At 41.8% G+C, this 230,686-nt stretch carries 187 protein-coding genes, 3 tRNA genes, 1 other RNA gene and 1 CRISPR repeat array (2 of these 192 only partly in view); of the genes, 30 read left to right on the top strand and 161 right to left on the bottom strand.

All coding sequences use genetic code 11. The features are described from left to right. The 25 genes from HMPREF0091_RS03240 to HMPREF0091_RS03125 form a co-directional block, all read right to left on the bottom strand. A protein-coding gene (locus HMPREF0091_RS03240) for an NADPH-dependent FMN reductase (protein WP_010241649.1) crosses the window boundary here: on the bottom strand, window positions 1–230 show its 5' end (the start). 340 nt of this gene lie to the left of the window's left edge; the window shows 230 of its 570 coding nt (coding positions 1–230); it begins with the start codon at window positions 228–230; its stop codon lies off the left edge, out of view. Window positions 231–351: 121 nt separating this feature from the next. Then, a complete protein-coding gene (gene rpoD, locus HMPREF0091_RS03235) occupies window positions 352–1,677 on the bottom strand; it encodes an RNA polymerase sigma factor RpoD (protein ID WP_006302835.1) in 1,326 nt (441 codons plus the stop codon). Between the two features lie 65 nt (window positions 1,678–1,742). After that, entirely contained in the window at window positions 1,743–3,605 is a 1,863-nt protein-coding gene (dnaG, locus tag HMPREF0091_RS03230; protein ID WP_006302834.1) for a DNA primase, read from the bottom strand. Next, the gene (gene ribF, locus HMPREF0091_RS03225; protein ID WP_232236040.1) at window positions 3,589–4,887 is read right to left on the bottom strand and encodes a bifunctional riboflavin kinase/FMN adenylyltransferase; all 1,299 of its coding nucleotides are present in this window, start codon (window positions 4,885–4,887) and stop codon (window positions 3,589–3,591) included. Before ribF ends, dnaG begins: the two co-directional genes overlap by 17 nt. Next, window positions 4,842–5,789 carry a tRNA pseudouridine(55) synthase TruB gene (gene truB / locus HMPREF0091_RS03220; RefSeq protein WP_006302832.1) on the bottom strand — a complete coding sequence of 316 codons (948 nt, stop codon included), beginning with the start codon at window positions 5,787–5,789 and terminating at the stop codon, window positions 4,842–4,844. Before truB ends, ribF begins: the two co-directional genes overlap by 46 nt. After that, a complete protein-coding gene (locus tag HMPREF0091_RS03215; protein WP_006302831.1) occupies window positions 5,786–6,802 on the bottom strand; it encodes a DHH family phosphoesterase in 1,017 nt (338 codons plus the stop codon). Before HMPREF0091_RS03215 ends, truB begins: the two co-directional genes overlap by 4 nt. A gap of 96 nt (window positions 6,803–6,898) precedes the next feature. After that, window positions 6,899–7,282: a 30S ribosome-binding factor RbfA gene (gene rbfA, locus HMPREF0091_RS03210; protein ID WP_006302830.1), complete on the bottom strand. Its 384-nt coding sequence runs from the start codon at window positions 7,280–7,282 to the stop codon at window positions 6,899–6,901. A gap of 6 nt (window positions 7,283–7,288) precedes the next feature. Beyond that, entirely contained in the window at window positions 7,289–10,027 is a 2,739-nt protein-coding gene (gene infB, locus HMPREF0091_RS03205) for a translation initiation factor IF-2 (protein WP_006302829.1), read from the bottom strand. A 51-nt stretch (window positions 10,028–10,078) separates the two neighbouring features. After that, the gene (nusA, locus tag HMPREF0091_RS03200) at window positions 10,079–11,323 is read right to left on the bottom strand and encodes a transcription termination factor NusA (RefSeq protein WP_006302828.1); all 1,245 of its coding nucleotides are present in this window, start codon (window positions 11,321–11,323) and stop codon (window positions 10,079–10,081) included. A 75-nt stretch (window positions 11,324–11,398) separates the two neighbouring features. Then, the gene (locus HMPREF0091_RS03195) at window positions 11,399–11,869 is read right to left on the bottom strand and encodes a ribosome maturation factor RimP (RefSeq protein ID WP_006302827.1); all 471 of its coding nucleotides are present in this window, start codon (window positions 11,867–11,869) and stop codon (window positions 11,399–11,401) included. A 214-nt stretch (window positions 11,870–12,083) separates the two neighbouring features. Continuing rightward, complete coding sequence (leuS, locus tag HMPREF0091_RS03190) at window positions 12,084–14,741, bottom strand: leucine--tRNA ligase (RefSeq protein ID WP_006302826.1); 2,658 nt, start codon at window positions 14,739–14,741, stop codon at window positions 12,084–12,086. Between the two features lie 11 nt (window positions 14,742–14,752). After that, on the bottom strand, window positions 14,753–16,267 hold the full coding sequence (locus tag HMPREF0091_RS03185) for an IMP dehydrogenase (protein ID WP_010241644.1): 1,515 nt from the start codon (window positions 16,265–16,267) through the stop codon (window positions 14,753–14,755). A gap of 158 nt (window positions 16,268–16,425) precedes the next feature. Then, window positions 16,426–17,724 (bottom strand): glycosyltransferase family 2 protein, encoded by a 1,299-nt coding sequence (locus tag HMPREF0091_RS03180; RefSeq protein ID WP_010241643.1) that lies wholly within the window; start codon window positions 17,722–17,724, stop codon window positions 16,426–16,428. A gap of 185 nt (window positions 17,725–17,909) precedes the next feature. Beyond that, window positions 17,910–18,926 (bottom strand): RluA family pseudouridine synthase, encoded by a 1,017-nt coding sequence (locus tag HMPREF0091_RS03175; RefSeq protein ID WP_006302823.1) that lies wholly within the window; start codon window positions 18,924–18,926, stop codon window positions 17,910–17,912. Then, the gene (gene lspA / locus HMPREF0091_RS03170) at window positions 18,919–19,422 is read right to left on the bottom strand and encodes a signal peptidase II (protein WP_006302822.1); all 504 of its coding nucleotides are present in this window, start codon (window positions 19,420–19,422) and stop codon (window positions 18,919–18,921) included. The genes HMPREF0091_RS03175 and lspA overlap by 8 nt, the downstream gene beginning before the upstream one ends. A gap of 110 nt (window positions 19,423–19,532) precedes the next feature. Further along, window positions 19,533–22,340 carry an isoleucine--tRNA ligase gene (gene ileS, locus HMPREF0091_RS03165; protein WP_006302821.1) on the bottom strand — a complete coding sequence of 936 codons (2,808 nt, stop codon included), beginning with the start codon at window positions 22,338–22,340 and terminating at the stop codon, window positions 19,533–19,535. Window positions 22,341–22,760: 420 nt separating this feature from the next. After that, window positions 22,761–23,606: a nicotinate-nucleotide adenylyltransferase gene (gene nadD, locus HMPREF0091_RS03160; protein ID WP_006302819.1), complete on the bottom strand. Its 846-nt coding sequence runs from the start codon at window positions 23,604–23,606 to the stop codon at window positions 22,761–22,763. Continuing rightward, window positions 23,603–24,871 (bottom strand): glutamate-5-semialdehyde dehydrogenase, encoded by a 1,269-nt coding sequence (locus HMPREF0091_RS03155; protein WP_010241640.1) that lies wholly within the window; start codon window positions 24,869–24,871, stop codon window positions 23,603–23,605. The genes nadD and HMPREF0091_RS03155 overlap by 4 nt, the downstream gene beginning before the upstream one ends. Window positions 24,872–24,936: 65 nt before the next feature. Continuing rightward, entirely contained in the window at window positions 24,937–26,061 is a 1,125-nt protein-coding gene (gene proB / locus HMPREF0091_RS03150; protein ID WP_006302817.1) for a glutamate 5-kinase, read from the bottom strand. A gap of 52 nt (window positions 26,062–26,113) precedes the next feature. After that, window positions 26,114–27,583 (bottom strand): GTPase ObgE, encoded by a 1,470-nt coding sequence (gene obgE, locus HMPREF0091_RS03145; RefSeq protein WP_006302816.1) that lies wholly within the window; start codon window positions 27,581–27,583, stop codon window positions 26,114–26,116. Window positions 27,584–27,611: 28 nt separating this feature from the next. Next, window positions 27,612–28,367 carry an energy-coupling factor transporter transmembrane component T family protein gene (locus HMPREF0091_RS03140; RefSeq protein WP_006302815.1) on the bottom strand — a complete coding sequence of 252 codons (756 nt, stop codon included), beginning with the start codon at window positions 28,365–28,367 and terminating at the stop codon, window positions 27,612–27,614. A gap of 1 nt (window position 28,368) precedes the next feature. Then, window positions 28,369–30,330 (bottom strand): ABC transporter ATP-binding protein, encoded by a 1,962-nt coding sequence (locus HMPREF0091_RS03135; protein ID WP_006302814.1) that lies wholly within the window; start codon window positions 30,328–30,330, stop codon window positions 28,369–28,371. Window positions 30,331–30,488: 158 nt separating this feature from the next. Continuing rightward, the gene (locus tag HMPREF0091_RS03130; protein WP_010241635.1) at window positions 30,489–31,118 is read right to left on the bottom strand and encodes a hypothetical protein; all 630 of its coding nucleotides are present in this window, start codon (window positions 31,116–31,118) and stop codon (window positions 30,489–30,491) included. Window positions 31,119–31,256: 138 nt separating this feature from the next. Continuing rightward, complete coding sequence (locus tag HMPREF0091_RS06230) at window positions 31,257–31,400, bottom strand: hypothetical protein (RefSeq protein WP_155811598.1); 144 nt, start codon at window positions 31,398–31,400, stop codon at window positions 31,257–31,259. A 292-nt stretch (window positions 31,401–31,692) separates the two neighbouring features. Beyond that, the gene (locus HMPREF0091_RS03125; RefSeq protein WP_010241633.1) at window positions 31,693–33,117 is read right to left on the bottom strand and encodes a C69 family dipeptidase; all 1,425 of its coding nucleotides are present in this window, start codon (window positions 33,115–33,117) and stop codon (window positions 31,693–31,695) included. A 72-nt stretch (window positions 33,118–33,189) separates the two neighbouring features. Between HMPREF0091_RS03125 and HMPREF0091_RS03120 the strand changes: the two genes are divergently transcribed. After that, on the top strand, window positions 33,190–33,567 hold the full coding sequence (locus HMPREF0091_RS03120; protein ID WP_006302811.1) for a hypothetical protein: 378 nt from the start codon (window positions 33,190–33,192) through the stop codon (window positions 33,565–33,567). A gap of 36 nt (window positions 33,568–33,603) precedes the next feature. Here HMPREF0091_RS03120 and hisS read toward each other — a convergent pair whose 3' ends face one another. Together hisS and HMPREF0091_RS03110 are read right to left on the bottom strand one after the other, a co-directional pair. Then, window positions 33,604–34,914, bottom strand: coding sequence for a histidine--tRNA ligase (gene hisS / locus HMPREF0091_RS03115; protein ID WP_010241629.1), 1,311 nt, complete (start codon window positions 34,912–34,914; stop codon window positions 33,604–33,606). A gap of 50 nt (window positions 34,915–34,964) precedes the next feature. After that, on the bottom strand, window positions 34,965–36,005 hold the full coding sequence (locus tag HMPREF0091_RS03110) for a branched-chain amino acid aminotransferase (RefSeq protein ID WP_006302809.1): 1,041 nt from the start codon (window positions 36,003–36,005) through the stop codon (window positions 34,965–34,967). A 162-nt stretch (window positions 36,006–36,167) separates the two neighbouring features. Here HMPREF0091_RS03110 and HMPREF0091_RS03105 point away from each other — a divergent pair, with 162 nt between their 5' ends. After that, a complete protein-coding gene (locus tag HMPREF0091_RS03105) occupies window positions 36,168–37,682 on the top strand; it encodes a polysaccharide deacetylase family protein (RefSeq protein WP_232236036.1) in 1,515 nt (504 codons plus the stop codon). A gap of 592 nt (window positions 37,683–38,274) precedes the next feature. Here the strand turns inward: HMPREF0091_RS03105 and HMPREF0091_RS03100 are convergent. From HMPREF0091_RS03100 to HMPREF0091_RS03085, 3 genes are all read right to left on the bottom strand, one after another. Continuing rightward, window positions 38,275–38,350: transfer RNA gene (locus tag HMPREF0091_RS03100), tRNA-Phe, on the bottom strand. Between the two features lie 239 nt (window positions 38,351–38,589). Then, complete coding sequence (gene scrK, locus HMPREF0091_RS03090; protein WP_006302805.1) at window positions 38,590–39,498, bottom strand: fructokinase ScrK; 909 nt, start codon at window positions 39,496–39,498, stop codon at window positions 38,590–38,592. 100 nt (window positions 39,499–39,598) lie between these two features. Continuing rightward, complete coding sequence (locus tag HMPREF0091_RS03085) at window positions 39,599–41,488, bottom strand: PTS beta-glucoside transporter subunit IIBCA (RefSeq protein WP_006302804.1); 1,890 nt, start codon at window positions 41,486–41,488, stop codon at window positions 39,599–39,601. 332 nt (window positions 41,489–41,820) lie between these two features. Between HMPREF0091_RS03085 and HMPREF0091_RS03080 the strand changes: the two genes are divergently transcribed. Next, window positions 41,821–43,272: a sucrose-6-phosphate hydrolase gene (locus HMPREF0091_RS03080; RefSeq protein WP_006302803.1), complete on the top strand. Its 1,452-nt coding sequence runs from the start codon at window positions 41,821–41,823 to the stop codon at window positions 43,270–43,272. After that, window positions 43,253–44,218 (top strand): LacI family DNA-binding transcriptional regulator, encoded by a 966-nt coding sequence (locus HMPREF0091_RS03075; RefSeq protein ID WP_006302802.1) that lies wholly within the window; start codon window positions 43,253–43,255, stop codon window positions 44,216–44,218. Before HMPREF0091_RS03080 ends, HMPREF0091_RS03075 begins: the two co-directional genes overlap by 20 nt. A 276-nt stretch (window positions 44,219–44,494) precedes the next feature. On the opposite strand, the gene HMPREF0091_RS03070 is transcribed toward HMPREF0091_RS03075, so the two are convergent. The 11 genes from HMPREF0091_RS03070 to HMPREF0091_RS03020 all read right to left on the bottom strand — a co-directional run bounded on the left by HMPREF0091_RS03070 (window position 44,495) and on the right by HMPREF0091_RS03020 (window position 58,985). Beyond that, window positions 44,495–45,991: an alanine/glycine:cation symporter family protein gene (locus HMPREF0091_RS03070; RefSeq protein ID WP_006302801.1), complete on the bottom strand. Its 1,497-nt coding sequence runs from the start codon at window positions 45,989–45,991 to the stop codon at window positions 44,495–44,497. A gap of 476 nt (window positions 45,992–46,467) precedes the next feature. After that, window positions 46,468–47,100: a DUF47 domain-containing protein gene (locus tag HMPREF0091_RS03065; protein ID WP_006302798.1), complete on the bottom strand. Its 633-nt coding sequence runs from the start codon at window positions 47,098–47,100 to the stop codon at window positions 46,468–46,470. A 109-nt stretch (window positions 47,101–47,209) separates the two neighbouring features. Further along, on the bottom strand, window positions 47,210–48,259 hold the full coding sequence (locus HMPREF0091_RS03060; RefSeq protein ID WP_010241751.1) for an inorganic phosphate transporter: 1,050 nt from the start codon (window positions 48,257–48,259) through the stop codon (window positions 47,210–47,212). Between the two features lie 391 nt (window positions 48,260–48,650). Continuing rightward, a complete protein-coding gene (locus HMPREF0091_RS03055; protein WP_006302796.1) occupies window positions 48,651–49,103 on the bottom strand; it encodes a hypothetical protein in 453 nt (150 codons plus the stop codon). A gap of 339 nt (window positions 49,104–49,442) precedes the next feature. Then, on the bottom strand, window positions 49,443–50,627 hold the full coding sequence (locus HMPREF0091_RS03050) for an ABC transporter ATP-binding protein (protein ID WP_006302795.1): 1,185 nt from the start codon (window positions 50,625–50,627) through the stop codon (window positions 49,443–49,445). 96 nt (window positions 50,628–50,723) lie between these two features. Beyond that, window positions 50,724–52,985, bottom strand: a complete 2,262-nt coding sequence (locus HMPREF0091_RS03045) for a glycogen/starch/alpha-glucan phosphorylase (RefSeq protein WP_006302794.1) — start codon at window positions 52,983–52,985, stop codon at window positions 50,724–50,726. 118 nt (window positions 52,986–53,103) lie between these two features. Continuing rightward, on the bottom strand, window positions 53,104–54,750 hold the full coding sequence (gene malQ / locus HMPREF0091_RS03040) for a 4-alpha-glucanotransferase (protein WP_006302793.1): 1,647 nt from the start codon (window positions 54,748–54,750) through the stop codon (window positions 53,104–53,106). Between the two features lie 57 nt (window positions 54,751–54,807). Next, entirely contained in the window at window positions 54,808–55,830 is a 1,023-nt protein-coding gene (locus tag HMPREF0091_RS03035; RefSeq protein WP_006302792.1) for a LacI family DNA-binding transcriptional regulator, read from the bottom strand. A 5-nt stretch (window positions 55,831–55,835) separates the two neighbouring features. Then, a complete protein-coding gene (locus tag HMPREF0091_RS03030) occupies window positions 55,836–56,675 on the bottom strand; it encodes a carbohydrate ABC transporter permease (RefSeq protein ID WP_006302791.1) in 840 nt (279 codons plus the stop codon). Beyond that, entirely contained in the window at window positions 56,675–57,517 is an 843-nt protein-coding gene (locus tag HMPREF0091_RS03025) for a carbohydrate ABC transporter permease (RefSeq protein ID WP_006302790.1), read from the bottom strand. The genes HMPREF0091_RS03030 and HMPREF0091_RS03025 overlap by 1 nt, the downstream gene beginning before the upstream one ends. A gap of 124 nt (window positions 57,518–57,641) precedes the next feature. After that, window positions 57,642–58,985: an extracellular solute-binding protein gene (locus tag HMPREF0091_RS03020; RefSeq protein ID WP_006302789.1), complete on the bottom strand. Its 1,344-nt coding sequence runs from the start codon at window positions 58,983–58,985 to the stop codon at window positions 57,642–57,644. Between the two features lie 606 nt (window positions 58,986–59,591). On the opposite strand from HMPREF0091_RS03020, the gene HMPREF0091_RS03015 reads away from it, so the two are divergent. The 5 genes from HMPREF0091_RS03015 to HMPREF0091_RS02995 all read left to right on the top strand — a co-directional run bounded on the left by HMPREF0091_RS03015 (window position 59,592) and on the right by HMPREF0091_RS02995 (window position 66,977). Continuing rightward, complete coding sequence (locus HMPREF0091_RS03015; protein ID WP_006302787.1) at window positions 59,592–60,995, top strand: leucine-rich repeat protein; 1,404 nt, start codon at window positions 59,592–59,594, stop codon at window positions 60,993–60,995. A 169-nt stretch (window positions 60,996–61,164) separates the two neighbouring features. Continuing rightward, window positions 61,165–61,767 (top strand): ECF transporter S component, encoded by a 603-nt coding sequence (locus HMPREF0091_RS03010; RefSeq protein ID WP_006302786.1) that lies wholly within the window; start codon window positions 61,165–61,167, stop codon window positions 61,765–61,767. Window positions 61,768–61,800: 33 nt separating this feature from the next. Beyond that, complete coding sequence (locus HMPREF0091_RS03005) at window positions 61,801–64,302, top strand: ATP-binding cassette domain-containing protein (RefSeq protein ID WP_006302785.1); 2,502 nt, start codon at window positions 61,801–61,803, stop codon at window positions 64,300–64,302. A 247-nt stretch (window positions 64,303–64,549) separates the two neighbouring features. After that, window positions 64,550–65,326: a dimethylarginine dimethylaminohydrolase family protein gene (locus HMPREF0091_RS03000; protein WP_010241748.1), complete on the top strand. Its 777-nt coding sequence runs from the start codon at window positions 64,550–64,552 to the stop codon at window positions 65,324–65,326. Between the two features lie 124 nt (window positions 65,327–65,450). Then, a complete protein-coding gene (locus HMPREF0091_RS02995) occupies window positions 65,451–66,977 on the top strand; it encodes a basic amino acid/polyamine antiporter (RefSeq protein WP_006302783.1) in 1,527 nt (508 codons plus the stop codon). Window positions 66,978–67,042: 65 nt separating this feature from the next. On the opposite strand, the gene HMPREF0091_RS02990 is transcribed toward HMPREF0091_RS02995, so the two are convergent. From HMPREF0091_RS02990 to HMPREF0091_RS02975, 4 genes are all read right to left on the bottom strand, one after another. Further along, window positions 67,043–67,879: an energy-coupling factor ABC transporter ATP-binding protein gene (locus HMPREF0091_RS02990; protein ID WP_006302782.1), complete on the bottom strand. Its 837-nt coding sequence runs from the start codon at window positions 67,877–67,879 to the stop codon at window positions 67,043–67,045. Next, window positions 67,876–68,730 carry an energy-coupling factor ABC transporter ATP-binding protein gene (locus HMPREF0091_RS02985; RefSeq protein WP_006302781.1) on the bottom strand — a complete coding sequence of 285 codons (855 nt, stop codon included), beginning with the start codon at window positions 68,728–68,730 and terminating at the stop codon, window positions 67,876–67,878. Before HMPREF0091_RS02985 ends, HMPREF0091_RS02990 begins: the two co-directional genes overlap by 4 nt. Then, window positions 68,724–69,512: an energy-coupling factor transporter transmembrane component T family protein gene (locus HMPREF0091_RS02980; RefSeq protein ID WP_006302780.1), complete on the bottom strand. Its 789-nt coding sequence runs from the start codon at window positions 69,510–69,512 to the stop codon at window positions 68,724–68,726. Before HMPREF0091_RS02980 ends, HMPREF0091_RS02985 begins: the two co-directional genes overlap by 7 nt. Before the next feature lie 71 nt (window positions 69,513–69,583). Further along, the gene (locus HMPREF0091_RS02975) at window positions 69,584–70,186 is read right to left on the bottom strand and encodes an ECF transporter S component (protein ID WP_006302779.1); all 603 of its coding nucleotides are present in this window, start codon (window positions 70,184–70,186) and stop codon (window positions 69,584–69,586) included. A gap of 120 nt (window positions 70,187–70,306) precedes the next feature. On the opposite strand from HMPREF0091_RS02975, the gene HMPREF0091_RS02970 reads away from it, so the two are divergent. Continuing rightward, complete coding sequence (locus HMPREF0091_RS02970) at window positions 70,307–70,870, top strand: Maf family protein (RefSeq protein ID WP_006302778.1); 564 nt, start codon at window positions 70,307–70,309, stop codon at window positions 70,868–70,870. A gap of 80 nt (window positions 70,871–70,950) precedes the next feature. On the opposite strand, the gene HMPREF0091_RS02965 is transcribed toward HMPREF0091_RS02970, so the two are convergent. Next, on the bottom strand, window positions 70,951–71,985 hold the full coding sequence (locus HMPREF0091_RS02965) for a glycosyltransferase family 2 protein (RefSeq protein WP_006302777.1): 1,035 nt from the start codon (window positions 71,983–71,985) through the stop codon (window positions 70,951–70,953). A gap of 115 nt (window positions 71,986–72,100) precedes the next feature. After that, complete coding sequence (glf, locus tag HMPREF0091_RS02960) at window positions 72,101–73,303, bottom strand: UDP-galactopyranose mutase (protein ID WP_006302776.1); 1,203 nt, start codon at window positions 73,301–73,303, stop codon at window positions 72,101–72,103. 451 nt (window positions 73,304–73,754) lie between these two features. On the opposite strand from glf, the gene pta reads away from it, so the two are divergent. Beyond that, complete coding sequence (gene pta, locus HMPREF0091_RS02955; protein ID WP_006302774.1) at window positions 73,755–74,729, top strand: phosphate acetyltransferase; 975 nt, start codon at window positions 73,755–73,757, stop codon at window positions 74,727–74,729. Between the two features lie 171 nt (window positions 74,730–74,900). On the opposite strand, the gene rnhA is transcribed toward pta, so the two are convergent. Next, window positions 74,901–75,419: a ribonuclease HI gene (rnhA, locus tag HMPREF0091_RS02950; RefSeq protein WP_010241741.1), complete on the bottom strand. Its 519-nt coding sequence runs from the start codon at window positions 75,417–75,419 to the stop codon at window positions 74,901–74,903. Window positions 75,420–75,461: 42 nt separating this feature from the next. Next, window positions 75,462–78,554, bottom strand: a complete 3,093-nt coding sequence (gene polA / locus HMPREF0091_RS02945) for a DNA polymerase I (protein ID WP_006302772.1) — start codon at window positions 78,552–78,554, stop codon at window positions 75,462–75,464. A 261-nt stretch (window positions 78,555–78,815) separates the two neighbouring features. Between polA and HMPREF0091_RS02940 the strand changes: the two genes are divergently transcribed. Both HMPREF0091_RS02940 and HMPREF0091_RS02935 read left to right on the top strand, forming a co-directional pair. Then, the gene (locus tag HMPREF0091_RS02940; RefSeq protein WP_006302771.1) at window positions 78,816–80,906 is read left to right on the top strand and encodes a glutamine synthetase III family protein; all 2,091 of its coding nucleotides are present in this window, start codon (window positions 78,816–78,818) and stop codon (window positions 80,904–80,906) included. 247 nt (window positions 80,907–81,153) lie between these two features. Then, window positions 81,154–82,758, top strand: coding sequence for an MATE family efflux transporter (locus HMPREF0091_RS02935; protein ID WP_006302770.1), 1,605 nt, complete (start codon window positions 81,154–81,156; stop codon window positions 82,756–82,758). A gap of 137 nt (window positions 82,759–82,895) precedes the next feature. Here HMPREF0091_RS02935 and HMPREF0091_RS02930 read toward each other — a convergent pair whose 3' ends face one another. Further along, on the bottom strand, window positions 82,896–83,837 hold the full coding sequence (locus tag HMPREF0091_RS02930) for a hypothetical protein (protein ID WP_010241738.1): 942 nt from the start codon (window positions 83,835–83,837) through the stop codon (window positions 82,896–82,898). 248 nt (window positions 83,838–84,085) lie between these two features. Continuing rightward, on the bottom strand, window positions 84,086–85,867 hold the full coding sequence (gene aspS / locus HMPREF0091_RS02925; RefSeq protein WP_006302768.1) for an aspartate--tRNA ligase: 1,782 nt from the start codon (window positions 85,865–85,867) through the stop codon (window positions 84,086–84,088). A 456-nt stretch (window positions 85,868–86,323) separates the two neighbouring features. On the opposite strand from aspS, the gene HMPREF0091_RS02920 reads away from it, so the two are divergent. From HMPREF0091_RS02920 to HMPREF0091_RS02900, 5 genes are all read left to right on the top strand, one after another. Next, entirely contained in the window at window positions 86,324–87,685 is a 1,362-nt protein-coding gene (locus tag HMPREF0091_RS02920) for an efflux RND transporter periplasmic adaptor subunit (RefSeq protein ID WP_006302767.1), read from the top strand. An 11-nt stretch (window positions 87,686–87,696) separates the two neighbouring features. Next, on the top strand, window positions 87,697–88,428 hold the full coding sequence (locus HMPREF0091_RS02915; RefSeq protein ID WP_006302766.1) for an ABC transporter ATP-binding protein: 732 nt from the start codon (window positions 87,697–87,699) through the stop codon (window positions 88,426–88,428). Then, on the top strand, window positions 88,425–89,777 hold the full coding sequence (locus tag HMPREF0091_RS02910; protein ID WP_006302765.1) for an ABC transporter permease: 1,353 nt from the start codon (window positions 88,425–88,427) through the stop codon (window positions 89,775–89,777). Before HMPREF0091_RS02915 ends, HMPREF0091_RS02910 begins: the two co-directional genes overlap by 4 nt. A gap of 207 nt (window positions 89,778–89,984) precedes the next feature. Next, the gene (locus HMPREF0091_RS02905; RefSeq protein WP_010240937.1) at window positions 89,985–90,806 is read left to right on the top strand and encodes an HAD family hydrolase; all 822 of its coding nucleotides are present in this window, start codon (window positions 89,985–89,987) and stop codon (window positions 90,804–90,806) included. 136 nt (window positions 90,807–90,942) lie between these two features. Then, window positions 90,943–91,251, top strand: coding sequence for a hypothetical protein (locus HMPREF0091_RS02900; RefSeq protein ID WP_010240935.1), 309 nt, complete (start codon window positions 90,943–90,945; stop codon window positions 91,249–91,251). Window positions 91,252–91,438: 187 nt separating this feature from the next. Here HMPREF0091_RS02900 and HMPREF0091_RS02895 read toward each other — a convergent pair whose 3' ends face one another. The 19 genes from HMPREF0091_RS02895 to adhE all read right to left on the bottom strand — a co-directional run bounded on the left by HMPREF0091_RS02895 (window position 91,439) and on the right by adhE (window position 114,089). Next, window positions 91,439–91,933, bottom strand: coding sequence for a collagen-like domain-containing protein (locus HMPREF0091_RS02895; protein WP_010240933.1), 495 nt, complete (start codon window positions 91,931–91,933; stop codon window positions 91,439–91,441). Window positions 91,934–91,956: 23 nt separating this feature from the next. After that, window positions 91,957–92,463: a hypothetical protein gene (locus tag HMPREF0091_RS02890; RefSeq protein WP_006302761.1), complete on the bottom strand. Its 507-nt coding sequence runs from the start codon at window positions 92,461–92,463 to the stop codon at window positions 91,957–91,959. Between the two features lie 683 nt (window positions 92,464–93,146). Then, the gene (locus HMPREF0091_RS02885; protein ID WP_006302760.1) at window positions 93,147–95,180 is read right to left on the bottom strand and encodes a DUF2207 domain-containing protein; all 2,034 of its coding nucleotides are present in this window, start codon (window positions 95,178–95,180) and stop codon (window positions 93,147–93,149) included. 353 nt (window positions 95,181–95,533) lie between these two features. After that, entirely contained in the window at window positions 95,534–96,160 is a 627-nt protein-coding gene (locus tag HMPREF0091_RS02880) for an FHA domain-containing protein (RefSeq protein WP_006302758.1), read from the bottom strand. A gap of 22 nt (window positions 96,161–96,182) precedes the next feature. Next, the gene (locus tag HMPREF0091_RS02875; RefSeq protein WP_006302757.1) at window positions 96,183–96,524 is read right to left on the bottom strand and encodes a DUF192 domain-containing protein; all 342 of its coding nucleotides are present in this window, start codon (window positions 96,522–96,524) and stop codon (window positions 96,183–96,185) included. Between the two features lie 2 nt (window positions 96,525–96,526). Further along, window positions 96,527–97,090, bottom strand: a complete 564-nt coding sequence (locus HMPREF0091_RS02870; protein ID WP_006302756.1) for a hypothetical protein — start codon at window positions 97,088–97,090, stop codon at window positions 96,527–96,529. A gap of 27 nt (window positions 97,091–97,117) precedes the next feature. After that, complete coding sequence (locus HMPREF0091_RS02865) at window positions 97,118–99,154, bottom strand: hypothetical protein (RefSeq protein WP_006302755.1); 2,037 nt, start codon at window positions 99,152–99,154, stop codon at window positions 97,118–97,120. Then, on the bottom strand, window positions 99,126–99,629 hold the full coding sequence (locus HMPREF0091_RS02860) for a TadE/TadG family type IV pilus assembly protein (protein ID WP_006302754.1): 504 nt from the start codon (window positions 99,627–99,629) through the stop codon (window positions 99,126–99,128). The genes HMPREF0091_RS02865 and HMPREF0091_RS02860 overlap by 29 nt, the downstream gene beginning before the upstream one ends. Further along, entirely contained in the window at window positions 99,604–99,909 is a 306-nt protein-coding gene (locus tag HMPREF0091_RS02855) for a hypothetical protein (RefSeq protein WP_010241963.1), read from the bottom strand. The genes HMPREF0091_RS02860 and HMPREF0091_RS02855 overlap by 26 nt, the downstream gene beginning before the upstream one ends. A 54-nt stretch (window positions 99,910–99,963) precedes the next feature. After that, window positions 99,964–100,557 carry a hypothetical protein gene (locus tag HMPREF0091_RS02850; protein ID WP_006302752.1) on the bottom strand — a complete coding sequence of 198 codons (594 nt, stop codon included), beginning with the start codon at window positions 100,555–100,557 and terminating at the stop codon, window positions 99,964–99,966. Between the two features lie 6 nt (window positions 100,558–100,563). Continuing rightward, a complete protein-coding gene (locus HMPREF0091_RS02845; RefSeq protein ID WP_332259257.1) occupies window positions 100,564–100,734 on the bottom strand; it encodes a peptidase in 171 nt (56 codons plus the stop codon). A gap of 114 nt (window positions 100,735–100,848) precedes the next feature. After that, window positions 100,849–101,286, bottom strand: a complete 438-nt coding sequence (locus tag HMPREF0091_RS02840; RefSeq protein WP_160149235.1) for a type II secretion system F family protein — start codon at window positions 101,284–101,286, stop codon at window positions 100,849–100,851. A 211-nt stretch (window positions 101,287–101,497) separates the two neighbouring features. Further along, a complete protein-coding gene (locus HMPREF0091_RS02830; protein WP_010241958.1) occupies window positions 101,498–102,442 on the bottom strand; it encodes a type II secretion system F family protein in 945 nt (314 codons plus the stop codon). Next, the gene (locus HMPREF0091_RS02825; RefSeq protein WP_006302748.1) at window positions 102,415–103,776 is read right to left on the bottom strand and encodes a CpaF family protein; all 1,362 of its coding nucleotides are present in this window, start codon (window positions 103,774–103,776) and stop codon (window positions 102,415–102,417) included. The genes HMPREF0091_RS02830 and HMPREF0091_RS02825 overlap by 28 nt, the downstream gene beginning before the upstream one ends. Continuing rightward, the gene (locus HMPREF0091_RS02820) at window positions 103,777–105,612 is read right to left on the bottom strand and encodes an AAA family ATPase (protein WP_006302747.1); all 1,836 of its coding nucleotides are present in this window, start codon (window positions 105,610–105,612) and stop codon (window positions 103,777–103,779) included. It abuts the gene before it with no gap. Between the two features lie 143 nt (window positions 105,613–105,755). Continuing rightward, window positions 105,756–106,574, bottom strand: a complete 819-nt coding sequence (locus HMPREF0091_RS02815; protein WP_010241955.1) for an SAF domain-containing protein — start codon at window positions 106,572–106,574, stop codon at window positions 105,756–105,758. A gap of 513 nt (window positions 106,575–107,087) precedes the next feature. Further along, window positions 107,088–108,386 (bottom strand): ribosome small subunit-dependent GTPase A, encoded by a 1,299-nt coding sequence (gene rsgA / locus HMPREF0091_RS02810; protein WP_010241954.1) that lies wholly within the window; start codon window positions 108,384–108,386, stop codon window positions 107,088–107,090. A gap of 27 nt (window positions 108,387–108,413) precedes the next feature. Then, the gene (locus tag HMPREF0091_RS02805; protein WP_010241953.1) at window positions 108,414–111,095 is read right to left on the bottom strand and encodes a cation-translocating P-type ATPase; all 2,682 of its coding nucleotides are present in this window, start codon (window positions 111,093–111,095) and stop codon (window positions 108,414–108,416) included. A gap of 357 nt (window positions 111,096–111,452) precedes the next feature. Further along, window positions 111,453–114,089: a bifunctional acetaldehyde-CoA/alcohol dehydrogenase gene (adhE, locus tag HMPREF0091_RS02800; protein WP_035434572.1), complete on the bottom strand. Its 2,637-nt coding sequence runs from the start codon at window positions 114,087–114,089 to the stop codon at window positions 111,453–111,455. A 619-nt stretch (window positions 114,090–114,708) separates the two neighbouring features. Between adhE and HMPREF0091_RS02795 the strand changes: the two genes are divergently transcribed. Then, window positions 114,709–116,382 carry a putative manganese-dependent inorganic diphosphatase gene (locus HMPREF0091_RS02795; protein WP_006302741.1) on the top strand — a complete coding sequence of 558 codons (1,674 nt, stop codon included), beginning with the start codon at window positions 114,709–114,711 and terminating at the stop codon, window positions 116,380–116,382. 215 nt (window positions 116,383–116,597) lie between these two features. Here HMPREF0091_RS02795 and pepT read toward each other — a convergent pair whose 3' ends face one another. From pepT to HMPREF0091_RS02765, 6 genes are all read right to left on the bottom strand, one after another. Continuing rightward, complete coding sequence (pepT, locus tag HMPREF0091_RS02790) at window positions 116,598–117,848, bottom strand: peptidase T (RefSeq protein ID WP_006302740.1); 1,251 nt, start codon at window positions 117,846–117,848, stop codon at window positions 116,598–116,600. Between the two features lie 101 nt (window positions 117,849–117,949). After that, window positions 117,950–119,089: an ABC transporter ATP-binding protein gene (locus HMPREF0091_RS02785; RefSeq protein WP_006302739.1), complete on the bottom strand. Its 1,140-nt coding sequence runs from the start codon at window positions 119,087–119,089 to the stop codon at window positions 117,950–117,952. After that, window positions 119,089–120,321, bottom strand: a complete 1,233-nt coding sequence (locus HMPREF0091_RS02780; RefSeq protein ID WP_006302738.1) for an ABC transporter ATP-binding protein — start codon at window positions 120,319–120,321, stop codon at window positions 119,089–119,091. The genes HMPREF0091_RS02785 and HMPREF0091_RS02780 overlap by 1 nt, the downstream gene beginning before the upstream one ends. A 9-nt stretch (window positions 120,322–120,330) precedes the next feature. Then, complete coding sequence (locus HMPREF0091_RS02775) at window positions 120,331–121,254, bottom strand: ABC transporter permease (protein WP_006302737.1); 924 nt, start codon at window positions 121,252–121,254, stop codon at window positions 120,331–120,333. A 1-nt stretch (window position 121,255) separates the two neighbouring features. After that, entirely contained in the window at window positions 121,256–122,188 is a 933-nt protein-coding gene (locus tag HMPREF0091_RS02770; protein ID WP_006302736.1) for an ABC transporter permease, read from the bottom strand. Between the two features lie 318 nt (window positions 122,189–122,506). After that, entirely contained in the window at window positions 122,507–124,141 is a 1,635-nt protein-coding gene (locus tag HMPREF0091_RS02765; protein ID WP_006302735.1) for an ABC transporter substrate-binding protein, read from the bottom strand. Between the two features lie 736 nt (window positions 124,142–124,877). Here HMPREF0091_RS02765 and trmB point away from each other — a divergent pair. After that, window positions 124,878–125,744, top strand: a complete 867-nt coding sequence (gene trmB, locus HMPREF0091_RS02760; protein ID WP_006302734.1) for a tRNA (guanine(46)-N(7))-methyltransferase TrmB — start codon at window positions 124,878–124,880, stop codon at window positions 125,742–125,744. Window positions 125,745–125,894: 150 nt separating this feature from the next. Here trmB and HMPREF0091_RS02755 read toward each other — a convergent pair whose 3' ends face one another. The 5 genes from HMPREF0091_RS02755 to HMPREF0091_RS02735 are packed head-to-tail and all read right to left on the bottom strand — an operon-like array spanning window position 125,895 to window position 129,211. Further along, complete coding sequence (locus HMPREF0091_RS02755) at window positions 125,895–126,803, bottom strand: PTS system mannose/fructose/sorbose family transporter subunit IID (protein WP_010241948.1); 909 nt, start codon at window positions 126,801–126,803, stop codon at window positions 125,895–125,897. Then, window positions 126,793–127,566: a PTS mannose/fructose/sorbose/N-acetylgalactosamine transporter subunit IIC gene (locus HMPREF0091_RS02750; protein ID WP_006302732.1), complete on the bottom strand. Its 774-nt coding sequence runs from the start codon at window positions 127,564–127,566 to the stop codon at window positions 126,793–126,795. Before HMPREF0091_RS02750 ends, HMPREF0091_RS02755 begins: the two co-directional genes overlap by 11 nt. Before the next feature lie 10 nt (window positions 127,567–127,576). Beyond that, the gene (locus HMPREF0091_RS02745) at window positions 127,577–128,050 is read right to left on the bottom strand and encodes a PTS sugar transporter subunit IIB (RefSeq protein WP_006302731.1); all 474 of its coding nucleotides are present in this window, start codon (window positions 128,048–128,050) and stop codon (window positions 127,577–127,579) included. 1 nt (window position 128,051) lies between these two features. Then, the gene (locus HMPREF0091_RS02740; RefSeq protein WP_006302730.1) at window positions 128,052–128,789 is read right to left on the bottom strand and encodes a BtpA/SgcQ family protein; all 738 of its coding nucleotides are present in this window, start codon (window positions 128,787–128,789) and stop codon (window positions 128,052–128,054) included. 8 nt (window positions 128,790–128,797) lie between these two features. Beyond that, the gene (locus HMPREF0091_RS02735; protein WP_006302729.1) at window positions 128,798–129,211 is read right to left on the bottom strand and encodes a PTS sugar transporter subunit IIA; all 414 of its coding nucleotides are present in this window, start codon (window positions 129,209–129,211) and stop codon (window positions 128,798–128,800) included. 192 nt (window positions 129,212–129,403) lie between these two features. On the opposite strand from HMPREF0091_RS02735, the gene HMPREF0091_RS02730 reads away from it, so the two are divergent. The 3 genes from HMPREF0091_RS02730 to HMPREF0091_RS02720 all read left to right on the top strand — a co-directional run bounded on the left by HMPREF0091_RS02730 (window position 129,404) and on the right by HMPREF0091_RS02720 (window position 131,684). After that, window positions 129,404–130,126, top strand: coding sequence for a GntR family transcriptional regulator (locus HMPREF0091_RS02730; protein WP_006302728.1), 723 nt, complete (start codon window positions 129,404–129,406; stop codon window positions 130,124–130,126). 86 nt (window positions 130,127–130,212) lie between these two features. Beyond that, a complete protein-coding gene (locus HMPREF0091_RS02725) occupies window positions 130,213–130,761 on the top strand; it encodes a cysteine hydrolase family protein (protein WP_006302727.1) in 549 nt (182 codons plus the stop codon). A gap of 254 nt (window positions 130,762–131,015) precedes the next feature. Next, on the top strand, window positions 131,016–131,684 hold the full coding sequence (locus HMPREF0091_RS02720) for a hypothetical protein (RefSeq protein ID WP_006302726.1): 669 nt from the start codon (window positions 131,016–131,018) through the stop codon (window positions 131,682–131,684). A gap of 510 nt (window positions 131,685–132,194) precedes the next feature. Here the strand turns inward: HMPREF0091_RS02720 and HMPREF0091_RS06350 are convergent. The 6 genes from HMPREF0091_RS06350 to HMPREF0091_RS02690 form a co-directional block, all read right to left on the bottom strand. Further along, window positions 132,195–132,275: a hypothetical protein gene (locus HMPREF0091_RS06350; protein WP_438830561.1), complete on the bottom strand. Its 81-nt coding sequence runs from the start codon at window positions 132,273–132,275 to the stop codon at window positions 132,195–132,197. Window positions 132,276–132,550: 275 nt separating this feature from the next. Then, entirely contained in the window at window positions 132,551–133,042 is a 492-nt protein-coding gene (locus HMPREF0091_RS02715) for a hypothetical protein (protein ID WP_006302724.1), read from the bottom strand. Further along, on the bottom strand, window positions 133,035–133,349 hold the full coding sequence (locus HMPREF0091_RS02710; RefSeq protein ID WP_006302723.1) for a hypothetical protein: 315 nt from the start codon (window positions 133,347–133,349) through the stop codon (window positions 133,035–133,037). Before HMPREF0091_RS02710 ends, HMPREF0091_RS02715 begins: the two co-directional genes overlap by 8 nt. A gap of 85 nt (window positions 133,350–133,434) precedes the next feature. Further along, the gene (locus HMPREF0091_RS02705) at window positions 133,435–133,746 is read right to left on the bottom strand and encodes a hypothetical protein (RefSeq protein ID WP_006302722.1); all 312 of its coding nucleotides are present in this window, start codon (window positions 133,744–133,746) and stop codon (window positions 133,435–133,437) included. A gap of 173 nt (window positions 133,747–133,919) precedes the next feature. Then, window positions 133,920–134,147 (bottom strand): hypothetical protein, encoded by a 228-nt coding sequence (locus tag HMPREF0091_RS02700; protein WP_006302721.1) that lies wholly within the window; start codon window positions 134,145–134,147, stop codon window positions 133,920–133,922. A 349-nt stretch (window positions 134,148–134,496) separates the two neighbouring features. After that, a complete protein-coding gene (locus HMPREF0091_RS02690; protein WP_006302719.1) occupies window positions 134,497–134,994 on the bottom strand; it encodes a VG15 protein in 498 nt (165 codons plus the stop codon). 40 nt (window positions 134,995–135,034) lie between these two features. Here HMPREF0091_RS02690 and HMPREF0091_RS02685 point away from each other — a divergent pair, with 40 nt between their 5' ends. Then, complete coding sequence (locus HMPREF0091_RS02685; RefSeq protein ID WP_006302718.1) at window positions 135,035–135,547, top strand: hypothetical protein; 513 nt, start codon at window positions 135,035–135,037, stop codon at window positions 135,545–135,547. Between the two features lie 440 nt (window positions 135,548–135,987). Here HMPREF0091_RS02685 and HMPREF0091_RS02680 read toward each other — a convergent pair whose 3' ends face one another. From HMPREF0091_RS02680 to guaA, 27 genes are all read right to left on the bottom strand, one after another. Continuing rightward, window positions 135,988–136,239, bottom strand: a complete 252-nt coding sequence (locus HMPREF0091_RS02680) for a hypothetical protein (protein ID WP_006302717.1) — start codon at window positions 136,237–136,239, stop codon at window positions 135,988–135,990. A gap of 290 nt (window positions 136,240–136,529) precedes the next feature. Then, a complete protein-coding gene (locus tag HMPREF0091_RS02675; protein WP_006302716.1) occupies window positions 136,530–136,793 on the bottom strand; it encodes a Txe/YoeB family addiction module toxin in 264 nt (87 codons plus the stop codon). Beyond that, window positions 136,786–137,034 (bottom strand): type II toxin-antitoxin system RelB/DinJ family antitoxin, encoded by a 249-nt coding sequence (locus HMPREF0091_RS02670; RefSeq protein WP_010241942.1) that lies wholly within the window; start codon window positions 137,032–137,034, stop codon window positions 136,786–136,788. Before HMPREF0091_RS02670 ends, HMPREF0091_RS02675 begins: the two co-directional genes overlap by 8 nt. 495 nt (window positions 137,035–137,529) lie before the next feature. Continuing rightward, a CRISPR array of direct repeats spans window positions 137,530–140,007; the repeat unit is 28 nt; unit sequence GGATCACCCCCGCGTATGCGGGAAAAAC. 31 nt (window positions 140,008–140,038) lie between these two features. After that, window positions 140,039–140,998, bottom strand: coding sequence for a type I-E CRISPR-associated endoribonuclease Cas2e (cas2e, locus tag HMPREF0091_RS02665; RefSeq protein WP_029575186.1), 960 nt, complete (start codon window positions 140,996–140,998; stop codon window positions 140,039–140,041). A 1-nt stretch (window position 140,999) separates the two neighbouring features. Next, window positions 141,000–141,947 carry a type I-E CRISPR-associated endonuclease Cas1e gene (gene cas1e, locus HMPREF0091_RS02660; protein ID WP_010241934.1) on the bottom strand — a complete coding sequence of 316 codons (948 nt, stop codon included), beginning with the start codon at window positions 141,945–141,947 and terminating at the stop codon, window positions 141,000–141,002. Between the two features lie 44 nt (window positions 141,948–141,991). Then, window positions 141,992–142,639: a type I-E CRISPR-associated protein Cas6/Cse3/CasE gene (cas6e, locus tag HMPREF0091_RS02655; protein WP_006302706.1), complete on the bottom strand. Its 648-nt coding sequence runs from the start codon at window positions 142,637–142,639 to the stop codon at window positions 141,992–141,994. After that, complete coding sequence (gene cas5e, locus HMPREF0091_RS02650; protein WP_006302705.1) at window positions 142,623–143,468, bottom strand: type I-E CRISPR-associated protein Cas5/CasD; 846 nt, start codon at window positions 143,466–143,468, stop codon at window positions 142,623–142,625. The genes cas6e and cas5e overlap by 17 nt, the downstream gene beginning before the upstream one ends. Window positions 143,469–143,502: 34 nt before the next feature. Next, window positions 143,503–144,573, bottom strand: a complete 1,071-nt coding sequence (cas7e, locus tag HMPREF0091_RS02645) for a type I-E CRISPR-associated protein Cas7/Cse4/CasC (protein ID WP_006302704.1) — start codon at window positions 144,571–144,573, stop codon at window positions 143,503–143,505. A gap of 52 nt (window positions 144,574–144,625) precedes the next feature. Then, the gene (casB, locus tag HMPREF0091_RS02640; RefSeq protein WP_010241931.1) at window positions 144,626–145,240 is read right to left on the bottom strand and encodes a type I-E CRISPR-associated protein Cse2/CasB; all 615 of its coding nucleotides are present in this window, start codon (window positions 145,238–145,240) and stop codon (window positions 144,626–144,628) included. A 24-nt stretch (window positions 145,241–145,264) separates the two neighbouring features. Then, entirely contained in the window at window positions 145,265–146,941 is a 1,677-nt protein-coding gene (casA, locus tag HMPREF0091_RS02635; RefSeq protein ID WP_006302702.1) for a type I-E CRISPR-associated protein Cse1/CasA, read from the bottom strand. Next, window positions 146,934–149,726, bottom strand: a complete 2,793-nt coding sequence (locus HMPREF0091_RS02630) for a CRISPR-associated helicase/endonuclease Cas3 (RefSeq protein WP_006302701.1) — start codon at window positions 149,724–149,726, stop codon at window positions 146,934–146,936. Before HMPREF0091_RS02630 ends, casA begins: the two co-directional genes overlap by 8 nt. Window positions 149,727–149,963: 237 nt before the next feature. Then, window positions 149,964–150,713 carry a GntR family transcriptional regulator gene (locus HMPREF0091_RS02625; protein WP_006302700.1) on the bottom strand — a complete coding sequence of 250 codons (750 nt, stop codon included), beginning with the start codon at window positions 150,711–150,713 and terminating at the stop codon, window positions 149,964–149,966. 190 nt (window positions 150,714–150,903) lie between these two features. Continuing rightward, on the bottom strand, window positions 150,904–151,542 hold the full coding sequence (locus HMPREF0091_RS02620; RefSeq protein ID WP_006302699.1) for an AAA family ATPase: 639 nt from the start codon (window positions 151,540–151,542) through the stop codon (window positions 150,904–150,906). 5 nt (window positions 151,543–151,547) lie between these two features. Further along, window positions 151,548–151,982, bottom strand: a complete 435-nt coding sequence (locus HMPREF0091_RS06120) for a hypothetical protein (RefSeq protein ID WP_006302698.1) — start codon at window positions 151,980–151,982, stop codon at window positions 151,548–151,550. Between the two features lie 143 nt (window positions 151,983–152,125). Next, on the bottom strand, window positions 152,126–153,436 hold the full coding sequence (locus tag HMPREF0091_RS02610; RefSeq protein ID WP_006302697.1) for a PTS ascorbate transporter subunit IIC: 1,311 nt from the start codon (window positions 153,434–153,436) through the stop codon (window positions 152,126–152,128). 43 nt (window positions 153,437–153,479) lie between these two features. Further along, window positions 153,480–153,779, bottom strand: coding sequence for a PTS sugar transporter subunit IIB (locus HMPREF0091_RS02605; RefSeq protein WP_006302696.1), 300 nt, complete (start codon window positions 153,777–153,779; stop codon window positions 153,480–153,482). Window positions 153,780–153,798: 19 nt separating this feature from the next. After that, complete coding sequence (locus tag HMPREF0091_RS02600; RefSeq protein ID WP_006302695.1) at window positions 153,799–154,269, bottom strand: PTS sugar transporter subunit IIA; 471 nt, start codon at window positions 154,267–154,269, stop codon at window positions 153,799–153,801. 20 nt (window positions 154,270–154,289) lie between these two features. Then, on the bottom strand, window positions 154,290–155,246 hold the full coding sequence (locus HMPREF0091_RS02595) for a PfkB family carbohydrate kinase (RefSeq protein WP_006302694.1): 957 nt from the start codon (window positions 155,244–155,246) through the stop codon (window positions 154,290–154,292). Between the two features lie 47 nt (window positions 155,247–155,293). Further along, a complete protein-coding gene (locus HMPREF0091_RS02590) occupies window positions 155,294–156,136 on the bottom strand; it encodes a class II fructose-bisphosphate aldolase (protein ID WP_029575185.1) in 843 nt (280 codons plus the stop codon). 482 nt (window positions 156,137–156,618) lie between these two features. Beyond that, on the bottom strand, window positions 156,619–157,455 hold the full coding sequence (gene rhaD / locus HMPREF0091_RS02585) for a rhamnulose-1-phosphate aldolase (protein ID WP_006302692.1): 837 nt from the start codon (window positions 157,453–157,455) through the stop codon (window positions 156,619–156,621). After that, entirely contained in the window at window positions 157,433–157,684 is a 252-nt protein-coding gene (locus HMPREF0091_RS02580; RefSeq protein WP_232236031.1) for a hypothetical protein, read from the bottom strand. Before HMPREF0091_RS02580 ends, rhaD begins: the two co-directional genes overlap by 23 nt. A gap of 68 nt (window positions 157,685–157,752) precedes the next feature. Then, window positions 157,753–159,105: a PTS galactitol transporter subunit IIC gene (locus HMPREF0091_RS02575; RefSeq protein ID WP_006302690.1), complete on the bottom strand. Its 1,353-nt coding sequence runs from the start codon at window positions 159,103–159,105 to the stop codon at window positions 157,753–157,755. A gap of 106 nt (window positions 159,106–159,211) precedes the next feature. After that, window positions 159,212–159,490, bottom strand: coding sequence for a PTS sugar transporter subunit IIB (locus tag HMPREF0091_RS02570; RefSeq protein WP_006302689.1), 279 nt, complete (start codon window positions 159,488–159,490; stop codon window positions 159,212–159,214). Window positions 159,491–159,661: 171 nt separating this feature from the next. Next, a complete protein-coding gene (locus HMPREF0091_RS02565) occupies window positions 159,662–160,138 on the bottom strand; it encodes a PTS sugar transporter subunit IIA (protein WP_010241925.1) in 477 nt (158 codons plus the stop codon). Between the two features lie 9 nt (window positions 160,139–160,147). Beyond that, on the bottom strand, window positions 160,148–160,909 hold the full coding sequence (locus HMPREF0091_RS02560; protein ID WP_006302687.1) for a DeoR/GlpR family DNA-binding transcription regulator: 762 nt from the start codon (window positions 160,907–160,909) through the stop codon (window positions 160,148–160,150). 563 nt (window positions 160,910–161,472) lie between these two features. After that, entirely contained in the window at window positions 161,473–162,312 is an 840-nt protein-coding gene (locus HMPREF0091_RS02555) for a KilA-N domain-containing protein (protein WP_006302686.1), read from the bottom strand. Between the two features lie 558 nt (window positions 162,313–162,870). Further along, window positions 162,871–164,460 carry a glutamine-hydrolyzing GMP synthase gene (gene guaA / locus HMPREF0091_RS02550; protein WP_029575184.1) on the bottom strand — a complete coding sequence of 530 codons (1,590 nt, stop codon included), beginning with the start codon at window positions 164,458–164,460 and terminating at the stop codon, window positions 162,871–162,873. Between the two features lie 506 nt (window positions 164,461–164,966). Between guaA and HMPREF0091_RS02545 the strand changes: the two genes are divergently transcribed. Further along, a complete protein-coding gene (locus HMPREF0091_RS02545) occupies window positions 164,967–166,628 on the top strand; it encodes an LCP family protein (protein WP_232236029.1) in 1,662 nt (553 codons plus the stop codon). A 177-nt stretch (window positions 166,629–166,805) separates the two neighbouring features. Here the strand turns inward: HMPREF0091_RS02545 and ychF are convergent, their stop codons facing one another. Both ychF and HMPREF0091_RS02535 read right to left on the bottom strand, forming a co-directional pair. Then, window positions 166,806–167,867: a redox-regulated ATPase YchF gene (gene ychF / locus HMPREF0091_RS02540; RefSeq protein ID WP_006302682.1), complete on the bottom strand. Its 1,062-nt coding sequence runs from the start codon at window positions 167,865–167,867 to the stop codon at window positions 166,806–166,808. 170 nt (window positions 167,868–168,037) lie between these two features. Next, on the bottom strand, window positions 168,038–169,354 hold the full coding sequence (locus HMPREF0091_RS02535) for a 4Fe-4S binding protein (RefSeq protein WP_006302681.1): 1,317 nt from the start codon (window positions 169,352–169,354) through the stop codon (window positions 168,038–168,040). 393 nt (window positions 169,355–169,747) lie between these two features. Between HMPREF0091_RS02535 and asnA the strand changes: the two genes are divergently transcribed. Then, window positions 169,748–170,746 carry an aspartate--ammonia ligase gene (gene asnA / locus HMPREF0091_RS02530; RefSeq protein ID WP_006302680.1) on the top strand — a complete coding sequence of 333 codons (999 nt, stop codon included), beginning with the start codon at window positions 169,748–169,750 and terminating at the stop codon, window positions 170,744–170,746. Window positions 170,747–170,914: 168 nt separating this feature from the next. Here the strand turns inward: asnA and HMPREF0091_RS02525 are convergent, their stop codons facing one another. The 20 genes from HMPREF0091_RS02525 to HMPREF0091_RS02430 all read right to left on the bottom strand — a co-directional run bounded on the left by HMPREF0091_RS02525 (window position 170,915) and on the right by HMPREF0091_RS02430 (window position 191,700). Further along, complete coding sequence (locus HMPREF0091_RS02525) at window positions 170,915–171,349, bottom strand: zinc ribbon domain-containing protein (RefSeq protein WP_006302679.1); 435 nt, start codon at window positions 171,347–171,349, stop codon at window positions 170,915–170,917. Between the two features lie 80 nt (window positions 171,350–171,429). Then, window positions 171,430–172,851, bottom strand: coding sequence for a bifunctional folylpolyglutamate synthase/dihydrofolate synthase (locus HMPREF0091_RS02520; protein ID WP_006302678.1), 1,422 nt, complete (start codon window positions 172,849–172,851; stop codon window positions 171,430–171,432). 4 nt (window positions 172,852–172,855) lie between these two features. Then, window positions 172,856–173,719, bottom strand: a complete 864-nt coding sequence (locus HMPREF0091_RS02515; RefSeq protein WP_006302677.1) for a bifunctional 5,10-methylenetetrahydrofolate dehydrogenase/5,10-methenyltetrahydrofolate cyclohydrolase — start codon at window positions 173,717–173,719, stop codon at window positions 172,856–172,858. Between the two features lie 6 nt (window positions 173,720–173,725). Then, a complete protein-coding gene (locus HMPREF0091_RS02510; protein WP_006302676.1) occupies window positions 173,726–174,370 on the bottom strand; it encodes a cyclodeaminase/cyclohydrolase family protein in 645 nt (214 codons plus the stop codon). A gap of 45 nt (window positions 174,371–174,415) precedes the next feature. Continuing rightward, window positions 174,416–176,104, bottom strand: coding sequence for a formate--tetrahydrofolate ligase (locus HMPREF0091_RS02505; RefSeq protein ID WP_006302675.1), 1,689 nt, complete (start codon window positions 176,102–176,104; stop codon window positions 174,416–174,418). 29 nt (window positions 176,105–176,133) lie between these two features. Further along, window positions 176,134–176,766 (bottom strand): 5-formyltetrahydrofolate cyclo-ligase, encoded by a 633-nt coding sequence (locus HMPREF0091_RS02500; protein WP_232236026.1) that lies wholly within the window; start codon window positions 176,764–176,766, stop codon window positions 176,134–176,136. A gap of 5 nt (window positions 176,767–176,771) precedes the next feature. Beyond that, window positions 176,772–179,459 (bottom strand): valine--tRNA ligase, encoded by a 2,688-nt coding sequence (locus tag HMPREF0091_RS02495; protein ID WP_006302670.1) that lies wholly within the window; start codon window positions 179,457–179,459, stop codon window positions 176,772–176,774. 369 nt (window positions 179,460–179,828) lie between these two features. Further along, entirely contained in the window at window positions 179,829–181,205 is a 1,377-nt protein-coding gene (gene clpX / locus HMPREF0091_RS02490; RefSeq protein ID WP_006302669.1) for an ATP-dependent Clp protease ATP-binding subunit ClpX, read from the bottom strand. Window positions 181,206–181,308: 103 nt separating this feature from the next. Continuing rightward, complete coding sequence (locus tag HMPREF0091_RS02485; RefSeq protein WP_006302668.1) at window positions 181,309–181,923, bottom strand: ATP-dependent Clp protease proteolytic subunit; 615 nt, start codon at window positions 181,921–181,923, stop codon at window positions 181,309–181,311. A 166-nt stretch (window positions 181,924–182,089) separates the two neighbouring features. Continuing rightward, window positions 182,090–183,493 carry a trigger factor gene (tig, locus tag HMPREF0091_RS02480; protein ID WP_006302666.1) on the bottom strand — a complete coding sequence of 468 codons (1,404 nt, stop codon included), beginning with the start codon at window positions 183,491–183,493 and terminating at the stop codon, window positions 182,090–182,092. A gap of 57 nt (window positions 183,494–183,550) precedes the next feature. After that, window positions 183,551–183,638 (bottom strand) — tRNA-Leu (locus tag HMPREF0091_RS02475). A 96-nt stretch (window positions 183,639–183,734) separates the two neighbouring features. Beyond that, the gene (locus HMPREF0091_RS02470; protein WP_006302665.1) at window positions 183,735–184,880 is read right to left on the bottom strand and encodes an acyltransferase; all 1,146 of its coding nucleotides are present in this window, start codon (window positions 184,878–184,880) and stop codon (window positions 183,735–183,737) included. Between the two features lie 11 nt (window positions 184,881–184,891). Then, window positions 184,892–185,812, bottom strand: a complete 921-nt coding sequence (locus HMPREF0091_RS02465) for a ribokinase (RefSeq protein ID WP_006302664.1) — start codon at window positions 185,810–185,812, stop codon at window positions 184,892–184,894. Between the two features lie 158 nt (window positions 185,813–185,970). After that, entirely contained in the window at window positions 185,971–186,708 is a 738-nt protein-coding gene (locus HMPREF0091_RS02460) for a type 1 glutamine amidotransferase (RefSeq protein WP_006302663.1), read from the bottom strand. Between the two features lie 65 nt (window positions 186,709–186,773). Next, window positions 186,774–188,114, bottom strand: coding sequence for a MurT ligase domain-containing protein (locus HMPREF0091_RS02455; protein WP_006302662.1), 1,341 nt, complete (start codon window positions 188,112–188,114; stop codon window positions 186,774–186,776). A 130-nt stretch (window positions 188,115–188,244) separates the two neighbouring features. Next, window positions 188,245–188,985, bottom strand: a complete 741-nt coding sequence (locus HMPREF0091_RS02450; RefSeq protein WP_006302661.1) for an Asp23/Gls24 family envelope stress response protein — start codon at window positions 188,983–188,985, stop codon at window positions 188,245–188,247. 39 nt (window positions 188,986–189,024) lie between these two features. Further along, complete coding sequence (locus HMPREF0091_RS02445) at window positions 189,025–189,441, bottom strand: DUF2273 domain-containing protein (RefSeq protein ID WP_006302660.1); 417 nt, start codon at window positions 189,439–189,441, stop codon at window positions 189,025–189,027. 3 nt (window positions 189,442–189,444) lie between these two features. After that, window positions 189,445–190,377, bottom strand: a complete 933-nt coding sequence (gene amaP, locus HMPREF0091_RS02440) for an alkaline shock response membrane anchor protein AmaP (RefSeq protein WP_010241512.1) — start codon at window positions 190,375–190,377, stop codon at window positions 189,445–189,447. A 165-nt stretch (window positions 190,378–190,542) separates the two neighbouring features. Continuing rightward, on the bottom strand, window positions 190,543–191,307 hold the full coding sequence (locus HMPREF0091_RS02435; protein ID WP_006302658.1) for a YebC/PmpR family DNA-binding transcriptional regulator: 765 nt from the start codon (window positions 191,305–191,307) through the stop codon (window positions 190,543–190,545). Window positions 191,308–191,624: 317 nt separating this feature from the next. Next, window positions 191,625–191,700: transfer RNA gene (locus HMPREF0091_RS02430), tRNA-Ala, on the bottom strand. A gap of 395 nt (window positions 191,701–192,095) precedes the next feature. Here HMPREF0091_RS02430 and HMPREF0091_RS02425 point away from each other — a divergent pair. From HMPREF0091_RS02425 to HMPREF0091_RS02415, 3 genes are all read left to right on the top strand, one after another. Then, the gene (locus HMPREF0091_RS02425) at window positions 192,096–194,339 is read left to right on the top strand and encodes a BspA family leucine-rich repeat surface protein (protein WP_006302657.1); all 2,244 of its coding nucleotides are present in this window, start codon (window positions 192,096–192,098) and stop codon (window positions 194,337–194,339) included. A gap of 319 nt (window positions 194,340–194,658) precedes the next feature. After that, window positions 194,659–195,246 carry a ribosome biogenesis GTP-binding protein YihA/YsxC gene (gene yihA / locus HMPREF0091_RS02420; protein WP_010241516.1) on the top strand — a complete coding sequence of 196 codons (588 nt, stop codon included), beginning with the start codon at window positions 194,659–194,661 and terminating at the stop codon, window positions 195,244–195,246. 57 nt (window positions 195,247–195,303) lie between these two features. Continuing rightward, window positions 195,304–197,559, top strand: coding sequence for a HelD family protein (locus tag HMPREF0091_RS02415; protein WP_197901505.1), 2,256 nt, complete (start codon window positions 195,304–195,306; stop codon window positions 197,557–197,559). 143 nt (window positions 197,560–197,702) lie between these two features. Here HMPREF0091_RS02415 and nifJ read toward each other — a convergent pair whose 3' ends face one another. Both nifJ and HMPREF0091_RS02405 read right to left on the bottom strand, forming a co-directional pair. Continuing rightward, complete coding sequence (gene nifJ / locus HMPREF0091_RS02410; protein WP_035434538.1) at window positions 197,703–201,242, bottom strand: pyruvate:ferredoxin (flavodoxin) oxidoreductase; 3,540 nt, start codon at window positions 201,240–201,242, stop codon at window positions 197,703–197,705. A 375-nt stretch (window positions 201,243–201,617) separates the two neighbouring features. Then, complete coding sequence (locus HMPREF0091_RS02405) at window positions 201,618–201,806, bottom strand: hypothetical protein (RefSeq protein WP_010240898.1); 189 nt, start codon at window positions 201,804–201,806, stop codon at window positions 201,618–201,620. Window positions 201,807–202,012: 206 nt separating this feature from the next. Here HMPREF0091_RS02405 and rnpB point away from each other — a divergent pair. After that, window positions 202,013–202,372, top strand: an RNA gene (gene rnpB / locus HMPREF0091_RS06125) — RNase P RNA component class A. Window positions 202,373–202,482: 110 nt separating this feature from the next. Here rnpB and HMPREF0091_RS06115 read toward each other — a convergent pair. From HMPREF0091_RS06115 to recN, 23 genes are all read right to left on the bottom strand, one after another. After that, on the bottom strand, window positions 202,483–205,848 hold the full coding sequence (locus HMPREF0091_RS06115; RefSeq protein ID WP_010240895.1) for a VgrG-related protein: 3,366 nt from the start codon (window positions 205,846–205,848) through the stop codon (window positions 202,483–202,485). A gap of 181 nt (window positions 205,849–206,029) precedes the next feature. Further along, the gene (locus HMPREF0091_RS02390; RefSeq protein WP_006302650.1) at window positions 206,030–206,683 is read right to left on the bottom strand and encodes a DivIVA domain-containing protein; all 654 of its coding nucleotides are present in this window, start codon (window positions 206,681–206,683) and stop codon (window positions 206,030–206,032) included. Between the two features lie 102 nt (window positions 206,684–206,785). Then, window positions 206,786–207,058, bottom strand: a complete 273-nt coding sequence (locus HMPREF0091_RS02385; RefSeq protein ID WP_006302649.1) for a YggT family protein — start codon at window positions 207,056–207,058, stop codon at window positions 206,786–206,788. Beyond that, window positions 207,058–207,990 (bottom strand): pyrroline-5-carboxylate reductase, encoded by a 933-nt coding sequence (gene proC, locus HMPREF0091_RS02380; protein WP_006302648.1) that lies wholly within the window; start codon window positions 207,988–207,990, stop codon window positions 207,058–207,060. The genes HMPREF0091_RS02385 and proC overlap by 1 nt, the downstream gene beginning before the upstream one ends. Window positions 207,991–208,012: 22 nt before the next feature. Next, the gene (locus HMPREF0091_RS02375; protein ID WP_010240889.1) at window positions 208,013–208,723 is read right to left on the bottom strand and encodes a cell division protein SepF; all 711 of its coding nucleotides are present in this window, start codon (window positions 208,721–208,723) and stop codon (window positions 208,013–208,015) included. A 55-nt stretch (window positions 208,724–208,778) separates the two neighbouring features. After that, window positions 208,779–209,558: a YggS family pyridoxal phosphate-dependent enzyme gene (locus HMPREF0091_RS02370; RefSeq protein ID WP_006302646.1), complete on the bottom strand. Its 780-nt coding sequence runs from the start codon at window positions 209,556–209,558 to the stop codon at window positions 208,779–208,781. Window positions 209,559–209,576: 18 nt separating this feature from the next. Further along, complete coding sequence (locus HMPREF0091_RS02365; protein WP_006302645.1) at window positions 209,577–210,386, bottom strand: polyphenol oxidase family protein; 810 nt, start codon at window positions 210,384–210,386, stop codon at window positions 209,577–209,579. A gap of 15 nt (window positions 210,387–210,401) precedes the next feature. Then, entirely contained in the window at window positions 210,402–211,535 is a 1,134-nt protein-coding gene (gene ftsZ, locus HMPREF0091_RS02360; protein ID WP_006302644.1) for a cell division protein FtsZ, read from the bottom strand. Between the two features lie 283 nt (window positions 211,536–211,818). Continuing rightward, window positions 211,819–212,985: a cell division protein FtsQ/DivIB gene (locus HMPREF0091_RS02355; protein WP_010241435.1), complete on the bottom strand. Its 1,167-nt coding sequence runs from the start codon at window positions 212,983–212,985 to the stop codon at window positions 211,819–211,821. A 9-nt stretch (window positions 212,986–212,994) separates the two neighbouring features. Continuing rightward, window positions 212,995–214,407 carry a UDP-N-acetylmuramate--L-alanine ligase gene (gene murC / locus HMPREF0091_RS02350; RefSeq protein WP_006302642.1) on the bottom strand — a complete coding sequence of 471 codons (1,413 nt, stop codon included), beginning with the start codon at window positions 214,405–214,407 and terminating at the stop codon, window positions 212,995–212,997. 125 nt (window positions 214,408–214,532) lie between these two features. Beyond that, window positions 214,533–215,654, bottom strand: a complete 1,122-nt coding sequence (gene murG / locus HMPREF0091_RS02345; RefSeq protein ID WP_010241436.1) for an undecaprenyldiphospho-muramoylpentapeptide beta-N-acetylglucosaminyltransferase — start codon at window positions 215,652–215,654, stop codon at window positions 214,533–214,535. Then, complete coding sequence (locus HMPREF0091_RS02340; RefSeq protein ID WP_006302640.1) at window positions 215,644–217,215, bottom strand: FtsW/RodA/SpoVE family cell cycle protein; 1,572 nt, start codon at window positions 217,213–217,215, stop codon at window positions 215,644–215,646. The genes murG and HMPREF0091_RS02340 overlap by 11 nt, the downstream gene beginning before the upstream one ends. Before the next feature lies 1 nt (window position 217,216). Then, window positions 217,217–218,698: a UDP-N-acetylmuramoyl-L-alanine--D-glutamate ligase gene (murD, locus tag HMPREF0091_RS02335; protein WP_006302639.1), complete on the bottom strand. Its 1,482-nt coding sequence runs from the start codon at window positions 218,696–218,698 to the stop codon at window positions 217,217–217,219. 21 nt (window positions 218,699–218,719) lie between these two features. Continuing rightward, window positions 218,720–219,751: a phospho-N-acetylmuramoyl-pentapeptide-transferase gene (gene mraY, locus HMPREF0091_RS02330; RefSeq protein WP_006302638.1), complete on the bottom strand. Its 1,032-nt coding sequence runs from the start codon at window positions 219,749–219,751 to the stop codon at window positions 218,720–218,722. Next, a complete protein-coding gene (locus HMPREF0091_RS02325; RefSeq protein WP_010241439.1) occupies window positions 219,745–221,193 on the bottom strand; it encodes a UDP-N-acetylmuramoyl-tripeptide--D-alanyl-D-alanine ligase in 1,449 nt (482 codons plus the stop codon). Before HMPREF0091_RS02325 ends, mraY begins: the two co-directional genes overlap by 7 nt. A gap of 147 nt (window positions 221,194–221,340) precedes the next feature. Further along, window positions 221,341–223,092, bottom strand: coding sequence for a peptidoglycan D,D-transpeptidase FtsI family protein (locus tag HMPREF0091_RS02320; RefSeq protein WP_006302636.1), 1,752 nt, complete (start codon window positions 223,090–223,092; stop codon window positions 221,341–221,343). A gap of 132 nt (window positions 223,093–223,224) precedes the next feature. Continuing rightward, a complete protein-coding gene (locus HMPREF0091_RS02315; RefSeq protein WP_006302635.1) occupies window positions 223,225–223,674 on the bottom strand; it encodes a cell division protein FtsL in 450 nt (149 codons plus the stop codon). A gap of 157 nt (window positions 223,675–223,831) precedes the next feature. Further along, window positions 223,832–224,791 (bottom strand): 16S rRNA (cytosine(1402)-N(4))-methyltransferase RsmH, encoded by a 960-nt coding sequence (rsmH, locus tag HMPREF0091_RS02310; RefSeq protein WP_006302634.1) that lies wholly within the window; start codon window positions 224,789–224,791, stop codon window positions 223,832–223,834. Between the two features lie 20 nt (window positions 224,792–224,811). Beyond that, window positions 224,812–225,243, bottom strand: a complete 432-nt coding sequence (locus HMPREF0091_RS02305) for a division/cell wall cluster transcriptional repressor MraZ (protein ID WP_006302633.1) — start codon at window positions 225,241–225,243, stop codon at window positions 224,812–224,814. 304 nt (window positions 225,244–225,547) lie between these two features. Continuing rightward, the gene (locus HMPREF0091_RS02300; protein WP_006302632.1) at window positions 225,548–226,507 is read right to left on the bottom strand and encodes a tyrosine recombinase; all 960 of its coding nucleotides are present in this window, start codon (window positions 226,505–226,507) and stop codon (window positions 225,548–225,550) included. Window positions 226,508–226,629: 122 nt separating this feature from the next. Beyond that, window positions 226,630–228,285, bottom strand: a complete 1,656-nt coding sequence (locus tag HMPREF0091_RS02295) for a CTP synthase (protein ID WP_006302631.1) — start codon at window positions 228,283–228,285, stop codon at window positions 226,630–226,632. 206 nt (window positions 228,286–228,491) lie between these two features. Then, on the bottom strand, window positions 228,492–228,977 hold the full coding sequence (locus HMPREF0091_RS02290) for an acetyltransferase (protein ID WP_006302630.1): 486 nt from the start codon (window positions 228,975–228,977) through the stop codon (window positions 228,492–228,494). A gap of 120 nt (window positions 228,978–229,097) precedes the next feature. Next, window positions 229,098–230,686, bottom strand: partial view of a DNA repair protein RecN gene (gene recN / locus HMPREF0091_RS02285; protein WP_006302629.1) — the 3' portion only. The gene runs 49 nt beyond the window's last position; only the last 1,589 of its 1,638 coding nucleotides appear in the window; its start codon lies off the right edge, out of view; the stop codon is at window positions 229,098–229,100.

The following is a 230,686-nucleotide window of genomic DNA, read 5'->3' as shown; positions in this document are numbered from 1 at the left end:
AAAACGCCGTCAGCAGCCTTAATGGTATTTCTAAACTCTGTATAGCTAGCTGGAAGCGGCTTGTCAGTTTCTTCGGGGTTGTCGTAATCAGCATCGTAGAGCGGCAAATCACGAATCTCAACGATTTTTGCTTCATAATCCTTAGGAAACATATCAAGAACATTATTTGCAATCTTACGAGCATAGGAACCTTTACGTAAGCTTCCCACCAAAACAGCGATGTGTTTCATACTCTCCTCCATCTACTCAATAAAAGATAACGATAAGGTTGTACCCAATTTGGAAGTGTCCTATAACACAAACCAATTGGGTACCAAAATTTTATCAAATTATAAAGCAAAGATTACAAAGCTAATCGCCAATGTAGTCTTTTAACCTACCTGAACGCGAAGGATGACGCAGCTTGGCAAGCGTTTTGCTTTCTATCTGACGAATACGTTCACGCGTAACACCAAACTCGCGACCAACCTCTTCAAGCGTACGAGGATGTCCGTCCTCTAAACCAAAACGGAACTTGATAACTTTACGCTCGCGATCGGCTAAGCCATCGAGCACTTGATTAAGCTGCTCGCGCAACATAGAGTCACTTGCAGCATCAGGAGGAGCGACCGCTGTTGAGTCTTCAATGAAGTCGCCCAAAGAAGAGTCCTCTTCTTCTCCAATAGGAGTTTCAAGCGACACTGGCTCTTGGCTGATTTTTTGGATCTCGCGCACGCGATCGGCAGACATTTTCATCTGTTCGCCAATTTCCTCGGGCGTTGGCTCTCGTCCTAAATCTTGCAAAAGCTCTTTTTGAACGCGGACAAGTTTATTGATGGTTTCTACCATATGTACCGGAATACGAATGGTACGCGCTTGATCGGCAATAGCACGCGTAATGGCTTGACGAATCCACCAGGTAGCATAGGTAGAAAATTTAAAACCTTTTGTGTAGTCAAATTTTTCGACAGCGCGAATAAGACCAAGATTTCCCTCTTGAATAAGATCAAGAAATAACATGCCACGTCCAACATAGCGCTTAGCAATCGAAACAGTTAAGCGTAGGTTTGCCGAGGTAAGCGCCTGCTTTGCGTCGAGACCTACTTGTTCGATACGCATAAGACGTCTTTGCTCGGCGCGCGTTAATTCGATCTCGCCATTTTCTGCAGCTTCCAACTTTTTGGACGCATCTGTTCCTGCTTGGATCTTCATTGCCAAATGAACTTCTTCTGAAGCATTAAGCAAATCAACTTTTCCGATTTCTTTGAGATACATGCGAACAGGATCGCCTGTGAGCATAACTGCAGAACTATCGATTCTACGTGTACGAGCACGGGAAGAGCGTTTATTACTACGTTTTTTTGTTGCCGCACGTAAAATCTCTGTTGCAGCGCGTGTTTCGGCACGAGCCGCAGCTAAATCTGGATCTTCCTCGTCATCATCTTTTAAATCATCATCTAATAAATCATCATCATCCAAATTGACAACATCTGCAGTAATAGTAATATGCTGAGCGCGCAAAGCCTGATATACATCAGAAAGTTCATCTGCATCAGTGTCAAAATCTGACAAGGCGATTTGAATTTCGTCCTCGGATAATTTATTACCTGCTGTATTTGCTTGCGAACTTAGTTTATCAACAATTGATTGAAGTTCTTCAGAAAGCTGTACATCCTGATTAGATTCTTGCGATGTCACAGATATCCTTTCGACACATTCTTATGTGATTTGAGAAACTACTCGTTATATACCCAAACCTAATTTTAGATAACATTAGAAATTATACTCTTTAGTTCGCTGATATGTTTCTGTAATTGCGTGGCTTTTTCAAGGAGTTTTTGACTTTCTTCAAAGGTAAGAGAGGAACGGGCAAGTTTAAGTTGCGTTTTAATTTTTTTAACTTCACGAATCGATGACCACAAATCAACACTTGCAACTAAAAATTGAAATTGCATTTCTGGTGCTAAGTTTGAAAAACTAACTACCCGTCCTGATGCTAAAAGGTTAGGTGCCGATGGTACGGCGCGCGTAGCAGCTCCTACTACTTGGGCAGGTGTTGCACCTACAGGCGTTGCAAGCATAGCCCATGCAAGTTGTTCATGCGAAGCATCAAGCCAATTAAAATGCGCAATACGATCTTGATATTGATGCATAAGCTGTGGTTTTGCAGCCATTAACGAAAGTAACTCTAACTCGGAACTTTTTTGCATACGCGCATCAGCAGACAACAAATGTTGTGGTGTTAAAGCGTGCCTCGATGAATTACTGCTCAAGGTATTGTTTTGAATAGATGTCTGCAAACCTACAGGTGCATTATTTGTGAGAGTATACGCGCGCGTAGCCTCTTTATGCGCGGCCTTAATTGATGCTTTTACGTGGTTTACATCCATATCAAGCAAATCGGCAACTTGTGAAGCGTAATCATCCAAAAATAATGAATGCTTAAGAGGTGCTAAAAGCTGACTGGTAGATTGGAGCGCCTGAACACGTTGACCTTCAATACGTGTATCAAAATGCTCAAGTCTTTTTGCAAGCACAAAATCTAAGAGTGGCCGCGCATGCGAAAGAATTTCGGCAAGCTCTTCTTTAGAATGAGCACTTAAAAATTCTGCAGGATCCAAATTTTGTGGCAACACAACACATAACATTTCAAGACGAGTTTGATCAAGAAATTGAACGGCTCGCTCGGCAGCTTTTTGACCCGCAGCGTCACCGTCAAACATGCAGATAATCTTACGCGTTGCAAAACGTTCGATAAGTTTAATATGATCAAGCGTAAGCGCCGTTCCAAGAGCCGCCACACAATTGGTAAAACCAGCACGATGCATAGAAATAACGTCGGTATAGCCTTCACACACAATAGCGGTGCCCGATACCACAAGAGAATTTTTTGCTTCGTCAAATGCGAACAAGTGTTTACCCTTAGAAAACAGAACTGTATCTTTAGTATTAAGGTATTTGGGCTTGCCATCCCCTATGACGCGTCCTCCAAAAGCAATACATTTTCCTTGTTCATCATGAATGGGAAACATAACCCTATCAAAAAAACGCTCACGCAAACCCTGAGGAGTAAGACGCGCTAAATCACAAGCTAGAAGTTCTTGACGGGTAAATCCTTGTTTTGTCAATTCTGCTAATAACTCGTTTGAGCCAAGTGCAAATCCTAGATGCCAACGTTTAGAAACAGCACTTCCAAATGAGCGACCTTGCAAGTACATACGTGCTTCTTGCGCTTTTGTTGAGCGCGAACAAAGAAGGGTGCGCTCGTAAAATTCTTGAGCCGCCTGCATGCACGCATAAAGGCGAACACGCTTAGGAGTATGAGATGAACGATGCGAGGTTTGCGTTAACTCAACGCCATATTTATCTGCTAAAAATTTGAGTGCGTCAGGAAATTCGAGGTGTTCGCGCTGCATAATGTAGGCAAAAACATCGCCACCAAGTCCGCAACCAAAGCATTTCCATAAACCAGTTGAAGGATTGATATGAAATGAAGGGCTTTTCTCGTGGTGAAAAGGACAACAGCCCCACAAATCTGCACCGCGAGGTCGTAAAGGTACAGTTTCTGCTACAAGCTGCTCAAAATTTACCGCAGCCCGCACACGTTCTTTATCGTCTGTTTCCATACCTGTACACCTCGATTCCAGTTTCTCCCAAACAGTTTTTCACTTCTTTAATATTATCATGGACTACTTTGATAAGCGCAGACACCGACTCAAATTTGCGCGCATCACGCATGCGTTTAACAAAGATAACATCAACAGTTTGGCCGTATATATCGCCTGTAAATCCTAACAAATGTGCTTCTAAAAATCCCTGTCGTGATAAAAGGCGCCTCCTTGAATCATGGGTCGTCTTTTCAACGTTGTCTTGGGAACCATTTTGGGCGTTGTTTTGGAGATTATCTTGAACCTTGCCTTGCTCATTCTCATAAATTTCGGAAGAAAAGGTTGGAGAGATCCCCACATTTACTGCAGCTGGATAGATATGGTTTTGACAAACAACACATGCCATATACACACCAGGTTGAGGAACACAATGATTTGCTTGACAAAGAATATTTGCAGTTGCAAAACCAAAGCCACTACCCTTTCCCCTTCCATGAATAACTTTTCCCGATAAGGAATAAAAGCGTGTGAGATACCTTGTTGCAAGATCTATATCGCCGTTTTGCAAAAGCGTACGAATTAACGTTGCAGAAATAACCACTTCGTTGTCAACAGCAAGCCCATGACCAAAAACATCAATATCATGCAACGAACCAAAAGCACGCAGTGCGGCAATATCGCCCTGACCACGATATCCCATTTTAAAGTCGGCACCTACATGAATAATACGAGGTGCAAGACATTTCATAACAACATCAGTAAGAAATTTTTGATACTCAAGCTTTGCAAGTGCTGGTGTAAAAGCAACCACAACAATAAGGTCAACATGGGTGCGTGCAATAAGCTCTAAACGTTGTTTAGTTGTTAACAGGCAAGCATCCAAATCAAGAGCACAGGACGCAGGCGCTTGCGAGTGAAGTACAGACGATGGATCGGGATCAAAGGTAACAACCGCAGAGGTAAGATTATGTGCATGTGCGCTTTCAAGAGTTTTGTGAAGAAGTCTTTGATGTCCTACATGAAAACCGTCAAAAACACCAAAGGCAACACAAGACGGCGTGCGTGAAGTATACGCAACATGAGGAGCAACATAAAGCGTAATGCCATCTTGTACCAGCCGCTGGTATGTTGAAAGTACCTGCGGATATATAGAGCTGCTTTCACATATGCTGGCTAATGACACATCGTAAGAAGTAAAATTTGCACACGCAAGCACGTCATTGCTATCAAAGCTTATGTTGCGCTGAGAAGACACTACCATGTTACACCCGAAACGCCATTCAACATGTTTGTTCTGCATATAAGCTTATCATCTTTGCGCTCATAGATACCATAAAGTTTATTTTGGTACACACAGCCCACAAGTTGAGAATTTGCACAATCATTCAGACAGTTTTTTCGAATTGTCAACGACCTGCCATAAGACATATCAACTAAATCGGTATCACCGAGCATATAACGTGCAGCGTCAATAACATCAAAGGGATTAAGTATCCTATTGGTAAGTGACGACAAGGATTCTTTTTTAAGTTCATCTAAGGTAATACAATCAGCTATGGTAATACTACCCGAAGAAGATCGCTCAAGTGCCGATAGATGCGCGTGTGTTTGTGCATACAAGCCAATATCGCGCGCAAGAGAACGAATATACGTGCCTTTTGATACACAAAAATGTACATGCCATATAGGTGCATGTGTAGAGGGTTCAAATGTAATATCGCTAAGCTCTGCCTTATACACACATACAGAACGAGGCGAAAGATCAAGCGGTGTACCTTGTCGAACCGCATTATAGGCACGAATACCTCCAAGCGATATGGCACTATAAGCTGGTGGCACTTGTTGGATCTGCCCTGTGAAGTGACGAAGGACACGCTGTGCATACGATGCATCTTCAACACAAGCAGGAACCAAGGAAGAGGCACAAATATCACCTTCGGTATCATCAGTGGTAGTTTGCTGTCCAAAGGTAATAGAGGCTTCATAGCTTTTATCGTGACCAACAATATAGGATAAAAGACGAGTTGCCTGTCCAATACCTATAAGCAAGACTCCATCAGCTAAAGGATCAAGCGTTCCAGCATGACCGATACGGCGCTCATGCAATATATTACGTAAAACATTGATACAGTCATGAGATGTTATGCCTTTGGGCTTATGAAGCGCAATTAAACAATTGATACCGCTTTGGCCTCGCTTCATAAGGACTCTTTCTGAGTTATGAGCTCTTGCAACTTAGGGAGAACAAGCGAAAATGCTTCATCCAAAGATGCGTCAATGGTAAATCCAGCAGCTGCTTTATGGCCTCCTCCGCCAAAAGAAGCAGCAACACCAGATATATCAATCTCTGATTTAGAACGAAGATTTCCACGAATAGTAGCGTCGCAAACTTCTTTTAAGAAAAGTACGATTTCGGCACCTGACGTGCAGCGAACGGCATCAACAAGGCCTTCGCTTTCTTCCAAAGAAACACCAAAACGGACATAGTCGGCACGCGTGGCGTAACTATATGCAATTTTTCCATTACAAAAACAGGTGATACGCCCCATAACAAGCGCTTTAAGATGAAGATAACCTAAGGAAGCGTTTTGATAAATATTCAGCGAAACAACTGATGGATCGGCACCAAAATTGACCAACTGAGACGCAACTTCAAACGCCTCGGGATTAGCATTTTGATATTGAAACCTTCCTGTATCAGTCATAAGCGCACAAAAGAGATTCTGAGCAATATCGGGTGTAATAGATACGCCCAAATAACGCAAGAAATCAAAGATCACAACACCTGCAGCAGCCGCATCAGGCTTAATGTAGGACACATCACCAAACGGATGCTCACAGGGATGGTGATCAAGAATAGCTGTTGCGTGCGCACGCTTAAGCACGGCCTGTGCGTCATTAAGACGATGCGAAACACTTAGATCTACAACGATCATAAGATCGGGCGTCTCGGCATAATCACCTGCGTGTACCATTTGAGAAATACCTGGTAAAAAGCTATAAATATGGCCAGGATCAACTGAATCAGCTAAAAGATTAACAATATGTTTATCAGGAAAAAGCGATCTAAGACCTAAAGCTAATCCCAAAGCAGAACCTAATGCATCACCATCAGGTGATGTATGGCCACAAATTGCAATTGTTTGGCTCTTTTCCACTAGTTCTTTTAATGCAGCAAATACCTGCATTTTATGAGATAGTTCTTTGTCACTCATGACAGATGAACTCCTTACGTTTCTTAAGAATCTATGTTATAAACCACAAGCTCAGATTACATGCCGCATACATAAGCAGCTCATCTAGAAGCTCAATTATTCTTCTATGGGATAGCCAAACTCATCCTTAGAAACGTGGATCGTTTTGGGTACATCCTGCAAAGCCTGACTAATACGCTCGGCTTGATCGGCTGTGGTATCAATCTTAAACACAAGCGCAGGAGTTACGCGCCAGTCAAGCGCGTGACCAAGCAGACGTCTAATCCTGCTTTTTGCACGCGCAAAACCACGCTGGACTTCTTCATAGCGAGAACTCTCACAACTTACATATACAACCATGAGTGACTTATCAACCGACACCTCAACATCGCTCACCACTACAAGCGATAAATTGGGATCTGCTATATCAAAAAGCAATATATGTGCAAGTTTCTCACGCGCAATATGGTTAATATGGCGTGATTGCTGATTTTGTTTCATACCTACCTACTCTGTACGAGCAACTTGTTCAATACGATAAGATTCAATAGTGTCACCAGGGTGAATATCTTGGAATCCATCTAAACCAATACCGCATTCGTATCCTGCTTTAACAGATTTAACATCATCTTTGAAACGACGCAAGGATGCAAGCTTACCTTCGTAGACAACAATACCGTCACGAACCAAACGGCATAAGTCATCACGGTGAACTTCGCCTTCTTCGACCATACAACCAGCAGCGATACCAACTTTTGGAACCTTAAAGGTGCTTCGAACCTCAATAGTTGCACTTTGGACCTCTTGTTCGGTTGGCTTAAGCATACCAATACGTGCGGCATCAATATCTTCGATAGCTTTGTAAATAACACTATACGTTCTAATCTCAACACCTTGACGTTCAGCCGCTGCGCGTGCTTTAGCTTCGGGACGAACACCAAATCCAATAATAATTGCATTTGAAGCGTCTGCTAAGACAACATCGGTTTCTGAAATTGCACCAACAGCCGAGTGAATGGTATTAAGTCGAACCTCAGACTGATCCATCTTGTCGAGCGAATCTTGAAGTGCCTCAATAGAACCTTGAACATCAGCTTTGATAATGAGATTAAGCTCTTTAACATCGGAGGCTGCCATGGTATCAAAGAGGTTCTCAAGGGTAACGTGACGAACACGATTTTGCTCTTCGATACGTGCTTTAAGCTGGCGCTGTTCAGCCAACGCACGAGCATCACGCTCATCAGAAAAGACGCGGAATTCATCACCTGCACCAGGTACGCTTTGCAAACCAAGAACCTCAACAGGATCGGATGGACGAGCAACTTCTACATTATTTCCACGCGGATCAATCATAGCGCGGATTTTACCAAAGGTAAGACCTGCAACAATAGCGTCACCAACATGGAGGGTTCCTCGGTTAACTAAAAGCGTTGCAACAGAGCCACGACCGCGATCAAGTTTTGCTTCCAAAACATTACCCGAAGCAAAGGTATCGGGATTGGCTTTAAGCTCTAACACATCGGCCTCAAGCAAAACAGACTCAAGCAGCGTATCAATGCCTATGTGTTTTTTAGCTGAGATATCAACAAACATGTTATCTCCGCCCCAGTCCTCAGGGATAACACCATGCTCGGTAAGCTCTTGACGAACACGATTGGGGTCGGCACCAGGTTTATCTATCTTGTTAACCGCAACGATAATAGGAACATTTGCAGCTTTTGCGTGGTTAATAGACTCGATCGTTTGGGGCATAACACCGTCATCGGCAGCAACGATAAGGATAACAATATCGGTAACCTTAGCACCACGCGCACGCATTGCCGTAAATGTAGCGTGACCAGGTGTGTCAATAAAGGTAATCGTACGGCCGTTGATGCGAACCTGAGATGCACCAATTGCCTGTGTAATACCGCCTGCTTCGCCAGATGCAACGCCTGTGTGCCTAATAGCGTCCAAAAGCGAGGTTTTACCATGGTCAACGTGACCCATAACGGTAACTACGGGAGGACGAGGTTTAAGGTCTTTAGGATCATCGTAGAATGAGAAGGTATTTTCTTCTTCTTTGGTCATAATCTTAATATCGCGGTGCATATCATCAGCAACAAGTTCAATAAGATCATCAGACATAGACTCGGTAAGCGTTAAAGGAGAACCAAGCAAGAATAAGCGCTTAATAATATCGTTAGCATTAACGTTTAACAACTTTGCCAAGTGAGAAACGGTAGAACCTTGCGGAACTTTAATAGTATCAAGTTGAGATATGTCTTGATCGTTAGCAAGAGCCTGTTGAATCTTCTGCTGCTCTGCAGCCTGCTCTGCCTGTTGCTGTCTACGCTCTTTACGCTTTTTACGACGACCCGTAGAGGCACGATTTGCCTCTTCAACAGCCTCGCGCGCCTCTTCGAACACGCGCGCATGACTATAGGCCGCAGCTTCACGCGCCATGCGAGAATAGCGATCTTCTTCGCTTGACTCCTGACGACGTCCGCGTTTTTGCTTACGAGAGCGCCCCTGCTCTGAATCGTTATAATCCATGTCGTCTCTAGACATATGAGATGAATTACGACGACGCTTATTATGAGGCGTATCGGCAGAGTCTCCACGAGTTGGTGCCTCTGCTGATGAAAGGTGAGGAGCCACAGACGCGGTATGTGTTTTTTCGTGTGAAGACGAAGGCGCAGCCACTACAGAAGTTTTATGAGCACTTTTGGCATTTTTAGCATTTTTATGCTCCGCCTTCTTCTTTTTTTGCTCAAGATTTTCTTGTAAAACCACCTCTTGCTGAGCAATCTGATCTAAAAGACTGGAAAAACCAGAAGTTGCACGAGGCGCGGTGTCTTTAACACGTGTGCGCTCTTGCTCTGCTTCAAGGCGCGCCTTAGCTGCTGCAGCTTCTTCTTCTGCACGCTTACGAGCCGCTTCGGCAGCTTTGCGTTTCTTCTCTTCTTCTTTGCGCTCTGCTTCGCGGCGAGCTTCGGCTTCGAGACGTTGTTTTTCCGCAGCTTGCTCGGCCTTCTTTTCTTCTTCAGCGCGCTCTTGCTCGGCTTTAAGCTTCTTGGCTTCGATCTCGGCAGCACGTGCTTCTAAAATAGGCTGCAAGCTTTTTTTAATAATAGAGATATATGCATCTTCGATCGTAGAAGAAGCGCTTTTAACAGGAATCTTAAGTTGAGCTAAATGATCAAGCATCTCTTTGCTTGACATTCCGTAATCTTTAGCAAGGTTATGTACGCGGGTTTTTGCCATATAAACACCTTTCGTTGGGGGCTGTGTCGGATTTCGAGGGAAAGCCGCGCACTAAATGAGTGAATCTGGATCATCGGAAAAATCGCTTTGAGCGCCCGAGGCAAGTTGTTCATGAAGACGGCAATACCTAGAACCCGGACGAGCAACATTGCGGCATTGACCTTTATCGTCGCTCACAAATTCGCAGCGATAGTCACCGTCTTTGTCAACGGACTGAGGTGCTTTCTTAAGATCGCGTAAAATGTCGGCTGCAAGTGTTTCGTTTTTGATGTCAATATGCATGCCCGTAAGACGCGCAGCCAAACGAGCATTTTGTCCCTCTTTACCAATCGCTAAGGAAAGCTGATCGTCAGGAACAATCACGGTAGCATAATTATTTTCTTTATCAACTAAAACACGCGATACTTTAGCAGGCGAAAGCGCATTAGCAACATTGATTGCAGGGTCATCGCTCCACATAACAACATCAACGCGCTCACCTCGAAGCTCTGAAACCACCGTGCGTACACGCGATCCTTTAGGACCAACACATGCACCAACTGGATCAAGATGAGGATCTGTGGAGCTTACCGCAATTTTTGAACGAATGCCCGGTTCACGCGCAACAGATGCAATTGAAACAACACCATCAAAAATCTCAGGAACTTCGAGCTCAAACAAACGTGAAATAAGATCGGGGTGTGTACGTGACACAACAATGGATGGACGCTGACGCTCGCCTCTAATTTGCTGCTGATTAGCGTGAGGATCACGAACCTCAACGATTAAAGCACGAAGACGCTGATTATGGGCATAGTGCTCATTAGCAGGACGCTCATTTCGTTCGTCAGGATAACGATGAGGATCAAAATAAGGAAGCTCTGCCTCTACGCCATCACGTATTTTAATAATGGCAAAATCTGAGGTAGTTTGCAAAACAGTACCGGTGATAAGATCACCAACGCGCTTTGAGAACTCTTCAAAAATTTGCTGACGACCAGCACTGCGGATAATTTCGGCAAGTTCTTGCTTAGTATGTTGTACAACTAAACGACTTGCTTCTTTTGGCGTTACATCGCGCTCATCAAAGTCTTGGTACTCCCCTGTTTCAGGATCGGGCTCGCCTTTGGGAATAAGCTCATACACATACACTTTACCAGTAACACGATCGATAGTAACACGTGCTCCATGTTCAAGATGTAAAATGTCAGCATAATTTTTAGCAAGTGTTTGTTCGAGTCGATCAACAATATAAAGCTCATCTAAATGAGTTTTTTGGCAAATATCAATGAGTGCTTCTACCATGTTCGATGCCATATGTAAATCCTTTCAACAAAGGCGAAAAGCGCCTTTTATACTTTATGTAAACTAGCCTGCTTGTACGATGTAAAACTAAAATGTAGGTTTAATTTTGCACGACTTTACGTCATCTATCGTAAACGTCATATCTTGGCCGTCAACAATGAGGGTAAATGTATTGCCTTCAACAGATGAAAGCTTACCAGTAAAACGTTTGCGTCCTTCAAGTGCTCGCGTGACAAGTTCTACCTCTTGACCACAGAAACGTTCAAAATCGTGAATACGACGAAGAGGACGTGCAAGACCAGGAGATGAAACCTCCAGCGTATAAGAGGAGTCAATTGGATCAAGACTATCAAGAACTTCGTTAATCCATTCACTTTGAGCGGCAACTTCGTCAAGCGTAATAGTAGGCAAAGTCTCATCAAGATGGTCGATACGCAAGCGAATAACCGGAGCTGTTCGCGTTCCCGCTAGTTCAACATCAACAATATCAATGCCTCTTGGCGTAGCTGCTTCTTCCAAAGCCTTGAGCAAGGTTGTCTGAATATCTTCTAAGCTCACGTGCACTCCTCACCACACAGCATATAACCGATTCATATTAAAAGGAAGCAAGGTCGAAAAACCTTACTTCCTTACAAAAGTCAAAATAACTTACGTTCAGTGTAGCACAACAAACGTATCACCACAACATATGCACGTTTACATACGACAGCACGCAAACGCAGTACAAAAGCACCAAGGCAATAAACGAACAAGGGTTCAGCCATCCAAAAAACTAGCAAGCAACAATGTTTACCAGTTTATGAGGAATCACGATTACTTTTTTCACCGTTTTTCCTTCAAGCTGAGCGGCAACACTTTCAAGAGCTGCTTGTTGGATAACCTCAGAAGAAGCATCAGCATCAACTTCTACATGGCCACGCACTTTACCTTGGATTTGAACAACAATTTCGATGCGAGATTGTTTTGTACGCTGCTCATCAAACACAGGCCAGGAAGCGTCATAAATCGAATCAAAGGGCTTTGAAGTATCAACAAATGCCTGCTGATAAATTTCTTCAGCCCAATGCGGACACACAGGAGCAAGCAGCAAAACAATATCATGTGCCAAACGCAGTGCAAGATGAGGATTAAGCGTTTCATGTTGATCTACAAAACACTTAGACGCAGCGTTAACCAACTCCATAATTGCAGAAATTGCAGTGTTAAATTGATTTTTATCAAAGTCACGCGTGCATTTAAGACCAAGCGTATGAAGCGCGCGAATGAGCTCTTGCTCAGCGTGAGTAAGGTTTGTGTGCTCCAAAACAGAATCGTTAGGAACTATGGTTGTGCTAAGACCTGCATCGCGCGCAGCAAAAACAAATTGCCAAGCAAGACGCCATGCACGTTTGAGAAAACGATTAGTGCCTTGAACAACTTCGGTATCCCAATCGAAATCTTTCTCAGGCGGCGCAATAAACAAAATCGCCAAACGCAAGGTATCAGCACCAAATGGTTCAATAACACTTGAGGGTGGCACAACGTTACCCTTAGATTTACTCATCGTATCGCCATGTTCATCGCGAACCATACCCTGACACAAAAGATTAGTAAACGGCTCGTCAATGGAGCATAGGCCTAAATCGCGCATAACTTTTGTCCAAAAACGCGAATACAAAAGATGCAAAATAGCGTGCTCGATACCGCCAATATAGTTATCTACCGGCATAAAACGCTCAACGGCTTCTTTTGAGAAAGGAAGCTCAGTATTATGAGGATCACAATACCTGAGGAAATACCAGCTTGAACAGGTAAACGTATCCATCGTATCGGTAATGCGTCGAGCAGGCTTTCCGCATTTTGGACAGGTAGTTTCATAGAATTCTTTTGAATCGGCAAGCGTTTGGCCATTCTCAAGATTTAAATGTTTAGGCAATAAAACAGGCAAATCTTTAAGGGGAACCGCAACATCACCGCATGCGTCACAATGAATCATAGGAATTGGATTTCCCCAATAACGCTGACGAGAAATAAGCCAGTCACGCAGGCGATATTGAACAGTCTTACGAGCGCAACCCTTGTTGGTAAGATACTCGGTAATGGCTTCCTCGGCTTGAGAATGCTTACCACCTTTCATTCCCGTAAAGGGGCCCGATTGCACAAGATAACCTTGAGCTTCCATTGCCTGATCCCACGTGACATGGCGCACTTTAAGCTCTTTTTCACAGCAAAGCTCATCGTAGAGAGCGTCATCTTTAGAGCAAATGATAGGCGCGATCTCAAGATTATATTTTTGAGCAAAATCAAAATCGCGCTGGTCGCCGCATGGAACACCCATAACAGCACCAGTTCCATAATCACTTAAGACATAATCGGCAATCCAAATAGGTACCAGGCGATTGTTAACAGGGTTAAGGGCATATCGACCAGTAAATACACCATTCTTTTCGCGGTGAGAACCTTGACGATCAACAGCAGAAATTTTTTCGGTAGCAGCTTTCAGTTTAAGAAACTCCTCTTCGTAAGCAGTTCCTTGAACTAATTTTGCAGCAACTTCACTTTCGGGAGGAAGTACCAAAAACGATACACCATAAATCGTATCTGCACGCGTAGTAAATACCGTAAGTTTTTCGAGCTCACCCAAAGAAGAACGCTGCTCATCGGTGATAAATTCCGCTTGTTCGCTTGCAAGCTTGTCGCTATCGCAGGTGGCAAGAACAGAAAAATCGATCTCGGTACCAACAGAGCGGCCAATCCAATTTCTTTGTTGAGAAATAACATTTTCTGGCCAACCAGTAAGCGTATCAAGATCATCAAGAAGCTCTTGAGCGTAAGCGGTAATTTTAAAATACCATTGTGAAAGCTTCTTTTTTTGGCTGATTGTGTCGCAACGCCAGCATTTTCCGTTGATAACCTGCTCATTAGCAAGAACAGTTTTACAAACAGGGCACCAGTTTACTAAGGAATTTCCACGATAGACTAATCCCTTTTCCCACATTTTAATAAACATCCACTGACCCCAGGTGTAATAACTTGGATCGCAGGTGTTAAACATGCGCTGGTAATCGTAGGAAAATCCCATGCGCTTCATAGTAGAAATTGCCTGGTTGATATTAGAATATGTCCACGTAGAAGGCTCGGTATGATGCTTGATAGCAGCGTTTTCTGCAGGTAGACCAAACGCATCAAAACCCATAGGATGCAAAACATCAAATCCACGCATACGCGCTTGTCGTGCCATTACATCACCTATGGTGTAATTACGTGCGTGCCCCATATGCAAATCACCAGAAGGATAAGGGAACATCTCAAGCACATATTTCTTAGGACAATCTTTTTTAGTATCGGTAGCAAAGCTCTTGTTTTGCTCCCAAACTTTTTGCCATTTAGTTTCGATCTGTGCTGCGTCGTAAACAGGAATCTCGTGAGCAGTCTGAGAATTTTGTGACATAGAGGCTCTCCCTACCTAAAGTTCATATCGGAATTTGAGTCTTTTAACATAACATCGTGAGCGCCACCTTCTACCAATGACGTTGCAGAAACGCGCGTAATACGTGCTTTATCACGAAGCTCAGCAAGCGTTAGTGCACCACAGTTGCACATGGTAGAGCGTACCTTTGTAAGCGATCCCTCAACGTTATCTTTAAGTGGTCCAGCATAAGGAACGTATGAATCAACGCCTTCAACAAATGACAAAGCCTTCTTTTTACCGCCTAAGTCGTAACGTGCCCAGTTGCGTGCACGAGCAGAGCCTTCGCCCCAATACTCTTTAACATAGGATCCGTTTACGTTAAGACGACGTGTTGGGCTTTCATCAAAACGTGCAAAATAACGACCCAACATAAGGAAGTCAGCACCCATCGCAAGCGCAAGTGTCATATGATAATCGTAGACAATACCACCGTCAGAACATACAGGAACATACACACCTGTTTGCTCGTAATACTCATCGCGAGCACGACAAACATCGATCAAGGCAGAAGCTTGACCACGGCCAATACCTTTTTGCTCGCGTGTAATGCAAATTGAACCGCCGCCGATCCCAACTTTAACAAAATCGGCGCCACAATCAGCAAGATATCTAAATCCAGCAGCGTCAACAACATTTCCAGCACCAACTTTTACACTGGTACCATAGTGCTCGCGAATCCAATCAATAGTGAGCTTTTGCCATTCAGAGAAACCTTCAGATGAGTCAATGCACAATACATCTGCCCCAGCGTCTATAAGCAAAGGTACACGCTGTGCATAGTCGCGTGTATTAATACCTGCACCAACGATATAGCGTTTGTGTTCGTCAAGCAATTCATCTGGACGAGATTTATGAGAATCATAATCCTTACGAAATACCAAAGAAACAAGATTACCGTTATCGTCAACAATAGGAAGCTGATTAACTTTTTGCTCCCAGATAATATCATTGCACTCTTTAAGCGACGTGCGTGCGTTTGCCGTTATACAATCAGATGCTGCGGTCATAAATTCACGCACAGGCTTTTGCGGCTCGTCACGAGACACACGATAATCACGAGATGTGACAATACCGCAGAATTTACCAGTAGGAGTACCATCTTCGGTAACAGGCATGGTGGTATGACCAGTACGCTCTTTAAGCTCCAAAACATCAGCAAGCGTCATATCAGGAGTTAGCGTGGAATCAGAAATGACAAAACCAGCTTTGTAACTTTTAACCTCACGTACCATCTGTGCTTCATTCTCGGGACTTTGAGAACCGTAAATAAAAGAAATGCCCCCTTCTTGCGCAAGTGCAATAGCAAGACGAGGGCCAGAAACGGCCTGCATTATAGCTGAAACCATAGGAATATGCATGGTAATAGAAGGCTTTTCACCTTTTGCATAGCGTACAAGAGGCGTCTCGAGCGAAACATTAGACGGAATGTTTTTACTTGAGGAATATCCTGGTACCAGCAAATACTCCGAAAATGTATGCGATTCTTCCTCAAAAAATTTAGCCATCCCAATCTCCTTTGGCTCGACATCCTGTACTGTAATATATACCGCTTGAAACGATACATGTGTTGCTCTTTGCGTTGTGTGTTGTTGATAAGATAAACAACACATCCGCTTATACCTTAAATTGTATAGATTGTAGCACCTTTGCAAACCTTTGCAATTTATATGTTCTGTGTTCCTTCACTCATCACTTGATCAAAATTAACTGCAATATCATGTTTGGTAGGCACCCATTCAACTTTTTTGAACAAAGCAGCAACCGTAATTGGAATATAGGTCATCATAAAAAGCGGAAACGTAAACATATTTGCAATAACACGCCACTTCTTATGTGAATGAATGTGTTTTCTCTCAGAAATAGTTGTAATAACTCCCAAGACAAAAAACGTTATATACATTGATAAAAATGTAACAAAAAGTGAAGCTATACACATAGCGAGTTCAGCAGTTGTTGCTATAAAACCATGACTTAAGACTCCAACAATAAGATAAGCCGCATTCACAAAAAACGAGAGAAGCGTAAGTATCATTCCTGGTGCCACAGTCATAAGCATGTCATACGAGGAAAAACGTTTATGCGAAATACCGTGTACCAAATTCTTGAAATACGAGAAAAATACCTGATAAAAACCCTTTGTCCAGCGCATACGTTGTGTCCATGACGCTTTAAAGGTGATAGGTTGCTCGTCAAAAAACTCTGCAGGCGCATATCCAATTTGAATATCGTGAGCACAACAAAAGGTAGAAAATTGAATGTCTTCGGTAAGTGTATGAAAACGCCAACCATGCATACCACGAATAATAGGAACTGCTACCATCCAACCCGAGCCCGAAATTGCGCAACTGGTTCCAAGCATCATACGAGCATTATTTAAAAACTTGGCTTCGCGCAAAAACCAAAGTGCATATGCCGAGCTAATCCAGCTTGAATCAAAATTCTTAGAATTCCTATAACTGGTACACACAAGATAACCCGCATCAAAAGCCTGGTTCATAATCTCAACGTAATTAGGCGACAAAATATTATCTGCATCCATAATAAAGAACGCATCATACGCGTCGGGTTTTTCGTCTAAAATTCGGTTAAATGCATAATCGAGCACCCAACTTTTACCCTTACGAACAAGGTCATTACGTGCCCAGGTAATAGCGCCTGCAGCTTGCGCACGTTCAAACGTTTTATCGGTGCAAGCATCTGCAATTACATAGCAATCAATAGTGCCTTCATATTTTTGAGAAAGAATCGAGGTAACTAGATTCCCAACAACAGACTCCTCATTATGGGCAGGAATTACAAATGCATATCGATGGTGCTTTTTTGCTTGAGGAAGAACAACATCGCCTTTGAACATAACGCGAATTAAGTAGACAATTTGATAAAAATAAGCAAACGTAAAGAAGAACCAAACAACACCGTTAAAAATAACGATAGGCGTTATTCCAAGCGCAGTTAAATTCATATAGTCTAACTCCCAAATCCTTATGTAAACCCATAGGCAATGGATATACATGACCAAACGAGTTTGTATATTTATAGTAGCGTAAATAATGAGCTATACGCACCCAAAAAGTCAAAAGTTACGAGTTTTTAAAATAATTGCAAAAGAAGTAAAAAGACCTAGATCTGCACAAGATACAAAACTACTTAGAGCTTAAGTTCAGCACATATGCGCTCACCTTGTGCAGTCCTTCCCATTGATTGAGGTTGAAGCCGCGCTAAAACCTCGGATAAATCGGACGGAAGCTTATCGCAAAATTGAAGATGTTCATGCGTTATAGGATGGTCAAATGACATACGCCACGAATGTAAAAATTGCCGTTGCAATCCTTGATTGAGCGCATCGCCTTTTCTTCCATAGAGCGGATCTCCCACAACACTATGACCAACGTAGCGCATATGTACACGAATTTGATGCGTTCTTCCCGTATAGAGATGACACTCAAGCAGCGAATAACCATCGTCTTTTGAGCCCGCCTCAAATCGTTCAAGCGTTTTAAACGTTGTAATAGCTTCTCGTGAAGCAGGATCTTTGCTTATGCACATTTTAAGACGATTTTTTTTAGAACGCGCAATACCAGTTGTGATAGTGCCTTCATCAGGCGTAACATAGCCTTGCACCAATACAATATAGCGACGGTCAAATACACGCAGCCGAATTAAATCTTGCAGTGCTTGCTGGGTGGTGTTGTCTTTTGCAGCAACCATTAAACCAGTTGTATCCATATCAAGACGATGAACAATGCCTGGACGATCATCTCCTTGCAACAATCCTAAATGCTCGTATCCACAATGCGCTACTAAGGCATTAGAAAGTGTGTCATCAACGTGACCAGGAGAAGGATGACATACCAAACCCGTTTGCTTTGAAATAACTAACAAATAGTCATCCTCATAACGAATATCCAAAGGAATAGAAGCATTAGGCATGATATGAGATGAAGACGTATTATCAATTTGTTGAGCAACACAGATACGATCGCCCATACGAACACGCTCTGATTTAGACAAAGCAAGCGTATCATTAATTTCAACTTTTCTCTGTTCAATAAGGTGCGCACACGCATTACGTGCGCCTAATTCTGAACAAGTTGACAAAAAAGCATCAAGTCGCATGCGATCATGTTGAGGAGTAACTAAAAGTTGAATATGCGTTTCACTCATCGTGCGCCTGATTTCGAGAGACAACATAAGAATAAACAAAGAGCCCACATGCACCAAGCGTTACATATATGTCGGCAATATTAAAAATAGGAAACGATATAAACTGTGTTGCAAAAAAATCGCATACGGTATGAAATATGAGTCTATCTAGTAAATTGCCTAAAGCGCCTGCAGCGATAAGCATTAATGTACGCCCAAGATAAAGATCGGTGCATTTACGTATGAGATAGTAAAAGATAACAACAAGAGTCACAAGTGCACATATGACAAAAAACGGACGAGCGCCTTCGGCAAAACTAAAGGCGGCGCCACTATTTTCTACGTGATAAAACTCAATAATTCCTTCTAGGAAAGGACGCTTCGCAAAAAGAGGTAACTGATCTCTTACGATACATTTACTCAACTGATCAATGCTGACCAACACAGCAAAACATATAAACAGAGTTACCAAACAAGGCAAACTCAAGCCCTGTTGTTTTGAGCTCTGTTTTGTCATACACGAATCCTTTCTTTATCGCAAAAAGCACGCTGCGCTCAACTTGAACGTACAAATTGAGCGCATATATTTTTACAAATTACCTTAAAAATTGCACGTTGTACAAGTCGTTATAAGTTACCCATAACTTTGCTACAACGAGAACACAAGCCATCAGATTCAAGATGTCGCCAATTCCAACAACGCGGACATTTTTCGCCTGTTGCCTGAACAACGCTACAGCTCAAATCCTTGCCATCAGAAAGTTCAACGGCAGAACACACCAAAGCCTCTGCAATATCAAGATGAGGTACCACTTCAAGAGCTTTTTTCATATCCAGCGTAAGCGAAATACGAGCAAGTGTTGCTTGCGTAGTGTTTTCCTCAAACGATGTATCTTCACGTGCGCGCTCGTATGCCTTGGTAAATGAGTTACGGATTTGAACAAGTGCTTTGTATGCAGGAAGATATGTTGCCATATGTTTTTCGTCAACAGGAGCACTAAACCAAGAAAGCAGTGCTGCAAAAGTCTTTCCCTCGCGAAGCGATTGGGGCATGTGCTCAAGAACTTCATCGCAGGTAAATACCAAAATAGGCTGCAAATCACGAACAAGCATGGCAAGAAGATATGACCAGGTTGTAAGCGCACTTCTGCGCTCAAGGCCAGTAGTTGCACCACAATACACACGATCTTTGGTAGCGTTGAGATAGCCTTGAGACAACTCAGTTACTACGTAATCATAAAGCGTACGATACACCTGATTAAACTTATAATCTTGATACGCTTGAGTAACTTGATTGTGAACCTCGCACATACGCGTGAGAACGCATTTATCATAATCGCTGAGGTCATCAAATGCCAAGCCATCTGTTGCAAGATCAAACTGATCCTCAAGCTCACCTAACAAGAATCTAAAGGTATTGCGGAAATGACGATAAGCATTGCCCACATGGCTTAATATCTCTTCGTCGCACGACACATCAACAGAAGTATCAACAGAGGCGACCCACAAACGAATGATATCAGCACCTTGCGTAGCACAAACTTTGTTTGGATCAATAACATTACCCAAGCTCTTGGACATCTTTCTACCCTGTCCGTCTAAGGTAAAGCCTTGAGAAACAACAGATTTATAAGGAGCCATTCCATAGGCACCAACAGAAGTCATAAGTGAGCTCATAAACCAACCACGGTGCTGATCTGATCCCTCCAAATACATATCTGCAGGGAATTGCAGCTCTGGGCGATGTTTACACACGGCCGTATGAGAAACTCCTGAATCCCACCATACGTCCAAAATGTCTTTATTTGCTTGAAGGTTGTGAGATTCACACGCAGGACATACGCACGCATCACCTAAGTAGTCTTGCGGATCTTGTGTAAACCAGGCATCTGAGCCACAGTTTTTAAAGAGTTCGATTGTTTTATCAAGCGTTGCATCATTAAGTACAAGCTCACCACAATCCTTACAGGTGAAAGCAGGAATTGGAACACCCCAGTTGCGCTGACGAGAAATACACCAATCGGGTCGACCTTCAACCATGGTACCAATACGACGAGCAGCATGAGCAGGATAAAAGGTAACATGGGCAAGTTCTTGAGTTGCTTGTTTGCGCAAGTTAGTTTGGTCCATCGAAACAAACCACTGATCAGTTGCTCTAAAGATAACGGGCTTTTTACAACGCCAACAGTGAGGATACGAGTGTGATATATCTTCATGAAGGATAAGAGTATGACGTTTAGTAAGCCAATCAATAACACAAGGATTAGCATCGTTTACATTCATGCCCGAGAACGGTCCTCCCGTACCCAAGCCATCTCCTTCATAAAAGCAGCCGTTATCATCCACTGGCATAACAACGGGCACACCAAACTTACAACCTGCAATATAGTCGTCCACACCGTGTCCAGGAGCTGAGTGAACAACACCGGTACCATCATCAAGCGTTACATAGTCTGCGTAAATAAATACACCAGTTTCACCCTGCTCACCAAAAATTGGCAAAAGATAGGTATTACCCTGCAATTGAGTACCCGTTCCACGCCAGGTATTTCCTTGGGCATCGCGTGCTAATTCATAGGAATCATAACCAAATTTTTCGCAACATTTTTTAACAAGAGCCTCGGCCATAAGCTCACAACGACCGTCAACCAAAACGCCAACATAGGTAGCTTCGGGGTGCAAGATAACACAGTCATCTGCTGGAAGCGTCCACGGAGTGGTTGTCCAAATGTCTACCCATAAATTATCGGCGTAAGCCTCAAGACCAGCTGGAACGCTCTTCATAGCAAAACGAACAAAGATAGCGGGCGAAATCTCATCACCATATTCAATTTCAGCTTCTGACAATGCGGTGTGACAGTACATACACCAATGAACAGGCTTTCTACCGCGATAAATTGATCCTTTGTCGTAGATTTTTTTGAAAATCTCAATATCAGTAGCATCGTAGTCGTGCGTATAGGTTAAATAAGGATCATTCCACTTTGCCAAAACGCCCAAACGCTTAAATCCCTGACGCTGGGTATCAACTTGTTCAACAGCCATTTTACGACAAAGCTCACGAATTTTAGCAGTTGAGAGCTGGTTAAACTTTTGCGTTCCAAGCATTTGTTCAACTTTATGCTCAATAGGTTGACCATGACAATCCCAACCAGGAATAAACGGCGTTTGAAATCCGCGCATCGACCAGTAACGATTGATAATATCCTTTGAGATTTTATTGAGTGCATGACCCAAATGAATGGGACCATTTGCATAGGGAGGTCCATCATGAAGCACAAACTTATCGTGACCTTCATTTTGTGCCTGCAAAAGCTCATATACATGATTTTCTTCCCACATTTTAAGACGTTTTGGCTCGTTTTGTGCAAGGCCCGCACGCATGGCAAAAGAGGTCTTTGGTAAATTCATAGAGCTTTTATATTCGTTAGCCACGTGAAAATCCTTTCATGTCGTATCGAACGTTTTAACCGTACACACGGCATAAAAAAACGCCCGTCCCTCCTTGCTGGGACGAAGCGTAGATAACACGCATTACAAGCGTTATAAGCGTTATAAGCACTTCGATTAAACCACCCAGCGAGCAGAAATCTTACTCCGCTTTACTCGGTTGACATGTGTCGTCTGTCATACACGGTGGCATCTACTAAAAACTTTAACCGTGACATATGCATGTAAAGTTTTGTTTGAACCACAGCTCAAAGGTGATATCTTATTGCATTGCCTATAACGTTCCAGCTACCGTTACTCTCTATAAGGCAAGTGAGCAAAAGACGCGTCCTTATCATCGCCTTATGTACATGATAGCATGTACGCCAACATAAAGAAGATAAAAGTTATAACGTAATCTAAAGTTTATAAATCTTTATCAGAATCCATATGCTTATACACGCGAATATTCGCCCCGTACAAAAGATGTTTATGAATATAACCCGTAACCGTATCAGGCGTAAGATACCTCAGTGAGCGTTGATGCTGCACGCGTTCGCGCAGGTAGCTTGATGAAATTGAGAGCGCCGGAACTTCTAAATAGCGTATGTCTAAGTGAAGATTTGATGCCTCTATGCGACGCTGTGCGCTGCGTAGATCGTAACCAGGGCGCGTTGCAGCAACAAAGTGACAAGATGAAGAAATTTTATGCGCATCATGCCAATAGATAATATTTGCAATAGCATCTGCACCCGTAATGAAAAAGAATTCTACATTATCAGGGTAAAAAGCGCGAAGCAAACGCAGCGTATCGGCGGTATAGGTAATACCTGCACGATTGATCTCAAAACGAGAAACCAAAAAGTGAGGATTATCAGCGGTTGCAAGGATTGCCATCGCATAGCGATCTTCTGCAGTTGCAACATGACGGTCTTGCTTAAACGCAGGAGACCCACAAGGCATAAAAAGGACAAGATCCAAATTAAGTTCATCATACGCCGTTTCGGCTGCAACAAGATGTCCATGGTGAATGGGATCAAACGTACCGCCCATAATGCCTAATCGATACGTTTTATCTCTATCTTGGCCAAGGTCAGGTAAATCGCACAGTGCGTGCTCGGCATTAAGATAGGCAATTTCTGAGGGCGTGAGCTTATCTAAAGAAGCAGGATAATTACAATGAGCTACAACATGTTGTTCATGCAGAGAACGAACGCTCCTATCATCAGGCAGCATAGAATGTTGAGCTGCGCTTTCTTCTGCAGAATTCATCGAATTTGTCCTTGTCCGCGTAGAATATATTTAGTAGTGGTAAGTGCAGCTGCGGCAAAGGGGCCTCGTGCGTGCAACTTTTGCGTAGAAATGCCAATTTCTCCGCCTAATCCAAACTCGCCACCATCGGTAAAGCGCGTAGACGCATTTGCATAGACCGCAGCCGCGTCAACCAACGTTAGGAACTTCTGACAAGCATTATAGTCTTGTGCAAGAATCGCTTCAGAATGACCAGTTCCATAACGGTTAATGTGATCAATTGCCTCATCAATATCGGCAACACAATGCACACTCATTTTAAGATCAAGATATTCCGTTGCCCAATCTTTTTCGTCTGCAAGCTGCATAGCTATGTTACATTCTTGTGCAATTTGAATTGCACGTGCATCTCCCACAAGCTCTACGCTGCGGTCGGCAAGCGCACGTAACACTGGTGGTAAAAGCTCGGGCGCGACACAAGTATCAACCAAAAGCGATTCCGCAGCATTACAAACTCCAGGACGTGACGTTTTTGCATTAACTACTACCGAAACAGCATTTGAGATGGCTTCTTTGCTAGAAAGTGACTTATGAAGATATACATGACAATTCCCCACCCCAGTTTCTATGGTTGGAACTTGTGCATGACGAACCACAGATTGTATAAGGCGCGCGCTTCCACGAGGAATAAGAACGTCGACAAGCCCACGTGCGCCCATAAGTTTTTCTGTTTCGCTGTGATCGGTACTTTCTATATATTGAACTGCATCTTGAGGAAGTCCTGCTTGAGCAAGCGCTTGTTGACACACGCGCGCAAGTATACTGCACGATTCGCGAGCGGCAGAACCCCCCTTGAGAATACATGCATTTCCGCTTTTTAAACAAAGTGCAAAAGCATCGACAGTTACATTTGGACGTGCTTCATAAATGATAGCAACTACCCCTAAAGGAACTGTTATCTGCTGCATTTGTATTCCGTTTTCAAGGGTGTGACCACTACGAATTTGACCCAAGGGATCACTTTGAGCCGCAATTTGAAGAAGCGAACTTTTCATTGCATCTAAGCGCTCAGGCGTTAAAAGCAAACGATCTATCAAAGGTTGAGGAAGATTGCAGGCGCGTGCGCGCTCAAGATCTTTATTATTAGCACGTAAGATTTCATCGGAAGAACTTCCAATAAGCTTTGCGCAGATGGTAAGTGCATGATTTCTTTGACTCAAAGAAGCTTGTCGCATGCTTTTGGACGCACTATGCGCCAAACGAGCTTTATCAAGTGCCTCTGACATGGTGACCTCATTTCTAAATGTAAGCAGGCTTATCATTAGTTTATAGATGTTTTACACGTGTAGAATTAAAACAGCAAGAGCTCATCTTTATGTATCACAGGAATATTTGCTTTTTGGGGCATAAAACGTGCAATAACATCGAGTTTTAAGCCTTTTGAAACACAAAGATCATCAGAAGAATACTTGCTTATGCCGCGGGCGATTAACGAAGAGTGCTCATCGCGCACGCTAATAACATCACCTGCATGAAACGTGCCTTTAACTTCGCGTATACCAACTGGCAAAAGCGATGCACCGTCTTTGATGAGCGCCTGCTTTGCTCCTGCATCAACCGTAACGCTTCCTTGTGGAATTTCGGCAATGCCTATCCAGAGCTTACGAGCATTTTCGGGAGTATGCGTAGATTCTGGAACAAAGCGCGTTTGAGAAACGCGATTTTTGACAATATCGTCAAGTGAATAGGTGTGATGACCGTTGCAAATAATGGTGGTAATACCTGCTGCAAGAGCCGCGCGCGCAGCATAAAGCTTAGTAGACATTCCACCGGTACCAACGCCTGACACCGAACCTGTAGCGCAAGCAATAAGCTCGGGAGTGATCTTGTGAACCGTATCTATATGACGCGCTTTTGAATCGGTTGCAGGATTTGCGGTGTATAAACCATCGACATCGGTATAAATAATATAGGCATCAGCATGAACCAACGTAGCAACAATTGCACCAAGAGTGTCATTATCTCCAAACGTAAATTCGGCAACCGAAACCGTGTCATTCTCGTTTACCACAGGCACTGCGCCTAAATGCAGAAGCGTTCCTATGGTAGTTCGAGCATTAAGATACGTTTCTCTACTACACACATCATGGCGCGTAAGTAAAACTTGTCCAACACTTATGCCGTGGGCACCAAGTGCTTGGGCATATGCCTCGGTTAAAAGTGCCTGGCCAGCTGCTGCGCAAGCTTGAAGAGAAGGAATATCGCTTGGGCGCACGTGCATATGCAAACGTTTCATACCTGCGGCAACGGCACCAGATGAAACTACAATCACATGATTACCTGCAGCTTTAAATGCCGCAATATCATCAGCAAGCTTTTGGATATATGCAGTATCCACCTCGCCCGTTGCATCAACCAAGGTAGATGAACCTATTTTTATGACATAAATATCTGAGACTTCAAAGATATCTTGCAAATCAACGCTCCTTTATGAGATATCCTTATTCTTTACGCGCAACATTTTGGCTTTATACAGAAGGTACATCTGGCGTGGAGAAAGATGTGTCAGCTGATACTGAATCTTCTTCTTCAACAACCAATGCAGTGTCGATAGACGTAGCATCACAAGGCATGTCATTTTCGTCATCTGTGAGTGTATCTGCTCCTTCAAAGGTAAATGAATACCCAAGGATACGTATTTCATCGCCAGGCTTTGCACCATGTTTCATCAGGCGTTCTTCAAGACCAATTCGATCAAAACGATGTTGTAGATACACAACTGCTTCATCATTTTCCCAATCAGTTTGAACAACCATACGTTCAACACGAGTTCCGCTCACACGCCATATACCTGTTGATTCTTGTGTTATGTGAACCATATTTTCACGACGTGTAAGCTCGTAGCGAACTTTTTGAGTCTCAATTTGTGTGCGTTCGGCGTCTTTTAATGTTTGAGTATGAAGCTCTTTTCGTAATTCATAAACTTGCGAAGCACAAACATTTTTAAGTGTCTCGATACCTTTTCCTGTAAGTGCTGAAACTTCGATAAAGCTATGACCTGCGGCAAGAGCGAGACGTTTAAGTTCTTCAAGAGCTTGAGTGTTGTGGGGCATGTCGCATTTATTTGCAAGCACAATTTGAGGGCGCTGGCTTAGCTCGGGGGCATAAGCTTCTAGTTCGTTATTAATGGTGTGATAATCTAACACAGGATCGCGACTCTCAAGACCACCAGTTATATCCACAACATGCAAAATGAGCGCACTGCGTTCTATATGACGTAAAAACTGATGACCAAGGCCCTTTCCTTCACTTGCACCTTCGATTAAACCAGGAACATCGGCCACAACAAAAGAATAACCTGAGGCAGCACGAACCATTCCTAGATTTGGAACAAGCGTGGTAAACGGATAATCAGCAATTTTTGGACGCGCAGCGCTTAAGCGCGCAATGAGCGAACTTTTTCCAACCGAGGGCATACCAACCAGCGCAGCATCGGCCATAACTTTCATTTCGAGTTCAATCCAATGTTCCTGTGCAGGCTCGCCTTTCTCGGCAAAAGCAGGAGAACGTCGAACAGATGTCACAAAGTGAATATTACCGCGGCCGCCATGTCCTCCTTGTGCAACAACAACCTCTTGTCCATCAACAGTAAGATCTGCCAGCGTATAGAGTGGCTTCATAGTTTTTGGATCAAGCTCTCTTACCACGGTACCAACTGGCACATCTAAAATAAGAGACTCTCCGTCTTTTCCATGTTTACGAGCACCTTGACCGTGTGTTCCACGCTCGGCTCTAAAATGATGTTTAAACCTAAAGGCAACTAAAGAAGAAACCGACGTCTTTGCACGAAGTATAATGCTTCCGCCTTCTCCTCCATCACCGCCATCGGGGCCGCCTTTAGGGACGTATGCTTCTCTACGAAACGACATACAACCCGCACCGCCATCTCCACCTTTAACAAAGATGTGGCACAAATCGGTAAAAGTATTGGTTGCCATACGCCCTCCTTAAAAAGTAACATCCTTTTTATAGTAACGAAAAAGCGCAGGCAGCGGCAATTAAAATAAAAGAAACGAGAAAAAGTACACCATCTTGAGGTAAGAACGGATACGTTTTATATGAACTCTGTGCTGTACGTAGATAAAAACCCCTCTGCTCTGCCGCTAAAGCACACATATCGGCCTTGCGTACCGATGAAACCAAAAGCGGGATAATGAGTGGCATCATGAGCTTGAGTTTCTTATACGGATTGGGTGTATCAAATTGAACACCACGCGCCATTTGAGCTTCACTGATTTGCGTCATTTCGTACGCAAAGATAGGAACAAAGCGAATAGCAGTTGTAATAGTAAATGCATAACAATAAGGAATATGCAGATAAGCAACACAGGCATTAGCAAGATCATTTAATTTAGTAACCGAAAGCATACTTACCAGCGGCAAAGCAAAACAAAAGAGCCGAAGCGCCGCGCGCAAGGCACTTATGAGTCCTGCATCTGTTATCCATAAAAACAGATGTGTTCCCCCTTGATTAAGCATGCTTTGAAGGCAAAACATAACACAGGATAAAATCAAAATAGCTTTGAGCAAAGAGCGCAGTGCTGATAAAATATGTGCTGAATACATCGTAAGCACAATGAGAAGTGCAAGTACCACAAGTGCGCGACAATCTGATGTAATAAACGCAGCTATAACTACACTCATTGCTAAAACAAGTTTTGAAAGTGGATTTGCACGATGAAGGAGCGTTTTACCTTCGTGATAAGAAAGAATCGTATTCATACTACACTCCTTGAGTGCGGTTGTGTTTTAGAGCACATGCTTCTAACAGCAACTCTTGTGTATAACAGTTGGTACAAACCGTCCATGATTTGTTTACTAAGCCATGTGCCACACTTGCCAGCTGAGAAGGAGAAATTGCAGCTTGGCTGCAAAGAGATTCTTGGGAGAAAATACTTTGCATATCCCCTGTTGCAAGAAGTTTGCCCTCACTTATAACCATAAGACGCGTAGCGTAATCGGCCACAACTTCCATGTCATGACATACCATAAGAACGGCGCAGCCCGTTTGTTGCAAACGTACCACATGCTCCATTACACGTTGACACTCAACAAAATCAAGGCCACACGTTGGTTCGTCCAAAAGCAATAATCGCGGACGGGTTACCATGGTTGCTGCAAGCGCCACCATCTGACGCTGACCGCGCGAAAGCATAAAAGGACTGGCAGAGGGATCAAGATTTAACTCATCAATAACCTTATCGGCACGAGCGTACGCTTTATCTTTCTCGATTCCAACTAACAAACAGCTAAACGCAACTTCTTCTCGAACACTTGGTTTTGAAAGCTGATAATCGGGGTTTTGAAAAAGCGTAGAAACAAAACGCGCACGCTTGCTTACAGGCATGTTTTGTGTGGAGGTACCGCACAAAGAAATTGTTCCCGTGCGCGGACGCAAAAGACCATTAATGAGCTTGGTAATAGTTGACTTACCTGCTCCATTTTGTCCAACAAGTGCAACAAGCTCTCCAGGATATAGTGAAAACGAGATATCACTTAGCGTTTCTTGAGCGCCAGCATACGAAAACGAAACATGTTCAAAAGCCAAAGTCTTTGAGCGATCTTGTACCTGCCGCGATATACACGTGGGTTGTGACGAAGATGTATGCATACGCGCAATAATATCGTCTGAAAGCGGTTGGTGCATATCGTGCACAAATGATTGCGAAGGAACAGACGAAAGCATATCGTCTAGTACCTGCACGGTATCGGTAACACTTACCGGCATTATTTGATGCGACGTACTTGAATCATTCAAACCGCGCGCACGAAGCGTTTGGATCAGGCGCGTAGTACGCGGATAGTTAATTCCTACCGAATCCAAAAGTTCGCGTTGCTTGAGTGCTTCGTCAATAGGCGCATCTAAGCAGAGCTCACCTTGTGACAGCACAAGCAAACGACGGCAATACGTGCACAAAAGTGCAACTTTTTGCTCAATGACCACTATGGTAATTCCGTATGTTGCATTTAAGTCACAAAGAATTGAAAAAATCATCTCGGAAGAAACTGGGTCAAGCGCACACGTTGGCTCATCTAAAATCATAACGCGCGGACGCAGCGCCAAAATTGCAGCAATGGCAACTTTTTGCTTTTGTCCGCCCGATAGTGTGTCTATATCACGATATTTTAAGTCTAAAATGCCTACCGCACGCAAAGCCTCATCCATACGTGAATAAATTTCATCGTGAGGAATTCCAAAATTTTCAAGACCAAACAAAAGCTCGTCTTCAACATTGCTCGCAACCATTTGAGCATCAATATCTTGGATAACAGAGCCAATATATCGTGCAATTTGAGTAAGCGAGAGCGTTTTCGATTCTTTTGAGTAAATCATAACGCTACCGCTTAATGTTCCAGCAAAATGATGAGGTATAGCTCCTGTCATCAGCGAGGCTAAGGTCGTTTTACCAGCTCCGGTGGAGCCAATAATTCCTACAAATTCACCTTCATAAATGGAAGTATTTATGTCTTTAAGCGCACAAACTTGTTGCTGGGGCAAACGAGCAGCGGAAACATCTGCAGTTGATTTTGTACGAGCGGTAGAGCGCGCAATATCGGCTTGCGAATTCTGCTGCGTTGCATACGTAAAGCTTACATGCTTAAAAGAGATAAGTGGCATAAGCTGAGATGCATGAGGCACATCTTGCGTATCATCATAACGTGGTATTGATTTATCTTCGCGCATATGCCCTTTCCCTTATAGTCAATGAAAACGTTTAGACAGTTTAACTTGTCTTTTAAGCATACTTCACCATAGGCGCTTTGTACGCTGCTCTTTTGTCAGTATAACAATTTTTACCAAGATTCTCACGCATGATTGTCACATGCAGAATTGTTTGGATGTTATTTGTGCAAAACCAATTTAAGAGGCTGATACAGCAAGGCAACCACAAGTCCATTTGCAAACGCAGTTCCAATTACAATTGGAGCCATTACCAAAGCGGCACCAAGTTCGAGGTGCAAGAATACAAGTGTTGCAACAGTTGCAAAGATGCCTCCAGAAATAAGAGTGGTAACAAACGTTAAAATAAAGGGAAATAGATCAAGCTTTGAATTACGTATATGGCCAAACATATGAGTATAGGCAAGCGTCATAAGAGTCATGCAAACAGAGGCAGGAATATCGCATGCATACTCAAGACCAGGAATTGACGTATTGAGCTGAATAAGCGTTGCAGCAAGTGCGCCAATAATAATGCCCTGAACTATATTAGGTTTAAGTAACAAAATACTTAAGCAAAACGACGCAATAACAAATTCGGGCTGAATTCCCGTAATTGCCAAAGACTTTGCAACGGTTAAATCCAAAATACAACCTGCGGCTAAAAGCACAGCGGTCAAAATAAGCGACGAAATTGAAAGCGCGTGGTGAGGAGTTGCATTTTGTGATACATCGCTCGTAATTTCTTCAAAAGGATTGACAGTGTTTTGAGTGTTTTGAGTGTTTAATTCTTGAGCTTGTTCGTATGACATAATAAGTCCTTTCATGGATATCAACATGCTTAGAGCATAGATATATTTGATAAAAAACGTATAAAGAAATGTAAATAAAAAAGACTTTCAGAATTACTCCGAAAGCCTTATACAAAAATCAGCAATACTTCAGAGTAATTAACACTTAGCTAAAGATTGCCACCACCATGCCTGTACAGAAGAATTGTTAGAAGCAGACGCAACAAGCGTAGTTTGAGCAAGCATGGCAACCTCCTTTAGGTTATAGTGCAGCATCAAGTTTTTAAGAACTTGTACTATCATACACATTCGCGAACATGTTACGCAATACCTTAAAAGGTATTGCGAAACGATTCACCACAAATCCGAAAACACTAACACTTTGAAAACGCCCCACCCTTGAGGCGAAGGAATTCGAAATTTGTTATTACAGTAATACCATGTGTTTTTGCAAAGTCGTACATAAAATATAATTAGTAACCTATCAGAAACATAAATACCATGTACGGGGTTTATCGTGGCGACAGCAAAACGGCTCCCGTTTTGCAGGAGCCGCTTACACGAATTCCTAAGACAAGGCATCAACAAAATCAGCCTATAAATTAGCATCCATCTTAAACGTAAGCTTCGACAGCAAAATAGCCTGAGTGTACAACTCGCCCATATGCTTTTCGGATTCTTTTCGTGTATGTGCAACAGTCTTTTGATTCTCTTTTGTCAAAAACGCTGTTAACTCGTCGCCCGTCAGATTACGGCTCTGCTCAATAATTTCTTCAACACGCGCACGATACCAACGATTAAGCTCATCAAGATACGCAGCATTTGGCATTGCAAAGTGAGCATAATGGCTCTCTACAAGCGCAGCAAGCGATTTGTAATACCACCATGCGTCGCGCGCATTATACGTCATGCTGGTGTTTTTGAACGAAGCATCAGTATCATTCATATTAGTGAAAAATGGAATAAACGGCGTAAAGGTAGGTCCTCCAATACAAAGCCACATAATTGCTGCTCTATCCCCTGCAACGTCGTTTCTGATCTGCAAGATATGAGCATTTTGAGTTCTGTTAAGGCCAATGGGACGAAACTTATGTTTATCAGCATCAGCACCATGACCTAGTGGATCGTAGGGAGTGTTTTGATAATGCGATCCCAGCAAAAATTGAATATCCTCACGCGTAATAAGCTTTTGCGCACGAGATATAAACGGAAGATCAAAATCTTCAGGATCTTGGGTACGCTCGGGATTGAGGTATTTTTGAACATACCACGTACGAGAGGTATTGTAATGCCTGTCCTCATCGGTTGCGGTACCAAAAATATGACGCACGTTCCAACAGCTACGGTCAGGATTAAGACGATGTGTATCCACAAATTCGCGAATCCCTTCGCTGTACATAAAGTTGTCGGGGTCGTCAAAATCAACGCACTCAATAGAAACGCAGTTAGGAGCAACAGCATAGCAATCGTCGGGAATACGCTGCGCAACCCAATGATGACCTGTTACAATTTCCATGTACCAGATTTCATCTTTATCACTGAATAACACCGAATTACCTGCAGGGCTACCATACTTTTTTATGAGCGAACCTAAATATTCAACACCGTGACGAGCCGAGGTAATATAGGGAAGCACGGCGGTTTGCATGCAGTCTTCATCTAAACCATCGCGAACAAGAGGATCAAATGCAAGTGTACGAGAATTGCCGTAGGTAGACTCGGTACACGACATACAAACATTATGCTGGTTGATTCCGCTTTCATCGTAATAACCACACTTTTTATAATCAACATTAGGAACTGCAGGAACTCTATCAGCATCAGGTGGAAGCTCCATGCTAAATTTATTAAGCCAAGACTTTAAGATTTTTCCTTTGTCGTTTGTACGTGCAGGTTCAATAATAAACTTTTGCGGCGTAATGGGTCTAAACGTATCATCGTTACGCGCGATCATGGTTGAACCGTCAATAGAAGCTTTCTTCCCTACTAAAATGGTGGTACAGGCACTATGGTGTCTCATAGCCGCTCCTCTCATGTAACAATTTAGCTATAGTATACTGTACGTGTATCAAAAGACATAGAAAGGTCAGAGATGAAAAATCTTACACGCATATCGCAAGTCTTACATGCTCTATCTCTTATCTTAATGCTTGCAGTAATCTCTTTTAAATTTTTACCGTTTTCACTAGCTCTACCAACATTCGACGTACTCTATGTTATTATTGGCGTTAACTGTGTTGCGTATATCTTGCTTGCAATTTCGATAGGAATCAAAGTTTATCAAAACCTAGCTCAAAAAGACGATACACAAGCTCATAAACCAGTGAATACACGACAGCGCATCTTAACTATCGTATGGAAGACCATATACTTTGCAATAACAGTTATGGCGCTTGTCTACTCGGCGCTCATAACAGTCGTGGCAATATTTATGGTAGCTTACTTAGGCTATGCATTGGGTAATGCATAGCCATTCAACACGCACATATTGCAGCACGCGCACTCGTTAGAGTTTTGCCGTAAGCTGGGAAACAAGATTGGTTAATTGAATTTCTGTTTGCTCATGCGTTTGCATATCGCGCACCGTAACCGACTGATTTTGAGTTTCATGCTCGCCGATGACTACACATAAACGAGCACCTAATTTATCGGCTTGCTTAAACTGACTCTTAAGAGAACGCCCTTGATAATTGGATTCGGTACGAATGCCTGCTTGTCGCAGTTGCGCACAAACATTAAACGCATACATGCGCTCGGCGTCAGAAGTAAAGGCAACATACACACAAGCAGGGGTAGTTTTCCATGGCTGTGTGCCAAATGTTTGTAGTGCCAAAATCATACGCTCAAAGCCAAGCGCCCAACCTAAACCACAGGTAGGACGGCCTCCTTCGAGCTCAACCAGTCCATCATAGCGACCGCCGCCACCAATGGAACCAACGTGTGCTTGCGGACATTCAATTTCAAAAACGGTGCGCGTGTAATAGTCAAGTCCACGGACAAGTGTGGGATCCTCAACGTAGGCAACATGTGCCTCATCAAGAAACGCTTTAACACGTTCATAATGAGTTTTGCACTCAGCGCATAGATTATCTTTTGCAAGAGGAGCATCGGACATGATCTCATGACAATGCTCATTTTTACAATCAAACGCACGCAAAGGATTAATAGTTGCGCGCTCAAGACAATCTGGGCACATCTGGTCTTGGTGATCTTTAATAAAAGCACGAACAGATTCACGGTAAGCTGGCCTACAAGCTTGATCGCCCATAGAGTTGATATGTAAAACAAGCTGGTTGGGCTCAAAACCCATGCGCGTGTAAAATTCCATAAGCATCATAATGCACTCGGCATCAGCACATGGATCATCGGCGCCCAACCATTCACAACCTATTTGATGAAACTGACGAAGACGGCCTTTTTGAGGACGCTCGCCACGAAACATTGCTTCACCGTACCAAACTTTAAGCGGAGAAGCACCTTGTGGAATAAGATTGTGTTCAACCACAGCACGTACAACGCCCGCGGTTCCTTCGGGACGAAGTGCCATACGCTGCTTAGGTTTAAGATGCTGTTCAGATTGAGAGCTTAAAAGGTTTTCTAACAAAGCGCCAGAAAAAACTCTGAACATTTCTTTACGCACAACATCAGAAGATTCGCCAATACCATGAACAAATGTATCAACTTGCTCGAGCGCAGGAGTTTCTATCATGTCAAACGCATGCGTATTAAAAAGCTCAGCCGCACAGGTAAGTGCAAAGTTCCATGCACGCATGTTGTCGCCGTACAAATCCTCTGTTCCTTGAATCCTTTGTGCCACAATCATCATCCTTTTACCATCAGTATATGGACAAACTATAACGTTGCTTATTATACCTCAAGAGTAATTTCATGAACCCAACCAAAGGTATCTTCACGCTCTGATGACTGAATGTCGGTAAGCGTTTTACGAAGAAGCTTCATAACGGGTCCAACTTCTTTCATGCCTGCGCCAAATACGATGGTTTCTTCCCCATTTTGTACTTCACCAACAGGTGATATAACAGCTGCCGTACCGCACATACCGCACTCGACAAAATTGTGAACTTCATCAAAGCGCACCGGACGCTCTTCAACGGTGATGTTAAGAAGTTTTTCTGCAACATCAACTAATGATCTACGGGTAATAGAAGGCAAAATAGAATCAGTTGCCGATTGAGGAACAATAAGATGTCCTTGCGCATCAACAAACAGGAAGTTTGCGCCGCCTGACTCTTCTACAAAGGTATGTGTTTGAGGATCAAGGTACATGTTATCGGCAAAACCTAAGCTATGAGCCTCAACTGATGGATACATGCTCATAGCATAGTTAAGACCTGCTTTAATGTTTCCAGTACCATGAGGCGCTGCGCGATCATATTTTGGCACGCGTACGCGAACTGGCTTAACGCCACCTTGATAGTATGGACCTACTGGCGTTACTAAAATACGGAATTGATATTCATCTGCAGGCTTAACACCTATTACGTCACCAGTTGCGATCATAAATGGACGAATATAAAGCGTAGCCCCAGATCCAAAAGGTGGAATCCAAGCAGCATTTGCACGAACAACTTCCTCAACTGCTGCTACAAAACGCTCCTGAGGAAATGAAGGCATGCACAGACGCTTTGCAGAATCACTCATGCGTTGTGCATTTTGATCGGGTCTAAAGCAAACAACGCGGCCATCCTTTGTTGAATAAGCTTTGAGCCCTTCAAAAACCTCTTGACAATAATGAAAAATACCAGCACATTCCGAGATAGTAAGGCTGTGCTGTGTTGTAAGACAGCCCTCGTCCCAAGCTCCGTCTTTATAGTTTGATACATAACTATAATCGCAGGGTTTGTACGAAAATGAGAGCGCAGACCAATCCAAATTTTTCTTATGCATTTTATATAAACTCCTATTCTATATATCAATACAACGCTAAACTTACGGGTAGTAATATAAGAGGTGTATATCCTCTATTTGTCTTACTATAGTACCTTTTAGATACTATATTGTTTGTAACCATATTGTAAGAAGTGTGTAAAAATGTCCATTGGAAAACGTATGCAGAGTAAACATTCACACCCTCGTCATGCAGCATCTTTTGTCAAACAGGAAGAGCAAAAAGAGTTGCAGCAGCAAGCTTATCATCAAGATACAATTCATGAAAAGCCTACAGATGTAGTAGATAATAGCGGTGAACCAGCATCTTATACTAATCAGGATACACAGACTACCTTTGGCTCTTTTTCTAATCATGTTGAAGCGCCACTTGATGTAATGAGCCACTATAAAAGAAATTCTGTTGATAGCGATCGCGGTGTACTTACCGAGCTTGTAGAACCAAGCGCTGCGTATGCAGCACAAGCGTACAAAAAAGCTCCCGTAACCAGAAGACGCTTTATCTGGGGATGTGTAGGTGCGGCAGCGGTTGTTGCGGGCTTAGCCGCCTGGTTGCAACGTAAAGTTGATGTCTATGTTAATGACCAAAAGATATCAGTTCGTCCAGGAGCAACACTAGGCGATTTGTATAAGCAAGCAGGTCTTTCTGTTGAGCCAGGTAATTACATTGCAGTTGACGGTAGTGTTTTGCAAAATGCGCAAGGCTATCCCTATAGTGTTTCTATAGATGACAATGACCTTGACGAAAAAGAATTTGCCAATTGGCATGTGGCTGGTGGCGAGCATGTAAACTTCGCCAACGGTAACAATCGCATGGAAGACTACGACGTACAAATTGAAGAAACCCAGCCAAAGCTTGCAACAACAGGTGTAGCATGGGCAACGGTACGCTATGTTGCACAATGGGGAAAAGTCGGTAAAAAAGAAATTCGAACTGGTAAAGAGTCTGGTATCACCGCAGATGGCGATGTAATTCAAGAAGTGCAGAATTGTATCATTCACGGGCAGAATATTAAGCCCGATAACGGAGAAAAGCTCATTTCTGTTACGTTTGATGATGGTCCGAGCATTTATACCGATCGATACCTTAAGATTTTGTCTGATAGAGGGATTAAAACTACGTTCTTTAACATCGGTCAAAATGTTGACAACATGAAAGAGCAGCCTAAGAAGGTACTGGACGAAGGGCATTATATTGCTGGACACAGCTATACGCATCCACTTTTATCCAAGAAAAAGCCCGATCAGCTACGTGAAGAACTTAGTAAAGTGAAAGAATCGCTTTCAGAGGCAACTGGAATTACAACTACAATGTTTAGACCACCTTATGGCGATTTTACAACTAAGACATGGCTCGATAGCCAAGGCATTGTATCATCCGAGATATTATGGACGCAAGATACGCTTGACTGGAAGCAGCCTGGTGTGAACAAAATTATTGATGGCGCGTTAAAAAATGTTACACCTGGTAGCGTAGTTTTGATGCATGACGGTGGCGGAAAGCGCGATCAAGACCTAGAAGCACTTCCTCAAATCTTGGATAAGCTTATTGCAAATGGCTTTAAGATCGTAAGTATTCAAGAACTTATGAAGTCGGATAGCTCAATTCCTTCTGATATTGCCGATGGATCTGCAACTATGCCCGACGATTGTGTATGGCCTACCGAACTTGCATAGGTAGTCTAGGGCGTTTGTGCACGCTGTGGCACGGGTGGCAAGCACAGTGAAAGTTGATAATGCCCACGCTGACTCACTCGAGACGCCGTGGGCTTATTTTTCACGATTTTATGCTTGCCGTCTGTATGTGTTTGCATGCGCACCTATCTGTAGTATATTAAAGTTGATAGGTGTTCGGTGGACTAAGCCCGCCCATTCACCTATTTTTTATACCGAAACTAGCCCCCCGTGGCAACACTGCGGCATGGAGCTCTTTTTTATATAGATTCTCCTGAATGTGTTGTCCTGAAGCGCAAGAGTTATATCAGGGATATCTAGATAATACTTTAAGAAAAGTCGCATACACATCCAGCGAACATGTTTAAAGCGGCAGATATAGTCGATAAATTTAGTGATTTATAGGCTGTTTATACATATAAAAATTGTCACATTTTTGTCACATGAGAATTTTTTGGTGTATCGGTCACAACCTGTCACACCAGTTAAACACGCTTTTTCACACTTTGCAACACTTAACGCAATTGATGAATTTTTACGTATTAAAATGTTCGCATTTGCGCTGGTAGATTATGTAAAAAAAGGAGAAAAAAACTGGTGGCTGGGAAGGGAATTGAACCCCTGACACGGGGATTTTCAGTCCCCTGCTCTACCAACTGAGCTACCCAGCCACGTTGCTACTTCCAAAAAAGCAAGCTTGTTTACTATAACAAAAATAGAAGGAATGTCAAAGTGTAATTTGAATATTTCTTATAAATATGTGCAAACAGTAGTTAAACTCCACAATTTAAAAATTGAAATGCAGACCAAGCTAGAAGAAGCTATCAAAACACCTGCTAATCCTAGAAATAGCATAGGCGCAACCATTGTACTCATCCGCTAATAGACAGTCCATAAAAGACAACACGTATCAGTAACGGTCATGACTACAAGAACTGAATATGTTTTGCGCGAGTATGAAATTACCTAAAGTAGCGGATCCATTTTCTTTTACATACGGTACATCAATATAATCGTGATTATCTGGAATAGAGATATACCCATTCAAAAGCTTTTGAAATTCTCTGTTTACGCGACTAAGCATATGAGGCTGAGCCATAACTCCACCACCGAAAACAATCATGTCTGGACGAAATGAGACTGTTGCAAGAACTGCCGCCTGTGCAAGATAATATGCCTCTATATCCCATACGGGATTATCTCCGCTTAAATTCTCTCCGGCAACACCACAACGAGCCTCAAGGCTTGGTCCACAACAAAGGCCTTCAAGACAACCAGTATGAAAAGGACAAACACCTTTAAAGTCATTTTGTATATCGGTTGGATGCTTTGCAACATATACATGTCCCATTTCTGGATGGCCAACCCCACCAATAAACGCTCCTCGTTGAAGAACACCTGCGCCAACACCTGTCCCAACGGTAAAGTAAACAAGGTTTTCTATAAATTGCCCTGCCCTATTGCGTGCAAAAACCTCACCATATGCAGAACTATTAACATCTGTTGTAAAGTAAATGGGTACATGTAACGCATCTTTAAGCAAACCAACAAGATTAACGTTTTTCCAACCCTGCTTTGGAGTATTAGTTATAAAACCATATGTTTCTGACGCTGTGTCAAGATCAATAGGACCAAACGAGCCTATCGCTATACTCTTTAAATCTTTAAACTTTGCAAAAAAGACAATGACATTGTCAATAGTCTCCTTAGGTGTTGTGGTTGGAATCTTTTCTTGTTCAATAATATCTCCTTGTTTGTTGCCAATAGCCACCACAAACTTGGTTCCACCTGCTTCAAGACTCCCATAGAATTCTGTCATAAGACACCTCTTAATGCTAAATTTTCCAAAACTTTAGTTAGAGTATTACATGTATTGTACTGTAAAATTCAACTATCGTAAGTAAGTATGGTCACACTCATTATTGTTTTATTTCTATGATGTTTTCATTTTTCCCAATAGTGCCGTTAGCTAACACGGTAAAAGAATGATAACTATCCATGTTCGTAATAATAACCATTGTGGTGTTATCTAACCCGCAAGATACAATTTTTTGTGAATCAAATGTTCCTAATATATCACCTGCACAAACTTTATCACCTTGAGAAACTCTTGAGTTAAAGCCTTCGCCATTCATTGAAACCGTATCTATACCAATATGTATAAGAATTTCAACTCCTTGATCTGTCTTCATTCCATAGCAATGCCCCGTGTCTGAAACAACAGTTACTACCCCATCAGATGGCGCATAAACGGTACTGTCTGATGGTGCAATAGCCACACCTGGACCCATCAGACCCTTTGAAAAGCAAGGATCGGCTACATCTTCAAGATTTATCACTTTTCCGCTAATAGGGGTTTTGAGAATTTGTATATTGTCAATCGTCTGTTTTTGTATATTATTACATGTGTTGTTATCATCGGATACATGAGAATCCGTTGAGGTGGAATAGTCCTCATCTTCATACCCAAATAGATACGTTAATATGAAACCTAGCACGAACGACACAAAAACTAAGAGAATATATTGAAGTAATTGTCCATTACCAATGTACAACATTGCACCAGGGATAATAGTGATTCCGTTTCCAGTCCCAGCTAAACCAAGGTTTGATGCCAAACAACCACCTAACGCTCCCGCGATCAATGAAAGGAAAAACGGCTTGCGAAAACGAAGATTCACACCAAAAATAGCTGGTTCTGTAATTCCTAGGAATGCCGAAAGAGCTGCTGGGAAAGCCAGAGTTTTTAGTTTAGAATTATGTGTTTTAACACCTACAGCCACGGTAGCAGCGCCTTGAGCGGTCATTGCAGCTGTAATAATCGCATTAAAAGGGTTTGCATGATCAGCTGCTAATAATTGGACCTCTAAAAGATTAAAAATATGATGAACCCCAGACACCACGATTAATTGATGAACACCACCGATTAATAGTCCTCCTAAGCCCAACGGTAAATTAAGCACAGTTTTTGTAAAAACAAGTATATATGTCTCAACAAGATGAAAAACAGGACCGATTATAAACAACCCTAATATAGACATAACTAACAGCGTAGTAAAAGGAGTGATCAAAAGATCAAGCACATCGGGTACCATTTTTCGAATAAATTTCTCGAAATGGGCACCAATAACACCGATGATAAAAGCAGGCAATACTGATCCCTGTAATCCAACAACAGGAATACATCCAAAAAATTGCATAGCATGTACTTCACCGCCAGAAGCGACCGCCCATGCGTTAGGCAAAGATCCTGAAACAAGCATCATACCCAGAACAATGCCAACAGACGGACTTGCTCCAAAAACGCAAAATGTTGACCATACAACCAATCCAGGCAAAATAACAAATGCTGTATCGGTCAATATCTGAGAATAGGTGTTAATGTCTGCGGGAAGCGACAGTCCAAGTGCGTTGAGCAACCCACGAACACCCATAAAGAGACCAGTTGCCACAATAACTGGAATGATGGGGACAAACACATCTCCAAAGGTTCGTATACCTCGTTGAATCGGATTGGCATGCTTTTGTGTCAAAGCTTTCATATCTTTTTCAGATGTAGTTGGCAATCCAAGTGACACAACTTCGTCGTAAATTTTATTAACAGTACCAGTGCCAAAAATTATTTGATATTGCCCTGAATTGAAAAAAGAGCCCTGAACCTTGTCTATGCATTCAAGCTTGGCTTGATCTATTATGTCAGCATTATGCACCATAACCCTTAAACGTGTTGCGCAATGTGTTACACACTCAATATTATTTGGTCCTCCAAGGGCACTTATAACCTGCTTTGCAATTTCATGATTGTTCATGGCAAAGATCACCTCGTATTCAACAGCATGACAAAAGCTCTTAAGTACTACATTTACTTATTTACGTATGGTAGCGTTTCATAATATATATGTCAAACGTTTAGTATATTGATATTGTTTTGTGAACTTAGATTCATAATCTATCGAGACATATCTATTTTTGTGTACTATAGTTGCATTTCATACGGCTATCAATCCCTAGCCAAAAGGATTATGTTTAGAAGTTCTATCTGATAAGCGTATATCATATTTTGTAGTTTTAATAGTAATTCTTTATTGACCTTTAAAAGATTTTATGATGTTACATACATAAAGAATTGGAGGACTAGAACATGAAATGGACACGCGAACTTTCCTATAAACACTATGACCAATGGTCCCATGAAGAACTTTGCGAAATAGAAAAACGTGTCAATCAATCACCATGGCGTGCTAATTACCATATTGAACCGTCAACGGGGCTCCTCAACGATCCTAATGGTTTTTGTTATTTTAATGGCACATGGATTGTCTTTTATCAACATTTTCCATTTGGTGCAACCCATGGTTTAAAATCCTGGGTACAACTTAAAAGCGATGACCTTGTTCATTTTTCACCAACAGGTTTAAAGATTTTACCTGACACAAAATTTGATAGCCATGGTGCATATTCGGGGTCTGCGCTTCAAATAAAAGATAATCTTTTTATTTTTTATACGGGAAATGTGCGCGATCGCCAGTGGAAGCGCCATACCTATCAATTAGGTGCTCTCATAGATAAACAAGGCCATTTGAAAAAATTGAAAACTCCACTCATTAACCAGCCTATGGATACTACGGATCATTTTCGTGACCCACAAATATTTATGTACCATAACCAATATTATGCAGTTATTGGTGCACAAACAATAAAGCGTCAAGGAACTATACAGTTATATAAGTCTCATGAAAATGATTATGGTACCTGGGAAAAGGTCGGCGAACTTGATTTTTCCAATGACTATACCTCATATATGATTGAATGTCCTAATTTGGTTTTTGTAGATCAAGTCCCTGTGCTTATATATTGCCCACAAGGATTAGATAAAGATGTGTGTTCATACAAAAATATCTATCCGAATGTATATAAAATAGGGTCATCATTTATACCAGAAAAGTCTCGTATAACTTCTATCTCTCAGCCTCAACTCCTTGATTGGGGATTTGATATATATGCTACGCAAGCATTTAATACAGAAGATAATCGCGTCCTTGCAATAAGTTGGATAGGCTTACCAGACACTTCATATCCAACTGATCGCTATAATTATCAAGGAATCTTATCACTAGTAAAAGAACTTAGGATCAAAGACGGGAAATTGTATCAGTATCCAGTTTCTTCTATTAAAGAATTACGCGTATCACAAAAACCTCTTTGTAATATTGCACAGACAAACAACTGCTATGAATTAGAGGTTCATTTACAAGCCAACAGTACGAACGTAATTACACTTTTTGCTGATGAAGACGGAAAAGGCCTTACCCTAACTTTTGACATAAAGCATAATAGCGTTAAGGTTGACCGTAGCGGTGTTGGAGAAGAATTTGCAAAAGAATATGGCAGCACCCGAACATGTTTTATTGACAACCAAGCGACGACTGTTAATATTTTTATTGATAATTCCGTTTTTGAAATGTTTATAAATAAAGGAGAAAAGGTATTTTCTGGACGTGTGTTTCCATATTCACGCCACAACGGAATTACAACTAACGGAAACATCACAGGAACATACTACGAATTAGATTATGGCTACAAAACTTACTGATGTTGCAAAAATTGCTGGTGTAAGTGCAACAACCGTTTCTCGTGTAATCAATAAAAAGGGTTATCTTTCAGAAAAGACTATTCGCAAAGTTAATGAAGCAATGCGAACTCTAGGCTATAAGCCAAACAATCTTGCACGAAGCCTACAAGGCAAATCAACCAAGCTAGTAGGTCTTATTTTTCCAAAGATTGGTCATATATTTTATGCTGAACTCATTGACCTTATTGAGCAAGAACTGTTCACAAATGGCTATAAATGCATAATTTGTAATAGCGAGCACGATCCGCAAAAAGAACGAGAATACTTAGAAATGCTCGAAGCAAATCAAGTTGATGGCATTATTTCGGGGAGCCATAACCTGGGTATAAAAGATTACAATCGAGTCTCTGCACCTATTATTTCTTTTGATCGTAATCTATCGCCTAATATACCTGTTGTATCCTCCGATAATTATGCGGGTGGCATTCTTGCTGCGCAGACTCTTAAGAAGACTGGCGCAAGTTCATTTGTCATGATTACAGGAAATGATAATTCAAACTCACCAACAGGTTTGCGTCATGCAGGCTTTGCTTCTATTCTTCCACATGCACACATTGTTAATATACCAAGTGATTTATCTTCCGTACGAAAAGAAATGGAGATCAAAACAACTTTATCGCAGTTAAAACCAGATGCTATTTTTACATCAGACGATTTGACAGCTATTCTTGTTATTAAAATTGCACAACAACTCAAGATTTCAATTCCCGATGATCTAAAAATCATCGGTTATGATGGCACGTCATTTATCCAGCAATACTACCCTTACCTTACAACCATTAAACAGCCATTACCCGAAATTGCCCAAGTTCTCGTTGATTTATTGATTAAAAAAATACAGGGGGAAAGCGTCTCTCCAGATGGATATTTTCTTCCGGTTAGTTTGCTTTCAGGCGAGAGTGCTTAATAAATTCTATTACACATAATAAGTCTTTGTCTGTAAGCAAACATGCTATTATTACTGGATTTTTTACACAATTAATGATAAGCATATATGTTTATTTGTAATGTTGTAGCGTCTAGGATGTTGTACACGTGGTACTAATAGAGTTATATCCCAAAAACACGCGCAAAAATACTCTTTTGCGCGTGCTATTATACGGGCATGCGGCTAGCGTTTCGCGCGGGCACCTGTTCCTACTGCAAGCGACCACATGCGTGACACGTTTCGCGCAGCCCTTTGTTAATCGCGAAGCAATTCATCTGAAAGCTGTTTGTATGCTTCTTTAGCTTGAGCGTGCTCCATATGCTCAAGTTTTTCGCGCGGTGCATTCCAACACTCACATGCAGGCAAGCCAGGAATATCACTCGCCACAAATACCGGATCGAGTCCTTTTTTCTTTTGCTCTTGGTAGTCCACAAGTACCGCTATAGCCCATTTACCCAAGAGAAGGATCGCGATGATGTTGATCATAGCTTCGATGCCCATGAGAATGTCCGAGACGTTCCATGCGAGATCAAAACTCGACTGTGCACCCATAAACACAGCAATACAACAAAGAATGCGGAAGAGGAAGAGCACAACTTTATTATTTTTGATGAACTTGATGTTGCTTTCCGCGTAGAAATAATTACCAATAATACTCGAGAAGGCAAACGCGACGATAGCGAAGGTTATCACATAAATGCCTACTTCTCCTACCGCTGCTTGGACGGCTGCCTGCACAAGCGGCATACCATTGAGTTTCTCTGGCGATCCGCTGACATAAAAGAGAAGAATGATCATAGCACTGCAGGTACAAATTGCAATTGTATCGATAAAAACCGAAAGGGTTTGCGCGAGACCTTGCTTTGCGGGATGTGATACCGAAGCCGCTGCTGCAGCATTTGGCGCTGACCCCATACCCGCTTCGTTCGAAAAAAGACCACGCTTAATACCAATAACAACGGTTGACCCCATGAACCCACCAAAAATCGATTGCCAATCGAACGCCGACGCAAAAATAAGCGAAAAGACGCGCGGCAAATCGCTAAAACGAAACACGGTTAAGACAACGGCAAAGCCTAGGTACACAAGTGCCATAAGCGGCACAATGATGGAAGACAACATACCAATCCGTCTGCCTCCACCAAAAATAATCATCGCTGTCGTAACCGTAAGCAATGTTGCAATCGCAAAATCAGCGTGGGATTCCCTAAATTGGGGAATGAAGTACTCAAAAGACGAGCTCAAATTGTATGCCTGAAGCCCGTTAAACCCTACGGCAAAACAAAGGATAAGCGAAATTGCAAAAATAACGCCAAGCCAGTGAATTCCAAGCCCTTGACTAATGTAGTACGCAGGGCCTCCGCGAAACTCTCCCTCGTCGCCACGCACTTTCCACACCTGCGCTAACGTAGACTCGATGAACGCAGACGCGGCGCCAATACACGACATGATCCACATCCAAAATACAGCGCCTGGACCACCTGTGGCAATGGCTGTAGCAACGCCTGCAATATTTCCCGTACCCACGCGAGACGCTGTGGAGACCATAAGCGCTTGAAAGGAAGATACCGCTTCTTGACCGTCGACGTGGCGCTTTTCCAGCAACACAGAAAACATATCGCCAAGCAATCTAAACTGTACAAAACGCGTACGAATCGAAAAATACACCCCAGACAAGATCAAAAGAAATACTAAAAGATACGAGTACATGTACGAATCTATAGCATCGGTAAGTGCAATGAGTGAGTTCATAGTCTACCTCGTCTCCAAAAGTCTACAGGAACTAAACGCTATGAATGAGCTTGGTACAAACGACGGTCATACGTGAAAACATTGCGTGCGTGGAAAGCTTTTCTTACATTTCAACCAAAAAGCTTTGCGCGCTTGGAACGGTTTACACGCTCGAAGCTCTATAAAACTTGATGGGTATTGTATCATCTATGAACAACAATCCGAGATTGTTCGAGATAATTAATAAGAAAGTAACCTTGAAACAATGTCGCGCAAGCACCCCTGCCCGCGCGCATGCACTCCTGCCCCCCCCATCTGCGTCTGCATAGACGTCTGCATCTACACCCGTACACAAGTGTCTACACGCCAGCATAGCGGAGTATAGGACAAAAAGTTCCATAAAGCATAAGAGCTTTATGGAACTTTTTTACGTGTAAATTCTAAACGAATAGCAAGATTCTTTATACGACCAAAAAGCATCGATTGCTTTCATGCAATTACGCGCTTTTCATGATAACGTTTCTTACCACACCAGCCGCTCTATCGCACGCATTGAGCGTGTTCTCCATACGATCAAAAAGACGAAGCCAGGAAACAACATGTCCACGGCGCGCGTCAGGAAGATCTTCGTCGTGGAACAGACGATACAAAGCACTTTCATAAACAGTATCGCCCTCATCTTCTATATGACCAACCTCAATAGAATGGGTTAAAGCTTGTTTATCCTTTTTATAGTCGGGCAAACAAGTGATCATCTTTTCGATCTCTTTTGCTGCACAAACAGTTAAATCAGCAAGCTGAGTTGCTTCTGTTCGACTTCCAGACGTATTAAAAAGTTCAAGACGAATCGCAACGCCTTCCATTGAGTCTACAATATCGTCCATACGAAGAGCCAAATCAGAGATATCATCACGATCAAAAGGTGTAATAAACGAAGAATATAACTCTGCCATAATCTTCTTAACATGTTCGTCGCAATGCACCTCATGTAATTTCATCAAAGGAATGAGGTTAACAGTTGTAGGATAGTCATGTAACAACTTTGCATAATCCTCTGCAGCTTTAGTGATGTCTTTTGCAAAATCTTTAAACAAGGTATAAAAAACGTCCTCTTTTTTTATGCGACCCATAATATGAGCTCCTTTACATACGTAGTAAACCAAATTAAATAATCAGTTACCAACATAGACAATACGAGACAAACTTTGCGCCGAACTTCATGCACAAATGCGAAAACACTTAGAAAACCAGTAAAAATAGCTTAGCAAGAACAAATCCAATAATGCCGCAACCAGGAAATGTAAACACCCATGTGTAAACCATTTCTTTTGCAACAGCCCAGTTAACGCTGCGCACATCTTTAGCAGCACCAGCCCCCATAATTGCAGCAGTTTTTGCATGTGTTGTGGAAACTGGAAGACCTGTAAGCGTTGCCACAAATAAGGATACCGTAGCCGAAACCGAAGAGGCAAAACCTTGGTACTTTTCCATCTGTACCATTTCCATGCCAACTTTTTTAATAATGCGTTTACCTCCAACTGCTGTACCTATAGCCATCGTCAAAGCGCACAGAACTTCAATCCATAATGGAAATCCATTGAGGTCACTAGCCTGCATACCTGCCGATAGGGCAATTGCCAACATTGCAGTGGACATAAATTTTTGACCGTCTTGAGCACCGTGCATAAGAGCAACTCCCGCAGCACCTATTACTTGTAGGCGACCAAAAATTTCATCGGCTCGTCTTCGATCCACATTGCGACACGCATTGCGGATAATCTTGACAACAACCCAACCAGCAGCATAACCAGCGATTGAAGAAAAAATGAGGCCGTAGACTACTTTCATCCACTCCCCCATATTAACGCCGCTTAAATCTCCTGAGACCGCCAATGCAGCACCAGTTAGACCAGCAATTAAAGCGTGAGACTCAGACGTTGGTATACCAAAAACCCAGGCTCCCACTCCCCAAGCCACAATACCTACGGTTGCAGCCGCTAATGCAATAAGAGCTGCATGGGTATCGCCGCCAAAATTGACCATACCGCTCATGGTGTCTGCAACAGCAGTGGAGATAAAGCTCATAACCACAAGTCCAACAAAGTTGCACACAACACTCATAAAAATAGCGGCATTAACGCTGATAGACCGCGTGCCTATAGGCTCTGCGATAGCGTTTGCCGCATCCGTTGCTCCATTAACAAAAATTGTTCCTAAAACAAGTACAACAACAATTGCTAAAAAGGGGTTAACCTGAAGCATTCCAAGAAATTGTTGGAAACTAATCACGAAGTTGATTCCTTTCCCTCGTTGTGTTGCCCATTTCAGCAAGATCTATACAACTAAGCATGCCCCAAATCTTGCAAGATGTGCTCAAGACAAAAATCAATAGAGACTCATCTTTGAAACAAGCACGATACACTTAGAGATACCATATGACTCTATTAAGCACCTTCGTGGGCAATTACAAATAAGTCATACGAAAATCTATAAGCAAATCTATTTTCACATGTATTTACCGAAAAATGCGACCGTTCACCGATTAATAAAACTATACATTTTCTACATCAAAGGATCTACCAAAGATTAAATTGATGACATGATGGAAGCTTGTTCACATGAGTTATATGTAAAGCACAACACCCTAGAAGCGTATAAGTTATATTCGAAGCACAACACCCTAGAAGCGTACATCAGCAGTTAATGTATTTCCCGAGATAACGTACGCAAACTGTTCTTGCGGTTGTACCCACTGAATATCAAATCCTTCCTGCGATAATATCTGCGCAAGCGCAACTAAACGCGCATTTGCGATGCGATAATCACAAGGTTGTGCATCCTTATGCAAACTATCATATTTTCTCTGGTTTGCCCAATACGGCAGTTTAATTGTCTTTCCATGAGCAATGCCATTTGTTTTTTGATGGATAAGAGCGAGCGCAGACTTAATAACCTGAAAATGTATCTGTTCTGCTTTAGTAAGTGTAAAGACAGCAGTTGCAGGAACTTCGGCATTCCAATTCATATCAAACCAAGGACGAGTTTTATCAACCGAGAGAGACATCTGCTTTGCAAGAACATATGCATCAAACCCAATACAGTTGCAACGTGCAGAAAACTCTAAACGCTCCATCGTATACTCCCCTTTTGCCTTGCCAATTTAGATGCGCTTTAAAAATAATTCATTAAAAAGATTGTATACATTAAATATAGCATGAATTAGCAAGGATATAGACATATTTTTTAAATAAATGAAGTGCACCAAAGCAAACTTTTTTGTAACTTATAGGGATTTAGCATTGAAAACTTCATAATAATACAAAAACTAATCGTTTGTTTGTAAACAGAATTTTGTATACATAAAAATAAATATTCTGTGATTTAGGCAATAAGAGTAAAAGTCTGTTATCAAAAATAAAACCCACGATGCATACGAGACACATCGTGGGTACGCAGAGTCTAAAAAGACAGTTTATGCACCAAATTCCAAGTTCTTTTCATTCTCTTTACTAAACAAGTGCATAACGTTACCACCAAAGGTAAACTGAATGGGGCTACCAATTGGCAAGCTCGCAGGATTCTCTCCTTCAAGCTTTGCGGTTTGCGCAATGATAATGGTATCAGAACCACAAGCCTTAACATGAAGGTGTACCGTTGAACCCATAGGCTCGGTAACTTCGATCTTACCCTCGATCATATCGCTGCCCTCACCGTAGAGACCGATATGCTCAGGACGAACACCCAGCGTAATATCTTGAGGTTGAACATTATGTTTCTTAAGGTTCTCTTGTTTATCAGGTGAGCAAACAACTTTATGACCAGCAAGGTCAACAACATATTTACCTTCGTCATCAAGATATAAATGAGCATCATAGAAGTTCATTTGAGGAACACCAATAAAGCCTGCAACAAAGAGATTTGCAGGATGGTCAAAGACCTCTTGAGGAGCACCAACTTGTTGAACCATACCATCCTTCATAATTACAATACGGTCACCAAGCGTCATAGCTTCGGTTTGGTCGTGTGTAACGTAAATAAAGGTTGTGTCAATACGTTGGCGCAATTTAATGATCTCGGCACGCATTTGGTTTCTAAGCTTTGCATCCAGGTTTGAAAGCGGCTCATCCATCAGCAGAACTTTAGGCTCACGAACAATAGCACGACCAATAGCAACACGCTGACGTTGACCACCCGAAAGAGCTTTTGGCTTACGATCAAGATACTCGGTAATACCTAAAATTTCTGCAGCTTGATCAACACGTTGCTTAATTTGGTCCTTATCCATCTTGCGAAGCTTTAAAGGATATTCCATGTTCGCACGAACAGTCATATGAGGGTAAAGAGCATAGTTTTGAAATACCATAGCGATATCACGCTCACGAGGAGGAATATCGTTCATACGTTTGCCACCAATGAGGAGATCACCACGGGTGATTTCTTCCAAACCAGCAACCATACGTAAGGTAGTAGATTTACCACAACCAGAAGGACCTACGAGTACGATAAATTCCTTATCAGCAATGTCAAGATTAAAATCCTCTACCGCTACAACACCCTCGTCGGTTACTTTGAGGTTATGTTTATGCTTTTTAGCACCCTTTTGTTTCTCGGTATTAGGATAAATTTTCTCGATATGCTGAAGCTTTACCTCTGCCATGATTAATCCTTTCTATCAACACACCTTATATGTTCGGCGTAATGCCATTATCCCCTCAATTACCTGCATTTAAGTGTATCACGAAGTTCGTGAACACTAAACTAAATGCCAAATGTCACGGTTGTACTCTGCAATTGTTCTATCAGACGAGAAGAACCCTGCATGAGCAATATTAATAAGCGTTTTCTTAATCCAAGCGTGACGATCTTCAAAGTCTGCAAGACATTGTTCCTTAGTCTTGATGTAATCTTCGATATCAAGCAAGGTCATAAACCAGTCATGCGACAAAAGATCCTTGTAAACACGGGTTAAGCTCTCTGACTGACCAATTGCAAGCATCTCAGGCGAAACGATAAAGTCGATCAAACGCTCAATGTCGCTTCCCTTCCAGAAGTCGGTAGGATGATAACCGTTAGTTGCGTAAAGCTTAATAACCTCTTCTGAGGTGCGACCAAACTCATACGCATTCTCTTTGCCAACAAGATTTACGATCTCTACATTGGCTCCGTCTTGCGTACCCAAGGTCAGCGCACCATTTGCCATCATCTTCATATTACCTGTACCACTAGCCTCTTTAGAAGCAAGTGAAATCTGCTCAGAGATATTAGCCGCAGGAATAAGATGTTCAGCAACGGTTACATTATAGTTTTCAATGACAACAATCTTAAGCCAAGGAGAAACAGCTGGATCATTTGCAATGAGTTTTGAAAGGCAAAGCAACACATGGATAATATCCTTTGCAAGAATATATGCAGGCGCAGCTTTTGCGGCAAAAAACATTACCAACGGACGAGAAGGAATGTGTCCATTTTTAATATCAAGGTATTTCCAAATAGCATACAAAGCATTCATTTGCTGACGCTTGTACTGATGAAGACGTTTAATTTGTACGTCAAAAACAGCGTTAGTGTCAATTTGAACGCCCTCTTTTTTCTCAAGCCATGCAGCAAGACGTTTTTTATTAGAAGTCTTAATAGCATCAAGTGCGTTCAGAAGATTTTCATCGTTAACATGATCAAGAAGGCGCTCTAATTGAGATGCATCTTTAATCCATGAATCACCAATGGTTTGGGTAATCAAATTGGCAAGATCGGGGTTGCATCCCATAAGCCAACGTCTAAAAGTTATACCGTTAGTCTTGTTGTTAAACTTATCGGGATAAAGCTGGTAGAAGCCGTGCATTTCCGACTCTTCCAAAATCTTGGTGTGAAGTGCGGCAACTCCATTAACTTTGCAACAAAAATGAACATCCATATGAGCCATGTGAACAACATTATTCTTGTCCAAAATAGCAAGCTTTTCGTTTTGTGTACGAAGACGCGCACGACGATCAAGGTCTTGAATAATAGGTACAAGCTGAGGTGCAACACGAGAAATAAAGTCAATTGGCCATGTTTCGAGAGCTTCTGCCAAAATAGTGTGATTGGTATATGCACAAGTATTTTCTACAATTTCTACAGCTCTATCAACCGAAACACCTCGTGCAACAAGCTGACGAATAAGTTCGGGGATAACCATAGAAGGATGCGTATCGTTAATGTGGACAGCTACAAACTTATCAAGCTGGTCAAGTGGATGACCTGCTTCGTCCATCTCATGAAGAATAAGTTGAGCACCTGCACAAACCATGAAATATTCCTGATATACGCGCAAAAGACGTCCAGCTTCATCAGAGTCGTCAGGATACAAAAATGAAGTGAGGCAGTGCTCGATATCATTCTTATTAAACGAAATACCATGTTCGGGTGCAGGCGCTGGATTTTCGACATCAAAAAGATGTAGACGATTTACCACACCATTTTTATAACCCGGTACTTCAATGTCAAAAAGCTTGGCGCGCAAATTACCAAATGCAAAAGGAACATCAAAAGTAAATGGAGTAGAACAAAGCCAAGATTCACGCTCAATCCAAGGATTAGGCTCTTCAAGCTGATAGCCTTGAGAAAGATCCTGACGGAATAATCCATAATGGTAATTAAGACCAACACCATCTCCAGGCAATCCAAGAGAGGCAATTGAATCCATAAAGCAAGCCGCAAGACGACCCAAACCACCGTTACCTAAAGAAGGCTCGGGCTCACAATCCTCAACCTCGGCTAAAGTAGTGCCCCAACCTTGAAGAAGAGCCTCTGCTCTATCTACCAAACCTAAATTAATAAGATTGGCACGAAGCAGACGACCTACCAAAAACTCAGCAGAAAAGTAATACAGTTTACGCTTACCTTGTGTTTTTGGCGCATCAAACTGCATTTGGCGAAGAGCGCTTGTCAATGCTTGCATAAGCTGTTCGCCAGTTGCTGCCTCGGGAGCCACATTATGTTGACTTAAAAATTCGCGAACTCTATCTTCAAAGTTCATCTACTACAACCTCCTATAATTATTTCATCGAAGATACACTGGTAGAAAATATAAGACATGCAAACTCAAAACAACATTGCCCTGTAATCCTGCCCAAGTGTAAACCGATGTTCATAACCTACTTTTTACCTCGAGATCCACACTTACATTGTTTTTTAGAGTCATCACTAGTATCTAAAACAGCTTGTGATGAATTAGATACTGGCGAATCTTTTAACGTTTTCTTAGCCTCACGAGCCTTACGAGCAGCCTCGGCTTCTTCGAGTGCTTGTATATCAACCTGGCTCAAACGCTCATATAAGAACATCTGATCTTTAAGGCGTTTTGCAAGTTTGTCAGAAAGATCACCTGCTTTATAGCGCCATGTCCAGTTAGAGCCCAAGGTGGAAGGAACGTTAATACGCGCAGAATCATCAAGTTCCAAAACGTCCTGCATTTGCACGATTGCAGTGTTGGCCACAGATGACCAAATACCACGCATAGCAGCCCATGCAACACTTTCACCGTCTGCTATATGCAAATATTTGCGTGCATAATCAGCGTCTTTTTTATCAACACTTTCAAACCAACCAAGTGCCGTGCTATTATCATGCGTTCCAACGTAGGCAACACAATTTTTTGGATAATTATGTGGTTGATAGGTTCTACCACCAGAATCGCGGCTATCAAAGCCAAATTCAAGTACTTTCATGCCAGGATAAGTAGAATCTTTAAGAAGTTTAATAACTGATGGAGTAAGAAACCCTAAATCCTCAGCAATGATATTGCGTTTACCAAGCTTCTTATTAAGTTGATTAAAGAACGCAATACCTGGACCTTTTCGCCATCTACCACCTGAGGCATCTTGAGCACCGTAAGGAATTGCATAATATGAGTCAAACCCACGGAAATGATCTATGCGCAAAACATCAAAAAGTCTAAACTGCGCTGAAATACGTGTGAGCCACCATGAATATCCATCTTTTTTCATAACATCCCAGTTGAAAAGAGGATTTCCCCAGAGTTGACCAGTTGCAGAAAAACCATCGGGAGGACACCCCGCTACTTCTGTAGGCAATCTAAACTCATCGAGTTGAAATTGCTCTGGATGAGACCAGGTGTCAACACTGTCTGCTGCAACATAGATTGGCAAATCACCGATAATCTGAACACCGTTGTCATGAGCATACGAGTGAAGTTCACCCCACTGCTTATAAAAGAAATACTGGACACCTTGCCAAAATTTGATATCAGCTGATAAGTTTTTACGAGCTTGCTCTAAAGCTTGAGGCTCACGTAGACGAACAGTCTCTGGCCAAGAAGTCCAAGGCTTTGAGTCATTTGCATCCTTTAAGGACATATAAAGCGCATAGTCATCTAACCAGGAATGCTCAAGTTTACAAAATTGAGAAACTTCAAAGGTATGATCATCCCATAATTTTTTAACTGCTTTACGCAATACATTAAAGCGAGTTTTATAAAGTAGACCGTAATCAACCTTTTGAGGATCGGCACCCCATTTCACCGAATCAACGTCATTTTGAGTTAAAAGACCTTCAGCAATAAGCGTATCCAAATCAATTAGATAAGGATTACCTGCAAAGGTAGAAAAACTCTGATATGGTGAATCACCAAAACTCGTAGGACCAATAGGGAGAACCTGCCAGTACGTTTGAGACGAATCGTGCAAAAAATCAATAAAGTCACGAGCTGATTGACCCATTGTACCCACACCATAAGGAGAAGGCAAAGCGGTTATAGGCAGTAAAATTCCTGCAGAACGCATAAAGACTTCTCTCCTTTCAAGCAAACATCCAACACTAAACAAATGTCTATCATAACGCTAGTTATCTAATTCAGACAGATTTTTAACAGTTTCACCTTTTAACACAGTATGGTCAACAATTTCACAGACACTACCTCGAGATGTACCTTCGATCATAGACAGTAAAATCGCTGCCCCCCTCTCAGCTAAACGTGTTGTATCCTGTCTGACTGTTGTAAGGCGTGGAATACAAAATTGAGAAGATTCAATACCGTCAAAACCAACAAGGGAAATATCTTGGGGAACAGACTTTCCAATATCACGCAAAGCTCTCATAACTCCAATCGCAATCACATCACCCAACGCAAAAATCGCAGTTGTTTGGGGCACACGTTTTAGAACACGAAGCAAGGCATCGTACCCTTCTCGCATTGAAAAATGGCAAGGTTCATACTGCAAACTCATATCGAAAGGTATTTTTGCTTGTGCACATCTTCTAATAGCTCCCGAAAGTCTTCTCAGGCTAATTTGTCCTTGAGAAAGATTTCCTCCAATAACTGCAATTTTTGAATGATGTGCCTGAATCAAAACGTCAACAATATCCGAAGACGCTTGCCCATCGTTTGTTAAAACACACGATAAATTAGTAAAAGGCAATGTTTGTGTTGAATTGGTAATTACGACACACGGACACACAATTTGACAAAAATCTTGCTTGAAATACTCAAGCTCACCGCCAAGAAAAACTATACCACGCGGATTATGGGCTTTCTGATACCGAAGCGCAAATTGCACTTCGTTTTCATCTTCGTCCAAATATGCAACATATACATCTTCACCGCGCATGTCAAGGTACGTATGAAGCTTTTCAAGGATATTGGCGAATAAAGGATTGTAGCGACCTTTAACCATAACTGCGATGGAATGGGTATCGGTTCTCTTTAAGCTACGTGCATTAGCATTAGGTTCAAAATGATACTTATCTACCACACCCATAACTTGATCGTGTGCTTTTTGGCTCACATTTGAACTGCTGTTTAAGACACGAGACACCGTTCCTACGCTATAACCCGATATCCGCGCAATATCCTTAATGTTCATAGAAACTAACCTTTAACAGCACCAGCTGCAACGCCTTTGATAATGTACTTCTGGCATGCAAGATAGAAGACAATAACAGGAATAACAGCCAATACAAGTGCCGCCATGATAGCACCCATGTCTACACGACCATAACTACCCTTCATAAACTGAATAACAATAGAGATAGTCTTGTATTTATTGGTATCCAAAACAAGATACGGAAGTAGGAAGTCGTTCCAGATCCACATGGTTTCAAGAATACCAACAGAAATGTAGGTTGGTTTCATAATAGGTAATACAATCGTAAAGAACGCGCGAAGAGGGCTTGCACCATCGATAAGTGCAGCTTCTTCAATCTCTACAGGAATACTCTTTACAAAACCGCAGAACATAAATACCGCAAGTCCAGCACCAAACCCTAGATATACGATGATGATACCCCAAGGAGTATTGAGGTGTAGACGGTCTGCAGTAAAGGAGAGCGTAAACATAACCATTTGGAAAGGAACAACCATTGAAAATACACAGAGCAAATAAATAAATTTACTTACCTTGCTTTTAACACGGGTAATATACCATGCACACATTGACGTGCAAATGAGGATAACAATTACCGAGCCAACGGTTATTAACACTGTCCAACCAACCGCATCCAGTAAGTGGTATTTTCTAAGTGCGGCCGTATAGTTAGCAAATTTGGCAAATGTTTCAGGAGTAACCCAATCAAAAGGTATGGATTGAATGAAGCTCTTTTTCTTAAAGGAGTTCATTACAATAATGACGATAGGTATAAGCCACGCAATACTGAAAATCGAAAAGACAACAGTTCCTATAATAGATAAAAGTCTTTTTCTTTCTTTCATTATTGTTGCACCTCCCTCTTACGGGTAATTTGGAGCTGAATAAGACCCAAAATAGTAACAAGGAAGAAGAACACAACGGCTTTAGCCTGTCCGACACCTTCCCAGCCCGTTCTGCCATAGAACGTATCAAAAATATTAAGTGCAAGCATTTCGGACATATGAGCCGGCTCGCCTGCCGTAAGGGAAAGGTTTTGATCAAAGAGTTTGAAACCGCCTGTTAATGACAAGAACAAGCAAATGGTAATGGAGGGCATCATCATTGGAATAGTAACATTCCACAAACGCTGCCATGCATTGGCACCGTCAATTTGTGCAGCTTCCAAAACATCGGTTGGAATTGATTGTAAACCGGCAACATAAATAATCATCATGTAACCAATTTGTTGCCAGGAAACCAAGATAACCAGACCTACAAAACCGTACCATTCATTCAAACTGATTGTCTGTTGGTATTGTTGTAAAACACCATTAAAGATAAGCTGCCAGATATAGCCTAAAACGATACCACCAATTAGGTTAGGCATAAAAAATGATGTACGGAAAATATTGGTTCCTTTAAGTTTTCCTGTTAACGCCATAGCAATCGCAAACGCAACAACATTAATAACGATGACAGAAACAACCGCAAACGCTGCAGTGTACCAAAATGCATGTTGGAATAAATTATCACTGAACGCATCAATATAGTTTTCAAAGCCATTAAAAGTTGCATCGGTTACAGTCGTAAAGTGGGTAAAGGAAAGAACCAATCCCATAATAAACGGAAAAACAAAACCAATAGCAAAAGAAGCAAGAGTTGGTACCAAAAAGATAAGCCAGTACTTCTTTATAGACTTTTCCATGCTAACAAACCTCCCTTACATGTAATAAACGCGGAGAACAACGTGCTATGTCCTCCGCGAACCCTTACATCTCTATCACAATTAAAACGTGATAAATGCCACATTTACGAGCTTTAAGGACTTATTAGTTCTTAGCCTTTTCAGCTTCTGTCTTCCAGCCGTCAACAAATGCTTTAACAACTGCGCCCCAGTTGCTGTCATTTTGAGCTGCAGCATATGCAACCAATGCAGAACCTACGCCGTTCTTCCACTCTTCAGATGGCATAGTTGCAAAGCACCAGTCAACAGGAGTTTTACCATCAGCAACATATTTGTTAGCAATATTAACAAGTGGGTTAGCACTTTCAAGATTCTTCTTAAATGGAATGGTAAAGCCACAACCGTTAGCACCAGAAGGAAGAGCTTCCTTACCACCACAAAGGCATTTAACACCCTTATCAGAGTTGGTGCACCAATTCATAAAGTCAAGAGTTGCTTGAACGTCTTCAGGTTTAGCTTTTTTGTTAACACACCAGTAGTTCTCAGAACCAGTGCAAAGTCCTTGGTTCTCTTCACCTTCAACACCAATGTAAATTGGAAGCATGCCCAAGTTCTCATCGCCGAGGTCTTGAATCTTCTCGTACTCCCAGGTACCGTTTTGATAAAATACTGCTTTACCTGTTACAAATTCATTGGTGCAGTCATCAGCGGTTTTTGTGGTAAGAAGGCTTGGATCTGTAGTTGAGTTGTTAATGTAGAGATCCCAAATCTTACGATAGTTGTCAAGGTAAGTACCCTTAATAGCCTTAGTAGATTGGATATTGTCCTTCTTGTATTCATAGTAAATAGGAAGGTTTGCAAGGTGAGTCTTAAAACGCCAGTCGGAAGATTTATCCATACCTGGTGCGTTAAATGCGCTAAAGCCAAGCTCGCCTTTACGCTTAGTAATGTCTTCAACAACCTTCTTGAAGCTCTCAAAGTTGGTGATTTCGTCTGCACTGTGACCAGCTTTTTCAAGAAGTTTTTTGTTGTAGATAATACCGTAGCTCTCAATTACGTAAGCGATACCTTTAATCTTGCCGTCGTCACCTTTAAGCTTAAATGCATCGTTGGTGCAGTTTTTAACGATTTCTGAGTCATCCAAATCAGCACAGTAATCAATAGAGCCTGCTAAGCCTACAGGACCGTTGGTTTGGAAAAGCGTAGGCATTTCGCTTTTACCCATTTCAGACTTTAAGGTAGAAGCATATTGACCTGCAGCTGCTGTTTTAACAGTAACTTCAACGCCAGTTTCTTCTTTATAAATCTCGGCAATCTCTTTCCACTGCTCGTCAGATTCTGGTTTAAAGTTAAGGTAGTATACGTGACCTTTAGCTTCACCTTTTTTGCCTGAAGAAGCCTTATCATCTTGACAACCTGCAGCAAACGGAACAAGCATACCTGCGCTTAAACCGAGACCCGCCTTAATGAAGTTCCTACGATTGAGCATGTCTCACAACTCCTCTCGCCCAAGGGCATCTAATATTTTGGAAACGTTTCCAAAGTGTTACCTATAGTTTACGTGGTCGAGATAAGAATTAGCTTGAAAATCTTTTTTATACCGTTTACCGCTAAACCTATACCGCTTACCGCGTATGAATAGTTTCGTTACCCATACACATTTGTGACGCATGTTACCTGCAAGAATACACTGGGGAGCCGCATAAAATTTGTTTTGAACAGTTTATAGCCCTTAGTTTAGGTTGCGTCTCATAAGCGCTCCCTTGATTTGAAAATACAATTTTAACAAGGTGTCTGACTATCACCGACGACAGCTGGAGGCTTAACAAAATGCTTACTGGAATAATTCCCTCGTTATAAAAGACATTGATTTTACGTTAATAATCTTTTAATTATGTATACATTTCTTAAGGATACGACTACTATAAATAAAGCATTATTTCGCGATAATTAGATACGAAAGGTTGTATACCATGAATTTAGTATTACAAAAATCATGTGTTATCGCTGCTATTACGTGTGGTCTGTGCATTGCGCCATCTACACTTGCGCTTGCTACTGAAACAACCCCCCCCAGCAGATATCTAAGCAAGAATTGCGTAGTCAAAAACAAGATCCAATAGTATGGACAAAAAATGACTTCTACCTCGATGAGCACGATGACACAAAAATTGTTGATAGAAGATCAACTGATGGTACAGCTCCAGGAGGTCTGTTGGCATCAGGTATCGAGAAGCTCAAAAAATCGGGCGGCAAACTTGTTATTCCTGAAGGTATCACTGAAATTGATGGGCAAGCATTTTCTAATTCGAGTAAGCGATACGATGGACTTATTAAAAGCGTAACGTTTCCTTCAACACTGAAAAAAATCGGGTACGCTGCATTTTGGTGGAACAGCATTAGTGGCGAAGTTACTATTCCCGAGGGAGTAACAGAAATTGATGCTGTTGCGTTCAGAGAAAACAACATTAGCTCTGTTACGCTTCCCTCTACGCTGAAAACTATTGGCTCTCAAGCCTTTGGGTGGAATAAGATAACAAAAATTGTTGATAATGGTGACCTGAGTAAGCTCGACTTGAAAAAGTACTGGAGCATTTTACCTAAAAACATGCAAGATATTCAACATGCCACACCTTTTGTTGCACAGCATTTGCCTGATGTTGTGCTCGTTCCTGATAAAGACAATCCCCAAAAATCAAAATCTCAGCCAATCCCCTATCGTTTTACCCAGGTTGTGGCAAAGCGTGGTCAAGACGCGTCTAAGCCATTGTATTTTGACATTTATAACGATACCGAAGGTAACGGCGCATATCTGAACAGCGTTGGAACTGTTGACCATAAGAATAATACCTTTACCTTTGTGAACACCAAAGACGGAAAAGTATGGTCGGTATTGTATTACGCCAATCCTAATGGCGATAATCTTATGTGGGGCGATAAAGGATATGTCCTAGGTGATGTCTCATTCAATATCCGTGGTGCAAAGGAATTTAACGTAACTTATTCATTTGTAAATGGAACAGACGCAAAACAGGCTTTGCCTAAGAGTGTAACTAAGCTTTTGCCAACTGCAACAAAAGCATACGAAAGCACGAGTGTTAATGCAGATAAATTGGCTACAACAACCGTTAAAGACAAAGACGCACAAGGAACTTGGACTTTTACGGGTTGGAACACATCAAATGTTTCTCATATATCCAGCGATGTAACATTTGTGGGAACGTGGACCTTTAAGAAAGATCCCACGCCGCAACCACCAACTCCACCAACTCCACACCATAATCCTGGACAACCCACGGACGGTCAAAATGATCAAGGCGGTCAAAACAATCAACAACAAGGTAACCATAACCAAGACAATATCAAAGATAATAACAAACACATGACGCCTCAAACTTCTGATGCAGGTGCAGCATCGCAAGTTGTAGGATCGTTGTCGGTATTAGGCTTCTTAACAAGCTTATGTGGACTCAAAAAACACTCAAAACCACGTAAGTAATATTTTCATATGTAAAACGTGAAAAATATTTTTAATTACCGCCGCATAGCGTACAAAGCGCTATGCGGTGTTGTATACTCACCTCGGATAAATGAGCGCAGCAAAAGATCAGTGAATACCATGCTCTCAAGCCGCACCCTCATATAAACTTTATGAGAAAGGCAGTTGTATGTCACAAGAAACATCTAATTTACGCTGGCGTGTTGTTGATATTACCGTTGCTTCGGTTATTGGCGTTGTTTCCGCTCTTATTTACTGGCTTATTGCTATTGGCTGGTCAATTCCAAGCCATCTTCTTAATGGTATGCTCCCTGGTCTTAACGGCCTGCTTAATGGCTTATTCTTGTTTGCCGCGCCTCTTGGTGCTGTTATCGTAAGAAAACCTGGCGCAGCAATCTACGCCGAACTTGTAGCAGGCGTTTTGGAAGCATTGCTTGGTAATCAATGGGGCGGTGCTCCGACTATTATTATTGCCCTCATTCAAGGCGTGGGCGCAGAATTGGCATTTGCTATATTTTGCTATAAGCGCTGGTCTTTAGACACCATGCTTTTATCGGGCGCTCTTACAGGTGTGGCTGCTTGGGGATATAGCTTTATCAAACACTTTCAAGGTATTGATATTTTGGGTAAGTATGGCGTTACCTACCTTGTATCGTCAGTTGTATCTGGTATTGTCATTGCAGGACTGCTTATGTGGTTCCTTTACCTCAAACTCGCCCAAACTGGCGCATTAGATTCCTTTGCTTCGGGTCGCGAAGTACGCAAACATTAGCATCGTAACAAGAATTTCTACACACTCATCAACATGAATGACACTCGTGCTACATTACGTTTTTCTAAATGGGGTTATGCTCATGCATGCAGAAACAATTTTGCCGTACGAAATTTGGATTTAACCATTCATGCTGGTGAGCGTGTTTTGTTATTAGGCGCATCAGGAATTGGAAAATCAACCATTCTTGAAGGCGCAGCAGGGCTTATTGGCAATACAAGCGGATCCGCAAAAACACAAGACGATGACGGCGGCATATGTGAAGGCTCCATTTATATAGACAATAAACCTCTCGCCCAAGCACGAGGCGATGTAGCTCTTGTTATGCAAGACCCTAACGCTCAGATGATTTTTGAGAAATTAGGTGACAACGTCGCTTTTGGATGCGAAAACCTAGGCGTTCAAAAACCAGAAATTTGGAAACGTGTACACACATGCTTACAAGAAGTGGGGCTTCAGGATATCCAACTTCATCGCAATACCGGGCATTTAAGTGGAGGTCAAATGCAACGGCTTGCGCTTGCAGGAGCTCTTGCTATGCAGCCTCGGATACTTTTGTTAGATGAACCAACAGCAAATCTAGACCCTGTGGGCACAAAGCAAATAGTTGCAGCAACACACCACGTTCTTAAAACTACCAATGCAACCATGATGCTCGTGGAGCATCATATCCAACCTTGGCTTGATATCGTTAATAGGGTTATTATTCTTGGGCAAAAGAGTTATCTTACTCATGATGAAAAAACACACGAACGCTTACATACGACGACATCTACCATCTTAAGCTCAAAAGATGATAACCAAACCATTATCGTGGCAGATGGAACGCCTGATGAAGTGTTTTCTAGAACAGACTTACCCTGGAAAGATTTAGGAATTTGGGTACCACGTGTATATCAACAAAAACAATCGTTTTATAAACAAAAACAATCGTTTGCTTTAGATTTGTTTGAGAGCAACTCAACGACATCAATAGCACCCCACTTACAAAGCACGCCAAGCAAGACATGCCCTGCAAACACAACACATCCGCTTTTACTAAGCGCACATAATCTAGCTATCGGGCGTACAGATACACCGATTGCAACGCATATCAATATGGACTTCCACGCAGGTGAAGCTTATGCTTTTATAGGAGAAAACGGAACGGGCAAAACAACACTTGCGCTTACAATCGCAGGTCTTCTAAATCCTATATGCGGAGAACTCCATGCACACACATCATTATGTGCAGGCCTTGACACAACAAATCCCCTGACATGGAATTCAAAGGATTTAGCTCGGCGTATATCGTATGTATTTCAAAATCCAGAGCATCAGTTTGCGCGTTCAACAGTTTTAGATGAAGTTATGCTTGGCGTATCGTTAAGCTCTCCCACATTAGATATATACAACCAACGCGAACAAGCGCGGACACTTTTAAAGACGTTTGGATTGGATTCCTATGAACAAGCAAATCCATACACATTATCTGGTGGAGAAAAAAGACGTCTTACCGTAGCTGCAGCTCTTGCGGCACAACCAAAAATTTTAATATTGGACGAGCCAACGTATGGACAAGATTATAAGTGCTGGACAGAAATTGTGAAATTGCTTAAGAAACTCAAATCACAAGGAATATGCATTGTAGTTGTAACCCACGATAAACTCTTAATCAAAAAATTGCACGCGCACACAATTCTATTAACACAAAAAAAGTCGCGTATTCCGCAGTCGATACAGGTAACTAACGTCAACGAGCGCGCCGAAGAAATCCCAACCTCAAGCGTTTCTCCTTTTCTTGCCTCGCTTAATCCTGCAACTCGCATGTTTGGTGCGCTCATTTTTGCAATCCCTTTACTTTTTACCCTGGACTGGGTATCTGCAACTTGCGCGCTTATACTTGACTTTATTGCATGCGCGTGTATCAACATAAAACCTTGTAAAGTAATAAAACTCTCTTGGCCTGTTTGGATAGGTGCACCTAGTTCTGCATTAGCAGTGTGGCTTTATGGTAAAAGTGGAGGTGCAATTTGGTTTGATTGGGGCTTTATTCATATCAGCGATCTTTCAAGTTCGCTTGCACTTGCAACTGCAATCCGTATTCTTGCAATAGGCGTTCCATCCATTGTTACGGTTATAGGTATTGACGCAACAGCATTAGCAGATGCTTGGACGCAACTTGTTCATTTACCTGACCGTTTTGTATATGGAGGACTTGCAGGTATGCGCTTATTGGGTGTACTGCAAGAAGACTGGACGGCTTTATGTGCAGCACGTCGTTCGCGAGGCATTGGTGATAAAAGTCCTGTTAAAGCATTCTTTCCTCAAGCATTTGCACTTTTTGTCCTATCGATCAGAAGATCGGTTAACTTAGCAAAAGCAATGCAAGCGCGAGGATTTGGAGGCTCGTGTAAAAGGACGCATGCACGGACAAGTACCACATCTATAAATGATCGTATATTTATTGCTTTCTGTTTTATCATTCCCCTATGTGCGATTATGATCTCTGTGTATGCTGGGACATTCTTGCTTTTTGGCAGCGCGCCAAAATAACTTCTAGCTGAAATTGTAGTAAGCGACATTTCAACAATACTAAATCCCCATAGCAACCAAAATATCCTTCATCGTTACCTTGCCAAGCTTCGTCTAACCGTTCGCAAAATTTTCGCCTAATTTTTCTTGCGAACATTTTTACCCTCACTTTATAATCGCGTTAAATATCGTGACGCTTTGTATGCACATTTGCATCTCAAGCGTAGCGAGTAAAACATGCCAACAACTTTATGAGAAAGGATACGTTATGGCTAAGTTCACACATGTTATTGTTCGTCGTCCTGCAAAATCTATGGTAGATGGCATTACTAGTGCTCCTGAACTTGGAAAACCAAACTGGGAGCTTGCAATGGCTCAGCACACTAATTACATTGACGCGCTTTTAAAATGCGGCGTTGATGTAACCGTTCTTCCAGCTCTTGAAGAATATCCCGACTCATGCTTTGTAGAAGATCCTTGTGTTATTACCTCAAAAGGTGCAATTGTTACCAACCCAGGTGCTCCAAGTCGTAATGGCGAGAAAAACGAAATTGAACCCGTTCTTAAACGTTTCTTTGATGACGACCATATCAAACACATCCAAGCTCCTGGAACTATCGACGGCGGAGACGTCATGATGGTTGGCGATCATTTTTACGTTGGAAAATCTGCTCGTACCAATGAAGAAGGAATTCGCCAATTTATTCAAATTCTTAATTCATGGGGTCTAAGTGGATCAGAAGTTCCACTTGAGCACGTTTTGCACCTTAAAACAGGCGTTAATTACCTTGAAGACAACAATATGCTTGTTTCGGGCGAGTTTGTGGATAAAGAAGATTTTAAAGATTATAACCGTATTCAAATTCCAGAAAACGAAGCGTATGCAGCAAACTGTATTTGGATGAATGGAACCGTAATTGTTCCAGAAGGATATCCAAACGTTCTAAAAGCTGTACAAGATGCTGGATATAAAACTATTGTTGTAGACACTTCTGAATATAGAAAACTCGATGGCGGACTTTCTTGTCTGTCTTTGCGTTTCTAAAGTCTAAACATCAGTTACAGCCGCTCAGACATCTTTTTGCGCGTGCAAGGCGTTATCGCTGCAGCGTTCTGCTGCGCTAGTGCACAAAGCGGCTGTATACTTCAATCAATTTGGGAGTTGTCTTATGAATAAACATGCTTCGGGCTCTCATACTTCTTCTGGTGCTGGACATCATGCTTTAGCAAACCATGCCATGCAAACCACTAACGAAGACATAATTGATCCTGGTGGAATGGGTCTTTTTCGTCTAACCATGATGGTTATTACTTCTACCATCTGCGCTGGTATATTTTCTCTTATGGGTGACTTAGCAGCAGGTGGCGCTCATACCGCAGCGGTCATTATAGGTTGGGCAATTTGCTTTGTGGGTGTTTTTTGTTTGATGAAAGCATTCCAAGGTCTCTCGCAACTTCGTCCCGATCTAACTGGTGGTATCTATGCGTACGCAGCAGCTGGCTTTGGCGACTATGTTGGCTTTAACTCTGCATATGGATATTGGATTAGCGGATGTTTATCTAACGTCAGCTTTGCAATTATGTTTTTTGGTGCCCTTGGATATTTCTTTCCTGTCTTTGGCAATGGGAACAATTTATTATCCGTAATCTGTGCATCCGTTGTTATCTGGGTTTTAGCATATGTTGTCACACGTGGCGTTAAAGAGGCAGCTGGCATTAACATTGTAGTCACCATTGCAAAAGTTGTTCCGCTTGCACTATTTGTGGTGAGCATTTTGATGTTTAACAAGTTTAATCCCGATATCTTTTTTAGCAATTTTATGGGCGAACCTGGTGGCGCAAATCTCACCGATCAAATCATATCAACGATGATTTCACTCGTTTGGATTTTTACTGGTATCGAAACTGCAGTTGTTATCTCGGGCCATGCTAAATTTGTAAAAGACGTTGGCAGAGCAACTTCACTAGGTTTTATCAGCGTATTTGTTTTATATTTCTTAATTTCGCTCTTAAGCATGGGTATTGTACCGCGCGAAGAAATGGCTCACCTTGCAACCCCGTCAATGGCAGGAGTTTTAGAAATTGCAATTGGTCCCATTGGCGCGGCTATCGTAAATTTGGGTGTATGTCTTTCACTTGCTGGAGCGCTTTTAGGATATGTCATCATCTGTGCAGAAACGCCATTTGAGGCAGCAAAGCGACAAACGTTTCCTAAGTGTTTTGCACGTACCAACAAAAACAATGCGCCCGTGGTAACTATATTGGTGAGCGCTGCGGTTATGCAATTGTTTTTGCTCATTGCATTTCTGTCGGAAGGCACATACCAATTCTTCTATGCCTGCGCTGTGAGCACCATTCTCATTCCTTATGTATGCTCGGCAGCGTTTTACATGATAGTAAGCTGGAAAAAGGAAGGCTTTAACAAAAAACATGCTCCTCGACTATCAATTGCACGTTTCTTTGGTACGGCTTCTTTCATATATACGCTTTTCTTAGTATGGACATGTGGCTGGAAAGGCATAATGATTACCACGGTATTATTTGCACCTGGAATTTTGCTTTATCTCATGGGAGCACATCAATACCACAAACGTGCCTTTTGCGGACTTAAAGATGCAATTATTGTATTAGCTGTTATTGTTTTAGCGATTGCATCACTTTATCTGCACTTTAGTGGCATCTCCCCTATTGTGTAACAACACAAACATACCAAGTACCCCCAAACGAACACACGTGCGTTTGGGGGTTTATTGACTTAAAATCAAAAGGTTGAGCGATAATGCGCTATAAATTCATCTGCAGTAAGCAGTGTTTTTGAATAACCAAGTGCTTCGCACAACTTAACAACAGGCGGCTGATCAAGGCTTGCCTGAGAAAGCACGTCTTTACGCGAGAAAACATCACGCGGCGAACCATCAAAAATGGGGTGACCATCGTCTATAACTACCACGCGATCAAACACCTGTGCAACAAAATTCATGTCGTGAAGAACCGCTATAACAGTTTTATTTTGCAAAACGAGCTGCTTAATAATTGATGCAAGAATCTTTTTACCATTACTATCCTGCGCAATTGTTGGCTCATCTAAAAGAACAACCGATGGATCCATGGCTAAAATAGAAGCCAAACACACAAGTTTTCGCGCACAAAGCCCTAAATCATACGGATTAACATCAGCTTTATCAGCAAGCCCTACAAGCTCTAAGCTTTTCCGCGCTTGCGTTTGTGCAGAAGCCTCAGAGATACCCAAACGCATAAGCCCAAACATAACTTCGCGCAAGACGCTTGATTCAAAGATTTGATCATCAGGATTTTGAAAGACAAAACCAATATCTCCTGCTAGTTGAGCAACGCTACGTTGTGAAATGTCTTTGCCTTTATAACAAACGCTTCCTGATTGGGGAACCAAAAGTCCGCGCAGCAACTTAAGAATAGTTGTTTTACCAGCGCCATTTTGACCAATAAGCGCACACGCACCTGGCACAAATGATAGGTGTAAATGCTTGCACACTTCTTGTTTTGCAACGTGTGAAAACGAAACATCACGCATTTCAAGCACGGGCTGTGCTTGCGCATTATCTGCTATATTTTGGTTCATTGCGTATTCCCCTTTTGATTGCGTTGCAGAAGCTGATATGCGCGCTCAAATGTTACGGGATACAAACCGTCCGATTCGCACAATGAAAGCTGCTTGCAAATCTGAGTGTAGACAGGTGCCTCTACACCATACTGGGAAAGATCGTCGCGCGAAAAAATTTTACGTGGAGAATCAAATGCAATAAGGTTACCCGCGTGAAAGAGCATAACACGATCGCTATACTGTGCAATTTTTTCTATGGCATGCTCAACCATAATAATGGTTTTACCTTGAGCTTTGAGCGCTTCAACCGCCTTAAATACTTCTTCGGAACCTTTTGGATCAAGCTGAGACGTTGGCTCGTCAAGCACAATGATGTTAGGCTGCATAACTAAAACGCCTGCCAAAGCCATGCGTTGCATTTGACCACCAGACAGATCATAAGGATACCGATTAGCAAGCGAGGAAATATCAAGCAAGTCCATCACATGTTCAACACGGTGCCGCATTTGTTCCAGAGGCACTCCCATGTTTTCTAATCCAAAGGCAATTTCCTCATAAACACTTAGTTTTGAGCCTGTAATTTGATTAAATGGATTTTGAAAAACCAAACCCACTTTTTTGCATAACACATCAATGGGCGTAGTTTGAACATCTAAGCCTTCAACTTCAACCGAACCAGCATAAGCACCATGATACAAATTAGGAACCAAACCTAAAAGTGCCTGAGAAAACGTGGATTTACCTGCGTCATTAGCACCAATAACGCCAATAAATTCACCACGATTAATCTCACAAGAAATGTCATTAAGTGCTGGCGTTTTTGTATAAGGATAGCGATATTTTAGATGTTGAATACGAATAGCTACCATACTACATACCCCATACTGTGTAAAAGCGCATATACAGCTGCCGCAACCAGCAAAAGAATGCATGTACCTAAACAAAACCTATCATATGCATGAGGCACAAATGGACTGATAAAGGTCTTTTTGTTTGGACACGAAAAACCGCGCACTTCTAACGCTATGGTGCGCTCGCCAGTACCCATAAAAGACGATATGATAATAGGTGTTAAGAGCGGAATAAACGCCTTAAATCTGGTGACGAGCGATCCTTGCGTTTGAAGGCCGCGACTGCGTTGTGCATCAATAATCGTAGATGTTCGCTCGGTCATCTGCGGAATTATCTGAAAGAGTGACACAAAAACGTATCCAAGTTTTGGTGACAGACCTGCTTTAACCAGCTCTTGCATCATGTCAGAAGGTTTAGTAGTAAGCGTAAGAACACAAAATGCGCAGGATATATTAAAAATATTCAGTACAATACCCAGTGCAAATTCAAATCCTTCTTTACGCGCAACCAAAGGACCAAGCGTAAACAACACGGTATAATCGCCCGATCGAAAAAAAGTTTGAACAATAAAAATGGTTAGAATTATAAAGCCGGTAACTTTGATAACAATTTTGGTTTTATTCAACACGTGCGATGTTGCAAGCAAAATAAGACTTGCAATAATAAAGAGCAGGTACATGGGCATACCTCCAACCAAAAAAGGTACGCCCAATGCGCACGCTACATACGCAAGCTTCGTCTTAGGACATAAGCTATTAAGAAACGAGTGTTTATCCTCAAATAGACTAATACTTTTCATAACGTCCTATTCCAAGCAAGGCGTAAAGCATAGACTACTGTGTAGACTACTTGACAAGAGATAACCTCATACTAATCATCAAATTGTTCGTCATGCACCTGATATAACGCGATAAGTCCTTTGGGCAAAACCTTATAAATTCCTACCGCTATAAACAACACAACAATTTTATCAGGAATATCAACCACAAGCTCATCTACAAATGAAGCAAAAAAGCCCTTTGAGCCCATTGCGGCAAAAACAGCATCTCCCCAAACATTACCAGTTGTTCCACCCCAATAAATCATATTAAGGGGCGTAGAAATAATAACGGCAATCATAGCAACAATAAGACTGGTAACAAGAATGTGTTGCCAGGTATCAAGGAATTTAAGATGTGCAGCAATACCTACGCTTACGCCAATAGCAGCTGCGGTAATACTATAAACCGTAGAAAATGGATCAATCGTTAAGCCGTAAATGATGTTTGTTAAAAATCCCGCAATGCCACCTACAATAGGTCCTGCAAGACATGCCGAAATACAAGTACCAAGCGTTCCTAACCAAAGCGGCAATTTTAAGACGCTCGCGAACAGTTTGGCAACATAATTAATGCCAATAGCTGCTGGAATAAGCACCAAACATGCTGTATTCAATTTGTAATTCCAAGGGTTTTTTGATTGGTGAGACGCCATAATATACTTCCTTTCACGAAGTAATCTACACAATCAAAAAATTATTATAGTCATCTCTTGTAAAAAAGTTTAGCGTAAAATAAAGCTGGAATTAACGTTATTTATCTTAATGAGGTTTGAATGATTTTAGCGTCCGCGTCACCACGTAGAAAAGAGCTCCTCAACCAAGTGGGAATATATCCAAAGATTATTCCTTCAAGTTGTGACGAGCATGCATACCCAAACGAACAGCCACTTGATTTGGTACAGCGTTTAGCACATATGAAGGCACATGCATGTCCTTGTACAGACACCTCAACATGTGTGCTTGCTGCTGATACCATTGTATGGACGCAAACGGGCAAGATATTAGGCAAGCCACATGACGATAACGATGCAGCTTATAAACTGCGTTTACTATCGGGCGGAATGCACAACGTATCAACTGCCGTATCTATTCTATACCATGGAAAAGAGACTGCATTTATATCAACAACACATGTTTGGTTTTATGCACTAAGCAACGAAGAAATAAACGCATACATCCAAACGGGCGAGCCACGCGACAAAGCAGGAGCTTATGGAATACAAGGATTAGGAGCCGCGTTTGTTGAACATATAGAAGGTGACTATTACACCGTGGTTGGGCTGCCTCTCGCGCGCGTTGTAAGGTGTTTACGACAACTTGGTGTCAAGCTTACTTAAAGCGCAAAATGCAGCTGTACAATGTGTATAACAGTTACGTATACCCACATATACAGCTGCGTTGATAACAAATATGTCCTTTAGTTAAACTTAACTAATTTTTGAGCAATACGATATATACCAAGCGTTACTTTTCCACCAGCAGACGTTGGAAGATTAGTAAATGTTCCAACCAAACCATGGCGCGCATGACGATACATACGCTCGTCAAACTCCTTAAACTCACGCCAGGTGCGCTGCAACTCTTCCATAGCGTCTGGATGATCTGAAATCCTTGAAAATACCGACAAAACAGCCATAACAATAGTCAGATGATCAAGCATATATGCACGAAGACGCTGACAAGAAATATCATCGTATAAGTGATACGCATGAATCATAACGTCGGCAACACGTTGTTGATGGTCAATCCGTGATGCCAATACTTTTTCGTTAACCGACTGATCATCGCGACCAATAAAATAGCGATACAAGTCAACGTCAAGATAGTACAGTGTTTTGCAACGTGGAAGTGGCACATATGCATAAATGTTATCAACGTAGAATGTGTGAGCAGGCATAGGTAAGCCGCCGTCTAGCAAAACATCGCGACGATAGCACAAAGAGTGCATAAGAAGGTACTGAGTAAGATTAAATCTTCCAATTTCATCCCACGAGAAAATACGATCTTTGGGTAAAACACCTGCATAATTTATAGTGTTAAAGGTGTCGTCTTCTACGTGTTCGTACACATAATTGCTGATAACCAAATCAACACGAATATTATTGGTGATAAATGAACGAAGTAAGTTTAAGAGCTTTTTCAATGCATCGGCGTCAAGCCAGTCGTCAGAATCCACTACTTTATAATACACACCATCTGCCTGCTCAAGCCCTTTAAGCACCGCCATGCCGTGGCCACCATTTTCTTGATGAACAGCCTTTACAAGATTGGGGTACTTTTTTTGCCAATCGCACGCAATTTCAAAGGTGTTATCTTTAGTAGATCCGTCGTCGACAACAATAACTTGAACGTCATCTGCATAATCAGAACCTTCAAGAATAGAAGAGATACAGTGATTCATATATTCGGCAGAGTTAAAACAAGGAATACCGAAACTTAATGTCTTTTGCATAGGATAACAGCTCTTTCTCTCTCACTAGCCTAGCATTTTATGGATCATACACTAATCATATGCCTTAACCACATACACAATAAATCATACACTAACTAACAGAAATCGTCACCGTTTACGAACGATGCTCAATCATTTTGTCAGAAAGCTCCAGTGCAGATGAAACAACGCCATCCATATCAAAATAACGATACTGAGCTAAACGCCCTACAACATGGAAGTTAATGATAGAGTCAACGCGAGAACGATAACGTTTATACAGTTCAATATTTTGAGGCTCGTTGATTACATAATAGGGTGTCTGACCTGACAATGGTTTGTATGCCTTGGGATACTCTTTAAGAATCGTTGTTTTACCTGCAAGTTTTTGACCAGTCATGTGCTTAAACTCGGTAATACGTGTAAAGTCTTCGCTCACGGTATAATTAACGGTTGTTGCAGGCTGGAATTCATCCATATCAAGCGTTTCAAACTTCATATCAACTGTTCTATATGGCAAAGGACCTAAATCCAAATTAAACAGCTCGTCTAAAGCACCGGTATAAATAACCTCACCTGCATAAGGCTTATCTTGAACATAAATTTCGTTATCGCAAACATGCATAAGATCTAAAGCATCAACATCTACAAACACATTGATCAGATCGTGATCGAGCATCTTCTCAAACAAAGGAGTATAGCCTTGAGCAGGCATACCTTGATGTGCCGCCAAAGGAAAGTAGCGATCATCATCACCAATAAATACCGGCACGCGTCCCATAACAGACGGATCAATTTGATCAGGAGTTTTGCCCCACTGCTTCATCGTATAATGCAGAAACACGTTTTCGTAGATGTAGTCTGCAACTTCGTGAAGATCCTCATCACCACGCTTACGCAGTTCCATAATGGGAACCTTTTTATCTTTTCCAAATGTTGCTACAAGCTTTTGATAAAGTTCCTCACCGCGCACATCACCAAATGCAACTTTAAGAGACGCGTGATTAAAAGGTACAGGCATAAATTTACCGTGCACGTTTGCAAGGACTTTGTGCTGGTACGCTGTCCATTCGGTAAAGCGTGACAAAAAGCTGTCCACACGCTCAGAATTGGTGTGATAAATATGCGGGCCGTATTTATGGATAAGAATACCCGCATTGTCCTTACAATCATATGCATTACCTGCAATATGATCTCTTCGCTCGATAACAGCTACACGCCAACCACAAGCTTCCGCAAAACGGCGGGCGCATACAGCTCCTGCAAAACCGGCTCCAACAATTAACACGTCATAGGAAGACGCATTAAAATTTTGAGGTAAGCCCGATTGTAAATTCATAAGCTAACATCCTTTCGATCTTACAGGCGCAGATATCGCGCGTGTAGTACATAATGCATGCAACCGATCTGCATGCGTAGCTAAAAAAGTAACAACCAAACATATTCGTCATATATACCTACGGCAGGTAACGCTTAGCGCGCAAACCAAACCGTCTAAAGAACGCGAAACAGCAATTTTCTTATTTGCTTATTTCATTTTAACATGGAGCTTTATAATGAGCATCACATAATGAATTTGTGTAATGTTTTACCATATTTTACGCATGTCATTATGTAGTGTTTATCCTTTGTGTATCACTTGAGGCACCTTGTGATTGCAGGTGTTGGGGCTCGTTGACTCAAAGCTGCTCACAAAAATCACAGGCTTACTTTATGCTGGTATACACACAGGAAAACAAGACTACACACCATATGAGCATAACATGCTTGAAGAATACTAAAGGAGCACCATGAGTTCGTTTTTACAAACTATTAAGCAAAGAGCACAGGCTCATAAAAAAACAATCGTATTGCCCGAAGGAGAAGATCCGCGTACTCAAGAGGCCGCACAGAAGATTGTTGCCGAAAATCTTGCAGATCTTATTGTTTTGGGAAATCCCGACGAAATTAAGCTCGACGGTGTCAGCGTTATTGATCCGCATAGCGCACCAAAGCACGAAGCATACGCGCAAGCATTTTATGAACTCAGAAAAAATAAAGGTATGACCATAGAAAACGCTCGTAAACAGATGGACGATCCAACCTACTTTGCCACTATGATGGTTAAGTGTAACGACGCGGATGGCCTCGTATCAGGTGCTTGTCATTCCACCGCAAATACCCTGCGTCCAGCTTTGCAAATTTTAAAAACCGCTCCTGGAACCAAACTTGTATCTGCATTCTTTATGATGTGTACTTCTTGTCCCGAATTTGGCGAAAATGGTGTTGTTTTGTTTGCAGACTCGGGTCTCAATATTGATCCTGATGCCGATCAACTTTCTGAAATTGCCCTTTCATCTGCAAAATCATGGAAAAGCTTTATGAACGACGACGCAAAAGTAGCAATGCTATGCTACTCAACCAAGGGCTCGGCTGGCGGAGACTGCGCTGCAAAAGTTATTGAAGCAACAAAACTGGCTCAAGAAAAAGAGCCAGATCTTCTAGTAGACGGTGAAATGCAGCTTGACGCAGCCCTTGTTCCAAGTGTTGCACAATCCAAGGCACCCAACTCAAAAGTTGCTGGTCAGGCAAATATTTTAATTTTCCCAGATTTAGCATCGGGTAATATTGGATACAAACTGGTACAGCGTTTTGCAAAAGCTGAAGCATATGGCCCGCTTCTCCAAGGAATTGCTGCTCCTGTTAACGATTTATCTCGCGGCTGCAGCGCCGACGATATCGTGGGCGTAGTTGCAATAACTGCTGTACAAGCGCAAATGATGTAACTTGTGTAGATCCACGTTTCTTAAAAACATACATTACATGAAACAGACGGGCAACCGCTACGGTTGCCCGTTTTAATTGTTTCAGCTCATAGATAAGCACACCATCAAGAGTTCAACTTGCCTTTTAAGCGAAAAATAAATTCACCTTTAAGCAGTGCTATCACATAAAAATTACGACAGAGCTTCAAAGCCTTCGTCAACCTGCAATAGCGATACATCGGCATCTGCTGCCGTAGTTGCCAGTTCGTCGCAGCGCTCATTAAGCTCGGTACCTGCATGTCCTTTAACCCACACAAAACTCATTTCATGAGGTTGCATAGCACGTAGAAGGCGTTTCCATAAATCAACGTTTTTTACAGGCTGCTTGTTAGCCGTTTTCCATCCGCGCTTTTGCCAACCATCTATCCAATGCTGCTGAAAGGCATGAATTACGTATTGCGAATCGCTGTGCAATTCAACCTTACAGGGATATTTAAGTTCTTCGAGTGCGATGATGGGAGCAAGAAGCTCCATGCGGTTATTGGTAGTTTGCCTATAACCACAAGAAAGTTCGCGTTTATGTTCGCGACCTGCGGAATCGTAAAATAGCATGACTGCACCATAGCCGCCAGGACCTGGATTCCCACGTGAAGAACCATCGGTCCAAATAATGACCTGCGGTTTTGTGGAATTGGTACGAGCTGCGTCCATAGCTTTTGCCTTTATGGAACTTGAGTTTTCCACGAATCTCCCCTATTTTGCATCTGCCCAGTTATCGGCATACGAAATTTCTGCAATAAGTGGAACACGTAAGGTAACAACGCCTTCCATTGCACGCTTAACAACACTACTGACACGTTCGAGCTCTTCGGGCACAACCTCAAAATCGAGTTCGTCGTGAATTTGCAAAATCAATTTTGACGCAAGGCCAAGCTGTGCAAACTGTTTTTCAACTTCTATCATAGCCAGTTTAATAATATCTGCAGCACTTCCCTGCATCGGATGATTCATTGCAGTACGCTCGGCAAACGAACGCAGCTGAAAATTACGTGAATCAATTTGAGCTATATGGCGTTTTCTACCGTACATCGTTGGAACGTATGAATGCTCGCGCGCAAACTGAACACTTTCATCCAAAAACTTTCTGACACCTGGATATGCTTCAAAATACCTATCAATCATTTCTTGCGCTTCTTTACGCGAAATCTTAAGCGATGTTGCCAAGCCAAATGCCTGCTGACCGTACACAATACCAAAATTTACCGCCTTAGCACGGCTACGCAACGCTGGCGTTACCTCATCGGGCGACACATGAAAAATACGCGCAGCAGTAGCTGCATGAAAATCTGCACCCGTTTGAAATGCATGAATTAAGTGCTCGTCCTGGGACAAGTGCGCCAACAAACGCAATTCAATTTGCGAGTAATCGCATGCTAAAAACAGATGATTTCGAGGAAGGACAAACGCTTTACGCACACGATGACCCAATGAAGATCGCGTTGGAATGTTTTGAAGATTAGGATCGGAACTTGAAAGCCTACCAGTTGCAGCAATTGTCTGATTAAACGTTGAATGGATACGCCCGTCACTGCGAATATCATGTACCAAAGCATCCAAATAGGTGTTCTTAATCTTCATGCGCTCGCGGTAATCAAGGATGAGTTGAACGCGCTCATCGGCCATACTTAAGCTTGCAAGCGTTTGAGCATTGGTTGAATAATATCCGCGTCTGGTTTTTTTAAGCCCTTTAGTTGGAAGACCCCACACGTCAAATAATACATGACTGAGCTGCATGGGAGAATCAATGTTAAAGTCTTGCTGCGCTAAACGTCGAAGCTCCAAAGACATTGCATTCAGCTCATGCGAAAGGGCACGTGATTGCTCGGCAAGCAAGTGCTTATCGCAATAAATACCGTTACGCTCCATATGAAGCAAAACTGGAATGAGTGGCAATTCAAGCTCGTAGAATAAATCGTCAGAGCCATCCGTATGAAGCAGCTCGCGCAATACAGGGTACAAAGCACGCACCGCAATTGCTTCGAGCGCATATTCATTAGGTTCGTCTGTATCGTCTGTGGTATCGGGATACACAAATGTTGGAAGATACGCACTGCATAGAGTTTGCCAGGAATAATCGTTAGCATCGGAATTTAGCAAGTATGCAGCCAAACCCACATCAAACAACGCGGCAGTTGAAATATCTGAAAGCTCCAAAGAAGCAGGCTCGCTACTCACGGGCGGATAGAGAACATGAAGAAGCGCTTTACAGTTAAGAGCTATAACGTGACCTGACTTCACAAGTGTTTTCAAAACGCTTGATACATCTGTACCGCTAAACTGTGCAAGCGTAGTTCCATCAGTAACCCATAAGGTGTGTGTATCTAAAAGCGTATCAAAACTAGGCTGTACGTTTTCCTGAGCACTCTTCATAGAGGCAGGCTCATAAGCGCAGGCAACCCATATACCACATGAGACAACGCGCTTGATAAATGCGTGTGCTTGCGTTTGCACACATGCAGGAAAAAGAGCAGAATAATCAGGTGCATACGTATTAACTTCAGATTGCGTTTGTTCCTCTTCTGAAGCGTGCACTGTTTGCGCGCGATCTACCAGACTATCCAAGGGCGTAGCTTGTGTTGAATGCGCCTGCACAGACGACGTGAGCGAATCTGCGGACATAGTCGTGTGCTGCGCGCTCGCAGGTAACACTGCAGAATTGCGTTTGGCAGCCGTTGCTGCGTCATGAATAATACCTTTTATATCCGCACCGTTCAACGATGGCAAAAACCTCAAAAGCTTGGGAACAAGATTGGTAAATCCAAGCGCGCAAAATGCACGTGCAACTTCTGCTGGATCAAAGGTTGGAAACGCGGCAGCACACAAATCAACTGTTATAGGGGCGTCGCGGCGAATGGTAGCAACGCGCTTGGAAAGACGCGCATCATCGATATGGTTACGAAGATTTTCGCCCATTTTACCGCTAACTTGATCGGCATGAGCAATAACGCCTTCAAGCGAGCCGTATTCGACAATCAACGCAGCTGCACGCTTAGGACCAATGCCGGGAACTCCAGGTATATTATCTGATGTATCGCCTTTAAGGCCGTAAAAATCTGGAACCAAATTTGGCGTTATGCCGTGATAGAGATCATCTACATCCTCTGGCGTCATAATACGAACGTCAGATACGCCTTTTTTAGTAGACACCACACTTACGTGCTCTGTTGCAAGCTGATATATATCACGATCACCAGTAAACAAAAGCATCGAGTAACCCTGAAGTTCACCTTGATGGGCAAGCGTGCCTAGAATATCGTCGCCTTCCCAACCCTGAAGTTCAACTACAGGTATTTGAAGCGCACGCAGTAATTCTTTTACCATAGGAAATTGCTCGTGCAAAGACGGATCCATAGGCGGACGTTGCGCTTTATATTGAGGCAACATGTCAATGCGAACCTGTGGTTTTCCTTTATCAAACGCGCAGATTATGCCATCGGGCGAAAACGAGCGGACAAGCTTAATGAGCATGTTAAAAAAACCAAGTAAGGCATTAGTTGATCGACCATCGGGGGCACTCATAGGCTGCATAATTGCGTGAAAAGCACGATGCATAAGGGAATTACCATCTATAACAGCAATCGTTTTGGTATAACGCGAGGGTAAGCCTTCTCTAGGTTTCGACGCAGGCGTATGCGCAGACGTGGGCGCACATGATGTTTTATTATGGTCGTCAAACGCCTGAGAAAGATCTTGCATAACCGTATTTTCGGCAGGTTGAGTGCCATTTTTTTCAGAAGAATTAGAATTTAAATCAGCGTTTGAATTAGCATGTAATACGTTACTCATAGATACTCCTTATAACTTTATGTATCTATTGTACGTGACTCAAGCGTGCAGTTTATATTTCATTTCTATAAACATAATAAATCGAAAGGACAGCTCATTTTCATGAATGTGTAAAATAAAATTCTCATGCAATATAACCAAAAACATGTTTCACAATAGTTGTGTTGCCAGCGCCTTGTGTATATCAACGTATACACAGGTAAAACATAGAGGCTAACGCATGGTATACCTAGAAAAACACAAAGTTTAGAAAGGTGAACGATGGCAAAAGATAAAGTGTCGCAAGAATACGGAAGCTTAGTATTTACCGATGCAGACATGCAGGATAGGCTCCCCAAGCCAACCTATAAAGCACTTCGTCGCGTAATTGATGAAGGTAAACCCATTGATCTTGATATTGCAAATGATATTGCTCACGCTATGAAAGAGTGGGCTCTTGAAAAGGGTGCGACGCACTTTACACACTGGTTTCAACCACTTACTGGTATAACATCTGAAAAGCACGACAGCTTTTTAACGCCTAAAGGCGATACCACTATTTTGATGGCATTTTCGGGTAAAGAGCTGGTTCAAGGCGAAACCGACGGCTCGTCTTTTCCGTCAGGTGGGCTTCGTGCAACCTTTGAAGCACGCGGATATACCGTATGGGATCCCATGAGTCCTGCTTTTATTAAAGACGAGGTACTTTGCATACCAACTGCTTTCATCTCGTATACAGGTGAAGCATTGGATAAGAAAACACCTTTGCTTCGTTCAGAAGTTGTTGTAGAACAACAAGCAAAACGCGTTCTTAAGCTTTTTGGCAGAACTCCAAAACGTGTTGTTACTAATTGCGGGCCAGAACAAGAATATTTCTTGGTGAGCGAACAAGATTACAAAGCTCGTCCCGATTTAATTCTTACTGGTAGAACGCTTTTTGGCTGTGAGCCAGCTAAAGGCCAAGAGTTGGAAGAGCACTACTTTGGTGCAATTCGCCCCAGTGTTAATGCGTTTATGAAGCAAGTTGATGATGAGCTTTGGAAACTTGGCATTCCTATGCGCACCAAACATAACGAGGTTGCACCATGTCAGCATGAAATGGCTCCCATTTATGAGCAAGGTTCATTAGCAATTGATAACAACCTGCTCACTATGGAAAAACTTAAGCTCATGGCAACTCATCATGGTCTTGCCTGCCTTGAGCACGAAAAACCATTCGATTATGTGAATGGCTCTGGTAAACATGACAACTGGTCACTTGCCGCGGATGGCGAAAACCTCCTTGAGCCCGGCGATGAACCCGATGAAAATCTTCAATTTTTGGTATTTCTTACCTGCTTAATTGCAGCAGTAGACGAACATGCCGATCTTTTGCGTGCATCTGTTGCTTCTTGTGGTAACGACCACCGTTTAGGTGGCCACGAAGCTCCACCTGCCATTGTATCGGTCTTTTTAGGAGATGAGCTCTCCCCAATTGTTCAAGCTCTTATCCGTGGCAAACACGTAAGCGCTCATGGCGGTGAGGAAGTAGACTTAGGAGTTCCGGCTCTTCCTAACTTGCTTCGCGATAACACAGACCGTAACCGTACCAGCCCCTTTGCCTTTACGGGTAATAAATTTGAATTCCGTATGTGTGGCTCGCAACAAAACCTTTCTGATTCAAATGTAGTTCTTAATACGGCTGTTGCCGAGCAATGCTCAAAATTTGCTGACGACCTTGAACATGTAAGCTCTGACAAATTTGTTGAGTCGGCCATGGCATGGGTTACAAAAACTCTTAAAGCACACGAAAGAATTCTCTTTGAAGGTAACGGTTATTCGAGCGATTGGGAACAAGAAGCTAAGCGTCGTGGACTTCCCAATAACAAAACTACGCCTGATGCTCTGCCGTGTATGATAGAACCCAAGAATTTAGAATTCTTTGAGAAATTTAATGTTTTAACAGCAAAAGAGCAGCGCGCTCGCTATGTTGCGCAAGCAGAACAGTATGCAAAGCTTATGAATATCGAGGTAAACACCATGGTTTATATGGTTAAAACCATGTATCTGCCTGCGCTGTATTCATATTCTGGCAAGCTTGCACAAGGAGTTGAAACAAAGGAGCACATCGGCATTACCGACGTTGCAACTAAACAAACGGTACAAGTTCTTACCGATGGTATCGCCAGCATTGACGCGGCATGTAAAGATCTCGAAGCGGCAAATAAACGTGCTCATGCCATTACAGACCCCAAGGCGCACGATGACGCATATCGTGACGAAATCATTCCGCGCATGAAGACGCTCAGAGCTGCCGTTGACAGCATGGAATGCATCTGCGATAGCAGCATATGGCCTGTTCCAAGCTATAACTCCATGTTATTCTACGTATAAAATAGCAATTTATAACAAATGAGCTCTCTATGTATTTGATGCTTGTAACCAAACACATGTACATGGGGAGCTTTTTCATAGTGTTTATTCCCATAACATGTACATCTTGTATGCATATGCCATCGTGATTATGTGATATAAACGTTATTCTCAAACTGTTGATATATACATACCAACAGCGGTTATATACTGAACGTTTAATGTCTAAAATATCAAAACAAATAAAGGAAAGCGGTTACAAAATCGGATGGGTAAACATATCTGTAAATTCAATTTTATTGCCCGCGTGCATACGATGATTCATAGCGCGCGGTCTGTCTGCAACCCTGATACTATATCCGCTCATCCTCAAACAAAAGATGTGTCTAAACAAGCATGCACTACGCACGATAAAAACGCTTCTTCTTTGCAGGCAGAACAAACCTTGGTAGCTGCAGATAATTTGTCCACGCCACGCTCAACTCACGAGACATCAGATAAAAAACTTACTAACAACGGCTCTCTTGATACAACCACAGGTGTTATCTGGAAGCAACTTATTACCTTATGTTATCCTGTTTTTTTAAGCTCCTTTTTTCAGCAGCTGCAGCTACTATGCAACGCTTGGGTTGTAGGTAAATTTGCAGGGACTAATGCATTTGCCGCACTTCAATCGTGCGGAGCCCTCTGTGACCTCGTAATTAGCTTTTCTCTTGGATTAGGAGTTGGCTGTGGTGTTATCGTAAGCCAATATTTTGGTGCAAAAGATTATAAGCGGGTCCATGATGGCGTGCATACTGCAATGGGTCTTGCCGTTGTATGCGGTATTATTTTTTCGGTTATAGGAACCATATTTGCACAAACCATCCTCGAAATGATGGATACCCCTCAAGAAATTATTGGCGATACCTTAAACTTTGTGCATATATTTATGGCGTCGATGATTTTTTCTATTATTTATAACATTGGAAGCGCGCTTCAACGTGCAGTTGGCGACACAAAAACTCCATCAATCATCGTAGCATCAACCTGCGTTGTAAACGCCCTGTTAGATATTCTCTTTGTAGCAGGTTTTGGTCTAGGAACGCTTGGCTGTGGTTTTGCAACGCTTATTTCGCTTATTTGGGGTTCCGCTTTAACGTTATATAAATTAACACACACCAATGGGTGTTGGGCATTAGTGATTCACGATATTACTATTGATCCTACCATTGCCACTAAAATGCTTAAATGTGGTTTCCCACTTGCCATACAAGGTTCTATGTTTGGTTTTTCTAATATTATTGTACAAAGTAGCGTTAACATGTTTGGACCGCATGCAATTGCCGCTTGGGGTCTTTCATGCCGTATGACGTGCTTTGTTTGGATGCTTTCAGAGGCAATTGGATCATCCGTGACCACATTTGCAGCTCAAAACTTTGGAGCGCGTAATTACAAACGCATGCAACGCGGGCTCTATACTGCCATGGTGCTTGCACTGATTATCATCGGTAGCTTTACTGTTATTGTTATGACATTTGCACATCCATTTGCGCGCGTATTTGTAAGCGACGAAACGGTGATTGCAATTACGCTGATGATCCTTATGTTTAATACGCCGTTTTCTATTTTTTACACCATTATGGATATTTTTTCGGGAACTATACGTGGTTCGGGCGAAAGCATGGGTCCAATGATTATAACTATCATTGGTACCTGTATTCTTCGCGTTGCATGGATTATGATTCTTATGCCAATCCATCCCACCCTTGAAACGATACTGGTTGGATATCCCGTTTCGTGGGTTGCTACCGCAGCGTTCTTTGCGCTGTATTACTATAAAGGACATTGGATGCAACACGGCAGCACTAAACTCAAGCAATTGCGCGCATAACGTTATAGGAGAATACATGCTGAAAGCACCTGATGAAGATACATGCTGAAAGTGTGTGCTTGTGCAAAAAAGCTCTCTTTTCTATACGAAAGGAGAGCTTTTATAATCGCACTATATACCTAAATGTGCAAGATTACTTAAAAGCGTTTACGAGCTACAAATCCCGCTCCAAGTGTCGCTAAACCAGCAACACTGCCTAAAATGCCAGAAATGCCAAACGGATCAGATGTTTTAGGAGTTCCCTTTTGTTTTCCTCCCTGCTTGCTGTTATTCTGATCGGTGTCGGATGGCTGTTTATCAGTATCTTTAGGATCTTCGTTTTCGGGTTTGTCGTTGTGAGAACCTTGTATAATCTCCTTATAAAGTTTGTTAGCTTCTGCCTTGGCAGATTTTAATTCTTCTGCAGATAACGTACCTGAATTAATCTTTTCTAGCAATTGCGCATAACGCTGAATAGCACTTAACTTATGAGAGTGTTTAACAACATCGTTGTAAAGTTCGTTAGCCTCTGCCTTGGCAGATTTTAATTCTTCTGCAGATAACGTACCTGAATTTATCTTTTCAAGCAGTTGAGCATAACGTTGAATAGCCGAGGGGTTTGCAGGTGTAGTATCACCTGAGTTTGCATCGCTTGCTGAGGGGTTTACAGGTGTATTATCACCTGGGTTAGCAGGTGTATTATCACCTGATTTTGCAACATTCCAAGACTTTCTTGTCTGTTGAACATGATTTTTTAATGCTTGCTGTTGATCTTTATTGAGCTTACCACTATTTGCATACTCTTGAACTGCTTCAGCATATTTTTTGAAAGGACTTTTAAGAGATTCTTTATAGTCGTCTTTCGCGGCGTTTACCTCGCGTTTAAGTTGTTCAATTTGCTCGGGACTCAGGTCTTTACTTGCAGCATACTTTTTAACAAGTGCAGCATACTTTGAAAATTCGCTCTGAGGCGTATCAGCAAAAGAAACCGAAGGCAATGTAACAAGGCTACCTGCCAACATGGAAAGCGACAGTCCAGTTGCAACAGCAGCTCTACCTACGTTTGAGGCAACAAGGGCTTTTCTCTTCAAGTGTTTCATATTCATCTCCTACTCATGCCTGCTAACAGGCAAGCCTTTACCAAGATGAGAGAATTTTACCCGAAAAGAATAGGATACATAGTTAACTTTCTTATTTGAATGGCGCTTATATAATTTTTTTATATCGCTGAATCATAGCTGAATATACAATATGTATAAATCTAAAAAAGCGTACTTTACGAGGATATAATCATCGTAAAGTACGCCATAGTTAACAATTAAGCATACATCGTATTTATGTATACAGTTTATATTTGCTTGTCATCTTCCACTACACGTAAGTGTAAATCGCTCAATTGTTGCGCACTTACGACAGATGGTGCTGCGCTCATAAGATCGGACGCGGACGTTGATTTTGGAAAAGCTATCACATCTCTAATTGAATCTGCACCTGCTAAAAGCATACAAATTCTATCAAGACCTAATGCAAAGCCACCCATGGGAGGCGCACCAAAGGTAAGAGCATCCAGTAAGAAGCCAAACTGCGCACGAGCGCGTGCTTCGGTAAAGCCAAGCATTTTAAGAATGCGCATTTGAAGCTCGGCATCGTGAATACGCATACCACCACCGCCTGCTTCATATCCGTCCATAACAAAGTCATACGTGTATGAACCAACCGAAAGTGGATCAACTGAAAGCTTATCCATATCTTCTGCGCGAGGTAGTGTAAACGGCTGGTGCTCAGATGCATAGGCATTACGCTCGGGATCCCAATGGAAAAGCGGGAAATTTACCACCCATAAGAAGCTGTGACCGCATCGCTTAATAGACAGTTCATCAGCCAAATGAAGACGTAAAGCACCCATTGCTTGGTCGGCTACAAGGCGTTTATCAACAATAAAGAGCAGCAAATCTCCAGGTTGTGCTTCCATTTCGGCGCAAAGCGCGTGAATTTCGTCCTCTTGTAAAAACTTAGCAATAGGGCTTTTAATTGAGCCATCGTCGTGCAACGCTATCCACACAAGGCCTGCAGCGCCGTTTTTCTTTGCCACATCAGCCAACTTATCAATGCGAGATCTACCCCAGTTACCAGCGGTTTTAGCGCACATACCTACAACACGTTGACCATGTTGAGCTGCTTGCGAAAATACTTTAAATGCACTGTGCTCAACCAGTTTGGTAACATTGTGCATTTTCATGCCAAAGCGCGTATCAGGCTTATCGCAACCGTAGGTATCCATAGCATCCCAGTATTGCATGCGCTCAAGATGCTGAGGGAATTTTACGCCTACCTGCGTGAACGCCTTAGACAAGATTGCCTCTGCCATATCAAGTATATTTTCTTGAGTTACAAAACTCATCTCTACGTCTACTTGCGTAAACTCGGGCTGTCTATCGGCTCTAAAGTCTTCGTCTCTAAAGCATTTTACAATTTGATAGTAACGCTCAACACCACCAACCATCAGCAATTCTTTAAGCAGCTGAGGAGATTGTGGCAATGCATAAAAATGACCTGCGCGAACACGTGAAGGAACCAAAAAATCGCGCGCACCTTCTGGAGTTGACTTAAAGAGCGCAGGTGTTTCAACTTCGATAAAATCATGTTCGTGAAACGCCTGACGCAACGCATGGGCAAAGTTGCTACGTAATTTAAGATTGTTGAGCACACGTGGACGACGAATGTCCAAGTAGCGATAGGTAAGACTCATATCCTCAGATAAGTCTATTTTATCTTCGATCTGAAAGGGAGGTGTTTGTGACGTATTAAGAACTTCAATAGTATCAACCAATACCTCTACTTCGCCTGTTGGCATAGAAGTATTTGCTTGACCTTCGGGACGCAGACGAACAGTTCCCGAAACCAAAACAGGCCATTCGGGTCTTATGTCTTGCGCGGTATTAAAAGCAACGCCGTCTTTAAAGTTAGGGTCACATGCAATTTGTGTATAGCCGCTTCGATCTCGAAGATCAATAAAAATTAAGCCGCCAAGATTACGACGATGCCATACCCAACCAGTTAACGTAACCGTGCTGCCAACATCGTGTGCACGAAGTTCACCGCATGTATGCGTATGCATAGAAAACGCCATACCCCACCTCTTTGTACGTTTGTAATCCAAACTGAAAACCCAGTGTTTACATGGCTCAGTGTAGCTGTGACTAAAACGCTTGCAAACATGATTTTAGTTATGACTCTGAGCTGTATAACTTATAAAGAATATAACAAAATGTCTGAGTGTACATGCTTATTGCTCATATTCCTTTAATAATCTAAATTATCTTGGGTACGCGCCGCGCCGCATTGCCCAAGGGTTGTACGACGCACCGCGGTATTCAAGGGCACACACGACACGCTGCGGTGCCCAAGGGCTGCGCATATACACTTGAGCTTTACAATGCGCGTAAAAACTTGGACTGTATATCGCGTATATGCTTTAGCTGCATGTCTTAAAGAAATCTTACAAAAATGTAAGAAAAGAACTCCATAGACAAACAAATGTTTTGGTACAATACTGCTATAAGCAAACCCCTACAAAGGATGAGTCATGTTTAAGAAAAACACCAATACAGTGCCTCCCCTCCCTCAAAATAACCAAGTACCTGCTCAAAATATGTCAACTCTAAAAAAAGACGAAGCAGATGCCAATCAAGCACTTAACGCCATCATGGAGTTGCGCAAGAAAAAGCGCCGTAAAAATAAAATCATCGGTTTGTCTATTCTGGGTATATGTGTTTTGTTCATTATTGCAGGTGTTGTAGGATCATTTCTTTCAAAGTCTCACAATTCAGCGCAAGACGCACCTCTCGCAACGGTAGAAAAGCACGATTTTACCAGTACTATAAAAACCTCGGGTACGGCAGAGCCTGTTTCTAATACCGTAGTTACTCCCGAGGTCGATGGCATTATTGATGAAGTCCGCGTAAACCAAGGAGCCAACGTAAAAAAAGGTGACGTACTATTTACTATCAAAAACGATACACTTGATAAAGCGGTGCAAACTGCACAAAACCAGCTTAATGTTGCAAAGAAGCAGGTAAAAAGTGCACGAGATGCGTATTCACGAGCTTACGCTAGCTATCGTAAAGCACTCAATGAATACAACAGTGCACCTAGTGCAGAAGTCCAAAAAGCACTTCCAGATCCAGATACCGTTTACGAAAGTGTAGCCTCTGCTCAAAGTGCTATAGATCAGGCAAAATTAGCCGCCGATCAAGCACAGTCAGCCGTTGATGACGCCCGCGAAAAAGCAAACAAACGCACGGTTGTAGCCCCATGCGACGGTAACGTTATCACCATGAACGCAAAGCGAGGCGCAGCGGTAGGTTCACTTACTGCTGGTATGGCTGGAAGCATTGGCCAAAACCCCGAAAATGGCATACTCATCCAAATTGCCGATCTTTCAAAGATGCGCGTTCGTCTTAGCGTCAGCGAAATTGATATTTCTGCAATAAAACCTGGACAGCAAGCAAAAGTAACGTTCAGCGCGCTGCCTGGTGTTACCTGTGACGCTGTGGTAGAAAATATAGCAAGTACAGCGGAAAATGCTGCGGTATCACCAAGCCAAATGGGTGCCGCCACAAGCAATACCATGGCAAATTATGCGGTTGATGTTCTTATTGACAAGCCTCATGAATCAATCAAATGCGGTATGACTGCCGACGTAGAAATTGTTACCCAAGAAGTAAAAAATGCCCTTGTAGTACCAACTTCTTGTATCGTTGAAGAAGATGGAACATCGTATGTATATGTGTTAGACGACAATCACGATGGAAATGCAAAGAGTTTTACCAAGCAGGCTGTAAACGTAATTGCACGGAGTGGCTCACAAACAGCAATCGAAGGTGTAGCTGAAGGCACAAGCCTCAAACGCAATGCAAGCTCAGACGACTCCTCCTCACAAAATTAGGAAGGATAGGTATGAGTGCTGTTGTGGATATAAAAAATATTCATCGCGTCTATGAATCAAAAGCAGGAAGTGTTCATGCGCTTAAAGGGGTTTCTCTTTGTGTAGAACAAGGTGAATTTCTATGCATTATGGGGCCTTCGGGTTCGGGTAAATCAACGCTTATGAATATTCTTGGCTGTCTTGATACACCTACTCAAGGAAGCTATTTTCTTGAAGGAATAGATATTGCCACACTTTCTGACGACGAACTGGCAACTATTAGAGCAAAGCGCTTGGGTTTTGTTTTTCAGTCATTCAACTTGTTGCCACGTGCCACGGTACTTAAAAACGTAACGTTGCCCTTAGTCTATTCAAACTATCCAGCAGACTTACGTTTTGAACGAGCGTGCAGGTGCTTAGAATCGGTTGGATTACCTGCAACGTATTACAATCACAAGTCAAATGAGCTATCGGGTGGCCAAATGCAACGTGTTGCAATTGCACGAGCATTGGTAAACAATCCAGCTGTTATTCTTGCTGATGAGCCAACGGGAAACCTTGACTCCGCAACAAGTGAGATGGTCCTTAAAACGTTCAAACAGCTCAAAAGCCAAGGAAAAACAATTATTCTTATTACACACGATCCCGAAGTTGCAACGTGGGCAGATCGCTGTGTTCACATTCGTGATGGACATCTTTTAAGCGATGAAGAAGAAAAACAAGCTGTTTTGAAAAGTACACGCCACGGAAGAGGCTTAACATGAACGTACGTGATTTATGCTTGGAAACCTGGGAAGCGCTTAAAGCTAATAAAGGACGCTCAATTCTTACCATTTTAGGAATTGTAATTGGCATTACCGCAGTTATTTCTATGACTTCCCTTATTGGTGGTATTCAAAATACCTTATCGTCCTCACTTGGGCTTGAGCGTAGTAAATTAATCTACGTTACCATGTATCAAGACAAGGATAGCTGGTCAGAAGCCGATATTACAAAGATCAAAAGCGATATTCCCACGTATCGCGATTTTATGGGTGTTGCAATGGCATCTGATACTATTTCTGTGAGCACAGGCGCCGTCAATGCTCAAGTTACTGGCATTAGTAAAGGATACTTGTCTGCTCAAGGTATTGAGATTATTGCAGGAAGTAGCTTTGCTAATTCACAATATGCGGAAGGCTCAGATGTTATTATGCTTGATAAAACAAGCGTAAAGGAGCTTTTTGAGCTTAACTCCGAAGGCGTCATTCACTCAAAAATAAGTGCGTCCGCAACCAAGCAAGAAGTGCAGGAAGCAGATAGTAAGCCTAAAGGAAACTCCTCTACCCCTTCGCTTTCGGCACAAGAAGAAAAATCATTGTGTGAACAGGCAATTGGAAAAACAATCCGCTTAAAAGGTCGCCCCTATACCATTGTTGGAATTGCAGAAAGCGCAAATATGCCATCCCTTGGGTTCGCAGGGAAAACTGTTCAGCTCTTTACACCGCTTAAAACGCTTCAGATGCGCATGAGTCACTCGATGTCGTGTACGGAACTTTTAGGTGTTGTTGACGATAAAAATAAAGTTGAAGAAACGGAAAAACGCACCAAGGAATGGATTTCTTCTCGTTTTAATTACAAAAGCGATAAAGATGCACCTAACAAAATGCCTAACTTTGCTGTTCAATCGGTTGAAGGCGTAACAAAAGGTTTCAACAGCTTTATGAGTGGTTTTCAGATGATGGTCGGCTGTATAGCAGGTATATCTTTGCTCGTTGGTGGTATTGGTATTATGAACATGATGCTTACCAATGTGTCAGAGCGTATTCGCGAAATTGGCTTAAGAAAAGCTTTGGGTGCCAAGCGCCACGACATCACCAAACAATTCCTCCTTGAATCGGTTTGCCTGTGCGTTACCGGCGGCATTATTGGCATGCTCTTGGGATTTTTATGCGCACAGGGCTTAGCTGTACTGGTTTCGATGTTCATGCAGATGCATGTCAATGCAGCTATTGATGCAAAATCTGTTGGGTTAGCGGTGGGAATTTGTGTATGCATAGGTATTATATTTGGTTTTTATCCTGCAAGACGCGCTGCCATGCTTGATCCTGTAGAATCGCTGCATTATCAATAGGTTCTGCACTTACGAGTGGGACTGATGTGACATAAGTCTCTGGTGAAACCGTTATAGCAATTATCAATGGGTTTCGCGTAAGGCGGATGTGTTGAATCATACTCCATCAAGGCATAAAAGATGGACGATTTAAGCATCTTATGTTTCATGCGTACAGGTAGACGTATACTCTTTACAGCTTAATTTTTGCACATAAGGAGTTTACGTATGCGTTGTGCTTATTCTTGCAATTCATCACTTTCGGACGTGTATGCACCATTGCACACAGACAATTCGCTTGTATCTGATGATCCAAGCCGTGCACAAGAATCTGCTTTAGACGCAACACTTCAAGCAGACAATACCACTTGCGATGATACCCCAATCAATGCTGTTATCTTTGATATGGATGGTACTATTTTAGACACACTTCATGATTTAGCTACGTCGGTTAATTATGCACTTGTCACCAACGGATGCACGCCGTGCTCAACAAGTCAAGTTCGCGCATATCTAGGCAATGGAGCACGCAATCTTATAAAACAGTGTGTGGGTGATGGTGCCAAACCAGAGCTTTATACTCGTGTATTTGAAACGTTTTGTGCATATTACGCCACACATCATGCGGAAAAAACTTCTCCGTATGAAGGGATAATTTTGCTGTTAAAACACTTAAAACAAGCTCATGTTAAGCTGGGCGTGCTTTCTAATAAACCTGATTGCGATGTACGTGCGCTGGTAGATACTCATTTTACTGACTGTTTTGATGTATATGCAGGAGCTAGTGATGCATACCCGTTAAAGCCGGCGGCAGACCATGTGTTTGCGATGATGGACAAGCTTCATACAACGCCTCAGCACTGTTTATATGTAGGTGATTCCGAAGTTGATATACAAACTGCACGCAACGCGCATTGTAGGTGTGCAAGTGTCAGCTGGGGCTTTAGAGATAAAGATGAGCTTATACAACTGGGTGCAAATCCTTTGTGTTCAAATGTAGAAGAACTTAAGGCATATATAGACAAGCACATCTCGACTCAGACGAAATAAATAAATAAATAAATAAATAAATACATCTTATCCTTACGCTTACCACAAGAATATGTTCGCTTGCCTAAATCTCATAGTTTTATGCTTGTTGCACGATACAATAAAAGCATTAGTAAACCATGAGAAAGGATGCATCATGGGTAAGAAATCTGATGAGGTACTCGACATCAATTATGACCAGCTGGCCGATTATCTGCATACGCACCATTCGGTATATATGAAGGTAGATAACGATGTTTACTATTTGACCGATGCAAATTACGAAGCATGGCGCGCGCAAGATACAAGCCTTAGAAATGCAAAAAATCACTTTGTTGATTGTAGCGAATTGGTTGCAACCGTAGATGAATTTCTTATGCTTGGCTTTATTAATGGAAAGACCATTAAAGATGTCTTTAGCAGCGCAACATTTTATCCTTCTCTTAAAGGTTCTAAAGATAAATAGTGTGTGAGCTGTTTTACAGCATAAAAATTAAGTGTTACTCATATTGCAAAAGGCTCATGAACGTACTTACACGTAAGCCGATTAACTGTTGTTTCCTTCAGTTAATCGGCTTGTTTTGCAGTTCAGTTAATAAACGTGTGCAAATACTAGGTATATGCACATAACCCACTTATGTAAGAGCAAATATCTAAAACAACTTTTTCTTAAGAAACACGGATGACAAAATACTTGCACCAGTAATCAACATAGGCAACGCATACGAATTTATATCACTTGTCTGTGGAGACTTTTCAAAGCTATACCCAAAGCCATCTAGATAATCTGGTTGTGAGCCACTTCCAGCTAAGCTGCCTGCGGCTCCTTGGTCACCTTTAGGGCCTTGGTCGCCCTCGTCACCTTTTTGACCAGCAGGGCCAGCAGGTCCTTGGTCACCCTTATCGCCCTTATCACCCTTGTCGCCTTTATCACCTTTTGGGCCAGCAGGTCCTTGGTCACCCTTATCGCCCTTATCACCCTTGTCGCCTTTATCACCTTTTGGGCCAGCAGGTCCTTGGTCGCCTTTGTCACCTTTATCACCCTTGTCGCCTTTATCACCCTTTGGGCCAGCAGAACCTTGGTCGCCCTTAGGACCAACAGAGCCTTGATCACCTTTATCGCCCTTAAGTCCAGCTAAACTGCTCAAATCAACTTTTCTTGTATCGCCATTCAAAAAGTAAGCAAAAGATAAGGTTTGCCACCTTCATTGATTGTCACAATATTAGTAACAGGGTTGGGATTGCGTACAATAAACTTAAAAATAAACAACTTCCCATTACTATCCTCACGAAGGTCGGTAACGTAAAGCTTATAGACTCCGTCCTTCATCTTGTTGCTAGGAATGGCTATTTTGTTTGCCAGTTGTGTGTGAAGTTTCTTGCCTTTTGGATTTTCATTTTCTGGCAAAATAAGATATGAAACATTGGTTAGAGTGCTTGAACCGTCTTTATTGTTGAGCTGGTATCCATCTGGGTTAACTGCAATTCCATTTTCTGCTTTTTGGCAACTAAGAATACCAACGCCAGGTTCCTTAATACCAACACCAGCTTCAAACGTTCCCGTTACATTTATAAATTGAAATCCATCCGCAAATGCAGGTGAAGCAATAAATGCTAACGTAGATAACGCTATCACAAAAGAAACCATTTTCAAAAGCATACTGTGTATTCTTTTCATATTTAAGCTCCTTTCGTAGATTGAATACAATTGATAGCTGACTTCAATGAAGCTTAAATAAAAGCATTATTTTCAGGATTTTTTTATTTCATAAAAACGCTGTTACTTACAAGGTGTGATATGAGGTGAAATAGCAGCGTGTTAGAAAAAGCACTCTACAGGTACTCATTTATATATAACATTGTCAATTTACTAACATTCCTGTTGGTTTCAGTCCTACAGGGATGTTAGTAATAAAAAAAGAATGTACAAACTACAGGTATACAATCCTAATATAGCCTAATATAAGGATAATTTTATTTTTAGTACTCCAAAAATTAGCGTTTTACATTATGCCAAAAGGTCATACTTTGTGCTGTTCCCTTTTTTCTGTAATTTTAACTATTAGTTAACAAACACAGAATAACATGTTTGTGTATTATGCTCGTATGCATATGTTCCTTCGGCTTTTGAATCAATGAATTATTACTCTTTACGTTGTGTTTGACGTAATAATTATTTGCTGTTAGTGTGACTTAGTTGTCATGATGTTTTTCCCATACTTTAACAATCACCTCACCGATAATGACACCAGCTATACACGGTAATGCCGATGTTATAAAATCAATGATATTGGTTAAATAATCCATTGTATTCTCCTCACCAGCGATAAACAATCAAGCTTCACGTTACAGATATCCAAGCTAAAAGGCACCGCCTCCGCCTCCGCCGCCAAAGCCGCCGCCTCCGCCGAAGCCCGAAAATCCGCCTGATTCACCAAATAAGCTGCTTGCTTCACCAAAAGGATTATCAGCATTAGTAAGAGAAGCGGAAAAACTTGTAACGTTATCAATTCCTCTTGAAAAATCATCAAGAGGCGTATAGGCAGACATACGTGGTGAAAAGAGCGATGCGTACCACCAATACATAACAAAGTCGTCGCCGATGTCGCCTATTTCCATGTCGGAGTTACTTGCATGGATGTTCTTTAATAAATTGCTTGAAACACCCAACACAACCGCTAAAACAAGCAATCTGTTCCAAAGAATCAGGTCAGTTGGAATAGTTTCTTTAAGGCGCGTAAAATCAAGCGCCCAACGACGAAAAGCATGCAACTTGGCGCGAATTTCGATAGCTTCTTGTGAAAGAGCCTTATAGCTTTTAAGCGCATATACATACCCACAAAAAACAAGGCAGACTGCTATGAGCTCACCCAATAACATGGCATCAAAAACCATATAACCGCTTAACCAACCAATGCAGCTAAGACAAACCAACAATGTTGCCAACACTATAAATATCCAGCAGCATACACGTGCGCGCGAAACAGCAGAAGAGCGACGAGCAAAGAAAAATGCACGATACATAGCAGCACTCTCAACGCTTTGATGCCAATTCTGGTACGCTTTCGCACAGGATGATGCGTTGGCTTGCGAAGCGTTAAGTGCATGCATATCGGCAAAACTCACATGAGCACCAACATATGAAACAGGCTCATCAGTATTGGAATTCTTGGGAACTTTGACAAAACTCGTTAAGAAATCATAGGCCTTTTTATCTATATCAAGAACATGTAAAGCCGAGCGATTGCGCTTTTCAGCATGTGTTTGTCTAAGCGTAGCTATATCCGATAATCCCAAACATTGAGCGTAATGGGGATCTTGGTTTTGGAAAAGCGTATCTAAATAGTCTTTATCTTTTTGGATGATAAGCTCATAAGATTGCTTATCTTTTTTGCTGACCTCGCTTTGAGCGGCTAAAGGCATGTCGTTACAAGGTTGTAGCTTACAGACACCTAAATCGCATAAACGCATAAGAGAAGCCATTAGAGCTGACGGACGGATGTCCTTATCGTAATACAGATATCCAAGCACAGCTGGATGATCATGAGATGGTACATCCCTAAAATAGGGATCGCTAAACTGAGGTCGATAGCAGCGCTTTTTAGATATCCACAGCACAATTCTTACAACGCATGCAAGAGCAATAAACGCAGCCAGCACAACTTGAAGCACACGAGGTGCAAGCAGTCTTATCTCACGCTCTCGATTAGTTTGTTGTGCCCATGCACGCTCTTCTGTTAGTATGCTTTCTTTTTTATCAGCTTCTACTTGATCGGCAGCGGAAAGCCACGAATTTGGGAACAAGATGCGAACTTCTGCAAAAGCATGTGAGGGTACCTCGGGCACCGTGCAAGTAATACCGCAAGAATTAAACGCGAGCGATCCATCAACAGGTCCATGCGCCCATGCTTGAACATTTTTGCCTTCACGAACCGCTTCCCCTGAAGGACAAGGCAATTCAATCGTGCATGTTACATTATTTGAACCTTTTTTCCATCCATCCGATACAAACTTCCAATAGAGCACCGAGGTATCTCGATAACGCATTGCAACACGGGGCAACTTATACGATATTTCAAAGGTTGCGCGATCATTCCTATGTGCAGAATATACTTTTACATGCTTATATGTTGATTCGTTCTCTACCTCATACGATACAGATGAGGCGCTTTGTGCATCTGGCGTTGCAAGCTCAGAAACCTTAATATCTTGAGGTTCAATATAGCGATGTTCATAATTTCCAAAGGGAAGATCCCAATATACGCCTTTAAACGAGCCTTTAAACTCAAAAGTACGACGTTCACGAACTTGTAATGTGCCATCAGTGGTTAGCGAAGCATAAATATTAACATCTGTGATGCGATAATTTTTATCTGCTAACGCGTACGCGGGCATAAATGAGCAGCTCAAAAGATACATACCGCACGCGAGCGCGCTAACAATTTTACAAAAGTGTATCAGTGAGCTATTCCGCCTACTAAACGCAGTCACTCTAGGCACAAACACACGAGCCAGTACACACATAAGTGTTGTATAAACGGTATAGATCAAGAAGAAACACACATTTTGCAAGTGGCAACTCTGATTGAGCTTTAAAGTTTTCATCTATATCCATTCTCATAGCTTAAGAACAGGTAAACACATATAGACAAGTATATCAAAGAACCATTGTAAATAGCTATGATCATAGGTGACAATGAAGCTGCAAACGAAGTGCTCACAATGCATAATCAACTCATAACAATATATTACGAGAGCCGTGTAAACGTAATTCCGCATACGTCAATCGTATCACCTACCATAACTGATACAGGATCCATAATCGCGCGACCATGAATTTTTGCTTCATTAGTTGCTCCACAATCCTCTACTAATACCTCATCTTTGTTAATAAAGATTCTGATATGATTACGCGAAACAGAATGAGCGTGCAAGACAACATCATTAGAGGATGATCTTCCCACTCGTAACTGATTACTAAAGCGAATTTTTGTGTCAAGAATTTCAGAGTGAATCAAAAATTCGGAACTGGTAAGCTCGTTAGTATGCATATCAGACTTTTGCTGCGCGCTTGGATGGGCTTCATATTTTCCCTGCTCTCGGTCAGACGAAGTGCGAGAAAAATCATATAAGCACCCATAGCATATGTTCATATCTTCAAAAAGTTCTTCATCACATACAGGACAACGTTTCGTCGTGCACATGTGTTGCACTGCATCTTTGCTATCAGCCGAAGCACGTGAAATGCTTTCGGCTGTCTTCATATAAGACTCCATAGGTATATGAAGCGTATTGGTAATATCAACTGATTCAGAATCTAGATCTTTCGTACTGTTCATCATCTCAAGATGATTGGCCTCCCTCATAAACTGCATAAATAACTCCTTTCACGTTGAACTAGCAAATGCACCCTTCAAACATAATTCGATCACCTTCTTTAAACCATGCCGTCATCGAACACGGACGCTCAATAGTCCATTGAGCCTTCCTCGCTGTCCTAACATGCCAGGGCTTCAGATTGCGACAGCTTTTTATCACTACCCCACGGCTATCAATAAAAGCAACATCAAGCGGATACGCCATCCAATACGTATGAATCGAAGAACATCGAGCAAGAATAACGCCTCTATGCTGCGTGGTTGTTCCTATAAGTCCTCGTAACTTTGCGCATATTGATTCAAGAACTTCAAACTCCCCCAACATAGTTTGTGAAGAGGTTTTTATAAGCTTTATAGTCATAATTACACCAATACTCCTGCTCTAAATCTATCAACTACAAGAAACTTTTTATGCTCAACATAGGCTTGGGGACTAAACGCAACACCTGCGCAAACAAACGATGATGGCCAAGGTTTATATTTCATAGTGCAGGTATATCTGGTAAGAAGAGGCGAAACTGCATAGGACAAAGGACGCGATGGATCCGCATGCAAAGCATCATTTTGTACTTCAATATCACAAAGCTCTGTATCCATTGATGCTTGTAGTTGATTTTGAATTTCCTCGCATGCATGCTGAGCACTTTGTTCTCCAGCAGGAGCAACACCTTGAACAAGTATCGCCTCGCGCGCGCAACGATCAAAGCGACTACATAAGTTGCAATACATGCCAACATTATATGAAATCAAGATAACTACCAGAATAATAGGCATGAGCACTACCAGCTCAACACACATCTGACCTGCATTATCTTGTAGGACTGCAATATGGGAGTTGAAGCGGCATACATTTCTATTGTTACTGCAAAAAATGTCGATACGCGCAGCAAGGGCACTACAGAGATGGTGCAGAGTGTTATCAAACATGACTTACAACCTTTGCTATCTATGACACTATTTCTCTAATAAAAACGATAAATCCAGGCGTATCGGATAAGATTCTTCCGAACCTAGTTTAGGGATTTGTGCAATTGTGAACGAATCATCTCCCAAAAACTTTTTTAGTTTTTCAAGATAGCGTTTTTTAAACGTTTGAGGATCACGAGGCATTTTTTCGATCCAAGCGCGTAGCTGATCGTTTTGAGATAGACCCGCTTTATGTAAGACATATTGAGAATTGACACGTACAGGTTTTAGAAGACGAAGATCCACAGGCTCAAACCCAAAACTTGTGATAACTTCACCGAGTCTATGCTTTAGCCACATACCAATCTTAGAATTTCCAGAGAAACTTAAACTCCCAAAAACACCATCAGTTATTGAGCTCATGTGATCATAGAGTGATCCGTAATTTTCAAGTAAGTCAGCCCAGAGTGTGCAAAGCGAGCTTATTACGGGAGATACGAGCGGAAAATCCAACTTTTTTACTTCTTCTGCCGTTCTTTTAAGTACAGCATTTTGTGAATCTGTGGCGTCGGGGGCAAGCGTAGCTGCCGAAAGTGCTATACCACCAGGTAGTTGAGCTGAACTGGTAAAAGAAGAAACTAGATTGTCTGGTGTTTTAAGTTCAGAGGAACGAATGACAAATGCAACACATCCATATGCACCAGGCGGACACAAATGAGGCCGTCCTGTTCCTATAAGTGCTAAAGCCTTATCAAACGCAGTTGCTGTAGTTTCGGCTTGTTCTTGCATTTTTTGCTGAACTTCTTCAGCTTTTTCTTGCGCTTTTGCATAAGCACGCGCGGCTTGTTGAAATATCTTCCAATAATATTCAAATCCATTGTTAATATTCGTGGATGCCGAAGCTACTTTTCCCATAATAGATATATTTATCGCATCGGTTGAACTACTTTTTGCTACCCCTTGTTCAATTTCTTGTAGACTCACATAGCAAGCAGGTGAGGTATTCATATACTCAATTGAACAATGCGCCACTAACTTCCCATCTTCATATGATGCAGGCCATAGTTTGTCGGTATAAAGTTCGCATCCTCTTACAGAATCTGCATTGTGAGGTAATTCAGGCAAATTAAAGAGGTTCTCATCATTTTGGCATGAAACAGCTGAGATTTTTTTATACGCATATGAATAGAATTGCTTGCGAGCACAAGATCGGCAATATTCATCCCAACTCAAATTTTTAGGAACTTCCATGCTTTGACGTTGCGCATAATAAGATTCTGCACGTTGTCTTGCAAACTCAAACTCCCATTCGTCATATGAATACGTGCGATTATGAGATCCATCCAAATACGTTAAATCAGCTGCACGGCTTCTCATACAATGCGGATTATCCACGCAATCTGCCTGATATGCTCTCAATTTATTTTCACTCATCTCTTTTTCTATGGCTTCTAGTTCCTTTGATTGATCGTGCAACTGTTTTCCACCATTATTGAGATCCTTAGAATCAACGCTTACCGTCAAAGCTGGATATGAACTTTTAGAAACAAATGGATATGGAACTGCAAGTCCAACATAAGGACATGTTTCGCTGCTATTGGCATACGCGCATGAAAGTGAATTGTACGCAATAAGAGCAGGTAAAGCTTGCTCAAATTTTTGAATTCCAGCATAAGCGCTTTTTGCAAAACGTTGCCGTGCCAAAAATACTTGCGTCCCCACATCAAGCAAAGGCGGTGAAAATGCATTTAAAATCGGCACTGCCGCAGCAACCAATCCAACAGCGTATACAAGCATCCCTACTAATCCCAAACTTAAAACAAAGGCATCCAAGACATGCACAATCGTTACAAACGATGAGACACAGTTTGAACCCGCAAGTGCTGTGGCATCGGCAACTTCTTGAATGTCTGCAGCTCTACTTGAAATCCAGTGAAGCATTGCCAGTGAAAAAATAAGCGAAAGTGTTACCAACAGTACGCACGCAAGGCTTGTGGTTGTATATCCCTTCCTATCCGCAATAAATATACTCAACGGCGAAACATGTGTATGCGATTCAATTCCAAATTTGCATCCATTCGTCATATGAACCTCCTAACCAGGAAGATTGATACGCCTGTTTAATGTGGGCGCGAAGTATCAAGCCACGGTCATCTTTTTCATGAAACATTTCGAGAAACTCTTTCCATAAAGGTAGTGGTGTTACATGCCCAGTTATAGATACTTCTACTTCATGCTCATCACGAGATATTTCAATCACCCAATCCGACTCATCACCGGAGTGAAACATGTCCAAACGTGGGAGCGCTTCTAGTCTGCGTAGGGCAAAACCCTGACAATCTTTATAAGATCCATCAAAATCAGTAGCTGCTACACGTGCTGTTTCTGCTGCCGTTCTCTGCATAACCGATAAACTGAAAGAAAGAATGATAGGTTGCAACAACAATGCGCACAGTATAAAAATTATGGGCAACAGTGCGGCAGCTTCAACTGTTGATTGTCCTTGGCGCTGACGTACATAGCCATAAAGCCAGCTAATAAAGAAGGATATCCTGTACATCACCAATCACTCCTTGAGCAGTTGTATGAGACGAAGCGTCAATCGATCTTTGTAAAAGATCTTTGTTAGCCCATGCATGCCATAGAGCACTCAGCGCAAGGATCATTGATAGAAAAGCTACCGTTACCAACACATATTCCAAACTCCCCTGACCACAACGACTCGGTATATGTTTGAATATCCAGCAACCAGAAAACAGACGCCGAAGAGATTTATGCAACTTGGCAGACAAAACCCTATGAGAAGTGGCTTCATTTGTAGCACCTTTTAGAAAGCTCATATATACCTCTGTTTTCCACATAACGCATTAAGACGTCTTAAGCACAGACACACATTACTCCGTGTTTTGCTGTGCTTGCTCGCTCCATTGCTCATAGCGCATACGTAGCCTCGTTACTTTGCATCCTTTAGAAGACACATCCGTTTGCACACGGCATACATCTATCCATTCATGGTGTTGAATAATACACATCCACATGTGACCCAGCAGATCAAAATAACCGCTTTTGACTAATTTACATGCGGATTTATTCCTATACGTAGTAAGTACGCAGCGTATCACCTGAGAAATCGAACTTTCGCAGGTTAAAGACGTTTGAAAATCATCCTTAATAAAATTTTCGATAGCAGCTTGATCATCCACACTTATCACGTTGTTTATAGCAATTGTTTGTGAGTCATTTTGCTGATGTTCCAAAGACAAATGCGTAGGTGATTCAGGTGCCCGTGAGGCACTATCACTCAATTCGTCAAATGGCTCTACATCAGATTGATTCTGGCTTTCAGAAGAGACGCTTGGACAAAGTACAACAAACCATATAAAGGGTGCTATCCAGGTTACAATTACCAAAACAAGCACTACTGCAATATAGCGTTTAAGCATAAAAGGAAAGCTGACGGGTTGATATTTTACATGTCTGTGCATCATACACGCTTACAATTGTTCAATACCGTTTTTGATTGCATCCCATAATTCTTGTATCTTTCCTTTAAAGGAAATGATAGCCAAAATAGCTATAACAACAAGAACACCAACCAAGATGGCATATTCGGTTGTACCTTGACCCAACGTATCAACACGAAACGTTGCAAGACGGCACTGCATATTTTTATACAGGCGTTGCGTTAAGGCATGAAGTTTATAATACATATGCGTCCTTTCAGTTCAATATCAACGTATATTCAACTTGATTCAAAAGCTTTCAGCTGCTGCTCAAGACTATACGGCAGAAGCAAGAAGAGGCCCCATAATCGAAATAAGCATAGCTGGCACGATAAGTACACCCATAGGTATGAGCATTTTAACTGGTATTTTTTCAATCTCTTCTTCCAACTCAAAGCGCTGGGCATCTCGAATACTTTGTGCCTGATCCGATAAAACTCCAACTAAAGGCGATCCACATTCAAGTGCTTGTATAACCGTTGAAGTAAAACGTGTAAGAGCATCAATATGTAAATCGTCAGCAATATCTTGTAAAGCAGCTCGCCTAGAAATAACGCCCAATCTATATTGCAACAATTGACGTTGAAATAATTGTGCAAGAACGCCGTTATAATGCATGCAATATAAATCCAATGAGGCTTCAAAAGAAAGGCCTGATGAAAGACCCAAAGTTATAACATCAAGTAAGGTAGGAAGTTCCTGCAAGCACATCATACGGTTCCTTTTCCTCGTAAGCATTACATAATATTGATGTATTCAGGGAAATTCAAAAATCCTAGTTTTTATATCGCGTATTAAAGCTGGTGCAAAAAACGAAGAAACCCTGCTCGCACGTGCGGTATCCATATAATGAGGTCGCGTTCTCAAAAAAATACTGCAGCCCAAAAATATCAAGAGTCCGCTTTGCATTATCGAAATTAAGCCATTAGATGTCATGGAATGCCCCTTTCAGAAGTGAGCGAATAATCATCAATGCAATAAAATCTAAAAAAGCTGCAATACCTAAAGAAATGAGACCAGCAGGCCGTGTAATCCCCTTTTGAAAATCTAAAGAGATACACGATAGAACAGATATAAGTACCAAAGGCAAACTTGAAACAACTCGTATGCTTAAACGTGCTTGTGCAGTTTTTACAGAGAGTAATTTTTTGAACTTTTCCTGCTGTTCTACAAGCTGCGCCGACTGCCTAAAAAGTGATTTCAACGGTGCACCTGTTCGCTGAGATATAAATAGTGCCGTAATCAAAAACTTCACACCGGGAGCTTGCAGTGTATGAGCCATATCATTAAGTACCTCTGATATTGAACTACCACAGCGCAACTTGAGAGAGGCCTTTTGAAAAGCTTTTCCTGCTTCTCCCGGTTGATGTTGTCCCACATATGCAATAGCTTGTGAAAATGTTTGTCCGGCTGCAAGTGCCATACCAAGCATTCTAAAAATATCAGGCATATCATGGCATAATGTGGTCTTTTGAAGCTGCTCAAGACGATGAGCAAACATGGGGCAAGCACATACGCAACATGCTGCACATAACAGCGGTGCCGCGAATGAACGTGAAAACAGCAATACCGAAATAAGCATTACAACAAACAAAATAAGTGTTACAGCGCATGCATCCTCTACACGGAGTGTATATCCAAGTTTTCGGGCACGAGCCTGCACATACAAAGCAATTGTTGTAAACGTTTTATACGACAAAAGAAAGCGTATAAGAGGAGTTCGAGCGATAAATTTACACAGCACATACGCAAGTTTTTGCATTTGTAAGTATACAAGTGTTTTAGAAGAAAGAGCCATGCTAGGAAGTACTACCATACAGCCGATAAAAACCAACAAGGCATTTAAGCAGCACAAACTTGCTGTTTCCATGCTTTAACCTCCTCTTTTTTAACCAGTTTTGCTAAAACAAGATGCGACAAAAAGCTAGGCTCTTTAACTAATGACCACTCGGCATGAACTTGATCAAAGGAAACGCATTCAGTAAGCCGAACATGACCTGATGGACCCTGAGAAACTTCAGAAAGCGAGGTAACAAAGCGTTTCCCTGATTCAATACGCACCGACATAACTAACAAATCAAGCGCAGAAGCAATCTGTTCCTCAATAATATTTGCAGGTAAATCCATTCCAAATCTCGCCATAAGAACCAAACGCAATATTGCTTCTTCTGCAGTACCTGCATGAAGTGTAGTAAGAGAGCCATCGTGACCAGTATTCATTGCCTGAAGCATATCGATTGTTTCGCTGCCTCTGCACTCCCCTACAACAATACGATCAGGCCTCATACGTAATGCATTTTTTACGAGGTCTCGAATAGTTATTTCACCCGTTCCTTCGATCGATGCGTCTTGTGCCTCAAGATGCACAACATCAGGATGAGAATCAAACTTTAATTCCGCAGAATCTTCTATTGTCACAATACGCTCTGATTTACTAATCTCACATGAAAGTGCATTTAAAAGTGTTGTTTTCCCCGATCCAGTTCCACCGGCTACAGCTATATCTTGTCGATATAAAACCGCCCATTTGAGAAGCTGTGCGTACCACGCAGGAAGAGATCCAAGGTTTACCAACTGATCCAGCGACGTAATTCTATTGGAAAATTTTCTAATCGTTACACTAGGCCCATTAAGGGCAACAGATTCAAAAACAGCATTTACACGATCTCCATTAGCCAGTCGTGCATTAACAATGGGGCTACTCCTATCAAGCCTTCGTCCCAAGGGAGACAAAATCCTATCAATAATCATCATGATTTGCTCAGAGCTCTCAAACATGGCAGACGCTTCATGCAAGCAACCATCTTTTTCGTAGAAAAGTGAGTCACAACCGTTAATCATAATTTCGGTTACACACGGATCATCAAGCAAGCTTTGAATTGGACCCAATCCACAAATGGTATCGCTTACTCCACGTATTAACTGTTCGTAGTCATGCTCTGGAACATCACTAAACATCTCAGTGTGCAAAAGGTCACGACATGCAACATCAATTTCCTCTTTAAGACGCGCGGTATCGTAAGACTGCATCATCGTTGCAATCGTTGAGAGGCCCAATCTATCCACCAATGCTTCTTGAAGACGCTTCCTTCGTTTTGCATGAAACGAGTCATAAAAATCTGATTTTGGCTTGCGAGGTGCATTTCCTCTATAGCTCGATTGCTCTTTAGGCTCTAAAGCACGTATACGTTCCAAAAGTGACATTTACATCGCCTCTTTATGGCGATTAAAAAATGCAAGATGTAATTTTCGACCCTTAATTGAATTTTTCGCAGAAGCTGGTGCATACGCCTCAGTTGAATTTGAAGGTTTTAATGCTAAATCGTGAATAAACTCCGTTAGCATAGCCTGAACTGATTTTACATAAGCATTATGTACTTGTATGAGTTCTCTCACATGTCCAGTTGCAAGAAGCTCATGTATATCCATACCTCCATCTACAATTTTATATGCTTGAGCACCCTCCAAACCTATTTCGCTACGTCCAAAATCTATGTCAAATCGACTATGAGGATTACTAAAATTGTCTATCCTACAAATCCTTGTACGCGGTACACCAAGCCTTACTGCTAAAGCAGCCGTTTTTGCAAGCGCAGAAATTGCATCGGGTAAATCATCGTGAACAATTGCAACACGTGTACTCGCTTGCACCACTTGCGCTACAGCATCGGTAAACGTGGTAGAAGTATCTGCAAAAACCAGATCAAAGTTGTGCGTTACATACCTTAAAATTGCACCAATATGAGGAGAAATTGTCTCAGCCATTTCAGGCTTTTCGCACGGACCCCATAAAAGACATGCATCATCTATAAGCGTGGCACTCTTTGCAATCAGGTCATCACACATAACATCATGCGATATACGACTTAAATCATAAGGTCGTTTAACGCCAAAACAAAATGCAAGATTTCCACCCGATAAATCAAAATCAAGAAGAGCAATCCTAAAACCCATATCCCGAGCTAATTCAGCGCATGTAGCAACTAAAGCTGTTTTACCCATACCTCCTCTCCCAGAAACAAAGCTAATAATAGGAGCAGCTCCAAGTTCATAAGATGTTGCGGTTTGTGTCTGTTGCAACGCAGACACAGGGGAAAACGCTATAGGCTCTGCAGCTGATGCAGGTACTGTTGTAGAGGAAGACGTTGTCGGTTTTGTCGTTGACACAGCTGTGGGCGCAGATGATGTCGGTGTTGGTATTGACGCTGGCGAAGTTGTAGAGGGAAACATTATTGATTCTGTATCTGATGTAGCTGTTTGCAAACTCGCAGACGATGTAGACACTGCAGGCTTCTGCGGCATTGGTACAAACGCACACATTTGATCTACCTGATTTACATAATGATCCTCATCATGTACATCATTCGCACAGCGCTCTTGTTGCACGCGATTTATGCCTTTACTTGGAGATAGATTTACATGCAGGGTATCTTTGAAAATATCATCGTCATCTATATCAAGCATATCTTGAGAATTATCTATCAATAAACGTTGATTATCAGTAGATAAACAGGCATCTGTTGCTGTAGTAAACGACTTACCTGTTGAAGAGGACATCTCGTGAGAGGCCTTTACGAGTGCTGAAAACTGTGAAAGTAACGTTTGTAAATTTTGATATACCTCATCAAAGGTAATCGTTTGAGAAGGAGTTACTTCTTCAGAATTCAAGATCCTGGACGAAGCTTGAGACACAGTATCTGATTGTGGCAAGGACACATGCTCATACGTGCTTATTTGTGTATTACTTTGCTCCTCAGCACAAACAGCGCTCCCAATATCCCAAACATCGTGAATCCCTGCTTGTAAGGCACGCGATCGCAAAGACCCCGAGATACAACGCCCCACCAGCACAACGCGAGCACAGCCATCCATAACAAGTGCTGCGGCTAGATTTACATCTGAAACGCCACTTGCCGTCAAACCAACCATAACCGCACACGAAGTTAAGTTTTGTATCCGCACATAATTGCGCAGCTGGAGTCCATCGTCAAAATAATGTGAGATCGTTGCATGCTCCATATGTTGAAGGGTCTGTACCATCAATAACCTATTTTGTGGAGCGCAACAAGCAATCCAGGTATAAGTCATAATCGCTCACCTCACAGAAAGATTTTTACAGCACGTGCACAATGTATTAATGTGTTGCACGTATTTCGCTTAAAACGGACCTTGCACAATTACAATTACGTATGTTTTGATTCATCTGTCACATGTGCTGATGAAGCTGTATCATTCTTTTTCAAACCGCTCTCAGAACTTTTTTGTGCATGATCTTTTTCTTTTGGGGAATCATCTCTACGAATCGCGCTTTTCGAAGAAATTTCTTTTGTATGTTCGCTCTCTACTTGTTGTGAATCGTCTTTAAGGTCTTGTACATCTACCGCAGGAATTACCAATCTTAAACTTTGAGTGGCTGCAGCCGATAGCACGCGCGTGACATCTGTGGGATATACCGCCAGCACCAATTGTGCAGGAATATTTTGCGCCGGTTGAGCTTCCTTTACGCATAGCGCAATCATATCTTTGGTAATAAGATGCGTAGTTTTGTTGGTAGTGTCGTATCCAAGGACCTGGGTGCGAGGAGTAATATGCAGTCCTATACCAAGTCTTTCATTCATAGGTAAACTAAGAGCAACTCTGCCATTAGGAATTACAAGTTCGTCATCCGATTCTGTAAAATGCATGGTTGAAAGGGGTACATTTTCGCCTACCGCAACTTTGACTTCCTTACCTATCACGTCATCGCTGTTTAAATACGCATCTTTTGGAGCCAAGTCCGAAACCCAGTCACGCACAACTATGTCCTCAGCTTTAATCGTGTCACCAATTTGCAAGGGATGAGCAGTAACAACAAGGCGTACTACATCTCCCCCGTATGAAGCAATCGCATCATCACGAGCTTTTTGTGCATCGCTACGCACAGATTGTGCATAAGAAAAACTGGCATACATAGCCAAAAGCGCACACAACACAGCGCACAACAAACGAAATTTTAACGACATCGTCCACCTCCTCGCACAAAATATTACGAGGACATACTCTCACAAAATATCGAACGATAACGCGAGAATACAAAAAGAAGCATGCACAAAACGTGCAGGTAGCATGCCTAATTTCTAGTAGAAATTGCACAAATATGCTAAGGAAAAGCCTTTATAAATAGCTTGAAGAAATCTATTTTAAAAGACGAGTTGGTTCCTTGGATGTTCTAAAACCTAAATAGAAATAGTAATAATGAACTATGCAGAAAAACGTAATAGGAGCGCAAAAAACAAAAATGATAATTATCAAAGTTGTCGGTTGTGAAGATAATGTGATGGATACCGTGTGATATTGTGGCGTAATACTGCGCTGCGATGGCGTGACGTTAGCTCTGTAATACTGCGCTGCGATGGCGTGAAGTTAGCTCTGTAATACTGCGATGCAAGGACGTGGTGTTTGCGCTGTAATACTGCGTTGCGACGGTCGTGATGGATGAGCTGCGAGGCAACAGCGCACAAAAATACAACCATGCCTTAAATATATCGATGCGAAATGTCCTTATCAAGCATATGAGCAGATGAATTCATTTCGTCTAAAAGCGCAACATATATATCAATAGATCCAGAAAAAACATGCTGCGAAGATTCAAGCGCACGAACAGCACATCCAGGCTCTTTTTTATGAGAACAATTTCTAAATTTACAATGTTCGACCGCCACGGTTAAAAGCGGAAACGTTTGAGCCAAACCTGCCTCATGCCCCATAAGCGGCAAAGTTCTTAATCCCGGACAATCAATAATACATCCAGCTGATGGAAGAGTAATCATTTGACGCGAAACAGTGGTGTGACGTCCACTATCGTCCTTTGAACGTGTAGAGCCAATGCGCTGAACGGGGCGTTTAAGAAGAAGATTAAGCAGACTAGATTTCCCAGCGCCCGACTCACCTAGAAGCATGGCGCAGGTTTTACTACCCACAAGCTGCAAAATCTCAGACGCACCCCAATGAATGCCATGCTCAACTGCAAACTCTTTATAAGACGCAGCGCTCTCCATAAAATGCAAATCCTGCGAAGAGACAACAATTTCAATCTGGGTGGCTAATAACGCGCTTAGGGTCATAAGCGCGTCTTTATATTGAGAAAGACCAACTCGATCAACTTTTGTGCAAACAACAGCACACGAACACCCACAGTCTTGTGCAATCACGGCCGTTCTCACAATACGCGCCAAATCCAAACCTGCGCGCATAAACGGTTGAACAAGCAAAACTATATCAACGTGAGCAGCTAAAACCTGCATTTGTGCACGGGAATCGCCTCTCCAACGACTTACCGTATGCACGCGAGGCAAAATTTTGTACATAATGCCCATTTCGTGATTACAAGGTATTCCCACGATAAGCCAGTCACCAACAACAACATTTTTTTCTGACTTCGACTTTGTCAACAGCGCAGAAAACTCACAGCGAATAGTAGCCGTTTTGGTACAAATAAGCGGAAATCCTCTATCAAGGCTTATACATTTACCCAAAAACAACGTATCTTCAGCAACATGATGCTTGCTGCAAAGAGTACGAATTTCGCACGCAGCTGCTTCGCAAATATCAGGCGATACATAAAAGTCGTTAAAGCTTGGAAAGAAAGCTGCAAGACCCGCGGTAGACGAAGGGCTCTCAACACTTATACCAGTATCAACATCAGCAAGGACGTCAGATGAAACGACTGATTTGACGCTTTGTGTTTCCTCATCATGTAATGCATGCGCTCCACACGCATCAACACAAGCCTTCTGATGAACCTTCTTGGCAACCTTATGCTTTAACGACTTCATACGCATCCAAATCTTAAAGCAAAAACGTTATGCACATACGCGCTGTCCGCGGCGTGCAAACCATTTTTCGATTTCAACAATTGGGATAATAAGCGCAGCTAAAATAAGGGCAGCTGCATATTCTTCCCAACCGATTTCGGCAAAGTTAAAAGCTTGCGCAAGTGGTGTTTCGATAACCAGATAGGTAAGCAACAATGCAAACACAAAGGCACCCCACAACCACATATTTTGCTTCTTAAGCGTAAAAATGGATTGATGCATACTACGCATATTAAGCGAATGAAACATCTCAACCATTGAAAGCGTTAAAAATGCCATGGTCATTCCATGAATACCTGCGCTTGGATTCTGAAGAACCTGAGATATATCCATCGTGCCAAATTCAAGATAATGACCAATAAAATAACTAATGAGTGTAAGAACAGAAATCGCAATACCTTGGAACATAATATCAACACCAACGCCACCTGCAAAAATGCCGTCTTTGGCACTACGAGGTTTGCGTTTCATGATACCTGGCTCGGCACCTTCGGTTGCCATTGCAAGGGCAGGCAGCGAATCGGTAATAAGGTTAATCCAAAGCAAGTGCGTTGGTTCCAAAATAGTAAAGCCAATAAATGAAGCAACAAAAACCGAAATAACTTCAGCAAGATTGGAAGAAAGTAAAAATTGAATACATTTGCGAATGTTATCGTAAATACGTCTTCCCTCTCGGCACGCATTAATGATGGTAGAAAAATTATCATCAGCAAGTACCATGTCAGCAACATTCTTAGTAACATCGGTACCCGTTATACCCATACCAATACCAATATCTGCGCGCTTGATAGAAGGTGCATCATTGACGCCATCGCCTGTCATTGCAACAACTTTTTGCTTATGCTTCCACGCACTTACAATACGAACCTTATGCTCGGGCTGAACACGAGCGTACACACCATATGATTCAATAGTTGCATCGAGCTCTTCGTCACTAAGAGCATCTAATTGAGCACCGGTAAGCGCTTCTTTGCGAGAAGAAATAATTCCTAATTGTTGAGCAATAGCGCACGCTGTGTCAATATGGTCTCCCGTAATCATAACAACACGTATACCAGCAGATTTTGCTTCGTCTATAGACGATTTAACCTCGGGACGAACAGGATCAATCATACCCGAAAGCCCTACAAAACACATGTCGTGCTCAAGATATGCACCATCAAACGACTCTGGACAGCTACTACCCCAATCACGGCGCGCAGACGCAATCACGCGAAGCGCTTTATTAGCAAGTTGTTTATTTTGTTCGATAACATATGCTTTTAATTCGTCAGTAAACGGCACAATGCCCGTTTCGGAAAGATACGTGGTACAGTGCGACAAAATAACATCAGGTGCGCCCTTAGTATGCTGCATATATGATCCGTTATTATTCACCACAACCGACATCATTTTACGGCTTGAATCAAAGGGAGCTTCACCAACACGTGGACGTGTTTGTTTAAGATATGACGTAGTGAATTCATTTTTTGCAGCGTCACTTACCAGCGCAGCTTCGGTAGGTTCACCTTGAGCTGTATTTGTTGCGTCATCCCACACGGCATCGCTTGCGAGCGCCATAGTGCGCAAATGTGCTGTTAAATTACCTGTTACACGCTCAACAACCGTCATCTTGTTTTGTGTAAGAGTTCCCGTTTTGTCGCTACAAATTACTTGTGTGCAACCAAGCGTTTCTACCGCAGAAAGCTGACGAATAATTGCATGCTTTTTACTCATCTTAGTTACGCCGATAGATAAAACAATGGTTACAACCGCAGCAAGACCTTCGGGGATAGCAGCTACTGCCAAAGAAACCGCAACCATAAATGTGTTCAATACAAGTTCAATATTAGATAAAAATTCAAACCCATGTTTAATAAGCGAAACAGCAAAAATAATCGCGCAAATTGCAACAACCCATACCGTTAACTTGTGCGAAAGCTCGGTTAACTTCTTTTGAAGAGGTGTTTGTTCGTCTTGAACACTGCTTAACGCATGAGCAATCTTGCCCATTTCTGTTTTCATACCAGTTGCTACAACACATCCGCGACCTCTACCGTAAACTACCGTTGAACCCATGTAGCACATGTTTTTACGATCGGCTAAAGGCACATCTTTTTCAGACGCTCCAAGATGTAACATATCAATGACTTTAGATACCGGGACCGACTCTCCTGTAAGCGCTGCTTCCTCAATTTTGAGTGAAGCACTTTCTAAAATACGACAGTCGGCACCAACTGCATCTCCTGCTTCAAAGACGATAATATCGCCAGGAACAAGCTGAGATGAAGGTACACTTTGGAGCGAACCGTCGCGCATAACTTTACTTTGTGCGGCAGTCATCTCTTGTAAAGCTGCAAGTGCTTCCTCGGCTTTAAGCTCTTGTACAACACCTAAGAACGAGTTAAGAATAACCACAAACATGATAATAACTACATCGGCATAATCACCTTCGCCGTTATAGATACCTACGATAAGCGAAATAACAGCCGCAATAATAAGCATGATAACCATGGGGTCTGCCATCTGCGCAAAAAATCGTTTCACGATAGAATCTTTTTGCGCTTCATCAAGCTTGTTGAGCCCGTATTCGTCCAACAACTTGGATGCTTGCGCCGAAGACAAACCATCTTTTTCGTGAGTATGAAGGCTACTTAAGACTTCATCTGCGGATTCAAGATATTCTTTCACAAAATCCTCCTGGGATAATTTTGTTTGATACATTGATTCCCGATTATAATTCCCCAGGAGCTGAGGCAAGGGCTCACCAACGTAACCAAAACTTCTGTACGTATGAGATTATCTTAGCGTATTTGACCTATTTCTCGAAAAAATTAACGGCTTACTTACAAATTTTGAACGCATTAAAATTTTGAACACTATAAACGCCCTATAAACGCACTATAAACGCACTATAAACGCACTATAAACGATGTTTCATACACGAATTGGCTCATCTTACCATAACAAAAAGCCCCGTAAACATAGGTTTACAGGGCTATCGAATGCGAGTAGCTTAAAAGCGCATAAAGAGCTTAATGCACGTGTTTACTCTTCGTACGACTTAGGCTCGCGACCATAATAAGCGTCCAAGTAGATATTCTTCATCTCGTTGATCAAAGGATAACGTGGGTTGCTTACCGTACATTGGTCGTTAAATGCCTGCTCAGACATTTCGTCAAGCGTGTCGAGGAAGTATTTCTCGTCTACATTGTATTCTGCAATAGTCTTCTTTACGCCAATGTGATCAAGAATTGATTGAACTTTGGCAATAAATTTCTCAAAGACTTCATCGTCGTTAGCGCCCGTGATACCACAATAACGAGCCATCTCGCAATAACGAGCTTTAGCGTGAGGATACTCATATTGAGGGAACGTACCCATACGCGTTGGTTTTTCGGCTGCGTTATAGCGCATAACACGCGTAAGCAAAACACCATTTGCCCAACCATGAGGAATGTGGTGGAAAGCACCAAGCTTATGAGCCATTGAGTGAACCATACCCAAGAATGCATTAGAGAATGCAAGACCTGCGATACAAGAAGCATTTGCCATCTTGTCACGAGCATATACATTGTTAGGCTCATCGTACGCAGTTTCAAGATTCTCAAAAATAAGCTTGAGACCCTTTAAGCTCATAGCTTGCGTATAGTCAGAAGCCATGGTTGAAACATATGACTCAAGGCAGTGCGTCATTGCATCGGCACCAGAAGCAGAGGTTAAGCCCTTAGGCTGAGTCATCATGTTGTCGGTATCAACAATTGCCATGTTAGGCATTAGTTGGTAATCGGCAATAGGCCATTTAACACCAGTGTCTTTATCGGTGATAATTGCATACGGAGAAACCTCAGAACCAGTACCAGAAGACGTTGGAATAGCAACAAAGTATGCTTTACGACCCATTGCAGGGAATTCGTATACACGTTTACGAATATCCATAAAGTCGGCTGACATGTGCTCAAACTTTTCTTCAGGATTCTCGTACATAAACCAGATGATCTTACCGCAGTCCATAGCAGAACCGCCACCGATGGAAAGAATAACATCAGGTTCAAAAGCACGGAGTTGAGCCAGACCTTCGCGTGCAGATTGAAGCGAAGGATCTGGTGCTACATTCCAGAAGCACGAGTGAACAATGCCAAGGCTGTCCAGCGTGTCTTCAATAGTTTTGGTAAAGCCACTCTTGTAAAGGAATTGGTCGGTGATAAGGAATGCACGCTTTTTGTGGAGCACGTACTTGAGCTCTTTAAGAGCTTCTGGCATGCAGCCCTTCTTGAAGTACACCTTATCAGGAGTTTTGAGCCAAAGCATGTTTTCGCGGCGCTCAGCCACAGATTTAATGTTAAGCAAGTTCATCACTCCTACGTTTCCACATACAGAGTTTCCACCCCAAGATCCGCAACCAAGTGTTAATGATGGTGTAAGCATAAAGTTGTAGATGTCACCAATACCACCTTGTGCAGCAGGAGTATTAATAAGAATACGGCAGGTCTTCATAGCTTGCTCGTATTTTGCCATTTTCTCTTTTTCATTAGTGTTAATGAACAAAGATGCGGTATGACCATAGCCACCTTCGGCGATCAAACGCTCGCCCATTTTAATAGCGGTGTCAAAGTCTTTTGCACGATACATTCCCAAAACTGGTGAAAGCTTCTCGTGTGACCAAGGCTCCTCAGGCTCAACCGAGGTAACCTCTGCCATAAGAATCTTAGTTGAAGCGGGAACTTTAACCCCTGCCATCTCGGCAATAACAGGTGCAGGCTTACCAACAATCTTAGGATTGATGTTTCCGTTAACAATAACGGTATTTCCTACCTTTTTAATGTCGTCGCCCTCAAGGAAGAAGCAGCCACGACGAGCAAACTCTGCCTTTGCTTGATCGTAAACCTTATCGCAGACGATAACGTTATTCTCGGAAGCACAAATCATACCGTAGTCAAAGACTTTGGAGTGAATAATTGAGTTAACCGACATTAAAATGTCAGCAGTTTCATCAATAATTGCAGGATTGTTACCAGGTCCTACACCAAGAGCTGGTTTTCCTGAGCTATATGCAGCAGCAACCATGCCTGGACCACCTGTTGCCAAAATGGTATCGGCTTCGTGCATAAGGGTATTAGTAAGCTCGATAGAAGGCTTATCAACCCAGCAAATGATGTCGCGTGGAAGTCCTGCTTTTTCTGCAGCGTCACGCACAATACGAGCAGCTTGAATGGTTGATGCTTTTGCGCGTGGGTGAGGAGAAATCAAAATAGCATTACGAGTTTTTAAGCACAACAGTGACTTAAAAATAGCGGTAGAAGTTGGGTTTGTTGTTGGAATAACAGCAGCTACAATACCAATGGGCTCGGCAATCTTTTTTAAGCCGTAGGCTTTATCCTCAAAAATGGTACCGCAAGTCTTGGTGTGACGATATGCGTTATAAATATATTCAGCTGCAAAGTGATTCTTTATAACCTTATCTTCAACAAGACCCATGCCCGTTTCTTTTACCGCAGCTTGCGCCAAAGGAATACGAGCCTCATTTGCTGCCATAGCGGCCTCAAAGAAAATCTTGTCAACTTGTTCTTGCGTAAATGTTGCAAAAACTTTTTGAGCTTTACGCATCTTCTTCAGCTGAGCCTCAAGAGACTCTACACTGTCGATTAACGTATCACAATCGTTTGATGATGCGGTTTTTTGCATCTCGTCGGATTGTTTTGGATCACACACCGGCGTGTCATGTTTAGTCATAACCCCTCCATAACGTAGTCCATATAAACTCGGCGGATAAGCAACGAGTTTATCCAAAATGTTTTCATTTACATAAAAACTATTCCGACTTATATATTTGCAGATTAGTGGGTATAAAAGTGCGACAATTTCATTTTTTGTGGCAATTATGAGTATTTCTTATAGGATGACTATCCTTTACTGGTCATATACCACTCAATTTTGAACTCGCAACGCGTGAGACGTAATGAGTTGTACACTCATACATACACAGCATTATGAAGATTAGATGAAGAAGCCTTGAGACAGATACCCATATCCACAAAAACCATATGAATATATAGACTTGTAACCATACCCACGCCTCTGTACACACATGTCTATGCATCAAAGGCGCTATAAGTTCTCTCATTAAAACTAAAACCACATAACCTAGAGAGTTTGTGCAAAGCTTATATAAGTGTAGGTTTTACATGAGCTAACAGGTACTATGTTTACATATGAAAATACAGTTATGTATGAATCACAAACCATAAATAGCTGCATTTTAACCATACATAAGCATATGTAGTTACCCATAAAGGAGTTATTTATGACAGAAGCTATACGTAAAGTAAATGTTATCGGTCACCTTCATCCTGATACTGACAGCATTTGTTCTGCAATGGCATATGCATATCTTAAAAATCAAACCGGCACCACGCAGTATGAAGCGCGGCGTGCAGGTACGGTAAGCCGCGAAACAGCATTTGCGCTCAAGCATTTTGGTTTTGATGAGCCAGCACTTATTACCTCTGTTGCTCCTCAAATTAAAGATACCGATATTTCAAAACTTCCGGCTATTAGCTCTTCTACCAGTTTGTTTGCTGCATGGAGACTTATGAAAGAAATTGGAGCTGGAACACTTTGTGTTATTGACGAAAAAAATATGCTGCAAGGTCTTATTGCCATTAAAGACATTGCGAATGCAAATATGGACATTTTAGACGATGAGGGCTTAACAAAAGCTGCCACTCCTGTTACCAACATTTTAACAACGCTTAATGCAAAGCTTCTTTGTGGTGACGAAAACGCAAGCTTAACCCAAGGTCATGTACGCGTTGGTACTTCTCCAGAAATGATGGACGGTATTATTGACGCCTGCGATGTTGTTTTAACAACCAATCGATACGAAACGCAAAACTTTGCAGTAAGTGCAGGTGCTTCGTGCATTGTTATTTGCAACGGAGCATCACCGAGCGATGTTGTACTTCAAAGTGCAAAAGAGCGTGGTTGCATCGTTATTACCACTTCTTATAATACCTATGCTGCCGCACGTCTTATTTCCATGGCGGTTCCTGTGCGTGCATGCATGCTTTCTGCCGAAAAGATCATTCGTTTCTCGGTAAACACCACCGTAGACGATGCTAAAAAGACTATTTCTCAAACAGGTCATCGTTTCTTCCCTGTTTTAGACGAGGACGGCTCATATGTAGGCGTTGTTGGTTCGGCTAACATGCTTAAAATCAAAAAGAAACACGTTATTTTGGTTGACCACAACGAGCGTTCACAAGCGGTTGATGGCCTTGAACAAGCCGAAATTATGGAGATCATCGACCACCACCGCATTGGCTCTATTGAGACTTCAAGCCCAGCACTATTTCGTAACATGCCCGTTGGTTGTACCTCAACTATTATTTATGGCATGTATAAAGAAGCAGGCGTTGAGATTCCTAAGAACATTGCAGGTCTTATGTTATCTGCTATTATGTCCGATACCCTTGCATTTAGATCGCCTACCTGCACGCATCTTGATGTTGACGCTGGTAAAGCATTGGCAGCTATTTGTGGTGAAGATATTCCAACCTACTCTGACGCAATGTTTGATGCAGGAGCCGATTTAACAGGCCGCACTGCAGAAGATGTCTTTAACGGTGACTTTAAGGTATTTTCACGCGGCAAAGCTCACTTTGGTGTTGGACAAGCAAGCTTTATGACCGAAAGTTCACGCAAAGCTGCAGAAGCATTGGTTGGTCCCTATCTTAAAACTGGTGCTGAGTCCTACGAACTTCCTATGGTCTTTTATATGTTTACCGACGTTAAAAGTAAAACAACCGAGATGATGTTCTGGGGCGAAGACGCCAGCGAAATTGCAACCATCGTTGAACAAGCTTTTGGCGTAAAACCTGTTGATGGCATGGCTGTTCTTAAAGGTGTTGTAAGCCGCAAGAAACAAATCATTCCACCGTTAATGTCACTTTTGCAAGATAGTGAGCACGAAAACTAATACAGGGGCGCTGGTAAAAACGCACTGGTAAAGGCACACTTTTTATCAGCAAAATTTCCTATATGTATAAACTAAACACCCTCTTTCACATGAAAGAGGGTGTTTTCATACACAAAGATTTTTCTTTTCTGAAAGCTCTTATACGCGCGTCTTACACGAGCGCCCTAAATACGCACGCATACATACGGCGCCTAAAGCCTCTCAAAACCGCACTTTTATGCACAAGGCTGAGCATACAGCCCAATAAGAGCCTCAAGCATATCGACCATTTTTTCGAGCTCGGGTACGGGAACAAACTCACGAACTCCATGCGCATTATAATAACATGCAGATAAATTAGGAGCAGCAAATCCTCTAAACGAAAGTTGTGCACCATCGGTACCGCCACGCATGGGAACAAATTTCATGGGAACGCCTACTTTTTCGTAAGCCTTGCGCGCATTTTCGATAAGGTGCTTATTCTCAGGTTTAGTAACCACATCAGCCAAATTAAAATACTGATCTTTTATTTCAACGCTTAAGACAGAAGAACCATATTGACGATTAACAAATTGCGCAGCATCCAAGCACGTTTGTTTGCGTTTATCCATAATTTCTTTTGAATGATCGCGTAAAATGTAGCCTGCTTCACCCTCTTCGCAACTGCTTTTAATATAGCTCAAATAATAAAAACCATCGTAGCCTTCGGTGTATTCAGGACGCTCTTGCGCAGGAATAAGCTGATGAAATTTCATAAGCGCCTCTGACGCATTGATGAGCGTACCTTTAGCCGTACCAGTATGAACAGATAAACCTTTTGCCTTTACGATGACCTCACTTGCGTTAAACGTTTCATAGCAAAACTCACCTAAAGGTCCTCCGTCAATGGTATATCCAAACGTTGCGCCAAACTTCTTAAGATCTAAAAGCGCAGCTCCGTGACCTATTTCTTCGTCAGGAACAAATGAAAGCGCAAGGCGTGGATGAGGAATTTCGGGATGTTCTTTAAGACGAGCAAGTAGAGAAACGATCATGGCATCTGCTGCTTTATCATCACCACCCAAAAGCGATGTACCGTCCGCCGTGACTAAATCCCACCCAACCATATGCTCAAGCTGAGGATTAGTTTCGGGAGACACATACACTTCACGGCCATGACGATCATAACCAATGGTAAGTTTTCCGCCTTCGTAATGCTTAATTTGCGGATGAACGGGAGAGCCATATGATTGCCACGCCGTATCAACGTGAGTACAAAAGCCCAGTGTTGGCAAATCTTCGCAGCCTTTGGACGCAGGCCAAAATGCTGTTACATATGCATGTTCATCAAGCTCAACGTTTTCGGCACCAAGCTCTTTAAGTTCTGCGGCAATAACGCGCGATACGTCAAACTGACTTCTGGTTGAGGGAACCTCTTGTGCATTAAAAGGATCCGATTGCGACGGAATGGCACAATATCTCATAAAACGCTCAACTACATCACTCATCTGTTGTACTCCTTTACGTACTAGGTAGCTTCCTTAAACTGACACAATTTTTGGCATGTCTTATTTTGCATACGCGCTTAGCACGCATAAACACAGCTGTCTTAACTTGCGCACAGTTTTTGATGTGCTTGTTCCAAACTTTTTGCAAAACGCTGCTGTACCACATGACATGCACATACATGTCCGGGCTCAATTTCCACCAAATCGGGCTCCTTTTGCGCACAAACACTTTGCGCAAGCGGACAACGTGTATGAAACACACATCCAGAAGGCGGATTCACCGGACTTGGAACATCGCCTTGTAAAATTCGCTTATCTTGGATTCTCTCATGTGCAATGCGCGGAATAACATCCAATAATGCCTGCGTGTACGGATGCAAAGGTCGCGAAAACAAGTCATTCTTAGAGCCGCGCTCCATAGTGTGACCCAAATACATAACCATAACCGTATCGCTAATATGTTTTACAACAGACAAATCATGGCTGATGAAAATATAGGCAAGGCCAAGCTTTTTTTGCAATTCTTTAAGCAGGTTAATCACTTTTGCCTGAACAGATACGTCTAATGCCGATACAGGTTCATCGCAGATAATGAGCTTAGGCAACAAAATAATTGCACGCGCAATACCAATACGCTGGCGCTGACCGCCCGAAAACTCATGCGGATAACGGTTTTTATACGAAAGATCAAGCCCTACATGCTCCATCACGTCTTCTATCATACGCTCACGCTCTTCGCGAGATGCATAGCTGTGCGCAATATCTATCGGCTCGGCAATAATATCAGCAACGGTCATACGAGGATTAAGTGAGCTGTATGGATCCTGAAAAATCAATTTCATGGATTTTCGAGCTTCGATAAGAGCATTCCCTTTAAGCGCTGTAAAATCGCAGCCGTTAAGCTCTACCGTTCCAGAAGTTGGATCACTTAAACGCAAAATGCACTTTCCTGTAGTTGATTTACCGCAACCGCTTTCACCTACAATTGCAAATGTCTCGCCTTTATGAACGTCAAACGACACATGCTCAAGCGCGTGAACATAACTTTTTTTACGCGAGAAAACCGAGGTTTTAACTGGATATCTTTTAGTAAGATTGCGAACCTTTAAAATAGGAGTTTTATCATGTGTTTGATGATAGTCAAGGTTTTCTGCAGACGAAGACTCTGGTGTACAAGTAGCTGACAAAGACACATCCGTACTTTGACTTTGAGTATTATCGTGATGAATATGAGTGGTCATTATGCCTCACCCCATTCTTTTGAAAATTTCCAGCAAGCAACTTCGTGAGTCGTTTCGCTTTGTACGCTCTCATGAATTGTTTCGCTTTGCGTACCTTCGTGAGTTGTTTCGCTGCAGGTATCGGACGCTTTTATTGCGGGTTCGTTCGCGTCGCAAGAAACAGGCGCATTAGATGCTTTAGCGTCTGTCCGCACCATGTGCGGACGTTTTGTACGGCAAATGTCTTTTGCAAACGGACATCTTGGATGAAATGGGCAACCTTTTGGCATATCAGAAAGCATAGGAACACTTCCTTCAATAGCAAAGAGGGTATCAACAGAGGTATCAAGAGACGGAATGGAATTTATAAGTCCTGAGGTATACGGGTGCAAAGGATTGGTAAATAACTCGTACGCGCGCGTATATTCAACCTGATGACCTGCATACATAACCAAAACCCAATCAGCCATTTCGGACACAACACCCATGTCGTGCGTAATAAGCATAATGGCAGTGTTAAGCTTAGTTTTCATATCATCAAGTAACTGTAAAATTTGTGCCTGAATTGTTACGTCCAAAGCCGTTGTTGGTTCATCGCAAATCAAAAGCTCAGGCTCACAAGCAAGTGCTTGTGCAATCATCACGCGCTGACGCATACCACCAGACAACTCGTGCGGATAACTCTTAAACACTTTTTGAGGAGCAGGAATTCCCACGAGCTCTAACATGTGCAACGCGCGAAGATCCGCTTCTTTTTTACTAAGATTGCGATTATGCGCAAGAAGTGCTTCGCGAATTTGTTTTCCAGCACTCATAACGGGATTGAGCGAGGTCATGGGCTCTTGAAAAATCATGCTCATTCTTTTTCCGCGATACTGCATAAGCTCTTTATGGGATAAGTGCGTAATATCCTGCCCGTTAAAAGTAATAGAGCCGTGTGTAACGTGCGCTATGGGACGAGGCAAAAGCGACATAATCGAAAGCGCCGTCATCGATTTACCGCAACCGCTCTCCCCTACAACCGCCAAAGTTTCACCACGACGCATTGCAAAACTTACGTGGTTAAGAGCTAACAGGCTTCCCTGTTCAAGTTCGAGCGAAACATCAATGTCTTGTACTTGCAAAAGATTTTGCGCATCGCACGAGGAGTCTGATTTCTGAGCAGCTTCCAAAGCAACATCTGATGTTTGAACAAGTTCTTTATCAGCACAAAATGTAGTTTCGTTATGAGGGTTTTTGAGTTCACGTTTCATACTGACCTCTTATCGATTAAGTTTTGGATCAAGCGCATCACGCAGAGCGTCACCTAACAGATTGAAAGCCATAACGGTGATGATAATTGCGCACCCTGGAATAACGCTGTAATACGTATTGGATTGAATATAGGGTTGAGAAGAGGCAATCATTTGACCCCAGCTTGCCATAGGAGGCTGTACACCCAAGCCCAAAAATGAAAGCGTAGCTTCGGATAAAATAGCATTGGGAATACCCAGCGTAGAAACAACGATCAAGGTAGAAACACAGTTTGGTAAGAGGTGTTTCATAATAATGCGCCAACTTTTTCCGCCACTTAAAATGCATGATTGAATATATTCAGAATTTTTAAGACGCATTACATCACCTCTAATAAGGCGCGCGGTTGATGTCCACATCAGCAGACCTAACGCAATATAGAGGTTAATAAGGCCTGGTCCCATAACAAACATAATAAGAATTGCAAACAGCAAAAACGGAAACGAAGAAAAAACCTGTATAACAAACGAAATAGCAGCATCGATTTTTCCACCAAAATAGCCTGCGCATACACCGGCAAAAAAGCCAAGCGCAAGGGCAATAATCTGAGAAATAATACCTACCGAAAGCGAAATGCGACATCCAAAAACAATGCGTGCAAAAATGTCGCGACCAAACTCGTCGGTACCAAAGATGTGTGTTGCATTGGGCTTTTGCAATGCGCTTGGCAAGGATTGAGCATTGGGATCATATGCCGATAACAGCGGCGCACAGATAGCAATCACACACAGCACACAGATAACAGCCAAACAAAACAGTCCCAATTTGTTGCGCGTAAAACGTTTCCAGCTCATAGACCAATATCCGCTGTGAGAGGAGGCTTTTTGTATACGCTTTGTTTGTTGCTCAAGATTAGGCTTCTTAAAGCCTTTGATGCACGTAGATAGCTTCATACTAATTTGCCTCCTTACCCAAACGAATGCGCGGATCAACAAGTGCATACAACACGTCGACAATCAGGTACACCACAACGCAAATTAACGCGATATACATAACAGAGCCTTGAATAAGCGGTAAGTCACGCGCATTGATAGCATCTAGGAGCAACTTGCCCATACCCGGCATGGCAAAAACTGTTTCGATAATAAGCGATCCAGTAAGAATATCGCCCAATTGCGCGCCTGCAATGGTAATAATAGGAATAACTGCATTTCGAAGGCCATGAAGTAAAATGATACGTACGCGTGCAAGACCTTTGGCCTCGGCAGTACGCATAAAATCTTGGTTAAGCACTTCTAACATAGAGGTACGCGTAACGCGCGAAATACTTGCAGCGTACCGAGTTGAAAGCGCAATACAAGGAAGTACAAAACTCGCAACCGTTTTAATTCCCGAAAGCGGAAACCATTTAAGATGAAGCGCAAAAATAATCTGAACAATAATAGCAACCCAAAAAGAAGGAGCCGAAATACCAAAAATTGAAAACGACATCAACGCTCGGTCAAGTGCTTTTCCATGAAAAACTGCTGCAAGCGTGCCCACACTTACGCCTACCACAAGAGCAAGGATATAGGCGGAACCCGAAAGTTTAAGCGTAACCGTAAAAGCTTTTGCAAGCAAAGCGATAACGGGCTTATGCTGGGCATACGATACGCCAAAATCTCCTCGTATCATATGCGTAAACCACGTAGTATATTGCTCAACAACTGGCCTATCTAAGCCCATGGTGTGGCGAACCTGATTAACGGTAGCCTCATCTGCCATATCGCCCATCATAATACGAACGGGATCTCCGGGTACAATATTCAAAACAAAAAATGTAATAAGCGATATACATAAGACAACTGCTATGGCTTGTAAAATACGCTTAACGATATAATATTTCACGCCATTTCCCCCTCTCCTCTTGGAAATGTATATACTTTACTATACGGTACTTAAATAATTACTCAAAATTTGTGATTAAACTGTAACATAAGTTAATAATTGTTTATATATTCGTATATGCTAACTAGTTTTATACAAAACAACCTGAGCAACAGAAGCATTCAAAACAAAAAACGTAAGCGCACTGGGCATCTCTATATATGTTTTTACAGCGAGGCCCTCTTACTAACAATTGTATCGTGTGCGTGAACAGAAGAAGGTGCTGTTTTACGCAGCACCTCCTCGTTATCCTTACATGAAACCTTACCAAAAACTCACTTAGCTTTGGGGATTATAGTTTGGATCTGATGTATCAACATCAAGTTCAAACGTATGATAAATAAGATTGCCAACGGCTGCGCCCTTAACATAAGGCTTAGCAACAAAGGTTCCCTTTGGCCAGTACAGAGGAATAGTTGCATAATCTTCACGAGTGATCTTGGTATCAACCTGCTTGTAGATATCTGCACGCTCTTGTTCATCATGAGAAGCACGCGCCTTATCTAAAAGAGCGTCTACCTCGTGATTGTTATAGAACGACGATTTTTTAGCAGCACTGGTGCTGTAAAAGTATGTATACAGGTGATTATCGCCATCGGCATAAAGCGGATACCAACCAAGTGCCGTAATTTGGAGATTTCCATCTGCCCAGTCTTTGGCCCAAACGCCAGCATCTTCTACCTGTACATCAAGATCTACGCCTATTTTTGACCAATAATCCTGAACTGCTACAACCTGTTTTTGGCTCAAACCAGCACGAACTTTTGCAGTAAGTTTAAGATCGGTTACGCCTGCCTCGGCAAGCAAGGCTTTTGCCTTATCAGGATTATATTCAAGCGCACCCATATCCTTAAGCGAACCAGGTGTTTGAGGAGCAAGCCAACCACCGGCAGCAATAGCATTGCCACTTGCAATGGTATCAACAAGCTCTTGACGGTTAATTGCCAGCGACAAAGCCTGGCGAACACGCACATCCTCAAGACCTTTACCTTGTTTAAGGTTAAGGTTAATAAAATGTACACCTAAAGATTCATACGAATGAATAAGATCTTTAACATCGGGATCTGCCTGATATTGTGCAAGCAACGAAGGATCAAGATCGCAATAATCTATGTCGCCATTTTTAAACGCAAGCATCTTAGTGTTGAGATCGTCAAAGTATTTATAGTGGATCTCATCAAGAGCGGGCTTGCCATCGTGATGGTCATCAAAGCGAGCAAGTACAACTTCGGTTGTTTCGTCGTTTGAAACAAGTTTATAGCGACCGGTTCCAATAAGATTAGTACCCTGACCCCAATCTTTACCTGCTTTTTCGCAAGCATCTTTAGGAAAAATGTGTGAATAGGAAATAGCAAGATTAGACGGGAATGCCGCAAATGGAGCCTTAAGCGTAAAAGTAAAATGCGTATCATCTTGAATCTTAAAACCAGCAAGCTCTTTTGCTTTACCAGCAAGCATCTCGGCAGCGCCTAAAATTGATGTATACATATACGTGGATTTTGCAGCAGTTTCAGGGGTAAACATACGCTCGAACGTATATTTAACGTCTGCTGACGTAAGCGTTGAACCATCATGGAACTTGACACCCGATTTAAGCGTGCATGGCAGGGTTACCCCATCAGCTTCAAATTGAGGAATTGACTCAAGCAAAACAGGAACCAACTTGTTAGTTTCATCCCAACGAAGCAAGGATTCGCAAATGCTATCCGAAATTGAAGCAGAAAGCGAATTTGTGCTGCGTTGCATATCCAGAGGAACTTTAGCATTGGCTAAGCCAAAACGCACAATTTTCTTCTTATCTGCACCTGCATTCTCATCAGTTGCACCACAAGCGCTCAACATCGCCGAAGCGGCGATGCCGCCCATGGAGACGGCTGATGCCTTAAGGAAATTACGACGGGTAATTGTATCCATCTTAATCCTACCTTTCCTAAAAGCTTGTCGTGTATAACGTAAGCATTGAATTCCAAAATTTACAGACGTTCATAAAAACATACTATATGTCTTTCGTTCGTAAATAATGTATTCAACTTTGCTTACGAATAACTTTGTCATGTTTTGTGAAATGTGAAAAGACTTTTTTGAATTTGGAAACAATTATGTAATATTTACCCACATGTTAAACACAAATGACCTATGTTTTCCCATGATTGTGTATGATTTAGATCATATAAGATAAAATCAATGCCATTCAGAATACCATCCTACACACGATTTACACTATTGTTTGTATTTTTGCCTTCTTAATACAACTTTCCCCTATTTTTTTGCCGATTATTATTCAAAAAGCAAATAAATTATTTCTTTCTCCATACATAGTAAAGTTAGAATCGGTTAATTACGTATTACTTTCGATTGAACCCTCATATGAAACTTTACATCCTTATACTTATAACTGTTCTTACCACTCACCATATCTTTCTACATTATTGTTTGTAATTTCAGCACTCTACATAAGATACGAGGTAACACTCAATACTATGTATTGATTACAACAGCTTGCTATGAGCGCACACAGTGTCTATGCATTTTATAAAAGTTTTGAATATCCAATGACCATCCCTTACTATGTTTAAGGAAATCTAGCATATAGGCATAGATACGTAGGCATAGATACGACCATTAAAACTCATAAGAAAGAGTATGAGCAATGCACGCACTTCACGCACGACTTGGAAAAAATTTTGATCTCGCACAGCGTCTTATACGCTACCAGAAAGCAATCGTAGAGAAGCCCAAAACGCTTCGCGGTTCATGGTGCAGCTGGTGTTGTCCGTGTGAGCAAAACGAACATGGCAAATTTGTACAGGCGGCGTTTGAAGAAGTTCGCTTAGATTTGGGGTGCGGAAAAGGAAATTTCACGCTTGAGGCAGCACGGCGCGAGCCTGGTGTGCTTTTTGTTGGCGTGGATATAGAGCCGTTGTGTATAGCCATTGCGGCGCAGAAGATTTGTGACGAGAAGCTTTCTAATGTGGTGGTATTTTGCGCGCATTCAAGTCTTTTGCATGAATATTTTGCTCAAGGCGAATTGGCACGTATATACCTTAATTTTCCAACCCCGTTTCCGCGCAAAAAGCAGGCGCGTGATCGCTTGGTGTATCTTGATAATTTGTTGGTGTATCGCGATTTGCTGGCTAAAGGTGCAAAGCTGACGTTTAAAACAGACTCATATCCGCTTATGCAATTTGCCAAAACGCAATTTGTGCGCGCGGGCTATACATGTACGTGGGAATCGGACAATGCACGAGTTGAACGTCCAGATGAGCCTATGAGTCAATATGAGGAAAAACTAAGCGAGCAAGGCGCACGTGTGTTGGCTCGAGAATATATTGTGGACGCGTTGCCCGCACAGATTTCGCAGGTAGAAAAATTGAGTTTGGTTGATTATCTGCCAAGAGATCTCTCACTTATGAGCTATATTCCCCACGGTATGCAGGGAACTTTTATCAATTTGATTAATTACGAGGCGAAACACAACGGCAAGCGACTTGATTCGCATGGCCAGCCACTGCAATAGCTGAATTAGAGAAAAATTTTATCTTGCATGACTATCCTCATGGAATCAATGCGTAGCACCTCTTTACAACGTAAACTTGTAAAGAGGTGCACCTTATAACCAAAGGTTAAGTAAAAGCTCGATGGCTGCTCAATTAACTAAACAATAATGCTAAAGCATAATACCTATTACGCAGCAAAGGATGCATAAGACGATGGTTCCTAACAAAACCCAAACCGTTTTTACTCCACGTCTTCCTAATAACCAATACATAAATGAAAAGAGCAAAAGTTGTGGAAGCCCAGGCATAATCATATTGAAGTAATCGGTAATTGGTTTTGCAAATTCACCTTGTCCAACGCTCAACGGAATATTAAACGAAACAAAACTTGCAACCATGGCACCGATTGCCATCAAACCAACAACACTTGCTGCAAAAGTAATTAACTCCATTATATTTGATTTGGCTGCGCTTTTAATAATCTCAGACCCATAATTATAACCAAATTTAAGACTATAATAACGAATAATAAAAGCCGGAATATTAAAAATTAAAAGTAGAAGTAACGCTCCTAATAAACTCCCATTTTGTGCAAAACCAATAGCAACTCCCGTACCAATAATTCTAAGTGTTCCCGCGATAAGAGAATCACCAATACCTGCCAGAGGACCCATAAGAGAAGTTTTAATTTTAGCGATTACCGAATCATCAAAATCACTATGGGTGGCATTCTGTTCTTCCATAGCGGCATTGACGCCTAAAAGAAGTGTTGAGAGTTGTGGAGTAACAGCCATAAAGTCTAGCGAGCGCGTACAAGCACGCTTTCTCTTTTCTACATCACGAACAGGGTCGTATAAGACATCTATAGCTGGTGTGATAGCAAATGAATAACCCATATTTTGTTGGCGTTCATAGTTCCACGAACTGTCAAGCATGCAAGAATGCCAAAATATTTTACGAAGCGTTTTCTTATCTAATTTCTTTTTATTTTGAAAGCTTGTCTCTTGCTGTGCAAGTGTCGTTTCCAAAGACGTAGAATCATTTGGCTTGCTATTGGCTTCTACCTTATTAAAACTCATTATCATCACCTTCTTTTACTTCAGATGTAGCACCTAAATTAGTGTTAAAAAGAATGATGGCAACTAATACCGCTGCAATAACTGTAACTCCTACAATATTCACATGTCCGTATGCCACCAGCAAAAAGCCCAACAGTAAAAAACAAGCGGTTTTCTTATCCATAATCATACGAGCAAGCAAAGCAAAACCTATAGCAGGTATGATGCCCATCGCATACTTAAATCCATCTATAACATAGGCAGGGACTCCATTTACTATTGCTTGCATAGTAGGTGCGCCTAAATAGAAGCCTACTGCACAAAGAGAAGAAAGCGTAAGTAGCTGAACAAGTGTAAAGATGTAATGCACCGCATTCATACCCAATACATTACCCGACTCTGCAAATTTATCGGCTTGAGCAGCAGCGACAGGCCCAATAGTAGCCCGAAATAGAGATTCCCAAATTAATGACATAAGAAGCGAAACTGGTAATGCGACGGCAACAGAAGCCGCAACATCAGAGCCTGTCGTAATAACATAAGCAGTACCAATAATTGTACCCGAAATCATATCAGGTGGATTACTTGCACCAATAGCTTGTGCTCCAAGATATACTAATTCGCAAGCAGCGCCCGTCATACAACCTAAGGGAATATTTCCTAAAGCGATGCCCACTAAGGCTCCTACTACAAGTGGACGATTAAGTAAACCGCTTGAAAGCGAGTTGTAAAGATAGGATATAATTGCTACGATAAATATCCCAATTGTTTGGCTTACAAGCATAACTCCTCCTTTAATCTATAAGATCCAACACATCTACTTTCTTATCGTTCGGAACCTGTTGTAAATAACAAGAAATACCACGATCTGAAAGATCTTTCAGACATTTGATATCTTGTTGAGATACACATACTGCAGGAGAAATCCTTTTACGCTCCGATGAATTTTTTGCGCCACCGATATTTATTTCTGAAATTGCGTGCGTATTACATGCAAGCTTGTAGGCATCCTCGATTGTTTCACATAAAACAAAAAGTTTATACTTATCAGTCACTCCTGAATTAAGAGCAGCTATCGAATCGTCAATGCTTTTCATAACAAGCTTAGTAGTTCCCGGTTTAGCCATCCGTAATGCTGAAGCACGTAGTTCATTGGTTGCTACATCATCATTTGCAATCAAAATACAATCAGAGCCAGAAGCACCAATCCAAGCAAACACAACCTGACCATGTAACAGACGATGGTCAACCCTACATACGGTAATCATCTTAGTTCACCTCGCCTTCTTTTACCGCACGGACAAGTTCGCGAACATGTTCACTGCATACTGTTCCTGATACTTCATAGGTATCTTTAAAATAACTGCCTGCAATAACGCCGTTGATATACGAAAGACTTTTTTTGACATTTGTAGGCGTGGCACCAGCAGAAATAAGCAAAGGAAAATCCTTCAGGCCTTCTCTAAAAGAGATGATCTTATCCAAATGAGTTTCTTCACCTGTAGCTGCTTGAGTAACACAAACCGCATGACAGCGTGATTGAGCAATTTTAAGATCTTCTGATAACGGATTCTCAGATAATAAAGGTTGTTTTTTAAAACGAACCCCACCAAGAATCATACCTGTATATTTTTCTTGCCAAATTTTGAAAAAATGAGTAAGAGTAGCATCATCCCGAGGAATAACATGACCAACAACAGAATCAAGTTGCACAAAATCGGTTTTATATGCAGAGGCCAATTCCAGACCCATGCTCTCCGATCTAAGACAATTAACACCTATTAAAGTTTGAGAACCAATTTGATCATGCAGATAATCAAGTGCAGCAATGATTTCATCACAACCGTTATAGTAGTTTTCAACTACAACACCATCAATGCCGCCTTTGACATATTCATCGAATTCCTTTTTAAGGCACTCCAAAACTTGCGGAATAGATTCCCCCTTAAGATGGAGCATACCAAAAACTCGTTTTTGTTCAAAATACTTAGCATATGGATTACTCATATCAACTCCTAAAACTCCTCCAATGAGATGTCTCTCATTTCGATGTCAGAAAACACTTTTATATCTTGTTGCGCACGCGATATTGTCTGAGGCAATTGCGATACATCCTCAACCTCAGAAATACAAGCAATTAACAGTGCTAGATTCATGCCAGAAAAGACAATAATATTTGACTCTAAAACCAGTGGATACAAAGACGTAAAAACACTTGCCCCGTAGAGGTCACAAAAGACAAAAAACGTGATTTCACGATTATTTTTTGCGCTAGAAAGAAGACTTATCTTAAAATCTTCTATATCATTTTGTCTCGTTAAACAAAACGTAGTAACCGAATCGGCCTCTGAACCTAGAATCACCTGTAATGAATTCTTCATCCCTTCGGCTAGATTGCCATGAGATGCAAGAACAATACGCTTTTTCATTTATCACCTACCTTTGTAGTAATACATGTTAAGATAGGTTATAACATGTTAATACATGTTATATGAGTTTTAATTGGCGAGTGGTCGTATTATAATAGCGAGTGGTAAACCACATGTTTGAAGTTGCTAATTCTAAGACAAACGTGCTAAACAAAACTACGGTAATAAAAATTCTACTAAAGTGGAGCGTGAATGGAAGAAAATCGTAAACCGCTTACCTTAACAGAAAAGGTTGAAGCAAACATTCGATCACAAATTGATTGTGGCGTTTATGAGCCAGGTAATCTCATACCTTCCGAACATCAACTTGCTGAAATTCACGAGGTAAGTAGAGTAACTATTAGACAAGCACTTCAAAAACTTGTTGAAAGTGGCTATTTAATTAAACACAAAGGATCAGGTACCTATGTAAATCCTAATAGGGCACTCTCCCACTCTTACAAAACGGGTAGCTTTTCAGAGAATTGCAGGAAAAAAGGAATACAAGTCCATACCAAGATACTGTCTATTGAAGAAATACCTGTCCCGTATGACATTGATAGGTTTATGCCTAAATCAACAAAACAAATTACTGCAATTCAACGCCTTCGTTATACAAATGGCAAGCCTTGTCTTATTGAAATAGACTATTTGAGTAACGAATGTCAATTTTTAGCACAAGAAATAAAAGACGACAGCTCAATATTTGAACTGTTACAGCAGCATAAAATTGGACCAGTCGTAAGCTTTGAAGAAGAATTTAGCATTACTTCTGCCACAAAAGAGATAAGTCAAGCTCTTGATATACCACAAAAAACACCTTTACTTGAAGTAATAGAAGTATTACGCGACTACAATGATGGTCTTCTTTATATCAACAGGCAATTTATTTATACTAAACGCTATAAGCATCGTGTCCAATCTAGTTGTTTATAGTTGGGTGAAAAAGAATATAATATATGATTGACAAAGACCATAGTAATGGTCGGATTAAGGGGCACAGAGTTAAATGAGGCGAGAATATGAAGGCACTTATTGTAATTGATTATTCATACGATTTTGTAGCAGATGATGGTGCTCTTACCGTAGGCGCACCGGCGCAGGCACTTAGTCAACATATTTGCGAGCTTACGCATGATTTTCTTAATGCAGGCGAATATGTAGTTATTGCCAACGACACACATCACAAAGGTGATCCTTATCATCCAGAAACCAAACTCTTTCCGCCTCACAATATCGAAGGAACCCCAGGCCAAAAACTATATGGAGAAATGCAAACCATCTTGGAAGCCAACAAGGATAATCCAAACCTTTATTACATGCCAAAAACTCGCTATTCTGCCTTTGCGGGAACCGATTTGCACATCAAGCTACGAGAGCGCGGCATTAATGAAATCCATCTTGTAGGTGTTTGCACGGATATTTGTGTTCTGCATACGGCTGTTGACGCGTATAACCTTGGTTTTTCTATTGTTGTTCACAAGGGTGGCGTTGCGAGTTTTGATCCGCAAGGACACGCATGGGCGCTTAACCATTTTGAGCATTGCCTTGGTGCAAAAATTGAAGATTAATATTTAAACGTTAAAACGCGTGACTCTCTGTAAGAGAACTGTCACAACCGTTATGTTTATGAGATACTTTTCATGGTTCTTTTTGTAGCTTTCTCGTGCTATATCGAGTGCCGTTGTGAGCAACACACCGAACCTTAAACAGGTTAACTCATGCTTCCAACTGGATAAGTTTGAAAAATTTAAAGCAATTATAAAAGTTCATGTATAATAAACTGTATAAAACCGCCATAATTAAAGAGATTTAGGGTGTTTATATGAGATTTTTAGAGTTATTTATGAGTTATAAAATTGGACTACAAGGCATAAAGAGCACCATTCCGTTTACTGAGCTTCCACTATATCGACAAGTTTGTATGACTGTTTTTCTTGTGGGTCTCATTATGACCGGTATTCTATATGTATATATACATAATTTATTCACGCTTATTCCATCCATCATAAGTGTACTTTCTGTTATTATTTTTGCCATAATAGACTCTCGAAAAACTAACCTTAATTACATGCTTAAGAATTACTATATTCCCTATTCTAATCAGCGAATACAAATGACAATCGAGGTTTTAAGAGAGTATAATATAGACTTTAATAATGTAGAATCTCTTAATATGTTAATCGAGGAAGCAAAATATGCACAAACCGAATGTGATATTTTTGCGAAATTTCAAAAGCCCCTCAAAACCTTAACCGCTATTATCGTTCCTATTGCAGTGCTTACCGTACAGAAAGTCAGTGAAGCAGCAACACCAACCCAGATGCTTTATATGGGTGCATTAGTTATAATAACCATCTTACTAATTTTTTCGCTCATCTTTTCTTTTATGCCTATTGTAAAGAATTTGTTATATCGTGATTATTATAAATATAATGAACTGATGTATGACTTAAGACAAATAAAACTTTTCTACGCAAGAAAATCTAACTAACAACTCCACATTTAATTGACGATAATTAAAAACAAAAGCTATGGGAACTACCCGTAGCTTTTTCAGAACTATAGGACAAAAGTGTGTAAATAAGTTATTCTGTTGTATAGGGATAGGAATCGCTTGTTGTAGCTCTGAGTACACCACAGTGTTTCCATATGTATCGGGGTATATACTTTCTCCTCTATGCGGTCTGAATGCATTTATTAGTGTTTGTAGGTTTTTATTTCTAGGCATGCTCTCGAGTATGCCTGAAGTCTCTAGAAGTTTTTCTGTATGCATGTAACACCACCAAAATACAGCTTTAATACGCCTTAGCTCACTCACTCGATGGTTGCGAAGCATCTCTCTTATAGGGGAATTTACTTCTTCCTCTATTCGATTATTAAATTTAGGAAGCTCTCCCAAATGGATCAGTTGAAGGTCAAGGTAGGAAAATAAACTATCTTTTTTGAATGCACTAAAAATAGCGCGATGAGCATTTCGTATACGAATATAAGTAAATTGATATTATCTACGTGATTGCGAGCTTCCACACTCAAAACATCTATAGCGCTGAGTTCCAGCCTTTGTCTTAGCGGTTTTTACCATTTTGCTCCTACAAACGAAAACAAATATTTGCACTCATACTCCACCACCTAAAATTAGTAATTTTTTTCTAATTTAGATGGTTTTAGCTGTTGATATGTTGTAAATTTTACAAACTTTTTGTCCAGGTAAAAAATTCGATTTTTTGAATTGTTACGATAAATCGGCTGTTTACCTGTGCAAACAACCGATTTTATAAACACTTTTTGTCCTATAGCTCCTTTTTGATTTGGACATAAAAAAAGACGGTATCGTACCGTACTCAATAAAATATTTTGTTAATTTAGTTTCTCTATCTTTTTTTTGATAATGTTTATGAGATTTTCTAAATCATCGTCTCCTAAAGGTAATTCTAAATAAGTTATTGTGTTTCCAACAACCCCTGAATCAAATTCATTTTCAACATTATACCTTGATTTTACAGATTGAAAATATGAATCACTCTTTTCCGAAAGTATCTTTCTTTCATTATCCTCAAATACATCTATGCTTATTCTATCAAAAAGAACATGAATGTTTTTTGTCTTTGAGTCTTGCTCAAGTGTTTGTAAACTAATAACAGCAGTAATATCTCCTCTTCTTGCAACAATCCATTTCCACATTCCTAAATTATAGGATGGCTTTATTTTACCTCTAGATGTATAATTCCATGTTCCTTGATGTCCTGTAGCACTAAACTGACTTTCTACTAATTTCTTCACTATTTTTTGACGTTCTATATTACGCACATCATTATATAATTTCTTTATCTCTTCGAAATTTTTATCCATTTTCCACCACCAAAATTATTAATATTTGTTTACTATTATACCCACTATTAGCAGTTTGCTTGATTTCATCCAGTCTAACCTTTGTAGAATTAAACCTATTTACTAAACTCGTATATTTTTTCTCATACTCATCCTGGTCCTGCAATTTCCGCGCATTTTCATTGATGCAGTTGTTAACCTTGTCAGCTACGATGTTGAGTTCTTCTTCGAGTTTCAGTTGTTCATTTTCAAGACTTGAAGTATCAAAAATAGTTTTTACCATCTCTTTATGCGTTACGATGATTTCTTGTTTATCTTTAACAAGCATATGTGTTTTATATGTTATATTACAAACGTTTGTTCTACCATAGATTAGCGTTCAGCCAACTCTGCAAGACTCTTTGCCCAGGCTCTCATGCCTTCTTCATCACTGCCTGAAATAAGGCTTGCGGGTACTTTAAGCTCTTGGGCGATTTGCTCTTTATGCATTTCGTGCTCCGCTTTCTCTTGAAGTGTTTTGAGTGCCTTTTCCGCTTTACTTGCGCACGCTCGAGCTCTGTCATCTGCAATTCCTCTAGCTTGGCAAGCTCGTCTGCTGCTGCGCTGTTTTCTTTAGCGCGCTTTTCCCATTTGCGCGCTTGCGCTTTCCAGTCGGTTTCTGCAGCTTCTGCGTGCGCGTCCGTCGCTTCAACGTCCTGTACTTGCTGTACATCATCTTTAGCCATAATGCGTACTTTCTATCCATGCGGATGTATAAAAAAGAGCCTATGCAGGCTCTTTGATTAACGATATTGATTGGTGCAGCACGTGTGCTTACATGTGCGCTCCTTTGAGATATAATTTTGTTTAGATAGGAGGTATGCTGATCCGCTAATGGAGGAGCTGCCTCCTATTTATATCAATCTATTTCTGGAAGAAAATTTTTTATAAGGTCAAACATAAAATCGCTAGGGAATACCCAACTAACGACGTTTTTGTATTCCATTATTGCAGGTGCCCTGCCGACAACTATGTCGTTATCACCATATATTGGTCGGTATATATTAATACCTTTATATACACCTAAATATATTGCGTCTTCTAACTCAGGTTGACTTTGGACAAATGCCTTAATCTCCTTATCCATTATGCTTTCTCCAAGATCTTGTCCACTAGTTTCTTATTGAAATCCACATTGTCAACTCTCAACAACTTGAGAGCAATGTTTATTTTTCTTCCCTTGTACGCGGTGAAGAACTTAACTGAATCAAAATAGTTAGATATTTCTTCTCCAGCATACCTACGATTTATTTGTGGGTCAAATAGTCGAAGCCCCCCATTGGTTCTATCTACACATATTATATGACCCCCACCGCTTTTCCAACACATTTAATTGTATATCTAGCGTTTTCTTCAACCACTCCATCAGAGTTAAGCCACATTACAAACCTACTTTTGATTGGAATCGCCCTACCACGATAATCTTGGACACCCTTTCACGTATAGGTAATATATTTAGGCCGTTTGCCTGTTTCTCTATCTATATATGCTAGTGACGTATCTCTTGACAACAAATAAGTAGGGCTATCTGGCTTTTTGTTGTTTGGCAATGCACGAACATTGTATCCTCTTCTACGCGCTTCGTTAGCAACCACGCACGTTTGGCAATTAACGGAATATCCAGCATAGTTATTTTGAATCCGTTTAAACGTTTCTTCAGTAATTTCACCTTTGGTAAATTTTACCCACGCTTCATAAATATATTTATATTTAGGATTAGCTCTCAAGTGATCGGCTTCTTCAAAGCTCATTGGTTTGCCAGGTGTCAAACCAACTATTGTCACCTTGTCGCCAAGTGCTTTTAGTATTTCTTCTGGCTTATAGCCTTCAACACAGGTATCTTTCTTTCCCGCTACAATCCTGCAGTGGCAATTTGAATGATAGTGCCCTTTATCCTCGCCAGCTGATGTTTTTGCGTGTGTCTTACATCTCATAAAGACTTACCCCAATCGCTTTGATAAAATCAATCGCTTTATGGGGCGTGAATACGGAACAAAATGGATCTTCTTCATTACAAGTAAAGGATATGATGCTACCTGTAAAAGCAAATGTTCTGATAGTTCTGTTTTAGAAGATGATATACGTACCCATCCTATTGATATGCTTGCTCAGATGAAAATTGCGGCATTTATGAGCAGAAATAGGATTCGCGACCTATACGATGTTTTGTTTATAACCAATAACTACTGGGAAGAACTCTCGCAGCCAATTCACCGCCTTTACGGAACAGGTTTCTCTGAAAAAGGTATTGAACAGTTTGATCTGATGTGTGCAACGCAAGATAATGATCTTATTGATAAAGATTCCCTTGCAGAGTCCTTCCTAAAGGCACTTGATAAAGCAAAAATTGCTCACACTACAGAAGAAGTCCACCCGTACCGCTCTCTTGCTAAGAAGCTGGCTGCAACGAAGGCAGCACCGAAAGCAGCGGTCAATAGGCAAAAAGAGAACAATGATACATCTATGCAGCATGGTATTAAACATTAAAGAACAATTTCTATCCCCAAGCTATTCAGCAAGAAATGTTCAAAGTATATAACGACTGGTAAATGCTTTGTAACACTTTGAGCTAAGATCATGCTTAATTACAAATAAGTATCTATGTTTGCGCAGATAAACGGAATAAAGTGAGGAAGCAGAATGGTGGCTAAGAAGGGATACTTCCCTTGTGAGCCCGCATTCCCACTTGACGTGGGATACTCCCAGGTGTGCGAGAAAACGGTACACTGGCAATTACCCGTACAGAATAGGATACTGAGGCGCACCAACAATTTGGCAATACTCAAATAAAGGGTGGACAAGCGGATATCATGATGTGGTTGATATCAACCATTTTTATTGAACAAGAAAAAGCTAGTGAAACATGACAGGATATTATTCACAAACGAACACAAACCTGAAAATGACAAAGGAAAGTATGGGTGCAACTAAAAGGGTAGGCGCGAAAAGGTGTTAGACAGTATATAAGCAACAAGAATCATATAGGCAATCAAAATAATAAAATTTAAATATTGTCCTACTCTCCATACTTTAGCCGTTTTAGTATTATCAACACTCTTGACAAGATGATCATTTTTAGCGTCATTGCGCTCAACATCACCTTTAGCTTTTAATATTTTCTGTATTAGTAGTTCTTTTTCTAGCTCTTCTTTTGTCATGTCGCCAAGTCGCTTATCCATGGTATCCTCCTAACATAGTAAATTTTACTTTATGCTTTCCTCTAGCTCTTCAACTATGCAGTTATCCATGCATTCATTAAGTGTACCACTTTTTAAGTAAATACCCAGTTCATAGCTAACATATCCATCATTAAAATCATAATCCAGATTACCTGGGATCACCCTCACGTGTGCAGAAAAAACTAAAAATCAAGGATTAGTGACTGTATATCAAATTGGTTTTTAATCATAGAAATGTTGGAATGAGGAAGGGTGTGTTAAGCTTTTAAGACATTTGATAGTACACATATTTATTTATCTCTATAATGAGACCCGCACTGTGCCACCTCTATGTTTCCATTCCTTATGCGATAAACAAGACGATTGTAATCGTCTATTCTTCTGCTCCAAAAACCTCTTAAATCTCCCCTCAGAGGTTCAGGTTTACCTATTCCCTCATAACCATTTCTTTCAATATCCTGTAGCAACTGAAGTATGCGTTTAATAGTTTTTCTATCCTGCTTCGTCCAATACTCAAAATCCTCCCATGCTTCATCTGAAAAAATTTTATTCATAATCTACCTCATGCACTTTTCCCTTGCCTGCATTGAGCTGGTCAATAGATTTTCTTAGTCTTGTCATATTTTCATGGCTATAAAACGGATCAACAGCTACTTCAAATGGTATTCTTTGCTCATTTGCAAGCTTGGTAAGAAAAATATTTATAGCCGTAGACATACTTAAGCCCATAGCTGCGCAAGCGCTTTCAGCCTTCATCTTGATTGTATCGTCTACTCTAAAATTCACTTGAGTCATAATTACCTCTTTTAACATTCTATTTATAGCATTTACTTTACAGCGTAAAGTGTTTTATACAATATAACATATAAATAAGAATTCCACCGTTTTAAAACGGTATGACGTAATATTTCGGTTTCACGTTCACAATCAATTTTTTACCGTTCGAATTATCCTTGCAACATTTTTCAACAAGATTATTTTAGTGGTTACTCCCTGTGTAGTTACCGTTATCCAACCAATTAGTTAATCGAATGCGTAATACAGCTCTTTGTAAACGCTTCTACACGTTCGTTACGTCGTCTTCAGTAATATTTCTCCTTTAGCGTTTAGGCGTGGTATGAGCGCACGTGCGTCCGCCTCAAGCTCTTTCTTTAAGGTGACACACTAACAACATACGTTGCAAGTGTCATAACAAACCAGTAGAGATGCGCTTGTTCAACTTTACACTTGACGAATCCACCAATCGTAAAAATCACGTTTACACCGCCATGTACCTCAAGGTTGATGGGGTCACCCCCCCCGCGTATGCGGGAAATACCTTTTTACCTCAAATTCAATGACAGAATGACCAGGATCACCCCCGCGTATGCGGGAAATACCAACGTGAATATCCAATCTCGCCACGTGCCCAAGGATCACCCCCGCGTATGCGGGAAATACGAATATCCCACGTCCTACACGCTGCTTTCCACGAGGATCACCCCCGCGTATGCGGGAAATACTCACCTATTAGCGCACAAGACGCAGATGAACTTAGGATCACCCCCGCGTATGCGGGAAATACCAGCTTTGAAACCTTTGTTACATCTATACCAGCGGGATCACCCCCGCGTATGCGGGAAATACAATATCTCCTTGTACAATTGCGTGCCAACGCCGGGATCACCCCCGCGTATGCGGGTAAAACATACGTGCGAACGTTGCGACCGTCATGCTTTCGGGATCACCCCCGCGTATGCGGGAAAAACAGTGGAACGAAAACAACAGCGTAGACAGAAATAGGATCACCCCCGCGTGTGCGGGAAAAACCATCGTTTACGGTGTCAAGGTAGTATTTTGCTTGGGATCACCCCCGCGTGTGCGGGAAAAACTTATTAATTGTTGCGTATATCTTATATAATACGGGATCACCCCCGCGTGTGCGGGAAAAACCTTTAGTGTACAATCGAAACGTTGCGGTATATAAGGATCACCCCCGCGTATGCGGGAAAAACGCACATGAGCTACAAGGCAAATGGGACGCTCCGGGATCACCCCCGCGTATGCGGGAAAAACCTCTTTTGTCTGAGGGTATTTTTTGCAAGCTTAGGATCACCCCCGCGTATGCGGGAAAAACCTCTTTTGTCTGAGGGTATTTTTTGCAAGCTTAGGATCACCCCCGCGTATGCGGGAAAAACCTGTGACTTTGACTGAAAGCCTACCTAAAGGCGGGATCACCCCCGCGTATGCGGGAAAAACTCGAAAGCGCGGCAGATGTCTCCTTTTTTTGTGGGATCACCCCCGCGTATGCGGGAAAAACAGAGCATGTACAGGATTATCAAGGTGTATATTAGGATCACCCCCGCGTATGCGGGAAAAACTTTACATTGGCTCCGAGGTTATCAAATTTTGGTGGGATCACCCCCGCGTATGCGGGAAAAACCCAACGAGAATAGCCTATCTCACCACGCGCCCAAGGATCACCCCCGCGTATGCGGGAAAAACTCTTTGCATACTCTATAAAGAGATTTTTCATTAGGATCACCCCCGCGTATGCGGGAAAAACAATGAGATGGACTCTTTGTACGGGGAAGGCAAGGGATCACCCCCGCGTATGCGGGAAAAACTCTAAAAAGTGTTCCCAAAATTGCATTATCTCGGGATCACCCCCGCGTATGCGGGAAAAACTCATCACTATCATCTTCTTTTAACTGTTTTTCAAGGATCACCCCCGCGTATGCGGGAAAAACTCTCTTCTGCGTCATCGTAACCAAGCTTTTTAGGGATCACCCCCGCGTATGCGGGAAAAACTTGGCACTGTAGCTGTAGCTGTGTTGGGTGCAAGGATCACCCCCGCGTATGCGGGAAAAACTTAAACATGGCGCTCGGTTTGACGCTAAATGGGGGATCACCCCCGCGTATGCGGGAAAAACTAAGCGCGTTTATACAGTGGGGAATACCACTTAGGATCACCCCCGCGTATGCGGGAAAAACGTATCTTGTCGCGCACAATAGTGTCCGTTCGTGGGATCACCCCCGCGTATGCGGGAAAAACTCCCAGCCTCTATCGTAGTTTGCGATAACCTTGGGATCACCCCCGCGTATGCGGGAAAAACGGATTTTTTTAAGAGCGAACTGATATTTTTCAAGGATCACCCCCGCGTATGCGGGAAAAACGCATTATGCTGCAAATTGTCTTGAGGAGCTGTAGGATCACCCCCGCGTATGCGGGAAAAACCGTCAGGGCTTGCAATTGTTGCAGGCTCTTTTGGGATCACCCCCGCGTATGCGGGAAAAACGTTACAACGGCAGCCGCGAAAGAGGCTGGTGCGGGATCACCCCCGCGTATGCGGGAAAAACTACCACTTATCGGGAGTGTATGCTCATATATTAGGATCACCCCCGCGTATGCGGGAAAAACTCTTTGCATACTCTATAAAGAGATTTTTCATTAGGATCACCCCCGCGTATGCGGGAAAAACAATGAGATGGACTCTTTGTACGGGGAAGGCAAGGGATCACCCCCGCGTATGCGGGAAAAACTCTAAAAAGTGTTCCCAAAATTGCATTATCTCGGGATCACCCCCGCGTATGCGGGAAAAACTCATCACTATCATCTTCTTTTAACTGTTTTTCAAGGATCACCCCCGCGTATGCGGGAAAAACTCTCTTCTGCGTCATCGTAACCAAGCTTTTTAGGGATCACCCCCGCGTATGCGGGAAAAACTAGAATTAGCGCAGGAAATATCACATAATCCTGAGGATCACCCCCGCGTATGCGGGAAAAACTCTTAAAAATCCCTGTTTAAAGCTGCTTTAACTAGAGAACATCAAGAATTTTATTCACTTTTAATGCAAGCTTTGCTATCAGTTTAGCATCTCCAAGCGCCCGGTGCGGAACAGTAGCTGATATTCCATACACTTTAAGAACATTATCAAGCGCATAACTCTCTAAGAACATCTTTTCTTTCTTAATAAATCTCATTACATCAATTTCTCTGTTATCAAGAAGCTCTTCGTTCATAGAGCGTAGCTCATTATTTATAAATCGCATATCAAACGCAATGTTATAACCTAGAACAGGCAAATGTCCTATAAACTGTTTCAACCCATTAAGAGCCAAGTTAGGATTTACTCCCCGATTGGCGAGCTCTATATCGGTAAGCCCAGTTAGTTGGGTTATAGCTGGGGAAAGATTCAATGAATCCCGTTTAATTAAACACTGATAGTCATCTACCTGCTTGTCGCAAATTCTAATTGCGCCTATTTCTATGATTTTGTCGTCTGTTTCGTTTAGCCCACTAGTTTCAATGTCTAAAATAACAAATTTCTTATCAGATAAAATCTCAAAGTCACTTGCAGTATAAACATTTTCATCCTTTTCTATGGCCTCTAAAGAGCAGTCATCATCTTTTTTGAGTTTTTTATTACTGTACATACGCGCCTTATGAAAATGATATGCCTTGCTAAAACCATGTTCTTGGATATCATTACGCTTATTACAATTTGGGGTAAATATAAGCGGGATTCCGTCTAAATATACAACTCTTCTAGCAGAATTAATGGTACAGAAATCATAACCAATCTCATTTTGGGCAACAAAAGATAATGTAGCAGATCCTGAACCTACACAGTTAGAAACTCTACTCCAAAGTTTCTCACGAATACGACTATTAAGGTTTCCTACATACACTCCTGTATCAATTTCTTGCATCCATTTAGTTAGATCTCCTCGTAGTGATCTAGGACATTTGCTGAGGGTAATTATGGTAAGCGGCATGTCAATCTGTCTCACTATAATTGATTCCTGCAGAAACAGCTCCCAATTTATCATCCCATAATTGCAAAACATCTGCTTCAACCTGCTGTTCTTCAGGTACTGCCAATATGTATTGAATATCCTTAACAATCTGTGGGAGCAATTTTGTCGAAGTAAAGCTATCTCTCATGCGTAAACGCATCTGCGATCCAATATCAATACTGCTATCCCGCTCTTTTTCTTCGGCAAGACAAAATGCGAGTGGAATAGTAGTTTCAGCTTTGTAAAGATCGGCAATATCATAAACAAACGAAAGATCGTGCCCCACATGTACAAATCCCAAGCCAGATGCTAAACCAAGTGCATAAACTACGCTCTGCACCAAACCGTAAAGACAGACATTACCAGCAGAAAGTGCTTGATTAACAGCAGAAGCATCTTCAAAAATCTCGTAATTATAATCTCTACCGTTCCACGGAACATGATATTTACGTGACATTCTTCGATATATGGTTCGCACGCGCGCTCCTTCACGTCCCCGTAGTTGTTGCATAGTGTAAGCTGAACAATCATCAGATGGAAATCTCATCTGATACATTCTTCTTGCTACTTCTAGTCGTGACCTAGTGTTTGATACAAGGCTTGCTTGCAACATGAGAAGCTTTGATGTCCGCGCTAACGGTCTACCGTGAGCATAGGTTCTTACACCAGATTCGCCTACCCATATTACGCAAACGCCCACACTTCCCAACAACTCCATAGCACGATGAGTTATTGATGTTCCAGGGCCTAGTAGTAAAACACTCATTAATGCTGCAGGAATTCGAAATGTTCCCTCTTCTTTATAGGCAGTAATGGCACTGTCAATTCGATTAATCTTGGCGTATTCAATGTAGATAAAGCTTATTCGATCAGAAGCGTGAGGGAGCTCTTGTAACTTAACTTTCTCTGCACCAACGTTTGCTTTCATTGCAATTAGTCCTAACAGTTCCATGGCCTTCTCACGAAAACCAACTATTGGGGGATAACCGTCATCATTCCAAAGCCATATGCCTTTTTCTTCCCAATGCCATTAATGAGAGCATTTCTAAAAAGTTCCACATCTTCTATGGTTAGAAATCCCTGATAAACTGCCTTAACTAAACGAATAGGCTTCTGAGATTTTCTAAAATAAGAGAAACCTCTCTCTACAATGTCAAATTCTCCTGCCTCTAAGCTAAACCCATACTTTTGTGCGCGCGATGCAAGAAACTCTATTTGTTGTGCATGTGTGACATGCGGAACTACACGTCCTCTTGGCCTTTTTCCATCTTGAACCCGTTCACTCGGAAGAGAGATTACTGGATTAAGAGCTACGCGGAATTGCAGCCTGTCTCCTTTTTTAAGTGATGTAAGTAGTGAGTCGTAGTTCTTTGTCGCTGCAGTATGAGCAACTCCATATTTTTCCAGTTTCGTTAAGTCTGGTTTTGAATTGCTGAGTACCAATAAGTATTGCTTGCCTCGAAGCGTATCAACACGCCACAGTTTACGACTACGAGTATGTGTTAGCCATTCTTCAGGAAAACTTTCCTCAACCCATGCATGAAAAGTTTCTACATGTGCAAGGTCTCGCATGGTTTTGAGATTGTTACAGTTAATCTCAACTCTACTGAGATACATCATTGTTCACCTCTAACATACTGAATGCATCATGCTCCATGCTTACGTAGTCTTTATCGAATGCTGACTCATTAACAGAAGCTGATTTTTTATCGTGTGTTTTATCACACATGGGGCATATTGCCTTGAGGGGAAGGTCAAAGCGAGCTTCGTATCGGTAGCCAAATCTTCTATTTTTATTAGAAAAGGAAAACGCGATATCATGTCTTAGTTTTCGGACAGAAGGGCGCTCTATACTGCTTTGATAGGGAGCAAGAAGATCGGCATCCGCATATATGGGAATAAACAAATCGTCACTTGTACTATTCAGGGACTGGATTTTCTTTTGTTGCCATTTTTGAGCCATCCATGGATATGCTCTTAGTAGGGCAAACGGATCTTCTTCTTGCATGCCAATTATAAAATCGTACGAAAGAGGAAAAGACCTACGTCCCAAACAAAGTTGGAAGTATGGTGCAGCAAGAGCCTGCTCAATTTTTTCAAGCAAAAAACTATCCTCTGAACCAAGAGCAACTAAAAACACAGCGTCTTCAAGGCAATAACGGTTAGTAACATAATTGCGGTCGAACTCCCCAGTAGGCTTGCATTTTGATGCAATGTGATAGTCCTTAAGCAGGTTTCCTTGCTGGTCAATTCGAACTGCAAAAGCAAGCTCGTTAAGTTGCTTAAGGTCAGCATCATGGGGCTCATTTCTTTTATAGCCAAAAGCAGCAGCTATCATTCCGATGACCGCACTCTTAGACGGGTAATAATCGGTATGACGTGTTTCAAAATGAGAACTTGTCCCCCAGGATTGTAGAGGTCCCGCAAATTTTAGCAATAAGCTTTTCATAAGAATCCTCACCAAATAATGTCCAAATGTGTTGCTATAGGATTTCAGTTATTTTGGTTGCCAGATCATCTAGTAAGGCTTGCATTGATGGTTTTTCTTCTCCTAATTCCTGCATATGTTCAGGGGTCGCAAGGCTAACGTAAAAGGAGACAAGTGGTTTGTGAACAATTTTTTCAGTTTTTGCCATCTCTTGCGCAAGCTTAGTAGTAGATTGGCTTGCATATCCATCCGTTGATTTTACAGGCTCTTCAAATGCGCTTACAAGATTTACAGGGCGATCATCGCGTAACGTTATCAAAAGTAGGTGTGGCAACGTTTGATTTGCAAAGGTATTAGCTTTTCCTGTAGGCATAGACTCTACAAACCCTTTAACAAAAAGCTTTACAGAAGCTGCAAGGGCATCCTTATCATTATCTAGCTGTGACAAAAACTCATGCAAAGCAATACTTGCATAGCGGTATAGTTCAGATGAATTGTACTCTACTGTACCAAGCATGCCTGCGCCTGCGTTGTCCTTAGGGGACAAGTCGTCAATTGCTGTAAAGTAGTCAAATTCATGTTGTATAGCGTGTGTAGAAATTGCATGAGCTACCTGTGCAGAGGCGTCTTCATTAAGTGATGGATCATCAGCTAGCATACGTCCAAAAAGCGCTATATCTATAGGAAGATACTTATGCAACAGCGCCTGCAATGCTTTTTTATCGTCAACGCCATCTATCGCAGCTTGGGCAAGCGCGTTCGCTTGTTTTTCTCCTATAAAGAAAAGAGCTTTGACTTTTCTATCTTTTGTTGTTTTAACGCCCGCGTTATTGAGCGCTTTTTCTCCGAGCTTCAATGAGTTTTCATCTGAGATTGATGGATCGAGCGCAACAATCTTCTTAGCTATATAGTCGACAAGATAGAGCGTACGCACTCCTACATTTTCTTCGGCACTGTGTTCTTTAAAATATATTCGCATTGCCCTCTTCCAGCACTGAGAGCTCACGCGTGCGCGTGTAGAGCCTCCATATTGTGCCGTCTTTGGACTGCCAGTATCATCACGATTAATATTGCATGGAGGAAGCGTTTGCAGTGCGTGAATATCTATATACAGACGATTGTTCATAATGATTTCCTTTCTTTGTTACTTACGTAAAAGTAGTGTTTATACGTGATAATTAATTAAATCGATAGTATTCCTGTGCCCATGAAAGACGTATCTTCTCTGGAATAAAGTTAAACAAATACAAATCACGTGCCAAACGTGGATAGTTAATATGTTGGTGGCTATCCTTTGTTTTGCTTTTAAGGATCCCAGTCAATTGCCTTAGGTTATAGTAAAAATGATCAATATTATCTGAAGTAATTAAATTAGAAAAACGCCTATCCATTGCGTCGCGTTGCTTTTCATCTAAACGCAATATTCTCAAGCAAGAACCCATATTATATGAAAAAGATTGTGCCAAGGCGTTTTCGTCGGTGACAGTGTTGTCAGTACTTATATCTTCTGCTGACATGTTTCCCTGTTCATAAAGGGCATATATTTGCAGGGTATAAATCACCGCCTGCATTTTTAGATTTTTCCCCTCATACTCGCTTAAAAAGTCATCGGGGACACTCGTTAGTATTAACGGCCAGATGTCTACCGACTGGCTAAGTGGCTTTCCAATAGAATGTCGCAATTTTGCAAGAATTGCCCTGCGTGATGCTGCATCGACATTGCTAAGATACTGCCTAACAATCTTTTGTACAGCATTTGACACTTCAGAATAGCCTGTAGTTGCCTCGTTCATAAGCACTCCTTTCTGCATAACACATTACTGTTCTGACAGTTTGTTAAGTCGATATATAAAAGCGTTGTAAGCTGTAATAATATTTTTTGTTGTAGCAGCTCCGCTTGTTTTTTCTGTTACGGTAATACCATTTAAATCTCTTGTATTGGCGTTAGCAACCATTTGACTTGCTTCTTTTGCTAGTAATTGCTTAACGGTTGCTCTCCACCTATCGCAGCATTCGTTTTTTGAATCGCTTGGGTTAATCCCTGCGAGCCAATCTCTAAATGGGTGATCGAGCAAAAAATAGACATGGTTGATTGTTCTATTTATAAATGTAGCGGCATTATCATCGCTCCGATTTTGTATGTCGCACATATCTTTAAGGAAGCCCCTATACGTTGAGCTAACAGCAGTTTTTGTGTGGTTTACCTCATTATTAACACGATAAACCCATCCATCATTGCCTATATCTGTTATCAATTCTTCATGAACGTATAAATTATCATATACCTCGTCAGTAGGAACCCACGATGTTGCATTGCCATCATCCTTTACACTAATAGCCTCTAGTACAATGCGTGAATTTTCTATATACGAACTAATACAGTCTAGCCAGCTTATAGCCTCTGGTCTGTGATATTTTTCTTTATCATCAAGAGAATATGCTAAGGTAAGCAAGCTATAGGAGCGCCACATTGCTTCTTCAGTGCGGTGCTTTCTGGGAGTAAATGTATCTTTGTTATCTCCAGTTTTATTATAATGCCAAAAGGTCATTGGCTCTATAAATGCATTTTTGTGATCGAGGTCAGGAAGCTTAACCATAAAAGGAGTAAACGGTTCGTTTTCATCCTCTCTTGAAGGGATATACACGGCACGGCTCCATCGCGTATATAGCTGCGCTATATTATCAACGCGACTACTTGAAAATGCATGCTGTATGTTTTCGGCACCTGAATATTCCCAACATGGTTTTTGATCACTTGCTGCTAACTGAAATGGATTTGCAGCTACCCAGTTTAGCAAAAGTGTTTCAAACAGATTGGATCCCGCAAGTGTAATACCACCCAAGTCAAAAAGCCAACCCTTAGAGGCTTTATATTTTTGTGTACCAAAAATAGTTTTGTCAGAAAGCCCCACATAGCCTTGCAGCGTAACAAGCCATCGTGCAAGCTCAGCGCAGGTTAAGCGATTTTTATCTTTCTCGTTTCCACTTTTTGGAGAAAACAATGCAATCTTATTATTACTTTCTGAGATTAAACGATTAATATTTTTCCCCGAAATTTCGCTAGGTTTCTTTCCACCGAGCTTATCACTACTAATATCTTCAGCCAGCACCTGCATAAACGGGTACTCGTCATCAAAAAGATAAAACCTGTTATGCCAATTGTCCAGATAATCACATACGATATTTGGAAAACGGCGCTCTAGCCACACTTCTCTCCATATTTCGATGCTCTCTTCATCAAAATCTTCTGCTTCATCTTCATCTGGATCAAACGTACGTGAATAGCCCTTGGCATCATAGCGAGAAAATACTGTGTGGAGGACTGCAAGTAGTAAGCGCAAAATGGAAAAATCTTGCGCCTTCATATCGCCTGCAAGTGCTTTATATTCATGCGCGGATTGAAAGATATCTATCATTGAGACCAGTTTTGTATGGCCCAAATCGTCTACAATTACCGAAATCCACGGCTCTTCTAAAAGATTGAACTCATGCATCGTGAGGCTCCTTTTGGCAGAGAATACCTAGTTCTTGATTATATTTTAATGTATAGCCACAAAAAGTACAGGAAGCGTTGTCATCAAAAATGAGAGCTAACGAGTCGTGCAACCATGGCTGATTCTTCCATTCAGCCATGTGAGTTTGCCGATAGGCTTCTAGCTCTCGAATGCAATGTTCTGTAGCTTTTGTTGTTCTCGTAAACTGAGCTGGTAGGCTAATGGTTTCACGAGCTATCTTCATAGCAATGTAAGGTATGTCGATTTGTTCTTTAATATCATTACCATCAGAAAATATACCGTAACCAGAGCCAACCTTTTTCAGGGCTATTATTTCAATCGACTCTCTAGAATTACGAACTTGTGCAATCCCTGCTTCCTCTGAGTTTTCGGTAACGCTATTAGACAGTAGTCCCATAATGGATTTTTTACCAATACCCGTATGAGGTTTATCAATGCGATAATTACAAGCGTTAAGCTTATTAGCATTGCTTTCGTTCATATACTGATCTTTTGCTTGTACATATAAATCTTTGAGATCATCTGGTAGCGCAATATCTGAATCCCCATATACTTCTTGCACCAGATGACAAATATCTTCTGGTATGTGTATCACTTGAGGTAAGAAATACTGTGTCCTCATGAGGAGATAAGCGCCATACACTGCGATTGCACCCTTATCAAACTTAAACTCCTCTGATGTGGCAAGTATATACAGGTGTGGGGTTGTTACACGTGCTGGTCTTGCTATCACATGTCTATGTAGCCTACCTGCCCGTTGTAAAATTAAGTCCATGGGCGCTAAATCGGTAATCAATACATCAAAATCGATATCTAGTGACTGTTCAAGAACCTGAGTTCCTATAATAATAGCTTTATATGGCCGCGTTGCGCCTTTTCCAATTGCTTCGCTAATCCTTTTTTCTTTTCTTATGCGGTCGGTGGCGATGAACTGAGAGTGAATAAGCGTAAGCTCATCATGACCAAACTCTTCTTGACATGCATTATAGATTTCTTGAGCGCGTCGCACTGTATTAACGATGATTCCCGCAACTCCGCCACTTTGCAATAGCTCTTTCAATGTAGCTAGTAAGATGGTATGTTTTGAATCGTCAATAAGTTTGTGCACTTCAATTTGTAAGGAATGCAGTCCGTTGCGCTCGCATATGGCTCTCTGTTTAATATGCGCTCCATCATTATAAGTAAGCAGCGGATATGTTTCAGAATGGGAATCGTATTCAGTTTTATCGCACTGAGTTTTCCACTTTAGACCAAGCCCCTTTACATAGGCTCGTAATAGTGTGTCTCTTCGTTCATAAGGTAATGTTGCGGAAAGCAAGAGCACTGGAACACCATACGCTGCCATCCACATGATTGCCTCTTCAAGATACTGATTCATGTATGTATCGTATGCATGCACTTCATCAATAATTACCACTTTTTTGCTAAGCCCCAAGTGCCTGAGCATGAGGTGTTTCTGTTTAAGTCCAGCCAATAAAAACTGATCAACAGTTCCCACAACAAAGTCATCTAGTAAGGCTGTCTTTCTTCCAGAAAACCAGTCATTTAGAATTACTGCAGAATTCACATCACCGTTATTCAGACTATTACAAGTTTTAGCAATGTGTGCAAAGTCTTCATTAAGCGCTGCTTTTCCATGCACTAATCTAAGTCCAAGTGCACTATTGAAATCACCAATAACACCTTTAAGCCATTGGTGTACGCGGGAAAACATGCCATTTGAAGTTGCTTGTGTGGGAAGCCCAAAAAATAATCCGCTTTTTCCTGTTTGCTGAGCTAATTGTTCAGCAGCAATGAGCGCCGCTTCTGTTTTTCCAGATCCCATTGGCGCTTCAAGAATAACTATTCCAGGGCTGTTGCAGGTACGAATAACTTCATATATTGTTTGCTGAATACCATTAGGGGTAAACCCAAAACGCTTATTATATTGCTGGTTTGCATTGGCAGCGCATAATGATGGTTCCCACAAGTCTTTTGTTCCATGGTCAATCCATGCGCTCCAGCCTCTTTCGAGGCGCTCTTTCTGATTAGTAATACCGCTTTCTTCAATTGATATAAGAGGAAAAAAGTGCTCATTGCTTGCAATCCAGTCTGCCATAATAACGAGGCCACAGAGAACCATTTGAGCTGGCTCACTTATTTCTGGAAGATCCGCAACACATTGAAAATCATTTCTTTCGAGTGCCCATGCAAGAATCTGTTCTTGTGTATTTTTCCATAACTGAGCAACCTCACTTATACCTTCTGTTTGATAAAAGTGATCGGGATAGGCGGCAAGATCATCTAAGTATACTCGAGAACTATCCAGAGGTTTCCCATGGTGTGCGCCTACAATAGCACATATTCCGTGAGGTACTCCGTACTTTTCAAGTATTGCTTGTCCTGTAATGTTGTGATGGCTTGTGCTCCAGTCTTTGGTAGAACTTATAAAATTGTCAGCTCCTTTAAAACCGGCAGTAATGAGCTTATTTTTGAGCTGTATATCTAGTTCTTTTGATCCTGCGATTGCTTCTCTAAACTGAAAGACTGGTGTAGCCTTACCAATATCATGAACAGATGCTACAAATTGAAGCAAGTTTTTTACACATGCGGGTTTCGTTAGCGAAGCGGTAAGCATAGCTCGCTGACTCGAGCTGAGCCAATGCTCCCAAAGCAAGCCAATGACATTGCTGGTGTCTACCAAATGTTGTGCTAGTGGAAGCCAGAGCATGGCACCATCATATTCTGCTTTTTTGCCCCAAAGAGCTGCGTTAATCTCAGTCATAACGGTCCTTCCAAAGCCGCTATACGTTATAAGATGTTACGTTCTCTAGTATACATGGGTGCCTGGACAAAATATGTGTTTGTTGGATTGACAAGCAAGGCGAGAGTAAAATTGATGGCGTGACGTGTTCCCGTGTGGAATCGCTTATGCGCATGATGATATTTCAAGCTCATAATGATCGAGCTAAAAGGATATAAGTGTGTTTCTTACTAACAGTATCTAGAATAAACAGGTGTTTTAATTTTCAAGATTCATTACAAGATAATATTTATCTGCACGATACTGTTTAATCATATATTCTCTCGGAATATTATTTTGATCATATGTTACACGATAGATCGTTAATATTGGAGACCCAGGTTCAATTTGCAATTGTTTCGCTACATTAGCGCTTGCAACTTCAGCACAAATATGTTGTGTAGCGCGCACCCAACGTTTATGCATAATATCAAAATAATACGACCTTAAGGATTCTTTTGAAAAATCTCTTTTATGTATATCAGGCAAATAAGAATGTACAACATATACCGTCTCTAAATAAAAGGACGTATTGCCTCCATAACGTACTCTTTTTAATTCAAATAATTCTATATCAGTCGCAACACATAAAATTTTTGCCAATTTATCGTCAGCTTTAATATCATGAGCAGATATTACTTTTTTAAAAGGTTTACCATCATCAGTAACAGTACGTTTTAAATAGCTAGCAACCTTATTAAGCGCCGAAGAAGGTTGATTTGAAATAACGACAGAGCCAACCCCACGCCGACGTTCAACTAATCCATTTGTAACTAATAATTCCATAGATTTTCGAACTGTAGCACGACTAATTCCATAGTAATCAACCAATGTTGGCTCTGATGGCAATAAATCGCCAACTTTATATACACCCTCAACAATATTTTGAAATAGAATATTATAAAGCTGGTAATATAGTTGTTCGTGGCTAGTATTGTCTAGTACTGTTCCAAATAAGGAATCCATCATAACCACTCCTATTGACAACAAGCGTTCAGAAAGCTAAATAACCTAAGGTGCTAGAAACATACATTTTTGTATGTTAGCATAACTGAATGCATATAGCCCACAAAAGCGCAGACAATCGCACTAAACTCACTATAATTAATTGTACGTAAAGCCATCAATGAAACAAAGAAGAGCACTAATAACATTTATATTATTTGAACCAACTTCTTTGATTTTTATTTTGCTGTGAAATGAAATTATTGAGAGCAATAATTATCTCTTCAAAATCAATTTTTTCAACATATGTAGCATCAACCTCTAACAATGTACCCAAACAAAAGGCACCGTACCCTTTTGAACGGCAACGGTATCTAAGCAAATCGTAACTAACAAGAACATCGGCATTTAATCTATTTTCAAGATAATCGCCTTGATGATAATGATTCATTAAATGACCTAAATGACGTTTTTGGTCAAGATCTCTAGCAAGTGAACGCTTATAAATCTCCTTAAGATCACCAACAAAACGAACCGTAATACACTGGTATTCATATAATTCACAAAGTAACTTTAAAGTTGGCTTTTGTTTATTACTGAATGGGTAGTCCGTTATTATCAACTGCTCACTTTCCATATATCTTATAAGACGATCATAATATGTTTTCCAAACAGCTATTTCAAGCGTGGCTTTTTCCTGAGCGTTGTTGAAACCGATTCTATCCCAATATTCCTCTTTTATATCATCAGGTGCTATAACCGCTGCATTCTCATATATTTTTTGTAATTTTTTACACAGCGTAGACTTTCCTGTTGCTGGATAACCAGCAAGTAATATCAATGTTCTAGACATACTACCTACTTACCACGTAGCATATCTTTTGAAAGCTGCATTAAGGCTTGCTGCTTATCAAAATAGTGACGCATCTCTTCATCATTACCTGATGCAATGGCTAAATTCCTTTTTTTGTTGTATAAAATTGTAAGCCTTTTATATGATACCCCCATTTTATTGGTCATTTTCATGGTTGTCTCATAGATACTTATTGCTTCATCTAACTTGTCTAATTTCTCAAATAAATCAGCTTTTTTATTCAATAACATGACTGTTTTATTTATTGAGTCCTCATCATGTTTTTCTTCCAAACAACGTAACTCAGCATTGATAGACAAAATTTCTTGATCAATATCTTGGCAATGATTTTGAACATTTTCATTACTTTGTGTACTGTTTACCTGTGAAGCTCTTTTATGATCATCTACATCTTTTTTTATTTTTAAAAAATCAAACATTATTATCACCGACAAATCATTTAAATTTAAAATGAACTTGTAACAAGGGAGGAGCAAAGTATTACTCCTCCCCAGAAAGAAAGGGCAAATTGATACCTAGTCATATTTATGTGGGGATAAATATGACAACATTAACAAAAAGTTTAGGCACCAAACATTGCAAGAAGACCCTTAACTGCATATAGGAAAAATCCAGTAAAGACGGTATCGACATCTGTACAAGTAAGATTTACGAATCCTATTTGAGCCAACATTGGTGTAAGCAACGCTGGAATAATCATTATGAAAATACCATGTACTATACAACCGATAATAAGACCGCGACGACCACCCATAGCATTGCCAAAAATACCTGCAGTACCACCCGCAAAGAAGTTAGACATAACGCCAGGAATTACAAGATAACCCGTAAGCGGAGAAAGAGCCATACCAATAAGTGAACCAATCGTAGTAAAAACAAAACCTAGAATAACTGAATTTGGTGCATATGGGAATAGAACAGGACAATCAAGAGCAGGCTTTGAATCCGGAACAAGCTTCATAGAAATGCCCTGAAATGCCGGTACGATGTTATCCAATAATTGGCGAACACCCATCATCAAAACATAAAGGCCAATTACAAAAGTTGCACATTGAAGAAATGATTGAACTAAATAATTTACATTGATACCCAAGCCAAGTGCTTTACACGCAGCATTGCAAGCTTCAGGACCAGCAACAATTGATGTAATAAGAAAGAAAGGTAACATTACGGTAAATACAGCAAGATACGTATCGTTCAGGAAGTCTAAACTCTCTGGCAGTTTAATATCTTCAGCAGATTTGGAGTCATCACCTACCAATTTAGCAACACCTGCAGTCACCATATAACCAATGGTACAAAAATGGCCAAGAGCAATGTCATCACTGCCAGTTATTTTACGCATAACAGGTTGTGCAATAGCTGGCATAAACGTTGCAAAGCAGCCTCCTACAACAGATGCAAGAACAATTAATGGAACTCCACGAAGATTTAAAAACCATGAAAATACAACGGCAAGGGTTGATTCCCATAAAAGTGCTTGTCCTGTAAGGAAAATATATTTAAATTTAGTGACACGTGCAAGTATAATATTAACGATAAAAATACCAGCAAGAGTAATAGCAATTTCTGAACCGAGACCTAAATCAGTCATTGCCTGACCGTTAATACCTTCTATTGAAGCTACAACAGCCCCACCAGCAGAACCAAGGTCAAATGCCGCATTAAATACTGCACCAAAATATTTAAGCGACCCTTGTAGGATAGAAGAACCAGCACCAAGTATCATAAAACCAAACATAGTCTTCATGGTTCCTGCAAGAACATCACTTAAGGGTTTTTTCTGTAGTGCAAGTCCTAAACAAGCAATCAATGCAATAATAATGGCAGCTTGTGTAAGGATATTATTAATTATCCACTCAAGAATAAACATAACACAACCCTCTTTCCTTCTTTGATATATCTACAGAGTTAACCTACTCTAAAACACCCATTTCGACTAATATGGGTCTTAATTTATCAGTAATTTCTTGCTTATCTACCAGCTTGTTAAGATATACAATAGGCACAGTTAAGTTTTTCTTTTCCATTAGTTTCTTAAAATTTGCACCCGATACAATAATATCTGCATCTGCCGCCATAGAAGAAATTGCTGTTGTATCTGTATGTGTCACTTTGGCTTGAACACCAATTGCCTTTAGTGCAGAATCAATAGCCATTTGACACACTAAACTACTTCCAAGCCCATTACCACATACTGCGATAATCTTAATCATGTCCACCTCCTAACCCAAGTTAAACTTCCATCAAATGTTTATAAATATCGTCAACGTTTTCTAGCTCTAATAACTTATCTACATTCGATTCATCCATACAAAACGTTGCAAGCAATTTTATTGCTTCAATATGTGAATCAGCATTTTCTGCAGCCAGGGCAAATAAAATTCGTACCGGACTGGTTGAATCAAGGAAAAAAACTGGCTTCTTAAGCACCGTAATTGCAAGCTGCTGTTTTATTGCACCTTTTTCGGGTCTACCATGAATCAGTGCGATTTTATCTGTTAAAACAAAATAAGGCCCCAGTTCGTATACGTCCTTAATGATATTTTCCGCATAACATTCATCAACAAATCCTCCTTTCTCTAATGGTTTAAGTGAAATACGCACTGCTTCTTGCCAGTTTGCTACCTTATTTATAAGTTGAACGTTTTTCTTTTGAAGCAACTGATCTAATGTCGCAACATTATCCTTGTTAGATTTACACATATCCACACTCTCATCGTTTTCTAATCAATACGCTTTAAAAATATATCTGCCATTAATTTCTGTGCAGCTAAAAGATCCGGTATCGATACTTGACTTCCAATTTTCCCCACTGACAATGCTGCTGCTGCAGTTGCAAGCCGCAATGCATTCTCTACCTCATATCTCATTTCAATAGCATACGTAAAAGCTCCATGAAATATGTCTCCTGCACCAGTTGTATCTACAACTTCTACCTTAGGTACCGATATGTGAAACAACGTGTCCTTAATAAGTGTTAAAAGCCCATTAGCGCCTAATGTTACAGCTACAAAAGCACTCGAATTAATTTGCTGAAGTTTCCTCATACTCTCATATAAACAAGCGCTGCTAAGAGAAAAGTCATAACCCAGATATTGACTTGCAAAATGCTGTGAAGAAATGAGATACGTTGATAATTGAGCAGATTCTAAGGTTTCAGCACGAAGCGTACCAGCATCGCATATAAATGGTATTGTGCCATATGCCTTCTTATATTTTTTTGCAGCAGCGATATCATGTCCATCCGTAAGTAATGTGGTAGGAACTATATCATTGCTCTTTTGAGTGTTAACAGCATCCTCTGCAAAATAAGGTACTGTTATCTCAACATCAGATTGTTTTGTCGGAAAATTAAATATGGTTCGACATCCTGTTAATCCATGAGAAACGATAAAACTAAATGGTGTCGTAGCAAGAGGATCCTTAATCATATACTGTTCATTAACATTAAACACTTTAAGTGATTTACGAATCTCTTCGGCATACATATCATGTCCAAGTCTAGCAACTAGATAAGACGATGCTCCCCATTTTCCCGCTACACAAGCAGCGTTCAGCGCCGGTCCTCCACAACAAGCAGTATATTCTTCAAATCTATACTTTGAATCAGTTACAATTTCTTGTGTAGAAATAGATCCAGTTATGTCATAGCATGCTTGACCTATACAAAATATACTCAACTACAACACCCCCTCAATTAATCTATTCATCAACAAAGCTATTATGCTTACAGATTTTTAAATAGCTCGATCTTACCTTGTACAATTTTTTGTATTGCTTCAAGTGCGGGAATAACATTATTTCGTGTTGATGTATTTTCTTTATTTGTCGAATATAAATCGGCAGAAATTTTGTTCCAATTTACAAGCAACTCAGTACCAACATTAAACTTACGAATACCACCATTAATTACTTTATGAATATCTTCATCTGACACACCCGTTCCACCATGCACAACAAGAGGAATATCTACGGCTTCATGGATTGCTTGAAGAACATCAAATCTTAATTTAGTTTTAGATTTATACTGGCCGTGGTTGGTGCCTATACCGACGGCTAGTGCATCCACATCCGTTAGTTCAACAAATTTCACCGCATCCGCAGGCTTGGTAAATTCAACTGCATCGGGATCTACTGCAATTCCGTCTTCAGTACCACCAATAGTTCCTAATTCTCCTTCAACTGATGCTCCAGCTGTATGCGCATATTCAACAACATGTTGTGTGGCAAGGACATTTTCTTTAAAAGGTAGGTGTGAACCATCATACATAATAGATGAATAACCAGCATCAATAGCTTCTTTAATATTGTCCCAATTACGTGCATGATCAAGATGAAGCACAACATCAATACCATATTCAACAGATAAGCTTTTACAAACAGCTACAAAACTTTTCATACCTACAAATTTTGCTGTGCCCTCTGAGGTCTGAATAATTACTGGTACTCCCTCCGCGCATGCAGCCTTAACAATTGCCTGAGTCATTTCAAGATTATGGGCGTTAAAAGCTCCAATAGCCATATTCATTTGAATTGCCTTTTTAAGCACTGGCTTTAACGTTGTATACATGTTACCTCCCGTTTTCACAGTCATTCTCGCAGTTTACTTACTGTTTTGTATGGTTGTGTTATTGTCCGTACATTTAATGAAATAATAACATTCATATTTGTTGACAACTCAGAGATGGAAATATAACCGGCAAACGGTAGATTAACATGAGTAAACGGCATAGCCCATTAAAGCCTATGGCAGAAATTAAATTAGAAAAATAAATTTATTTATACGACTATTGCCATAGAAAGCTTAAGCGAGGCATAGACGTTTAATAATAAAAGAAGAATATGCTGCGAAAACTATTTCGAGTGCACTCAAAAAAGTGCCACACAATACTGTCTACGGCAAATCGTTCGATATTGGACTATCCTTACAGTCTTAAACAATATTAAACAGTCTAGAACAACCTTAAACATGGACAATCATAACTTTATACCAAGCACAAAAACCAAAGACAATACCGTGTGGCACACGGAACTTAAACCAAACAACTTAGCTTAGTCTAAAAGACCTTCGCGAGGCTGCACGCCCATCTGTTTGCACACGCGCTTTACTTTTTCGCAATCAAGCTGATGTGCACGTTGACCATGAGTCATAAGAGCAATATGTGCAGCTTTGTTAACAGTTTCGATTAAACCAAAACAATCTTGAAAACTTTTTCCTGTCGAAAGTACACCATGATTTGTCCACGCCACAATACGACATTTCTTTAATTTTTCAGCTGTTTGTAAGCCCAAAGGTGTTGTTCCTGGAACTTCCCACTGGAATGATCCCACACCATCAGGAAATACCACTACACTTTCTGTTAACACTTGCCAAAGTGGCAAGGTGAAGCTCTTGTCATTTGGCTCTACCGTTAATGAATAAGCAACAACATCTGTAGCATGGTTATGACAAACAACACGATGTTGCGGATCTACCTGCAAACGTGCATGATGAGCCAAAATATGAACATGGATCTCGCTTGTAGGCTTATGCCCCAATTCAAAACCCCAAAGGATACTGTAACCAGATTTTGTAATTCTAATAATACCAGCATCACGTTGTACATTGCGTTTTAACACTCTAAAATGAGACCCAGAAGCACTGATAAGTAAACACTTTCCTATCATTGCCGTTGGAACATTGCTTACCTCAAAACAGCGTAATTGATCATCTGCTGTGTTAAAGTTTTCACGAAAACCCACAAGCGTTTCTTTAAATGTTTCAAGTTCGTCGTTATCAAGCAGGTAGCTGATATTTCCTCCATTGTATTCATCCCATCCCTGCTCCCACATTGCATAAGCGATATCGCCAAAATCTCTTATGAGCTTATTTTCTTGACTGTATACCATATTTTCTTTTCCTCCATAATTCTTTTTTTCTCTCAATTTTTAAATCAAACTCTGCGAATAATGCCTTGTAACCGCACTTTTCACAAATAAGTGCGAGCACCAACGAGACTGCTCCATAAATTACATTTTGAGCAAGCAGACTAAATACAAACAAACCTGCTGCCAACAAAATAAGACAGATCCACATACATTTTTGAATAAGTAAAGAAAGGCTCTCATCATTTTCCATAACAATACCCTCTTCAACACTTTTATGAGAATGATGTGCATTATTAATATGTCTATAGTCCATCATTATTATTGAGCAGATTCTTCAGCAAGTTTTTTGTTATAAGCTGCACGGTTCTTCAAAAGTAAGAAGAACAGACCCAACCAACAAACAAACAAGACAATGGAAATAATATCGCCCTGCATTACATGAGTGATAAGGTATCTAAAATCTGGACCTTCAAATGTCGACCAAGATACCATATTACCTGCATAGTCTTTAATAGCACCGGTTTCATTTGCAAGTCGGGTAATATAAGGCGCAAAGTAAGTAGCCGCATATAAGAATAATGGTGCAGAAATAATACCATGTATAATCATACGAGCAAGGTTACCGCCCGTTAAAAGTAAACTACCAACAACAAAGGATAGATTAATAATTCCCGCAAAAGGAAGAACCAGATTACCAGGTAAAACTACTGACGCAACAAGCAAAACTGGAATTGTGCAGATAACCGATACCCACAACTCACTACATCCCCCAAGAATAGGCCAGTCAAGACCAATGTAAACCTCACGATCACCAAAACGTGCACGCATGAATTCTGATACAGCATCAGAAATGGGTGATAACGCAGCACTAAAGAGTTTTGATACCATGGGGAACAACGTTAGAGCGCACGCGGCCTGTACGGCAAGCGTAAGCGATCCAGCAACACCATATCCTGCAGCAGCACCCAAAACCAAACCGATAATCGCGCCCATCACAGAGTTCTCGCCAAAAATACCAATTTTTTCACGTAACATTTCTGCGTCAAATTTTTTATTCAACGCAGGTATTTTTTTGAGCAGCTCATCCAAGGGAAATAAAATAATCGATATAAGTGCAATAAAGTGTGGAACCGTAACACCTGGAATCCCTGTCAGACGCTCAACTTCAGGAGCAAAAGCATCGCCTATTTTCAGCTCAAGGAATATGGCTATAGCAGCTGCTACAAATCCGAACAAAATATTGTTAGTAAAATATGAAACAAGAACAGCAGTAAAAATCTTATTCCAAACATTCCACATATCAACATTTAACGTTTTTGTTTGGTTTGTGATAAGCATTACAATGTTGATGCAAATTTGCAAAGGGAACAGCAAAAATGCATAAGGCCATGCCCAACTAATAGAAGCCATACCAGGCCAACCAATATCTACTGCCGGCAAATTAATACCCGTATTTTGTGCAAGAGCTGTAGCAGCACCTCCCATTGAAGTCATCATAAATCCAATAAGGATATTCATACCAGTAAATGCAACTCCAAGTGTCAATGCAGCAGAAAACGCGTCCTTAAATTTCATTTTCATACACAAACCGATAATAAGCATTAAAAATGGTACGAAAACTGGAGCTCCTAAATTAAGAATATAATTAATAATTGTTTTCAAAAGTTCCATGAGATACCTCCTGAGCACATATTTGTGCTAGTCTAAGGTTAGTCGTTTAACGGGGTTATATATTGACGCGGTGGGCAAACTTAGTCACACATATAACCCTGTTGCGCTATTCGTTGATAAATTTAATAATTTTGTCTAACTCTTGAGACATTCCAACTCCCGTTAAAAATGCAATACCATTAAATACTGGCACGCCGTAATCTTTGGGAGGCTTTACGATGGAAACATACCCATCAGCAGTTTTAAGATGATGTTCAAGAGACTTCATGTCCACTGCCTCGACTTCTGCTTTAACATTCTTTTCATCTAAAAGTTTGGTCAATTTAGAGGCAACCGTTTGCGAAGTGGCAACTCCAGAACCACAAGCAACAATTAAACGTTTCATTTCAAACTCCTTTTCTACGTCCTATAACTAATCATCACTCAACAGCATCACATTCATACTTTATGCTGTGTTACGATTTAAACTACTTCTGCTACACAAACCACAACAACAATCATCACGTATTTGATTGTGTCCTTGTCTCATCATTTGTTATAACGTGATGAAATGTTGTTACTTACCACCGCCTTCTATAAAAGCGCTATAGATATCTGAAGTCGTAGTAGCACAGCGAAGCTTTTGTACAAACGTTTCTTGGGAGAAGAGCTCCATAATCTCAGATAAAAGAGTCACTTGCTCTTTTGGCTGAGTAATGCCGAGAACTAAAACATACTCAGGAAACACTTTTACGTCGTCTGTTCCCATTTGCATAAAAGTAATTGGAGATGATGCAGGAGTTATAATACGGTTGACACATAAAAACGCCTGTATAATATGTTCACAATCTGTATGAGGTATTGCAATGGTAATGTTATCTAATTGCAAACCTGTAGGATATTTTTTCTCACGTGTGGTAATTGCTTTTTCAAAAGAGGGGTGAACATAACCCTTTTCATATAAGTCGCGCGAGACAAAATGGAAAAATTCCCCTTGATTCTTCACCTCTCTTTCCGGAAAAATAATGTCTTGATGTATCATTTCACGTATCATAATCATTCCTTACACGAGTAGTATATTAAGTTGCTTAGCAATAGATTCGTCGAGATGCATATGTACCTCTTTATTTGTTATAAATACGTCGATCTCATCAAATCCAAAAGCTTTTTTAAGTGCAACCTTACCTTCTTTTTTAGCACCTGCTACAACAATGGATTGCTTGGCATTCTTCATAAATTGCTGTTTAAGAGCAAGTGCATAGGCATTATTTTCTGTAAAGCCCTCCTTTTCTGTAAAACCGCTGATGCCAAGAAATGCCTTATCAACAAAATAATTTTGTGCTTCGCGCACCGTATCAATAGAATGTGTTTCAAACGTTATGTCATTAACCTTGCCACCTAAAACATAGACTTTATAATTAGTGGTTTCCTTAATATGAAGCGCAATAGGTAAGCTACAGGTAAACACAGAAATGTTATAGGTTGAAGGAATGTAATCAGTTAAATAGTAATAGCTAGAGCCACCGTCAATATAAATGGTGTCGTGAGACTCAATAAGTTGAGCCGCGGCTTTGCATAACCTCTTTTTATTATCTATATCAATGCGTAGGCGCTCAAAAAACGAAGAAGATGTAACCACTCCCCCATGGACACGCTTAATTTGATGAGCTGCTTCAAGGTCACGTAAGTATTTGCGCGCAGTTTGTACGGATACGTTGAACATAGATGAAATTTCCTGTGTTGAAATACTTCCGCGCTCTAAAAGTTTTTGTCTAATAAGTGTTAGCCTTTGATAGGTTTCGGTATTGTATCCATTTGAATTCATTATACTGTAATCCTCCGTTGAACTTCATCATCGCAAAATAACACGTAGTTAGATTAAGTAGCTCTTTTGTATAACTAACTTTTAATTTTGGAATCTTATAATTCCTTTTATTTTTTTATCTATGCCTTTCTTTTTCCTTTCGTTACTTTAATAATCGATTTCCTTACATGAAATGTCAAGAAGAATTTTATGATTTCGGTGAGCGGAATTGCGGCTCTTTATTGAATTATATTTTGAAGCTACCCGTTGGTCATGCTAACTAAATTATGCGTATATCAAAAAGACCGCAGCCTGAGGCTACGGTCTTATTTTTGTCCTCATGTAAACCACTTGGAACTATTGCTCAATTTATTCTTTTTAGCTTCTAGCATCATTCGAATACAAGGAACTATTTCATGCAGCTATTCCCATGATTCTTTTCCAAACGTCCAACATATCCCAAACCATTCAAAATACTACACTCTGTTTTTTAGAGTATCACTAAATCCGCCTAATTATAGGTCGTTTTCAGATTTTTAGTCCCAGCCCAGTTCCAGTACTGGAGCAAAAACTCTATAATAATTTTACTTGTGCAATTTTTTTATATCTGATTGGTTTAATTTTTCTAAAGATATGAGTTGGGTCTTTGCAAGATTTCTAAGTTCAATCATTCTTTCTTTTTGTTCCATTCCTTTGCTAATAAGAACAGCATTGTAGCTTTCCATATTTGCAAGCACCAATAACTCATTTAAACTTGCATAGTCTCTCATATTTCCTTTTAGGTCAGGATTTTCTTCACGCCACTGTTTTGCTCTTTTATTAAAGAGTGCCACATTAAGCATATCTGCTTCAGTTGCATATTTAAATGATAACTGCTCATCTGTAAGGTCTTTTAATAAATACTCTTTAATAGCATCTGTATGAATTTTATAATTGATTTTAGATATTTCTCTATGCAGATTCCAAGTTAATGATAATTTTGAGTTTTCATCTTCTTTTAGTCTTTTATAATCTTGAATAATATATAGCTTAAATTCTGGAGAAAGCCAAGACGCAAACTCCATCGCTATATCATAATGAGCATAAGTTCCACCATATCTACCAGATTTTGAGACTATTCCAATAGCTCCAGTAGATTCTATCCATTTGCTTGGCGTCATCGTAAATCTATTTAAACCTGCTTCATTTCTAAACGTGTCGAATTGCACACGGTTAAAATTTGGATTATTAAGTGCTTCCCATAAGCCTATAAATTCGAGAGTATTTCTATTTCTCATCCAGTTTTGGATAATAAATCTTGGATCATCTGTGTTTTTATATTTTGCCATATCAGTAAGACTTATATAATCATTCTTAAAATCTTCTGTGTAAACCTCAATATCAAAGCCTTTAGCTGAAATTTGATCTTTTTTAATTTTTGACAATATAAGCCCCCTTATTCTGGCTTAATCTTTATTACTTGTATTATAATATAAAAAAATGGCCAGAGCACCGCATGCTTCCTGACCTAATCTTATGATTAATATCCCAAATCATTAATTGTCAAATGCTATAAGCCACTTTTTAACCATCTATATATAATTTCTCCCTTTTCATTTTTCCTTTATCTTGCTACACAATTAAATTCTCTATCAAAAGTTCTATCACTTTCTTTTCAGTCTTATTCAAACCGACGCTCAAACCGACATTATATTGTCGCATAATTTACTTGTTTGCTATATCATCGAAATGTTTCCTCAAATATCCTCTTATGATTTTTATATTTTTTCAATATTTTATTTACCTTAATTAACGATCTGATTTATAACAACCTACATAATTATACAAAATCAAGATTTTAAAATAATAATATGTACGCAAAAAGACCGCAGCTAAACGCTACGGTCTTATCTTTTGCCCAAATATAACCACTTGGAACTACTGCTCAATTTATTCTTTTTAGCTTCTCGCATCATTTGAATACAAGGAATTATTTTATGCGATTACTCCCACTCAATAGTCGCAGGCGGCTTAGGCGTAATGTCGTACACAACGCGGTTAATGCCCGCAACTTCGTCCACAATACGCGATGAAATACGCGATAGAACATCGTAGGGCAGCTTTGCCCAATCGGCTGTCATAGCATCGCTACTTTCAACTGCGCGCAAAATAACTGGCCGCTGATACGTACGCTCATCACCCATAACACCTACGCTTTTAATATCGGGCAACACGGCAAAATACTGCCAGCAAGCATGCTGTGAATTACGCTCGCCAGTTTGTTTATACAATTGCTCGTTATACGCATCCAGCTCTTCGCGAACAATGGCATCGGCAGAACGCAACTGCTCAAGCTTTTCTAAGGTTACACTTCCAATAATTCTAATAGCAAGCCCTGGACCGGGGAATGGCTGGCGATACACCATCTTCTCGGGCAAACCAAGCGCCAAACCAAGTTCGCGCACCTCATCCTTAAAGAAATGATCAAGCGGTTCAATTAAGTCAAAATGAATGCCTTCAGGAAATGGAATTAAATTATGATGACTTTTAATAGTAGAGGCCTTACCACCTGTTTTACGAGCACCTGACTCGATAATATCAGGATAAATGGTACCTTGTGCTAAGAATTGTACATCGCCAATTTTTTGAGCTTGCTCAAAAAAGACTTTCCAAAACTCTGTTCCAATACGCTTGCGTTTTTCTTCGGGCTCACTCACGCCTTCAAGCAATTTTGCATAACGTTCTTCGGCATGTACGTGCACTAAATCAACATCAAACTGTTTACGAAAAACTTCTTCCACCAGCTCGGGTTCACCTTTACGCAACAGGCCATGATTCACAAAAACACAGGTAAGTTGCTTTCCAATTGCACGATGGACAAGGGCTGCAACCACAGAAGAATCCACGCCTCCCGAAAGCGCAAGGATAACTTTTTTGTCACCTACACGCGCACGAATCTGCGCAATTTTTTCTTCGACAATGTTATCCATGGTCCAAGACGGCTCAAGATCGCATACCTTAAACAAGAAATTGGACAGAAGCTTTTGGCCATACTGGGTATGACGAACTTCAGGATGAAATTGCGTTGCATACAACTTTTTAGCAGCACATTCCATAGACGCAATTGGACATGTGTCCGTAGATGACGTAACACTAAAGCCTTGTGGAACACATGAAACGCTATCGCGGTGGCTCATCCAAACTTTTTGATGATCAGGCGTATCACCAAACACAAGCGAAGAACCCGCGCGCTTAAGCTCGGCTGGACCATACTCCCCTTTTTCGGTATGTCCAACCGCACCACCCAGCGTGGCTGCCATAATCTGTTGACCATAGCAAAATCCAAACACGGGAATGCCTAATTCAAACACATGAGGATCCATAGATGGAGCATCCTTGGCATATACCGATGCAGGACCTCCAGATAAAATAATTGCTGATGGATGCATAGACGCAAGCTCTACAGCAGAAATGTCGCACGGCACAATTTCTGAATATACGTGCAGATCACGCACGCGACGTGCAATAAGTTGACCGTACTGCGCGCCAAAATCAAATACTGCAACAAATTGCTTTGGTCTAAGGCCTTGCATAAGTGATGAACAAGTTGTCTGCTGCATCCATTCCTCCTGTAATCACATCAAATACATATCCTGCACAAGACTAGGATAGTTACCATCAAGCTTATATGTATCATTAAAACCTTGCACGCGCGATTTACAACGCATACAAGCAATATAAATACCTGCAACATGTGCAACGGATTTTTTTGTAAAAAAGTTAGTTACACTGTTATTGATATTTCATGTTCCTATTATAACGAGCCTATGAGTTTTTAGACTCTTGCAACTATTAAAGATGCAACACATGCACACAAAAGGTAAGATTATCTTCTGATATACTTGTAGGTCGATATATAACATGTAAGTCACTATACATTGTCAACTTATAAGTTGCTTGTGGTTAGCTATCTTACTTGTTTGAGTTCTGCGTAAACCTAACTCAAACAGATACGTATACGTGCTCGTGAAAACATGCACGCAAACACAAGTGAAGTTATAAGTTGTACCATACTTGCGAATATTCTTGGAGGATTAAAGTGCCGCTCCATAATAAAAAGCACCAACAGATGACACGTGCGCAACTAAAAGCACTCTCAACATCTCGATACGCTTCGGGTTCCCGCCACGTGCAAAAGTCCTATAACAGCGCTTCTAATCGTGACAAAGCAGCTCAAAGCTTTATCTCGGCAGATAATGATTCACAAGCACAGCCCCAAACGCTTCGTAAAAAACGCTTGGGAACACAGCTTTCGCACCATGAACATTTTGCCGATCATGCCACATCGCAAACACCGCCAAATCCTACAGAGATACACAGCCGTAATAGTGCCGTAAGCTATTACGCTAAAAAGCGTATTGCAACCACAAAAAAGAAAATCTTACGAACTATTGGTTTTTCATGCCTAGGGTTTTTGGTGACCGTTGGTGTAGCGCTTGCTGCAGTTGTTGGGTATCTCTACATGATTAACGGCCAAATTACGGGTCGTGTAGGAAAAGATTTATTGGCAACTCTTACTGATACCTCAAACAATGAGCCATTTTATACCTTACTATTAGGCGTCGACAAAGATGAGGACCGTGCAGAAGGTTCTACTTACGGCCCCTCGGATAGCGCATATCGCACTGATACCATTATTTTGACACGTGTTGATCCTAAAAACAAAAAAATAACGATGGTTTCTATTCCACGCGATACTTATGTTGACCTTGGAAAACATGGCAAACAAAAGATAAATGCAGCGTATTCGGTAGGCGGTGCCGCCTATGCAGTGCAGGTTGTAGAAAAGTTTTCTGGCGTTAAGATTTCTCACTACGCAGAAGTTGACATGGATGGCTTTGCTCAAGTTGTAGATTCTATTGGCGGTGTTGATGTAGATTTACCAGTTCCGGTAAAAGATCCGAATTATACCAAGATAGATTTGCCAGCAGGTAAACAACATCTCGATGGTCATACGGCAGCATTACTTGGAAGGTCTCGTCATGCCTATGATAAATATGGAGACGGCGATACCTTTAGAGCAGCAAATCAGCGCATGCTTATTGGAAATGTTATGAAAAAAGTTCTGTCATCAGGACCTGCAGGCATTGCATCAAGTATTACTACTATGGCAAAATTTGTTACGACCGATATGAATGTCACTGATATTATTGCATTGAGCACTAAGTTTGTAGGCATGGATATTAATAATGACATTTATTCGGGACTTTGCCCAACAATCTCTAAATATATCAATAGGACTTGGTACGAAATCTGCGAAACCAAAAAGTGGCAAGAAATGATTAAACGTGTTGACATGGGACTGCCTCCTTTTGATTCCGAAAAAGAAAATACCTCAAAGGGTATAGCTGGATCAGTTGGTATCAGCAGCTCCTCGGATGGCGATCAAACAGGAAATACTTCTGAAAATTCACAAGATGATACATCATTTGAAGGTAGTGTGGCTGTTCTTAACGCATCGGGCAAACAAGGCGTAGCAAAGCAGAAAGCCTCAACACTTGCCAAGAAGGGTTTTAGCGCACAGCCAGGTAATTCTAGAAAGGTTCTTCAAAACAGCGTTGTTTACTACACGCAAGGCAACGAAGCAAAGGCAAAAGGTGTTGCGCAAACACTAGGAATTGCAACTAAACCACAATTGAACAAAGGACAATTTGACTCGGGAACCGATTGTGTAGTCCTAATCGGAAAGGATTTGCTCTAGCGCACAAGCGCTAGCTCAAGGTGCGCGTGTATTCCAAAGGGCGCATATATTCCGCATGAGCTGTGTAAAGCAAACAGGCGAATAGCACATACACTCATGCGCGCTAAGAATATAACATGCATAAAAATTGAGCCGTATAATGTGCGGCTCAATTCATCTAACAGTTATCGCATTACCTTACACGTTAAAACGAAAGACCATCACGTCGCCATCTTGCACAACGTAGTCTTTGCCTTCCATACGAAGCTTTCCAGCATCGCGTGCGCCACTTTCGCCGCCAAGCTCAATATAATCATCAAACGAGATTGTCTCGGCTTTAATGAACCCACGTTCAAAATCACTATGAATAACGCCTGCGGCTTGAGGCGCTTTTGCTCCAATTTTAACCGTCCAAGCACGAACTTCTTTAGGACCCGCCGTAAAGAAGCTTTGCAGCCCCAATAAACGGTATGCTGCCTGCGCTAAAATCTCTAATCCTGAATGTTGCAAACCTAACGATTGCAAATATTCAGCGGCCTCCGCGTCATCAAGCTCAGAAAGCTCTGCCTCAACCTGGGCACATATCGGCAATGCAGGCATTCCATGAATAACAGGCTTATCTTGCAACTGGTCTTCATCGCAATTAGCTACATAGAGCAGGGGCTTCATAGTAAGTAAGAACAGGTCATGCGCATCAGCCTTTTCATCTAAAGTCATATCCATATCGGCCGCGCGTTTACCGTCGTTAAGCCATGCTTGCAAACGCACAGCAATATCAAGGCGACTCTTTTGATCTTTATCGCGCTTTGCTTCTTTTTCGAGCTTAGGAATAGCGCGTTCAAGCGTGCCTAAATCTGCTAACACAAGCTCGGTTTGGATAGTGTCAACATCGCTTTCAGGATCAACCTGTCCGTCTACATGGATAACATCGGGATCACTAAAGTAACGCACAACCTCACAAATAGCGTCACATTGACGAATATTTGCTAAAAACTGATTGCCTAACCCCTCGCCATTATTTGCACCACGTACCAAACCTGCAATATCAACAAACTCAACCGTAGCTGGAACAATTTGTGCGGGGTGTACAATTTGAGCAAGTTGATTAAGACGCGTATCGGGTACCTGCACAATGCCCACATTGGGGTCGATAGTAGCAAAGGGATAGTTTGCAGCTAAACCAGTTTGTTTGGTAAGCGCAGTAAATAAAGTAGACTTGCCAACGTTTGGTAATCCTACAATTCCAATTGATAAAGACACACAATCAACTCCTGAAAAAGAAGGCAACACTGCATAAACATGTGCCGAAAAATCTTCTCACATAAGCTATCTTACAACATTGCTTAAATCTTCTGAGCGTGTTTTTGGTGCGATGATGGTAAACACATGTTTCACGAGGTCCAAGAAAAAAAGCAGGATTTACGCAAGACCTACGAGTTATCCTCGCTCAAACGTTCCAAGACGCGCAAACCACGCTCAACCTGCTTACGAGTGCGCTCTTTTATCTTTGCCACGCGCTCTTTACGTTCACGCGCCTCTTTTTGCAGACGAATTGCTTCTTCATCGCGCACAATAAGCTCATGCGTGTCGCCTTGCTTCATGACAATGCATTGCTCGGGACAAACAAGTGCACACGCCGAGCAGTTTACACAATAGGCAGTCTGCACCGAAAAACGCCCATGCTCATCTAAATTGCATGCATTAACAGGACAAACACGCGTACATGCCGAACACACGGTGCAAGCGCTCATATCGCAAACTGGTATCAAATTTTGTTCTTTATAATGAGCAGCTAGCTGCGGATTTTTTTGGATAACAGAGAGGAGCAACTTACGTTTTTGGGTAAGAAGACGATGATTATATGATGTAGTTGTATCTCCAAGCGCTTTCTCAAGCGTACATTGCAGCTCAAAAAGGTCGTTGGAATGCTTTTGAATTTTGCGCGTTACGGCCTGAACGCCTGCATATACCGGATTTTGTGCAGCAAGCAAGGTTTGACCTGCTCGACCAACATCGCGTAAAAATTCTTGGCGCAAAAACGCACGCGACATGTCGTGATTAAGGTTATGCTTATCTACTTCTATGCCAACTTCTTTACCAATAAACTCTTCAGCTGCTCCAATTTCATCGGTATACGCAAGCTCGCCCGTAGTTGTTTTACACTTATCACACACACCTACGGGCAAATACACACTAATATTGGAATACTCTTGTAACAGGGCTATCCATACTTCGCGCGGAACTACACCTAGACAGGGCAAAAGAATTTCGTTAGGACGAGGCAGCTTTCCGAGTGCTCGAGTACAGGTGATATAGCATACCTCATACATCGAAGCAACTTTTGCAATACGATCATACAGGGATTTTGCCATAAAGCGAGAAACAATAAATGCCTCGGTAGGGCACGCAGCAATACACAAACCGCAGGCACGACACGTATCTGCAATCTTTACGGTTGAGCCTTTAATATCAATGGCATCAACGGGACAAACATCCATACACGCATGGCACGTGCAGATAGTATGTGCACCAACACCTTCGGCACGATACGCGTTATAGGCACCAACATTCAAACACGACAACGCGTTTGCGCGCGGCTTTTCTTTGTAATCACGAGGATCAAAGACACGCGCAGAATTCTTATCGCCTGTTAATACCTGCGCAATCTGGCCTAACGGCTGCGATAATGCAGAAAGATCCTGTTTTATATCGATGATATCATCGAGCATATCACGCTTAGTACTCACCGATATATCCCCTGTTCATTACTGTGCGTTACAAGCGCAAGACGCTCATGTAGACGCACAAATTCCTCTCCCTTGTAACAAAATCTCATAAAATGCCACGTATGTGCGATAAAAACTACCAATTTTAGAACATGTCATCAAACGAGCTGTTTTGTCATACGCTTATACTACCGCAAAGTTTTATTCCAAGTTGGTTACAAGTCTTGTTTTTTAACGAAATTGCACGAGAATCAAGTAATCTTATAATAAATATAAATTGTGTTGCACTGAATGTGCCGTGTTATATTAGTTTCGTTTTCTTTTGATGTGGCAAAGGTATAGCAAAATAAAACGAAAGCTCAATATGGCATAACCTATACCAGCTTGCACACACGGATTCGCAAAGGAGTGAATATGCGGAACAACAGCAACGCGTCAGCTTTTGATTTAAAAGAGACGCAAATCGCAATTAAGAGTCTTAAAGATTATTTTGAAAGAGAATTGGGCAATTCGCTTAATCTTGCGCGTGTGTCAGCGCCGCTCTTTGTTCGTCCGCAAACAGGACTTAATGACAATCTTAACGGCGTAGAAAAAGCAGTCAGCTTTTCTATTCGTCATCACCATTTAGACTGCGAAATTGTGCAATCGCTTGCAAAATGGAAGCGCTGGGCACTCAAGCGTTACAATTTTGGTGTGTATGAAGGTCTTTATGCAGATATGAACGCTATACGTCCGGATGAAGAGCTGGATGAACTTCATTCTGCATACGTTGATCAATGGGACTGGGAAAAGATCATCAAAAAATCTGACCGCTCAACCGATTATCTGAAAGCATGTGTACGCGAAATTTTTGAGGTCTTCAAACGTACGGAAACCTATATTAACAGCGTATATCCCTATATTCTTTCAAAAAAGTTGCCCGACGAAATCACGTTTGTAACTACGCAAGAAATGGAAGACGAAATGCCGGCGTTGTCTCCGCGTGAACGTGAGCGCGAATATGCTCGTAAATACAAAGCTATTTTTATTATCGGCATCGGAGGAGCGCTTAAATCGGGTAAGCCTCATGATCTTCGTAGCCCTGACTATGATGATTGGTCAATGAATGGCGACATCATTTTTTGGGATCCTGTGCGCAATGATTCTATTGAACTTTCAAGCATGGGCGTTCGCGTAGATGAGGATGCGCTTAAAAAGCAACTTGCTATATGTAACGCTGAAGATAGATTAAAACTGCCCTTCCATCAGGCACTCATGAATAAAGAGCTTCCCTACACCATTGGTGGAGGAATTGGACAGTCGCGTCTGTGTATGTATTTCCTAGAAAAGCACCATATCGGCGAGGTTCAATGCAGCGTTTGGGATGAAGCAGATGTTCAAAAGTTTGCGCATGAGAATCTAACCATTCTCTAGCTTTTAGGTGCAGTTACTTATAAAGCCCATGCTGTGCGCGTGCACACCATGGGCTTATTTATGCCTTAAATGACTTATGCAGTTCAGCGTTTTGCTTAAGAACTTAAAGATTAAGCACTTAAAACGATCAAAACGATTAAGCACGTACAACAAGAAATAAGACGTCCGCTACGACTGAATTCGCGTTCTGCAATACGGGCAAACTTTCCAGTCGGCATTAAGAGGACGATGACAGGTAGGACATACGTTTCTGACTTGCGTATTGCAAAGTGGACATACCACAAAATCGCGGTCAATAGGAGCTCCGCACTTAGGGCAAATACCGTAATGCGAAAGCTGATGTTCACGCAATGCTATATCTAAATCTTGTTCTTCCCTATCAATAAGGTACGAGCTAGGACGCAAAATAACATACGTTAACAATCCAACAATAGGTACAACCGCAACAAGGGACCATACCCACCACGGCTCGGCACCACGACGCTGAGCATCACGTGTTACGTAAACAATTGACAATATATAAACCATTACGATGCACATTACAATTAAGTAAAGTACCATACGTACTTCAGGCGTAAGAATTTGATCGAGCAAATCTGACATTGGCCTGTACTCCTTTGTCGTAGGTATATGCAATACACCTTAGTATAGCGGTCTTGCTTTCTGTAGACGGCAACTATTTACTATACACAAGTTTTTCGTTGCATATAAGCCGCCACTTCTCCAGCAAGCGTAATAGAGCCACATGCAATAAAATCACGATCTAAAAGCGCATTCATTGCATCGTTAACACATGAGTACCATTGTGGCATATATTGCAGCTTTTTTGCAAATATTTCCGCTAATTTTTTAGCCTCAAGCGCACGAGGCGAATTTGTTTGTGTGCATATCACACAAGGAAACGCGCTGGCAAGGCGCTCAACAATGCCTGTAACATCTTTATCTGCTAATATGGCGCATAATAAAACAGGACGTGTTGCTCTATCAGGTAATACCTGCTCCATATTAGCAAGAAAGGTATCAACAGATTGTGGATTGTGACATGCATCAATCAACGCAAGTGGTTTATCGCGCACAATTTGAAAACGACCTGGTGTAGGACATGTATACACTGCTTGTTGAAGGAGCTTGAGGTTAAGCAGCCGATTAAGAAACGACTCAGCCAAAAGAGTTGCACAAGCAATATTTGCCGCTTGATACACAGGTTTAGAAGCTCTTAGATGAGTATAGGTCTGTCGTGGCGAGGTAACGCTTAACTCCATAACATCATGCAAATCGCCAAGGTGTTTATCGACACTAAAATGCGCATAGGTATAGCCATCACGGTGGCGAATGTCTCCGCTATTTATTTCGCCTGTTGCGTCTTGTTTGTGGTTAGCTTCAAGAAGAATAGGATCAACACCTGCAGAGCTACATTGTTTGAGGAAAACATCTTGAACCGTTGAAGGCGCAGTAGTTCCCACACCTAATACACACGAGCGAGAAGGCTTGATGATTGCTGCTTTTTCGGCAGCAATTTTTTCGAGTGTATCACCCAAAATTTTCATATGGTCAAGCCCAATACCGGTTATACCAACCGTTTGAATAGACGAAACTGCAGATGTAGCATCCCAACGGCCGCCCATGCCACATTCAAAAACAACAACGTCTACCCCAGCACGCGCATATGCAAAACAAGCTGCAACGGTTAACAAATCAAATTCGGTAATACTATAAGGCTCTAATCCGCAAGCTTTACGCTGCGCATTTACGCGTTTCGCCGCCTCAAATGCATAAGAAAGTGAACGAGCAAAATCAGACTCTGAAATAGGCACTCCGTCTATTTCAATTCGATCGGTATACGAAGTAAGACCAGGTGATGTGTATAATCCTGTGCGCAGACCGTGAGCTTTTAAAATTGACGCGGTATAACGAGCAGTAGATGTTTTTCCATTGGTGCCAGCTATTTGTATGCTCTTATAGGCATGATCGGGATTACCCAGCACACAGAGCATATCGCTTACCGACTCGAGCATAGGAACAATACCAAATCGTAAAGCTGAAGTAAGCTCTTGTAAAGCTTGTGTATACGATTTTGTGGCACATGAAAAAGGTGGAACGTACATGGAATCACGCTTTCAAAACTTGTTGTATCTCTGCAGCCTCAACCACATGCTGCATAAGAATAGTTGTGGTAATAGAGCCAATACCACCAGGTACCGGAGTTATAGCACAAACTTTTGGCTCAACATGCTCAAAATCAACATCACCCACAAGCTTTTGGGCAGACGCGTCCCAATTTATACCTACATCAATGAGCGTCTGATGCTCTAAAACCATATTGGACGTCACAAAACGAGCATGACCAAGGGCGGCAATAATAATATCAGCTGCTTGCAGATGCTTGGTAAGATCTTTTGTTTTTGAGTGACACATCGTCACCGTTGCATTTCTATGCTGTGCCAGCATAGAAACAGGACGACCAATAACTAACGAGCGACCAATAACGCACACATGTTTGCCGCAGATGTCAATACCATAATAATCAAGCATCGCCATACAAGCCTGCGCAGTACAAGGGGCAAAACCCACCTTTTGACCAGCAAAAACACCGTAGAGTGAGCCTTGTGTAATGCCGTCGACATCTTTTTGAGGCAAAAGCGTATTGCAAATTAAGCGCTCATCCAACGTCTTTGGCAAAGGACGAAACAGTAAACATCCATGAATCGAGGAATCCTCATTAATTTTTGTGATCTGCGTTATGAGCTGCTGCTGAGAAACATCCTCATCAAAGGCATATACCTTTAGCTTGCAGCCAAGCTTATCAGCGCGTTTTTGCGCCGCGCGCTCGTAGGAGAGCGCACCTGCGTCCTCGCCTACTCTTATAACAGCAAGTGTAGGCGTAATGTGCGCCTGGACAAGTTTATTAATCCTTGGAAGCAAATCTTCGCACAAAGAAGTTGCAACAGCAGCTCCTTTAAGAAGTTGAGCCATAGTATACTATCCTTTCATATACCGACGAATGCGTTCGGCGCATGCCTCGGCTTGTGCAACAAAATGGGTAAGCATATAACTACATCGAGTATCAACTGCCTGCGCTTCTTGTTTATCATGTAACAATCTGATGTTAACTAATACGTTATAACTGGCAGCCTCAAGTGCCGCGCGGCAAATAAGTGCTCCGCTTCCAACATCGGAAAGCAGCATAGGCGCACACATAGAGCTCATCTTGTCTAAAATATCAATGGCAGAACAAATTTGTTCCATCATAGCAAGGGGTGCTTTATACGCACCTTGTAATGCTTGTTGAAGCAAGTCCGAGCGTTGAGGGTTATCTTTAGGAATCTTATAAACACTCATAAGATGAGCTAATCCTTTTGCGTCCTCGTCTACCAGCGATAACAGCGCAACTCGCACAGACGATACCTCATCAAGAAGCTCGTTGAGTGCTTTTTCATGCGCCATAAACTGAGGCTTTGAAATCGTAAAATGTGCTGCCATTGAAGCAAGCGAAACACCTACCGCGCCCACAAGAGCCGCGGCACTACCGCCTCCTGGTGCCGAAGTCTTGGCAGCCAGTGCGGCGGTAAATTCATCAAGAGAAGCTTGTGAGTCAAAGCGCAGACGCGAAGAGTTCGTTTGCATAGGTTCCTTTACACGTATAGGCTATAAGTTCTTAAAATACATCCGTTAAAAAATTCCAACAATTGTTCCATCGTCCAAGACGTCAATTGCCTCAGCCGCAGGTACTTTCCCCAAACCTGGCATGGTTACAACTGAGCCGCACATAATAACAACAAAGCCAGCACCAGCAGATACATGCAATTCACGAACATGTAAATCATAGTCATTACTGCAATCCAACTTATGTGGGTCATCGCTTAAAGAATACTGCGTTTTAGCAATGCAAACACGCGCGGTATCTAAACCAAGCGCAGAAAGCTCACGAAGTTGCCTGCGACTTTTATCCGACCATACAACGCCACGAGCGTGGTACCACTTTGTAGCAATTTTTTCGACCTTAGTTTGAATAGAATCAGTTACATCATAGAGTTGTGGCGTCTTAGATGGTGACTCTGAAAGAGCACGCGTTACCGCACGAGCCAGTTCAAGACCACCTTGAGAACCTTGTGCCCACACGTATGTAGGCACAGCGCACACACCAAGTTCTTGGCACAGATCGCTTACAAGCTGAATCTCGTGTGGATCATCGTTTGCAAAAGCATTAAGAGCTACAACGCAGGGTAAACCAGCTGTTTGCCGTATGTTTTGGATATGAATGCGAAGGTGCTCAAATCCTTGCTTAACTGCGTCAATATTGGGCTTGGAAACATCGGTTGCAGCAACACCACCATGATATTTTAATGCACGCATCGTTGCAGTTAAAACAACACAATCGGGGTTTTTCTGCAATTGCGGACAAACAATATCAATAAATTTTTCTGCACCTAAATCGGCACCAAAGCCAGCCTCGGTAATAACCACATCAGCACATTTGAGAGCGGTACGCGTCGCGATAACGGTATTAGCGCCATGTGCGATATTTGCAAACGGGCCTCCGTGAACAAATGCAGGAGTTCCTTCAAGAGTTTGAACTAGGTTTGGCTTTAATGCATCGCGTAGCAAAGCACACATAGCTCCAACTGCATGAATGTCTTTTGCATAGACGGGTTTATTATCGTAGGTATAAGCAACCAACATGGCGCCTAAACGCTTTTTAAGATCGGCAATATCTGACGCAAGACACAGTACCGCCATAACTTCTGACGCAGCACAAATATCAAATCCATCTTCGCGAGGCACACCACTTGCGCAGCCGCCCAGACCATCGACGATATGTCTAAGCTGGCGATCGTTCATATCCATGCAACGCTTCCACACAATACGACGCGGATCGATGCCGAGCTTATTACCCTGCTTAACATGATTATCCAATAAAGCAGCACAAAGATTATTGGCGCTTTCGATTGCATGAAAATCGCCTGTAAAGTGAAGATTGATATCTTCCATAGGACCAACTTGGGCATAGCCGCCGCCTGCAGCGCCGCCTTTGATACCAAAAACAGGACCTAAGGAAGGCTCGCGCAAACAGAGGGCAACTCGTGTATTTTGGCTCGCAAGCGCGTCTGCCAAACCAATAGAAATCGTTGTTTTGCCTTCGCCAAAAGGAGTTGGATTAAGGGCACTTACCAACACCAACTTAGAAGAAGATTGCATGTGCTTCTTGGCAAAATAGTCTGAAAATACATCAACTTTAGCTTTAAAATTACCATAATGCTCAAGTGATGCCTTAGGAATATCTAATTTTTGAGCTATCACCTCAATCGGTTGAAGATGTGTGGCTTGAGCAATTTCTATATCTGACAAAAATTGAGACATAAACCCTCTTTCTACCGACTATAAAGTTATTACGACAACTTAATCGTCGTATCATACATTGACGTTTGCGTTATAACAACGTCAACCGGCCTATCATGCGCCTCAACTAAATGCAGTGCATGGAGATCGTCTAGCAGCGTTTGAGCTCGGCACAAGCCAACCGTAGTAACATATGCTACGCGCGATAGTTTGTCTAAGATGCGATCATAATAACCCGCACCGTATCCTAAACGATACCCAAACTTGTCAAAAACAAGGCCAGGTACAACTACAACCATAGACTTATCACAAGTTGCAATTTGCGTTATATCAATCAAGCTCGAAGACTCACGAGAAGGCTCAAATATGCCAAAAGTACCTTTGCAAAGCGTTGATAGGTCTTGCACTCGATAAAAATCAAGGTCGTGGCAAGTCTTATTAACACGAGGCAGAATGAGCTGTTTTTGGTCTACAAGCACACGAGAAGCAAGCGTATGCGTATTGATTTCTTCGGCGAATGAATAATACAAACACACGCTTTGAGCTTTATGGTAGATAGAGCTTTGAACAAAATTTGAGATAATCTTTGAATCGGATTCATAGCGCTTTTGTGTACCAAGGGCGCAGCGCACATCCTTATAATACATGCGCGCTCGCCGTTTTGCACATACGAATGACTCCATAGATATTATCCCAACTGCTGAAGTTGAGCGGATAAACTCTCTATCGTAGCATTAAGCTCTTCTACATGGGCTTTCTTCTTATCAATAACCACTTGCGCAGCCTTTGAAATAAAGGCCTCTTGGCTGAGCAGCGCCTGTATTTTACTGCGTTCTGAGTTAAGCTTTTCAAGTTCTTTTGAAAGGCGCGTAGCCTCGGCGTGTAAGTCAACTAATCCGCCCAGTTCAACAAAAATTTCTACGTCACCTTCGGCGGTTGCAACACAGGTTTTTGGACGCATAAAGTTAGAAACAAGATCAAGCGATTTTAAGCGACCAACATGAATAATAAACTCTTTTTGCGCGTCAATAACCTGTGCCTTAGCTTCACTTGTCTTAACAGTAAGTGCAAGTTCTTCTTTTGGCGATAAACGATAACGAGCACGAATAGAACGCACGGTAGAAATAAGCATCTTTGCTAGTTCAAAGTTTGCTTCTGCTTTAGTATTAACAAACTGTTCGTAATCTTTGGCATCTGGCCAGGAGGCAAGCATAAGAAATGCAGCACGATGATTGTCTATACCAGACACCGGCAACATATCCCAAATTTCCTCAGTTACAAATGGGATAACAGGATGTAAAAGTCTTAGTGCCGTATCAAGAACAAATACGAGATTGCGCTGAACTTGTAATTTTTCGTCGGCAGTACCATTGAGCAAACGACCCTTACAGAGCTCAATATACCAGTCACACACCTCATTCCAGAAAAACGACTGAATATCACGGGCATAGTCTCCAAAGGCATAGGTTTCGAGCTGTTCGGTAGTCTTTTTAACAACAGCTGCAAGACGGCTTAACATCCATGCGTCTTCCATTGTTTGAGCGCATGGTTTGCCTGGCACATAGTCTTGCAAATTCATGTGTACAAAACGCGACGCATTCCAAATCTTGGTGATAAACGAACGTGCCTGATCGGTACGTGGACTTTCTTTGAGCTGCTTGGTCTTTTTATCGATAACAGCATCAAATTTAACATCTTGGTTGGTGGTAATAAGCGTTAAAAGATTGTAACGCATAGCGTCGGCACCATACTTGTCGATAAGATCCATAGGGTTAACGCCATTGCCCTTACTTTTTGACATACGACTACCGTCTTTTGCCAAGATTGTTGCATAAATGTACACATCTTTAAAAGGAATTTCATGCGTAAAGTAAAGCGAACTCATAATCATGCGCGCAACCCATAATGCAATAATATCGCGTGCGGTAACCAAAACTTTGGTAGGATGATGCGCTTTGAGCTCATCAGATGAAAAAGGCCATCCTTGTGTTGCAAATGTCCACAACTGAGAAGAAAACCAGGTATCCAATACGTTTTCATCTTGTGAGACATGCGAGGACGAACAATGCGGACATACAGCCACATCTTCTAAACACGCATCTTCCCATCCGCAATCTGCACAGGTAAATACGGGAATACGATGGCCCCACCAAAGTTGTCGAGAGATGCACCAATCTTTAAGGTTATCCATCCAGGTAAGATATGTTTGCGTCCACCTACTTGGATGAAATTTGATCTCTTGCGAAGTAACGGCTTCTTTAGCAGGTGTTTTGAGCTTATCAACCGCAACAAACCATTGCTGGGATAACCAGGGCTCAAGCGCCGTATCGCAGCGGTAACAATGCATAACCGAGTGGTTAAGGTCTTCTATATGATCAAGCAAACCATGATCTTCAAACCACGAAACAATTGCCTTGCGCGCTTCGTTTCTATCCATGCCCGAAAATTGTCCATAGCCGTCGACAACGCAGGCGTGCTCATCAAAGATATTGATCTGCTCAAGATTATGCGTTTGACCCATAGCATAGTCATTTGGATCGTGCGCAGGAGTAACCTTTACAAATCCGGTTCCAAATCCTTTATCAACATGCCAATCCGAAAAAATAGGAATCTCACGATTAACAATAGGTAGCAAAACTTTTTTGCCAACAAGGCAAGCCTTTTCGTCATCTTGAGGAGACACCGCAACACCTGTATCGCCTAGCATAGTCTCGGGACGAGTGGTAGCAACGGTGATATAAGTTATATCTCCTACTGGATCAACCAGTGGATAGCGCATATACCATAGGTGACCTTTTTCATCGCGATATTCTGCCTCATCATCAGAAATTGCCGTTGTACACACAGGACACCAATTAACAATGCGTTTACCACGGTAAATGAGCTTATCATGATACCAATCAACAAAAACCTTGCGCACTGCATGTGCATACTCATCACTCATAGTAAACTTGGGATCACTCAAATCAATAGAGCAACCCATACGCTTAATTTGTGAAACAATAGTTCCACCATATTCACGCGTCCAATCCCAGCATGCATCCAAAAACTTTTCGCGTCCAAGAGCCAGACGAGAAATTCCTTGGCTTTTGAGTTTTTTATCTACCTTAGTTTGCGTAGCAATACCTGCATGATCGGTACCTAAAATCCAGCGTGTTGAACGACCGCGCATTCGATTGTATCTAATGTAGGTGTCTTGGATGGTATCGTCCATAGCATGACCCATATGAAGAATACCTGTGACATTAGGAGGTGGAATAACAACCGTGCAATCACCAACACCTTTGCTACGTTTGTAGCATCCAGCTTGGATCCATTGCTCAATAAGTTTTGGTTCAACCTCTAAAGGATTGTATGTTTTTGGCATTTGCTCCACAGGGCATCCCTCTTTATGTGACGATAACCAGCAGTTAACACCTTATTGTACCTGTTTAGAATAAGAAAAGCGTGCAAGACTTTTGTCTTTTCTTAAGTAACTTGTAATAAGTATAACCGAACATATGTTTGCTTGCACAACAAAGATACATAACCCCAGGATTAAAAAATCCATTCACTTAAATCACACAATGCTTACATCAATGCTTACCTATAAGAAAGCCCCTGGGTAAACCAGAGGCATATTGGTGCACCTATAGTATGGAGCGCATTATGGGCACGCACTACAGGCACACACTATGAGCGTTGTAAGCGTGCGGTACAAAAAAACATGCATTACAAACGCATTACAGGCTCGTTATGCTGCACATTACTCTTTCTTAAGCGCCTTAAATAGACCATGTTTGCGCTCTTCGTGATCTTCTTCGGTAATGCGCAATGGTTGTTCGGTTCCTTCTACTGCCTCTTTAGTAACAACAACCTTTACAATAGAGAGATCAGAAGGCAAATCGAACATGGTATTTTGCAGTGTCGCTTCGCATATTGCACGAAGACCACGAGCGCCTGTGTTGCGCTTAAGCGCAAGAGATGCAATCTCGCGAAGAGCTTCATCTTTAAATTCAAGTTCAACGCCTTCAATTTCAAACATGCGCTTGTATTGTTTAACGATTGCATTTTTTGGTTCAATCAAAATCTTAACAAGATCATCTTCCGTAAGCTCTTTAGTAGTGGTAATAACTGGAATTCTACCAATAAACTCAGGGATAATACCAAATTTATGCAAATCTTGAGGCATAACTTTACTCATAAGCTCATCTTGGTTGTCATCAACCTTACGCGCAAGCTGCGCATTAAAACCAATACCCTTTTCTCCAATACGATCAGCAACAATTTTGTCCAATCCAACAAATGCACCACCGCAGATAAAGAGAATGTTTTGCGTGTTAATATGAATGAGCTCTTGACTAGGATGCTTTCTGCCCCCTTGTGGAGGAACACTTGCATTGGTGCCTTCCAAAATTTTAAGAAGCGCTTGTTGTACACCTTCACCCGATACATCGCGTGTAATAGAGAGGTTTTCTGCTTTACGAGCAATTTTGTCGATCTCGTCGATATATACAATACCCACTTCTGCGCGCGCAACGTCACCATCAGCGGCAGTAATGAGCTTAAGCAGAATGTTTTCGACGTCTTCGCCAACATAACCAGCTTCGGTAAGCGTTGTCGCATCGGCAATTGCAAAAGGAACTTCCAAAAAACGCGCAAGGGTTTGTGCAAGTAAAGTTTTACCTGTACCCGTTGGACCAAGCAACAAAATGTTGCTCTTGGCAAGCTCTACTTCCTCTGGTTTAGCATCATCGTTGCGATTAATGTCTTCATCAATAGAGGCATCGTTAGTCATAACACGACGATAGTGATTGTACACGGCAACGCTCATAGCACGTTTTGCCGCCTCTTGCCCCATCACGTATTGAGACAGTTCATCATAAATTTCGTGAGGAGTGGGAAGATTATTAAGCTTCAGACCTGGATCTTTAGGCTTTTGAGTGTCCTCTTGCGGAGTCAGCCGTGCATTTGGGTTATCTGAGTAATTCTGCTCACTTTTTGAAAGTATATCGCAGCACTCGGCAATACACTCATCACATATAAAAACACCGTCGGGTCCTTGAATAAGTTTATTGGCTTGAGCACGAGTTTTACCGCAAAATGAACAAATGAAACCTTGTTCACCAGAATGCAATGCCATACAGACTCCTTACCTGCCTTAGATGTTATACGACCAAAATGTTAATAGGTATATTTGCTGCTAAGTTGTCACACAAACTATTCGCGATCTCACGCGTGCAAACCTATTCTGCTTGTTCAGCACGCGATGTAATGACCTTATCAACCAAACCATAATCACATGCTTCTTTCGCACGCATATAGTTATCACGTTCGGTATCTTGGTTGATTTTTTCAACCGTTTGACCTGTATATTGAGCCAAAAGTTCGTTCATGTGATTACGTATCCACTTAGTTTCATCTGCCACGATTTGAATATCAGTTTGCTGCCCTTGTGCACCCGAGCTTGGTTGATGAATCATAACCATAGAATTAGGAAGACACATGCGCTTGCCTTTTGCACCAGCTGCAAGTAAAACAGACGCCATAGAAGCCGCCATACCAACACAGATAGTAGAAACGTCGGGCTTAATAAAGTTCATGGTGTCTAAAATACCCAGTCCAGCGTATACCTCACCACCAGGGGAATCAATATACAGCGCGATATCCTTATCAGGATCTTGACTTTCTAGATGAAGCAGCTGTGCAATAACCAAATTAGCTGAATCACGAGTGATAGCTTCACCCAAAAACACAATACGGTCGTTTAACAGACGAGAAAATATATCATAGCTGCGCTCACCGCGAGGCGTTTGTTCGACAACATATGGAATAAGCGGTGTTGCTGTTGGAGTAATCATACATTCCCTTCCGGTTGAAAAATGCGCTTCGAGACGAAGACCCGAAGCGCAAAGCGTACGCCAATAAGAACAAGATATTACGCAATCCTCATGCTATATTTGTTGTTATATAGCATAATCTACATACACATAAACAAACTCTTTATTCTTAGTTGCTCTACGTAGTTTACTTTTCAGTCTTAGCAGTCTTTTTTTCGGCACCTTTTGAAGATGCTTTATCAGCAGACTTTTTAGAAGTTTTCTTAGGTGCTTTTGCCTTTTTTTCTGCATCTTTGTTTGCTTGAGCAACCTCATCAACAACTTCTACGCTTGCATTCTCAACAAGCCACTTAACAGCCTTGCTTCTACGGATGGATTCACGAATTGCAGGCATTTGACCGTTTTTCTTGAATTGAGCCATCTGCTTTTTATAATCTTTTCCAACGCTTTTGAACTCTTCTTCTACATCAGCTTCGGTTGCCTCCAAATTAAGCTTATTGGCAATGGCGTTAAGTGCTAAAGACTGACGAGCGCGCTCTTGTGCCTGTACGTGAAGATCTGCTAAGAAGTCATCAGACTTGATACCACGTGAAGCAAGATACATATCAAGTGTTGCACCTTGACGTTGCAGCTGGCTTAAGAACTCGTTGGCAAGCTCAGAAAATACTTGCTTTTGATAATCTTCAGGGACCTCATCAAGTTTGAGATGTTCACCCATAGCCTCTACAACACGATCTTCTTTAAGAGAAGGTAAGGAGGTTTTCTTATCGTTTTCGATCTCTTCTTTAATAGCATCGCGAAGCTTCTCAACGGTATCAAAGCCCATTGATTTTTTAGCAAACTCATCGGTAAGCTCGGGTTTCACAGCACGCTTAAGAGTTTTAAGCGTAACGTTTACCTTAACAGGAGTTTCTTTTTTGTCCTCTTTACGAACCCAAGAGATCTCTTTGCTTTCATCAAGCTTCATACCAGTAACGCCTTGGGCAAACTCTTGAGGAATATACGGACTATCAAGGACAAATTGACGTGCTGAACCTTCAAACTCTGGAAGACCTTCGATGTTTTTAACATCTAATACAACAACGCTCGACTCAGTTGCTTGCTTGGCATCCTTATCCTCTTCGTAAGTTGTGTTATACGATAACAGCTGGTCAATTTGACGATCGATCTCGGCGTCAGTTGCATGCTCTGGAGGCATAGTAATAGAAGGAGCGTCATAGGTATCAAGCTCGCACACAGGAGGAACGCTCACAAGAGCCTCTACTGTAAAGTCTTTATGCTCTTCTACCAATTTTGGATCTTCGCCGTAATCAGGCTTGCTGATGGCAACAATATCAAGCTCATCAAGCATTTGCGGTTGTACGTTTTGAATAAGATCCTCGGTTGCCTGCGCAAACACAGCTTGTTTACCAACAATACCGTTAATTACAGGACGAGGAGCACGGCCTCTTCTAAAGCCTTGAAATGCATATTTTTTTGCAATGTCTTTATATGCACCGTCAATCGCTGCGTCAACATCGGTTGCGGAGACAGTTACAGTAATTTTGACCTTATCATTTGTGGTCTTATCAGCAGTGGCAGTGATATTCAAGGTTCCTCCAGTATTCCTTATGCCTGTATGGTGTGACAGACAACTTATTTCCTATGTTGGTGCGAGCGAAAGGACTTGAACCTTCACGAGTACAATACTCACCAGATCCTAAGTCTGGCGCGTCTGCCAATTCCGCCACGCTCGCAAACTAACATACAACTTATGCATGATACCAAAGCTTACACCTTAAGGTAGACATTAATTGTATCTTTCCATAGAGTTTCTTAAAAAATATAAAATTCTATAGGTACTTTGCAAAAAACGATAGACGCCTTAAAAGCATAGTACACACCCAAGAGCATACAACGCTTACCAAAAGCAACATAAGCTGAAATACTAAAACCTGAAACGTATCTGCTTGCTCAAAAAAACTTGTCTGACGCAGTGCCACATAACGAACAATAGCTTGAATCCAAACAACATGAAGCACGTAGATTCCAAAACTATATGATGCAAAAAATCGAATGAGCGCTGTAAACCTCTGACACCAGAGGCTTTGTATGTTTGCATGTTGGCAAACGCGTTGTGCAAATGCCTTTGCGGCAATGCAAATCCCTGCACTATACACAAACATCAAGCTACTTTGAGGCATAAAGAACATATCATAGTCATACACAAACAAAACAACCATGCCAACTGCCGAGACAAGTGCGCCAACATAATAAAGTACTCGATTATCATTTTCTTCAAAAAACAGATAGTACCCTGCTACAAAATAGAGCAATTCATAGCTCAAAGGCATATATGAAATGATGTCGATTTGAGTGATTGAAGCAATATTGGGCAATACCATAAGCGTAATCCACATTACCATAAGTGCCCATTTATGTTGTTTTGGGCTTGTAGCCTGCAAAACAATACGTAATGGCATAACAAGTGCATATAAACCTATGAGTTTGTACAAAAACCAAAGATGATCCCAGCTTTGACCTGTAAGAGTTTTTAGAATTGCTTGCATGATCAAATCCACAGGAGAAGTAAACCCCGTTGCGGCTACTTTAATCATGCTAAAGCACAGACCAATCGTAGATAAAATTGCTACAAGGCGCACAATATGATGAACAACTTTTTTTGAAGTAACGTAGCGTTGCGGGTGCAGCATTAAAGCACCCGAGATCATAAAAAATAGTGGCACTGCCCAACGAAAAAGGATGACCGCAGCCCCCGATTCAACCATCATAAGGGCTTGTGTGCTTGACGAAAGTGTAGAGAGATTTGCAATTGAAATAATACAATGCAAAGCAACAACTGCAAACGCAGCCAAAACACGCAGCACATCAAAATACAGAACATGACCAAATGTGTTTGCGCGCGTGTTTTGCGCAAGCGTGGACGATGAAAGCAACGCTCGGGCGTACTCAGTTTTTTCTCGATGAGAACTTGGCATACACATAGGTTCTATTTATGTGACGCAAGAAAAGACTGAACTTCGTCGAATGTAGGCATAGCATCTTGCGCGCCTAATTTTGTTACACAAAGCGCAGAAGTTGCCATCGCGATTTCCATAGTTGTATCAAAAGAATTATCATATGACAAACACGCAGCTACTGCACCTAAAAATGCGTCACCTGCTGCTGTAGTATCAATACAGGTAACTTCAAATGCAGGGCGTACAACAACTTCATCAGCCGTTTTTGCAACAGCACCTTGAGCTCCAAGTGTCAGAATTGTTTGTTTAACACCTTTTTGAGCAAAAAAATTAAGCGCGGACAGACGATCTTCTTCACTGTTAGGCTGAATACCAGAAAGCGTTGCGCACTCAGCCTCATTGAGACACAACAAATCAATAGTTTTATACATATCGTCATCTATAGGGAGCGCAGGAGAAGGATTACAGATGGTAAACAACCCTTTTTTGCGGGCATATGCCAAAGAGGCCTTTACAACCTCGGGCAAGCATTCAAACTGCGTTAAGAAAATATCCCCTGGTTGTGCAAGCGTGTCGAGCGTATCTTGTACCTCGTCAAACGTAACACAAACATTCGCGCCAGGATCTACCACAATGCGGTTATCATCTTTTGACCGCAATATAAGCGCGCTACCAGTAGCAACATCGCTGCTGGTCCGAATTCTTGAAGTACGTACGCCATATTCTTCTAATCCAGCAATCCGAACAGATCCTAAGCGATCGCTACCCACTTTACCAACCATGTATGTTTTTGCACCGAGGCGAGCAGATGTAACTGCCTGGTTGGCACCTTTTCCACCACCTGAAAGCACAAAGGTACTTCCAAGTACTGTTTCGCCTTGTTCTGGCATACGAGTGCAGCTTACTGACATATCGGTGTTGATACTTCCAAAAACAATAACGTTATGCATATAATTTACACCTGCCCCTGTTATTTCATTTCTGCTTAGCACCTCAAAAACACGTACATCTTGTTCTTAGCATACGTGAATATTTTAATAGTGTCTTATTATATCTCTTAGTGATAGTTGCGTAGCGTCAGTTGTATAAAATATTCCAGATTTTTTAACTATTCACGAACACCGTGCTTCATGAGCCTTTGGTACATAAAGTCATTAGCCTGAAGCTCTATCGTATCGTCTAGCGGCTCAAGCTCTTGACAAATACCACGACGCACACACGCAGTACGCAAAAGAAAGTCGGCAACACCGGGATTTTTTGGGAAAAGTGGCCCGTGAATATAGGTTCCTAAAACATGCTTATATAAGCAGCCCTCATATCCAGTTTCGCCATCATTTCCATGCCCGTATTCTACCACGCCCAAAGGCGTAATATCACCAGCTAAATGCGTTCTTCCCCCGTGATTTTCGTATCCAACTATGGGGTGTGGGCATATAGAACTTTTGATTGCAATATTGCCGATAAGGCGCGGTGTTCCGCGATCGGTATATAAATCAACAAGTGAGAGTCCTTTGATTTTTTCGTCATCAAGCAAGTAATAATGTCCTAAAAGTTGATAACCACCGCACACCGCAGCTAAAACGCCACCATCTTCTACGTATGCGGCAAGCTCATCACGAAACGTTTGCAAAGCTGAACAGACAATTTTTTGTTCGCGATCCGACCCACCGCCAATAAACACTATGTCTGCAGACGAAAGTGAAATGCTATCTCCCACGTGGACTTCTACAATCTCAAATGGAATTTGACGCTGTTTAAGACGATGTGCAAGCACCAGCATATTACCTGAATCTCCATAGAGATTAAGCAGTTCGGGGTACATATGTACAATACGTAACGTTTGCATAAATACACGCTTTCTATCGTAAAAACTGAGCGTCTAAAGTTAGAGCGCAAGAAGCACGCGCGAAACTACTGCGCAGTACAGAGCTGCTCCAAACGCGCTTTAACAGGCCAAAGAGCAGAATAATTAGTAAGAACATAAAGAACTCTATTAGGATAGTGCTTAGAAATAGTAGCTAATACTTCATCTATTGACGTTGTGCATTCAGACGAAAAGCCTGCATATTTAAGACGAACTTGCATATCATGACGACGCGTACCGCCGCACAAAAGTACAGGCTTATCCTCGGAGGAGAACCGTTCAAAGTCAACATCCCACAGCCACGATACATCTTTTCCATCGTTATAATTATCGTTTATGCAGATATAAATAACTTTCTGGCGCGGGTCTTCTTGCAACAGAGAAATGTTTTGATTAAAACCCGTTGGATTTTTTGCAAGATTTAAAACAAGAGGAATTCCTTGATAGGTAAAGTGCTGTAATCGACCATTTTGGGGATGATATGCATTAAGCACCTTTAAGAAAGCTACATCGGAAATACCTGTCTCGTGCGCAATATAATAAGCTGCAAGAAGGTTGTATACCATATACAAACCACCAAACGACGCAGAAATTTGAGCCGAATGTTGATTGATGTGCGCACAAAACTTAACACTGTTTTGTTCAAGCTGAATATCGTCTGCATAACATTTCAGCTGCGGACGCGCAAACGAGCAGTTAGGACAGCTAAACGCGCCAAGTTGTGCATAACTACGATAGGTATACGTAAGCTCTGTTCCACACAACTGGCAAAAACGAGCCTCGGGAACACGATCAGCAGCTCGGTGTAAATCTTGGTTGATACCAAAGTACACAACGTTAATATGCAGACGTTGCGCAGACTGAGCCACGCCTACCGTAAGAGGATCATCACCACAAACAACAAGCGTTGTAGAAGGCGACGCTTCAAGCGCACGAACGATAGTTTGCTGGACGCGTTCTATTTCGCCACAGCGGTCAAGCTGATCACGAAACAAATTAAGCAATACAAAAAACTGCGGTTTAACTGCAGGAACAATGTTGATAGAAGAAAGCTCATCCGACTCTAATACGCAAGCAGCACCGCTGGTGGCGTCCAAAAGCGCGCTTGCTATGCCTGCTGGCATATTTGCTCCTGCTCGATTACAAACTACCTGCGAAAAAGAAGAATCAAACGATGAGGCAATAATATTAGTTGTGGTTGTTTTGCCATTAGTTCCGCATACAACAACCGTATGCTTACCAAAAAGACGCGCTTTATGTGCTAGAAAATTTTTATCAATGCCAAGCGCTACCCTACCTGGAAGCTGAGAGGCTTTTCGATGAAATAGACGTCGTAACAATGTGCGAGCGCTGCGCGCACACAACGTGGCAAAATAAGTCTGTAACACGTATAACTACCTCTTTATAATCATTAAAACGATATTCACACATTGCTGTGCTGGCGTTAAAACTAAAAACTGATTCGCAAGGCGCGCACAAACAAACACACATGTGACATTGCTTCACGCCTTCAACAATTTATGCCGATATATGCTTTTCTTCATCGCTGTTTAACGTTAGTGCATGCTCTTTTGTCATATCTTGAGCCTCGTATTCTTCAGGTGTTAGAACATCTTCGATACGAAGATTTACTCCAGCAACGCTCAGCCCTGTCATTTCCATAACTTTACTAACAACTGCCTCTTTAACATCCTCAAATACCTGTGGTGCATACGCGCCGTATTTAATGAGAACCGAGATATTAACTCGTACCGATGCATCATGAGTAACTTCAACAGTAACGCCCTTACGCGCGTCTGACGCACCTAACACATCTTGCACGCGATTAAACCAACTACCTTTCATGCCTACAACGTCTTTTACGTCACGCATTGCAATCGCGACAATTTTCTCGATAACGCCATTTGAAAATGTTAGCGAATCTTGAGTATCATCTTCAACATCGTCGGTTAACTCAGCGCCATCGTCGGAGGTAACCTCGCTCGTTTCTGCAGGTGTTACTGCATGAATGTTGTTTGTATAAGCTTCATTTGTACGAGGCGTACCAGAAGTACCCTCTTCAGCACTTTTCTGAGTATCGAGAACATCCTGTGAAGTGGCAAAGGTATCGACCTTTTGATTTCCCAATGTATCAACTGTATCTTCAGACGTTTTATCTGCCGAATTTTGAGCCAAAGGATGATCGGTAAACTCAACGTTTAATGTAGGCGATACGTCTTGGGTACTTGTATCAAGACACGCAGATTTTTGATCTTTCATGATATGAGTCCTTTCGTACAGGTAAAACAGGGTGTAAGCTTAATTTCTGTTATCTTTGAATAACTTTTGAACAAGAGACAAAATCTTGGGATTTCCGTCGACATATTGACCAATTGCAATACCTAAAGCAATGCAAAAACCTATTAAAAGTGTACGAAATAGACCAATAGAAAAAATAAGCAATGCAACAAGAAGACCAACAGCAGCTCCTATACATGCATGCTCACGACCTTTAACATAAGCAGCGCATACGCGCGTAAACTCATTAAACGTTGCGTTTTCCACCGTAGGTGCACCATGTGTTGAAGCGTCTTGAGTAGAAGTATTAGTATGGTCATTTGCCTGCGCTTTATCTACAGATACATCAACGCGTGCAGACACTTCTTTTTGGTCGTGTACGTTTTGGGCGTGGGCAGCTTCATCAACAATCGTTGTTCGACTTTCATTCTTTTTCATGATTTATTGCCTTTCACGCTGAACAGACGTTGTTAAAGACGACGAAGATGAAGCAGCACGCTCATCTTTTGACGTCTGTAAACCTGTTGTAGGATGAGATGTAACCGTAGTGCTTTGAGATACTATCGTGGTGCTTTTACGTGCTTGATCTTGTGAACTTTTTGAACCAAAATTCTGCGAAGGAACATCATCTGAATTAGAAGAAGTATCAGAAGCTCCGTAATGCGAAATAGGAACGGTAATACCCGATGATTTATGCAGCAACTTGGTATGTAGAGGGCGCTGCACATCGGCAGATACCGTAAAAGTATCTGCACCGTCCAATGTATGAGGAAGATCAGTGGAATCTACATCAGTATCAGTCACATTTGACAAAGGTTCGGTTGATACAGGCGCCACAAGGTCCTCATCACTCACCGAGATATAATTCTTTGCTTGAGCAAATTCTAAGTTAACAGCATCTATATGATTTCCAACAATAACCGAAAGTCCTGCATAGAGCTTGCTTTTAAGCTCATCTGATGCCGTAAGCAAATCTTCGGTTTCTTCGGGCTGAATACGCGCATTTACACGAATATGACCGTATTTAGCTGATTTTACGTAAAGCCGAACCACACAAAAACGCCCGTCTTCTTCGATCACATGTTTTGCTTGAGACTCTATAGCACGAAGCGATACGGTAATTTTGTTGTCTTTAGCTTTGGAAATAATAACCACTTTACGATTACGTGTAAAAATAGCACGCAAAAGCATAATAACACAGCCAAAAACTATGATAAACGGAGCAATTTTCATGAATTGCTGGACAAAAGACAGTCTAAACACATAGAGAACATATGTTGACGTAACATCATAAGAGGCAGCAAGCCACGAACCAAAAAAGAATATGCCTGTCAATGCATATATCAGCATGCATAATCGCTTAAAAATTCCCATACAAGCCCCTTTACACTCTTATTGATGCGTGAACACCGTGTACTCGTAATAGTTTAACAAAAATCCTACCTGAACAGTAACATTCACGTAGGATTTTATACCATAATTTTACGTACCAAATAATCTCAATGCAGCCATCGCAGCCGAAATAAAACGATCAAACTTTTATTCTTCTGCCTCAAGTTCAGCTAAAACTTCGTCGGAAACACACATAGCAGCGTAAACGTTTTGTACGTCATCTAACTCTTCCAAGCGATCTACAAGGCGTTCAACTTTTTTAGCGTCAGCAGCATTTAAGTCGGTGGGGTTATTGGCAACCATAGTAAGCTCGCTACCTTTTACCTCAATACCTTGTTCTTTAAGAGAAGCTTCAACCGATTGCATTTTATCGTAAGCGGTATAGATGAGCCATTCTTCTCCCTCATCTTTGTAATCTTCTCCACCTGCCTCAGCAACGGCCATCATAAGCTCGTCCTCATCGGAACAAGCCTCTTTAGTTACTGCGATAGAACCTTTGCGCTCAAATTGGAATGCAACAGAACCTGAGGTACCAAGATTGCCGCCAGCATGAGTAAACGCAGAACGAACATCAGCAGCTGTACGATTAAGGTTATCGGTAAGGCACTCAACATAAAGTGCAACACCTGCAGGACCATAGCCTTCGTAGGTGACTTCTTTATAAACTACAGCATCGGCACCAGTACCAAACGCTTTATCAATAGCAGCCTGAATACGAGCATTAGGCATAGAAACCATACGAGCACGTGCAACAGCGGCAGCAAGAGCTGCGTTATTCTCAGGATTTGGATCTCCACCATTTCTTGCAGCAACGGTAATATTACGCGAGTGCTTGGAGAAAAGCGCCGAGCGTTTTGCGTCGATAGCTGCTTTTTTATGCTTAGTGGTAGCCCACTTTGAATGTCCAGACATGCACGTCTCCTTTAATAAATTGCATAGAAATCAGTGTGTACGTGTTTGACGTACTTATACATAATAGACCTAAGTTGAAAACATGAAAAGTATTCAATCTAGATTTCATTATTAAACAAGATTTTATGAAATTTGCTTATGGCAATCGTAAGGTTTTGTTTCTTTAGTATCTAGAGTAACTTAGCATACGCCTTCGATTGGAACTATCCGGAAATTCCGGATAGTTGTATTCTCTTCAAAGCCAGAATCAGATATTTTTACGCATTAAAATGTTCACATTTTCGCTGGTAGAATAGGATAAAAAGGAAGAAAAAAGATGGTGGAGATGAAGGGAGTCGAACCCTCGGCCTCTGCCTTGCGGAGGCAGCGCTCTCCCAACTGAGCTACATCCCCATGCCGCATACACTGAGCACAAACATGTTTGCGCGCGTTTGAATGTGCACAAACCCCATTGGAGCTTAGTACGTTGTACATTTTTACAGGAATAGACGCTCCTGTCAATAATTGTACGCGTATGCCAAAAAGAACCATAATCAAAATAAGTTGTTATAACCACAAAATCTAAGATGGAATCATCACTTAGTACATACGCAGCGTAATTAAATAAATAAAATTGTTACATTCCCTATAACAATTCTCATTTATTCAGTTTATTTTCAAAAATAAGGTACTATATTTTTTATACAAGTGTTTCAGATTTTAGCATTGAAAGGATAGATCTATGAAACATAGAATCACCCCCCCCCCTGTGGATAATAGGTGCTCTCTTTATTGCACTGAGCGCATTTGTGAGTCTGCCGATTTCGGTATTTTTTACACAATCAGCACTCGCAGACCAAGTTATTCCTAACGAAGGAGACGACGGCAACGCACATTGGGCATGGGACGAAACCACTAAAACAATTACCGTTACCGCTAAAGATGACACTGATGGTGTGATGACTAAAAAGAGTTACCCAGTGCGTCTTAAAGCTGGTGGTTTTTCTAATTCTTCATCGCTTGATTATGGATGGCGCGTCTATCATCTTCCCGAAGCTGAACACATCAAATTTGTACAAAATGCACAAGGTACTCCTGTTACTGTTAAAGTAACAAATAACAATCAAACAGAATTCCAAAAGTTTTTTGGTGACGCTAAAAATGATGAAAACAAACGTACCGAAAACTATTGCAGAGCTGTAAATCTTAAAACAGCTGATCTTACCGCACTTAAGTGCGATGTTTCAAATATGCCAGCTGACGTTCTATTAGATTACGGAAGATTTTTTGGTCGTTGCCATAAACTCGAAGAAGTTATTTTAAGCAATAATACGTTTGGAAATGATCACAAGAAAAATTTTCAAAAACTCTTTGCAGATTGTAACAACCTTAAGCACATCTATGGTGCTACTTACGATAAACAAAGCAATTCATGGACGATCGACAAATCAGAAGACACCAGCGGTGTAAAATACCTCAATGATACTAATGCATTAAGCACGGAATATATGTTTATGAATTGTACATCGCTTACCTCATTTAATGCGTCGCTTTTCCCCAATAAATTAAAGTCGCCCATCTATACGTATTATATGTTTAAGGATTGTATCGGGCTGACAGAACTTAAACTTACAGGTGTTACCTGCGAAAACTCAACAGACATGGAAGCAATGTTTGCGAATTGCAGCCAAGTTCCCACTTTTGATCTCTCATCGTTCAATACAGCAAAATGCACATGTATGAAATGGACGTTCTTCCACTGTGGCACTACAAAAGAACTTGACTTATCAAGCTTTGATACCTCTAACGTTACCGATATGGCAGGCATGTTCCAGCATTCAAATTGTCTTGAGAAAATTATTCTCTCAAAGAAATTTAACACCAGCAAGGTCAAAACTATGGAAAGCATGTTTTCTGGCGTTATGGATGAAAGCCCCAGTGCTCCCAACGCAGGAAATTTTGTACTCAAAGAACTTGATGTATCAAACTTTGATACAACTAACTGCGAAAACTTTAATAATATGTTCTCGGGTCTGCGTGCACTTGAAACGCTTAAACTTGGCGACAACTTTGCCACAAATGGTGAGCGTCAAGCAATGAAAGATACGTTTGCAGGCGATACAGCTCTTAAAGAATTAACCGTTGGTAAACCATTTGAATTCAAATATGACTGTGCGCTCCCCGAGCCAAACTTTGGTAAAGCAAAATGGACGCGTAAAGGCGCTCCTCTTGGTAGCTTTACTTGGACTTCAAAGCAACTTGTTGGTCATGATAATGTAGCAAGTATCTATGCTCCAAATGCAACAGCCGATGGAGAAAATGTCGTAATGCCTGGTACTATAGTTACTACTCCCAACCTACGGAAAATGACCTTTAATTTAGACGGTGGAACACTTGCAGATGTGGATTCATATAAACCTTGTGCTGAAAACACGTTTAAGCACGAAACACAAAAACTAGAGTGGTTAGTTCCTGAAGGTACAACAATTGCAAAGCCCACAAACCCAGTAAAAGATGGTTATACATTTGCGGGTTGGAAAGCTCGTCTGAGCAATGCCGAGAACCCCGTGCTCAGCTCATATGATCTTACATGGAAATTTGCCGATGCGGCAGATGCAGCAAGTGTAATGAATGGGGATCTTGAACTTACAGCACAGTGGAATAAAGACGCGGGAACAGGCGCAGATAACCCCGCAACAAGCGATTCAGGTACCCAAACCGATACTTCAACTGGTACTGACACGGGTACACAAACTGATAATACTGGCACAGGAACCGATACTGGTACACAAACTGAAGGGACTGGTACGGACACCGACAACCATAACGCGGCTAACAACGATAACTCTCACAATCCGACAAATGACGGAAACACCGATTATAAGAACGACAATACAAATACTGACAAAGGTGCGCAAATCGGCCAAAAAGATCTCCCCTCAACAGGTGACGATCTGTTTGGAACAGCTCCTTGGGCAGGATATGTGCTGTTATCGCTGGTACTTGGAGCATTTGGCGTATCATCCGCAGTTCGCGCATACCAGCAAAGGTAAGCTCACGCTCATAGACAAGACTTATCTATTCCTCATGCATAGCTAAATACTAAACCCACTTCAACTGTAAAAGGTACGAAGTGGGTTTATTTATACACAAGCAGGTAGTATGGATCAGAAACGCAGACAGCACGCACTCTGCGCATTGCTTTTGCGAAACGCTTACGCATGTGCCGGCTTATGCATGCACCAGCCACACCAGAGGCGCACGCAGACATATAAAAACTTTGTTCAGATGATACTGATGCTCTGTACGTGGTAAGCTTATATATTATGTTTTTTAAGCTCCATAAGAATGAATGAAAATAAAGGAATATCAATGGCAATTCAATACGAACAAGCACATTTTGAAGCGGCATATGGAACAGCTCAACAATTACCTGCCTCTACAACGCCCGAAATCATTTTTTGTGGAAGGTCAAATGTTGGCAAGTCATCGCTCATCAATAAATTGCTCAAACGCAAAGCGCTTGCACGCACCAGCAGTCAGCCTGGTAAAACGGCAAACATTAACTTTTTTAATGTTGACGGCATTCGTTTTGTAGATTTGCCCGGATACGGGTTTGCAAAGGTTTCAAAAGCAGAACGTGAGCGTTGGTCAAGCCTGATCAGCGGCTATTTTGAGGATAATCGAAGCTTTAATTTAGTCATATGTTTGATAGATATACGAATCGATGCGCAGCAGCTTGATAAAGACATGCTTACCTATGTTATACACGAAGAACTCCCCTACGTTGTGGCTTTTACCAAAGCAGACAAGCTTACACACTCTAAGGCTTTAGCTGCTCGAACAAAGCTCTGCAAGGCACTAGAAGTTCCTCAAGATAAAACCATCATTACATCGGCAGAAACAGGAGAAGGTATGGCAGATCTTAGACGCTGTATCGAAGAACATGCGCTGAGCTAATAAACAGGTTATGCAAAACGGGTGCAAAAAATTATAGGTAAGGACACGATGAATACCATGTCAACAACAAACAAAGATAGCAAAGCTGACAATGTGCAAGACATGCAACACAAAACTATAGATATACACGCTATAGATGCGCAGGAAAATAGCGCCAGCGATACGCGATCAGATGAAGTTTTTCGCACAGAAGAAAAGCATCTGCACGACGTGTATGCCAAACTCGTCCAAGAGAAAAAGACCTTAGAAGCGCAGATGATTAAAGCGCACGAACGCGCGCAAAAAGATCTTAAAGAAATGTCAAGCGAAGTCCGCCAAAACTTTGGCTCGGATGACGAGGCAATGGAAACGTATGCTGCAATTGAAACTCTTAACGCTGTTATAGACGTTTACAATCAAAAACACGATTTTGACGCGGATCGTCTTAAACGCATTGATACCCTTTTGTTGCAGCCATATTTTGCCAAAGTTGTTTTGCAAATGCGAGCTGGACGTCCGCCACAAAGCGTGTATATTGGAGCCGCTGGCATTACCGATGAGCACCGCATTCCTTTGGTTGTGGACTGGCGAAGTCCCATTGCGCAAACCTACTATAATCAAGAAAATGGGCTGATTACATACGAAGTTAATGGTAAAAAACGCCAAGTGACACTTAGTTTGCGCCGACAATTTGATATTGTACGCGATTGTTTGCGTGCATATTTTGATTCGGACATCGCTATTGAGGACGCTCTCTTGAAGCAAGCACTTGCTCGTCGTCACTCAGAAAAGCTTCAGGCAATTACTGCCACGATTCAGCGCGAACAAAACAAAATTATTCGTTACAAAGATGTGGAGGCTCTGCTTATTGATGGTATTGCAGGATCGGGTAAAACTTCGGTTTTGCTGCAGCGCATAGCTTATCTGCTCTACCAGCAAAAGGATACACTCAGCAGTAAGGATATTTACTTTTTTGCGCCCAATGATGTTTTTGCTCAATATATTAATATGGTTTTGCCTCAGCTAGGAGAACAGAATCCACAAACATTTACATGGAAATCATTTATAGCGCGTCTTGGTCTTTCTACGTATGGAAGCGGTGTGACAACCACCATCGAAGACCTGCACAATCTTGAGCACATGCTTCCACATATACAAATAAGCGATAAAGATATTCAAGAGATAAAGTGCCGCGACACCGTACTACTTAAAGTGGCAAGTATTAAATCGGCGCTCGAAAAGTTTGGGGCTATCGGATGGAATCGCAAGCGTATTGCCCTTGTCAAAGACGAGTTGCATACACGACTTGACAGACGCATTACTGCACTGGCTCAAACGGAAGATTTTCAAGACGCGCTTTGTGAACTTGACGTAGAGCAGCAAATGCAAATTTTTAACGCGGTTATCGCTCCGCAAACTGCAGAAGATACCTTAAAATACGCGCGTATCTACGCTCATTATTTGTATGACGAGGCACATGAGGCAATCAAATGCGTAAGTTGGCTTAATTTTGCTCATATTGCACAACACAATCTTACCCGCGAGCACCCTACATCGGTTGAAATATATTACCTCCACCTGCTGTTGTGTGATAGTACGTTTAAGGGAGCACGATTTGTAGTTATCGATGAAGTGCAAGATTACACACCAGCACAACTCTATGTGCTTACACAAACGTTTCACGGTGCGCATTTTATTTTTGCGGGAGATGAGCGACAAGCGCTCACTATCAATCGCAGTAGCTTTTCCGATATTGAGCACGTCTTAGCTCACGCCAATATTGCATACAAACACATGTTCTTGTCAACGAGTTATCGTTCCAGTAAAGAAATTACCGATTTGTTTTGGAGTATTTTTTCGGCGCGCGAAGGTACCGACATCGTATCGGTGCAGATGGAAGGCGAAAAACCGCATTTTATCAGCTGTGATGAACGTGATACCAAAGCCTATGTTGAAAGCTTACAAAAGCTGGTAGACGCGCGAGATCCACAGGAATTATGTGCCATCATTACCCGCGAAGAACGTGGCGCAAAATGGCTTGCACAGCGCTTACACGACGGAACTCACGCGATTACACGCATCACCGCAAACAGCATTTTGCCACAGCATGGCGTAGTTATCATGAACTTAAAACTTGCCAAGGGACTTGAATTTGATCACGTCATATTAGCTGACGCACAAAGCGCCAACTATCCTTGTGATACAGAAGAAAAAGAAGACGTATCGCGCAGATGCTTATACACCGCCCTATCGCGCGCGACACATCGCGTGGATATCGTGTCACAGGGAATGCTTACGCCTCTTTTGTGTAAAAATGACCAGGAATCCAAGTAGATTTTTACACAGAATCACATGCTTTTCTCAAAAAATGAGCTTAGGGCGTGTACATAAAATCGTAAACATCATAATGTATATGCAAACTGCCGGTAAAAGTTTACCGGCAGTTTTTAACGCGCTACTCGTTTTTATACAATACTTTACTCGTTTTTATACAGTTCCTTCAGGCGAACAAGATGCTCCCAGCGCTGCATTGCAGACTCTTCGTTTTTCTCAAACAACTCATCTGCTTGATCGGGGAACTCCCGCGTCAGGCGTGCATAACGAGACTCGTTCATAAGGAACTCACGATACCCACCCTTAGGCTCTCTTGAATCCAGCGTAAACTTACGACCCTTAGGAGCCGCAGGATTAAAGCGGAATAAGTTCCAATATCCACAATCAACCGCACGTTTCATTTCGTTTTGGCAGTTAGCCATACCGCCTTTAATGGAATGCATTTCGCAAGGAGAGTATCCAATAATCAACGATGGACCATCATAGGCCTCGGCTTCTGCAACAACCTTAAGTGTTTGGGCAGGATTTGCGCCCATTGCAACTTGAGCAACATAGACATAGCCATAATTCATTGCAAGCTCACCGAGCGGCTTTTTGCAAACTTTTTTACCACTTGCAGCAAATTGTGCTACCTGACCAAGATTAGATGCTTTGGATGCTTGACCACCTGTATTGGAGTACAGCTCAGTGTCAAAGACAAAAACGTTAATGTTGTGACCCGATGCAAGAACATGGTCAAGACCGCCAAAACCAATATCGTATGCCCAACCATCGCCACCAAAGATCCAGAACGATTTCTTAGTCATGAAGTCTTTATTGGCTAAGATGTCTTGCGCTACAGGCGAATTGAGCTTTTCAAGCTGTGCAATATAAGCAGCTGCAGTGACTTCTGAGTCCCCTGCTTGTTTGTGCGAATCTATCCAAAGCTGCGCCGCGGCACGAAAATCATCGGAAACTTCAGAAGATGCAATAAGTTGCTTGGTGGATGCTACCAAACGCGCTTGTTGCGCTTCGTAGCCCAACAACATACCTAAACCGTGCTCGGCATTGTCTTCGAACAGTGAATTATTCCACGCTGGTCCTTGGCCTTTTTTATTAAGCGTAAACGGCGAACACGTGGATGGATTGCCCCAAATTGAAGAACAACCCGTTGCATTAGAAATAAATGCTCTGTTACCAAAGAGCTGAGTTACACAACGCGCATAACTTGTTTCTGCGCAACCTGCACATGCACCCGAGAATTCAAGGTGAGGATTTTTAAATTGCGATCCTTTAATTGTTGTGTTTTCGAGCTGCTCTTTTTCCGAAACGTTATCTTCGTCAACGGCGTAATCCCAAACTTCTTGCTGATCAAGCTCTTGTTCGGTGGGAACCATCGTAAGACAATCTTTTGGACAAACGTATACACAATTGGTGCAGCCCATACAATCAAGCGGCGAAACAGCAATCGCAAACTTAAGACCATCGGCACCCTTGCCTTTTGCGTCGATCATACGCATTTGAGCAGGTGCTGCAGCGGCTTCTGCCTCGGTCATCGCAATAGGACGAATGGTAGAATGAGGACATACAAATGAGCAGTTATTACACTGAATACATTTTGTTTCATCCCAGTGTGGAACCATAACAGCAACGCCGCGCTTTTCGTAGGCTGCGGTACCTAGTTCGTATTGACCGTCAGCGTGCTCCTTAAAGACCGAAACAGGTAATTTATCGCCTTCCATCATATTGATAGGATTAAGGAGCGTGCGCACCTGTTTAACAATCTCGGCGCGACCCTTAAGTTCTACTGTATGTACTTCATCGTGGATATCTTTCCAACTTTCAGGAATCTCTATTTGCGTAAAGGCAGAAGCACCAGCATCGATAGCTTTATGGTTTGCCTCAACAATTGCTTGACCCTTCTTGGAATACGACTTAGTAGCTGCATCTTTCATGTACTTTATTGCGTCATCAAACGGCAGAACGCCCGAAAGTGCAAAGAACGCCGACTGTAAAACGGTATTAGTACGTTTACCCATACCAACTTGGCGCGCTAAATCGATAGCGTTGATAAGGTAAACTTTGATTTTATTCTTATAGATGTAGCGTTTTGCCTCAGCATTAAGATGACGATCAAACTCGGCAAAATCCCATTGACAGTTAACTAAAAATGTTCCACCCGGCTTAACGTCGCGAACCATTCTAAAGCCCTTAATAATATAAGAGGGGTTATGGCAAGCAACAAAATTTGCCTTAGTTACATAGTATGAGCTGCGAATAGGAGCGTCACCAAAACGCAAGTGCGAAACAGTTACGCCACCCGTTTTTTTGGAGTCATACTGAAAATACGCCTGAACATATTTGTTGGTATGATTACCAATGATCTTAATAGAGTTTTTATTCGCACCAACGGTACCATCACCGCCCAAGCCCCAGAATTTGCATTCAATAGTAGACGGATCAGCAGTTGAAGGACAATCAGGATCCTCTTCAAGCGAGAGGTGCGTAAGGTCATCAACGATTCCTATAGTAAACTCACGTTGAGGATTATCTTTTTTAAGCTCGTTGAACACCGCAAATGCCGAAGCAGGAGTAGTATCTTTTGAGCCCAAACCATAACGACCACCAATTATTGAAATATCGCTTCGACCAAGCTCGTACAAAGCCGATACAACATCTTGGTAAAGAGGCTCGCCAATAGATCCCGGCTCTTTTGTTCTGTCTAAAACAGCCATATGTGTGCAAGTTTTTGGCAAAACCTCACCAAAACGCTCTACGACAAACGGACGGAACAGACGAACCTTAATAAGTCCTACTTTTTCGCCTTGTGCGCGCAGGTAATCGATAACTTCTTCGATAGGATCACAGAACGAACCCATGCAAACAATAACACGCGTTGCACAAGGATCACCATAGTAATTAAAAAGACCGTAGTTAGTGCCAATCTTTTTGTTAATACGATCCATGCACGACTCAACAATGCTTGGAAGATTGTTATAAACGCTGTTACATGCTTCGCGATTTTGGAAGAAAATATCAGGATTTTGGTGAGAACCGCGCATATGCGGATGCTCAGAATTAAGCGCATGATCACGAAAACGCTGAAGCGCACTGAAATCATACATACTTTTAAGTTGGTCAAAGTCCCACATAGATACTTTTTGAATCTCATGAGATGTTCTAAATCCGTCAAAGAAATTGATGAACGGAACACGACCCTCAATTGCAGCCATATGTGCAACGGGTGATAAATCCATAACCTCTTGTGGATTTGTTTCGGCAAGCATAGCAAAACCCGTCTGACGGCACGCCATAACGTCGGAGTGATCGCCAAAAATGCTCAATGCCTGCGTAGCAACCGTACGTGCTGCAACATGAAATACGCATGGAAGCTGTTCTGCTGCTATCTTATACATGTTAGGAATCATTAAAAGTAAACCCTGAGAAGCAGTATAGGTAGTAGACAGAGAACCTGTTCCCAGCGAACCATGAATGGTACCTGCAGCGCCTGCCTCTGACTCCATCTCGATTACCTTAACAGGTGAACCGAAAATATTTTTCATGCCTTGTGCAGACCAAATATCCACATGATCCGCCATAGGGCTTGATGGTGTAATAGGATAAATGCCTGCAACTTCTGTGTATGCATACGATACATATGCCGCTGCTTCATTACCATCCATCGACTTGAATTTTCTTGACATATCCTCCCCCTCAAGATGTAAATCCAGTCAATAGCCAGCGTCGAAAAATGCGCTCGCACGCACAACAAAGCACGATACTTCCCTCTCACCTTAGGTAACATACTTACTATGCAAGCACTAATTTTACGAGCTATTCTATTTGAAATGCACTTACAAAGAACACTCAACCCTTAATCTCTCCTGAGTGTACCCAAGTGACTCGACTTGTAACTATCATAGTGCAAATTACGAAAAAAATTAATAAAGCATACGAGCGTTCCGCAAGCGGTAAAATCTGCCAGTTCATGGTCATCACTATTTTGGACAGCTATAGCATTAAAATGCACAAGAGTCATTAAGATAAGAGACTTATATATGTGTTCGTAAATCATTAACTTAGTTAGAAAGCCACGTAGAGATACCCGGAATAACAGCATATATAACAAAAATTCCGTAAAAAATCACCATGAGAACAACATAGGCAATCATGTTAATTCTAAAAATAAGCTGGGTGTTATCCTTTGAGGATGAGTCTTCTTGTTTATTGTTAGTTATGGCGTTTTTATCTTGCGAGGACATGCTCATAACCACTCCTAACGGCTATTGTTTATATAGATACATGGTAGATGATGCTCATACTTGTTATACGTTCGTACATGTACAAACTCCCCTCTTACTTTACTCATTTTATACATATATGACAATATCTAATCCAACATATTTGAACCCATTCAAAGTACGAATCCATTATGTATGGTAATCCTCATATTTAGTGTTACAATGTTTTGAGCAAAGTGGACTCAGTGGCTGCGGATCGTAGGTTTCCTACGATATGAGGAAAGTCCGGGCTCCACAGGGCAAAATGCTGGTTAACGACCAGGCGGGGTAACCCGACGGATAGCGCCGCAGAAAAGAAGACTCCCACCACATCGCATGCCGATGTAAGAGAAAAGCTGAAACGGTAGTGTAAAAGACTACCAGCACGGTAGCAATATCGTGGCTTGGCAAGCCCCATTTGGAGCAAACGCGAATAGGAATGTAATAGATCGGCCCGATCTGCATTCGGGTAGCGCGCTTGAGGAATCTGGTAACAGATTCTCTAGATAAATAGTCACTCTCGACAGAACCCGGCTTATAGGTCCACTTTGCACGTACTACATTTACGCACAGAAACACTCTATGAACACAACCACAACCGCTGCTGCATAAACAATGATAACTTTGAAATCTATGCATTGCTTTTATAACGCAGGATATGAGTCTACACAAACGGATACGGTCTAATAATTGCGCGAACATGTGTAAAAGGACGAGTGCGTCGCCAAACACCGTTACCCGCATGTTGAGATCCCGCTTCACCTGATGAAGTATTACCTTCAATAGTAGTAATAGTAGATCCGTTATTGCTTTCGATAATGCCAATATGTTGGAAGCCCGTTCCACCTAAGAAATTATACAGAACTATATCACCAGGTTGACAATCATGAACATCTGAAAGAATTTGTGACTTTCCATCGTTAAGTGCACGTGAATAAATTTGATCACAGTTATAAGAAGGCAGTGCATCCCATGAAACATGTGCTTGATCAAAACACCAAGAAACAAAAATAGCGCACCACCATACACGCGTTGAAGGGCCACGAAGCCATGGAGTATCGGTTTTCTCTGCCATCCAACGTCCGTACTTACTTCCTGCCTCTGGATCTTTAAGTGCTTCATAACCAATTTCTCCTGCGGCGGTTTTCAAAAGCCATCGCTTGAGCGTTTCAGCAGAAGGTGTATCTGATAAATCAAGGTCAAGACCTTGATTTTCATCAACGTAAAAATGTTCACCGTTAACAGTTATATGACCAAATAAGGCTTTATGCGTTACAGGATCAAAATAAAATAACTTAGTAGGTGACGTATGATACCAACCTTTTACAAGATATGCGTTATTGTCGGCAAACAACCACGAACCGTCATCAGTATAGATCCAAGAGTCATACAGAAGTCCTGCATTTTCATCTAACCAGTAGTCTTTATTATCATCGGTTAGTTTACCTGTTACCATCTTATAGGTGTCTTTATTAAAGTAGAACCATTTACCATTAGGTGCATGATACCAACCTTTAACAAGACAACCATTACCATCGGTGTGAAGCCATTTGCCAGATTCGTCTTTTACCCACTCGTTATAGAGTAATCCATCGTTTTTATCTAACCAAAAGGTATAACCTTTATCGGTTAGGATACCTGTTTTCATAGTATGGTCTTGATTAAAGTAGAACCAGTATCCGCTTTTGGTCTTAAACCAGCCTGTTGCTAAGACACCGTTATCATCGGTGTGAAGCCAATTACCTTTAGCGTCTTGTACCCATGCGTCATACAGAAGTCCTGCATCTTCATCTAACCAGTAGTCTTTATTATCATCGGTTAGTTTACCTGTTACCATCTGGTAGGTGTCTTTATTAAAGTAGAACCATTTACCATTAGGTGCATGATACCAACCAGTAAGCAAACAGCCGTTACCGTCAGTACGAAGCCATTTGCCAGATTCGTCTTTTACCCACTCGTTATAGAGTAATCCATCGTTTTTATCTAACCAAAAGGTATAACCTTTATCGGTTAAGATACCTGTCTTCATAGTATGGTCTTGATTAAAGTAGAACCAGTATCCGCTTTTGGTCTTAAACCAGCCTGTTGCTAAGACTCCGTTATCGTCAGTGTGAAGCCAATTACCTTTAGCGTCTTGTACCCATGCGTCATACAGAAGTCCTGCATTTTCATCTAACCAGTAGTCTTTATTATCATCGGTTAGTTTACCTGTTACCATCTGGTAGGAGTCTTTATTAAAGTAGAACCATTTACCGTTAGGTGCATGATACCCACCTTTAACAAGACAACCATTACCATCGGTGTGTAGCCACTTACCAGATTCGTCTTTTACCCACTCGTTATAGAGAAGGCCTCTATCTTTATCTAACCAGTAGTCTTTACCTTCGACGCTAACTTTACCTAACGTCATCTTAAAATTGGAATCAAAATAAAAGCACGAACCCGATGAATCCTTATACCAGCCTTTTATCAGACGGCCCAAACCATCAGTACGCATGCGTGTACCATCTTGATTATCTATCCATGAATTGTAGAGCAGACCATAACCACTATCTATCCAATAATGATATCCACGCACAACACAATCGCCGAAAATAGCATAACCAGTTGATGGGTCCGCGTACCATCGTTTGCCATTTACTGCGTTAAACCAACCCTTCACAGTTCTGCCCGTAGAATCTACATAATACCATCCATGTGAATCTAGCTGCCAAGATCCAATACTAAGACTTAGATAATGAGCTTTTTCGTCGGTGTAGCGGTTAATCCAACCCTGCCAATATATCTGCTGAGAAGGGTAAATATTTTTTACATTATCTATAACAGCATCACAAATTGCAGTAATCAGTTGCGCGTCATTCATTGAACCATCGATATTGGCGAGCTTGAAGAACTTATTACAACCCCAATAATTACCTGCACGTAAGCTGTAAATTCCTCCGCCTTTTCCAAAAAGATTTGCCATTCCCCAAACTAAACTCTTAAAGCTATCCGAGCGTTCGTCTGGATCAACACCAAAATATGAAAGGCTTCTTTTTACACCATCAGGGGCTGCGTAATAGTTGTAATAGGCATAATAGTCTTGCAAACGAGAAAATACATCTGGTGATGCGGCATATGCACTATGCCATGCTTGGTTAAGATCATCTCCAAATTGTGTAAATGTGCCACTTGCTTTATCAAATACATCATACGTTGAAAAATCCCAATTATATTTTTCACCTACTGCAGACAGCATATAAAAGGTTTGGGGATCGTAATTATAAACTTGCTTCATAAACGTATCTAAGCCGTAACGGCGATCAAACTGATACGCGCCCAGTGCATTATATGAGTCACCTGCTCCAAAACCATGATTATAATTTCTTCCACTTTCCCATTTTTGGAAATAGGTCATTTCAGAAGAAAATGATTTATACTGCAGGTTAAAAGGCACATCGTAAGGGGCTTGGGCACTACGATCGGCAAAAAGCATCTGATTTTGAGCACGTACATCTTGAGTAAGTTTAGAATCTTGAATAGATTTTGAATCTTTAGAATCTTTTGAATCTTTAGACCCTACGTTTTGTATAGAGCCTTGACGACCGTTCTTGCGCTCTACACTCTTGGTATTTACCCGGACTGTATTGGCATCGGATGAAGCAAAGTGCTTGCCAGAAGGCTTGGAAACAGACTTATCATCTGTAGAAACTGGACTTGAAGGCATGAGCGCCACTGTGTGTTCAAAACTATTTGCTGAATCTGTTCTAGAAGCATCAAGGTGTTTTTGAGCGCGGACTTCGGCAGCCGCGACAAACGGAAGCTCTTGAGTTATAGAAGTGTGACGCAGATTTGTTTGGCTTTGCATGTACACGCCTTGCTGGCGTGCGGGATTATGGACAGGCGAAGCATACGCAGTATTGACACCAACAGAAGCAGTAGTTAAACACAGTCCTAGGGTAATAACACTACACGTAATCCGCAACGGAGAGAAAGATTGCATAACAGATTTACAAGAGTTTTGTTCATTTGAAATAAGTTTATTCAACATACGTCCTAACGTTACCCACAATTCAACTACCGAATAGCAAACCTTTTATATAAGAGATTACGTCTTTGTTGCAAAGCATGAGGTTGCACTCAATATTATTAAGCATAGTTATACATAAGAGTAAAGCAAAATGACTTCGCTTTACTCTTATAACATAACATATATAACGAACATAGGATTTCTAATCCAAGTCGGCAAAGTCTCCTGAGAGCGCAACTGGAGATTTAGAAGCATCTTGGTTTAAGGACGAAGCAGCTTGTGCACTCTTATCCAGTGCATTTAAGGCATCTTCGGCAGAAGCATCCTTTTGAGGAAACACAGAATCGGCATCATCGATAAAGTGTTGCAACATCTTTTTGTAAGCTCCACGGAAACTTTCGCGAGATTGTTTAAGTCGATCGATCTCATCAAGTTCAGTTTGCTTTTCTGCCAATGCCTGACGAATAACTTCGCGCGCTTTTTGATCGGCTTCGTTGCGAATAGCGTCTGCATTGGTACGAGCCTCTGCCAAAAGTTTGTCGGCGCTTTGTTGAGCAACAATAAGAACTTGTGAAATTTGTTTTTCCGAAGCAGAAAGAGTAGGTGACTCTGGAGCAACAGGTGCCTCTACGTGGGTAGATTGCTGTTGCTTAAGGCTTGCGAGCTGTGCTTGACTTGCAGCAAGCTGTTGCTCGGTATTTGTAAGACGACCTTTAAGATCGGCAATTTTCTTAAGCATTGCGTCTACTTCAACAGAAAGCTGATCTAAGAAGTTATCAACCTCGTCAGTATTGTAGCCGTGTTTTTTGTCTTCCGAGAATGTCATGTGTTCTATATCAGCTGGAGTAATGGCCATCTTTGTTCCCTTTCGACTAAGCTGATGATGTTCAAAGATAAAATCATCATATCAGGTATTATGCTATATATCTATGCTCTTTAGTATAACCTAACTATAAATTTACAGAATTAAATCTTTAATAATTTGTAAAACTAAAAGTGCTACAACAGGCGAAAAATCTATTCCACCAAGTGGAGGCATAAATTTACGAAAAAGACTCAAGTACGGCTCAGTAATTTTATGCAAAACTTCGCTTATATCCGCAACAAGCGAATTTTGAGTGCCTGAAATATTTGGAACCCACGATAAAATTGCCGAAACGATAATAAGCCACGAATATACTTCTATAAGTTGCGAAAGTATATATACAATTTTTAAAGACAGATTTGGCATTAGTGCTCCTTGAGCTGGTATGTTTTCTTCATTGCGGCATCAACTCCACACGAAACAGCATCCATAAGTCCGCCTTCCATAAAGCGCAAGCCTTGAGCCGTGGTACCTGCTGGCGATGTAACGCGTTCCATAAATTGACGAGGATGAATATGTTCGTCTAACAGTTGACGCGCGGTACCCTGCATCGTGTAGAGTGCTAAATCGCGACACACATGAGCCGGAATACCCCACTCAACACCGCTACGAACAACGGCATCGATCATAAGTGCAAAAAATGCCGGTCCACATCCCGAGATAACACCTGCAACGTCGAGTTGTTGCTCGTTCATAAGGTAAGCGCAACCAAATGCAGAAAACATGTTGTGTACCAAAGCTGCGTCTTCGTGTGTAGCCGATGTGGCAGGACACACAGCACACGCTCCGCTTAAAGACTTAACACAAATATTAGGCATAACACGAATCAAACGCGCTTGAGGCAAAAGCTTTGAGAGCGTGTCAAGCGATACGCCAGCAGCAATACTTACCACAAGTTTATGAGCAAGAGCAGGCTCAAGCGGGCTTATAACCTGCGTTAATACTTGAGGCTTTATTGCTACAATAACGCAATCATACGAAGAGGCAAGCATATCGGAAGCGTTTGTATAAACGTGCGCACCGCGTTGTTCAAACACATCAAGCGCAGACGCATTAATATCGGCAATTGCTAAAATATGAGGCTGTATAACCTGACTATCAAGCAGTGCAGAAGCAATAGAAGAACCCATAGCACCCGCACCAATAAGTGCAACGGAGCAAGGACAAGGTTGTGCGGCTTTTTGATTGCTGGTCGCAGACTCATTAGCACCTTGGCTGCGCGCAACGTTTGCTGTTGCTGCGCTGGTATGAACTTTGCTATCAGAGCAGTTACAAGCATGAATGTTTTGATCTATCAATGAATATACCTACACTATCCTATTATCGCGCCATCGTGCTTTGTGAAATCAACTTAAGGATCTCATCTTTTGAAATTTCCACACCTTGAGGAAGCACCACAAACACACGATCTGATACTTCATCAACGCGTCCTGAAATGCCGCAGGTGAGTCCTAAACAAAAATCAAGAATCCGCTTAGCAGTTTCGATATTGGTATTCTTAAATACCAAAACAACTGGTTGATTCGTGCGAACACGACGTACAACCATTTGAACATCGTCATACGAGGCAGGCTTTAGAATATAGGGAGGAAGCTGACCCGAGGTTTGAACACGAGGAATTGAGCGAAGGCCTAAGTCACCAGGCGTTTTCCCACCTGTTGTGTTACCAAGTACCGAATGAGCTGTTTGAGCATACGTGTGTGTTTGGGGAATCTGCGTTGTTTGATCAGCAGGATAATACCTATCTTGTCCTGCATACACAGAAGTATTGCCGGCATAGGTTTCCTGAGGTGTACGCATTCTTTGACCGTTATAATAATCGGTGCGTGGAGCTTGTGAAAGTGGTCTGCCCGAACGGGTAAAAACGTTTACGCTTTCGGCCTCAGGACGACGCGTGTTGCCCAACACACCCGATGAATTTTCACGACGGGCAGCCTCTGCCTCATCGTCGTAATAATCATCCATGTTATCCATGTCACGACCACCACGGATAGTTCTTATTCTATCTTTTAATTCGTCAAATAAACTCATGGTATATCCACCTTTCTCCACTAAGGGAGCATACCTTTGCTATACGTACAAGGACCTATGCAGTAACCTTGTAGTTTGTATCAAACACGATCCTACCTAATCTAATAAGTGTTGATCCTTCTTCAAGCGCAATTTCAAAATCATCGCTCATGCCACATGAAAGCGTAGAAAGCTCAAGCCCTGTTTGCGCTCTCAATGCTTCATGCAGCTCATAAAGTCCAACAAATGAGCGACGAGCAGTATCGGGGTCATTTCGAGGAGCCATATTCATTAAGCCTTCAATATGAATGTGCTCCATGCTCATAAGCTCATCAAGACATTCGTATAAGGCTTTGCTGGAAAAACCCGATTTAGAAAGCTCACCTACTACATTGATCTCAAGCAAGCAAGAAACACGTAAGCCCTTTGCACCTGCATGTTTATTAAGTGCGCGCGCAAGTTCTAATGATGAAACCGATTGTATGCGGCAACAATTGTCTAAAACCATGTTGATCTTGTTAAGTTGCAAATTGCCAATCATATCAAAGCGCAATGAGCCTTGTTGGATAGCCGATTTAAGTGATAGTGCTTTATCACGAAGCGCTTGCGGTCTATTTTCGCCAAAAAGCGTATAACCGGCGCGCGATGCTGCTAAAATTTCAGGTACATCAACCGTTTTTGAAACAGCACAAAGCTGTATGTCATCTAAACTACGGCCAGATTTTTGTACAGCATTTGTTATTCGCTCACTTAAATAGGCTTTTCGCTCACGCAAAAAGTCGGTATACGCATCTTCTGCCAACACATCTGTCGCACGGCTGTGGGTTGTAAGTTGTTCACAATTATCATGCGTCATGATTGAAACTTGCCTCGTTCACTTGGGTTGTTCTAAATAGGCGCACGCTGCATGTCTGCCGCATTTTCCGTGCTCTTTACGATACGAGAAAAAGCGATCAACATGAGAATAGGTAGAAACACCAGCATTACATATATGCTCAGGCGCAACACCATCTTCTAAAAGCGTAGCTCTTATAGCTGCATACATATTAAGATTGCGCGTACCCATCTTAACCTGATCACCAAACTCGGTTACAAAGTCTACAATGAGCTCTGAAGACACTTCGTAATCTGCGGCTGCAATATGTGGGCCAACATACACCAAAACGTCTTGAGGTCCGCAATGCGCCTGTTCACAGAGTTTATGAAGAACAACACGCGCAATACGTGCACGCGTACCGCGCCAACCTGAATGAGCAACGGCAAAAGCAGTACGCGCAACAAAAATTAACGGAACACAATCGGCAAAAGCCAGCATAACAGCAACGTCTGGAACGCTACAGATAATTGCATCGCAACCCTGCGCAATATCACGTCTAATACGTGCGCTTTCTTGTTCGCTCCACGAACGTACACATACGACAGACGTACCGTGCACTTGATGAGGAACCAAAAGACGCGAACACATCTGCTCAGCACCCATGGCTTTAAGAACACGAAGACGATTTTCACTGACATGAGCCATATCGTCACCCGTTCTGCTTCCTAAATTCAGCGACTCATACCAACCCTTAGAGCATCCACCTGTTCTTTCGGTAAAAGCAAGGTGCACGCCATAAGGGTGGTTTTGATCCTCAAGCAGTGTAACACCTTGGGAGGTATGACGTACCAGCTGAGCTAATGCCATAAACGTTTCCCCTTTTTACAAGCGGGAGTGTTTTAAGAATTCGGGAATGTCAAATTCTTTGTCGTTATTAGAAGCGTTACGCGACGGAGCAGGAGCCGGCGCAGACGTACGAGTAGAAGCAGCAGGCTTTTGACGTGAAGAGGTCTGCGTACGAGAACCCATGGTAAGCGTAGGCATAGTTTGAGCCGAGTTAACATCTTTAAAACCAGTTGCAATAACGGTCACGCGAACTTGGTCGCCCAAAGATTCGTCAACAACGGTACCAAAGATAATATTTGCTTCGGGATCAACCGCGTTAGCTACAAAATCGGCAGCATCGTTAATCTCTTGGATGCCTAAGTCTTTATTACCTGCAATAGAGAGCAAAACGCGTGTTGCGCCGTCAATAGAGCTTTCAAGCAAACGAGAAGAAATTGCCTCTTCCGCAGCGTCAACTGCACGATTATCGCCTGACGCTAAACCAACGCCCATAGTTGCCGTACCAGCACCGCGCATGGTGGTGCAAACGTCGGCAAAGTCGAGGTTAATAAGTCCAGGTACGGTAATAAGATCGGTGATACCTTGCGTACCTTGGCATAAAACATCATCTGCCATACGGAAAGCGTCAATAAATGAGGTCTTTTTCTCGGAAACGTCTAACAAACGATCGTTAGGAATTACGATAAGCGCATCAACATTATCAGAAAGTGCTTGAATACCATCGATAGCGCGATTTGCACGAGGACGACCCTCAAAGGTAAAGGGCTTGGTTACAACACCAACTGTTAATGCACCAATATCATTTTTTGCAATGTCAGCAACAACAGGGGCTGCGCCTGTGCCAGTTCCGCCACCTTCACCTGCGGTAATAAATACCATATCGGCACCTGCTAATGCCTGTTTAATTTCATCGTGAGAGTCCTCAGCAGCCTCGGCCCCTACTTCGGGGTTTGCACCTGCACCAAGGCCACGCGTAATATCTTGGCCAATGTGAACTTTGATGTCGGCATCAGAAATTGCCAAAGCCTGTGCATCGGTATTAACGGCTACAAACTCTACTCCGCGAATACCTTCTTCGATCATGCGGTTAACTGCATTTGTACCGCCACCGCCGACGCCTACAACCTTAATAACAGCAAGGTAGTTACTTGAAATATCAGTGTCTTGCATGGTTCCTCCTTGTTATTGCCATGAGTTAAACATAGACAAGTTAGTGCGTGACATAACGTATGCTGCATACTAAAGTCTAAACCTCTTGTTAACATACAGTGTTTATATCAAGCGCGTTATAATTGCACACTTAAAATCGCTTTGTCAACATATATGTGCGTTAAGTGAATTCCGCAGGTACATGCATGATAAATAAAATTTGTTACTCGCCTATGTTTACTTGAGAGTTGAGGGTTTGAGATAACTTTTGTACATATTGTCTACAATTCGCCCTCACACACGTTTACGAATTAACGCCTCTACCCTGTTTTACGCTATCAGATTGCACCATGCGATAAGACGGCTTTGACGGAACACGAACATTTATGTAAGTAAGCTTCCCCTCATATTTATCTAGGATTTCACGAATAATGCGCTCTTTAGTAGGTATCTGTGTTGCACTGCCAACCGATACTTCAACGCCTGTGGTAAGCGTTAAGGTAATACTATCAGGCGTGGGAGCACTATACCCAACCACCATCTGAGAAAACTCGGATGAAAATTGCTTGCGATACGATTGAATCATAGCAATAGTTTCATCGGTTGCCAGAGCACCTGGTTGCGGATTTACACTTGTAGGTAAATCACAAAATGCAACAGCACCCATTTCGTGCGCTTTAGTAAGGGTTTTTTCTTTAACCGAAACATTGTCATCACTTTTAGCAAGCGATATTGGTTCAATCCAAACATTATCATTACCAAGCGTCCACACTACATTACTTGAACCAATTAAAACATAGGCGTCTATTACCTTTTCATCAACGCTGATATCCAACGAGTTAGGAAACTTTCGCGTAAAATGGACTTGCGATACCCAAGGATTTTTCTTTATCCTATCCGATATTTTCTTTTCATCAAGATTGAAAAGCGTTGTGTTATCTTCTATTTGTGCCAGTTGAGCTATATCTTGTGCAGAAACATGATCAGAATCATGCGCCACAACTGAAGTTATCGTACATACAGGTAGATGCAAAAGTATGACATAACCTATACACGCAAAGAACGCAACAATACCTGTAATGACTACCAAACGAATAACGTTTTGGATGCTTAAAGCACGAAACCACATTAACAAGTTGAAAGAGCTCGGCATTGATGAGGAGCTCCGCTGTGCTGTGCGCACACCTGCGGAGGTTTTTGTACGTGACGAAGGAGTAGAGATTAAAAAAGCGGGAACGGATGAACCGTCTTTTGTGGGTGTTTGTAAACTACCTGTTGTACGTTTCGCGCGGTTAAAAAGCCCAGTTGTAAGACGAGCAAAAAATGATTCACGAAATACCGTGCGTGTGCTTGGAAAAGCAGCACCTCTTGTACGCGAAGACACGGCACGAGCGACACGCCCAGACGGACGAGCGCCTGCCCGCGGCTTCTTTGCACGTGGCGTTGGTTTTCTTTGCACCTTATCAGACACGTATCTCAACTACTTTCCACATGTGTCTTGTTCTTGTTTTGCTTGTAGGAATGCCGGTCCTATCATCGTAACGTCACCAGCACCTTGGGTAATGATTAAATCATGAGGACGCACGATAGAAAGTAAATGTGCAACAACGTCTTTCTTTTGAGATACAAATGTTACATCACAATGCTTTGTTGATGCTTGAATTTTTTCGGCGAGCATCATACCATTTACCCCAGGAATAGGCGTTTCACCTGCCGAGAAAACCTCTGTCACAATCAAAACATCTGCGTCATCAAACGCATGTGCAAATTCGTCTTGCAGGTTTTGTGTACGGCTGTAACGATGCGGCTGGAACACACAGACAATACGATTAAATTCAAGATTTTTAGCAGCTGCAAGTGTTGCTTTGATTTCAGTTGGATGATGGCCATAATCATCAACCACACATATGTCATCAATGTCACCTACATGCGTAAAACGACGATGAGCACCCTTAAAATTACTTAATGCGTGCGCGGCATCTTGTAAATTAACACCTAAAACATCTGCTACCGCCATAGTTGCCGTAGCATTTAAGACATTATGTTTTCCAGGATTGGCAGGTAAGCTAATGGATAGGCACGAGCCATCAGGCGCGCACACAACAAAATTATTACGGATTTTATGGCTTTGAACAGTTTGTTTACATACGTAATCACACGTTTCATCAAAACCATATGTAACAACATGACGATTTGTTGAGCGAGCCAGCTCTACGCAATGGTGGTTTTCACCACATACTACAATGGTACCAGCATCGCCTACCAAATCCATGAATTCGCAGAAGGTATGTTCGAGGTTATCCATAGTTTTATAGTGATCTAAGTGATCAGCTTCAATATTGGTAATAACAACTACATCAGGGTTAAGATATAAAAACGAACCGTCTGATTCATCTGCCTCGCATACAAAATAGCCACCGTTACCATTTTTACCATTGGTCTTATACTCTTCAACAATGCCGCCAATCAAAAATGAAGGGTCTTTACCTACATGATCAAGCATGGTTGCTACCATTGATGAGGTAGTTGTTTTACCATGAGTGCCTGCAACAGCAACCGTTATTGCATGATGAGATAAATACGAGAGCATTTTTGCACGAGGCCATACGGCAATGTTGAGCTCACGAGCGCGAACAACTTCTGGATTTGTAGGAGGAATAGCCGATGAAATAACTACAACATCTGGCTCAACCTCATCTATAGTTTGTGCGTGATGACCAATATGCACATCAATTCCTGCATCTTGCAAACCACGAACATATGACGACATTTTAAGATCTGAACCGCTTACAAAACACCCCCGCTCGTGCAAAACAAGCGCTATTCCGCTCATGCCTGCACCGCCAATGCCTACAAAGTGTGCACGTTTAATTGATGAACTTGGTGTTATCATACGTTTTCTTCCTTTATTACTTCATATGTTCACGTAAGTTTTGTCGTATAGTAAAGCCACACTAACAAGACAAGACTTTTATATATGATATATCATCTAGAGACAATTCAAAGACTGCCTTAAAGTTACATAACCGCTGCATGCTCCACCTGATCAGCAAGGGCACAGGCAGCTTTATCCTGAGCTAAGCCTTTAGCAGCAGCTGTTAGGGATTCGCGTAATTCGGCACTTTCGAGCAAAGAATTAAGCCGCTCGGTAAAGTAAGTACTTTCTAAATCTTTATCACAAATCATAAAAGCAGCCCCCGCATCAACCAAACCGCGAGCATTGGTTGTTTGATGATCAGCAGTTGCCAAAGGATACGGAACCAAAATTGAGGGCTTAGCTAACGCAGCAAGCTCGGCAATAGAAGACGCACCTGCACGAGAAACAACAACATCACAAGCAGCAAGAACTTCGCCCATATCGTTAATATAATCAAGCACATGCCAGCGCTTTTTTTCGTCCTCACTTAAGTTGAGCGCGGCACAGGTTTGCTGATAATCGGCTTTTCCTGTAGCTTGAATAATATAAAGCCCATCATGAGACATAAGTTCGGTTTTGCGCGCCACAATTTGCTCATTGAGATGTTTTGCGCCAAGCGATCCACCAAAAACTACCAAAAGCAGCGCGTCATCGGGAATATGGTAGGTTTGACGTGCAGCCTTACGATCTGCTTGCAAAACACTCAGACGAACTGGGTTTCCCGTTACTACAAGTTGTGTATCTGCACCAACTTTTCCCTTGAACGCTTCAAGAGCCGCTGGAAATGAAACGCAGACACTTTTTGCAGAGCGCGCAGCGAGCTTATTAGCAAGGCCAGCAATGCTGTTTTGCTCGTGAATAATTAACGGAACTGCATGTTTTTTGCACCACGAAACAAGTGCAAGCTCTACATATGCACCAAACCCCACACAAACATCAGGCGTATCATGCTTAAAATATGTAGCTAACACATGCTCTGCCCTATAGATATGCCAAAGCGCACTTGCAAGCGTCCAGGGTTGGCGTCGATTAAATCCGTTTACACGAATAGGAATAAAATCAAAGCCAGCGGCTGGAACCAAGGTAGCCTCAAGCCGTGTAGGTTGTCCAACAAATACAACGCGGTGTCCACGCATGCGCAGCTCTTCGGCAAGAGCAAGAGCAGGATTGATATGTCCTGCAGTACCGCCCGCGGCAAGAGCAACATATAATTTATCTGCCACGTCTATCACTCCTTCGTGATGAATCATTTCTTAGGCGCTCACGCGCGCTAGGTGCAACACTAATGCGCCTAAACCCCCGCGCATTAGTAGTTATATGCATATGTTCGTCGTGCGTATTTTTGTGACCAAATTTTTGTCGGTAAGGTAATTGCTCAACGCGTGCTTGTTCTACCGAAGCATCTTGCGCTCCTGCGCCCAAGAAATTGGGTGCAAGGCTAAGATCGGCACGAGCGCGATCGTGTGCAGTGGTTGGAAGATGCGAAGCTCTGGAAACAGAAAGTACAAGCCCTACCAGCATAAAACTAGAAATAATGGATGAACCACCATAAGAAACAAACGGAATTGGCTTACCAGAAAGCGGGAATAAGCCTAGTACGCCTGTAATATTAAGAAGCGTTTGTATCGCAAACAAAAATGTGCAGGCAATAACAATAAGTTGACCATGTAGATCGGGGGCATGTTCGGCAATTTTAAGACCAGCATACATAATAAGTCCAAAACAACACAAAACAACAAGCGCACCTACAAGGCCTAATTCCTCACCGATAACAGAAAAAATGAAGTCGTTATATGCCATGGGCAAATAGCCATATTTTTGTTTTCCCATACCAACGCCTACACCAAACAGGCCACCGTGCGCAAAAGCATAAAAGCCTTGAATAAGTTGGTATCCAAATTTATCAGGACTTTTCCACGGGTCCAACATACCTAAAAGGCGCAGCCTAGAGTATTCATCCTTAAGGGATAAACCAATAAAAGCCAAAAGACCGCCAATTATAAGCATAAGACACGAACGTCCCGAAATACCTGCATACAATGCAGTGATAATAAATGTACAGCACAAAACAAGTGTGGTGCCTTTGTCGGGCTGAACAAGGATAAGAAGCATAGGGATACCTATACATACAACTAATTGTTTAACGTAGGAGTGAACATTATATTTTTTGTAAGCATAATCTACAGTAAGTCTTACAAAAATTAGGATGAGGACAAATTTTGCAAATTCAGAGGGCTGTAACGTAAAGCCAGCAATTGAAATCCAACGCGATGCACCACCCGAACCGTGACCGATAGCGGGAATAAAAATCATCAAAAGCAGACCGAAAACAATACAAGCAATTGCCGGCAAAAACTGAAAAAGCAAAAGGTGGTAGTCTACACGCGAAATTATATATGCAAACAGAATCGCAATTGCCAAAAAAATCAACTGACGTAGCAGATAAAACGCAGGATTATTACCTTGGACACTATTAGTGAGCGCAACGATAGAAGAGGCAGAAAACACCATGAGAATACCCACAGCCGTTAAAATAGTAACCGCAGTTACAAATAATATACGTGGCTGCATAAAGCGTGCAGGAACACTTCTAAGTTTATCGACAAAGCTCAGATGCGCGTTACGTGCTTGACCTTTCGCTGATGTAATGTTGGCTTGCGAGCGGCGATCAACACGCGTACGCAGGGTTTGCGGGCGCTGTTGAGACTGAAATCGGTCTGCTGCTGCACCTCTTTTAGTGTATGCACGTTTGCGACGCTGAGCGGATTCGTTTTGTCTTTGCACCTTAACTCAATTTCTCGTCATCAGATGTCGCACGCAGTTCGTGGACAAGGTTTTTGAAATAGGTACCACGCTCCTCCATATTGTGAAATTCATCAAATGAAGAGCACGCAGGAGAAAGCAAAACCGTTGTGTGCGGCTTGGCATGCGTAACGGCACAGTCAAATGCGTCTCGTAGATGAGGAACACACTTTACAAATGATAATGGAGCCGAAGCCACAGCGCTCTTACACTTGTCGCATGCACCTTCTCCATCTGAAGCTTGCGCATTTTGTACCGACACAAGCTCATGATAGATACGCTGCCCTGCTTCTCCAAAACATATGGCACCCCTACATTTTCGCACAACTTGATGAACAAGTGAGCTTAAATCGGTTTGTTTATCGTGACCACCTAATAAAACGATGGTTGATCCACATGGAAATGCAGTAAGTGCCTTTTCAACCGAATCGGTATTGGTAGCTTTGGAATCGTTTACAAATGAAACACCATGTATCGTTGCTACATATTCAAGACGATGTTCAAGTGTAGTAAACGTTTGTAAAACCTGACGTATTGCATCAACTGATACACCAATAAATAAGGCAAGCGCAGAGGCTGCAAGCATATTTTGTATATTATGCATACCTTTAAGAGCCGCTTCTGACGCTTTAATAAGAGGCGTGGTAGTGCCATTTAAGCGAACGTAAAGCATCGAATCACTACAGTATGCCGCCTGCAAAGTTTTAGGGTCTTGTGAGGTATCTACACATACAGGACTCAGTCCTCGCTCAACAAGACGACTGTAAATAGCTTTACAATACAGATCATCACGAGAGATTATAGCTAAATCGTCTGTGGTAAGATTTGCAAATATGCGCTCTTTAGCTGCAGCATATGCCTGCATTGATCCATGCCATTCAATGTGATCAGGCGTAATATTAAGTAAAATTGCCGCATGCGGATGAAGCAGTTTTGTTTCGGCAAGCTGAAAGCTTGATAATTCTGCTACAAACCACGTATCAGCTAGATGATGGTCTACTTCGCCCAAACACGCACGACCAATATTACCAACCGCACAAGCTTGCTTATGGTCTGCGCGAATCATATGTTCAATGAGGGTTGTGGTGGTAGTTTTACCATTTGTTCCAGTAATTGCTACCCACTTTTGCGGACGACAACGCCATGCAAACTCAGGCTCACCAATAACCTCACGACAATGTTTGCATGCCGAACTATATAAAGGAGAATAGGGCGGAATCCCCGGTGATGCAATACAGATATCATAGTCTTCTGTTAGATGATCGGACTCAATAATAGTTAGGCCTTGCTGGGTAAGCAGAGCAAGATCTGGTGATACAGACGATTTAGGGTTACCTGTATACAATGTAAGTTTTGAAACACGATCAAAATGTGTGCATAAGTATCTTGCAACCACCAAGCCAGTTTTTCCTGCGCCAAGAATACATACAGAGCCCAATGACTCGGTTTGTTTGGCTTCTAACATGGTTTTTATCCCCTTTGAGTATTAACGAAGCTGAAAATACAGTGCAAATCCTAGCGCGGCAAATGCAGATGAAACGATCCAAAAACGTATAACAACCTTAGTTTCTCCCCAGCCTTTCTTTTCAAAATGGTGATGGAGCGGCGCCATAAGGAAGACGCGTTTTTTGAAAAAATGGAAACTAATAACCTGAATAATAACCGAAATTGCTTCAATAACAAACAGACCACCCATTATAAGAGAAATAACTTCGGTTTTGGTAAGAACTGCCAAAGCTGCAAATGCGCCGCCTAATGCAAGCGAGCCCGTATCGCCCATAAAAATGGAAGCGGGATAACAGTTATGCCATAAAAATCCAATGCAAGCACCTGCAATTGACGCAGAAAAAATGGCCAGATCAATTTCGTTATATAAAAACGCGACCATAGCCATACAAAGCATAACCACAAGAGAACATCCACCTGCCAGTCCGTCAAGGCCATCGGTTAAATTGGTAGCATTTGACATACCAGCCATGAGTAAAAAGACAAATATCAGATAAAGCCATGGAACACTTATAAGCATGCCTTGAATAGTAAACACCGTAGAAAGCACACCCAAATCAAGTGAAAAGTGGCCTGGGAATGAAATAGTAGGTGAAACACCACACAAATTAACTGCGGCAAGACAAAATACAATACAAATTAACACAAGACCGAGCATTTTTTGTGACGCTGTAAGACCAAGTGAGCGTTTATGAGAAACAGACTCGATATCGTCCAAAAAACCTAAAAGACCTGTGGCAAACATTGCGAGCATGGCAAGAGAGGCACGCATTGACCAACCGGAAAGCAAAACCGATGTTATGAGAATGGCGCATAACATTACGACACCGCCCATCGTGGGAGTGCCCTGCTTAATTAAATGACGCTTTGGACCATCAGCCCTGATTTGCTGCCCAAAACCTTCCATACGCATAAGACGTATGAACAAAGGCATGAGACCCGCCGCAATACATGCAGCAATTCCTACTGCCAAAAAAACTTGATAGGTAGGATACATAGGATTTCCTAGCATGAAGCGCTCATCCCCTTTACAAACTTGTCTAACTGCGCACTCCTTGAAGCTTTTACTAAAATAACATCGTCAGAAGTTAAAAGTGGTTTAACTTGTTTAAGTGCCTCGTCGACATCATGGACATACATCATACGATCAGAAGGATACCCCATAGTAGAGGCCGCTTCCATCATTTCTTGTGCGTGATCACTTCCAACAAATACCACCATATCCAGGTTACATGCCGCAACATAAGCTCCAATATAGCCGTGTAGTCGATGTGCATGAGCTCCTAACTCACCCACTTCTCCTAACATAGCAATACGTCTACCTGTACATGTGCATTGTTGAAGCACTTGTAGAGCCTGAGCTATGCTTGCAGGAGCTGCATTATAACTGTCGTCAATAATAAGAGGTAAATGAGGTTTTTTGATCTCTTCCATACGCATATGAACTTGTTTCATATGTAAAAGCGCACAACATGCTTTATCGTAAGATACACCCAATATTTCACAAACGCGAAGTGCAAAACAAGCGTCAATTACGCACGCTTTTCCTGCCTCAGATAGGGTCACTTTTCGCATAAGCCCATCTGAGCAAACAACATGCGCACATGCCTTACCCAGCTCGTTAAGATCTATCTTTGTCACGTGAATAGACGAGGACGATTTCTCGCCTACACAAGAAACTAAAACATCTGCTGGTTGTGCATATGCCTCGGTAATAAAGGTTGTAAAATCGTCTGAATCATGCAAAATAAGCTCTGGTTTAAGCTGACGCGATTGCTGAGAACACATAGGAGCGATAATCTCGGCCTTTGCTTGCGCAATTGCTTTACGTGAACCCAAAAGACCTAGATGACTGGTACCTATATTAGTAATAACAGCAATGGTGGGCTTTGCAACTAAAGCCATACGCGAAATTTCACCTTCATGATTCATGCCCATTTCGGCAACAATAACCTCGGCGTCAGAAGGAGTATTAAGGATAGTTAGCGGAAGTCCAATCAAGTTATTATGATTTGCCTTAGTTCCATAGGTGCGAAAAGTTGTGGAGAGTGTAGCTATAAGCATATCTTTTGTGGTGGTTTTCCCACACGAGCCCGTAACGCCCACAACTGTCCACAAAGGATTTTTCTCTCGCCAAAAAGAGGCAAGCTCCAGCAAAAATTCTTGTGCGTCATCATGAGCCGCGCGCAAAAGCAAACAGTTGTGCTCATGAGCTAACTGTATAAGCTCTTGCGATGCTTCGCATGTGAGCACAACACAAGAAGCGCCTGCGCCAATTGCAGAATCAGCATATAAATTGCCGTCTGTTCTCTCGCCACGAAAAGCAACAAACATGCCTTGAGACACTACATTTCTAGAATCGATCGTAGTGCCACTTATACTTGTAATATCCGCGTGATTACATACATACGCACGCGTGGCTTGTACAATTTCTTCTGTCGTACACGTTAGCATAGTACCTTCTTTAAATGAGACGCACATGAATATGCTTAGTATTCACCTGCGTTTTTACTCTCTACGTTAGTTAATGCAAACATTGCTATGTGTTTACGTAAACCATTTAGTTGTAAGTAAACCCTCTTATATACTAATCAAGTGTTGCTACTTTTGTTCCGAAATATTCAAATCGGTGAGTGCTTCCCTCATAATTTCAGAAAACAGGTATGCCGAAGAAGTGGCAGCCAAATGAGGCGTACCATCTAATCCCACATATAACAGAATCTTTGCAGATTTAGCTGGCGCAAATCCGATAAGAGAACTCGTATAGCTGCCTCGTATGTAACCACCAGTAGGCGATGCTTGTTCACCTGTACCTGTTTTACCCGCAACACTATACCCTGGTACTTGAGCCTTTTTTGCCGTACCGTCGCTCACAACCGTTTGTAGATAATCAATCATAAGATCTGATGTTTCTTTTTTAATAGATGTACCTTTTGCTGGCCAATTTGCTTCCTCACCCGCTGTGCTCATCAAAAAGTGAGGCGTATACAACGTGCCTCCATTTGCAACAGATCCCACCGCTTGAGCCATCTGCACCTGTGGAAATGCAAGCGCTTGACCAAATGCCATAGTTCCAAGCGATGCACCATCGTACTCTACACGTTTCTTTACAAGTCCACCAACTTCGCCAGGATAATCTATACCAGTTTTTTGACCAATTAAAAAGTTATCTAAACCAGCAGCAAAGGTATCAGCTCCTATATAATGTTGAGCCACATAAGATGATCCAACATTAGAAGACCGCCGCAAAATTTCACGAATATCCATATCGGCTGCTACTCGGCGATTATCTTCATCGGTAATGGTATCGGCACCGGATTTTATGGTTGCCGGAATATCAAATACTTGCTGAGGGGATATTTTTTGAGCGTCTAAGCCAATCGACATAGTAAGTATCTTAAAAATGGAACCCGGCTCATAGGTAGATGACACTGGTTTTAGATTAAGCGAGCCTTCGGCAATATCTTCGGCGTTGGTAGGATTAAATAAAGGAGTAGAACACATAGCCAATATTTCGCCATTTTGTGGATCGGTCGCAATAACAGAGCCTGATTTTGCGTGATAATCTTTGACTCCTTGCGCTATGATGTCTTCGGCTTTTTTCTGGATATTAATATCTATTGAAATAACAATATCATTGCCGTGTTGAGCAGGTACTACATGAGGATGATCGCCAGCAATGGGTGTTCCTTGAACACCTGCTTCAAAAATCATCTCACCATCAGTTCCTTTAAGTTTGTCATTATAATAAAGCTCAAGGCCAGACAAGCCGTCACCATCATTACCAACCAAACCTAAAATCTGTCCACCAACATTACCATAAGGGTATTCTCGTTTAATATCGGGAAGTAAAAAGACACCTCCAATTTTTGCATCAGCAAGGCGTGTTTTAATAGTTTTGGCATCTTCATTACTAATTCTTTTTACCACATAAGAAAACGTTGTGTTGGCATTAAGTGAATCAATGTAGTCATCAGCAGAGCCGCCCAAAACATCGGCGATTATGTGTGCAGCTCCGCTTGGATCTTTAACCTGTTGAGGATTACAATAAAGCGTCTTGCATTCGCGACTAATGGCAAGTACATTACCGTTGCGATCATAAATAGTACCGCGACGCGCAAAAAGTTTTACCACATTTGTGCGCTGCGTCTGTGCCATATGAGTTAATTTTTGAGCATCAACTATTTGCAACCAAACAAGACGCGCAACAACGCAACAGGTGAAAAAAGCAAAAATTGCGATCAGCTTAATGGTTGTTCTTGAAAAATAAGCGTAACTATAGGTAGAAGCAGACGCAGAAGAGCGTCTTTCGTCATACGATGCACCTCGTACAAAATCACGTCCGGATCTCATAACATACCTTACATACTAGAAATTAGCCGTGCTAATCTTATCTATATATTCCCATGAAGAAATCAATATAAGAGCAAATTCTATAATACAGGATTGTCTGCAAACACACATAATTCATGGTGAATATTTTGACTATTGTTGAGAACTTTCACTTACATCTGAAGAGGGCTCGGCAATGTTTATGGTATCTACTTTCTCGGGTAGCACCATACCGTAGCTTTGCGTTGCAATTCTTCCAATGCGATTGGAATTAGCCAAAATAGAATGCTCCACTTTGAGTTCACTGTTATGCATTTGTGCTTGTTCAATGGTTGAGGTAAGCACTTTATTGTGTTGAAGTGTAGAAACAGAGGCGCTCAAAAGGGCAACGCGTACAAAACCGATTGCCACAAAAAGCATCACAATGCTTAATACAACTTTTATATTAAAGAGGAATTGCAGACTTACGCCACGACGAACGGAAGCGTCAAGACCCCCACCTTCTACAACTCCAAATGACGGACGGAGCTTAGGCGCCACACGAGCTTGTCGCTCTGGGCTTAAAGCCTCATAATCAAGTGCGACATTGTCTCGGTACCCCATGAAAACCCCTTCTAAATTGTGCTGCACGTAGTGCGTGAGTAGTTCGTTTTTTGTTTGTAGTTCGTTTACTGCTTCGTTTTAAGTTCCTGCAGCACATACCGTAAAGGTCATCTGCATATGCGCATACGCTTGCGCGCACACGCAGGCAATCACCTACTTACAGATATGTTGTGCGCCGTGCTGCGCGCAAAAGCGCACTGCGAGCACGAGGATTGCACTCAACCTCAGAAGGTGTTGCGACAAGCGGTTTTTTCGTAAGAATATCTAATACCGGCTTACGTCCACATACACACACGGGAAAATCGGCAGGACACACGCAACCTTGTGCGTATTCGCTTAAAATGTGTTTTACCAGCTTATCTTCAAGCGAATGATATGCAATAATACAAATTCTTCCGCCTGGATTAAGCCAGCGAATTGCCTGCTTAAGTCCTGTTTCTAGCACGTCAAGCTCATGGTTTACTTCAATACGAAGCGCCTGAAACGTTTTACGTGCCGGATGTTTTCCATGACGTCGTGCCGCAGCAGGAATCGCGCGCTTGACAACTTCAACCAATTCTAAAGTTGTTCGAATGGGCGAAAGTTTGCGCTGCTCTACAATGACGTGAGCAATACGAGCGGCAAACTTTTCATCACCATAGCTTCGTAAAATCCGAGTGAGGTCGGCTTCGTTATAGGTTTGTATGACCTCTGCTGCAGTTAAAGTGTTATTCCTCGGATCCATACGCATATCAAGCGGAGCGTCTTCGTGATACGAAAAGCCCCTTTCGGCTACGTCGAGCTGCGGTGACGAAACACCAAGATCGAACAAGAATGCATCAACGCCTATTACCTGGGCTTGCACTAATAAGTTATCGAGCTGAGAAAAATTTCCCTTCAAAAACTTATACGTTACGCAAGGCGCAAGACGATCCATGCGCTCGGACGCAGCTTTAAGAGCCGCGTCGTCTTGGTCTATACCAAGTGATAAACCATCAGGTGCAACGTGTTGTGCCAAAGCTACCGTGTGACCAGCACCGCCAAGAGTGCAATCACAGACAACATCGCCAGGTTTAAGCGATAACTCCTGTTCTACCTCGGTGAGCATCACGGGAACATGCCGATATTCAGATGTCAAACTGCTCATATCCTTACGACCTAGTCTTCAAACATCAAGCTCTCAAGATTGTCATCAAATGCTTTTGTCTGATCTTCAAATTTGGAAGCATTCCAAATTTCAAAATGATCATCAACGCCTACGATGGCAACCTCGCGCTCGATATTGCATGCACTAAGACGACTTGCATCAAGCTTGCCTAATGCAAGGCGCCCTGCACTGTCTAATTCGACCGTGAGTGTACGCGATAAAAGACCTGCACGTAGAGCGACGTCTTTTCTGTTACGAGGGTTGATTCCTCCAGGAAAAAAACTCTCTATCCACGCGCGATGGCTTTCAGGAGTAAAACCGTAAATGCAATCGTTGAGAGGAACAAGACAAACAGTCTCGCCCAGTTGCTTTCTAAAAGCAGAAGGAAGCATAATGCGTGACTTAGCATCAAGCGTATGCGTGTAGGTGCCAGTCAAATACATTTGATCCTCCTTTCAACCTTTAGAGATAACTCTCCCGCGGATTACGCTTTCAACTATACGCACTTCCTTAACACTTCGCAACACTTTGTTACATTTTTTGACACCTAATTTGATTTTTATGACAAAAACTCATTAAGCCCATCTTAAAGGTGAACTATTTTTGGATATATAGGGGGTACACATGTTTGTAGGTACAATCATTTGGAGATTATGAGAACTCTTGTACTATGTGCGATGAACTTTGTGTGCGTTTTTTATGAACGTACAGCTCAGAGCTATAAATGCTGAGGCATGGGGGTTTTGACTATTTTATCTGAGCACGTGGATGTGCCGCCATATATTCGCTACGAATATGCGTTAAATCAATATGTGTATAAAGTTGCGTTGTAGAAATAGATGCATGTCCTAAGAGCTCTTGAACAATACGCAAATTCATGCCACCTTCAAGCATGTGCGTGGCATAACTGTGGCGCAAGGTATGAGGATGTAAACCTTTAATACCAACGTAACTACCATAGCGCTCTACCAGCGAAAATACCGCCTGACGAGAAATACGAGTGCCGCGCACGCTTAAAAAAACTGCGTCTGTTGTTTTAGGAGAACATGCCAAAAGAGCGCGCCACTTGGTGCAATAATTTTGGTAACTTTCAAGCGCTGTTCCCAAGCATGGAACTAAGCGCTCTTTTGAGCCTTTTCCAAACACGCGCACCAGCTCATCGGAAACCAAAACATCTCCTTGATTAAGACCACACAATTCCGAAACGCGAAGGCCACAGCCATAAAGCATTTCTAATATTGCTTTATCTCGATAAAAACATGCTTGCGGTTTAAGCGAAAGTGCTTTTCGAGCCGTAAGTTTTGGAGCTGGCAGCAGCTGCGGCTTAAAAGGATCGTCTAACAGATGGATAATTTGATCTTGGGTGAGGACATCGGGCAAATGAAACGATTTTTTGGGAAGTTTTAAATTGGTGGTTGGATGATTTTCGCAAATTTGCTCAACAACCATAAATTTATGAAAACCTTTAATTGATGAAACAGCACGTTGAACCGTTGAAGATGACATACCCTCATGGAAAAGATGTGCAATATAGGCTTCTACGATCTCGCGCGTAATATACGCAGGATCATCAATATCATGAGATTGAAGAAACGATAAGTACAACGTTAAATCGTGATCATACGAATGTAGTGTATGCACCGAATAGCCACGCTCAATAAGCACGTAGTTAAGATATTCTTCTTTAATGGTGTCAAAAGTATCCATAGTATCAACTCATACACAAAAGCACGGCAATGAGAACATAAAGCACAAGACGCATAACCTAAAAGCAAACACATGTGCATTGTGCAAAAAAGCTCAAGTGCATACGCACTTGAGCTTTTCGTTTAATTCATGTCGCGAGGAGCTACCACACTTGTACGCTCAACACCTTCGTGACGTGCAATGGACGCACGAACAAACTCTCTAAACAACGGCGCAGGATTAGTTGGACGGCTCTTAAACTCTGGATGTGCCTGACTCGCAACAAACCATGGGTGAATATTTTCGGGCAATTCAACCATTTCTACCAAACGGTCATCAGGCGAAAGACCAGCAATAATAAGGCCAGCATCTACCAGTTGCTTACGATATGCGTTATTGACTTCATAGCGATGACGGTGACGCTCGTATACAAGCTCTTGACCGTATGCCTCACGTGCCAAAGGACCTAATACCTTGCAAGGATAGGTACCTAAACGCATAGTACCACCCTTATCGGTAACTTCTTCCTGCGATGCCATAAGGTCAATAACAGGATGTGAGGTTTGAGGATTAAATTCAGACGAATTTGCATCTTCAAGATGGCAAACGTGGCGAGCGAACTCAGAAACAGCAACTTGTAATCCTAAACAAACTCCCAAGTACGGAATCTTACGTTCGCGCGCAAGTTGAGCAGAAAGAATCTTTCCTTCTACACCACGGCGTCCAAATCCACCAGGAACCAAAATACCATCTGCATCTTCAAAAACTTCGTCGAGATTAGAAGCATCAAGCTCTTCTCCATCGATAAGCGTGATATTAACATGGCGACCAAAATACACGCCCGAATGGTGCAATGCCTCGATAACCGAAAGATATGCATCCGGGAGTTGCGTGTATTTTCCAACTACCTTAATTTCGGTTGTATCTTTATGGGCATTTGCCTTTTCCATGGCACGGGTAAAGTCGTTCCACGCTTCCATATGGCTTTCGCGAACTTCAAGACCTAATTTTTCGCATACTTTTTCGTCAAAGTGTTGTTTTGCTAAATGCATAGGAACTTGATAAATAGACGGACAATCGGAATTTTCAAAAACGCAATCCTCGTCAACGTCACAAAAATGCGCAATCTTAGCACGAATAGCAGTGTTTATCTCGTGATCTCCACGACATACAATTAAATCGGGTTGTACACCCATGGAGCGAAGCTCTTTAACCGAGTGTTGAGTAGGCTTAGTTTTAACCTCGTGAGCAGCGGAAATATAAGGAACCAAACTTACATGAATGACAAGTGTTTGACCTGGTCCTTTTTCTTTTCTAAATTGGCGAATAGCTTCAACAAAAGACTGCCCTTCTATATCACCTATTGTTCCTCCAAGCTCAGTGATAACAACATCAGCCTGAGTTTGCTCTTCGATGCGCTTAAAACGTTCTTTAATCTCGTTAGTAACGTGAGGAATAACCTGAACCGTTCCTCCCAAAAAGTCACCAGCGCGTTCGCGTGATATAAGTGACTGATAAATAACGCCAGTTGTAAAATTGGAATTAGCGGTAAGGTTTTCATCAATGAAACGCTCATAATGCCCGAGGTCAAGGTCAGTTTCTTTGCCGTCTTCGGTAACAAAAACTTCACCGTGCTGAAATGGGCTCATAGTTCCAGGGTCTACATTTAAATACGGATCTGCTTTTTGCATCATCACTTTATAACCGCGTGACTTCAAAAGTCTTCCCAAGGAAGCAGCAGTAATGCCTTTTCCTAATGATGAAACCACACCACCGGTTACAAATATATGCTTTGTCATAATGATTTTTGCCTTCCCGTATCCTGAAATTTACGAATATTATTTCCTACGGGACTTCATATTACAACACACGTAGCATGTAATACACGACATATTTCGTTATACACCGAAGGACTACATTTACTAAGCTATATCTATAGATAGTTTACACCTTTTAACTATGTATGACTTAAAAAGAATAATCATTCATAATACGTACATATGTTCTAGTTTACACAACGCTGATATGCCAGACGAGCAGAGCCATCGGCCACGTACACGGTCCCACAATGTATAAAGCCATGTTTGGCAATTAAATGCTGCATAACAAGATTTTGCGCATGTGTATCAATGCGCAAGTTGTGATAGCGTTGCTCGCAATACTCAACAATTGCATCAAAAACACCATGCACGCGACCATCACTTGCTACACGATGAATGGTAAGATAGGGATCGCTGTTAAGCCATTGCCCGTCGATATGCGCATATACAGATTCGGGTTCCTTTTGAATAGAAAATGCGCCACAAATCATCCCACCTTCTTGCACCACGTGCGCATGATCGAGCTTCATATCAGCCAAAATGAGATCACGTGTTGGATACCTGCGCGCCCATTGCGAAGGATTGCCGTGAGCAATCATAAAATCCTGAGCAGCAGCATACACACGCATAATTTCATCAAGCATCACAGGAGTTGATTTTACAATTTCCATATCTTCACCTCTTATTCAAGTCATACGATGTATAGAAGAGCACTACCATACAAAAAACAATACGGTGGGTTTACACATACCAAACACTTTAAAGCTTTGATCTTTGCCAGCAAAAACGTTTTAATCTTTGTTGTTAGAAGCGTCTTTAATCATTTGACGTGCGTGTTCACACGAAATATCAGACACATCACCCGAAAGCATCCGTGCAATTTCTTGGACGCGCTCCTCATCTTTTACCTCAGTTATCAGCGTTTGTGGGCAATCTGTTCCCACTTTTGATACCACATAATGCTTATCGGCATACACTGCAAGCTGAGCTAGGTGAGTAACCACGATAATTTGATGAACACGCGAAAGCTTTTTAATAAGTCGCGCTAAAGATTGCGCGGTACTTCCTCCAACGCCTGCGTCGACCTCATCAAATACTAAAGTTGATGTATGTTCGCTCTCTTGCAAAACAACTTTGCAAGCAAGCATAACACGAGAAATCTCTCCACCTGAGGCAATTTTTTTAAGGGGGTGCGCCGTCAAGGATTTTCCGCTTTGATACAAAAATTCAACAGAGGTAGCGCTTGTATCATTCCAGAATTTTTCGTCGAGCAATGCAACACGTACCGTAATTTTTGACGAAGCCATAGCAAGTGTAGCAAGTATGTCATTCATGCGTTGCGCAAGCTGAGGCGCGCCCCTCTTTTGCGCGTTAAAAAGCTCTTGAGCTGCAAGAACAAGACGCTCATGAGCAGATTGCACCTCACGTTTAAGTTCGCGAATGTGCTCATCTCCCCTATCGTGAGCAGCAAGGTAGGCGCGTGCATCGTCAACTTTTTGAAAAACATCTTCCATACGCGGGCCATACGAGCGCATAATCTGCTGAAAATTGCGTAAACGCTGTTGCATATCATTGAGAACTTCGGGGTTACACTCAACACCATCAAGATGATGACGAATTTCGTCTGAGATGTCTTCCATTTCTGCAACGCAGGCGGCAAGCCTATCGGCAAGTGGCGCAAGCGTTTCGTCGTAAGCACATGCGCTCGCAAGAGCTTCTTGAGCCGTTGAGGCACTGTCGCGCGCTTTGTCTTCATCGATAAGCTCGCTTCGAGCCGTGTAGAGCGCTTCCATAAGATCTTGAGCGTGTTCTGCGCGTGCACAATCTTGTTGGAGCTGCTCATATTCACCACGCTGAGGATTAAGCTCAGCTACGCGCGCAAGCATAAATTGTAACGCATCAAGTTTTTCTTGCATCTCGCTGGTTTGTGACGTTAACTCGTCTAATTGGTTTGCAAGCTTACTGTATTGAGCATATGCCTCGCGATAGTGCTGTTGTACAGGCAAAATGTTAGAACTTGCCCATTCGTTGAGAATTTGGGCTTGATAGTGAGACTGTAAAAGCTTTTGATGTTCGTGTTGATTGCATATATCAATTGATGGCGCAGCACTCTTTGCTAATCCTGCAAGAGAAACCATATGGTCATTCAGGGTAATTCGACTTCTGCCCGATGTATCAAGCGTACGAACAATAACTATGTCATTATCGGTATTGTTGTCAAAAATCAAACGCGCTTCCACACGTAAATCGGTGCTTCCTTCGCGAATAGAAGCAAAATTTGCACGCTCTCCTGTTATAAGCTTAACTGCGGACAAAAGTGCCGTTTTACCTGCTCCTGTTTCTCCAGTAAGCACAGTAAGACCACAAGCAGGGCGAAGAC

The sequence above is a fragment of the Fannyhessea vaginae DSM 15829 genome (genome assembly GCF_000159235.2).
In the GTDB taxonomy this organism is placed as follows: Bacteria; Actinomycetota; Coriobacteriia; order Coriobacteriales; family Atopobiaceae; genus Fannyhessea; species Fannyhessea vaginae.
This window is presented reverse-complemented; position numbering and strand designations above follow the sequence as displayed.

What these genes read in the sequence shown, in the direction of transcription:
- HMPREF0091_RS03065 (WP_006302798.1), bottom strand. Translation starts at nt 47,100, where the DNA reads ATGGGTCGCATAAAAAAAGAGGACGTTTTTTATACCTTGTTTAAAGAT.
- HMPREF0091_RS02680 (WP_006302717.1), bottom strand. Translation starts at nt 136,239, where the DNA reads ATGGATAAGCGACTTGGCGACATGACAAAAGAAGAGCTAGAAAAAGAA.
- HMPREF0091_RS02630 (WP_006302701.1), bottom strand. Translation starts at nt 149,726, where the DNA reads ATGACTGAGATTAACGCAGCTCTTTGGGGCAAAAAAGCAGAATATGAT.
- HMPREF0091_RS02700 (WP_006302721.1), bottom strand. Translation starts at nt 134,147, where the DNA reads ATGGATAAGGAGATTAAGGCATTTGTCCAAAGTCAACCTGAGTTAGAA.
- aspS (WP_006302768.1), bottom strand. Translation starts at nt 85,867, where the DNA reads ATGGCGTTTTCTATGCATACGCATACATGCGGTGAACTTCGTGCACAC.
- HMPREF0091_RS02605 (WP_006302696.1), bottom strand. Translation starts at nt 153,779, where the DNA reads ATGATTAAGATTATCGCAGTATGTGGTAATGGGCTTGGAAGTAGTTTA.
- polA (WP_006302772.1), bottom strand. Translation starts at nt 78,554, where the DNA reads ATGAGTAACGTATTACATGCTAATTCAAACGCTGATTTAAATTCTAAT.
- HMPREF0091_RS02315 (WP_006302635.1), bottom strand. Translation starts at nt 223,674, where the DNA reads ATGGGGTACCGAGACAATGTCGCACTTGATTATGAGGCTTTAAGCCCA.
- cas1e (WP_010241934.1), bottom strand. Translation starts at nt 141,947, where the DNA reads ATGAAAGCAAACGTTGGTGCAGAGAAAGTTAAGTTACAAGAGCTCCCT.
- amaP (WP_010241512.1), bottom strand. Translation starts at nt 190,377, where the DNA reads ATGGGAATTTTTAAGCGATTATGCATGCTGATATATGCATTGACAGGC.
- HMPREF0091_RS02600 (WP_006302695.1), bottom strand. Translation starts at nt 154,269, where the DNA reads ATGTGTAAATCTAACAAGGATAATGTTGCGACATTAGATCAGTTGCTT.
- rhaD (WP_006302692.1), bottom strand. Translation starts at nt 157,455, where the DNA reads ATGGTATACAGTCAAGAAAATAAGCTCATAAGAGATTTTGGCGATATC.
- HMPREF0091_RS02775 (WP_006302737.1), bottom strand. Translation starts at nt 121,254, where the DNA reads ATGAAGCTATCTACGTGCATCAAAGGCTTTAAGAAGCCTAATCTTGAG.
- lspA (WP_006302822.1), bottom strand. Translation starts at nt 19,422, where the DNA reads ATGACAAAACAGAGCTCAAAACAACAGGGCTTGAGTTTGCCTTGTTTG.
- HMPREF0091_RS02705 (WP_006302722.1), bottom strand. Translation starts at nt 133,746, where the DNA reads ATGGCTAAAGATGATGTACAGCAAGTACAGGACGTTGAAGCGACGGAC.
- HMPREF0091_RS03080 (WP_006302803.1), top strand. Translation starts at nt 41,821, where the DNA reads ATGAAATGGACACGCGAACTTTCCTATAAACACTATGACCAATGGTCC.
- HMPREF0091_RS02370 (WP_006302646.1), bottom strand. Translation starts at nt 209,558, where the DNA reads ATGACGCATGATAATTGTGAACAACTTACAACCCACAGCCGTGCGACA.
- HMPREF0091_RS02830 (WP_010241958.1), bottom strand. Translation starts at nt 102,442, where the DNA reads ATGGAAACAGCAAGTTTGTGCTGCTTAAATGCCTTGTTGGTTTTTATC.
- rnhA (WP_010241741.1), bottom strand. Translation starts at nt 75,419, where the DNA reads ATGGACGCAGCTCGTACCAATTCCACAAAACCGCAGGTCATTATTTGG.
- HMPREF0091_RS02795 (WP_006302741.1), top strand. Translation starts at nt 114,709, where the DNA reads ATGACAGAAGCTATACGTAAAGTAAATGTTATCGGTCACCTTCATCCT.
- rsgA (WP_010241954.1), bottom strand. Translation starts at nt 108,386, where the DNA reads ATGAAGTCGTTAAAGCATAAGGTTGCCAAGAAGGTTCATCAGAAGGCT.
- HMPREF0091_RS03050 (WP_006302795.1), bottom strand. Translation starts at nt 50,627, where the DNA reads ATGGCAGAGGTAAAGCTTCAGCATATCGAGAAAATTTATCCTAATACC.
- HMPREF0091_RS03010 (WP_006302786.1), top strand. Translation starts at nt 61,165, where the DNA reads ATGTCACAAGAAACATCTAATTTACGCTGGCGTGTTGTTGATATTACC.
- nadD (WP_006302819.1), bottom strand. Translation starts at nt 23,606, where the DNA reads ATGAATTCTGCAGAAGAAAGCGCAGCTCAACATTCTATGCTGCCTGAT.
- HMPREF0091_RS02575 (WP_006302690.1), bottom strand. Translation starts at nt 159,105, where the DNA reads ATGGAACTTTTGAAAACAATTATTAATTATATTCTTAATTTAGGAGCT.
- HMPREF0091_RS02460 (WP_006302663.1), bottom strand. Translation starts at nt 186,708, where the DNA reads ATGCAAACGTTACGTATTGTACATATGTACCCCGAACTGCTTAATCTC.
- HMPREF0091_RS02900 (WP_010240935.1), top strand. Translation starts at nt 90,943, where the DNA reads ATGGGTAAGAAATCTGATGAGGTACTCGACATCAATTATGACCAGCTG.
- HMPREF0091_RS02450 (WP_006302661.1), bottom strand. Translation starts at nt 188,985, where the DNA reads ATGAAAGATCAAAAATCTGCGTGTCTTGATACAAGTACCCAAGACGTA.
- HMPREF0091_RS03085 (WP_006302804.1), bottom strand. Translation starts at nt 41,488, where the DNA reads ATGAACAATCATGAAATTGCAAAGCAGGTTATAAGTGCCCTTGGAGGA.
- HMPREF0091_RS03105 (WP_232236036.1), top strand. Translation starts at nt 36,168, where the DNA reads ATGCAGAGTAAACATTCACACCCTCGTCATGCAGCATCTTTTGTCAAA.
- HMPREF0091_RS02845 (WP_332259257.1), bottom strand. Translation starts at nt 100,734, where the DNA reads ATGCAGTGCCGTCTTGCAACGTTTCGTGTTGATACGTTGGGTCAAGGT.
- murD (WP_006302639.1), bottom strand. Translation starts at nt 218,698, where the DNA reads ATGTTAGAAGCCAAACAAACCGAGTCATTGGGCTCTGTATGTATTCTT.
- HMPREF0091_RS02970 (WP_006302778.1), top strand. Translation starts at nt 70,307, where the DNA reads ATGATTTTAGCGTCCGCGTCACCACGTAGAAAAGAGCTCCTCAACCAA.
- HMPREF0091_RS02920 (WP_006302767.1), top strand. Translation starts at nt 86,324, where the DNA reads ATGTTTAAGAAAAACACCAATACAGTGCCTCCCCTCCCTCAAAATAAC.
- truB (WP_006302832.1), bottom strand. Translation starts at nt 5,789, where the DNA reads ATGAAGCGAGGCCAAAGCGGTATCAATTGTTTAATTGCGCTTCATAAG.
- HMPREF0091_RS03055 (WP_006302796.1), bottom strand. Translation starts at nt 49,103, where the DNA reads ATGGAGCGTTTAGAGTTTTCTGCACGTTGCAACTGTATTGGGTTTGAT.
- HMPREF0091_RS02510 (WP_006302676.1), bottom strand. Translation starts at nt 174,370, where the DNA reads ATGCAAACGAACTCTTCGCGTCTGCGCTTTGACTCACAAGCTTCTCTT.
- HMPREF0091_RS02865 (WP_006302755.1), bottom strand. Translation starts at nt 99,154, where the DNA reads ATGACGAATGGATGCAAATTTGGAATTGAATCGCATACACATGTTTCG.
- HMPREF0091_RS03035 (WP_006302792.1), bottom strand. Translation starts at nt 55,830, where the DNA reads ATGAACATTAAGGATATTGCGCGGATATCGGGTTATAGCGTAGGAACG.
- cas2e (WP_029575186.1), bottom strand. Translation starts at nt 140,998, where the DNA reads ATGCCGCTTACCATAATTACCCTCAGCAAATGTCCTAGATCACTACGA.
- HMPREF0091_RS02905 (WP_010240937.1), top strand. Translation starts at nt 89,985, where the DNA reads ATGCGTTGTGCTTATTCTTGCAATTCATCACTTTCGGACGTGTATGCA.
- HMPREF0091_RS02685 (WP_006302718.1), top strand. Translation starts at nt 135,035, where the DNA reads ATGGGGCGTGAATACGGAACAAAATGGATCTTCTTCATTACAAGTAAA.
- HMPREF0091_RS02825 (WP_006302748.1), bottom strand. Translation starts at nt 103,776, where the DNA reads ATGTCACTTTTGGAACGTATACGTGCTTTAGAGCCTAAAGAGCAATCG.
- murC (WP_006302642.1), bottom strand. Translation starts at nt 214,407, where the DNA reads ATGATAACACCAAGTTCATCAATTAAACGTGCACACTTTGTAGGCATT.
- HMPREF0091_RS02470 (WP_006302665.1), bottom strand. Translation starts at nt 184,880, where the DNA reads ATGCCAAGTTCTCATCGAGAAAAAACTGAGTACGCCCGAGCGTTGCTT.
- HMPREF0091_RS03120 (WP_006302811.1), top strand. Translation starts at nt 33,190, where the DNA reads ATGAAAAATCTTACACGCATATCGCAAGTCTTACATGCTCTATCTCTT.
- HMPREF0091_RS02980 (WP_006302780.1), bottom strand. Translation starts at nt 69,512, where the DNA reads ATGAAAAGTATTAGTCTATTTGAGGATAAACACTCGTTTCTTAATAGC.
- HMPREF0091_RS02890 (WP_006302761.1), bottom strand. Translation starts at nt 92,463, where the DNA reads ATGAAAAGAATACACAGTATGCTTTTGAAAATGGTTTCTTTTGTGATA.
- HMPREF0091_RS02415 (WP_197901505.1), top strand. Translation starts at nt 195,304, where the DNA reads ATGTCAACAACAAACAAAGATAGCAAAGCTGACAATGTGCAAGACATG.
- HMPREF0091_RS02780 (WP_006302738.1), bottom strand. Translation starts at nt 120,321, where the DNA reads ATGAAACGTGAACTCAAAAACCCTCATAACGAAACTACATTTTGTGCT.
- HMPREF0091_RS03125 (WP_010241633.1), bottom strand. Translation starts at nt 33,117, where the DNA reads ATGAGACACCATAGTGCCTGTACCACCATTTTAGTAGGGAAGAAAGCT.
- obgE (WP_006302816.1), bottom strand. Translation starts at nt 27,583, where the DNA reads ATGGCAACCAATACTTTTACCGATTTGTGCCACATCTTTGTTAAAGGT.
- adhE (WP_035434572.1), bottom strand. Translation starts at nt 114,089, where the DNA reads ATGCAAAAAACCGCATCATCAAACGATTGTGATACGTTAATCGACAGT.
- HMPREF0091_RS03020 (WP_006302789.1), bottom strand. Translation starts at nt 58,985, where the DNA reads ATGCTCAATCGTAGGAACTTCATTAAGGCGGGTCTCGGTTTAAGCGCA.
- HMPREF0091_RS02590 (WP_029575185.1), bottom strand. Translation starts at nt 156,136, where the DNA reads ATGTATACAACGTTAAAGCCAGTGCTTAAAAAGGCAATTCAAATGAAT.
- HMPREF0091_RS03185 (WP_010241644.1), bottom strand. Translation starts at nt 16,267, where the DNA reads ATGGCTAAATTTTTTGAGGAAGAATCGCATACATTTTCGGAGTATTTG.
- HMPREF0091_RS03045 (WP_006302794.1), bottom strand. Translation starts at nt 52,985, where the DNA reads ATGAACTTTGAAGATAGAGTTCGCGAATTTTTAAGTCAACATAATGTG.
- HMPREF0091_RS02725 (WP_006302727.1), top strand. Translation starts at nt 130,213, where the DNA reads ATGAAGGCACTTATTGTAATTGATTATTCATACGATTTTGTAGCAGAT.
- cas5e (WP_006302705.1), bottom strand. Translation starts at nt 143,468, where the DNA reads ATGAAAAGCTTATTGCTAAAATTTGCGGGACCTCTACAATCCTGGGGG.
- malQ (WP_006302793.1), bottom strand. Translation starts at nt 54,750, where the DNA reads ATGCGTTCTGCAGGAATTTTACTGCCTATAACCGCTTTGCCTTCTCCT.
- HMPREF0091_RS03135 (WP_006302814.1), bottom strand. Translation starts at nt 30,330, where the DNA reads ATGCGCGAAGATAAATCAATACCACGTTATGATGATACGCAAGATGTG.
- HMPREF0091_RS02815 (WP_010241955.1), bottom strand. Translation starts at nt 106,574, where the DNA reads ATGTCGTTAAAATTTCGTTTGTTGTGCGCTGTGTTGTGTGCGCTTTTG.
- HMPREF0091_RS02675 (WP_006302716.1), bottom strand. Translation starts at nt 136,793, where the DNA reads ATGAATAAAATTTTTTCAGATGAAGCATGGGAGGATTTTGAGTATTGG.
- cas7e (WP_006302704.1), bottom strand. Translation starts at nt 144,573, where the DNA reads ATGAACAATCGTCTGTATATAGATATTCACGCACTGCAAACGCTTCCT.
- HMPREF0091_RS03140 (WP_006302815.1), bottom strand. Translation starts at nt 28,367, where the DNA reads ATGAATACGATTCTTTCTTATCACGAAGGTAAAACGCTCCTTCATCGT.
- HMPREF0091_RS02935 (WP_006302770.1), top strand. Translation starts at nt 81,154, where the DNA reads ATGGGTAAACATATCTGTAAATTCAATTTTATTGCCCGCGTGCATACG.
- HMPREF0091_RS02300 (WP_006302632.1), bottom strand. Translation starts at nt 226,507, where the DNA reads ATGGATACTTTTGACACCATTAAAGAAGAATATCTTAACTACGTGCTT.
- ftsZ (WP_006302644.1), bottom strand. Translation starts at nt 211,535, where the DNA reads ATGCAAGACACTGATATTTCAAGTAACTACCTTGCTGTTATTAAGGTT.
- HMPREF0091_RS02325 (WP_010241439.1), bottom strand. Translation starts at nt 221,193, where the DNA reads ATGCTAACGTGTACGACAGAAGAAATTGTACAAGCCACGCGTGCGTAT.
- HMPREF0091_RS02730 (WP_006302728.1), top strand. Translation starts at nt 129,404, where the DNA reads ATGGAAGAAAATCGTAAACCGCTTACCTTAACAGAAAAGGTTGAAGCA.
- HMPREF0091_RS03030 (WP_006302791.1), bottom strand. Translation starts at nt 56,675, where the DNA reads ATGAAAGAAAGAAAAAGACTTTTATCTATTATAGGAACTGTTGTCTTT.
- HMPREF0091_RS02885 (WP_006302760.1), bottom strand. Translation starts at nt 95,180, where the DNA reads ATGCCCGCGTACGCGTTAGCAGATAAAAATTATCGCATCACAGATGTT.
- HMPREF0091_RS02690 (WP_006302719.1), bottom strand. Translation starts at nt 134,994, where the DNA reads ATGAGATGTAAGACACACGCAAAAACATCAGCTGGCGAGGATAAAGGG.
- HMPREF0091_RS03025 (WP_006302790.1), bottom strand. Translation starts at nt 57,517, where the DNA reads ATGGAAAAGTCTATAAAGAAGTACTGGCTTATCTTTTTGGTACCAACT.
- HMPREF0091_RS02930 (WP_010241738.1), bottom strand. Translation starts at nt 83,837, where the DNA reads ATGAAACACTTGAAGAGAAAAGCCCTTGTTGCCTCAAACGTAGGTAGA.
- HMPREF0091_RS02505 (WP_006302675.1), bottom strand. Translation starts at nt 176,104, where the DNA reads ATGTCTCAATTTTTGTCAGATATAGAAATTGCTCAAGCCACACATCTT.
- HMPREF0091_RS02565 (WP_010241925.1), bottom strand. Translation starts at nt 160,138, where the DNA reads ATGATACGTGAAATGATACATCAAGACATTATTTTTCCGGAAAGAGAG.
- casA (WP_006302702.1), bottom strand. Translation starts at nt 146,941, where the DNA reads ATGCATGAGTTCAATCTTTTAGAAGAGCCGTGGATTTCGGTAATTGTA.
- HMPREF0091_RS03175 (WP_006302823.1), bottom strand. Translation starts at nt 18,926, where the DNA reads ATGAGTGAAACGCATATTCAACTTTTAGTTACTCCTCAACATGATCGC.
- HMPREF0091_RS02670 (WP_010241942.1), bottom strand. Translation starts at nt 137,034, where the DNA reads ATGACTCAAGTGAATTTTAGAGTAGACGATACAATCAAGATGAAGGCT.
- HMPREF0091_RS02570 (WP_006302689.1), bottom strand. Translation starts at nt 159,490, where the DNA reads ATGAAACGTTTAATTGTTGCTTGTGGTTCTGGAGTTGCCACTTCGCAA.
- HMPREF0091_RS02915 (WP_006302766.1), top strand. Translation starts at nt 87,697, where the DNA reads ATGAGTGCTGTTGTGGATATAAAAAATATTCATCGCGTCTATGAATCA.
- infB (WP_006302829.1), bottom strand. Translation starts at nt 10,027, where the DNA reads ATGGCAAAAACCCGCGTACATAACCTTGCTAAAGATTACGGAATGTCA.
- cas6e (WP_006302706.1), bottom strand. Translation starts at nt 142,639, where the DNA reads ATGATGTATCTCAGTAGAGTTGAGATTAACTGTAACAATCTCAAAACC.
- HMPREF0091_RS02620 (WP_006302699.1), bottom strand. Translation starts at nt 151,542, where the DNA reads ATGTCTAGAACATTGATATTACTTGCTGGTTATCCAGCAACAGGAAAG.
- HMPREF0091_RS03155 (WP_010241640.1), bottom strand. Translation starts at nt 24,871, where the DNA reads ATGTCAGAGGCACTTGATAAAGCTCGTTTGGCGCATAGTGCGTCCAAA.
- HMPREF0091_RS02750 (WP_006302732.1), bottom strand. Translation starts at nt 127,566, where the DNA reads ATGCTTGTAAGCCAAACAATTGGGATATTTATCGTAGCAATTATATCC.
- HMPREF0091_RS02785 (WP_006302739.1), bottom strand. Translation starts at nt 119,089, where the DNA reads ATGACCACTCATATTCATCACGATAATACTCAAAGTCAAAGTACGGAT.
- HMPREF0091_RS02745 (WP_006302731.1), bottom strand. Translation starts at nt 128,050, where the DNA reads ATGATTACCGTATGTAGGGTTGACCATCGTCTGTTACATGGTCAGGTT.
- rbfA (WP_006302830.1), bottom strand. Translation starts at nt 7,282, where the DNA reads ATGAAACAAAATCAGCAATCACGCCATATTAACCATATTGCGCGTGAG.
- glf (WP_006302776.1), bottom strand. Translation starts at nt 73,303, where the DNA reads ATGAATTTACAATCGGGCTTACCTCAAAATTTTAATGCGTCTTCCTAT.
- HMPREF0091_RS02965 (WP_006302777.1), bottom strand. Translation starts at nt 71,985, where the DNA reads ATGCAAAAGACATTAAGTTTCGGTATTCCTTGTTTTAACTCTGCCGAA.
- HMPREF0091_RS02985 (WP_006302781.1), bottom strand. Translation starts at nt 68,730, where the DNA reads ATGGTAGCTATTCGTATTCAACATCTAAAATATCGCTATCCTTATACA.
- HMPREF0091_RS02520 (WP_006302678.1), bottom strand. Translation starts at nt 172,851, where the DNA reads ATGTACGTTCCACCTTTTTCATGTGCCACAAAATCGTATACACAAGCT.
- mraY (WP_006302638.1), bottom strand. Translation starts at nt 219,751, where the DNA reads ATGCTAGGAAATCCTATGTATCCTACCTATCAAGTTTTTTTGGCAGTA.
- guaA (WP_029575184.1), bottom strand. Translation starts at nt 164,460, where the DNA reads ATGCAAGGCCTTAGACCAAAGCAATTTGTTGCAGTATTTGATTTTGGC.
- HMPREF0091_RS02995 (WP_006302783.1), top strand. Translation starts at nt 65,451, where the DNA reads ATGAATAAACATGCTTCGGGCTCTCATACTTCTTCTGGTGCTGGACAT.
- HMPREF0091_RS06350 (WP_438830561.1), bottom strand. Translation starts at nt 132,275, where the DNA reads ATGGTAAAAACCGCTAAGACAAAGGCTGGAACTCAGCGCTATAGATGT.
- HMPREF0091_RS02365 (WP_006302645.1), bottom strand. Translation starts at nt 210,386, where the DNA reads ATGGCATTAGCTCAGCTGGTACGTCATACCTCCCAAGGTGTTACACTG.
- HMPREF0091_RS02375 (WP_010240889.1), bottom strand. Translation starts at nt 208,723, where the DNA reads ATGAGTTTATTTGACGAATTAAAAGATAGAATAAGAACTATCCGTGGT.
- HMPREF0091_RS02855 (WP_010241963.1), bottom strand. Translation starts at nt 99,909, where the DNA reads ATGAGCTTTCTAAAAGGTGCTACAAATGAAGCCACTTCTCATAGGGTT.
- HMPREF0091_RS02735 (WP_006302729.1), bottom strand. Translation starts at nt 129,211, where the DNA reads ATGAAAAAGCGTATTGTTCTTGCATCTCATGGCAATCTAGCCGAAGGG.
- HMPREF0091_RS02940 (WP_006302771.1), top strand. Translation starts at nt 78,816, where the DNA reads ATGGCAAAAGATAAAGTGTCGCAAGAATACGGAAGCTTAGTATTTACC.
- nifJ (WP_035434538.1), bottom strand. Translation starts at nt 201,242, where the DNA reads ATGTCAAGAAAATTCAAGTCGATGGATGGTAATGAAGCAGCGGCATAT.
- HMPREF0091_RS02390 (WP_006302650.1), bottom strand. Translation starts at nt 206,683, where the DNA reads ATGGCCATTACTCCAGCTGATATAGAACACATGACATTCTCGGAAGAC.
- HMPREF0091_RS02720 (WP_006302726.1), top strand. Translation starts at nt 131,016, where the DNA reads ATGAGATTTTTAGAGTTATTTATGAGTTATAAAATTGGACTACAAGGC.
- HMPREF0091_RS02385 (WP_006302649.1), bottom strand. Translation starts at nt 207,058, where the DNA reads ATGCCAAATCTGTCTTTAAAAATTGTATATATACTTTCGCAACTTATA.
- clpX (WP_006302669.1), bottom strand. Translation starts at nt 181,205, where the DNA reads ATGGCATTGCATTCTGGTGAACAAGGTTTCATTTGTTCATTTTGCGGT.
- HMPREF0091_RS06120 (WP_006302698.1), bottom strand. Translation starts at nt 151,982, where the DNA reads ATGTTTGATTTTTTAAAAATAAAAAAAGATGTAGATGATCATAAAAGA.
- HMPREF0091_RS02580 (WP_232236031.1), bottom strand. Translation starts at nt 157,684, where the DNA reads ATGGAAAATGATGAGAGCCTTTCTTTACTTATTCAAAAATGTATGTGG.
- HMPREF0091_RS02850 (WP_006302752.1), bottom strand. Translation starts at nt 100,557, where the DNA reads ATGATGCACAGACATGTAAAATATCAACCCGTCAGCTTTCCTTTTATG.
- HMPREF0091_RS02405 (WP_010240898.1), bottom strand. Translation starts at nt 201,806, where the DNA reads ATGAGCATGTCCTCGCAAGATAAAAACGCCATAACTAACAATAAACAA.
- asnA (WP_006302680.1), top strand. Translation starts at nt 169,748, where the DNA reads ATGCGGAACAACAGCAACGCGTCAGCTTTTGATTTAAAAGAGACGCAA.
- HMPREF0091_RS02290 (WP_006302630.1), bottom strand. Translation starts at nt 228,977, where the DNA reads ATGGAAATTGTAAAATCAACTCCTGTGATGCTTGATGAAATTATGCGT.
- HMPREF0091_RS02500 (WP_232236026.1), bottom strand. Translation starts at nt 176,766, where the DNA reads ATGGAGTCATTCGTATGTGCAAAACGGCGAGCGCGCATGTATTATAAG.
- HMPREF0091_RS02295 (WP_006302631.1), bottom strand. Translation starts at nt 228,285, where the DNA reads ATGACAAAGCATATATTTGTAACCGGTGGTGTGGTTTCATCATTAGGA.
- HMPREF0091_RS02870 (WP_006302756.1), bottom strand. Translation starts at nt 97,090, where the DNA reads ATGTTTGATAACACTCTGCACCATCTCTGTAGTGCCCTTGCTGCGCGT.
- nusA (WP_006302828.1), bottom strand. Translation starts at nt 11,323, where the DNA reads ATGGCATCGAACATGGTAGAAGCACTCATTGATATTTGCCAAAAAACT.
- trmB (WP_006302734.1), top strand. Translation starts at nt 124,878, where the DNA reads ATGCACGCACTTCACGCACGACTTGGAAAAAATTTTGATCTCGCACAG.
- casB (WP_010241931.1), bottom strand. Translation starts at nt 145,240, where the DNA reads ATGAACGAGGCAACTACAGGCTATTCTGAAGTGTCAAATGCTGTACAA.
- HMPREF0091_RS02435 (WP_006302658.1), bottom strand. Translation starts at nt 191,307, where the DNA reads ATGTCTGGACATTCAAAGTGGGCTACCACTAAGCATAAAAAAGCAGCT.
- HMPREF0091_RS02820 (WP_006302747.1), bottom strand. Translation starts at nt 105,612, where the DNA reads ATGGTACAGACCCTTCAACATATGGAGCATGCAACGATCTCACATTAT.
- scrK (WP_006302805.1), bottom strand. Translation starts at nt 39,498, where the DNA reads ATGACAGAATTCTATGGGAGTCTTGAAGCAGGTGGAACCAAGTTTGTG.
- HMPREF0091_RS03000 (WP_010241748.1), top strand. Translation starts at nt 64,550, where the DNA reads ATGGCTAAGTTCACACATGTTATTGTTCGTCGTCCTGCAAAATCTATG.
- HMPREF0091_RS02910 (WP_006302765.1), top strand. Translation starts at nt 88,425, where the DNA reads ATGAACGTACGTGATTTATGCTTGGAAACCTGGGAAGCGCTTAAAGCT.
- HMPREF0091_RS02515 (WP_006302677.1), bottom strand. Translation starts at nt 173,719, where the DNA reads ATGGCTCAACTTCTTAAAGGAGCTGCTGTTGCAACTTCTTTGTGCGAA.
- HMPREF0091_RS02740 (WP_006302730.1), bottom strand. Translation starts at nt 128,789, where the DNA reads ATGAGTAATCCATATGCTAAGTATTTTGAACAAAAACGAGTTTTTGGT.
- HMPREF0091_RS03005 (WP_006302785.1), top strand. Translation starts at nt 61,801, where the DNA reads ATGAATGACACTCGTGCTACATTACGTTTTTCTAAATGGGGTTATGCT.
- HMPREF0091_RS02755 (WP_010241948.1), bottom strand. Translation starts at nt 126,803, where the DNA reads ATGAGTTTTAATAAGGTAGAAGCCAATAGCAAGCCAAATGATTCTACG.
- HMPREF0091_RS02880 (WP_006302758.1), bottom strand. Translation starts at nt 96,160, where the DNA reads ATGCAGTTTATGAGGGAGGCCAATCATCTTGAGATGATGAACAGTACG.
- HMPREF0091_RS03070 (WP_006302801.1), bottom strand. Translation starts at nt 45,991, where the DNA reads ATGAACTCACTCATTGCACTTACCGATGCTATAGATTCGTACATGTAC.
- HMPREF0091_RS06115 (WP_010240895.1), bottom strand. Translation starts at nt 205,848, where the DNA reads ATGTTGAATAAACTTATTTCAAATGAACAAAACTCTTGTAAATCTGTT.
- leuS (WP_006302826.1), bottom strand. Translation starts at nt 14,741, where the DNA reads ATGTCACAAAATTCTCAGACTGCTCACGAGATTCCTGTTTACGACGCA.
- HMPREF0091_RS03215 (WP_006302831.1), bottom strand. Translation starts at nt 6,802, where the DNA reads ATGAGTGACAAAGAACTATCTCATAAAATGCAGGTATTTGCTGCATTA.
- HMPREF0091_RS02320 (WP_006302636.1), bottom strand. Translation starts at nt 223,092, where the DNA reads ATGAGATCCGGACGTGATTTTGTACGAGGTGCATCGTATGACGAAAGA.
- HMPREF0091_RS02305 (WP_006302633.1), bottom strand. Translation starts at nt 225,243, where the DNA reads ATGTATTTGACTGGCACCTACACGCATACGCTTGATGCTAAGTCACGC.
- HMPREF0091_RS02875 (WP_006302757.1), bottom strand. Translation starts at nt 96,524, where the DNA reads ATGACTATAAAGCTTATAAAAACCTCTTCACAAACTATGTTGGGGGAG.
- HMPREF0091_RS02560 (WP_006302687.1), bottom strand. Translation starts at nt 160,909, where the DNA reads ATGAATTCAAATGGATACAATACCGAAACCTATCAAAGGCTAACACTT.
- HMPREF0091_RS02765 (WP_006302735.1), bottom strand. Translation starts at nt 124,141, where the DNA reads ATGGATACAATTACCCGTCGTAATTTCCTTAAGGCATCAGCCGTCTCC.
- HMPREF0091_RS02840 (WP_160149235.1), bottom strand. Translation starts at nt 101,286, where the DNA reads ATGATGTGCTTGCAGGAACTTCCTACCTTACTTGATGTTATAACTTTG.
- HMPREF0091_RS02610 (WP_006302697.1), bottom strand. Translation starts at nt 153,436, where the DNA reads ATGTTTATTCTTGAGTGGATAATTAATAATATCCTTACACAAGCTGCC.
- pta (WP_006302774.1), top strand. Translation starts at nt 73,755, where the DNA reads ATGAGTTCGTTTTTACAAACTATTAAGCAAAGAGCACAGGCTCATAAA.
- HMPREF0091_RS02990 (WP_006302782.1), bottom strand. Translation starts at nt 67,879, where the DNA reads ATGAACCAAAATATAGCAGATAATGCGCAAGCACAGCCCGTGCTTGAA.
- pepT (WP_006302740.1), bottom strand. Translation starts at nt 117,848, where the DNA reads ATGAGTGATGTAGTTGAGCGTTTTATGAGATATTGTGCCATTCCGTCG.
- HMPREF0091_RS02710 (WP_006302723.1), bottom strand. Translation starts at nt 133,349, where the DNA reads ATGCTTGTTAAAGATAAACAAGAAATCATCGTAACGCATAAAGAGATG.
- HMPREF0091_RS06230 (WP_155811598.1), bottom strand. Translation starts at nt 31,400, where the DNA reads ATGATAGTACAAGTTCTTAAAAACTTGATGCTGCACTATAACCTAAAG.
- HMPREF0091_RS02465 (WP_006302664.1), bottom strand. Translation starts at nt 185,812, where the DNA reads ATGCATAACGTTATTGTTTTTGGAAGTATCAACACCGATATGTCAGTA.
- HMPREF0091_RS03075 (WP_006302802.1), top strand. Translation starts at nt 43,253, where the DNA reads ATGGCTACAAAACTTACTGATGTTGCAAAAATTGCTGGTGTAAGTGCA.
- HMPREF0091_RS03110 (WP_006302809.1), bottom strand. Translation starts at nt 36,005, where the DNA reads ATGCATAAGAAAAATTTGGATTGGTCTGCGCTCTCATTTTCGTACAAA.
- HMPREF0091_RS03180 (WP_010241643.1), bottom strand. Translation starts at nt 17,724, where the DNA reads ATGAATTTAACTGCGCTTGGAATAACGCCTATCGTTATTTTTAACGGT.
- dnaG (WP_006302834.1), bottom strand. Translation starts at nt 3,605, where the DNA reads ATGGAAACAGACGATAAAGAACGTGTGCGGGCTGCGGTAAATTTTGAG.
- HMPREF0091_RS03130 (WP_010241635.1), bottom strand. Translation starts at nt 31,118, where the DNA reads ATGTCATACGAACAAGCTCAAGAATTAAACACTCAAAACACTCAAAAC.
- HMPREF0091_RS02860 (WP_006302754.1), bottom strand. Translation starts at nt 99,629, where the DNA reads ATGTACAGGATATCCTTCTTTATTAGCTGGCTTTATGGCTATGTACGT.
- yihA (WP_010241516.1), top strand. Translation starts at nt 194,659, where the DNA reads ATGGCAATTCAATACGAACAAGCACATTTTGAAGCGGCATATGGAACA.
- HMPREF0091_RS02485 (WP_006302668.1), bottom strand. Translation starts at nt 181,923, where the DNA reads ATGATTACTCCAACAGCAACACCGCTTATTCCATATGTTGTCGAACAA.
- HMPREF0091_RS02975 (WP_006302779.1), bottom strand. Translation starts at nt 70,186, where the DNA reads ATGGCGTCTCACCAATCAAAAAACCCTTGGAATTACAAATTGAATACA.
- HMPREF0091_RS02715 (WP_006302724.1), bottom strand. Translation starts at nt 133,042, where the DNA reads ATGGATAAAAATTTCGAAGAGATAAAGAAATTATATAATGATGTGCGT.
- ribF (WP_232236040.1), bottom strand. Translation starts at nt 4,887, where the DNA reads ATGCAGAACAAACATGTTGAATGGCGTTTCGGGTGTAACATGGTAGTG.
- HMPREF0091_RS02445 (WP_006302660.1), bottom strand. Translation starts at nt 189,441, where the DNA reads ATGAAAAAGAATGAAAGTCGAACAACGATTGTTGATGAAGCTGCCCAC.
- HMPREF0091_RS02525 (WP_006302679.1), bottom strand. Translation starts at nt 171,349, where the DNA reads ATGTCAGATTTGCTCGATCAAATTCTTACGCCTGAAGTACGTATGGTA.
- HMPREF0091_RS02625 (WP_006302700.1), bottom strand. Translation starts at nt 150,713, where the DNA reads ATGATGGATTCCTTATTTGGAACAGTACTAGACAATACTAGCCACGAA.